Genomic DNA, 230,686 nt, shown 5'->3' with positions numbered 1-230,686 from the left:
CCATCGCCGAACTCGTAAAAAGAAATATAAAAGGTTTAACCTGTATATCCAATAATGCTGGAGTAGACGACTTTGGTTTGGGATTATTATTACACCAAAAACAGATTAAAAAGATGGTATCGTCTTATGTGGGTGAAAATGATGAGTTTGAACGTCAGATGCTTTCTGGTGAATTGGACGTAGAATTAATCCCTCAAGGGACTTTGGCAGAGCGCTGTAGAGCGGCACAGGCTGGTTTTCCAGCTATTTATACGCCTGCAGGATATGGAACAGAAGTCGCAGAAGGAAAAGAAACAAGAGAATTTGATGGTAAAATGTATGTTTTAGAACATGCGTTCAAAGCCGATTTTGCTTTTATCAAAGCTTGGAAAGGTGATGCTGCCGGGAATTTAATATTCAAAGGAACAGCGAGAAACTTTAATCCTGTAATGTGCGGAGCCGCTAAGATAACTGTAGTTGAGGTTGAAGAATTGGTTCCTGTAGGTGAGTTAGATCCAAATCAAATTCATATTCCAGGTATTTTTGTTCAACGTATTTTTCAAGGTGAAACATATGAAAAGAGAATTGAACAATTAACGGTAAGACAAAGAGCATAATTATGTTAGATAAAAACGGAATAGCGAAACGCATCGCAAAAGAAGTAAAAAATGGTTACTATGTTAACTTAGGAATTGGTATTCCAACATTAGTAGCAAATTTTGTACGAGACGATATTGAAGTGGAGTTTCAGAGTGAAAATGGCGTCTTAGGAATGGGGCCTTTTCCTTACGAAGGTGAAGAAGATGCCGATATTATTAACGCAGGTAAACAAACCATTACTACTTTACCTGGAGCATCTTTTTTTGACTCCGCAATGAGTTTTGGAATGATTAGAGGCCAGCACGTAGATTTAACGATTCTTGGCGCTATGGAAGTCGCAGAGAATGGCGATATTGCTAACTGGAAAATTCCAGGTAAAATGGTAAAAGGTATGGGAGGTGCTATGGATTTAGTTGCTAGTGCCGAAAATATTATCGTTGCTATGATGCATACCAACAGAGCAGGAGAATCAAAATTATTAAAAAGATGTTCTTTGCCATTAACTGGGGTTGGTTGTGTAAAGAAAATTGTAACAAATTTAGCTGTAATAGAAGTAACTCCTAAAGGATTTAAACTTTTAGAACGTGCACCGGGAGTTTCGGTAGAGGAAATTGTAAAGGCCACCGAAGGAGAGTTAATTATTGAAGGTGAAATTCCTGAAATGGACGTATAGTTACTAGTGTAATATAAAAAAAACCGCTAAATCATAGCGGTTTTTTTTGTAAGTAAAATCTTCGTAAAAGATGTTAAATGTTAAAAAAATACGCATTATATCGATTTGTTGTGTATTTTGACTGATATTTTGAAAATAAGTTTCATATTAGCAAAACACAAGTAATAAGATTGTTTGTTATAACGTAAATGCCTTTTTGCCCCAAACCAAACTATAATTTTAACTAATGACCACTAAACCAAATCTACCAGAACCTACTTTAAATGATGACCATGAGTTTTCAGTTATCGAAGACACAATGGAGTTAGTTACAAATGTTTTTAAGTTAGCCAGAAAAATATTCATGCTATAATCCTTTTGGAATAGCATGAATTAATTTCTTGGTGTATTCTTTTTTTGGCGATGCATAAATCTTGTCAGCATCTCCAATTTCTTCTATTTTTCCTTTATTCATTACCAATAATTGATCAGCCATATATTTTACAACCGCTAAGTCGTGTGATATGAATATATAGGTAAATCCAAATTGATGTTTTAAATCGTTAAGTAAGTTTAAAACCTGGGCTTGTACTGAAATATCTAAAGCTGAAACAGATTCATCACAAACAATCAGTTGAGGTTCTAATGCTATAGTTCTGGCAATGCCAACACGTTGACGTTGACCACCAGAAAATTCATGAGGATATCTATCGAAGGCAGAGGCATCAAGACCAACCTTTTCTAAAATATCTATTACTTTTTCTTTTCTTGAGGCATTAGAGGTCCCAATATTATGAACTTTCATCGGTTCAATAATAGCATTACCAACGGTTAATCGTGGGTTCAGAGATGCAAAAGGATCCTGAAAAATAATCTGGATGTCTTTTCGTAGAGCACGCATTTCTGAAGTGCTTAAATTAGTAATTTCTTTTCCTTTATATAGTATTTGTCCCGAAGTGGCTTTATCTAATTGTAAAATGGCATTTCCTAAAGTTGATTTTCCACATCCAGATTCTCCAACTAAACCTAAAGTTTCTCCAGGATACACCTTAAAACTTACACCATCAACAGCATTAAAAGAGCGATCTTTAGAAAACCATCCCGTTTTTGAAAAATAGGTTTTCTCTACATTAATGATTTCTATCAAGGGTGCTTGAGCATATAATTTTTCATGATTTTTCCTCCTATCCACATCTGAAATTACAGCGTCACTCACCTTATTGGTCATAAAATCTGAAATGGTAGGGAGTTGTTTTAAACGATAATCTGTAGAAGGTCGTGCTGCAATGAGTGCTTTTGTATAGTTGTTTTTTGGAGAATTGAATATTTCATTGGTCGTCCCTTGTTCAACAATTTCCCCTTGATACATTACTAAAACACGGTCGGCAAGTTCTGATACTAAAGACAAATCATGTGAAATAAATAAAATGGACATTTTAGTGTCTTTTTGAATGTCTTTAAGGAGCTCTAAAATTTCTTTCTGAACGGTTACATCTAAAGCTGTTGTAGGTTCGTCAGCAATAAGTAATTTAGGTTTGCAGGCAATTGCCATTGCGATCATAACACGTTGCTTTTGTCCACCTGAAATTTCATGAGGATAAGCCTTATACATGCGTTCTGGATAAGGAAGTTTTACTTTGTCGAAAAGGTTTATAACTTCAGTTTTAATTTCTGAAGCAGATAACTTAAGGTGTTGTTGCAAGATTTCTTCAACCTGTCTTCCACAGCGCATAGATGGATTTAATGAACTCATAGGTTCTTGAAAAATCATCGCAATCTCTTGTCCTCTAATAGACTGAAAATCTCTTTCAGATAGGCTAACCAAATTTTTATTATCGAATGTAATAGAACCAGATGTGATTTTTGATATCTGTTTTGGTAATAATCCCATTAGTGCTAGTGAGGAAATTGACTTACCTGACCCAGATTCGCCTACCACAGCAACTATTTCATTCGTTTGTATTTCAAATGAAATATTTTTAATAATCTGTTTTTCAATCTTGTCTTTAAAAAAGGAAATTTCTAAACCTTCAACTTTGAGTAAATCATCTTTTGCCATAGGTAAATGTAGTTATTTTCTTCAATAGTGTTGTGGAAAAACCATAACGAAAAAAAGATGTATGTATTTTAACGAAATACCTGCTATATAATTATGTTTTTGTTATTAAATTAATACTTTTAATAGATTTTTATAAATAAAACACCCTTTAAATTGCAAATGTGTATGAAAAAAAACTATTTAAGTGTATTTAGTGTAATTTTATTAATGCTGTCAACGGCATCGGTATTTGCGCAAACTACCCAAGAAAAAGAACAAATTACGAGCCGGTATGATCAACAGGTCATTCAAGAATTAAGCAAAAAGTTTAACGCACAAGCCAAAGCTGAAAAAGATAAAGCTACACAAATGGCATTATTAAATGGTTGGCCACTTATTATTAGTACGAAAGACTCCTATCAAGAGATTCAAAAAATTTCTTCTGATGGAAGACCCATTTATTATACTACATTTAATATCGCAGCTTCGAAATCGACTCGTGCGAATCATTTAAATTCTGGTGGTTCATTAGGATTAAATTTAGATGGTCAAAATATGACAGCTCATGTTTGGGATGGTGGATTGGCACGTGCTTCGCATCAAGAATACGATGGGCCAGGCGGTACTAACCGATTTTCTGTTGGTGACGGATCAACAGCCTTACACTACCACTCGGCACATGTAACAGGAACCATAATCGCATCTGGTGTTGTTTCAAATTCAAAAGGAATGGCGCCACAAGCAAGAGCTATTGGATACGATTGGAATAACGACACCTCTGAAGGTACAACTGCGGCAGGAAACGGTATGCTTGTATCAAATCACTCTTATGGCTATGCCGCTAGAAATGCGCAAGGTCAACCTCAGTTGCCAGATTATTATTTTGGAGGTTATATTACAACCTCAAGAGATTGGGATGACATTATGTTTAACGCTCCTTACTATTTAATGGTAGTGGCTGCAGGAAATGATGGGTCTGACAATTCGGCAAATGGAGCGCCTTTAGATGGAAATTCGTCTTACGATAAACTTTCAGGTCATGCTACAGCAAAAAACAATATGGTTGTTGCAAACGCGCAGGATGCTAATATTGATACTAACGGAAATTTAGTTAGTGTTTCTATTAATAGTAGTAGTAGCGAAGGACCAACAGATGATTACAGAATAAAGCCAGATATTACTGGAAATGGAACTTCTGTGTATTCAACTTACGAATCGAGCAATACAGCATATAATAGCATTACAGGAACTTCAATGGCATCTCCAAATGTCGCAGGTTCATTATTGCTACTTCAACAACATGCCAATAATGTAAGCGGAAGTTATATGAGAGCGGCTACCTTAAAAGGTTTAGCACTTCATACTGCTGATGATGCAGGTTCTAATGGGCCTGACGCGATTTATGGTTGGGGATTAATGAATACGAAGCGCGCAGCAGAAGCAATTACTAATAATGGAAACGAATCTAAGATTGAAGAGTTGACTTTGATGAATGGACAGTCTTATCAAATTACAGTAGATTCAGATGGAATTAACGATCTGTATGCCTCTATATCATGGACAGATAGAGCAGGAGTTGCTACAACTACAGCTAATTCTAACGCGGCTGTTTTAGTGAATGATTTAGATATTAGAGTAACGAAAGGAGGTACTACGCATTCGCCTTGGAGATTAACCGGGGTAACTACTAATGGAAAGGGTGATAATTCTAAGGATCCTTATGAAAGGGTAGATGTAACTAACGCTTCGGGAACCTACACTATTACAGTGACTCATAAAGGTAGTTTAACAGGAGGAAGTCAAAACTACTCGTTAATTGTTACTGGATTATCAGGAACACCTATTGTATGTAGTGCGACGACCCCAACCGGGCTTTCTATTGATGGGTTTGGTTCGTCTACAGCCACAGTATCATGGGATGCTGTTTCTGGAGCTTCATATGATTTTAGATACCGTCAAGTAGGAGCTTCTGCTTGGACAACATCATCTGTATCGGGATCATCAACATCATTATCAGGTTTAACGCCTGAAACATCTTACGAAGTACAAGTGAGAAGTAAATGTACAGATGGTTCAACTTCGTCTTATTCAACTACTGTGAATTTTACAACGACTGAAGTTCAACTTAACTACTGTACATCTACAAGTAGTAATGTTAATGACGAATTTATTAGTCGCGTTCAATTAGGAACAATTAACAATTCGTCGGGAGCACAGAATTATTCTGACTTTACAAATATTTCAACAAATTTAACGCAAGGGCAAACGTATACGATTACGGTAACACCAACTTGGACAGGAACTACGTATAATGAAGGTTATTCGGTATGGATTGATTATAATCATGATGGTGATTTTTCTGATGTGGGAGAACAGGTATTGAGTCAATCAGCCACTCAGACTAGTCCGGTAAGTGGAAGTTTTACAGTGCCTTCTGGAACATACTCTGGAAATACTAGAATGCGTGTATCTATGAGTTATAATGCGGTTCCTACAGCTTGCCAGTCATTTACTTATGGTGAAGTTGAAGATTATACGGTTAATCTAATAACAGGAACGGCAGACACTACAGCACCGGTAATTACCTTAATTGGTGCTTCGACAATGAACTTAGTAGTTGGCGATACCTATAATGAGCCAGGTGCAACTGCAACGGATAATGTTGATGGAAACTTAACTTCAAGTATAGTTATTACAGGAACTGTTAATACAAATTCAGCAGGAACTTATACCAAGTATTATAATGTTAGTGATGCCGCTGGAAATGCTGCAACCCAACGTACGAGAACCATTATTGTTTCACAGCCTGCAGATACGACGGCCCCAGTAATTACTTTAAACGGTGCATCGACGATTAATTTAGAGGTGGGAGACACGTATAATGAGTTAGGTGCAACCGCTACAGATAACGTTGATGGAGATTTAACCTCAAGTATAGTTATTACAGGGACTGTTAATACAGCTTCAGAAGGAACTTATTTGCGTTATTATAATGTAAGTGATGCCGCAGGAAACAGTGCAACCCAACGCACTAGAACTGTAGTTGTTTCAAAACCTTCAACAGGAGGGTGTACTAATGGAGTTTCAACATTTCCATATACTGAAGGGTTTGAAAACACTTTAGGGGCATGGTCTCAAAGTTCGGGCGATGATTTCAATTGGTCATTACGATCTGGAAGCACTCCATCAAGTAATACAGGACCATCGAGTGCTTCGGCAGGTTCGTATTATATTTATATGGAATCGTCTTCACCAAACTACTCGACCAAAAGAGCCATTTTAAATTCACCTTGTTTCGATTTAGCTGCGGCTACTCAAGCAACATTCCAGTTTAATTACCATATGTACGGCACATCATCTATGGGAAGTTTAGCTGTAGAGCTGAGTACGAATAATGGTGCGACTTGGACCTCTGTTTGGAGTAAAGCTGGAAACCAAGGTAACTCTTGGAATACGGCAACTGTGAATTTAGCTGCTTATGTTGGAAGTTCAGTTCAACTGCGCTTTAACGGAATTACAGGTACTACTTGGCAAGGTGATATGGCTGTAGATGCTGTGAGTTTATCAACAGGTGGCGGATCGGGTACTACATGTTCTAATGTGTCACTTTCAATAACCTTTGATAATTACCCGGAAGAAACTGCATGGAGTGTTAAAGATGCTTCAGGTACAACGGTAGCTTCGGGAGGAACTTATGGTTCTCAACCAGATGGTTCAACATTAAATATAGACTTAGGTTGTTTAGATACGGGTTGTTACGACTTCGTAATTACTGATGCTTATGGTGATGGAATTTGCTGCTCATATGGCAATGGTTCTTATACATTGACCAATTCTGATACAGGAGTGACATTGGCTTCAGGCGCACAGTTTACAAGCTCTCAAACAATTAATTTCTGTCTAGGTAATTCAAACTCTAATTTTGATAGTAGTCCTGGAATTATTTCAGATAATCCAAACCAATATTTTAATATCTATCCGAACCCGGTTAAGCAAACGCTTAATGTTGATTTACTCGGTTATGAAGCTCAAAGCTTTGAAATTAAAAATATGTTAGGACAGACAGTTTCAAAAGGACGTTATACATCTGTGATTGATGTGTCTCAGTTGGATAGTGGTGTTTATATTTTACAATTAAACATTGGTGAGAAATCTAAATTAAAACGATTTATTAAAGACTAATAAATTGATTAGTCAATTGTGAAAATTAAAAGTCCAGATTTTAAATCTGGACTTTTTTTATACGTGTTTTATTTCATTATCATCGAGCAATTCATCTCCTCGTAATCTTAAGAATATCTGTGCGACCGCAATTGTATCTTTTTCGCAATAGATAATAATGCGATCAATTTCTTTTTCTTTATAATAAACCCTATACACTTCACTGCCGTCGATATCATCTTTTGGTGAAGGAATACCTAAGACATGGGTCATTAGTTTTAGAGAGGTATACGTTTTATAATCGCCAAATTTCCATAGTTCTAAAGTATCTAAATGAGGGACTTCCCATGGTTTTTTGCCGAAGAGATTCAATTTGTTTGGTAATTCGATATTGTGAATTATCATACGTCTAGCGATATATGGAAAGTCGAATTCTTTTCCATTATGCGCACAAAGTAGATGAGTGTTTAAGTTGAAATGTGTATCTAATAGATTTTTAAAATCCTTTAAAATTTTATCTTCATCACCATAAAACGAGGTCACACGAAAGGTTCTCGATTCACCTTGATATTTAAAATACCCAACCGATATACAGATAATTTTTCCAAATTCGGCCCAGATGCCTGCTCTATCATAAAATTCCTCGGCACTAAACTCATCTTTACGCTGGTAACGCGATTTTGCTTCCCAAAGCTCTTGTTTAGTAGCATCCAAATCGGTAAAGTTTTCTGTTTCAGGAACCGTTTCAATATCTAAGAATAGAATGTTTTCTAAGTTGAGTTTGCGCAACATGTTTACTCGGTATTAAATTATGCTCCCATCATCGCATAAGCTTCATCTATAAAGGTATAAAAATCTGGTGAGTGGTCATCGCCTTCAACTTTTTTGATGGTGTGTCCAAGTCTAACAACGATGAGATTATCTTCTGGAATAACGATTACAAGTTGTCCTAAATGGCCACGCATATAAAAAATCTCTTTGTTTCTATGTTGCGCTAGCCACCAACCGTAACCATAAATTTCACCTCCTTCAAAACGAGGTTTTACAGACTTGGCAACAAAGGCAGAGTCTAATATTTGTTTTCCATTCCATTGGCCATGGTCTTTAAACAATTTACCATAGCGCGCAAAATCCTTGGCATTACTGGCAACGCAGCAGTAGGCTTTTACTAAATCATGATCTTCACTATCAACCTGCCACAGCGTCTCATTTACCGAGCCTAAAGGTTTCCAAAAGCTTTCTTCAAAATAATCATAGATTTTTTTTCCACTAGCTTTTTCAATTACCATAGCCAACATTTGAGTGTCTCCACTCGCATATTTAAAGCTTTGTCCAGGGTCTGTCTCCATCTTTAAACCATTAATGACCTTTGCTAAATCGTCATCAAAATAAGCACGTGTTGTAATGGATAGTGGCGAATAATACGCTTCATCCCAATTGGTCCCAGAGCTCATGCTTGATAAATCACCAACCGTCATTTTAGCTGCTTTTCCTTCACAGAATGCAGGTAAGAAATCGCAAACAGGTTGGTCTAAACTTTTAATATATCCATCTTGAATGGCTTTTTGCATCAATCCAGAAACATAGCTTTTCGCCATAGAAAAACTATTCGATTTTGAATTTTCGTCAAAGCCATCATAGTAATTTTCAAACCATATACTATCGTTTTTAATAATCATATAAGCTACAGTTCCCGATGCATTATTGAGCTTAGTCAAAGTTTCGGTTTCTTTTGCAGTATTGTAATCCACATGATTTGGCCAAGGCTGAGGCTGACTACTAGCTTCAATTACCTGGTTATCGAACTGCTTATAATCTTCTAAATAGGCAGTTTTATGCCCTTTGAGATAAATGGTTCTTACGGCTTTTAAAAGGTAATCCGTGTCAGTAATGTAAAGAATAGCTATAGTCAGCGCGAGAATGACTACAATAAATTTAAAGGTGTTCTTAAGGAATTTCATTGAGCGAATAGTTAATTGGTCTTCTTTCTGTTTTTAATCTTTTCTTTATAAAAGTGCTTGTCTGCGATATAAAGTGTTTTATTAAATGTAGCAATTATATTTTGCTTTTCATCAACAAGGGACATGCTTTTGTGGAAGTCCGTTTCACCTTGATCATCCACCGTTTTTTTTATAGTTTCAATTTCTTCTGGAGTAAATATAAATTCGCCATAAAGAGTGCCTTTACCAGGTTTTCTATATCGTGCTTCAACGGCTTTATCCCAAACGACATATGCGTCGCCAAGTATCTGAATTAGCTGAATCATATATACGGGATCTGTGGCCGCTAACATACTACCGCCAAACATAGTTCCGGCGTAATTTCGATTTTTATAACTGAGTTTTAATCTGATTTTTACATAGTATAAATCGTCACTTACTTCAATAAGTCGTGCTGTGGTACGTCTGTACATTGGCGACCAATTAAAACCGTATTTATAAATAGTTGAAGGTTTTAAAAAACGAGTTAAAAAATCAGTAGCTATTTTATACATTAAAAAAGAGATTGTTGTTTGACTTCACTTTCATGATTAAGCAGCCACTGCTTTCGGTGTAAGCCGCCAGCGTAGCCTGTAAGACTTCCATCGCTTCCTATAACTCTATGGCATGGTACAATTATCCACAATGGATTTTTACCATTGGCGTTGGCCACAGCTCTTATGGCTTTAACATCGCCGAGTTGTTTCGATAATTCTAAATAAGATATCGTCTTTCCGAATGGAATAGTTTCGAGTTGTTTCCACACCTTTTTTTGAAAGGTGGTTCCCATAGGGTTTAATTTTAAGTCGAAGGTTTTTCTAGTGGAATTGAAGTATGCTTTCAATTGGGAAACAGCCTCTAATAATTCTTCAGGAATAGTATTGGAAACTTCTTCGGATTGATCTAAAACTAAAACAGAAGAAATACGATGCACATCACCAATAATTTTGGCAACTCCTAATGGTGTTTCAATCGTACAGCTTAGCATTTATTCTTCAGGCTTTTCATCTTCAATGATGCCTAAACGTTTCGCTCTAGATTCCCAACTCTTTCTTGCTAATAATTGCAAGTCTGAAACATTATCACTTTCGTCCATAATTTCAAGACCTAGAAGTGTTTCAATAACATCTTCCATAGTGACTAAACCGCTAACAGAACCATATTCATCAACTACTAATGCCATATGTTTTCTGTCTTCAACTAGCTTTTCAAATAGAATAGGAATGGATAAGTTACGGTTTACAATGATGATATCTCGTTTGATATCTGCTAACTTTTTAGAGCCATTTCCAAGAGCCATTTCTTTAAACACTTCGTCTTTTAAAACCATTCCTGTGATATTATCTGAATTTTCAGTGTATAAAGGAATTCGTGAAAAGCGAATATTAGAATTGGCATTAAAGAAATTTTCTACGGTTGTGTTTTCGTCTTCAGTTTTTACGACGGTACGAGGGGTCATTATATCTTTAGCTTGTACTTCTTTAAAGTTAAGTAAGTTTTTAATCACCTTGCTTTCACTTTCCTCAAAAACGCCTTCTTCATGAGCAATTTCTGTCATGGCAACAAAACCTTCTCTACTTAAAACACTTCCGTGGCCTTTACCTCCAATTAATTTTGTTGTAAGCTGAAGCAACCATAAAATACCCGTGTATTGCAATGGGAAAATTAAGACTTTAAGTGTTTTTGAGGTGAAATTAGAGAGCTGCTTCCAGTAGGTTGCACCTATAGTTTTAGGAATGATTTCTGAAGCAACCAATATTAGTATAGTCATAACGGTTGAAACCAGTCCAACCATAAGATCTTCCGTGAATTGTATGCCTAAAATTGTGCGCTCTGTGCTACCGTAAATTTCGGCGTAAGCCACTTTGGCTTGTACACCCACTAAAATAGCACCAACAGTATGTGCAATGGTATTAAGAGTTAAAATAGCAATTAAGGGACGATCTACATCCTGTTTTAACTCTTCTAAGTCTAGAGCGTAAGATTTTCCCTCTTTCTTTTTAAGATTGATAAACGTTGGTGTAATGCTTAATAGCACTGCTTCTATAATAGAACAAATGAATGAAAAAAAGATTGATATAAAAGCGTAAAAAATGAGTAAGCCCATTAATTTAAAGTGGTTTAGTTCGTGTAAATTTACAAAAATGAATAGTTACAATAGGCTATATTATAACTTTTCAGTGATAATTCTTAACCGATAAACAGACAGAGTTAGTTCATTCAGAATAATATAAAAATCAACTCTCTAAAATAATGCGAGTTGTTGGAATACCATACTGTGAGATTCTTTCTAATAGTGTGATTAATTCTTTATTACTTTTAAAATAAGCTAAAACTAGTAAACTATCCTCTCCTGTAATTCTATCGCAACGCTGAACCTCATTCCAGTACTTAATTTGATTAAGTGCTGTTTTAATGGTGCTTGACTGATGTATTTTTAGATTGATATAAGCTTTAGTTTTAACACCAAACTTTTCATGATTGAGTCGAAGAGAATACCCAAGAATAAATCCTTTTTCCTCTAATTGTTTTACCCGTTTTCCAACAGCAGGTGCCGAAAGGTCTACGGATTTTCCAATGGTCGCAAATGATTCGCGAGCATTAGCTTGTAGCATTTCTATAATTCTCTCGTCGATAGCATCCATGTTTGATTCGAAAGTAATTTAATGATTAAGCAATTGATTCGAAACCAAACTTAATGAAAAAGATTGGATAAGTTGCTGATTGTTAAGACTTATTTAAAAGCATTACAACATCTTTTGCGAAATATGAAGCAATAATATCTGCGCCTGCACGCTTAATAGATGTCACCTGCTCCATCATAACAGCATCATGATCTAACCATCCTTTTTCAGCAGCCGCTTTTAGCATGGCATATTCACCAGACACTTGGTATACAGCAACAGGAACATTGAAATTATTTTTAATATCGCGTACAATATCTAAATAGCATAATCCTGGTTTTACCATCACGATATCTGCACCTTCTTGGATGTCCATTTCAGTTTCTCTAATCGCTTCATCTCTATTAGCGAAATCCATTTGATAGGTTTTTTTGTCTTTTGGAATATCAACTAAATCAACAGGAGCAGAATCTAAAGCATCTCTAAAAGGGCCATAGAACGCAGAAGCATATTTTGCCGAATAGCTCATAATGCCTGTGTCAATAAAGTTAGATTGATCCAAAGCTTCACGAATACCTAAAATTCGACCATCCATCATATCACTAGGTGCTACAAAATCAGCTCCAGCTTCAGCATGAGAGATACTCATATTCGCTAAAACATCTACTGTAGCATCATTTATAACCTTGCCATTTTCTATAATTCCGTCGTGACCATAAGATGAAAAAGGATCTAAAGCCACATCGGTCATAACTAACATTCCAGGGCAAGTATCCTTAACTGTTTTAATAGCACGTTGCATAAGTCCATTTGGATTAAGCGCTTCTGTACCAAAATTGTCTTTTAATTTATCATCCACTTTTACAAAAAGTAAAACTGACTTTAAACCCAAACTCCAAAGCGTTTTAATCTCTTCTTTTAGTAAATCTAAACTGAAACGGTAATAGTTGGGCATTGATGCAATTTCTTCCTTTACACCTTTGCCTTCCACCACAAAAAGTGGCACTAAAAAATCGTTTGCAGAGATGAAATTCTCTCTAACTAAACTTCTAATCGCTTCGTTACTTCTTAATCTTCTATTTCTTCTAAGTGGGAACATATTATTTTAATTTTTGGCATAACCTAAGTAATACCAGATTTCATTTTCTTTTATAAAAGCTGATTTTTCATGAATCACATCAACTTTTCCGTTTTCATAAAAATAGGCATTAAACGTTACTGTACCTTCAGTGTCGTTCTTCAGACCCTTTGTGGTTTCAAGAACCTCCAATCGTATCCAATTTACAGATTTGGCCCATTTTTCTATGGCTTTCTTTTCTGAAGTTGGTCGTGTAGAACTATGGTGAGTTTGCATTAAATAATCACCATTTGCCAAAACAAATGCGCTGTATCTTGAACGCATTAGCTGTTCTGCTGTTTCTGTTTTTCCACCGTTTAAATGAAAGAGTTCACAGCATTCGTTATAGGGTTTATTATTTCCGCAGTAATAGTTCATCTTATACCCAATCTACCGGGTTTTGTAGTACTTTAAGAAGTTTTTCTTCCTCACTACCAGCTTCGGGATGATGATCATAAACCCACTGTACATGTGGAGGTAAACTCATTAAAATACTTTCAATTCTTCCGTTTGTTTTCAGTCCGAATAAGGTGCCTTTATCATGTACCAAATTAAATTCTACATAACGACCTCTTCGGATTTCTTGCCAAGTTCTTTGCTCTTCGGAGTATGGTAATTCTTTTCGTTTTTCAACTATAGGAACATAAGCTTCTAAGAAACTATTGCCAACTTCAGTAACAAAGTCGTACCAGTTTTGCATGCTCATTTCCTCTGTTTTTTTGCAATAATCGAAGAATAAGCCACCAACGCCACGACCTTCATTTCTATGCGAATTGTAGAAATACTCATCGCAACGTGCTTTATATTTTGGATAAAATTCTGGATGATGATTGTCGCAAGCTGTTTTACAAACACTATGAAAATGTTTAGCATCCTCTTCAAACAAATAATAGGGTGTTAAGTCTTGTCCACCTCCAAACCATTGATCCACGATATTACCTTCTTGATCATACATTTCAAAGTATCTCCAATTGGCGTGAACCGTTGGTACCATTGGATTTTTAGGATGAAGTACCAGACTTAAACCGCAAGCGAAAAAATCGGCATCTTCTACACCAAAATACTTTTGCATAGAATCTGGTAATTTTCCGTGGACACCAGAAATATTAACGCCACCTTTTTCAAAAACATTTCCGTTTTCTATAACGCGAGTTCTTCCGCCTCCACCTTCAGGACGTTCCCAAAGGTCTTCTTGAAATGTCGCTTTTCCGTCAATGGCTTCAAGTTTTGCAGTAATGCTGTCTTGAAGCTGATGTATGTATTTGAAGAATTTGTCTTTCAAAATGTGTTATTTATAAATTTAATATAACTCGATATCTAAAAGTTGTTCAATACTTGAACTTTAATATCGTTTTTATGCCTTCAGATTTTCTAAACTTGAAGGATTTTGATTCAATAGGTTTTCATCCTTTAAAAGGTTTACTGTTTTCAATGTTGCTGCTGTTACACTCAAGGGCAACACGATAATCACCCCAATAAGTGGAATGAATAAAAACAACATAAAAACAATACCATTACCTATTGCAACACCTCTATATTTTCTAACAAACTGAACACTATCGCGATAATTAAAATGGCGCTCTAAGGTGTAATCCATATTACCAAAACCCGCATAATAGGCCTGAACCAAAAACAATAGTGCTGTTGAGGTAATATTACCTATCAATGGAATAAAATTAAGTAAGAGAATAGGAAGCGTTATTAATAATTCCTTTCCTAAATTTCTAAGGTTAATTCTAATACCTCGCCATAATTGTTCTTGAAACGTTGTGTTTCTATGGCTATGCTGATCAACTCCTGTTAAATGCCTCTCGATTTTTTCTGAAACCGGACTCATAAAAGGAGCCGACAATGCCATGATAATATGTTTATACAAAATTAAACCTACGGCAATAATCAGAATAGCTCCAATTACTGTAGAAATGGTGGTAAAGGTTTCTTTTCCCCACTCCCAAAACCAGACTTTGGCTATAAGTCTGCCCATATTATCTGAAAGTCCGTATGCTGAAAACCCTATAATGGTAGCTGTAACAATGCTAATAAGTATTGGGATTGCGAAGAACTTCCAAAGTTTTAGTTTAGAAATTAGGGCAATCGTTCCAATGTAAGCTTGAATACCTTTTAATATGTTTTGTATCATATTATTGTTTTTAGTTCGCTATTAGTTAATAGACGTAAAAAGGAATTCTAAGTTACAATTACATTGATTTAAAGCGTTTTTAGGCTTTGTACTCTTTTACAGCATCAATAAACGCTTTGGCATTTTCTAAAGGAATATTAGGTAAAATTCCATGACCTAAATTCACAATATATTTATCTTTTCCAAAGTCGTTAATCATTTGAGTCACCATCTTTTTAATTTCTGCAGGTGGCGAAAACAAACGAGTTGGATCAAAGTTACCTTGAAGGGTGATATTACCTCCTGTTAAGTAACGTGCGTTTCTAGCTGAACATGTCCAATCGATACCTAAAGCAGATGCTCCAGAATTTGCCATAGTATCTAAGGCAAACCAACAACCTTTTCCAAAGGCGATTACTGGCGATTCATCTTTTAAAGCATCGATGATTTGTTGAATATACTGCCAAGAAAATTCCTGATAATCTACAGGTGATAACATACCTCCCCAAGAGTCGAATACTTGTACAGCGTTAACTCCAGCTTTTACTTTTTCCTTTAAGTAAGCAATTGTTGTATCTGTGATTTTTTGTAGTAGTTGGTGTGCAGCAATAGGATTTGTAAAACAGAACTCCTTAGCTTTATCAAAGTTTTTAGAACCTTGACCTTGTACACAATAACATAGAATTGTCCAAGGTGACCCCGCAAAACCAATTAATGGAACTTCATCATTCAGTTTTTCTTTGGTCATTTTTATGGCGTCGTAAACATAGCTTAAAGCTTCCTTTACATCAGGAACAATAACATTATCTACATCTTTTTGAGTACGAACAGGATTTGGTAAATAAGGACCAAAATTAGGTTTCATCTGCACCTCGATATTCATGGCTTGCGGAATCACTAAAATATCAGAGAATAATATTGCAGCGTCCATTCCGTAACGACGAATTGGTTGCACTGTGATTTCACTCGCTAATTCAGGTGTTCGGCAACGTGTAAAGAAATCGTATTTTGCTTTGATTTCCATGAATTCAGGTAAATAACGTCCTGCTTGACGCATCATCCAAACTGGTGGACGGTCTACAGTTTCACCTTTTAATGCTCTTAAAAATAAATCGTTCTTTATCATGATAAGATGTTGGCTCGTAGCTATTAGTCGTTAGCTCATTGCCTTATTTAAATCTGTTTATATATCTTTTCTTAATGTTTTGGCTAATAGCTAAAACCTAATACCTATTAGCTAGCTGTAATATTCATTGACTAAATCAATAACACTTTCAACTAACGGCACTTTTGCTACTCTAACCTCTTTGAAGTGTTTCTTAGCTTCTGCTGCTGTTGTTGTTCCAATACAAAATGCAATACCTTTAGCTTCGTTTTGTTGCATAAAACTTTGAACCGTAGATGGACTATAAAACATAACACCATCTAAATCCCCTTCAACTTTTTTAGAATCAAGCTTAGTTTCGTAAGCCTGAACTTCATTAACTTTAATATTGTTCTTTGTTAAAATATCTGGAATCGTATCAAATCTTAAATTACTACAGAAATAAGTCACCTCAGTCCCATCCATATATTCAACCATATATTCGGCTAAATCTTTAGCGTAAGATTCTTGATGCTTCACTTTCCCAATGCGTTTTTCAACCATACGTTTTGTACGTCTTCCAACACAATAAATATTTTTGAATTGTAGTTCAGCAGGTGAATAGTTAGTGAGTAAAGAATCCACTGTATTCTGACTTGTGATAATTACGTTTTCTATTTCGTTTCTCACAATATTTTTAGAAAGACGATTTGGATTAATCTTAATATCGTCATTACTTTCAGCTACGACCTTTTCGTTAAATAAGGCTAACTGATCATTGGTCAATTTTTTGGTTGAATAAATATTAGTGACTTGATCTCTTCTGTCTAAAGCATCAATTAATATTTTTCCACCTTTCCCAATGATATAATCTGAACAAAATTCTGCTAATTCATGGTGCTTTCCTAAAGGAACCACTTTTGAAACTTCAATTTTCTTGGTGCCATCCGTACTTAAAAGAATTCCTTTGAAATTAACTTCTTCATCTTTAATAAAAGCTAAAGCACCAATAGGAGCAGAGCATCCGCCTTCTAATCGGTTTAGAAATTCACGTTCAATAGATGTACAGATTTCTGTTTCTTCATGATTGATTTCAGCACAAATCGCTCTTACTTCTTCATCCGCTTCTAAAGCAGTGATCATAACAGCACCTTGAGCTGGTGCAGGAATCATCCAATGAAGGTTAATAGAGTTTTCAGGTGTAATGCCTAATCTGCCTATTCCCGCTCCTGCAAAAATGGCGGCATTCCAATCGTCATTGGTTTCTAATTTTTCTAATCTTGAATTCACATTACCTCGTAAACCTACAACCGTATGCGTTGGGTAACGGTTTAGCCATTGTGCACGGCGTCTTAAACTCCCTGTAGCAATAACCGCTTCTTTTGCAGATAAAAACTCTTCATTGTCTTTAAATACTAAAGTGTCATTAACATTACCACGTTTTAAAACAGCAGCTTGTACAATACCTTTTGGTAAAACTGTTGGAACATCTTTAAGTGAGTGTACAGCAATATCAATAGAGCCATTAAGCATAGCTATATCTAAAGTTTTTGTAAATACACCTACGATTCCGAGTTCGTATAAAGGTTTATCGAGAACTAAATCTCCTGTAGATTTTACAGGGACAAGGACAGTTTTGTGACCTAATCGTTCAAGTTGAGTTTGAACGGTTTTAGCTTGCCACATAGCGAGCTGGCTGTCGCGTGTGCCAATGCGAATAATTTTAGACATTTTGGGTAGTTTCTAACTGAAATATTTTTTTGAAAAGCTCAATGCTTTCATCTGAAGAATCGATATCTTCTCTGAGGTGGTGCGCAAATTGATTGGTGATTTTTTGAATGATATTATTACTAATCAATTCGGCTTGATCCTCATTAAAATCAGGTAATTTTTTACGTTGATTGTTGAGTTCAGAGTTTTTAAGATCTGTCAATTTATGTTTGATGGCTTGAATAGTTGGTACAAATTTCAGAGTTTGTAACCAAGCGCTAAATTCTGCCGAAATTTCTGAAATAATCTTTTCAGCATCTGGAATAAAAGCTTTTCTATTCTCTAAAGTGTCATCTGTTATTTTAGCTAAATCATCCATATGAACCAAAGTTACGTTAGGTAATTCTCTAACATCTTCGTTCACGTTTTTTGGAATAGATAAATCTAAAATTAATAATGGTTTATCGGTTGTAATGAGCTCTTTATAAACCGTTGGGTTTTGCGCTCCAGTTGCTACAACGATAATATCGGAAGCATTGATTTCTTCCTGTAAGTTCTCATAATCTTTAACAATCAGATTAAATTTTCCAGCCACTTCTTCGGCCTTTGTTTTTGTTCTGTTGATTAAAGTAATATGCGAGTTTTTAGTATGTTTTACTAAGTTTTCACAAGTGTTTCGTCCTATTTTTCCAGTTCCGAAGAGTAAAATGTTCTTTTCAGAAATGTTTTCTGCACTATTCATGATATACTGAACAGAAGCAAAAGAGACTGAAGTTGCGCCAGAAGATAATTGCGTTTCGTTTTTAATACGCTTACTTGCTTGAATCACGTGATTTACTAAACGTTCTGTAAAAGAGTTTAATAAACCAAGTTTCTTAGAGGCTCTTGCACTAGATCTTAGCTGATAAATAATTTCAAAATCTCCTAGAATCTGACTGTCTAAACCAGATCCTACACGAAACATATGATTAATCGCTTCTTTGCTTTTGTATACATAAGCAACCTCTTGGAACTCTTCAACAGTTCCTTTAGTGTTTTCGCAGAGTAACTGAATCAATTGGTAGGGATGCTCTGCAAAGCCATACATTTCTGTACGGTTACATGTAGAAATTAACACCAAACTTTCAATCCCGTTTTCTTTAGCTTGAGACAATACCTCTTGTTTAGCGGTGTCGCTTAAACTAAAATGACCACGCACCACGGCATCTGCTTTTTTATAGCTGAGGCCTATAGCATAGAAAAATTTACTTTTATTGTGCATTTGCTCGTTTTACCTGACATGAGATTAGTGCGGAGCAAAAATAATAGGCTTATTCATATAAAAACAACGCTAGAAGAACTTAAAGTGTCGTTTCTGGTTTTTTAAGATTAATTTACATTAAAACCTGATAAATATCATATTTTTGTAATGAAATCAAGGTGTTTTTATGCCTTTGTTTAGAATCAGTCTAAATAATAATGAAATGAATTTAGAAAAATCAGCGTCTAAAAGTAACGCTATAGGTACTTTTGATGAAACTTATATTGAGGACGGCTTTTTTGTATTGACTTGCAAAAATGACAGTGATGACTTAAAAAATCTTGAGCGTAAGATTGATAGTAGCTATATTCAGTTTCATTTTTGTACCAAGGGAACTGCGGCTTTTGTGTTTAATCAAGGCAATTATACTTTGAATATTGATGAAGAAACCTCCTTGCTTCTTTATAATCCACAACGCGACTTACCTATAAATTTAGAGTTAAAACCTCATTCTTGGTTGGTGTCTTTAGTCGTTTCTATTAAGAAATTTCATGGTTTATTTTCAGAAGATGCTAATTATGTCACGTTTTTAACGGACGATAATAAGGACAAAAAATATTATAAGGACGGTAAAATATCACCTTCTATGGCGGTGGTGTTGAATCAGCTTATTAGTTTTAACCTTAATAATTCAATTAAACCCTTGTATTTTAAAGGAAAGGCCTATGAATTATTAAGTCTGTTTTTTAACCGAAGTGAAGATGCCGATATTGAACAATGTCCGTTTTTAGTGGATGAGGTTAATGTTGCCAAACTTAAAAAGGCAAAGGATATAATTATAGCTAATATGGCAGAACCACCAACTTTGCAAGAGTTGGCAGATGAAATTGACCTAAGCCTGAAAAAATTAAAAGAAGGTTTTAAACAGATTTATGGCGATTCGGTTTTTAGTTTTCTGTTTGATTATAAAATGGAAGTAGCACGTAAACTTTTAGAATCTGGCGATTATAATGTTAATGAAGTTGGACTAAAGGTAGGTTACAGCACAGGAAGCCATTTTATTGCGGCTTTTAAAAAGAAATTTGGGACGACGCCTAAGAAGTATATTCAGGCTACAAGCTAATAATCATAATACCCATCATTACCACTTGGCGTTACACGTTTTCTATCCTTATAAATAGCAAGGTTAATAATTTCGGTATATTGCTCTTCTCTTTCTTTGGTTTTATCTACCATGGTGCCATAGCTTTCAGATTTAGAATAGTAATCCACAACCAGTTGGTTTGGATCTTTTGGTTTAATAAATGAGATGTAGTGTAAAGCTTCAACCTTACCAGAATAGTCATCGACTTTATCAATTTTAAAAAAATACATCACAGCACTTTTGCCTTTATCAGTAATAAAATCACGTTTAAAAAGAAATTGTATAGCGTCTTTTTCTTTTTCAAAATTGGCATTAGAAAGTAGCTTTGATTTGGCAAATTGTTGCTGACTGATACTTATATGTTTCTGTTTGTGTAAGAGATTGGCTTTATCTAAGTGCTCTATAAGTAAGTATTGATTTTCTTCCTTTTCTAATAATTTTTTATTTAACTTTTCAGGAATGGCTTCTTTTTTCGCTGCTAATAAAGCATAATATTTTACCAAGGCCTTTGATTCATCGACATTCAATAATTTGTCAAAGAAATCTTGTGCGGTTCGCTCATTTCTATACGGGAAAATAAGTCTTACATAAGTGGCTAAATTTTGTGAATATGGATTGTAGCGATTATTTTGATTACCTAGATTTCGCTTTATCACAATCTTAGCATCATTAATCAGTTGATTCTTGTACTTTTTATACGTCTTTGTTTTTACTAAGCCACTGTCTTTTACCTTAGCTAACAAATTGTAAAGTGGTTGTTTATATTCTTGAATGGTACTGTATTCCAATATTTTTGGAAATAAGGATGCTTTTAATTCTAAAGAATCTTTTCCATTATAATTATAAAACATACGGCCTACATTTCCCAATGGCAAATCACGTTCCATCAGTTCTAAGGCAATTTTATAAGACTCCTTTTTATTAGAATCTAATAGACCTTCAAGAATAGATGTTTGAGTTTGAGGATCCGAATAACTATCGTGATACAATTGTTTTATAAAGGCTAAATTGTTCTTTAAATCTATTTTAATAAGTTGTTCTACGAGATGAGATTTTATTTCAAGACGCTCTTTATAAAATTCAAAATTCTTTAAAACGGAAACTATATCTTTACTGTTATGTTTTTTGAATTTAACGAGATTGTACGATTCTAAAACAATACTGTCCTTTGCTCTTAAGGCTTTAAAAAATAAGTCGGTTTTATCTTCAAGAACATTCTTTCCTAAAAGCGTGTCCATTGGTGTGAAAGAGTCGTAAAATTCGGTTACAAATTGTGAAGGTCCACTTATAGAATCTATCAGAGTTTTTAACTCAAATAGCACACCTTCTTTCAGAATATTTTTAACCAGAACCTGCTTGGAACTCGCCGAGTCTGCGTAACTAAATTGGTGTATATAATAATCATCAGTGATTGATGAACTGCGATTAGCGATATGAAAAGGTTTTTCATTTTTATAATAGCGTGATCGATAGTTAATTTTTTCTTCAACATCTTTCCATAAGCTATCCACATTATGAAACATTTGTAAATCGTGAAACTTGGTGCGAGAAACGAGAATTTGTTCATTCGCTGGAGTAGAGTAGACCGTTTCTTTTAAAGTTTGTTCGTAATCTTTTGGTTTTTGTCTTCCGTTCTGATTTTGGTTATAAGGATTTGGTGCTGGAGCTTTCGCATTTGTTCTTACCGAAAAATGAAGCGACGTATCAACCACCTTTTCAAAATCTCTATAGTTGGGCGCATTGAACTTAAACGACTTAAAATAGGAAGATTTTTCATCCACATTAGTACCAACATAACCTAATAAATAATAGCTGCCATCTTTAACAATCGTTTTAAGGTGTAATTGTTTTTGGGAGGCTGAATCTAATACAGCATAAGATTCATAAGTTTTATAATCACCTGCTTTAAAACCACCACTAGCTTCAGTTAGCTTATAATTTTTATATAAGGCATGATGAAAATATTTTGCTTCAAAACTATCTTCTTCGATGTAAGTGACATCATTTAATACTGCTTCTTCTAAGAAATAATAGGCATTATTGCTGCTGCCTTCTAATAGTTTTTTGCCGTAATTATGCATATTACTTGAAATATGATACTCTGGGAAATTAACTTGAAATTTCTTATTCGGAGATACAAATAACTGCTGTTGGTTTGAAGGTTCTTTTAAGATTATGGAGTTGAAAATTTTATCTTCATGCTTCAATACGAAATCACTGCGCCCAGCAAACTTTATAATAATAATTTCTAATGGTGTTTCGTAGATATGGTACTTCTGAAATTCTCCTTTTTTTGTTTTATTTACAATGCTTATGCCTGGGTAAGGTTGCCTTAACTCTTCTTTTCTAATGATATCTCCAGGGATATCTTCATAAAGTAAATGATCAATATCCTTTAAAGTGATATGTGGTTTTTCATTAGGTAAATAGTTAAAACGACTAATTCTATTAATGGTTAAATACGCACCATTGGTCATATCGGGATCTAAATAATATTTTTGTCCGCCGTATGAGAATTCACGAAGTTTATCGTAGGTGTTAATGCTTAAAAATCCGTCAGGCGTACTATGTCTTTTAAGTTTAGGTGTAACAAAAAGACTATCTAATTTTATCTTTTCTGTTCTACTGTATTCGGTTTGCTCTGAGGTCAAAGCTTTAACGGTATAACCTCTTTGACGTAACATATTAATCATGCCTTGTTCGCCTGGTAAATGAGCAGCGCCAACACCTGCAAAAACAGATTTGCTTGGCATGAGTTCTTCTAAAGAAATCACCATGTTTTCATTTCGAATATAGAGCATGTTCTCGCGGAAAAATTCAGTATTGACTCCAGCTCCAATGGAATCTAATAAATCCAAATTCCGATCACGATATAGGTTCTCCTGAATTAAATAAGGATTCTCTTTAGCATATAGTTTCTGAATCCAAGGATCTACTTCTTTTTTATTGGCATTATAAGCCGCTTTTGTCGTTAAATAACTCGATTCTTCTAAATCCTCTAAAGCATATATTTTTTTACCGTGTTTCTTTCCTGCTTGAAAAATAAACATGTCCAAATAAGTCTCTTCTTCAAAATTATCTGAAGCGTTATTTTTTCGATATAAATAGGAGTTAACGGCATTATTATCCATACGAATTGAACCTCGAATAGCCATTTCTTCGGGGTGATGCAACTTGAATAAGTTGGTATAAAAATCGTTGTTATAATTGTTGAAAGCGGCCATTTGACCGAGCATTAATTTGTAGTTAAAATCTGGCCAAGTCGTTGGGTCAGATTCTAAGGCTATGCAGTCACTTTCTTCTAAAGCTTTATAAAACACATCATCTAACCTAAAAGCTACTTTTTTACTTACGTGCATAGTGCCATAGAGGTAGGATGGTTTTTCTAGACCATTTCCTGTAATTTCCCAAAGAAGACTTTGATATTGTTGCTGTGAGAAAGCAGTTAATGAAAATAAAATAAGTAGTAGCGACAGGGTTTTTTTCATAATAAATAGATAGTCAAGGCTTGTAAAGATATTTAATTCCTTTAAACAGACTCCAAGATTTTTAAAAACTCGTTAAATATCAGAACAATGACTTCTGTTTTAAAGTGAAATTCAAAAGAAGTATTAACGATAGTGTGATAAATAAAAGCAATACGAAGGAGTGTATAGAATTACATTAAGTATTGTACTTTTGTATTTGAAAATTTATAGCATGTCAAAAGGAATTTTATTAGTCAATTTGGGCTCTCCGGACAGTCCAGATCCAAAAGATGTAAAGCGTTATTTGGATGAATTTTTAATGGATGAACGCGTTATCGATGTTCCACTTTGGGCTCGAAACTTAATTGTAAGAGGTATTATCTTAAACACAAGACCTAAGGCTTCTGCCGAAGCTTATAAAAAAATATGGTGGGAAGAAGGCTCGCCTTTAATTGTAATTTCTGAACGTTTACAGGAAAAAGTTCAACAAAAAGTTGACTATCCAGTGGCTTTGGCAATGCGTTATGGCAGTATGACAATTAAGGATGGACTTCAAGAATTGGTTGACAAAGGTGTTGATGAGGTGTTTTTAATTCCGTTGTATCCTCAGTTTGCTATGGCCACCACAGAAACAATTTTGGTATTAGCCGAAGAGATTAGAAAACAGCATTTTCCGAACTTGAAAATCTCCGATCTACCAGCCTTTTATAATAAGCCAGATTATATTGACGTGCTTTCAGAAAGTATTTCAAAACATTTGGAAGCTAAGGATTACGAGCACTTATTGTTCTCTTACCACGGTGTTCCAGAACGTCATATCAAGAAACGAGATATTACGAAATCTCACTGTAAAATAGATAGAAGTTGTTGTTCTACACCTTCACCAGCCCATGAGTTTTGCTATAAACATCAATGTGTTGAGGTCACACGATTGGTAGCTGAAAAGCTGAATCTAAAAGAAGGTACGTATTCTTCAAGTTTTCAATCGCGATTGGGATTCGATCCATGGTTACAACCTTACACTGATAGAACAATTGAGCGTCTTGGAAAAGAAGGTTTGAAAAAGTTAGCCGTAGTTACTCCTGCCTTTGTAAGTGATTGTTTAGAAACCTTGGAAGAAATTGCTATGGAGGGTGAAGAAATCTTTCATGAAATGGGTGGAAAAGAATTTACTACCATTCCTTGTCTTAATGATGATGAAAATTGGGTCAACCTTTTAGCCAATTGGATTAACGAATGGGCAACTACTGAAACAACTACCGTTTAGAAATGCCAAAAGTATCTTCACAAGAATTAGGACATCAGCCGATTGGAAAATTACTGATTAAGCAAGCCGTACCAGCATCTATTGGTATTTTGGTGATGTCCCTAAACATCTTGGTAGATACTATTTTTGTTGGTAATTGGATTGGCTCAACGGCTATTGCTGCGATTAATGTGGTGCTACCTGTATCCTTTTTTATCGCTGCTTTGGGAATGGCGATTGGTATTGGTGGATCTTCCATAATTTCAAGAGCCTTAGGTGCCAACAATAAAATCAAAGCCCTTAAAACTTTTGGAAATCAGATTACCTTGACCATTCTGGTAACGGTGTTATTTGTGATTTTTGGTTTGGTGTATATCAATGATATTGTTCCTGCTTTTGGAGGGAAAGGTGCCATATTCGAACCTGCTAAAATCTACTATAGAATCGTTTTGTACGGCGTTCCAATTTTGGCGCTTTGTATGATGGGAAACACGGTAATTAGAGCTGAAGGGAAACCTAAATTCGCGATGTATGCCATGATGTTTCCTTCCGTGGGGAACCTAATTTTAGATGTTCTTTTTATTAAGATTTTTGATTGGGGAATGGCGGGAGCAGCATGGGCAACAACGATTTCTTATGCTTTATGTTTTGGATTTATTCTGTGGTACTTTCTATCTAAAAACTCAGAATTAAAAATCGATTTAAAACATTTTGGATTAAATACGTCCATTGTGAAAGAGATTAGTTCTCTCGGATTTGTGACTTTGACACGTCAAGCCATTGTAAGTGTGACGTATTTATTAATGAATAATATTCTTTTCGATTTAGGTGGTGAAACTTCAGTTACCGCCTATGCCATTGTAGGCCGAATGTTAATGTTTGCACTTTTCCCCGTATACGGTATCACTCAAGGCTTCTTACCAATTGCAGGATTTAACTATGGCGCGGAGCAATATGCACGAGTAAAGGAATCCATTATAACAGCTATTAAATATGCAGCCTTATTAGCCACAGTCATATTCGTATTTTTAATGGTCTTTCCAGAGGTGATTACAAAATTGTTCACCCAAGATGCCGATGTGCTTATTGAAACTCCGCCAGCGATGCGTTGGGTATTTGCGGCAACTCCGATTATTGCCGTTCAATTAATTGGTGCGGCTTATTTTCAAGCCGTTGGTAAAGCGATTCCAGCCTTATTATTAACCTTAACGCGACAAGGCTTTTTCTTTATTCCTCTGATTTTTATTTTACCCGAATATTTTGGCGCCTTAGGTGTGTGGATGGCCTTTCCAATTTCAGATGTATTATCAACTATTGTAACGGCCTATTTTTTACATCGTGAGGTCAAGACAAATCTCAACCCGAAAACGGAGGTTAAATCGACATAAATTTACGATTTTTACATTATGGAATATTACTATATAAAATCGCTTCACCTTATTTTTGTTATCACTTGGTTTGCAGGTTTGTTTTACATTCCGAGATTATTCGTGTATCAAATTGAGGCTTTTCACAAGCCATCGCCAGATAAAGAAATTTTAGGCAAACAGCTTAAGCTAATGGCAAAACGTTTATGGTTTATCATTACCTGGCCTTCAGCAATTTTAGCCACACTTTTTGCTACATGGCTATTAATTCTAAGACCCTTTTACTTAGGCGACGCTTGGATGCATATGAAATTAGGATTCGTTCTTTTATTGTTCATCTATCACTACAAAACACATGTTTATTTTAAACAACTTCAAAAGGATGATGTTCGAGTGACCTCAAATTTTATGCGAATTTGGAATGAAGGCGCAACATTTATTTTGTTTGCAGTGGTCTTTTTAGTCATTCTTAAAAATGCTATCAATTGGATTTACGGTGTAATTGGAATTTTCGTTTTAGGAGTGCTGTTGATGCTTGGCTTTAAACTGTATAAGAACATACGTGCAAAGAATCCTGATGCTTAATTTAAAACGACCGTTTAAAACCAATTTTAAGAATTTTGAAGTTGAGAGCTGAGGTCTTTGGATTGATTATTGTTATATTTAAAGACTAATAAATCAGAATTAAAAGAAGCCCAATTTTCAGGGTGTTTCTATGAAAATAAAACGTCTATCCTTAAGAGCTCGAATATTTGTGGCCATGATACTTTTAGTACTTATGGCTTCCGTATTGATAGCTTTGGTTACTATTTATCAATATAATGAAGAGGCAAAAGACTATCATAGGGAACGATTAGAGCGTAAGGAAAGAGCGATTAGACGTAGTATTGAATTCGTCATTAGAGAAACAACCTATCCGGTTACAACGGAGAATATTCCACTTATTTTTAAAGATGAAATTTTCGATATCGATGCGATTCACAATTTGCAGGTCAACCTTTATGATATCAAAGGTGAATTATTAATAAGTTCCAAACGAACCATTCAAAAAGACACCACCGAGCAACTCTTAGATGCTTCAATTTTAAATGCCTTAGCCAATACATTAGATCATCGTCATGTAGTTAAAAATGTTGAAGCAGGACAAACCTTTCAATCGTCTTATACTTATATCACAGATGGTAGATTTAAAAATTTAGCCATCTTAAATTTACCTTATTTAGAGAATGATGACTTTTTAAATAGAGAGTTGAAGGAATTTTTAATGCGTTTAGGTTATGCCTATTTGGTGATGATTCTAGTGGCTATAGGGTTTGCTTACTTGATTTCTAAATACATCACTAAATCGTTAAAAACCATAAGCGATAAGATGTATGAGACGCGCCTTGAAAAGCGCAATAAGAAAATTCAAATAGACTCTTCAAGTGAGGAAATTGAAACCTTGGTCAATTCCTACAATAGTATGATTGATGAGCTTGAAGCGAGTGCTGTTAAATTAGCGACTAATGAGCGTGAACAAGCTTGGCGTGAAATGGCAAAACAAGTCGCTCACGAAATTAAAAATCCGCTGACACCAATGCGACTGAGTGTTCAGAGCTTTCAACGAAAGTTTAATCCGGAAGACGAAAATATTCATCAAAAGGTTGAAGAGTATAGCAATACATTGATTCAGCAAATTGATACGATGAGTTCTATTGCTTCGGCGTTTTCAAATTTTGCTAAAATGCCAGCGCAACAAAGTGAAGAACTTAATGTGGTGCATATTGTAAAATTGGCACTCGATATTTTTAATGAAGATTATATAGAATACTATCCTGAAGAGAAGGAATTAGTAGCTAAGTTCGATAGAACGCAATTAATTAGAGTGGTCACTAATTTGGTGAAAAATGGCATTCAAGCTATTCCTGAAGACTCTAAAAATCCGAAAATAGAAGTTCGTGTGTTTAGTCAGGATGACAATGTCGTGATTACTATTGAAGACAATGGTTTGGGTATTTCAGAGGATACTCAAGCTAAGATTTTTGAACCTAAATTCACGACGAAATCTAGTGGTATGGGATTAGGCTTAGCCATGGTAAAAAACATTGTGGAAACTCATAATGGAAGTATTACCTTTACATCTCAGAAAGGAAAAGGAACCATTTTTAAAGTCGCTTTTCCAAAGGAATAAGTTTCTACGCAAGGACGTATGTATATTTATTCTTTTGAATAATTGGAAATAATCAAATCATGGTTTCCACGACAGTGGAATACGAAATATATATAAATTCTCTTTAGGAGAGTAAAACGACATTTTTATGAATTACGAAAATATTCTATCTCAAACATCAAATGGGATCACAACCATTACCATTAACAGACCAAAGAAGTTAAACGCATTAAACAAAGCAACTATCGAGGAGCTACACGATGCATTTAAAGCAGCAGATAAAGACAAAAGCACCAAAGTAATTATTGTCACCGGAAGTGGGGATAAGGCGTTTGTAGCTGGTGCAGATATTAGCGAATTTGCTCATTTTAATGAAAAAGAAGGAGCGAAGTTGGCCGCACAAGGACAAGAATTATTATTTGATTTTGTCGAAAACTTAAGTACTCCAGTAATTGCAGCTGTTAACGGTTTTGCCCTTGGTGGCGGATTGGAATTAGCTATGGCCTGTCACTTTAGAGTTGCCAGTAGCAATGCAAAAATGGGCTTACCAGAAGTGTCGTTAGGCGTTATTCCTGGCTATGGAGGAACGCAGCGTTTACCGCAATTAGTTGGTAAAGGAAGAGCTATGGAAATGGTAATGACTGCTGGAATGATTGATGCCAATCAGGCTTTAAATTACGGCTTAGTCAATCATGTTGTTGAACCAGACGAATTATTGCCATTGGCTGAAAAGATTGCCAATAAAATTATGCGTAATTCTTCAGTGGCCATTGGAAAAGCGATAAAAGCCGTTAATGCTAATTTTAAAGATGGTAAAAACGGTTATAAAGTAGAAATTAAGCAATTTGGAAAGTGTTTTGGAAGCGAAGATTTCGTGGAAGGCACAACAGCGTTTTTAGAAAAACGTAAAGCTGATTTTCCTGGGAAGTAAATTAGATAATTGAAAAGAGGCTTTAAATCTCTTTTTACAGTCAAATACACTAGGCTTAGTGATACTTGAATTTAAAGTATCGCTAAGTCTATTTCATTTTGATAAACTCGTATATTTATACTAAAATCAGCATTATGAAACTCATAACATATTTTAAAATGGGCCTAATCTGCTTAACGATGCTAGTCTTAAGTTGTGAAAAGGACGATATTAAAGTTAGCAATAGCGAATATGTTTCTGGTGGGATCGGTACATCTCAGACCACTGGTGCTATAGAGTTTAATTTTAAAATTCCACGACATTATGCTTCGGGGAAGGTTAGTGTGGAATTACCGGATCTTGGGATTTACGATGAAGTACAAGGAACAGGTGATTTGCAAATTAAGTTTTTAAACATTTCCTCTGGAACTTATAACTACCTATTTGAATTATGGGCATTAGAAAATAATTTTGGAGGAGGAGGCGTTGAAGATGGTCATCCGCTGAATAAATATTTCACTCTAGATGAAAACCTAGAGGTGCGTAATGGAAAAACTTTAAAAATTAAGGTCGACTTAGATTAGCTAAAGCGTCGTGCTGTTTCAGATGAAATTATAATTTTCCTTCCCATTCTCCATAAAACTGCTTTAAGAATCCTTCCATGTACTTGTGACGTTCTAAAGCAATTCGTTGGCCTGTTTTAGTGTTCATTTGATCTTTCAACAATAACAATTTTTCATAAAAATGATTAATTGTAGGCGCATTAGAACTTTTATATTCATCCTTTGTCATGTTGAGGTTGGGCTGAATTTCAGGATCGTAAAGCGCTCTGTTTTTAAATCCGCCATAATTGAAACAACGCGCAATACCAATAGCACCTATGGCATCCAATCGATCTGCATCTTGAACAACCTCCATTTCAAGTGAACTAAAGGCACCATTTACATCGAAGGAATTCTTGAAGGACATATGATCAATAATCTGGGTCACATGTTGAATGACCTGACTATCTACATTCTGACTTAAAAGAAATTCACTTGCTATTTTAGAACCTAAGGTTTCGTCGCCATCGTGAAATTTAGGATCGGCAATATCATGAAGTAAAGCGGCTAGCGAAACGACTAAAGTGTCTACCTTTTCGTTTTTAGCAATCAGCAGACTGTTTTTATACACACGTTCAATATGAAACCAATCATGGCCACCTTCGGCATTCTGAAGTTTGGTTTTCACAAATGCGATGGTGGCTTCAATAAGTTGTTCCTCTGAGTTGTCCATTCAAGATTATATGGCAGGTTCAACCCATTTAAATTGATATGAATTTTCAGGAATTTTCATTCGTTCAGATAAACGATACATGCGCGGTGGTAATTTCATTAAATAGTCACGTGCTCGTTCAGCTTCATCTGTAAGGCCAGTGATTTTATCGATTTTCCAACGTTCAATAAGTTTTTGGAGAATATCAACATAGTCATTTGCGGTATAGACACCAATACGCTGTGCAGTATTAGAAAATTCTTCAAACGCAGTTCCTATGCTTTCTCCAGATTCTCTTAAGAAATGCGCTGGCATAGCAATTTTACGCTTCATCATATAATGGAAAGCCATCATCATTTGACTTGGATCCACTTCAAAAATACGTTCTACAAATTCTGAATAAGCATGGTGGTGACGCATTTCATCGCCAGAGATAATTTTACACATCTTAGCCAATTGCTTATTTCCTTTTTGTTTTGCGATTTTTGCAACACGATTATGAGAGATATACGTTGCAAATTCTTGAAAACTGGTATATACAAAGTTTTTATAAGGATCTCTACCGGTTCCAATATCAAAGCCGTCATTAATTAAATACTGTGTGGTTTTTTCAATCTCCTTCATATTAACACGGCCAGATAGATACAAGTATTTGTTCAATACATCACCATGTCTGTTTTCTTCACCTGTCCAATGTCTTAACCACGTGGACCAACCATTACGTTCTATTTGGTCAACACCTTCAACATCCATTAACCAAGATTCATAACTTGGTAATGCTTCTTCGGTAATCATATCACCTACTAAAACCACCCAGAAATCGTAAGGCAATTCTTTAGATAGCTCTCTGATTTCTTTCACTTCTTCAAAAAACGAGTCTTTTGTAGAATCTGGTAAGAAATCTGTAGGTTGCCAGATTTTTTCAACGGGAATTAAATACTTTTCAATAAGGGAATCCACATCTTTTTCGAGATGCTGCATCACTTCTAGTCTTACGTTTTTTAGCGACATCTTAATGTTACTTTTTGGCTGTTATACTTTGATCGAATCAACAATTGTTTGTTCAACCTGCTTAATTAATTCGACTTTATCTGTAAAGTTAGCAATTTCTATGGGCTTATGTACAGTAAATATCATATGATTTCCTATGCCCATTGGAAAATTACCATATCGTAGCATCTTCCAAGAGTTGTTTACCGTCACAGGAACAATGAGCGCTGATGGAACTTTCTTCATTAACATTTCGAGACCTTTGGTTTTGAATGGTTTTGGTTGACCATCGCGACTTCGCGTACCTTCAGGAAATATAACAGCTGCTCTTTTAGTGTCTTTAATATAGTCTCCAAATTTCATCATGGCAGATAAGGCTTGCCTTGGATCTTTTCGGTCTATTAAAACTGAACCTCCATGCCTTAAATTGTAGGAGACACTCGGAATTCCTTTTCCTAATTCTTTCTTAGCCACAAATTTTACATGGTGTTTTCTCATATACCACATAATGGGAGAAATATCGTACATGCTTTGATGATTAGAAACAATTATCAATGCTTTATCTGTAGGAATATCATGTGGGTTATTGAATGTAATTCTAGTTCCTAAAACATTGAGGCAACGCATTAAGAAAAACTGCAGGAAATCTACTGTTTTCTTATGTGCTTGGTAACCGAATACATTAAATGTAAGCCATTGAATCGGGTGAAAAATGACCAAGGTTAAACCGAAACATATATAATATATAACGGATATGGGATAGGCTAATAGTTTTCGCACAACATAAAATTTATTAAAGACAAATGTAATTAAAATCTTAGGCTTTTAGAGACTAAAGCCAAGGAATGCCTTGCTGTACTTTTGACTAATTATGTGAAGATATTTAGTAATTAACTCTTTAAATAAAAAAGCCACGATTGATGTCGTGGCTTTTAAAATTCTAATTTTCTTAGCAATGCTGATTGTAAGCATCTTTAAGGTTGTCTGCAATTAATTCTGCAGGACGACCTTCTATATGATGACGCTCTAACATATGAACTAATTCCCTATCTTTAAATAAAGCGATACATGGTGAACTTGGAGGAAAAGGAACCATATATTCTCTTGCCTTGTTCGTTGCTTCTTTATCTACACCTGCAAAAACAGTTACAAGGTGATCTGGGTGTTTATCGTTTTTTATACTCATACTAGCACCAGGTCTAGCATTTGCTGCTGCACAACCACAAACTGAATTTACAACTACTAAAGTTGTTCCTTCTTTTGCTATAGCGTTATCCACAGCTTCTGAGGTATGTAATTCTTCAAAACCTACGTTGGTTAAATCCTCACGCATTGGTTTTACTAATTCTGCTGGATACATATTTTATAATTTTTAATTAATCTGATTTGAATTACAAAGATAAGGAAAAATAGTCCGCTGCATTAAGACTTTAGTAAGCAGTTTAAATAGAGCTATTGTGGTTTTCTATAGCATTAAATCGAAACAATAAGGGCTATTTACTGAAAGTATATTGAAAACCATCTGAAATATATCCTTCATCAATTATGAGCTGATGGGTGGTAAGGCTTGTTATTTTTAATTCAGTGTTTTCAATTATTAAAGTTGTATCGTTAGCTGTCGTAATCACTTCATAATTATAGACACCAGAAGGGTAACCACTGTGAATTACGTTGGAGGTGTTGTTATTTGTGATGTTGATGGTATGGTCGTTATCGTTAAAATCCCAAACAATTATTCCTGTTTCAAAATCATCATTAACTCCTGCTAATCCGCCAAGAATATGAGTTAAAGACCAAGAACCATGGAGCGTTGATTCGTCGTTTTGTGGGGTGTCATCATTTTGGTTACAACTCAAAGAGAGCAGCAATAACACCATGAGATAAGTAGACTTTTTCAAAATACTGAGGTATATATTATACTTGTAAGATACGATTTTAGAGAAAGGGTTGCGTACAAATCGTAACAAAATGCCTTCTCAAGCAACTAACATATAGTATATTTATACCCTCAGAAAATTAAAAGAAAGATATGAGTTTTGCAAAATGGATTGGTGGTGCTTTAGGTTGGTCATTTGGAGGCCCAATTGGTGCTATAATTGGATTGGCTCTTGGAAGTTTTGTTGATAATTTAACGGATAGTGGATCGCCTTTAATTGGTGATCGTCAATCGGACAAACGAACGGATGGTCCATACCGAAGAAAACCAAATTACGGACAAAGAGGATCGAGACCACAAACACTGTCGGGCGATTTTGAAGTTAGTTTACTAATTTTAGCTTCGATTGTGATTAAAGCTGATGGTAAACAAGATCAACGGGAGTTAGATTTTGTTCGAAATCAGTTTGTGAATATGTATGGTAAAGAGAGAGCGAATCGTGCTTTTGAATTGTTTAAGCGCATCAATAAGCAGAATATTTCTACCAGACAAGTTTGTTTACAAATTAGGCAAATGATGGATCATCCATCACGATTACAGTTGCTTCACTTCTTATTTGGAATAGCAAAAGCCGATGGGATGGTTACTGAAGAAGAATTACGTCAAATTTATACCATTACAGGTTATCTAGGCATTAGTAATAGAGATTACCAGAGTATTAAGGCGATGTTCTACAATAGTAGTGATAATGCCTATAAGATTCTTGAAATTGATAAGTCGGTATCAGATGCTGAAGTAAAGAAAGCTTATCGTGCTATGGCTAAAAAATACCATCCCGATAGAGTTGGGCATTTAGGAGAGGAACATCAAAAAGGAGCAGAGGCTAAGTTTAGACAGGTGCAAGAAGCTTATGAACATATTCAGAAGGAGCGAGGGTTTAAATAGGTGAAATAGAAATTAAAGTTGAAAATGAAGCTGAAATTAAATTTTCAAGTGTTTGTTTTTAAAGTCGCAGAGTACAAAAATCATTGTTGATTTATGAAGTGTCTAATAGTTTTATCGTAAATCGAAACTCTTCAATCTGCCTATCCTCTAAATAAAAAGAAATCATCCTTCATGTCTTCAATCTGAGCATCTTCATTGGTAATAATATAATCGATGGCTTTTGAAGTGAATTCATCTCCTTTTTTAGTCAAGGAAACAATATTATTATCTATCTGGATCATGTTGTTTTTCTGCGCCAAATCCAAAACATTTTTAGAACGTACCTTTTGCCAATTGATATGTTCGTTGAGGTGATTGACGTGTCGCTCTTCAATTTCATCATGATTTTTAAGATGCAGTAAAAATGTAAGTAAGGAGACTTCTGTACGTTGTTGTTTTTGTCTATAAATTACTGCGATAATACCTTTTGAAGGAGCGAATAAATACACTAATAAAAACACTAATCCTAAAACAGTTGTAATTGAACCGGCAATGGACGCATCTAACCAATGCGCTACCCAATACCCTGAAATGGCACTAAAAATTCCGAAACTTATAGCTAGTGCCAACATTTTCTTCAAATTCGTTGTTAATAAATAAGCGGTTGCTGCAGGAGCTATCATCAATGCGACGACCAGAATAGCGCCAACGGCATCAAAGGCGCCTACGGTTGTAATAGAAGAAACAGACATTAATCCGTAATGAATAATCGCAGGAGAAAAACCTAGAGATGCTGCTAAACCTTTATCAAAAGTGCTGACTTTAAGTTCTTTAAAAAACAGGAATAAAAGGGTAATGGTAATTAGTAGGATTGATCCAACAACCCAAAGTGATTTTGGCCCAACATCTGTGTCTCCAATTGTTAATCTGTCGAAAGGGGCAAAGGCTAATTCACCTAATAATACAGCATCGATATCTAAATGGATATCATTGGCATTTTTTGCAATGAGAATGACGCCAATACTAAACATAGCAGGAAAAACTAAACCTATTGCCGTATCTTCTTTAACTAAGCCTGTTTTCTGAATGTACTCTACGAGCACCACGGTTATAATTCCGGTTAAAGCCGCTAATAAAATAAGTAAAGGGGAATTTAGGTCTTGTGTAATAAAAAATCCAACGACAATACCTGGTAAAATAGAGTGACTAATAGCATCACTAATCAAGGCCATTTTCCTAAGAACTAAAAATGTCCCTGGAATAGCGCAAGCCACTGCAACAAGACTTGCTATAAGCTGTATTTCAAATTGCGCGTTACTCATCAGTTCTATGTTGTTGGTTATATAGGTTGGAAGCCGTTTCAAATCCATGATCGGTTAAACTCCACATATTGCCTTTAATTATAATGTAGCCTTTGTCCTCTAGTTTTTTAAGTGAACTTCGAGTATATCCCCTAAAGTTGTTAAGTATCTTAATGGTATGAGGATGTGAAATGTCTTCATGTGTTTCCGCAATATGATACATAAAGGCTAAGGTTTTATGTAGTTGCAAATCGTTTCGGTTTTGAACAAACCGGATATGCTTAAAAAGGATTCCACGACTCGGTGAAAATATAAATGAAACCACTACAAACACACTTGCAACTAATACTATCACTGGCCCTGTAGATAAGTTATTCTGACTCGCACTGATAGCAGTTCCAAAGACACCTGAAAGCGCTCCGAAAATAGCCGCTAAAAACACCATTACTCCTAAGCTGTTTGTCCATTGTCGTGCAGCTGCGGCTGGTGCTAATAGCATGGCGCTCATAAGAACGACACCTACAGTTTGAAGACCTAAAACAATAGCCAATACAATAAATGTGGTAATGAGAATATCAATGAATTTCGTGTTGAAGCCCAATGTTTTTGTATAGTCTTCATCGAATAATAATATTTTGAATTCCTTCCAAAATAACAACATTACAAGTAAGCAAACACCGGTAACAATAGCCATTATCCAAACATCACTTTCCACTAAAGTTGCGGCTTGACCAAATAAATATTTATCCAATCCAGCTTGGTTGGCATTGGGTTGCTTTTGAATAAAGGTGAGTAATAACATACCAAATCCAAAAAACAAGGATAAAATCAGGCCTAAAGCGGTATCAGATTTTAAATGGGTTTTAGTAACAATTCCTCGAATCCAAAAGGTGCCAATCAATCCACTCACTAAGGCTCCAAGTAATAAGGTGTTACTGTCTTTTGCTCCTGTTATTAAAAAGGCGATAGCAATTCCGGGCAATGCGGCATGGGATATCGCATCACCTAATAAACTTTGTTTTCGGAGTACAGCAAAACTACCTAACATACCTGTTACAGCACCTAAAATGGCCGTTCCAAGTGTAATAGTTCTTAGTGTGTAGTCGGTGAAGACCAATTGTATGTATTCTGTTATATCCATAAATTCCATCGAAAGAAGGAATAGTTTCCTTCTGTAGCGATCAATTTCTTTATATTATATTATGTATTCTTGTTATTCCTGATTTCACAGGAAATAGTTACTCCTGAATGCTCACTTTATAATTAATACCATAAGTTTTAGTGAGGTTGTCATCATTAAAAATATCTCTCACTGGTCCGGTAGCGATTTTCTTGACATTTAAGAAAGTAACCCAATCAAAATATTCAGGAACTGTTTGTAAATCGTGATGTACTACAATTACTGTTTTTCCAGCTTTTCTTAGCGATTTTAAAATATTAATAATCGCTATTTCGGTTGAAGCATCTACGCCTTGAAATGGTTCATCCATAAAGTAAATAGAAGCGTTTTGAACTAAAGCTCTAGCTAAGAAAATACGTTGTTGCTGTCCCCCAGAAAGCTGACTTATTTGTCGGCCTTTAAAAGCTAACATACCTACTTTTTCTAAAGCTTCGAGTGCGGCTTTTTTTTCCTTTTGTCCAGGTCGTTTTATCCAACCTAAGCTTCCATAAGTTCCCATCATTACCACATCTAATGCTGTGGTTGGAAAATCCCAATCTACACTACCTTTTTGTGGAACGTATGCAACAAGTGGTCGTTGTTTGTCATAAGGTTTTCCGTAAATACTCACACTACCAGCAATGGGTTTTAAAATACCTAAGATGGATTTGATTAATGTGGATTTCCCTGCGCCATTTGGTCCAACAATAGCCATTAGAACCCCTTCTGGAATTTCTAGATCGATATCCCAAAGTACAGGTTTGTAGTTGTAGGCTACGGTTAAATCGTCAACTTTTACGGCTATTTTACTCATTATTTAAGGGCGTTAACTATGGTGTTCACATTGTGTTCAAACATGCCAATATAAGTACCTTCAACGGTACCAGCATTTCCAAGAGCATCAGAGTACAAAGTGCCACCAATTTCTACATCGTGACCTTTTGATTTTACTGCGGCTTGTAAAGCTTCAATTGTTCGTTGCGGTACAGAGCTTTCAATAAAAATAGCTTTAATTTTTTTTTCAATTATAAAATCCGATAAATTTTGGACGTCTTGAACACCTGCTTCAGTAGCTGTTGACAACCCTTGTAATCCTACGACTTCGAATCCAAAAGCTTTTCCGAAGTAATTAAAGGCATCATGCGCAGTTACTAAAATTCTTTTGTCCTCAGGAAGTGTTTCTATTTTAGCTTTAATCTTTTTTTGTAATTCATCTAACTTAGTTAAATAGTTGATAGTATTCGTTTGGTAGACCGTCGCATTCTTAGGATCATTTTCAGATAAAACTTTCGAGACTTCTTGAGCAAACTGCTTATAGTATTCAATATTAAACCATACATGAGGGTCATAGTTTGACGCAAAATATTCGGAACCAATTAAGGTAGACTTATCTAATGCTTCGCCTAATGCAACTGGAGTTTTCGTTTGACTTCCCATTTTTTCAAACACATCGACAAGCTTTCCTTCTAAATGTAAACCGTTATAAAAAATAATGTCAGCCTTAACTAATTTAGAGACATCACCTTCGCTAGCTTTATATAAATGCGGATCTACACCACTACCCATTAGACCTTGCAGATTTATAGAGTCACCAGCAATATTCTTTACCAAATCGGTAATAATAGTGGTTGTGGTCACGATATTGAGCTTCCCGTTAGATTCGGAATCGTTTTTACAACTGAAAAGTAGTATAATGAAGCTTAGTATAATAGCACTTTTTTTCATGTATCTAAAAATTTATTGCGAAGGTACTAAAAAATATGGTTTAATGGAGTCTGTATCGCAGACCAAAGAATAATCTGATTCCTTGATTTGGACCATAAATATAGTTGGGATCGAATGTTAGAGCGTATGGATTATCTAGGGTAGGAATTACATTTCCTTGACTGTCAAATTGTACATTTTTATCAAAAGGGTCTTCTGCTCGGGCAATTATAAATGGGTTGCCTTGTGTTGGTGTCCAATTTAGGAGGTTTTTTATACCTCCATATACTTCAAAATTATGGAATCCGTCATAGGTAACTTGAATATTTTGAACACTCCACGTTGGGGAGTATTCTTTTCTTGGATCTAAGTCTCCTAATAAAGGGAGTCGCATAGGCCCATAAAGGTTTCCTGTATAATCGAATGTGAGGTTCGAGGCATAATTTTTATAGGATAATGACCATACGCCTGAATAGCGTTCGGTGAGCATTTGACGCTTGCGTTCGCCATTTTCGGTTTGTGAAACATCTTGAAAAGTGGCACCTAAGGAGCCTTTAATACCGGATCCAACAACAGCATCTACATTAAAACTAAGTCCTTTTGATATGGAGTGTCCATTTAGATTGTCATAGATTATTTGATTTGGATTGGTGTCGTAATCTGGAATTATGGCATTGGTGAAGTAGGTATACCATGCCGAAGTGTCGAAAGTGAAATACATACCATTGTTGAGGTATAGTTTTTTTAAGTAATTGAGGTTGATGTTCAAGGATTTTTCCGGTTCTAATTTCGATTTAATTATAACCTCTCTTGCTCCTGTAAGTGCGGCATGTTCTTCTGTAAACAGGTTCACGACTCTGAAACCTGTTCCTGCATTTAGTCTAATAATATCATCATCAGTTGGTTTAACTCTATAGGCTAATCGTGGTGTAAAGATGTTGCCATGTCTGCTATCGTAGTCGTATCTGATACCTAACAATAAACTTTGTTTTTTTGAGAAATCAATTTCATCTTGAATAAAAAGAGAAGGAATTGTAATCTCATCGGCTTTAATAGTTGCCGTTGTATTATCATTGTAATAGTTATATCGCAAAGCGGTACTGATTAACAGATCGTGATTATTTATGGTCTTATCCCAAATAAATTGTCCGAAACCAATACGTTGCTGCGCTAAATATGCTGTGTTTCCATACACCGAATTTTGGTCATGATCGGAATATGAAAATTGAAATTTGATTTTTTCTGTTACCGGTAATTGGTAATCTCCTAAAAGCTCAAACCGTGAAGTATAAATACTTTCACCATAAACCTCGTCGCCACCTCTATAACTCGGGTTCCAATTCATATCTCCTCCCCAACGATCTTCATAAAAGTAACGTCCAGCAACAGTTAATTTACGATTGTTTTTTCTTTTAAAATCCCATTTCTGAAAAAAAGATATACGATCTTGGAGCGTGACATCAGTAAAATTATCGTTATTATTATCAACTGGATTATCGTAAATGAAATAATTAGCGCCCAACAACACATTAGCTTTTTCTCCTACACGAGCTTTAAAACCTACATCTGCATTAACTTCTCCCCATCCGGTTACAAAAGCATCGGCGAAAAAACGAGGTGTATTTTCAGGTAATCTTGTAATTACATTTATTAGTCCACCAACAGCTTCACTTCCGTATAAGGAAGATGCCGGACCTTTAACAATTTCTACTTTTTCAATAAGTGAATTTGGGATACCTGAAAGACCATAGACCGTTGATAAACCGCTTACTATAGGCATACCGTCGATTAAAACTAAAGTGTATGGACCTTCTAGTCCGTTAATATGAATATCGCCAGTATTACATAGGTTACAGTTGAGTTGAGGACGGACTCCATTAACGTTTTGAAGGGCTTCAAAAATATTTGGCGTAGGGTTTTTCTTGAAATAGGATTGAGTATAAACTTCGACCGGTACAGGGCTTTCTAAGCGTGATACTGCTTTAAGGGTTCCGGTTATAATGACTTCGTCTAGGCTGTCGTTATAATTTAAATCAAAGTCTATGGTGAGGTCTTCGTTTGTAATTTTAATAGTTTTTTTTTGAGTGGTATATCCAGTAAAAGACGCTGAAATTGTATAAGTGCCTGGTGTTAGATTATTAATGATGAAGTGACCATTTTTATCTGATGTGGCCCCTTTAGTGGTATTTTGTAAGTAGACATTAGCAAGGGGTAATTCTGAGCCTTCTGACGTTACTTTTCCGTTAATTTTATACATATTTTGAGCTTGAGTAAAACTGCAAAAAAGTAATAATAAAATAAAATTTAGTTTCATCTTTAAATTATTTTATGCAAACATAAAAATATATTTAGGGTAATCTAAATTTATCTTTAGAAAGATATCTTCTTTATATTTGTTATTCACTAGATAATTATGATCACACTTACAGAAGAAAACTACATTAAGGCTATTTACCACTTAGGCAATAATGGGGTGAATACAGTTAATACTAATGCCATCGCAGAAGCTATCAATACAAAGGCTTCATCTGTGACAGATATGATAAAAAAACTATCTGAGAAGAATTTTGTGGATTATAAAAAGTATCAAGGTGTGACGTTGACTGAAGCTGGTAAACGTGTGGCGGTGAATATTATCAGAAAGCATAGATTATGGGAGGTGTTCTTGGTTGAAAAACTTAATTTTTCATGGGATGAGGTTCATGAGGTTGCTGAGCATTTAGAACACATTCAATCTGAAAAATTAATAGATGAATTAAATGCCTTTTTAGATTATCCAACTCATGATCCGCATGGTGATCCTATCCCAGATAAAGATGGAAACTTTACGCATATAGATAAAATAGTATTGTCTAAAGCTGAGGTTGGTGTCGCTTATAAATGTGTAGGTGTTGTGGATACATCGACCACATTTTTGCAATATCTTGACAGTAATCATATTGGTTTAGGAACCTTAATTACCATAAACCATAAAGAACCTTTTGATAATTCTATTTCTATTAAATTAGAACATGGCGATATTGTGGTTTCTCAAAGTGTAGCTAAGAATCTCTATTTGAAAAAGATATAGTCGTCCTTAGGTTTAGAAGTTAATTATAGTTCAATCTATTCCTGAAAATAGCTCTTAATGACAGCCACAGCCATCATCTCCACCACAAGCTTTAGTCGACTTTTTCTTGGGTGACCAAATAAATTTTCTAATTAAAAAAAGCAAGGCAAAGCCTAAGGCGGCAAAGACTAATATGTTTTGAATAATTGTATTCATCACTTATAAGTTTTATTGAGAACTATCTAATGAGTCGTTTTTAACTCGTTTTCCTTTCCCTATAATTAGCAAAGCTATTCCAATTCCGATAAGTAAACCAGTGACAAAATCGGTAAGGTCTGTTTCTACTGTAAATGGTAGAATTGCTCCAATAATCAAAAGAATGAGGCCGATAATTCTTGTGCGATTCATCATTTAATAGAATTAGTTTAAGGTGAACTTATTTTAATACTTGAAAAGCAACTAATGCTACAATATACGCAAATGTGCTCATAATAACTAATTGAAGGATAGGCCATTTCCATGTATTCGTTTCGCGTTTTACAATCGCTAAGGTGCTCATACACTGCATAGCAAATGCGTAAAACAGCAATAAGGAAATTCCAGAAGCAAAGTTAAAAAGTGGTCCTCCTAAAATAGGATTTACTTCGCCTGCCATTCGGTTTTTAATGGTTTCTTCTTCATCACTTCCAACACTGTAAATCGTAGCTAAGGTTCCTACAAACACCTCGCGCGCAGCAAAAGAACTAACAATAGCAATTCCAATTTTCCAATCGTAACCTAAAGGTCTTATCGCGGGTTCAATAGCATGTCCGGCAATACCAATAAAAGAATGTTCTAATTTATGAGACTCTATTCTTTGGTGTAATTCATCTTCGGTTAAGTTCTCTGAAGCCACTTGTTCTGAAACAATATTTTCGGCATTATTAAAATCTTCACCAGGACCGTAGGAAGCTAAGAACCATAAGACAATGGATATAGCTAAAATAATTTTACCAGCTCCAAATACAAAAGCTTTTGTTTTTTCTAAAACGGTTAAGGCGACATTTTTAACTAAAGGCATTTTGTAGTTTGGCATTTCTACCACAAAAAAACTTTTGCTCTTTATTTTCAGTACCTTATTTAAAATCCAAGCCGAACCTACTGCTGCACCAAACCCGATGAGGTATAGTAACATTAAGGTAAGCGCTTGATAACTCAGACCTAAAATTCGACCTTCTGGAATGACTAAGGCGATAATAATTAAGTACACTGGTAAACGCGCTGAACAGGTAGTGAAAGGAGTTACTAATATGGTAATTAAACGCTCTTTCCAACTTTCAATATTACGAGCGGCCATAATAGCTGGAATAGCACAGGCTGTTCCTGAGATAAGGGGGACCACACTTTTTCCGCTTAGGCCAAAACGACGCATAACTCTATCCATTAGGAATACGACACGACTCATATAGCCACTTTCCTCGAGAATAGAAATGAAGAGGAATAGAAAGGCAATTTGAGGAATAAAAATAACAATTCCGCCAAGCCCTGAAATTATACCTTCTGCCAAGAGGTTGGTAAAGGCGCCTTCAGGAAGAGTATCTTTTACCCATTCACTTAAGGAAGCAAAGGAACTATCAATGAAATCCATAGGGACACTCGACCAATCGTATATAGCTTGAAAAATGAGTAAGAGAATGAACGCAAAGATGACATAACCCCAAACCTTATGTGTTAGAATACGGTCTAATTTTATTCGTAAATCTTTTGCCGACTTGAGGTCGATAGTTTGACCTGCTTTTAGCGTTTCATTAATAAATTGATAGCGCTTTATGGTTTCTTTTTGTTGAAGTCTTTTTAAGTCTGCCTTAGATTTAGTTTTAAAATCTTCAACCGCTTCAAAGGTTTGTCTATCGGTTTTACCAAAATTCACATCTTGAGTAATCACCAACCAAAGCTTATACAATAACTGGTTTGGAAAGGCTTTCCTTAAATCGTTGAAATAAGTTGGCTCAATTTCAGAGGCCTGTAAACAAGGTTTTACGGATAAATCTTTATAATTTGTAATTAGCTCTTTTAGCTCGTCAATACCAGTATTCTTTCTAGTGCTGATTAAAGCTATTTTCGTTTTAAGTTCCTCTTCTAAATAAGCAATATCTAAGCTAATGCCTTTATATGCCATTCTATCTGACATATTTATGGCTAAAATCGTTGGGATCTCTAAATCTTTTATTTGGGTGAAGAGGAGCAGATTTCGTTTTAAGTTCTCTACATCGCTAACAACAACGGCGACATCCGGATAATCTTTATCGTTTTTATTAAGAAGAAGTTCAATTACCACATTTTCATCTAAAGATGATGCGTTTAAGCTGTATGTACCGGGTAAATCAATGATATGTGCTTTTACACCTCGAGGGAGTTTGCAAATACCCTCTTTTTTCTCTACGGTTATACCAGGATAATTTCCAACCTTTTGATTTAATCCTGTTAGTGCATTAAAAACAGAGGTTTTCCCTGTGTTTGGATTCCCTATTAAGGCGACATTAATCTGCTTACTCATGTACTGTTTCGATTATAATGTGAATCGCAGTTTCTTTTCTGATGGCTAAATGAGAACCGTTTATGTTAAGATACATCGGATCTGCAAAAGGAGCAGCTTGGACAAGTTCTACCATATTACCTGGTAAACATCCCATTTCAAGCAGTTTTAAAGGAATGTGAATAGATGAAACATCTACTATAATTCCTCGTTGTCCGCGTTTTAATTCTGCTAATGTCAACCTCTCGCTTATTTAGAATTGTTTTAAAGAAGCAAAAGTAAGAGAATTTTATTAGTGTGAAAAATATTAGACTTAAAGTTCAATGAAGTGGTTAAAATAAAATAAGCCTGTATTTCTAAATATCTTGGGTTCTCATGAACCTCCAAAATGTTTTAAAACTTCAATATCTTCTAAAAGACGTTCAATATCTTCCGGTTTAGTGCCATCGTAAAACCCTCTAATTTGACGTTTTTTGTCTACAAGCATGAAGTTCTCAGTATGAATCATATCGTATTCATCACCATTTCCATCGGTTTTAACCGCGAGATAGCTTTTTCGTGCGAGTTCATAGATTTGTTTTTTGTCTCCAGTGACTAAGTTCCACTTTTCATCAATAACACCTTTCTCCTGTGCATATTTCTTTAACTGCGCAACATCATCAATCTTTGGTGTTACGGAATGGGAGAGAAGCATAATATCATCATCATTAACTATTTCTTCCTGTATTTGAGCCATATGATCTGTCATTATAGGGCAAATGGTTTGACAGGTCGTAAAAAAGAAGTCAGCTACATAGATTTTGTCTTTATAGTTGTCTTGAGTGATGGTTTCGCCATTTTGATTGGTCAGGCTAAAGTCGGCAATCCTATGATATTTTAATTGATGCTGAATGGTGCTGTCTACCAATTCTTCACTTACCATAGCAGGTTGATAAACGGGAAGCGGCTTTTCTACATTTAATACACTATAGATAATAGTCATGATAATAACACATAGGACTAAAAAGAATATTCCGAATTTTTTGTAGCCTTTAAAAAAAGATAGAAATGACATTTCAGATAGGTTAAATTACAAGCTACAAAGGTACGTTTAGTAGCTGTTTTTCAGAACCTTTTTAACACAATTATGAGGGTTTTTGCGATAGATTTATAAATCCATGTTAAAAATAAATCATTATGAAATACTATAATTTTCTAAATGAGTGTAAAACGTTACTTTTGCAAATCGAAATTTGAAAATGACTACATGGAATTTATTATAAAAATATCTCAATTTTTACTCAGCTTATCATTGCTGATTGTGTTGCACGAGCTTGGCCATTTTATACCAGCAAAACTTTTTAAAACTAAGGTTGAAAAATTCTACCTCTTTTTTGATGTAAAGTTTTCGCTTTTCAAAAAGAAAATTGGAGACACGGTCTACGGTATTGGTTGGTTGCCGCTTGGTGGTTATGTGAAAATTGCCGGAATGATTGATGAGAGTATGGATAAGGAACAAATGGCACAACCGCCACAGCCTTGGGAATTCCGCTCTAAACCAGCTTGGCAACGTTTAATTATAATGCTTGGTGGTGTTACTGTAAACTTCATATTAGCTTATGTTATTTATGTAGGTATTTCTTTTGCATATGGAGATTCGGATGTTAAAGTTGAAAGTTTAAAGGATGGCTATTGGATTGATAACCCAGTATTACAAGATTTTGGTTTTAAGACAGGTGATAAGATATTAGCGATTAATGATATCCCTGTGGTCAATGATTCAGATATTGGCTTTAACCTTATTGCAGCTGAAAGAGTGACAATTAATAGAGATGGTACAGACCAAGTCATAGAATTACCAGAAGACTTTTTAGGACAGTTTTCTTCAAGTAAAAGTAAGCGTAATTTTGAGTTACGTGTTCCTTTTATGGTTGGTCAGGTTGCAGATACATCCTTAAACGTTAATAAGGGATTAGAGTTAGGTGATGTTATTCAAAGCATTAATGGAAAAGAATTAAAGTATTTTGATCAGGTTGAAGACATGACAAAGGGCTTAGAGGGTTCAACTATAACGGTTGAAATTCTTAAAAAGGATAATTCTGTTATTACAAAAGAATTGGAATTAGATGCTGAAGGTAAATTTGGAATACATGCGGCATATGATCCTGCACGATTTGAAGAATTGGGCTATTTTGATGTTTTTAGAAAAGAATATTCTTTAGGAGAGAGTTTTGTGGCAGGTGGACAGAAATTCACCAAAACTATTTATAACTATTTCGATCAGTTAGCAGCAATTTTCAACCCAAGTACTGGAGCTTATAAAGGTTTAGGTGGTTTTAAAGCCATTTACGATCAGTTTTCACCAGTTTGGAGCTGGCCATACTTTTGGGGATTAACAGCGTTCTTATCAATTATGTTGGCGATTCTTAACTTATTACCAATTCCAGCTTTAGACGGTGGTCATGTGGTGTTTTTATTATATGAAATCATTTCTGGACGTAAGCCAAGTGAAAAGTTTTTAGAACGTGCTCAAGTCGTTGGATTCTTCATTTTGATAGCTTTAGTCTTATTTGCCAATGGGAATGACATATTCAAAGCCATAACGAATTAAAAAAAGTTTTAAAAAAATTTAGTTTGAGTTGTGGAAAATGAAAAAATAATATATATTTGCGCTCGCTAACGCGAAAATAACCTTCCTCTTTAGCTCAGTTGGTTAGAGCATCTGACTGTTAATCAGAGGGTCCTTGGTTCGAGCCCAAGAAGAGGAGCAAACAAAGCCATTACGAAAGTAGTGGCTTTTTTGTTTTTACATCAGTACAAGGTCAGTATAACAATTCAAGATCTGGTAAAGAAGGATATCTACAAAATTTTTGATCGAACAAAATTATGGATGGCTTGGTGATTTAGTAAGTTAGCTATGATCATCAAAAGAAACCATTTGAGATCCATCAAAGTTGAAAACCCCTTCTAATTACACACTAAAAGGGGCGTTGGTAAAGCCGTTAACTATAAATACACGATCAGTTATTAAGATTCTGTCTTGCTCAATTAATTTATGGCCCTAATCAATGAGCTCAAAACGCATCCAAACAAAGGCTTTCCTATTATTAGAACGATGTCTCATTCGGCCACGGATAGGGCCTTCTAAAATGGTCTTTCCAGAATAATCAACTTCTCTAAGCGGTAAGGAGGCATTGTCAAAATTATCGAATCTTAGAGATTGACTCACATCACCATCAAAATATTTATGTGTGGCATTTAATTTTTTTGTCCCCTTCAGAATGGCAAGAACGTCATAGATAGCAACCCGCGTTTTTCGAGGGTCGTTGTTGAGTACATTATCATAATTGTCATTGCTAAAGATATCAGTAAGTGTAGTACTGCTATATTCCGTGATCCAGGTGTCTATTGTGAATTCAGCATTTTTGTCATTGGCTTCGTTAGGGGTAATTTCAAAAATAACAGAATTGTTAATATTTGGCGATCGCCTATCAGTAACTTTTGATTCTTGTACTTGAATTTGCCTATCTCTATTGCCGCAAATCAAAGCTGTTGACCCAGCCCAATACCTATTTTGATCTCCTGGTTTACATTTCCTATGGTTTGAGAACTTTTGAATGTCAGTGCTGATTGGTGTTTTTACTTTTCCGTCAGCTTTATATTTTACGTGCTGAGTCATGCCATAATCATCTATTTTGTCACCATCTATTGATACCGCACATTGAATTTCAAGAAGGGTTACTTTTAATTTCAGATTAGGAGTTGGTTTCCACATCGTCTTGGTGGTTGGCTCAGAATAGATGGTTCTTGTTGCTTTGTTGCCTACTTCCTTGCCATTTTCTACTCGTACTGCAGTGATATCATGTGTTACTTTGCCATCTGCTTTGTCCACCTTTATTGAATAGAGTTTAACCTTGCCCCATTGTCCTTTGTTATCCGTGGATAGATTGGTTTTTGTTACTTTTGTAATCACCTTGCCATTTTCTTTATAGGAAGTTGTTATTATGAGTTGAATATCACTATTTCTTTTGGCAGTTCCCTCAAATACAACAGGAATTTTGGTATATGATGAAATTTGCGGCGGAGAAATGATGCGTGTTTCAGTGTCCTCAAGATCTAAATTGATGGCGTTGTTAACGTCTATTTTCTTACCTATTTTTACAGGTGTCTTCATTTTTGTGGGCTGTTTAACCAAGCGCCGCTCAACGTTGGATGACGTGGTTTTTTGAGGCACTAAGGTGAGCTTTGGATTGAGTGCCCTGAATTTCTTTTCTGTCATATCAACCCGAGAAATCATTTGAATGGTCTGATTGGTAGAAACACTGATTGTTTTTGAATTATTGGATTTTGAATTATCTGTAACTATAATCTCGAAACGAAGATTTTTTGAGCCCTCTGGAGCCCATAAATTAATGGGTGTGCTTTTCCATTTCCCATTGTTGTCCGGTGTTGCAGTAAATGTTCCTAAGCCTTGGTCTCCACCACTGTAAATGGCTTTGACCTTAATGGAAACGGTTGTTTTTTTTGGCGCTGTCCCAGCAATAATCAAAGGTGATGAGACTTTTGAGTTGTTTTTTGGTGAGGTGATAGAAAGATCAATACTATTTCGGAATTTCACTTGTGGCTTTTTGTCCCTAATAACTTGAGCATAAAAGGGCGTTGAGACCATTAGGAAAAAATAAACTCCTAAGAATAAAATTACTTTTTTCATGATTAATAATTTTTATTTTAATTGTTTTAAAAGGATTACACGCCACTTGAAGACTTCAGAATCCATTCATTAAAATGAACTTGATGAAATGCCATGGCCTTATTTATTTTATCGTCTTAAATGCAACACTTTAATCTCCGACGGCTTGCTTTTATCTCTAACCAAAATGGTGAGTTTATATTCGTCCTGAGACGCTCGTCCGTTGGTTGTTTGTGGTTTTCCCGTGTTTAATTGCGTGCTCCAATGTCCGCTAGAATTTACTGGAACAGATGTCCAATCTTTGATTAGCCTTCCGTTGCCCTGTCGCTGGTAGTTGCTGGCATTACTCTGTCCTGTTTGTAACCTGATTTCTAAAGTGTGATTTTTTATAGCCCGTCCACTAACTGTTATAGGCGACGTTACCTTTTCACCTTGATAAAGATTGCTCTTTGGGGATGTTATCTTGATTCCAAGCTTTTCTTTTGGTTCAGAAGTTACTGTAACAATATCTGTGTTGCCTTTTTCCTGTTCGTTTACAATTCTAACGGCTGAAATTTTCATGGTTACATTGGCGTCAGCTTCATCCGTTTTAACAGAGTAGAGCTTGCCAGTATTCCAGTTGCCATTTTCATCTGAGGTTACCGTTAGTTTTGTGTGGTCATTTTTATTTTGGCCATATTGGGTGTAACTTCGGCTTACTATAACTTTAATTTTACTATTCTTCTGAGCAGTTCCCGTAACCATTATTGGAATATCAATAGTTGTGTTCTCGATAGGAGAGGTGATATACGTATTAGGCACACTGGATGACGGTTGACGTGTTCGTTGATGTCCTGTCAATGGATCAATAGGGCCGTGGCTCACTCTTTCAGGCATTTTAGTTATTGTAGGATTGAGCTCCATCACCTTGTTCTCAGTCAATTCAACGCGAGCGATGGTTTGAATATCGCTGACAGGAAACACGGTAATTTTTTTTGATCTGGATTTCTTTAAGGTCTGCATTTTAGATTTCTGCACAACCGATTCTGAAGCCAGGATTTCAAAACGTAAGTTCTTTGCATCTTCTGGTGCCCACAAATTGATTGGAGTGCTTTCCCACGTCCCGTTGCTGTTAGGTGTTGCCATGAAGGTTCCCAAATCTTGACTACCTCCCGTAAAAGCTGCCTTAACGCTTATAGATACGTTAGTGTCTTTTGAGGCCGTACCTGTAATCGTTAGGGGTGATGACACCCTGCCGTTGTTAGTTGGTGTTGTGATGGTTAACTGAGTACTGGCATCTGCTTTGTTTTTAACAAGTTTTCCTATAGTTCTCTGTGAGTAGGATTGAAAAGAAATGAGCAGGAAAAAAAGCATTCCTACATTTAAAATTGATTTTTTCATAATTATTAATTTAAGATTAATGTGATGGAACTGCCATTAACAGCGTTTTCCATTTAAATGATTCTAATTTTGACTAGTACATATCTGTATTCTAGAATTTTGAGCTAGATTATTAATAACAAGGTACCCAAGTCAAAACTTTTTTTTTCGGAAACTTTTCTTCTCGTATAGATCTTAAGACCATCAAGTAAATCCGATATAGGTGCATTTTTATAATAGAAATAGTTCCACTGTTATATTAAGATTATTTATTTCAGATTAATTAATGCCTTCGATAGATTGCATATGGATAACCCCCTTAATTTTTACCGACTCTGTCTTAGGGGCTTCTCCAGTATTGAACATCTGAATAGCTCTGAAAACAGCATCAAATTCCACATCACAATCGGCTGTTGAGGTCAAATATTGGGCAGTTTCTTGATCAAGTTTTAAATTAGTTAGATTTATTGTCCCTGATGTATTAGAAAACTGATAATAGCCGCCATTGTCTTCAGACTCTTCAAAGAGCATAAATATTATAGAGCTTTGTTTAATATCGTTCTTAGCTGAACTAAAATCGGAAATGGCGTAGGCTTTCCCATCAGTATTTAAAGCGATTTTTAACTCTGCAGCGAGCGTCATTCCTTCTTTAGTCTTATCCTTGAAATGTATTCGTACCATGTCATCCTCGATATTCTTGGCTTTTTTTGATGAGAAACTACTAGATCCATGTTCTCCATTATTAGGGAATTCCCCTGTAAATGATTGTCCGTCAAAGTCACCTCCAGAGATATGAAATTCATAGGTGCTGATTCGGATATCGTCAGCATTCTTATTTTGCTCATTTAGTTCATTGGATTGCTCACCCAAGAGGTTTTTGTCCTCATTAGTGTCGCGGCATCCAGACGTGAGCATTAATGTGGTAAATAGCAAAGTGTTTACTGTTGTTTTTATGTATTTCATAATAATATGTATTTAGAGTCAGACATTATTTATTTCCGTTCCAACCTGTATGAGTAGCTTTTGTGTCACAATAGCCCCATTTGCCTTTATATTCTGTTAAGTCGTCATTGAACTCAAGGACTAAAGAAACCCAGTTTTTTCTGCCATATCGGTCAACTCCTTTGAGGTCTCTTTAAGCGTGGATTTTCCGGTATCAAAAGAAACTGAAGCGTTTAACTGAAAGTTAACACTAGAGCCAATGGCGCCAATGGCATCTATATCAGCACCTGGCCATTTACCACTTTTTTTACCCTTGATATCTATCACTTTTACATATCTAAAAACATCTGTTTTCTCAACATATTCGGCAATATCTATTGACGAGAAACCGCCACCGGTTCTGCCTACAGAAACCCAATCGTCACTATCTTGTGAAATAAAAACATCAACAGGTTCTGTCAATGGCCCGATTTCCAGGATAAATAAATCTGGTCCTTCGATGTCATATAAAACGTTATCGGTAAACTTCACGATTAATTCTCCACCGTACCCAAGGGTGCAATAGTTGTTTGATTTCGCGTCATCATAATCAGGTATACCTATAACATTTTCAGGTCCAACGCCGTCTATCGGAGCTGGATTACCCACTTTAAAACTCACTACCTCATCTGCAAAAGAAATATCGCTAAATGGAAAAAACACCCTATTTCCATGTCCGTCAGGATACGTTCTGCCAATTTGTGAAAAGGATAGTGACATAATCATGAGTGCTATAACACTTATTGTTAACCGATGTTTTTCATATTATTCATTTTGCTTAATTTTTAATAACCTGTTTTATTTCTGTATGATGGGTATTAGTGGTGATTTTTACAAAATAAATTCCAGGAGCAAATTCTGAAATATCAATATCGGATTGATCTTCCCAAGTTTTTAATCTTTGACCGGTAACTGTAAAAAGATCTACTTTTTGAATCGTTTCTGTAGTTGTGTTGAAGTACAATATATCATTAACGGGGTTGGGATAGGCTGTAACCTTTCGTTTAGACGCATCTTCTATACCTAGATTATTGCTTGTATACTTCCATAGCTCAAAACCATAACCATTATATTTTGCTCTAAAATAAATGGAACCATTAAATTCTACTATCTTATTGTACATACGTTCCACAGAGTTTGATGTATAAGTGGCATCTTCAGGAAAAATAGGTGTTGTTCCTGATTCAGTTCCATCACTTGTCCACAGTTGACTGTTAAGATTAATTGAGTTATCATCTGTAGTGTAACCAATAAAATACAAGTCGTTGTTATAATCCATGAGTTCCATAGGTCCACCAGATTGCGGTCCTGGATATAAATCCTTTACAAGAGAAGTGCCTTCTACTGTGCCATTAGTAACCCAAAGTTCACTTCCATGGGAGCCATCTGTAGCGCGGAAGTATAGGTTTCCATTAAATTCATGGAAAAAAGATGGGGAGCCACTATTTCGAATACCAGAATAAAAATCAAAGAATAGGTATGTCCCTTGGGTGGTGCCATCACTTACATATAATTCTCTGCCCTCATCAGCTAGATTTGCTGAAAAATACAGTTTTCCATTATATTCCACAAAGTTTCTGGGTTCACTATCTCTTGGAAGGCCATTCGGAATGTGGTCATCATCAATATCTTTAACCAAGACTGTACCTTCAAGCGTACCGTCGGTCTTCCAAAGTTCTTCGCCATGAATCCCGTCATCAGCAGCGAAGAATAATTCGCCATTAGCCACAGTAAATTCTGCTGGATCACTACCTTCTGCACCTTGATAAATATCTTTTAACATATAAGTACCAGAGCTCGTTCCGTCACTTACCCATAATTCTTTTCCATGAACGCCATTGTCTGCTCTAAAGTAAAGTTTTCCATTAAATTCTGTAAGATCATATGGTATGGCACTATCAGGACCAAGATTAATATCCTTAACCATTGTTGTACCTGTAGCTGTACCATCACTCACCCATAGTTCACTTCCATGTGTTCCATCACCTGCGCGGAAGAAAAATTGTCCGTTCATTTCTGTGAGTTCAGAAGGGTTAGAACCTTCAGTTCCTGGAGAAATATCCATCATTAATTCTGTACCTTCTGTTGTGCCGTCGGTCATCCAAAGTTCGGTGCCGTATTCTGCTGTGACATCCTTAAAGTAAACCTTGTCATTGAAACCAAAAAAATTGACGGTTGATTGGAATGAGCCACTGCCAATGGAATTTATATTTATTAACTTCTGTGTTCCTTCTGTCGTTCCATCACTAACCCATGGATTAAGACCATCGCTATCATAGGCTTTAAAATATAATTTACCATTATAAACATATAAATGTCTAGGATTACTACCATATTGTCCATTGTTGATGTCTTTCACCATTTCAAAGGTTTGAGCCATAAGTTGAGTAGAGAAAATGGAGCATATAACTAAGAGAACTGTATTTCTAATATTAGATCCTAATAAATTTAGTCGTTGTTGTTTCATGAGGTTTGATTGTTTTGAGGTTTGTTATTTTTGTCTAAATAGTTTTGAAATATTTTTAGGCTTTGAAGGAGACTCTTTTTTGCTATAAAAATGAAGGTATAGCTCGGTTTTTCTTTATCTTACTTAACTTGTAGCTGCTCCAGATGACTCTGATGTTGTTTTAAAATTTGCACGAGCTAATGAGTGCAGAATGATAATGAGTAGGAGGAGTAGAGTATTCATTGCATTATATTTAAAATGGGACCTCACCGTAGTTATTTTAATGGTGGTTGTAACTAGTTGTTTAAGTCGTCTTGATGTATATATAAGTTACCTTGAGTAGGAGTAGTTATAAGGTGGCCTGTGGATAAAATAGAGGCTGATATTTGGAATATAGATTGTGTAAATTGAACCATCGTCGAGAGATTTTAATTTTTTTTAAATAAAGAGTCTAAAGTGCTTAGCTTTCAACTCATGTCTTGAACGGGGATTCAACGCTTAAAATGACTATTAATCAATTTGAAATTGTCCTTTTAAAATTTTTAAAGGTCAGATAAAAGAACGCTTATTCCTACAAATGTAACAGAGGTCATTGCTAATACGGGATGAAATAAGAATTTGGCAAGATAAATTTAGAATTTGAAGAGACTGACTTAGAATTTGGTAAAGAAACCATTGGTGGCTAAAAAATACTATTGTCTAAGTTAGGGATGTGAATTTTAGAAGATAATTGACTTATATCTAAAATGCTTACACTTGAAGAATGGCCCTTGTGTTAAGTTTTATTAAAGTTGTCGTTTAGCATGATTTTAAATGGTACTATGACAAGTCAGTGATTTAATTATTTAAAACGAATCATGGTTTCCAATATTTCATTGATATGCTGTGCCTTCTGCCTTGAAACTGGGATTTCAACCTCGTCATACATTATTAGGCTGCCGCCATCCTGTTTTAAGATACCTTTTACGTGGTGAGGATTTATTAAATGTGATTGATGGACCCTGACAAATCCATGATTTCGTAAAAGTTCTTCTATTTCTTTTAAGGTTCTACTGATTAATATCTTGGTTTGATCTTTACAAAAAATAAAGGTATAATTACTATCAGATTGACACCTAACAATATTTTGAATAACTGTAATCTGATAGCCGCTGCCAGTGGGCAACGCAATTTGTGAATAATTCTTACTAGAGTTCTCTAATTGTTTTTGTAAAATTTTCCATTGTTCTGAACTCGTTTTATTTCGTCGCTTTTCCCAATTAGACAGTGCTTTTACCATGTTTTTTACTGTAATTGGTTTTAAGAGGTAGTTGATAGCGCTATATTGAAAGGCTTTAATCGCATATTGATCATAAGCTGTTGTGAAAATGACGTCGAAGTTTATAGGTTGAATTTTGTCTAACAGTTTAAACCCGTTGAGGTTGGGCATTTCTATATCTAAAAATAATAAATCGGGTGGCGTGTGCTTTATAAATTCTAGTCCACTAATTGGATTTGTGAAAATTCCAATAATATTGTAATCTGCGTGGACTTTTTTTATCAAATTTCCCAAGACATTTGTACAATGTTCTTCGTCGTCTATTATTACTATATTTATCATAGTTCAATATTTATAAGTTAAGGTAATACGTGTTCCTAACGCCTGATTATTTTCCTCGAGATCGTAAATCTCAAGGAAAATAGAGTGGTCATTCAAATAGTTATATAATGTTAAGCGCTCTTGTACAATTGTTGTGCCCATCGACTTATGTAGCTTTTTATTCCTTTCACTTGCTCTTCTGCCAATACCGTTATCTTCAATTATAATTTTTAAATCATTAGTAGTATCGAAAATAATGGTCAATTTCCTCTCAGCCTTTGGGCTTGGGTGTAGCCCATGCCAAATTGCGTTTTCTACAATTGGTTGTAATAGCAAAGGGGGGATTTCGTATTGTGAAAGCACCTCTGTGTTATCAACTTTTATGGTATAATTGAAGTTTTTACCAATTCGACTACGCTCTATGGAAAGATATAGTTCTAAGATTTCCAATTCTTCTTCTACACTAATCTTTTTACGGTTAGTGTTTTGCAATATCTCCCGAAGTAGACTTGCAAAATCGTCGAGATAAGTTACAGCATCGTCATTCCGAGAGCTCATAATTAAGTTTTTTATAGCGTTCATGCTATTGAAAATGAAATGCGGATTCATTTGGGAGCGTAATGCCATCATTTCGGTTTCTCTTATTTTCTTTGTAAAATCATCTTTTGTTTTTTGTGTTTTATCACGTTCTATTTCAGAATATAGATGAATAAGCTCCTCTGTCTTTTGTCGAACTTTCTCATCGAGTTTCCGATTCATAGTTTCTTGTAATCGGTGGTTTTCCTGTAATTGCTTAATCAGTTCGTTACTGGCCTTCGCCTTGTCTTTTTGAAGTAAAAATATATTTTCTCCCAATGCCAGTGAAAAGCAATATACTTCAGCTAATAAGCCGATCTGGAAGATAATATTTGGAGCTTCAACGAAATTAAAAATATGCCCTGGTACAAAACTCATTCCGGAGTAGGCTATATAAGTGCTCAATAATGCGCCTATAAAAAAGAAGGTTTGACCTATAATAAAATAGATTAATAAAGGGTGTTTTACTTTGTAAATTATCCAAAATATCAAGATGAAATTGGTCGGCAAAATTATATAGCGTACTATATAAAAAATGCGGATAGTATACTTTTCATTCAAAAAATAATAGCTAGCGGCAAAATTTGTTATTGCATATAGAAAACATATTAAACTCAAGTATCGGAGGACTGTAGCCAGTAATCGGTCATAAGTGTTTACCTTTAAAAGGTGTAATATGAACAACACATAAAATCCTATGAAAATAAATTGAATGGGTTCAAGTAAATCAGATGTTAGGCTAGGATTATACGCCATAAAATTGCCGATAGGCGCAAGAGTATTGCCGAGCACAAGAAATCCGTAGATAAGTTGGAAAAGGAGATATCCTAAATAATAGAGGTAAAGTCTTTCACGTATTCGTATCCAAAATATGAGTGCGAATATTGAAATTGTGATTAGTGAAATAATGTAAAAATAGATGAAACCTATACTACTAGTTTGTTTTTCATAATTTTGAACATAAGCTTGCCAATACCCTAATTCAGAATAAATAATTGGTGGACCCTTAGGTTTCAGGTTCTCACTGTCAAGTCTTATATATAGTCGCGAATTTTGATAAGGTGCAAAATTTAGTCTTATAAAAGAAGTGTTTACTGTATTTGATCTTTCAAGTAAGGGTACAAAAACACCATTAGTTAGTTTTTCAAAATCTGGTCCTTTTTTTCTATAGACAGTTGTAAAATCATATAGGCTATGAAGATAAATAGGGACACTTTCATTCGAATGATTTTCAATTATAAATTGGAGCCATAGCGAGGTGTCTGTAGTTGCTCTATATTTTGTCTTGTAAGGTTTCCAAGTTGACTGTTGTTTTATCTCTTCAAAAGACGCTTCTCTTTCCGTTTGTAAAACATTTACATGTGGATTGCCAGCTAAATCAACATGAAGAGGGATTGAATCAGCGATAATTTGTCCAAAGACCTGAATAAAACCTATTGATAAATAGCAAATTATAAAGAATATAACTTTCATCAGCACTAAAATACTATTCTATTTTTAAATTGTGGACTAAGATGAAGAATTCGTAGTCATTGGGTTAGCCTTAGAAATTTTAATCATTCTATAAAAACCCTAATGCACTCAACAGATCTAACTAACGCTAGCATTTTAATAGGTATAGTGGTTTGTAATAATATACAGAGCACCCAAATGTCAGCTATTATTCGTAATCTTTAGACCTTATAATGTCCGAAATGATCAATGTTTTATTATTGAATAAGCTCTGATTGGAAGAGCATATAAGAACATCATCCTAAGAATACTGAATGCACCATTCAATTTGAAATTTTTCTGGGAAATAGAATAAATTCAATTTGCGTATCTTTAAATTCATATTTTAAATCTTACAAAATGAAAATTCAAATCAGCTTATTGTTTGCTTTGTGCTTTGGACTAACTTGTTCTGCACAAAAAGTGTTTTCGGTTCAATATGCTAATCAAGCCGATGTGAAAGTGTTTGTGGTTGATTATGAAATTCAGGCCGATTTAAAAGTATATAAAGTCGATTATGCTAATCTCGCAGGAAAAAATAATGGGAAATGGTTTTTTACAAAATATGCCAATCAAGCCGACAAGAAAATTTATGACGTAGATTATCAGAATCAAGCGGATTTAAAAATATACTTTGTAGATTATCAAAATCAGGCAGGATGGCGCAATAAATCAAAACAACATTTAATGTATTAATGGCCTGTTTCTATAAACGCATCAGTAAAACAAATTAATTGAGGATACTTAAAAACATATTACTTTTTCAAAGTAAAATTTTCTTTATATCTTATTTTATAGCTCTCCTTCTAACCGTACTGATAAGTGCAACTCCAACAATATTTGGTGTGTTTTTTCTGTTAGTTTCTCCTTTTGTTCATCTATTAGTTTATGAAATAATGAATAAAAGCCAGTATTATTATTACTACAATTTAGGCTTGGATAAGTATAGGTTATGGCTGTCTACTATTGTAATTGCCCTTATTAATCTAATAGTTTTATCATTAGTATGAGTGAATTACATATAGATAGTTTATCAAAATCATATAATAATAAAGTGATTTTAAGTGATGTCTTTCTCACATGTAAAACAGGAGAGATTAAAGGATTAATAGGAAGAAATGGCTCCGGTAAATCGACGCTTTTAAAAATAGTTTTTGGTGTAGAACAAGCCGATTTTAAGTATGTGAAAGTCGATAATAAAATAGTTGAAAATTTATCAGAGGGTAGACGCCTTATTAACTATTTACCTCAAGACAATTTTCTTCCCAATGGCGTAAAAATTAAAACTTTAATAAATCTGTTTTTGCCAAAACAGAGTAGAACAGTTCTACTAGAAAATGAACATGTTAAACCACTTTTAAATAGGGAAAACAAAGAATTATCTACAGGTCAAAAAAGGATAGTTGAAATATTGCTAGTTATTCATTCTAATGCGAAGTTTATTTTATTAGATGAGCCTTTCAACGGAGTCAGTCCTATTTTTAAAAAATATATCATGACCTATATTCTCGAAATGAAATCATCTAAAGGCTTTATTATTACTGATCATGACTATGAAAATGTTCTAAATTTAGCAGATAGTAATTATTTTTTAAAGAATGGCTACCTAAAAGAAATTGTAAGTGAGGGGGAATTAGTAGAGCTAGGATACATTACAAAATCTGCTTATACCAAAGTCTCTAATTAATTTTTTAGCATAAATAAATCAAGGAGAACTTCTGAAGTTTATGTTATTCTTATTAAGTTAATTGCTCAAACGTGAAGCTAATCTGACAAGAAGCAGAATCACAAAGTCTTTCTGTAATATCCAACAATAATTTAGAATGAAAAAAGCTGTATCTATAATTACCTTACTAATCTTATTCACAAGTATCGGAAACGCTCAATCGGATAAAATTAAAATCTACTCAGATGATTTGAAGGCATCTAATTATTTACAAATGGACGATTTCTACTTAACTCATTATTTGTATATCGATTTGTTCTTAAGAGAGAATTTATTTCCAGAGGCTAGTCCAAAGGATGTATCTTATGTATTGGGTGCTATAAAAAAATATGTTTCACCAGAACACCCATTGAATATTGAAATTGTTAAACCTGATGATAAAAACTATAAGATTAAAGTATCCATATTAAAAAAAGAAGACGGTACAGAACTTTTAATTGCCTTTACAAATTGGAGCACAAAAAAAAGGCTGTTTGAAGATGACATAAAGATTAAAAACGATTCGTATACAAGATGGTATTTTTTAAATGGAGATAAAATGACGTATAGAAAGGATATGTCAGATCAAAATGACTATTCTATAATGAGTAAATCGGACTTAGCAAACGCCTATTTATTAGATGAAATAAGAGAAAACGATTCCGAAATAGAAGATACGCTTAGAGAGATTTTAAAAGTAGAAGGTTTAAATGTTAGTGACGCTATAATGGCCAATCTAATACTGTTAAAGTATCAAATATTTCAGAGAAATACCGAAAGTGCAGATAGGCAAGTTAAGTATTTGAATGACTTATTTGATGCAAATGCATCTCAAAAAAACTTAAGAGGCTTAAAAATGGCATTTAATGCCACAAAATTTCAAATAGAGTTGATGAAGTAAAAGCTGATTTTACCACGACAGAAATTCAATAGTTAAGGTGTTTTTCAACATTCAATATATTTTATAATTATGCGCTTTTTAAAATTTCTAAAAAACCTCTTTAGTACCAAAGAACTCACAGAGTATGAGTTAGCAAAAAGAACCATTAAAAAAATGGGATATAAAAGTGATGGATCTGGTGCATTTGTTAAAGATTCTAGAGAGGGTAGGACCATGATTTGGATAACTAATAATGGTGTCAAAATAAAAGCCTATTTCGGAGGCTATGCTGAATCAGAATTTTTACCTCGTCCTATAGATAAAGAAAAACTGAAGTATTTTGTCAAGATAAATCAAGTATGAAGTGTTGTAATGTGTCGACTTTTATTAAAATAACACTTGCTTTATGAGTTATACCTATTTAGAAATTATAAACGGAAAAATATGCCCTTACTGTGAATGCGAAAGTAAATTAGTTAAGGGTGAAAATGTTTATCCTCATAAAATAAATGAAACGCCTAGGCCTTACTATTTGGATAAAATGTTTTACCAATGTATAAATAATCCGAATCATTATGTCGGGACTTATAAAGATAATGAAACCTCGCTTGGGAGAATCGCAGATACTGATTTAAGAAGATGGAAAAATAAAGGACATCGTGCATTTGACCCTTTATTGAAAAATAAAATCCATTTCAAAAATCAACAAGAGGCTTACCAATGGCTTTCAGACAAAATGGAATTGCCAATTGAACACACGCATTTTGGAATGTTTACTATTGATCAATGCCAAAAAGCCATTAAGTTTTGTGAAGAAATGATAAATGAAAGTAACTCTTAATACTGTCTAACATTATATAAGCCCATCAAATTTTATGATCTTCTATCACATCCTGATTGTCAGAAACAGGTTGACTTTTAATTTATAAGTTTCAATGATTTTTCTGGGTTTTGTAAGTAATACGCTATTGGCATTAGAGATTTTATTTTGCTTTAAGACGAATCAGTTCTGTGAAAAATTCATTTTCTTCCCTTAATGAAGTACAGGTCAATTTGGCTATGAAATTTATGCCCTTTTCTTTAAAATTGGCGATGTGAGAATTGTTTACATTAATTTTATGGATGAAATAATCTATTGAAGTATTATTAAATAAACTTTTGATGTCTTCATAGCTAGCCATCAATGATTCAAGTTTTTGATGGTTTGCTTCCTGTGCTTGCTTAAAATACCAAGATTGACTATCTGCGGTTGCAAGTTTTTGACTTAAGGCGGCATATTCCATTAGTATAGTTGCAAGCGTTGATTCGCTTTTCTTCTTTATAATTAAGTTTTCAATATTTTTAAGGCTTACCTTCATATTTTATTTTGAATTCTTTAAAGTGAACTAGTGAGCTAGGTTTTTCATATAAGCAATTACAGCTTTCCAGTCGGGGAAACCTTTTCCTTCTGCAGCGAAGTGAATATGTTTACCTGTAAAGTTACCGGCTCCATTTGCTGTTCTATCATCTATAAGGAAATCTCCTTTTGCTAAGTTTTTATGAATTCATCTCGATATCTATCTAAATTAATTTTAACGTCAAATATTTTATATGGATTTACAGTACTTTATTAACCATGCCGATTCTCTATTCACCCAAATATTTATGATTGTGATGGGTCTATTATATGCTATGGCTATCGTAATTGGCTTTAGTTATAAAGCCGTGAATATCTATTGTTATTTTGTCCTGTTTCCTGCTTCGTTACTCCTGTTTGTTTTTAAATCGAAGTACAAATATTTGATACTTCCATTAACCTTTCTATTTTTTTTAATTCCAGGAATAGAAGACTATTCTGTAGTTTGGTTTGACTATGCTGTGGTATTCTTAAATAGTTATGCCGATGTATTTAATTCAAACTATATCAATGCTTCGGTGTATTTGTGTGTGCTGGTTCCCGCTTTGATTTATTCGTTTGCTATTTATAAAAGATTTGGTTGGGAGGTGTTTAAGATTATTTCTGGAGTTGTTATAGGCTCTGCTGCCTTGTATCTCCTTACTATCTTTCCGAATTTCAAACCTTTCTTGGAGTATTGTGTGTCAATCGTACAGTAATTAAACCGTTGAAAAAAGAGTTTACTGTAAGGAGAAATATTTTGATAATGTAGATTGAAGTTTCTCTTTAGATAAAGGTTTACAGAGGAAATCGTTCATGCCTACGAGTAAGGATTCGTCCTTGGCTTGCTGAGTGATATTTGCTGATAAGCCGAAAATTAAAATATCTTTATCAGTACTTCTGATGGCTTTAGTGGTTTCAAAACCATTCATTAAAGGCATGTAAATATCCATAATGACAACTTGAAATTCTTTTTGTTTTATTTTATCCAATGCAACAATACCATTCTCGGCCTGTTCAGTTTTAATACCCAATTGCTCTAATATTTTAGCTAGGACCAAAATGTTGACTTTATTATCGTCAACAATTAATACGTTTAGACTTTCCTTGATGACAGGGGCTAGGTCTAATTTTTTACTCTTATTATCGTCTAGTACCTGAAAAGGTATTTCGATAGTAAATACACTTCCTTTATTGACCTCACTTTTCACAGAAATTTTACCGCCCATTAGTTTTGCGAGCTTATCGCAAATGGTAAGTCCTAAACCACTTCCTTCATGTTTTTTCTTTAAACCGTAATCAGCTTGAGTAAATCGTTTGAAAATTTTAGTTAAGCGATGTTTAGGAATACCTATTCCTGTATCCTTAATACTAATGGATACAATAAGTCTTTCGCTAGTAAAAGATTCTTGATATGAAACATAAGCACCACCTGTAGAGGTGAATTTTAAGGCATTTTTTAGTAAGTGTATAAGAATTTGGCTGTAACGCTCTTTATCGCCTAGTACTGTTGTTCCGGAGTTAGAGACAAAATCTAAATCCAAAACGATATCTTTTTCTTCAAACTCAAAACTAAAATCCTTTATAATTTCAGCCAATTCTTGTGATGGAGAGAAGGGTACTTTTTTTATTTTTATATCACCAGCTTCAATTTTATCTATTTCTAATACATCATCCACTAAACCCATTAAGGTTTGTGAAGATTTATCCATTAGGTCTAAAAAGGTTTTATCAGCATCTTTGTTTTTAGAATGCTTAAGCACTTCAATAAAGCCTAAAATAGCATTCAATGGTGTCCTTATCTCATGACTCATATTAGATAAAAACTCTGTTTTGGCTTTCGAAGCTTTCTCGGCTTTGCTTCTTGCTTTATCTAATTTTTTATTAATGATTTTTAAATCTTCATTTACTTTCAAGACTAAAGCAGATTCTGTTTTTGCTCTTAAATAGAAATAGATGATAAGACTCAGCAGTGATGAAATTAATACTCCGAAGTAAAGCATGTTGGAAATTGCCTTACTCTTATCCATTAAAAAGGTAGAAGATGCAGGGGTAATTTTCATTGACCAATTCTGTTGATCTAATTCATCTATAGAAAACTTATGCGTATACACGAAGTCTAAAGAATCGCTTAAAACGGAATTGTGTGTATAAAAGATCGAGCCTTTTTCGTCCCGCATAACAATTCCATAGTCGGGTAAGCCAACAGCGAAACTATCTAAATTTTTTTTAAAATCCATTCCAGCTGTAATTGTCCCTTGAAATCTGTTTTTAAAATAGACCGGAACATCCACTAAAAAAGATTTACCTCCTTGTTTTAGGTCGGCCCATTGAGTAATATTAGTTGAGCTGTCTTTGATATGTCGTATCCATTCATCTCTACGATACTCTACGGTCGATATGTCTAAGCCTATTACGGCTTCGTTCCCTTTAAGCGGATTTATTTTTCTTATGACCATAGAACTGTCTATCCATTCAAGAAACTTGAAGGACGGATTTTGTTCTAATATGATTTGGGCATCATGTTCCCAATAGTTGAAATATTCACCGTCAGTAATTTGGAGTCGCTGCTTGAGATTTTCTAATCGTTGGATATCACGATTAATGATGGAGCTAAACTTAGTAGTTAATAGTTTCCCGGAATTATTAACTTGATGTTCAAGTGCTAATTTTTGTTCCTTGATTGACCTGTTCCATAAAAATAGAACAATGAGATTTAGGAGAATAAATGAAAAAAGAGAAATGAGGAACTCCTTCTTTTTTAATATTGAATCCATTAATGCTTATATGAGTTTAATAAGATAAGCATTAATGGACAATTATAACTATAATCCAAGCTAAGCGGTATATTTCTTCTTCAACTGACTTAACATTTCTTTAGTCATCGTATCAAGATCAAAATCATGTGACCAATTCCAATCTTTTCTTGCCACGCTATCATCAATAGACGAAGGCCAACTATCTGCAATCGCTTGTCTAAAATCTGGTTGATAAGTAATGGTAAATTCTGGCATTTCAGCTTTAATACTTTCAAAAATATCTTTCGGAGTAAAACTAATAGCCGATAAGTTATAAGAAGATCTAATACTTATGCTCTCTGATGGAGCCGCCATAAGATCTGTTGTAGCTTTAATAGCATCATCCATAAACATCATAGGTAAACTCGTGTCCTCAGATAAGAAACACTCGTATTTCCCTTCTTTTATGGCTTCATGATAGATTTCTACAGCATAATCAGTTGTTCCACCACCTGGCATGGCTTTATGGCTAATAATTCCTGGATAACGAATACTTCTTACATCTACACCATATTTTTCATGGTAATATTCACACCAACGCTCGCCAACTTGTTTCGTGATACCGTAAACCGTGGTTGGTTCACAAATGGTATGTTGTGGCGTGTTTTCTCTTGGTGTTGTTGGTCCAAAAACAGCAATACTGCTTGGCCAGAAAACCTTTTTAATTTGACCTGTTTTTGCCAAGTTTAAAACATGAAAAAGTGAATTCATATTTAAATCCCAAGCTTCCATTGGATATTTTTCTCCTGTAGCACTTAATAAGGCTGCCATTAAATAAATAGTATCTATCTCGTGATTGACACAACAATCCTTTATTGCGTTAAAGTTTTTAGCATCTAGGATTTCGAATGGTCCAGCGTTAACTAATTCTAAATTTCTGGTATTTATATCGCTAGCAATAACGTTATCTGTTCCGTGTAACTCTCTTAACTTTGTGGTTAGTTCCGTTCCAATTTGCCCACAGGCACCAATGACTAGTATTTTTGAAGACATGTATTTCTATTAAATTTACGCCAAAAGTAATAAGAATTAAGGCGTTTCAATATTAATATTTTTATAAATAAATGTCTTTTTTTTGTGAAACACACTTGTTAATTTTTTAGTTACGGCACTAAATCCCTGAAATAGATAGTTTAGTATCTTTACCGTTTAAAACAATAGCCTTTATGAAGATTAAATTTCTAGTATTATTTCTATGTGGTGCCGTATTATTATGTTGCGGCGATGACCCAAAATCCGAAATAAAAGTTGAAAATCAAGAGCAATCGGAAGGACATTCAAGAATTACAGCTAAAACTATTGAAGATTTAAAATATACAGATTACGTATTAAGTAGTGAAGCGGAGGACGTTGTATCCACATGGGAGAAGTATAGAGAATTAGATACCCAAATCAGTTATTTGAAGAAGGCTGACTTCTCATTTTTTAATGGTGATATAGAGCTGTTAACCAAGTTTATTGATGGGTTTAAAGCAGGATTGCCAGAGAATTTAAAAACAAATCCTATTATTTCGAGAGTTGCAATTATTGAAACGGCACTCTTAAAGTTGAATGAAAATTTAACCTTAGACAATATTAAAAGGAAAGATAAATTGTTTGGAATCAAAGAGGTATTAGTGTCTTTTGCCAATTTGAATTATCAAATTAATAAGAAATTAGAACGTGATATGTTCGATAAGATTCAACCCGAATAATTACCAAATCAGAAATTTTAGTTTCAGTAAGTTGTAACTATAATATTATTCTAAAGACATATAAGTCAGTACCTTTAATTAACTTAAATAATATAACCTTATGAAAATCAATTTGAACCAAGTCGTAGTGCTTTCGGTTTTAAGCTTATTTACCGTTTTGTCTTGTAAAGAAGAAACGAAGAAAGATACTATGATGGTCGAAGAAAAAATTCCTGGAATTGTTCTAGAGAATATGGATACTTTAGTGAATCCGAAAGATGATTTTTACAATTACGTAAATGGTAATTGGATGAAGAACACTACAATCCCAGAGGATGAATCGGGTTGGGGTGGATTTAATGTTTTGCGAAAGTCAACTCGAAATGAAGTGTTGGATATCGTTAAAACATCAAAAGAATTAGGAACTTATAAAGAAGGTTCAGATCAAAAAAAAGCCTTACTATTTTTTGAATCGGAATTAGATACGGTTACAAGAAACGAATTAGGCATTAAGCCTTTACAACCATTCTTAGATGAGATTGAAGGCATTAAGAATCTAAATGATATGCAAACTGTTTATGCCACTAAGACAGGAGTTGCAGCGCCATTTTTTGGTTTTCGAGTGTTTCCAGATTTCAATGATAGTAGTATGAATGCGCCGTATATCACTCAAGGTAGACTAGGCTTACCTGATCGTGATTATTATGTGCTTCAAGACGAAAAATCTAAAGAGCGTCGTCAGCAATATGTAGATCATATGACTAAAATGATGCAGTTTATAGATTATAATGAAGCAGATGCTAAGAAAGCTGCTGAAATGATTTTAGCTCTTGAAACCAAACTCGCCGAACCTCAATTAAATAAAGCGGAGCGAAGAGATTTTAAAAACATCAATAACCCAAGAACGCTAAAAGAATTATCTCAGCTGACACCAGCGGTAAACTGGACTAAGTTTATTTCAGATATTGGGGTTGAACAAGAATTAGATACAGTTTATGTTGTCGAATTAAAATATATGAAAGAGCTTCAAAACATCTTAAAATCTACACCAATTGAAGATATTAAGACAGTTATGAAATGGAGTACTTTAAATAATGCCGCTTCAGCCTTATCAACAGAAATTGAAACTGCTAGTTGGGAATTCTATAGTAAAACTTTAAGAGGTACTGAAAAGCAAAAACCTGCTGAAGATCGTGCAATGGATAATGTTACAGGACGTGTAGGAGAAGCTATAGGGAAACTATATGTTGATGCTAAATTTCCGCCAGAAGCAAAAGAAAAGGCTGAAAAAATGATAGCGTATGTCATCACAGCATTTAAAGGTAGAATAGAGAACCTGGAATGGATGACTCCTGAAACGAAGCAAGAAGCCATCAAAAAACTGGACAAATTCACCGTTAAAATTGCTTATCCGGATGAGTGGAAAGATTATTCGAAATTAGCTATCGAAGAAGGGAATAGCTATGCTGAAAATATGTTAGCATTTACAGATTGGAGTATGAAAAAGTCCTTGGAAGATTTAGGGCAGCCTGTTAACAAAAAAGAATGGGGAATGCCACCACAAATGGTGAATGCTTATTTTAATCCAATGAATAACGAAATTGTTTTCCCTGCGGCAATATTACAACCACCTTTTTATAACTATACTGCAGATGAAGCCGTTAATTATGGAGGAATAGGTGCTGTTATAGGTCATGAAATTTCACATGCTTTTGACGATCAAGGCTCTCAGTTTGATAGTGATGGTAACTTAGTAAATTGGTGGACGGCTGAAGATTTGGCCGAATTTAAGAAAAGAGGAGACCAACTTGTTGAACAGTATTCCGCTATTCAAGTTGCAGACAGTTTATATATCGATGGTCGCAATACACTGGGAGAAAACATAGGTGATCTAGGTGGTTTATTAGGAGCTTACGACGGATTACAATTGTATTTTGAAGAAAATGGAAGACCTGAAGATATCGACGGGTTTACACCTGAGCAACGTTTCTTTATGTCTTGGGCAACCGTATGGCGAACACTAAGCCGACCTGATGCTTTAGAAACTCAAATTAAAACAGATCCGCATTCGCCTGGAATTTATAGAGCCACTCAGCCATTGAAAAACATCGATGCTTTTTACGAGGCCTTTGATATCAAGGAAGGTGATGCTATGTACTTGGAACCAGAAAAACGTGTTAGAATCTGGTAATTCAATTGCAACATAATGTAATAAAAAAGGCAGCTCATTGAGCTGCCTTTTTTATAATACTACTATAAGAAATTAGTTTTTTGAAGCTGCAGCATTTTTAGCTTGTTGTGCTTTTTGAGCTTCTAAGGCTTCACGACTTACTTTTGCTAAATTGAAATTAGAATCAATAGCTAAAGCTTCGTTTAAAAGCGCTAGGGCAGAATCAATATTTTCAGTCTTATTTTCAGAGAATTTTAATAGTGCTTTTAAATATTTTAAAGCTGCTTTCATAGACGTTTCATAAGGCTGTTGTTGATCGTAAAACGCACGCTTCATATCATCCTTAACATTTGCCATCGCATAGTCTATGTTTTCCTTAGCACCTGCTAAATCATTCACTTGAATTTTCATATCTGCCATTTCGTAAGCTAAATATACATTAGGATTACGCTTATATAAAACCTCGAAGTGCTCTAAGGCCATTTTTGGTTGATTAAGTTCCTTTAATGCTGAAGCTTTCACTTGCACATTTAAATCAGAATCGGAAACGTTTTTTTCTACACCAATGGTATTTAAGGCTTGCATATATTTCCCCTCAGAAACATAGATGTATGCTAAAGTGTCTTTTCTAGCAACAGAAGGCTCAATAACTTCAAGATGAGTCATAGCGTTAATAATACCTTGAATATCTCCTTGTGCTTTCATTTGCTTATAGTATGCTTCGTAATGTTTTTTCAATTCTGCATTACTTTGTGCAAACATATTTACTGAGAATAGCATGATTCCAATAGTAATTGGAATAATTGTAATCTTCTTCATGTGTTGTATTTTGTTTTAATTAATTGGGCTAAATCTATAAAAATTAATAGGAATTGGTCTTAAAAAACTAATAATTTCTAAGGTCTTACCTTAAAGCTATAGTTCAAAAGCTGTACCAATTTAGAACTATCAACTAGCTTTCCTTTACTTTCTTCTGAAGTATTAAATTTTGGAGCTGCTAAATTCTTTTGATTACAATAGGAAATGTAGTAGTCGGATTTATTAGGATGAAAGGGAAAAGCCGCATTGAAAACGGTACCCCAATGATTCTTTTTAACAATTGAAGTTATTATAGAAATACAATCGGATTGGTGTATTAAATTTATAGGTGCTTTTGGATTAGAAACCCCGGTTCTTCCTGCCAGATATTTCGCAGGATGACGATCGTCGCCTATCAATCCTCCAAAACGTAGAATTGTAGTTTTGAAATTAGGAGTAGTCTGAAGCAGGGCTTCAATATCAATAAGTTGTTTGGAGCTGTTTGATGTGGCATTAGGAGGAGTTTCAGCTGTAATAATTGGAAAATGAGCTTCATCTTCAAACACCGAAGTAGAACTTATATAAAGTACTTTTTCGATAGATTGCTGTTCAGCAGCTTTGATAAGATGTTTAATCTCTTTAACATGATTTTTATTCGGGTTTTTTCTTAATCCTGGCGGTATATTTATAATTAGAATAGAACTGCCTTTAAGAAATTCAGAATAATTTCCACTTATTCCTGATTCTTCTAACGACACTAGAAAAGGTTGGATATTATGACTTATTAAGACTTCTAATTTATTTGATGAGGTGGTAGAGCCCTTGACAATATACTCTTCATTTATTAAGTTTTTAGCTAGTGGTAGGCCTAACCAACCACAGCCAATAATGCTAATTTGTGTTTTCAAGTTAAACGGTTAAAATTAAAGGTTAAAAATACAACTTATTAACGCTATGTCGATTTTTTAATGATAACTGATTAATTTTCAGTAACTTTAAAAGGCACTCTAAATTAAATAATTATGGCAATAAAAAATTTTCAAGGCTCTCGAAGGCAGCAAGGAACCGCAGAAACTACAGCATTAAAAGTGAAAGACTATATGTCTACTAAATTAATAACCTTCAAACCAGAACAGTCCGTACAGGAGGTTGTAGAGGCTTTAATAAAGTTCAGAATTTCAGGTGGTCCGGTAGTAAATGATAATAATGAATTGGTAGGTATTATTTCTGAAGGCGATTGCTTAAAACACTTAAGTGAAAGTAGGTATTATAATATGCCTTTACAGCAGGACAATGTTGGAAAACGGATGATAAAAGATGTTGAAACTATTGATGGTGAAATGGATGTCTTTGACGCTGCTAATAAGTTTTTACAATCAAAAAGACGTCGCTTTCCTATAATAGTCGATGGAAAACTAGCGGGTCAAATTAGTCAAAAAGATATTTTAGTGGCAGCGCTTCAACTAAAGGGTGAAAACTGGAATAGCACTACAAAAGGTGGCGCTTAATCGTCTCGCTTCACCAAAGCATAATACTCTCCTTCCAAGGGTAAATACCCATGGTCATACACGAAGTAGTATACCGTACCTGCTTTAGTGGTATAAATACTTGTGAAATAATTAAAGTCGAATCCCTTTTCAATTAGCTTTGCTCTAGAGCATTTCATCTTTTTATTAGGATTGAGCGCTTCTAAAATTCGGTAATTCTTCCTTAAACGATTATTGGTGTTTCTGATGAAGTTTTTAGAATCTTTGTTAAGGCGATTGTTATAGGCGTTCCTACAACCATCGCTACAATATTTCTTATCGATTCTGCCAACTATTACATCACCACACTCTGGACATTTCTTTCGCATAATCTAAACTTAAGTCTAGACAATATACTAATAAATATGATTATAAACCACTGGCAATGACTATGGTATTGGTTTTATTCACATTCTCGTGAACCAGAACCTTAAAGACCTTTGTCTTTAGATAATTAACTAAAGTATTAATTTTTTCGTGATTGGAATGTTTAACTGAAGCATTGAAAATTATTGTTCCTTTTGTAGATTTTGATTTTAATACAAGATCCCAAAACGCTGTACTTAAAAATTGAGTAGGAACCGTTAGGTCGATATAAAGATCTACAATGATTAAATCGAAGGGTTTAGTATTCGTTTTAACAAATTCCGATGCGTCAATACAATGTATTTTTAAATGTTCGTCTTCGGTGATATCGAATTCAGTTTTAGCAATTTCAATAACAACAGGGTCAATTTCAACAGCTTCAATAGGTTTGTTGAAATTAAAATCCTTCCGAAGGGTTTCAATGACACTTCCGCCGCCCATTCCTAAGACTAATACTGAATTGATAGTGTCTAAGTCAACTTTGGTAAGTCCGAATTTTAAAATACGTTGTAGGGAACCATAGCTATAATTAGCGTTTTCAGAATTAAGGTGCTTTTTACCGTTAAACCAAGTGATTTCTAGTGTTCCACTGTATTTGGAATCAATAGTTTTGGTGACAGGATAAATATAACTGAATAGTCGCTTCATATAGTGCATAAAGATAGGGTTAAATAATAGGGGGTATCTAATAAGAACCTCTATTACCTAACCCTATTTTAAAAAAATAATTCTAAAGGGTATCTTTTAACCACTTAAAGAATTCATTTTGCCATACTAAAGCATTTTGTGGTTGTAGTACCCAGTGGTTTTCTTCAGGGAAATACAATAGCTTACTTTTAATACCTAACATTTGTGCTGCTTGGAAAGCACTTAAACTTTGCTCAATTGGCACACGGAAATCTTTTCCGCCTTGAATAATTAAAATAGGCGTATTCCACTTAGACACCAAATTGATTGGGTTAAACTCGTTATAAGCCTTTTGAGCGGTTTCATTTTCTTTATCCCAATATGGTCCGCCATAATCATGGTTGATAAAGAATAATTCTTCGGTAGTTCCATACATAGTTCTTGTATCGAAAACGCCATCATGAGAGATAAAGGTTTTAAAACGATTTTCATGAATTCCTGCTAAATAAAACACAGAATATCCACCGAAACTCGCTCCAATAGCGCCCAAACGGTCGTTATCTACGTAAGGTTCTTTAGCAACTTCATCAATAGCAGATAAGTAATCATCCATCACTTGTCCTCCCCAATCTTTACTAATAGCTTCGTTCCATTCTACACCATGTCCTGGCATACCACGACGGTTTGGTGCAACAATAATATAACCTTGTGAAGCCATTAGTTGGAAATTCCAACGGTAAGAGTAAAACTGAGATAGTGGCGATTGTGGGCCACCTTGAGCGTATAATAAGGTTGGGTATTTTTTAGATGCGTCAAAGTTAGGAGGTAAAATAACCCAAACTAACATTTGTTTGCCGTCTGTTGTAGTCACATAACGCTTTTCAACTTTAGGTAAATCAACGCTATTGTATAAATCTTTGTTGATGTCCGTTAATTGCTTAAAGCCGCTATTTTTCATATTGAAGCTAAACACATCAGCCGCATGGTTCATGTCTGTTCTAGTTACTAATAGCGTGTTTTTTTGCTGAGCTACAATACTTGTCACATCAAATTGACCTTTTGAAAGTTGTTCAACTATAGGAGCAATTCGTTTTCTACCTGGATAGTTGACTTTGAAAAGCTGAATAGTTCCATCTACTGGCGCTGTGAAGTAAATGTCTTTTCCGTCGTTACTCCATAAAAAACTTCTTACTGTTCCATCCCAGTTTGCAGTTAAGTTTTGTTTTACACCTTGGTTTAAAACAACGATATCATTCTTGTCACTTTCATAACCATCGGTCTTCATTTGTAACCAAGCTAAAGCACCTTCTGTAGAGAATGATGGATTGGTGTCGTAACCTTTGTTATCCTCAGTAATATTCTCCGTGGTTTTAGTCTCTAGGTTGTATTTGTAAATGTCTGTATTGGTGCTGTTAGCGTATGCTTTTCCTTTTAATTTTTTACTTACGTAATAAATGCTTTTTCCATCTGGAGACCAAACATAATCTTCATCGCCACCGAAAGGACGTTGAGGCGTGTGGTGAGGTTCGTTAGGCATAATATCGGTACCTTCTTCATCCTCAGACCCTACTTTTTTGTAGAATAAGTGATTGTAGCTACCATCTTGCCAAGTATCCCAATGACGAATGTCTAAATCTGAAAATACATAAACATCAGATTTGTCTAAATGTTTATAAACGTCTTTTCCTTTTATATCTTCGATATGAACTTCTTTGTGGAATAGTTGGTATTTCCCATCAGACGATACATTTTTGTCTACTGCTTTGACCTCTTCCTTTTTAATTTCGACTAAATCTCCGCCTGAGACTGGCATTTTATAATACTTAGAATCGAAATTGTTTTCTTCAATATTTGGAATTGATACTTTTAAGAATAGGGTAGAACCATCTTTGTCAAGTCCCATAACGCTAAGGCGTTCAACAGACCATAGTAATTCTGGCGTCATTGTTTTCTGTGCTGTTGCTAATGTGCTACTCAACATGATACTTAAAATTAGAAGTGCATTTTTCATAACCAATCGTGTTTGTAATGGAGGTGTTTTGTCTGAATAAATATTCGATTTTTTCTGTTTTTTAAAGAAATGTAAAGTTATGCTTTTCTTTAGTTAATAACCAATAAAGGAACTTTGATATGACTTACTAATAAATCATTGGTTACGCTTCCAATAAAGAGTTTGGTAATTTTGTTTCCTCCTCGTGCAGAGGTGACAATCATATCGAATTTCCCTTTTTCAGCATGACGTGTAATCGCATCAACGACAGATAAGTCTTCTCTTAAGGTATATCTAAAAGGAATGTCTTCAGAGATTTTGTACTTTTTTCGGAACTGTTGTACTTTTTCCTTGAGATGACGTTCAGTTTTATCTATTGCCTTTTCTTGATTGATATAAGGGTAGAAAAACGATGGAATATTATAAACATGTAAGGCTGCAATATTACCGCCAGAACGTTCTACTAAACTATCGGCTACTGAAAAACACTTTGCGGAAGCTGAACTAAAATCGGTAGGAACTAATACATTTTCCATCTTATGTTCTGCTTCTTCAGGAACTAAAAGCACACTAGTGTCAAGCATTCGAACAAGTTTTTGGTTCATAGCTCCTGTCCCTTGAAGTTCATCCTTATTACCAGTAACCATGATATCAACCTTGTATTTTTTTGCCAAGTGCGTTAAAATACTTTCGGTATAATCATCTGATGTGATAAGCACTGTATTTGGCACTGAGCCTGTATAGTGTTTATCAACGGTGTTTTGTATACTTCGATCTACGATATCTTCAACCGTAATACCTTCTTCAAGTAAATCGTCGTATAAATCGTATAACTTGTACTGCTTAATATTATGTGTAAAATATAAATGCTCAATATTCCACACCTTACATAGGTAGCTCACATACTTTAACAGAATAGCGTCCATTTCAGTTAGGTCCAAAGCGACCATTAACACTAATTCATTTTCTAATTTTATCGCCTTTTTCATTTGTTTCTATGCTTTAATGTATTCTTTAATGATTTCACCAATTGAAAACTTATAGGTCAGTTGGGTCTGATATCTTTTCAGTTTTCGTATCGGGATCTATTCTCTCTAAATTTTTCTCTTCACGTTCTTTATTAACCAAATTAAGAATGTTTTTTCTATAGGATTCACGCTCTGCAAGCTTCTCTTTGCGCTCTGCTTTTTCAGTGTCTTCCTTAACTCCACTATAGAGTGAAAAGCACATCATAACTAATAGGATAGCAAATGGAAGTCCGGAAATGGTGACTACCGTTTGTAAAGCATTTAATCCACCACCATACATTAAAACAGAGGCGATTATACCAATTGAAATTGCCCAAATTACGCGTTGGTATTTTGGCGTTTTTAATCGGCCACCAGAGGTAATACTATCTACAACAATAGCGCCTGAATCTGCTGAAGTAATAATGAAACTACAGATTAGTATAAGACCTAAACTTTTAAGCACAACAGCTAATGGGAATTTGTCGAAAAACACATAAAGTGCTGTTGAAATATTGTCGTTTACTGCAGCAATCATGGCGGTATCACCAAGTAAAATATCACGCATAGTCGTTCCGCCAAAGGCACTAAACCAAAGGAAAGTGACTAAGGCTGGTAAAATTAGTACACAAAGAATGAACTCTTTAATAGTTCGTCCTTTGGAAATTCTTGCGATGAAGGTCCCAACGAATGGCGACCATGATATCCACCATCCCCAATACATAATTGTTCGGGTTTTTTGCCAGTCCGTGCCACGTAAAGATTCTGTCCAAGTTGACATGTCTACAAAGTGAACTAAATAACTTCCTATATTTTGGATATATGATTTAAAAATAAACGTCGTTGGCCCTAATATTAAAACCAATAAAAAGATTGCTGAGGCTACTCTTACGTTCAGTTTACTTAACATTTGAACTCCTTTGTTAACACCACTAAATGCCGAAATGGTGGCCGCTAAGGTTACAGCTAAGATGATAATAACTTGATAAAATAATGAACTCGGAATTCCAAAAACATGAGTGAATCCTGAATTAATTTGCCCAACTCCAAATCCGATGGTCGTTGCTAGTCCGAATAGCGTGGTAATGACGGCCATGATATCAATGACATCACCCATCCATCCGTAGATTCTGTTTCCTAGAATTGGGTAAAATACCGAACGCAAGGTGAGTGGCATTTTTCTATTAAAGGTGAAGTAGGCTAATGAAAGACCTACTACCGAGTAAATAGCCCAACCGTGAATTCCGTGGTGTAGAAATGAGAAATTAATGGCCTCTTGTGCTATAAGTGCTGGCTCTTCGCCTGCTAAACGAGGTGGATTTAAAAAGTCACGAACAGGATCCGCAATACTAAATAACACTAATCCATTACCAATTCCTGCACTGAAGAGCATGGCAAACCACGCCCATAAACTAAATTCAGGTTTGGCATTCTTTCCTCCAATTCTTATGGCTCCAAACTTACTTAAAGCCATGTATAGACAAAAAACGATAAATAGGTTAACAGATAATGTGTATATCCAACCACCATGTGCAGAGACAGCGGTTTGTGCTATTCCGAAATAGTAATCTGCTTCTTCCTGAAATAGTAATGTAAATCCAACGGTGAAAACAATAACTGCGATTGTAGCAAAAAACACAGTTTTGTTTACAACGAGACCTAAAAATTTAGACGTAGGTTCTTCTCTAGAAACTTTAATAGACATATAAAAAATTGATATTTAAAATAATAATTTGAAACAAATTTCTTTCCCTTACGTGCTCCTATGGATTAATAGGTTGTGGAAAAAAAACATTCAATGAATCCTAAAATCTTAGAAAAACTTACCTTGAGTTTAAGTACCGAAAAAAAGTTCTGTAAATAATTAAGGATGTTTTATTAACTATGAAACTATTGATTTTAGAAGTCATCATACTAGAGGTTATAATTAATGGAAAAGCATCCATTATACCAATTTATAATCGTCTTTACAAATTTTTCAATTAGTTTTTAGAAGGAGGTGGAACGTGACTTTTTGTAGAGAGTTAATTCTATATAAATATTGAAGAAAACCATTTCAGAATTTAACAATTAAAGTTTGTTGATTATGAAATGAACACAAAACTTAAGCTAAAATTACGAATCGTCTTTTTGACTTATATTCTATTGAACGCCTACTGATTTTGAAAATTCTTCTATAGAATTTAGTTCAAGTTCTTTTCTCCTTATTATTTACATATTCAGGATCTTTTATTTCAAAAAAAGTACGAAGATTATTGTAATTAAGTTTGAGGTTGGTTGCGTGTTTAAGTGAATAAGTTAGCAAATAAATCACAGATAGAATATTTCACAGGACCCAAGCAAAGCGAACTGGCGAAGCAATGTTCGTAAGTAAGCTAAAACAAGCCATTAATTATACACGGTGTCAGTACACGTTTTTTATTCATTTTTAGATTCCATTTTCGGTGGCGGTAGAGGTGGTGGAATTTGCCTTAAATAATCGAAAAACACTCTCAATTCAATAGTATCTTTTGTTTCTTTTTTTATCTCGTCAAATGTCCGTGTCAATTGAGTTAAAACTTTTTTGAGCTCTTTTCCAGTTTTATTTGTATCTATTGTGACTTCGACAATAGCATTTCGCGGTAAATCAGGGTAATAAGGAGCTTTTCCTTTATTCAGGTAATGTCTTTTCAAAATCTGTTTTAGGTCACTAATCGGATAATTTTCATCAATTAGAATCGAGTCAGATTTAATTCGTAATATATTTTTAGATCTAATTAATCCGCCATCATAGATGTATGGTGTAATTCTTTTTTTGATTTTTTTATCATTAAATTCCACGACCAATTTTCCGTAATCTTTATCGTAAGTTCCAACCCTGTTTGTTATTTGTCTAAAATTTAATTTGGTTGTGTCAAGTAGGATTAATTGTGAAGTTTCAGCAGAGAAATCTCGGTCGGTAGGATAATATCGAATTTCAGTTGGATTGTTTTCACAACTTAAAACCAATAAAATTGTAGATATGTATAATGTTTTTCTCAAATGAGTGCTAACGGATTTGTGTATCTTAAGTTAGCAAATAAATCACAGATAGAATATTTCACAGGACTCGAGCAAAGCGAACTGGTGAAGTAATGTTCGTAAGTGAGCTAAAAGAAGCAATTAATTATGCACGGTGTTACCACACGTTTTCTTTTATTCCGATTAGTTTTTTCATTACTTCGTTGTAACGATTTATAATTCTTATTTTATTTCTTTCTACTATACAGCCAAATAGATATTCGTATTTAAGGTTATATTTTTTTGCTAATAATTTATTTCTTTTATAAGTTTCATCCGCCAAAAATCCGCCACCACCAAAAACTCTGCGAATTCCATTTTCAAAATCCAATTCAGCTTGTTTTTCACTATACAATTTATAAAATTCAGGTTCTGCTATTGAATCTCGGTAAACAGCTAATTTTTTGTCAGATATTCGAAGTTTTAAAGTATCTCGAATTTCATTAAAGTCAAACTCAAAAGTTTCATTGAGAACAGGTGAGTGGTCGTTTACTTTAATTCGGATAATTTTTTTTAAGTCCGTTGTAAATTTAAAAATTCCGGTTGAATCAGTTACTATTTCAGAAATGCTATCTTTTTGTTCAATCTTAATTTTATGTTTTCTGTTTGTCAAATTCTTGATTGTTCCATCTGGAAAAGATTCTAAAATTCGGTATTCGCTTTCCACAGATTTGTAAAATTCCACCTTTCCAACAATTTCTTTTTGAGAGTAAAGATTTTGTTGGAAAATCAAAATGGTCAATATGAATAGCGTTTTTCTCAAATGTGTGGTAACGGTTTCGTGTATGAAAAGTGCGTGTTTGTGTCAGAGGATTTTCGGAACGAAAATCGGAAGTAAGCAAACACGAACTTTCCTTTTGATTAAGCACTAAAATAAGCATTTTTTATACACAGTGTTGTGGTGCGTTTTTATTTCCACGTTCTTCTTTATTTCGCCTGTTTTTCAAAATTCCGATTGTTATTATATAAATCAGTACGATTGCGAATGGTATAGCAATAAATCTATGTTCAGGTAATAAATACCAAAGTGCAAGAACTATTGTCGTTCTAAAAGTTGCGTGGAAAATCCCAACCCAATGATTAATTATCCAAGAAAATGGTAACCACATTAAGCCTGTCAAAATTCCGACTGTCATAGGCAATGAAGAATAGTCTATAATAAAAAAAGGAATTGCAATAGAATAGGCTAAAAGTGCTTGTCCAACCGTAAAAAAGAAAAGCTTATCAAATTCATTTTTTGGTTTTGTTTTATCAAGGAAATTTTCACCTGTGAATTTTGAAATGAACATAGCTAAATACACAATACTACCAGTTCCAATAAAAATAGACCAAACTGCTATAAAATCAGAGAAAAAAATCCCAAAAATTCCGATAATTGTCCAAACTATTAGTCCTGATAAAGGTGTAGCAAGAAATTTTTGATTTGAAAATTCAATTCGTTGCTGTTCGAGTGTCCTTTTATTCATTGGTTATTCAGTCAGTTTTATTTTTTTATATTTCTCAAAAATTGTTCTTCGAATTACAATATTTTTTCTAAATTTTGATGCTTTTCCGATTTTTTTTAAATGCACCACAACGGTCTCGTATAACCGTCAGTTACGGGATTAAAGATAATGTTTTTCGGTTAAGCACAGACTTTAGCAATTCCGAGTGGATTCGGACGTAGTCGAATCCGCCGTAATTGCGGTTATACATTGTTGGCATTAGTTATTTCTTGTACTTCTCTAAATGTTTGTCCTTTAGCATTAACCCATTCAGTAAATCCATTGGAGTTTCTTCCTAAAATCATATTCGATGCTGCACTTGGGCTATTGAAAACTGTATCTTCTGCGAAAATTAGCTTGTCTTTATTTTCTACCATAATTTCAGTTTCAACTAATTTTCTTCTCATATTCCTATAAGTTTCTGTGCAAGAATTCGATAAGTTCTTTTTAGCTTCACTTCCTTTCAGGACTATATAACCTTGGTCAGTTTCTTTCATTGAAGCTTTAAATGTCTTGGTCTTTATAAAATATGTTTCGTGAGTAAAATTAGATTTTTCTATTTCATTTTCAGTTAATTGTTTTACTGTTGACGAAATGAGAAATTTGAAGCCCATAACAGGAAGAATTAACTTAATTTGTTCAAGAAAATATTCCATATCTGAAATGTCAGCCTCGTGTAAAGTCGGTAAGCTTGGTGAGTTTCCGTTGTCAATTTGAGCAGTTTTAGCCTCAATCGCTAATTGAACAAGCCTTGATTCCAGATACCTTATTTGTGTTTTTGTCAATAATTCATCTTTACTGACGAAAAAGATAAGTTCTTTAAAATCTTTATTAGGGTCACTCAAATGTTGTTTTAGTCGAGTTTTTATATTTTCAGCTTCTCCAATGTATATTTTTTCATCAAAAGCATCGTCTGTTGGGTCTCCTTTTAAACAGTAAATTCCAGGATTATCGAATTCACTTCTGTTCATTATTTTGTTAACAGTTGCTCTTGGACTATAAATTGCTTTTCCTACCCAATTTCCAATTTCACTTAATCTTGGACCGTAAGCAGTTCCATCAATCATATATACTGTTAATTTTTTCCCCATTTATGAATTTCGGTTTTAATTAATGCCAACGGTTTGGCTATGCGTAGTGCGGGATTGAGTAGCACTTCAGTGTCCGCCTAACGATATGTTTGTTAATATTCAATTACTTTCATTTTAGCACCAAAACCCGCATTACGTATAGCCGTTGTTGTGCGGTCGGCTTTATTTTTCTTTTCTTAACCATCCTAAAACTCGGTCATTTTCGATTGTCCATTTATTATTTTCAAATTCCAAGTCATAGGTTTCTCTTGATTGTCCATATGGTCCTGGATTTTGCTGGATAATTTCAACTTCGTCATCAGTCACTTTTGAAATTATCGCAACGTGACCGTATTTATTAAATACTGTTCCTTCGAAAATCAATAAGTCGTCAACTTTCGGTTTTGTCTGACTGAAATTTGAGTACTGTATTAGATTACGTTGCTTGTTTTTCTGTCCGTCTTTTAGGGATTTGTTGAAGAAGTCTTTTGCGTGACCATAACTATCAGGCATTTTATGATTTAAATGTTCATAATAGTACCTTTTTACAAATTCTACGCACTGATATTTTAGTCCAATGTTGTAGCCGTCAGTTGTTGTATTTCTCTCGGTTACATTACCAACGCCACCATTGAAGTAAACATAAACTCCATTGAATTCGTCAATTTGTTGTCCTATTTCGAAATCAGAGTTAAAGTTGAAATTCTTAAATGTCCAAAGTCCTGCAAATCCTAAAATAAGCAGTCCGATTATTAAATATGTCCAACGTTTTAATTTCAATTTGTCAGTTTTCTTAGGTGTCGTTTTTTAGCTGCCGCACAACTATTATGTAAATCTACTTTTTACACATCATAATAAAAATACAATAAATCCCAATAATTTCAATTGTATAGGTGGTTTTAATTAGTTACAAACGATTACAAACGAATGTAAGTGGTTAAATACCGACTAGTACTTGCAAGCTCTCACATCTTTGCATTGTCGAAACATAAGAACTCGATAGTATTAACTGTTTAACCATTAAATTTATTTATTATGAACACGCTCAGAAACAAAGTACAGTTGATTGGTAACTTAGGAAATGATCCAGAAATCACCAATTTTGAATCAGGAAAAACAATGGCAAAATTTTCAATAGCAACTAACGATAGCTATAAAAATGCCAAAGGTGAAAAAGTAGTAGACACGCAATGGCACAATATTGTGGCATGGGGAAAAACAGCGCAGATTGTAGAAAAATATGTTACAAAAGGTAAAGAAGTGGCTGTTGAAGGTAAATTAACATCAAGATCTTATGAAGATAAAGATGGGATAAAGCGTTATATCACAGAAGTGGTTTGTAACGAGTTATTAATGTTAGGGAAGTAAACCAAGCATTTAGAGAACTTTTCAAGTTCGATATAAAAAAAGGCATCAGAGATTTTTGACTAACACTTAAAGGTTTCTGATGCCTAATTTTATTTAAAGTACGATTCTATACTTAGCAGTTTTATAAATTCATACTAGGGTTTATTGAGCGCTCCATCCGCCATCTAACACAAATTCGGTTCCTGTGATGGTTGTTGAGCTTTCTTTCGCTAATAAAATCGCCATGTCTGCAATGGCTTCTAAAGGCACAAATTGCTTTACGGCTTGTTTTATTAGCATCACTTTTTCTACAACTTCGGCCTCTGTCATATGATGTGCCTTAGCTTGATCTTTAATCTGTCCCTCAACCAAAGGTGTTTTAACATAACCAGGACAAATAGCGTTACAGGTAATATTAAATTTAGCGCCTTCTAAGGCTAAGACTTTCGTCATTCCTATGACACCGTGCTTAGCGGTGACGTATGCCGATTTATATTCTGAGGCTCTAATGCCATGCACAGAAGAGATATTGATAATTCTTCCAAACTTTTGTTTTTTCATTTGCTTCCAAACGGCTTTTGAAGCATAGAAAACAGCATTCATATTAATAGCTATAATATTTTCATATTTGCTGTTTGGAAAGTCTTCAATAGGTGATACAAATTGAATTCCAGCATTATTAACCAAAACATGCAGTGCTCCAAAAGTTGAAATCGTGTCTTCTATTAATTGTTCAATGGCATCTGACTGCATTAAGTTGGCATTGGAAAACGCGACGTTTATATGCTGTTTTTTTCCAACCGCTTCAGCAATTTCGGCACCATTGCTTTCTAAACCATGGAACATAATATTATAACCTTCTTTAGCAAATTGCTTTGCAATTCCTAAGCCAATTCCGCTTGTGCTTCCTGTGATAAGAACGGTTTTATTCATGATTTAAAAATTTTTTAAGTTCTAAATTGAAGGTTTCAGGCTGATCGATCACAACACCATGTCTAGAGTTTTTTACCACAGTTAATCTGGCATTTTGCATGCGATTCACATATTCTTCTTTAAAAGAAATAGGTGTATAATCCATGTCCGATGCTACCACGAGAGTTCGCGTTGTAATGTCTTTAATTCTGTCTCCTAAACCCCAAGCCATTAAGGTGACGAATGATTTGAAATAAGAATTAAAGTCATTGTTTTTACATCGTGTTTCAAATTCGTTTCGAAGCTCAACTTGATGATCTTCTGGAAACATATTGAAAGCAATCTCCTTGGCTAGAGGAGCTAACCCTTTGGTGTTTAAGAATTCGACTCTGCTTTTCAGCATATCTTCACCGATTTTACCCATATCGTTAAAATCCGGACCGCTATTTACAATCACTAAATTTTCTAGATAATCAGAATGGCTGGCTGCCATTTCAAAAGCAACAGCGCCGCCCATTGAAAAGCCAACAGCTGTTACTTTTTTAATATTTAAATGATCTAAAAGCTGTATGACGTCTTCCGTCATTAATTCTACACCATAATCATCTTCTGGCTTGCTAGAATTACCATGACCTCTTAAGTCGACCGTAATTACGCGGTGCGTTTTAGAAAAGAAAGGGACCTGTGCGTCCCAATCTTTTTTTGTGGATCCTAACCCATGAAGCAATAGAAGTACCTTCCCTTTTCCACTGTCTTCATAGTCAAGTTCTATTGTATTAACTTGTGCTTTTGACATAGTTATGAAACTTAGTTGTTGCTTGCTGCGTTACTTTTCTTAATGTTAAATTTGTACTTAAGCTCAAAAGAAACTAAAGTTTCACTTGCTGGTGACGCTACAAACTCTCTAACTTCATTATTTAATAAGTTAGAAATGCTAAGTCCCATAGATAATTGGTCAGTTACGTTATAACCTGCGTTAGCATCGATTGTGAAACCTCCTAATTGTCCGTAGTTCCAAGTTCTTCCTACACGTGCATTTTCAACAATCTCATTAACACCATCACCATCCATATCTTGAGTTTCGGCAGCTACGTTAATACCAGAGAAGAAATCGTATTTTTCAACGAACCTTCCGTAGATCGCCCCATAGAATTTTCCGCTATTATAGTGAAATCCTAAGCTGAATTTATGATTTGGAGTGTTTACTGGTAGTTCGCTTTCTAAAACAACACCATCTAAGTTACCGTCATTAGCTAAATCGTCCTTGTCTAATTCACGACCGAAGTAAGAGTAGTTGAAAGATGATCTGAATGAATTACTGAAGTAGTAGTTTAAGCCAATATCAGCACCATAAGTATCAACATGTCCAAAGTTTAAATAGGTTAAGACAAATGAGCCGTTAGACCCTTCAATAACATCACCAATTGGTTGATCTCCTACATGAGTTACAAAGTTTCCGTTGGCCGTGTCAGCCACGTTAACTAATGGGCTAATAAAGTTGTCTGATTGGTTGTAATAGGCATTAACATCTATAAATAATTTGTCGCTTAACTGACCTTTATAACCAATCTCGTAAGAATTAATAGTTTCAACATCTAATTTAGGAATTTTAGTCCCGTCTGCTAAAGTGAATCCTTCACCATTACCTAATACTAACCCTCCGAATAAGTTTCCTTTAAGGTTTAATATTGAAGGTACTGCAATACCTTTTCCGTAAGTCGCTCTAAATGTACCACTATTAACTTTTTTAGTGATTGCTAACTTTGGAATAAAGTTAGAGCCATATAAATCGTGATTATCGTAACGTCCTCCAAATAAGAAGCCCCATCCAGAATCTTCTAATTTATATTCTAACTGTGTATAAACTCCTGTCTGTGCTAAATCAATTCCATCTTGATCTAAAAGGTAAGTCCCGTCAGAATCAGCCATGTCTAATTGGTACTGTGCGCCAACGGTGACGTAGAAATCATTCCAATTGTTGTTATACTGTGCTTCTGCATTAAAACGTTGTGAGTCATCTTTAAAAAGTGCTCCTCTTTGTAAGGCGACTCCTGTTCCAGGGCCTGTTGGGAACCATTGTTCAGTAAAAGAACGTTCACGAGCTTCTTCTTCTGAGAATCCATTTTCTATAAACGATACATAGTTTTGCGTTCTTTGGTTCATAGCGTAAGTATCATCAGTTTTACTCCATGTATAATAGGTATTAGCGAAGAAATGCTCTGACACAAATTTTAATTGAGCAATATCAATAGTCCAATCTTTAATTTGGTTTCTTCCGGCACTTGTAATTCCTATATTGCTGTTGTTACTATGTCCGTAATAACCAATAAGTTCTGATTCTTTAGTTGGCTTATAGTATAAAGAAGCCCCATATTTTCTTGAAGAGAAATCACGATCTAAATCCAATTCTTTGTAGGCTTTGTTTCCAACATAAACGCTATCGGTATAGTTGTATTCTTTTCCTTGAGAATGTTCAAAGTGAAACTTATAAGCGAACTTATCATTAATAGCTTCTGCATGTCTTAAACGTGCAGTAAAAACACTTTGATTACCTAAGCCTAAAGCAACAGTAGTTCCTTCAGATTTTCTTGGGTGCTTCGTAATAGTGCTTATTAACCCATTATGAGCGTTTGGACCATAAAGTGTTCCATTTGGACCTAATAAAATTTCAACACGTGAAATATCATCCTTAGTAACCGTAGAGAATGATCCTAATGGTAAACCTGTCGCGATTAATGTAGATAATCTGTCATCAGTAACTTGTAAGTTCTTTGAGTTGAAAGCCGAGTTGAATCCTCTAATGTTAATTCCTGTTCCTAAAACACCTGATCTAACGAAATCTACACCTTTCTGTCTTGCTGCTAGTTCACCAACATTAAAACTTGGGAACTCTTCAATATCTCTAGCTGTAATGACGTTTACTGTAGCAGGAACATCCGTAATTTTTTGAGGCTGCTTGTTTGCTGTTAAAATAACTTCATCTAGAATACTATTAGATTCGTTTAACTTAACGCTAAATGTCGTTGCTTTTCCGCCAGTGACTGAAACACTTTGAGTAGATGTGCCATAGCCCACATAAGATACCGTCACATCATAAGTGCCTTCTGCGATATTGTCGAGCATATATTTCCCGTCAAAATCCGTTATTGTACCTTTATCTAAGGCTTTAATATATACGGTAGCTCCAGAAAGGGGCATGCCGCTGTCTTCGGTAATTACTCCTTTAATGCTACCCGTTTCTTGGGCAGACATGAAAAAAGAACTAATTAAGGTGAGTACAAAAAATAGTTTTTTCATAATACTAGAATATTGATTAAGTTAGTTTGTAGAGCCAATCTATTATGAAAAAGAAAATTAACTCATGTAAAATCACAAGCTAATAGGTGTGACTTTTAAAAATATAGTTCAATTTAATCGGTAATTGTCGATAAAAGTGTCAATAATAGAGGGAGAAGTTAAATGTGTGACTTTAACTCTAAAAAGGCTTCAGGTAAATTGTTGGAAAGCTTATTTATCACCTTAATCATCAGTTGTTTCTGATTTTTAGTAGGTTGAGTGTCTTTAAGAGGTGCTTTTATTTCTTCTAATAGCCGTGATGAATTAATTTGACCTTCCATATATCTTGAAAGTGATATGCTCCAAGAAATATTAGGCACGTAATTGTTCTGTTTTTGACGCTCACTCTCCTTAGTGTTAAGGTTAAATTTTGAAGCGAGTTTTAGAACTTCTTCATACTTCTCCTGAATGATTAATACATTAATGTACGAGGTGAAAAAGTGATGCCAACGATGGTTGAGAACTTCATTTTTATATTTCTTTAGAAAGGTCTTGGCGGTGGATTCTGCCAATTCATTTTTTTGAAGCTCAGATAGCACGCGAATCTGATAAGAACAGTAGCCAATTTTCTGATGATAGTTATGAGTGTCTCTATACAATTCTTTGTATTTCTCTAATAAATCGAACGCTTTCTTGGGGGTGTTGTTTCGTAATAAAATGGCAACCAAATTATTCAGATACATCAAGGTGTCGTTGTTGTTTTGTCTGATTGAGAGGTAACCGTAAAACTCAGCTTCTTTAAATTCATCTTGTTTTGAATGAAGCAAAACACGACTAGCATAATAATTAGAAAGTAATCGACGAGAATACATTTCGCCTAAACTAAAATAATCGTCAATCTGATCAAGAATGGCTTTTAGCTTATCATTTTCACTGTAATTGGTGTACATGAAAGCTAATAAAACAAAGGCTTGATATCTGTTTTTGCCGTCAATGTGTTTGTCATTAAATACCTGTAGTAACCAATCTTCAAGGTGCTTGGTTTCGTGATTGTTTAAGGTGTATTGATTAGTGATTTCTGTTGTAGCATCGTAGAGTTTGTCTTTGATTGCTTTAACTTCAGAATAATGAGATTTATAATTTTCTATAAAGTCGGCTACAATATTATGGTCTTTATAGCGCATTCTCACCAAGAGGTATGACTTATACTCTTTAGCAAGATCAAATAAATTTTGAAAATTAAAATCTACGGCTCTATAGGTTGAAATATAATGAAGAAACTCTTTTTCTTCTTGTGAGGAAATAGCATCCGTCAGAATTTTTTCCTTTAACGACATAATCCAAGCAATAGTAGCATCGACATCTATGCTTAATAAACGCTTTTCAATCCAATCTTTAATGTAGGAGTATTTGCGTTTATTTATAGTTGTATCGAAATCCTTTCGCCCTTGCTGAGATACGGCATTAGAAATGACTAATGAGATAATGCTTAGCTTTTCTGGGTCTGTAAATTGATATTTAGATTCAAGATATTTAGCTTCATGTGGAAGAATGGTTTTGCTAAATTCTGTGAATTTTTTAAGCTTAGTTTTCATTACTCATTTACAAATTGTTCAATGAGGACGTTAGTTTCGTTTGGCTTTTCAAATTGTACAAAATGCCCAGCGTCTTTTATGAGTTCTACCTTTGCGTTTTTAATATGTTTAGTAGCCACATTAGCAACCGATTCAGTATCTAAATCTGGATTAAAGTAGCGGTTAGGTATTAACATGTCCTTATCTCCAAATATAACCAAAGTTGGTTGTATTATGTTTTCTAAATTTTTAATAACAGGATCGTCTAGCATACCGGAAATGCTTTTTACTATCGCCTCGCAATGCGCGTCAAAATCTGAAGCTTCAATAATTTTTTTCCGGTCGTTAATCATTTTTGAAACATCTTCAGGTTGTTCGTAAAAGTTGAGGGCATAATTTTTTTCAATTTGTGCATCCGGAGTGTTTTTAACCGATTCAGGCGTAAAAAATGCTTTCATAAACTTAGCATTTTCATCTCTAAACTGCTCCAATCCTGCTGGTGCTACTAATATTAGTTTTTCAATAGTATTTGGGTAGGTCGTGGCAAATTTAATACTGGCTTGTCCGCCCATCGAATGTCCAATCAGTATGATGTTTTTTAACTCTAATTTTTCAATAAACTGATGAATAATTTTTGCAAAATACGTTGGTGTGTAGTCGGCATCAGGCTTTGAAGATTTTCCGTAACCAGGTAAATCTATCGCAATGCAGGTATAGTCGTCTTTCAGGCTCTCAATATTTTTTGCCCAGGCATCCGAATTACTACTTAATCCATGGATGAATAATAAGGTTTTTTCACCTTCACCTTCTTTAATATAACTAATGTCTATGCTATCTAAAGTTGTGGTGTAGGTTTTAAAATTATATTCTGAAAGTATCTCTTTCATGAGTTTCTTTGAGTTTTGCGAAAATGCGTTAGTGCTTATGAGTGTTATGAGAAATAGATATGCTAATCGTTTCATTCTTGAGATTTTATAGTGTTAAAGTAGGAATAAAGATGCTTTCTGGACACTTTTCCTAAACTCGTTAATGGAATATCATCTAAAATAAAAATATACTTTGGGTGCTTAAAAGCGACTAGTTTTGATTTGAGCTTTTCGCGAATGTATTCAACAGAAACATCATCGTTGGTGGTGGTTACAAAGGCTATGCCACATTCTCCCCATGTCTCGTCATTGGCACTTAAAACTACGGCCTTTTTTATGCCTTTTACGAGTTCTAATTGGGCTTCAATTTCTTGCGGATAAATATTTTCACCACCAGAAATGTACATATCGTTTTTACGCCCTTTCATATACAAAAAACCTTCTTCGTCACTATAAGCAAAGTCCCCAGTAAATAACCAACCTTTTTTTATTTTGTTACTAGTTTTTACGGAGTTGTTCCAATAGCCAGGAGTGACAATATTACCTTTAATGCATAATTCGCCAACTTGGTTCGTTTCGACGCATTCACCATTTTCATCAACAATTTTTAAGTCTAAATAAAAGTTTGGTTTTCCTATAGAATTTGGCTTGAGTTGCGCCATTTTATGGTGTAAGGATGTAATACTCGGTCCTGCTTCTGTAAGTCCATAGCCTGGTCTTATAAAAATATTCTTTTTCTTTTTCCAAAACGTGACGAGTTCTGACGGTACTTTTTCGCCTCCTGAAATAATATAGCGAAGCTTTTTAAGGTTAACCTTATGAAATACTTCGGTCTTTTGCATCATTAGTAGCATGGTTGGTAAAGCCATAAATAGTGATGTCTTATTGAGTTCTAAAAGACATAAAACTTTTTCGGCATCAAACTTTTCTAACATACCTATGTGAGCTCCTTTGTGCAATAATGGTGTGACGAAAATATGCCAACCTGAAGTATGATAAGGTGGTAAAATATTAATGGTAGAATCTCTGAAAGTGATTCCAAGTTGCATGGAGGTGTTAAGACTGTTCCAAAACAACATTTTATTAGTATAAATTACGCCTTTGGGCAGACCTGTAGTTCCAGAGGTATAGAAAATAAATAAGGCATTATCTTCTTTAATCTGAAAGGATTTTATGGATCGGTTTTCTGCCTTTTTATAATAATGCTTTATAGTTTTAAACGAGAATGCTTTTATGTCTTGAAGTTGTAATTGTGTCGCTTTGTCTTTATGATTGTCACTGTAAATAAGGACTCTTGGCGTACAGTCTAAAATAAGTTTAGATACTTCATGGGTAGACAAACGGTAATTTAGCGGAACAATTATAAGTCCCATGCGCTGACAAGCTACAAAAAGCACCATGTATTCTAAACCGTGTTCGGCTAAAACTGCAATTCTATCGCCTTCGTCAAGCTGAAGCTCTTTGAACTTTTCAACTAACTTATTGGCATAGCTGTTGAGATCGCTATAGGTATAAGTCTCATTTGAGTCATACGAGGTAATAGCAATCTTTTCAGGCGTATAATCTGCCCATTTAGCTGTCCAATCTAGTGTGTCCAAGTTTTACTTTTTTCGAATCTAATTTATAAATAATATAACCGACAACAAGGGATGAAACAATTCCAATAGCTGCAGAAACGCCTGGGTTGTTTACACGTTCTTGCATATAAGGGGTGATTCTTCCGTAATAAATTCCGAAGTGAACAACAATAGCCGTAATACTGGCTATAAATACCGAACGTGTTGAAACATCGGTTAAGAAAGTTCCAAACAATACAGGAACGAAAGCTGCGGCAAAATAGGCGTAAACACCATTCTGCGCAAATATGGCAACGCTCACATCTGGATTTTTAATCTGATCCCAACTTAATAAAAAGCTGACGACACCAAGAACAATGATAACCACTTTATTGATAGAAACATTATTATCCAAAAATTTATCTTTGAATATAGGATTAATAATGTCTGAGGTTATGGTTACAGATAGGGATTGAATAAGACTTTCTAAAGTAGATAAGCCAGCAGAAATTAAACCAACTACAATAACCAACCCAACACCAACGGTAAACTTGGTGACCACATAAGTGGGAACAATTTCATCCATTTTAAGTTTTTCGCCATTAGCCATAAAATCAGGGAAACTAATACGTGCGTATAGACCCACAATAACCACTAAGAAAAACACAATCATAAAGGCAATGCCGCTGAATAAGTAAGTGTTTATTTTACTGGAATCCTTAAGTAAAAGTGATTTTGTGATGATATGAGGCTGACAAACTATAGCAACACCAATAACAATTTGAGCTAAGATTATTTCAAAATAATCTCTAAACAGAAAACTGTCTGGATTGGTGGTTTTGATAAGATTTGGGTCGATAGCCTTAAGTTTTTCAAGGAAACCACTAATGCCATCTGAAAAATATTCGGCACCAGAAAAGATTAAAATTAGTGCCACAATACACATGATTATCGCTTGAATGGTATTGGTATAAACCATAGAGTTAGCACCTCCAAACATCATATAACCAAAGACAAAGGCAGTGATTCCCATAAGAACATAGAAAGGATCTGCATTTAGTGACTTAGAAATCACTTGGGTTAAACCCACATTGATTAGTACAATAAAGGTGATGAGCAACAATGCTATAATTCCGAAGAACAGTGAATAACTTTTGCTCTTATAGCGTTTGCCTATCCACTGTGCCATCGTGGTGGCTTTCACGGCGTTTCCTTGCTTAACGAAGCCTTTCGTAAAAACGATTAAAGAAATAAAGGCCGCAATAGGCATGACAACTGCAAATGAAAGTACACCAGAAAGTCCGTAAAGCGCAATAAACCCCGGATTAATAATAAAAGTAGCAGCACTGGTCATGGATGCTGCTAAAGACAAACCAACCACCCATGAAGGGAAGCCAATGTTTCCTACGGCATAATCCTTCATGCTTGTGTTTTTTCGTGCCCCTCGAATCACAAAAAATAAAATTACTGCAGCATATACTGCTAATAAAATCCACATATAAGTGACTAACTCGTTTGATGCTATCATTTGAAATAAAGTGTTTGAAAACAAATAACAATCTTTAAATTATTTTAAGTCTTCTAAATTGTGGTTTGTGGGGTGTGACTTTTAATAATATTATTTAAAGAGCGTGATTATTGTCAAATATATCAATATGATGGTTAGGTATGACTATAAAGTTAGAAGATGATTTAAAATACGTTTTATCTCATGATTTCAGTGAGGTATACGATTCCAAAAAGCCAACCAATATAGCATGGCCAAAATTATAAAAAGAGAAAACCAAAATATAGCTTCAAGTAAAAGGAGTAAAATCACAAACAAGATGGTCATTCCAATCCATAGCAATATAGATAAGATAAATCCGCCAATACCATCGCCTACGGAAACAACTGGAGTGTCAAAAGTTGGTGTCGTGCTGTTAATTAATTCACCTCTTTTAAAATTTCTAAATTTTGGAAAATCATCTACGAGTCCAACGCCTTTGTAAAGGCCATAAGTCATGAATAAAAACAGAGCTGTGGCAATTAGGCTTAAAGACCAGTAAAGATTTGAAGTTAACGATCTATTATAATTTATCCCACTTAAATAAACCGTCAATATGGTAATCCCTATCACAATTAAGGAAACTATAAATACAGACTTGCCTTTTAAATAAGTGGCTTTGGGATTCAATGCTGACGTTTCAGAGTTAAGAAATATTGATTTTAATATTTGGGTTGATTGTACTCAAATCTTTAACGAAGCTGTGTTTATCTTTTGGAGAAATAATAATGCTGTTCACCTTTTGGTACTTGATTTCAATTCTATCGAAAGAAACGGCTGGCGAGGATAAGATGCTATTCGTTTTTGTTATTTCCGTAATCTCAGAAATATGAATAGGATTAAAGGGTATAAATCCGCTTTTAATTTTGAGGATATTGTCTTTGATGGTATAGGTGGTTGAAAAAAACATATGCAGAACAAATGCAAAAATAATCAGCAGAAATAATCCTGTTCCTAATAAACTCTTGTCCGTACCTTCATCGAAGGCGTAGAATATAAGTGGTCCGAAAAAGACAACAAATATAAAGCCTAGAAGGAGGTATGAGACTTTTGAATAATACGTTTTAGTCATAAGTTATGTTTGTTCTGACTGATAATCTTACTTTTTTCGACCAGTAAAATGCTCCATAGTTTTATAAATTCCTAAGACACTTCCGGCAAACCAATCAAATACTTTAATTGGCATTATAGCTTGACCTAATCTTGTAAATCGGTAAACATAACCGGGAAGAGTGACCATAACTTTATTCTTTTCAATGGCCTTAACAATGGTTAAAGCTGCGGCCTCAGGATCTAATATCGGAATTTTAGATCTTACGCCATCAAACATGCCAGTATTAATATAATAGGGCATTATAGTGGTGACATTAACCTTCTTTTCGAGTTGTTGCATTTCTAATCGTAAGCTGTCAGACCATCCGATAAGCGACCATTTACTAGCGGCATAAACCGACATTTTTGGATTGGAAATAAGTCCGCCAGACGAAGCGATATTACAAATATGACCTGAGTTCTTATGAATCATATCCTGTAAAAACTCGGCTGTGATGAGCATCGGTGCATTCGCATTAATGTCCATGGTTTTAAGGATGTCTGATGTGCTATGCTCATGAAAATATTTACCAACTATAATCCCGGCATTATTAATAAGAACATCCACCATGCCATGTTCTTGTTTCACCCGATTTGCCGTTGCTTTAATTTGTTCACCATTAGATACATCGACATTATAGCCTACAATCGTTCCTAGATTTGAAAAATCAGAAATAGTAGCATCTATACTTTCTTGGTTAATATCCCAAAGAATCACTTTTGCTTGTCGTTCTAACATGAGACGAGCCATAATTTTGCCAATACCAGATGCTCCACCTGTTATTAAAACTGTTGTATCTTTTAATTGCATGTTTTGTGTTTGTTGCTACTAATAAGTTTGAATTCGATTAATGGCGAGATAAAGCACTAAATTTAGGAAATAAAATCTGAAATGATAGGGGATGAGATGGAATTATACTGATATGATGAAAATGGCAGGCTTATAAATTGTATTAAGTAGTTTAGGATACAACCTACCCCTTATTTATTACTTTTTTCTTGAGTTCCTTGTTTCTTAATGGAATAGAATATGATTAGTCCTGTTATTGGCCCAATTACCATGGCGTTAATAAGAAATCTACAAATTCTAAAATCTAATCCGTCAGAATAGTCAAAGCAAGCCATAATTACAGCATATAAAAGGCCATTGATTAGGGATGTTTTTAGAAGGTTTCTTAACTTTTTATTCATAAGACTGTTCAGTAATAGGAAGACTATTTAACAGTGAGTAGCTTGATGTCTCTATCAAATAAATAGAGTCCTCCTTTGTCATCTCCAATCATTTTCACCTTATCCAAAATAGTTCTGGCTACAGCTTCTTCTTCAATTTGCTCAGAAACATACCATTGTAAGAAATTATGTGTGGCATAATCTTTTTCCTGTAAAGCTATATGAACAAGTTCGTTAATACTTTCAGAAACAAGCACTTCATGTTCTAAGAATTTTTCAAATATTTCTTGATAAGAACGGAAGGTTACGTTGGGCGCCGTTAATTCAGAAATATGGGCATGCCCTCCTCGTTCATTAATAAACTTAACTAATCTCAGCATGTGCTGGCGCTCCTCATTAGATTGGTCATACATAAAGCTAGAGATTCCTTCTAAACCTTTTACTTCTGCCCATACGGCCATGGATAAATAGGCTTGTGATGACTCAGCCTCAATTCTAACTTGATTGTTTAATGCAGATTCAATAGATTTTGATAACATGATATAAGTTGTTTTACACGAAGATACGCATACTTAAAAGGTTTATGAAGTCTTTTTTAGAAATAAGAATTGCCTAAAAATATAGGTCTTGAGCTAATCGAAAGGTGTTAGCATGAGCTTCTACAATAGTTTTGATTTCTGCAGAGTAGCCGCCACCCATACTGCACATAACAGGAATCTGGTTAGTTTTGCATTGTTCTAAAACAAAGCGATCTCGTGCTTTACAGCCTTCTATGCTAAGGCCGAGTTTACCTAGTTTATCAGTAGCAACAACATCTACGCCAGATAAATAATAAATAAAATCAGGTTCTTGTTCTGCTATAAGTTGAGGCAATGTGGTTTTTAGAATATCTAAATAGGTGGCATCCTCTGTACCGTTTTCTAGAGCTATATCTAAATCGCTTTTCTCTTTTTTGAATGGATAATTACTTTTACCATGCATAGAAAAGGTAAACACTAAAGAATCATTCTGGAAAATTTCAGCAGTGCCATTACCTTGATGAACGTCCAAATCGACAATTAATATCTTTTTTGCTAAACCGTTTTGTTGAAGGTAGCGCGCTCCAATAGCTTGATCATTTAATAGACAAAATGCTTCTCCATGATCACTGAATGCATGATGTGTTCCTCCAGCAATATTCATAGCAATTCCAAATTCAAGAGCAAATTCACTCGCCTTAATAGTACCATCTGCAATGAGAACTTCGCGATGAACCAAACCTCTACTCAAGGGGAATCCTATTTTTCGAGCTGCGCGTTGATCTAAGGTTAGGTTCACTAAATCGTAATAATATTCCGGGTCATGAACACTTACAATATACTTGTCATTGGGTTTTTCAGGTTCAAAAAAATTAGCTTCATTGCAGGTGCCTTCATACAATAATTGCTGAGGTAATAAGTCATACTTCTCCATGGGAAAACGATGTCCTTTGGGCAAAGAATGTTTGAAAATAGGATGATAGGCTATTTTGAGCATTTGAAATTGGAGTGCTTGGGATGTTCTAATTTAGTTGTAAGACTTTCTCTTCAAAAATAAATGATCCGTCAAGAGTAACCCCTTCAATATAAAGTGTGATTGGTACTTTTGGCGATGCAATTTTAAAACTCACATTGCCATTGTGGTCAGTTTTAAGTTCTGGTTCCCAAGAAATAATTCCATAATCTTTAAAGAAGTCGTCTTTATAAGAACTGTATTTTGGTATGTAGATTTTCTTCTGTTCACTAAAAGTGAGAGGGATTTTATAGTCTTGTATCGACTTTCTATTGATGACTTTAGGTAAATCTTTATTTGAATAAATACGAAGCGTTCCTGTGGCTCCTCTTAGACCTTCGCCTACTCCAAATTTATTAATCTCTATAGCGTCAATATAAGATAAGTCGTATCTCATTAAAAAACTGGTGTCAATCAAGCGCATATCGTCTAAATAGATGGCTAAACTTCCATTATTAGATGAAACAGTAAATCCGCCTTGAATTTCTCTCATTATGTTTAAGTCTTCAGGTGAAGTGCTCCCCGAAATAGACTCCTCAATAAATGGATTATTAGGAGCGCTCTTTGAAGTAGACTCCTCTACTAATAGACCTTTGAAACTTAAGAAATGTGCTAAAGAGGAAAACGTCCTTTCATCTTCTTCATTAATTAAATAAACACGACCAAATCGACCCTTACTAAATTTTTCTTTTCGCTGTCTGTTCTTCGCTGCTATAGATTTTATAGTAACCTCATCTAGTTTTTGAATTTTAACACTTTTATTAAGGATGGTTTTACTGTTGTAGCTATTGATTGTTTCTGATATTCTGTAATCCATTTTAGGTGCTAGCAAACCATAGGTGTCATCTAGTGGAGGAATGGAATTTGGGAAAAACTGTAAATAAAGTTTGGCAGGCAATAAACCTTTAGATGCGCTAGCTTTTGATAAAAATAGAGTATTAGTTCCCTCAGGAAATATACTTTCAATTAAAAAGCTTTTGTCATTAGGTTGTACAGAAAAAGTTCTAGGGGCCTCAGTGCCTATGGCATGCATTAGATAATTGGTTTCTGAGTTTTTATTCAATTCCTTTGGAATCAAATTGGCTTTAACTGTAATGCCTTGTTCAAATTTGTGTTTTTTGTCTAAAGGTTCACTAAATATGTCATTCCAGTCATAACTGCTCCAACCTTGTGTAATGAGTAAATTATCTAATTCGTACTTCTTTTTAGCATCAACATCAGTGAAATAATATTTGGCTTGTTCTACAGTTCCATTAACGTAGGGTTCTAAAAAACTATATGAAACTAAATTTTGATGTCTTTTGTACGACCTAGTGTCTTGTGGTAACACCGAAATACTAAGGGAGTTAAAAGCGTTCGTGTCTATGTCTTTAAAATTGAGATTTAAATTTAACGAATCATTACTTCTGGTCGCAGATACATGATCAGATTTTAAAATTTCAATCCCTTCATGGTTGAAAAATAAGCGTTCGGCTATAGGTAGGTCATCTTCATTAAATAAGGTCAAAATGTTCATGCCGCTTGCAGTATTGCTATAATCAATGGCTTTTGTGATTTCAGTGCTGTCTGTAAAATAGACGTCCATAATATCAAAATAATCCCCATTATGAATCATTAAAGTGTGCCTTTTGTTTTTTAAAATTTCTAAAGTCTTTTGATTAGTCAATAGGGAAATGAAAACTTTAGATTGTAAACTTTTTAAGGAGATAATAATACCTGTACTTTCTATTTTTTGATTGATATTAAAGCTAAAGGTCTCTTTAGTACTTATAATATTTACTTTGTATTCATTATTGAGATCCGGGATGAGTTGAAATTTCCCAATTCCAAATTGGTTAGTTTCGAAGGTGGTGATAAGCGTGTTGTTTTTATCTAAAACTTCACCTTTGGCAAAAGGAATACCATAACCAAAATTATCTTTGATAACCACACCGATAACATTAAGAACGCCGTTGAGAAGATGTCCACTTTCTGGTAAAAATTGTGCATCTATCTTGTCGGCTATCATTGGCTTGTTGCTAGAATCTTCATTATCGTAGTCAATAACACGTATGGATTCTGTGAAATAATTTTTTTCATTAAAATTAAGCATCCAATTCGTGTAGGCTTTTATTTTATAATAACCTGAGGTAAAAAGAGAATCTAATTCAAATGTATTTGAAGCTACGCCATCGACAACTTTAATTAACTTCTGTTTGATTATATTTTGTTTATCATCTTCTATGCTTACATAGAGATTTGTAGTAATTAATGACGGATTTTTGCTTTTCTTGTCTAAAATATAAGCTGTAAACCCAACATCTTCTCCTTTGATAAATGTCGACTTATTTAAATGTAGATAGGCGATCTCGCGAGCTGCCTTTGTGTACGTTTTATACTTATCGGTAATTTCAGATGTTTCTTGAGTATGACCACTGAAAGTTCCGCATGCGATTAGGGAAAAAATAATCAAGTAAGTATTTAATGTGATTCGAATTGTCATAAAGGATGATTTTATATGTAAAATACTCATAAAAATTAAGCCAAAGAAATTTAAATTTCTTTGGCTTAATAAGTAGATTGAAAATTTAGGTGTGATACCTAAAATTGACTATAAACTATTGCTTCATCACCTTTTTAGTAAAAGTTCCGTTTTCAGTAGTTATATGTAGAATGAAAATTCCAGCAGGAACATTCGTAGTATTAATACTATGAGCTTGAGAAAAGTCTCCCTCAGATACTAATGCTCCAATAGTGTTGTACATTTTAAATGATTTTAACTGAACAGATGCAGGAACATCTACAGTAATCTCGTTAGTAAACACGGTAGGGAATACATTTACCGTCTCAAAAACAGTAGTGTTAACTGATAAATTATTGTTTAAGATAGGGTAGCCATCATTCATGGTCGCGTCTATTGTCCATGGGCCATCTTCTGAACCAGCATTTAATAGATCCACTAAGTCGGTTGTTTTCATGTTTGAAGTTGTTCTACCTTCAATGCTGTAATCTGCAGGTGCAGCTCCGAAACCACCAACGCCATCTGTAAGTTGAGAAGTTTCTGTGTCAAAATAGCAATTCTCAACAACATTATAGCCTCCGCCCCAATAGCCAACAACTCCACCAGCAAATTCTGGTGCAGTAACGGTGCCTGTAGCATAAGAGTTGTTTAAGACTAAATTAGAATCAGCGCCACCATAAATACCACCAGCTCTTCCTAAAGAAGCGTTAACAGTAGATCTAGAATAGCAATTGTTTACAATATTGTTTGAGTTGGGAACAAAAGACATGGTGCAATAACCAACAACCCCACCAATTAAATACCCTCCAGAAACAGATCCTGTAGAGTAAGACTCTGTAATTGAAGTGGTGTCCCAAGCAGAACCAGCAAGTCCTCCAATTTGACTAACACCTACAACATCACCTTCAAAAGAACAATTAGACATTGTAGATCCTATTAATATACCACCTACTAAGCCGCCAACATTATAAGAGTCGTAATTTACAGTCTCTCCAAGTACAGATGCATTTGTAACGTGGCAATTTACCATAGTACTGCCTGTAGAAAAATTACCAACTAAGACTCCCGCAGTATCACGAGCTGCAATTGTTGCGGTGTCAACTTTAATATTTGATAAGGTTCCACCTGTGACCTGACCAAATAAACCGACAAAATCACTTACAGGTGAATTTATCCAAAGATTACTTATAGTGTGGTTGCCGCCATCAATATGACCAGAAAAAGGGAGGTTAGTATTTACACCAATCGGTGCTCATAAGTTGCCATCCAAGTCAATATTAGCGCCTAAAATAATAGTGATGCCTTCAAAATCGTAGCCTTGTGCGACTAATTGTGAAACACCAGCTAATTGAGAAGCAGTGGTAAGCGTATATTCGGTTTCAGTTGGGCCATACCAACTGATGTCAGCATGGTTCGACCAAAAAGTTGTCGGAAAATCCTGAGCCTGAACACCTAAGCTAACCGTTAAAATTAAAATTAATGTTGTGTAAAGTTTTTTCATGATTGTGTTTTGGAAATTGATTAGAATTGGTTTTTAAAATATGGTCCTAAAGGTAGAAATACTTAACTGAATTCTTAATATTTTGCTATCTTTTTAAAATATAGAATAGCTTATTTTACAAGTTGGAGTTGAATGCGTTTACGAGCAATATCAACCTCCAAAACCTTCACTATAATTTGCTGGTGTAGATGAACATGTTCATTCACATCTTTCACAAAACTATCGCTCAGATTTGAAACATGAATTAAACCACTTTCTTTTATGCCAATATCTACAAAACAGCCAAAATTTGTAATGTTATTAACAATACCGGGCAAAAGTTGACCTTCATGTAAATCGGTAATAGATTTTATGTTTTGGTTGAAAGTAAATACCTTGGCCTGTTCACGAATATCTAAACCTGGCTTTTCTAATTCTTTAATGATATCCTCAAGAGTTAATAAGCCAACGTCTTCTGAAACATATTTCTTTAAATCTATTTGTTGAAGAATATTTTTATTTCCAATTAAATCTTGAAGCGAAACACCTTCGTCTTTTGCCATTTTTTTAACGATGTCATAACGCTCTGGATGAACGGCCGAATCGTCTAATGGATTTTTGGCACCTTTTATTCTAAGGAAAGCGGCACTCTGTTCAAAAGCTTTCCCGCCTAAACGTGGTACCTTAAGAATATCTTTTCTAGATTTAAAAACGCCGTGTTCTTGTCGGTATTCAAAAATGTTTTCAGCCAATTTCGGACCAATACCAGAAACGTAACTTAGTAATGGTTTGCTGGCTGAATTGATATTAACGCCAACGGCATTCACACAATTTTCAACCACTGTGTCTAGCTCTTTTTGAAGTTTAGTTTGATCAACATCATGCTGATATTGTCCAACGCCAATTGATTTTGCATCTATTTTTACCAATTCTGCTAAAGGGTCCTGAAGACGTCTCCCAATAGAAACACTGCCTCTAACGGTGACATCATAGTTTGGGAATTCCTCACGTGCTATTTTCGATGCCGAATAAATACTCGCTCCAGCTTCACTGACTACAAAAACTTGAATGTCATTTTTAAATTGAATTTTTCGGATTAAAGCTTCTGTTTCTCTGGAAGCTGTTCCGTTTCCTATCGCAATGGCTTCAATATGATAAGCTTCAGCTAATGATGAAATCTTTTTAATGGCACCAATACTGTCATTTTTTGGAGGATGAGGATAAATAGTTTCATTGTGTTTTAAATTGCCTTGAGCATCTAAACAGACCACCTTACAGCCTGTTCTAAACCCTGGGTCGATAGCTAAAACACGCTTTTCTCCTAGTGGAGAACCTAATAGTAGTTGTTTTAAGTTCTTTGCGAAAACGTTAATGGCAGAGTCATCAGCTTTTTCTTTAGCAAGGCTTAGTGCTTCATTGCTAAGGGATGGGAAAAGTAAACGTTTAAAGGCATCAGAAATGGCTAATTCTAGCTGTTCAGCGCAAGCATTTCGGCTTCGTATAATTTTATGCTCTATATGTTGTAAAGCGCGTTCGTTATCTATTTCAATCTTTACCCTAATAAACCCTTCGTTTTCGGCACGTAAAATAGCTAACAGGCGATGTGAAGGAATGCGCTGGAGACTTTCAGACCAGTCAAAATAGTCTCTAAACTTCTGAGCTTTCTCTTCCTGAGCTTGGGCTTTTATTACTTTGGTTGTAATCTGAGCATAACTCTCTATTTGCTGTCTCAATGAATGACGGATATCAGTGCGTTCATTTATCCATTCAGACATAATATGTCGTGCACCTTCTAAGGCTTCTTCAGTAGAATTGACATCGCCTTTCACATATTTAAACGCAATAGATTCTATATCATTTGCATTTTGTGACATAATGATTTTAGCTAAAGGCTCTAAACCATTTTTGCGAGCGGTTTCAGCTTTTGTCTTTCGTTTTTTCTTATAGGGTAAATATAAATCCTCGAGCGTCGTGAGGTCTTTAGGGCCTTCAAATTTAAGTTTTAAGTCTTCGGTTAAAACCCCTTGCTCTTCAAGAGCTTTTAAGATCGCTGTTTTTCGTTTTTCTAAAGTTTCAAATTGGTCTTTGTATTTAACAATATCGCCAACTTGAACTTCGTCTAAATTCCCAGTAGCCTCTTTCCTGTAACGTGAAATAAAAGGAATAGTGCAATCTTCATTGAGTAATTGAATGGTGTTTTCAACACTGTGTTTTGGTAGTTGAGTGTGCTGTACTATGTATGTTATCATCATAAAAAAAGACCTTATAAGTTTTAATTTATAAGGTCTGTAATATATCTAACTCAACGCTAATTGCCGAATAGTTTTGACAAAAGTTTATTGGCTCGAGTTAGATTCTCTTTGTGCTTCTTCTATCATATCCTCATTAGGAACAATAGCAATATTTACTCGTCTGTTTTTAGAACGACCTTCAGCTGTATTATTATCGTACTTTGGTTGTTCTTCTCCAAACCAATGTGTTGTGAATCTGCTACTCGCAAGCCCTTTTCCTCTTAAGTAATTAGTTACGGCTTCAGCTCTATTTTTCGAAAGCGTCATATTATATGAAGCCGGTCCTGAGCTATCTGTGTGTCCAACAACTAAGATATTCGTGTCTGGGTATTCAGCAAAAACTCCAGCTAATTTATTAAGTGTTTCTTGAGATTTTGCATTGATATTATATTTCTCAGTATCAAAATACACACCACTTTTCTCGTCAAAAGTAACCACGATTCCGTCGTCTACACGTTCTACAACAGCGCCTGGAATTTCTTGTTCAATTTCCTGAGCCTGCTTATCCATTTTCTTTCCAATAAGCACACCTGCAGTACCACCAACAACACCACCTATTACAGCGCCTAATTCACTATTATTACCGCTACCAACATTATTTCCTATAATGGCACCTAAAATGGCTCCACCAGCAGCTCCAATTACACCACCTTTTTGTTTGTTGTTAGCATTATCTACAGCCTTACAACTCGTCATCAATACTAATAATAAGGATAGAGTTACGGCTAAATTCGATTTATAATTCATTAATCTCATAATTTTTAAAGTTTTGTAAAGTTCATATTAATTGTCATGGGTTTTCCGTCTAAATTCACCACTTGTTGCCATTGCATCATCGTGTCTGATAAAGACGAAAGTTTTAGTCTAAAACCAACATCGGTTTCAGATTTGCCCTTTTCATTAGTAGGTTTTAATAGAAAGTTATATAAGCCCGTTGTTTCATCTACTTCATCTATCGTGAAAACGAAATAACGTTGTTCTGCCGAACAGTCTAATCCTGAAAGTGTGTAAGTTCCTGTATTATTATTAGGAATAAATTGCCAGGTACTATTTTCAAAACAAGCTTTATCGGCATCGTTTAAAAGTGTGATTTTAAAATCACCAATAGCAGAGGTGGTAATTGAAGATAACGTCCAATCGCCTTTAATGGTCTTTTTAGATTCACGAACTGTTTTTGAAGCGCCGCAAGAAACTAAAAAACAGAAGGTTAAACATAAGATTGCTATTTTTTTCATGGTATTCGTTTTTAAATAATGGTTCAATTCAAAATTACCCAAACGATAGACTATACCTTGCTTGTAAAGAAGAAAATGTTAATGCAATTGATAAGGAGAGGATAATATTTTGGCGTCAACATTCATTTGAAACCAAAACATTATCCTCTAATGTTATAATATGATAAGTCGTTTAACTAGCTAATTTTTAAACCGTTAGCAACAGTGTTTTTACCGCCTTCAGTAGAAGTGTCTGGATTAACAAAGACTAAATTGCCAGATGCGTCTTCAGTCATTAAAATCATACCTTGACTTTCAACACCTCTTAATTTTCTTGGTGCTAAGTTGACTAAAACCGTAACTTGTTTTCCGATAACCTCTTCCGGAGAAAAACTCTCAGCGATACCAGAAACAATAGTTCTAACATCGATACCAGTATCTACTTTAAGAACAAGTAGCTTTTTGGTTTTTGGCATTTTTTCAGCTTCGAGAATAGTTCCTACACGTAAATCTAACTTCGTAAAATCCTCAAATGCTATTTCTTCTTTCTGTGGTTCCATAACTTTATTTGCGGCTTCGTTGCTTTTTTTGCTTGCTTCTAATTTTTCTAATTGTGCTTCCACCTGTGAATCTTCAATTTTAGAGAATAATAATTCGGCTTGACCTATTTGATGCCCAACAGGAACTAATATATCTTTTGATGAAATGTCATCCCAAGCGTTATTATTCGCTTTTAAAATACCTTTTAACTTGTCTGAAGTAAATGGTAAAAAAGGTTCAGATAAAATAGCTAACGCTGAAGCGATTTGTAAAGCTACAAACATCACCGTTTTTGTACGTGCTTCGTCAGTTTTTACAGTTTTCCACGGCTCCTCGTCGGCTAAGTACTTATTTCCTAAACGTGCTAAATTCATTAATTCTTGACTCGCTTCTCTAAAACGATAGCGTTCTATAGAACTTGAAATAACCGAAGGATAAGCTTTTACTGCAGCTAAAGTGTCTTCGTCAATTGTTGAATAGTCTGAAGGTTCAGGAACGAATCCGTCGTAATATTTGTTAGTTAATACAACCACTCGGTTAATGAAGTTTCCAAAAATAGCGACTAATTCATTATTGTTTCTAGCTTGAAAATCTTTCCAAGTAAAATCGTTGTCTTTTGTTTCAGGTGCATTGGCGGTTAAGGCATAACGCAATACATCTTGCTGATTTGGAAAGTCTTCTAAATACTCAGGTAACCAAACGGCCCAATTCTTAGAAGTAGAAAGTTTATTGCCTTCTAAATTCAAGAATTCATTGGCTGGTACATTATCCGGTAGAATATAAGAGCCTTCTGCTTTTAACATCGCAGGGAAAATAATACAGTGAAATACAATATTGTCTTTTCCTATAAAGTGAACAAGCTTAGTATCCTCATCTTTCCAATAATCTTCCCAATTTTTTCCTTCACGTGCAGCCCATTCTTTAGTGGCAGAGATATAACCAATAGGCGCATCAAACCAAACGTAAAGAACTTTGCCTTCTCCACCTTCAACAGGAACTGGGATACCCCAATCTAAATCTCTAGTTACAGCTCTCGGGCGCAATCCATCGTCTATCCATGATTTAACCTGACCGTAAACATTAGATTTCCAATCTTTTTTATGACCTTTTAAAATCCATTCACGTAAAAAGTCTTCGTGTTTGTTTAAAGGTAAAAACCAATGTTTAGTTTCTTTTAATGTTGGGACGTTTCCTGTGATGGCCGACTTAGGATTAATTAAATCCATAGCATTATGGCTAGTGCCACAATTTTCACATTGGTCGCCATAACTTTCTTCATTGCCACATTTTGGACAGGTTCCAATGACAAAACGATCGGCTAAAAACTGATGCGCTTCTTCATCATATAACTGTTCAGAGACCTCTTCAACAAACTCGTGCTTATCATAAAGGGTTTTAAAGAATTCAGAAGCGGTTTCATGATGAATTTTCGCTGAGGTACGAGAGTAGTTATCAAACGAAATTCCGAAATCTTCAAACGATTTTTTAATAATCGCGTGATATTTATCTACAATATCTTGTGGACTAACTCCTTCCTTCTTCGCTTTAATTGTGATAGGTACACCGTGCTCGTCACTACCACAAATAAAGGCAACATCCTTTCCGGTTAATCTTAAATATCTCGTATAAATATCTGCTGGCACATAAACACCTGCTAAATGACCAATATGAATGGGACCATTGGTATAAGGTAGTGCAGCGGTTATGGTATATCGTTTTGGTGTACTCATGAATTTAAATTTAGGTCATTAAATTTGCTGTTGAAACCTCGCTTTTTATAGGTTTAGAGCGTATTCGGAATGACTAGTGTTTACACTATTTTACAAGCCACAAAAGTAAACAATTCTAAGGCGAATTAGAAAAAAAATGTACTTTTACAAAAAGCCTAAATTATGATTTTGAGACATCGCATTTTTTACTTCATTTTTGCAATTGTTTTACTCCTGAATTTAAATTTATTCGCGCAATCAGAAATTAGAAATACTTCAGAAATGACTAACAAAACTATACAACCACCATATTTAAAAGCTGGCGATACTGTAGCTATAGTTGCGCCTTCGGGAATTTTAAAAAGTAGAGAAGGAGAGGTGCAACAAGCTGTAAAACTGCTTAAAAGTTGGGGATTGCACGCTGTAGTTGGGAAAAACGTATTTAAACAGAACAATCACTTTGCAGGAACTGATGACGAACGTTGTGAAGATCTGCAAAAAGCTATGGACGATCCTAAGATTAGTGCGATTTGGTGCGCTAGAGGAGGTTATGGAACCGTGCGAATTTTAGACAAATTGGACTATACAAAATTCAAGAAAAATCCAAAATGGCTTATAGGCTATTCTGATATAACCGCGCTACATAATCAAATGCATAATGAAGGCTTTCAATCTATGCACGCGCTAATGTGTGTGAGTTTAACTAATGATTTAGACGAGATAAAGGAAACGGTAGAAACCTTTAAGTCGGCTATTTTTGGAGAACCAGTGAACTACACACTTAAAGGGTCTAATTATAATAAAACGGGTAAAGCTTCAGGTGAATTGGTCGGTGGAAATCTAACACTTTTACATACCATGCTAGGTTCTGATACAAGTATTGATACCTCTGGAAAAATTTTATTTATTGAAGAAATTGGAGAATATAAATATCATATAGATCGTATGCTAGTCAGCCTAAAACGAGCGGGCTATTTTGAAAATTTGAATGGTCTCGTGGTTGGCGATATGTCTAAAATGCGTAAAAATACGACAGCTTGGGGATCGTCCATAGAACAATTGGTGTTAGATGCGCTTGCCGAATACGATTTCCCAATTACTTTCAATATGCCTGCAGGTCATGAAGATGATAACAGAGCTTTAATTTTAGGTAAAAAGATTGAGCTTAAAGTTGGAAAGGATGAATCAACTGTAAGATATTTAGAATAGACGTTTCTGAAATTTATAAAACAGTAAGGCACCAGAAAAATAGAGTACCACATCAATGGGGTCGGCTGTATAACGTGGATTGACTTTTGGCATGAGCCATTCAAAATATATAGAGAAATAAACGGTTAAACCTAGCACAACGGTCAGAGGAACATAAAGTGATTCGGTTTTTTTAATGAGTCTTATAATAGCCAAGCACAAACCTAGTACTATAGGCATACACAAGAAATCATTGATATAAAAATTAACCCAATTAGGTAGTGGGAATTCTAAACGTTGAGCGCTATAAATAAGTGTAGCCATTATAAGGCTAATAAAAAATATAGGGTGTTTTAAAATTTTCATGCAACAACTGTAGAAACCAACCAGGCAATAAACATTCCAATAGCCATGAATCCCATCCAGATAGAATGGATAATTTTTACAAAAACACGTACAATTAAAAAACGATGATCCTTATGTCTTTCATAGAATGAAGGGGATTTTTCTTTTTGAATTCGCTCACGCTCTCGCCGCTCCTCCAATTGTTTTGCTTGAGCCAATTCACGTCTTTTCTTAGGAGACAATAGTGTATTGCAATTGGTACAGTAGTCTACATTAGTGTTATAGACACCACAATTAGGGCACTTAATATGGCTACTCATATCGCAATTTTTAAAAATAAAAGCAAAGGTAAGACTAATTATAAGGTTTCTAAAGTCTTTCAAAGAAGTTGTCGGTTTCAAGTTGTAGAAATACGAGGTTATAGTATGAACTTATAAAAGTAAAAACGAATAATTCAATATCGATATAAGAGATTGAGATACAAATGATTAAAACAAATTGTTATATTGAGTCTAAATCTGGAATTCATTTTATAATAATTATCCATTGAAAATTAAAGTATAATTATAACAATACCGTTCATGCGGTAAAGAGACATGGCACAACATAACGAACTTGGGAAGAAAGGGGAGCAATTAGCTGTAGATTTTTTACTTAAAAATAATTATATAATTGTTGAACGAAATTACCGTTTTCAGAAAGCGGAAGTAGATATTATTGCTCAAAAGGATGAGGTTTTAGCTGTGGTTGAAGTTAAAACGCGTTCAACCATAGATTTTGGAAACCCTCAGGATTTTGTAAAACCAAAGCAAATTCAAAACTTAGTTAAAGCTGTCGATGAGTATATCAATGCGAATGATTTAAATATAGAGGTACGTTTTGATATTATAGCTATTGTGAAACAAGGAAAGCGCTATCATATTGAACATTTAGAGAATGCCTTTTATCACTTTTAATTCAGTGGTATTGAGAATGTCTACTAATCATTAGGTAAGAAAAAACTGTCTTTATCAGGTTGCTTAATCGAAAACTTTCGTCATTCAGCAATAAATGTTTTAAATTTAGGTCATAACCCCAAAATAATGACCAAATGAAATTTAACCTACGTTTACTTAGTGCATTATGCTTAGGCTTAATATTTAGCTGTAGTAATGAGCAACTTGAAGATGACCCCATAGGTCAAGATTATTTTAGAGTCACAGAATATCGTGTAGATCATGTGAATTCTAAAAATGCAGATCAGCCTTGTTTTAGTGTCGATTTAATGGCAGGGCAACATATGAATGTTGGTACGGTAAGTATCTCAAAAACCGATACAGATTTAGTGCTTACTTACAGCACAATTCCGGAGTGGACTATTGGCACAACGCATGTTAGTATTGGAGACTGTAACGAGCAATGGGTGCCTACAACGAAAAAAGGAAATCCTAAAGTCGGAAAATTCGGGCATAAAGAACCGCACAGTGCCGATATTAATAAAGTCGTTTACCTTATTAGTTTAGAGGCGTTACCTGAAGGGTCAGATTTGTATTGCTTTGCAGCACATGCAGAAGTGAATGGTCCTAATGGCGAGGAAACTGCATGGGCAGGAAATGATGATGGAAACGATGATGATGATGATGATAATGATGATGGTGGTGGTGTTCCGGCTTACAGAGTTTCAAAGAATTTGAATTCCGGATATACCGTTAGAGATTTCGGCGGAAGAAGTTGGGCAACCTATATCGAAGCGCTTCAGTCAGCATGTGATTAAAATCAACTAAAAACTTTAATAAATGAAGAGTGGCTTATTAAGTCACTCTTTTTTTAATTTCTAATTGCAGTGATATTACTAGTGTAAAGGTTTGAAGTGTTTTGTTAGCTCTTCTATAGGTACATTCACCAAACTTATCTATAAAAGTTCATTTCATCAATAAGCTTCCAAACGTCTTCCGGTAGCATCGGTCTTACATTTTTCTGATCTTTGATTTCCTGTCTTATAAAGGTTGAAGATAGTTCCATAATAGGCGCATCAACTCTTATAATTTTTGGGTGATCATTAAATTGTGTTTCAATTTTACCTTTAGAAATTCTAGGGTAGACATAGATATTGTGATTCTCTAAAATAATCTCATAGTTCTTCCACTTATGAAAACTCTTCAGATTGTCTTCACCCATGATTAAAGCAAATTCATGATTAGGATGCTTCTCCTGAAGATAAGTCAAGGTGTCAATGGTATAATTGGGTTGTTTTAAACCAAATTCTATATCACTTGGTCTTAGCTTATCGTATGATTTAGTGGCTAAATAAACCATCTCTAAGCGATGGTAATTATCTAATAAACTACTTTTCTTTTTAAAAGGGCTTAAAGGCGTCACCACAAACCAAACCTGATCCAAATCGCTATGCTCAGCTAAATGGTTGGCAATGGTTAAATGCCCCATATGAATGGGGTTGAAGGTGCCAAAATATAAACCTATTTTCATGATTACTTCTTTAAGAAATCCGAAACCAAGTTATAAGCTTTATCTAAGGCTTCGTCTAAGTTCGCATTAACTACAATTTCGTCAAAAAGTGGAGCAGTAGCTAATTCTGCAGGCGCTTTTGCTACACGCATACTAATTTTGTCTTCACTTTCCTCACCACGATCTTTTAGTCGTCTTACCAGTTCATTTAAATCTGGCGGCTTCACAAAAATCGCAATAGTTTGCTCAGGAAATTTTCGTTTAATACGCAATCCACCAGAAACGTCAATATCAAAAATGACATGTTTTCCCTGTGCCCAAATTCTTGAGATTTCGGTTTTTAAAGTCCCGTAAAAATTATCTCTGTACACTTCTTCCCATTCTAAAAACTCATCGTTTTTAATTCGGTTTTTAAACTCTTCAAGAGATAGGTAGTAATAATCTTTTCCGTGAACTTCATTACCGCGCTTTTCACGCGATGTCGCTGAAATAGAAAATTCTAAATTGAGTTCTGGTTGGTTTAATAAATGACGAACAATAGTCGTTTTTCCAGAGCCAGATGGTGCTGAAAATACGATAAGTTTGCCTTGTTTTTCGTTCTTAATTTCTGACAAAATAAATATGTTTTTTATTGAAGACTACGACGACGATGGTCAACTAATTTAAAGTACGTTCAATAACTGTTCCTTAATCTTTTCAAGTTCATCTTTCATCTGAACCACTAATTTTTGCATGGGTGCATAATTAGATTTTGAGCCAATCGTATTGATTTCACGACCTATTTCCTGTGATATAAATCCTAATTTCTTCCCGTTGGAATCTTCAGAATTTATAGAAGATATAAAATAATCTAAGTGATTCTCTAAGCGGACTTTTTCTTCGGTAATATCATATTTCTCAATATAATAGACTAATTCTTGCTCAAATCGGTTCTCATCTACCTTTTCCTTGATATCAGCAATACCTTTTTCTAAACGTGCTCTAACGCCTTCAATACGTTCTGGATCCATTGTGATCACCTCTTGCAACAAACGTCTTAACGTAGCAATTCTATCTATGAAATCTTGTTTTAAAGTGCTGCCTTCATCTTTACGGTAGTCTATGATATTAGCAATAGCTTTATTGATTTCTTCACTAATAATGGCCCATTCTTCCTCGTCAATATCATCACGCTCTGTAGTTACCGCATCTGGTAAACGAATAGCCATTTTTAAAAGCTCAGTGGCATCACCATCAACCACTTCTTTTAATTGCTTGATATACTCCTTAACTACGGTTTTGTTGATTTTAGAACTGGTGTCCTCTCCTGTAATTTCTACGAAAAGTGAAAAATCAACCTTTCCTCTTACAAGATGATTAGCAATAAGTTTTCTTATGTCTAATTCTTTGGCTCTATACATCGATGGCATACGAGCATTGAGGTCAAGACTTTTACTGTTAAGTGATTTTATTTCTATAGAGATTTTTTTGGTTGGGAGCTGAAGAACAGATTTCCCATAACCGGTCATGGATTGTATCATAAAAACTTTGCTATTAAAGTTGCGCAAAGGTACAAAATTCAATGGTTTTAGCCTTGCATTAAATACTTGTTAAAGATTTGATTGGAGCAAAAAGTCTTTTATAACTTTGCTGACCTAAATTTATAGGAGAATTATGTATAAAAAACAGTTTGAAATTCGTTGGAGTGATATTGATGCAAATGGTCATTTAGCCAATTCTGCTTATACCAATTTTATGAGTCACGCTAGGATGTCCTTCTTTAATGAGCTTGGATTTTCTATGCCAGAAATCATGAAATACAATGTTGGACCTGTAGTGTTTTATGAACATATGTACTATTTTAAAGAATCATTTATAGGAACGCCAATTACAGTGACTATCGAAGTTTCAGGTATAAGTGAAGATGGTATGCTTTTTATGTTTGAACATAATTTCTATAACCATAAAGGTGAAAACTTAGCCTATTGTGAAATGCAAGGCGGTTGGATAGATCTAAAGAAAAGAAAATTAACTGGCCTACCAGATACTTTATTGGAAATAGCACATAAATTTCCAAAGTCAGAAAACTTTAAAGTTTTGACAAAAGAAGATACCCGTAAACATGGGGTGAGACCTAAGAATATGCCCTTATCCTAATAACTTAAAAAAAGACCTTTCTAAATATAAGAAAGGTCTTTTTTTATAAGTCAATCTATATAAACCGCTACAATTAAACCGCTTCGTCCTGCTTCTTGGAGACTAAGTAAACCCCTAAGAAAATAAGCAACATAGCGCCAATCTTTACAGCATCAATAAAATCGGCGCCAACAGAGACCGCAAATAATCCCGCAAGAACGGGTTGTAGGTAAATAAAGATGCCTACGGTTGAGGCTTTTAAGTTTCTTAAGGCCAAAGGATTCAGTAAATAAGTTCCAAAGGTGGCTCCCACCACTACAAATACAACCGACCAAGTCATGGTTGGTGTAAACGACTGCCATTCGATGGCTGCAAAATCCTTATATCCAAAGGGAATAAGAATAATAAGACCGAATAGAAACAACCATTTAATGAAGGTGAATGGATGATATTTGGCTATAAGTTTCTTTATTAATATCACGTAGATACTATAAGAAACAGCATTTATAAATACAAAAACATTTCCCCAAGCTACGTTATCTGCGGCTCTTGCCGATTTGCCATAGAGCGTTAAAATTAAGGCGCCTGTAATTCCAATGATAACTCCAATCACCTTAAGTTTAGTGACACTTTCTTTTAAAATTAAGGCCGAAAGTATGAGAATGATGATAGGCGTAATCGTAGATATGGTAGAAGCGTGTATGGGTGTGGTATATTCTAAGCCCGTAAAGAGGCATAGCATATTAATTACAACCCCAAAAAGCGCCGCTACAAAGAATTTTAAATAATCCCGTTTATCTATTTTTTCCTTGGGTAAAAACAGACTTGCAACCCAGAAAAGAATTGTGGCTCCTAAAACACGTAATAATACAAACCCAAAAGGCTTAATGAAGTTTTCGTTCATTACATTTTTGGCGATAGTATAGTTGATTCCGTAGAGGAGTTGCACCATGAATAGTGCAAAAATGGCGAAGTTTCTACTGCTCATTTAAGGCTTGTTTCGCAGCTTCAACCGTTTTCTTGGAGTTGCCAATAAAGATTTGATTATTCAATAATAAAACAGGGCGTTTTAAAAATGTATAATGATCTAAAATATAGTGTTTGTAATCGTCTTCAGTAAGTGACTTTTCTTTTAAACCTAATTCCTTATAAAGCCTTGCACGCTTGCTAAAGAGACTTTCATAACTATCGGTCAATGCTCTCATTTCTTCAATCTGAGCTTTTGTAATAGGTTCCGACTTTATATCCTGAAGTTGAAAATCTTCAGGCAAGTTGAGTTCCTTCATAATGCGAGTGCAAGTATTACATGTGCTTAGATAGTAGAATTTGTTCATAATAAAACCAGTTTGTTTGTTTTCGATGTGCAAAGAAACTTTAATTATAACGAATTTTATTTACATTTAAGAAAAATATGAAATTATGGATTGGGCTTTCGACATTGCAATAAAAAACAGAAAACTATTAAAAAGTTTTATTGAAAATCACACCTTAGAAGAACTGAATAAAGTACCAAAAGGTTTTAATAACAATATCATTTGGAATATTGCGCACACTATAGTGACGCAGCAGCTTTTGGTCTATAACCTATCAGGACTACCTATGGTAGTTTCAGACGATATGGTAGCGGCGTTTAGAAAAGGAACAAAGACAGAACGTGATTTATCGCAATCTGAAGTAGATACGATTAAAGGGATGTTATTCTCTACAATTGAAAAATCTAAAGAGGATTACGACAATAAAATCTTTCAAACGTTTAACCAATATACGGTAACCACCAAAAGTGTATTAAGTACGGTTGAAGAAGCTATTGAATTTAATAATTTCCACGAAGGCATTCACTTAGGTTATATTTTAGCTATGCGAAAGTCGCTTTAAGTTATAAGTCCTCTTCAGCCCAGTCTATAGGTAGGGTTAAACTCATATTAAGAGGCCGTTGAGGTACAAATCTAAAAGATGCTCGCAAATTAAACATACAAAGCAATTTTCATACGTATACATTAATAATTTACGGAGTTGTAAAGCCTTACTATTCAATTTCTATATTCAAAACAGGCTTTTTCAATCTAAATTGATCGGCTTTTATCAGTTTAATGCATACGATGCTTTCAGACGAAATATGCTGACTTTTATTTTCAACTAAATATCCGTTGACATAAACATCATTTTTCTCATGTAGTCCAAAAAAGAGATTTAATTCCTTTTGCGATTTGAGTTTAAATTCGTGATTGATATGAGCTATTATTAATCCTGCAATCTTATCGTTTTCAATAAAAAGGGATGTGGAACTTAATTTCTTGTCATTAAATACTCTAAGGTCTAAAATTTTGTCAGACGAGATATTTTTTAACAAATCCATGCTTCCAATTATACTATCGTTTATTATTAAAATTGGCTTCGCTGTTCCCTGTGTGTTTAATTTGGAATCCTTATTTTGAGCATAAGAGGAAAATCCTATGGTTAGAATTAAGAAAAATGGCATTATTGTTTTCATTCAGTTTTGTCTTTAATGTTTTTCAGCACGTATAAATTTAATCAATAGTCCTCTTCAGCCCAACCAAAAGCTAAATTTAATCGCATTTGATCATGCCGTTGAGACGCATAATTTATTTTCAATTAATTTTGTCCCTGGCTTTTAGAGTGTCATAGTCATCTTTAAACATACTTATCACTTCAGCGGAAGGCGCTCTGATTTTATAGTCGGAATCACTATGAGATATTATGTCTCTCATATCTTGAGCTTTCTTAGTCTTCCAAAATCCAGCTTTTGTGAATCCAATGGCACATACTTGTCCATTCTGCTCAAAAGTTTGTCTATGGTAAACCCATTTTTCGTCAGACCCCTCGAGTTTAAGAGTAATATCAAACTTGTGGAATAGTTTTAAGGGCTTTTTATAGATTATTTTTTGAGAGGCTAAAACTCCAAACATTCCTTTTTTTACGGTATGGTCATATAAGGTTGATCGAAAAACGACTTCGTATCTTATGAAGTCCATGTAATAAAAATATTTTGAATTTGCCATGAATCGTAACGCGTCACAATCCAATATATGCACGCTTCTAGTTCTAGTAAAATCAGAAGTGGGGGGCACTTTCTTCCAAAATAGTCTTGATCCAATGTAGATATAAATCATATGTAACCAATAATAAATCATTTTTTAAAAAATTTAATTTTGCAGGTTACTTATTTATCTGGGAATCAAAAAGACTTACAACTCATAGATGTCTTTGGTTTATTTTTAAGGTTAGCAATATGCTTATATTGAAGGTTTTAGTTGTCTAAGTTAAGAAAAAATCACAGAAGAAACGAGGGGACTGATGAGGTTGAACCACTCTTTGTAAGTAGTCTAGCCCTGGCAATTACCTATAAACTTATTATTGAAATGCAGTGTTAAAGCCTGTAAACACACTAATGCTTGGTGAGGTATATTTGAACGTTTAATAGCTAAAGGAAAGAGTGAAAAATTAACACTAATTGCAGTATACAATCAGCTCTTAAAACAAGCTTTTGCTATTGCTAAAGCTGGAGAAATATTTTAGGATAGCTACAGAAGTACCTTTGTGAAAAATTAATACAGTTTTATTTGTTTTTTAACTCAGTTCTTTGTTGTACAACGTTTTTTATTCATTAATTAAATTTTCGGCTTTTCTGATAATTCCAATATATTTATTCAGTTCGTACGAGATGTTTTTTTCTTCTGTTGGTTCTCCCGAAACCTTTAATTCCCTTTGTTTTTTATTCCAATTAGTAATATATGAAACAGCTCTAAAATTTTCTTCGATGTCTATACTGTAACCTTTTATTTTTGCAATAGAGTCAGTAAGAAAGAAATTCGTGCTTTCAGATTCGATAATTTTAACGGGCTTATTTCCGACTAAATATATTTCCGATTTTATTTCACCGTAATCGACATTCATTTCTTGGACTATTTTAAAAATTCGATTTTCCTTATGCCAAACTTTTAATCTAGATTCATTAGTCAAGTCAAAATTTGATTCGATTAATTCAGTGTCAGAATCGATTGATTTTGATTGATTATCAATTTCAGTCATTTTGTTTTCTTGTCCAAAAACAAGAATTCCAATTAGGGACAATATGATTACGAAAGTTTTTTTCAAAATGTTGTACAACGGTTTTGTGTATAGTTAGTTGCGTGGTTAAGCACTAAAGTAAGCAAATAAATCACAGATAGAACATTCCGCAGGAATGTTCGTAAGTAATCTAAAACAAGCAATTAACTATACACGGTGTTCCCACACGTTTTTTATTTCCAATAACTTATTTTTCTCGTATCAACATAAATTGGAACGAATTCCTTTGATTTATTAAAATGTTCTTTCATAGATACATTTTTCTTAATCCAATTTCCGTTTTTGTCAAATTCATAGTCAAATTTCAATTCTCGGTTTAATTTTGAATCCTCGAATTCTTTTGAATTGATAGGATTATATAAAATATCAAATTCAGTTATGTTGTTTTTATGCTTTTTTAAATGGGCTGATATTGTATAAGAAGTTTGTTTAAAAATTCTTCCATCTTTCCATTCCGTTTCGCTTATCACTTCCATCCTTTCTGTTTTATATGACGATTCTATTAAATTGTTGTTATGGTCATATTTAAACAGATTTGTTGTCGTTGATTTGTCATTCCCTTTTTCTTTTTGTGTAGAAGATATTATTTTATCATTATCGTCAAAAGTGTATTCTAAATTAACTTCGGTCGTATCATTTCCTTTAATAGAAATTCGTTTTATTTGATAACCATTTTTTCCATAATAAAAAGTTGTTTTATGGTCAATTGTATCATTAACGAAAACACTCAATTCACTTGTGTTTTTGATAGTATCATATTCCGAAGTTTGAATAATATTTGATTCGTTTGATTTGTTAATTGAAACACTTTTTATGAACTCTTGATTTTTGTTATAATCAATAACATTGGTTTGTGTAAGTTCTCCATAATTATCGAAGTATTCCACTTTTTTCAATTCTCCAAAATCGGTGTATTCTTCTATTTTGTTCAGGACAGGTTTATCGTCATTTTCTGTGTTCTGAAAAGTTGTTTTGTAATATTCAATTTTTTTAACTTTTCCATATAGATTGTTTCCTTGTAAAGCGTTTTTCGAATCTGAATAAATTGGCTGTAAATCAGTTCTCAATTCCGTTTTGTTTTGGCAGTTAAATAAAATAATTGACATTAAAGTCAGTAAGTGTATTTTTCTCAATGTTCTTGTTTTCAAATGGTAGCCAACACAAATAAATATTTAACCAACGATTCCCCAAATAACGCAGTCAAAAGATCATTTTAAACGCACTTCATAATCCCGTCGAGACTCATTGATGATACATATTCACTTCAATCAGGTAACGTCTTTTACCTGGTATCTTATGTGTTTTGTTTACCTAATTTATGAAATAAACCACAAATAGAGATGGCGAAGAGAGGGTTGAGAAGCAAAAGGCAGTGTGGATTTTCCCAAGTAGGTGAGAACTAGCCTTTGTTTAGACACATTCTTGAGCTTTCGTGCTTTATTTTGTTTTATAAATTTTTATATCTTCAGCTAAATCCTTCTTGTTAAATCTTATTTCAAGATATATTAATTCATCGGGATCAACATTCCATTTATACTTTTCCATTACAGGATAAAATTCCGTGCTTGGCTCTGTATAAGTGTTGACTTGTTCAGAATTTCCTAATAACTCGTGAATTTCTGTTTGATTCTTCCCAACGAGAATTTTACTATTAATTAGATCATCGGTCATTTTTAATCTCATTTCTGTCAACAAATTTTCCCCTCCGCCTTGTTTCCATTTTCCGCTATCAAATTTCTCTTGTTTTCCACAGGAAAAAGACAAGCAAACAATACTTAATACTAATATTCTTTTAATCCAAAATCTCATTTTTCGGTATTTCTTGCATGAAGCATAACACACATATATATTTAACCAACGGTCACTCAAAAATGCAGTCGTAACTTCAATACACCTCAAATAGGCCTTCTTAATGCACCTTCAAAAAGGCTTCAGCATCCTCAAAAGGAATCATGAATTCCGTATAACCTAAATCATAAGAAGCCACCTCATAAACATTGTAGAGTAAAATCAAGCCTTCTTCACTGAATCCAATGTTTTCCGGTAATTTGAAAGGTTCGCCAAAGAAGAAACTCTCCATAGTTAAGTTGTTTTTATCCTTTTCTATTGATTTTAAAAATTTGGCTTCAGCTAATTTCTTAAAGCCTTCAACATCATTTATTATATCATTAATTTCTAAGGTGTTTCCCGTTTTAGCATCGAGGTTTAATAACTTCACCTGATCGTTTCCATGAGCACCTCCCTTAAATTCATAAGCAGAAATAGCTATAGTGATAATTTCTGGAGACTGATAGGTAAGTTCAGATTCGATATTAAGCTCCCAAATAGGCTCAGCAGCCTCAGGGTATTCTTGAACAAACTTTAAATATTCATCATTGAAATGTTTTAAAACAGCATCAATATCCGTTTCTTTATCTGCAGAATTGACCGTATGTAAAATAGCGGTTTCTATACTTTTATTAATTGCTTTGCTGAGATCGTTGCTGTGGATAGCTTCATCATAAGCTACCGAAATATCGGCTTCAAAAGCTGTGCTGATGGTATTTGTTTTAAATTCTAATGGTTTTACTTCGTTATCACAAGCGCTTAAAACAAGTAAAAAGACAACAAACGGGATTAGTTTTTTCAAAGTCATTGCGTTTAAATAATCATTAGATAAAGGTATTACTTACTTTTGAATAGAGCGAATTATAGCTTAATTTTATTGTGCCAAAATCAATGTTTTTTTAATCCATAAAAGGATAAGCGTTCAAAATTTATACCCACGCAATGATGAAATTTAACACTAAGACAATTCACGGAGGTCAAGAGATAGATGCTGCCTATGGTGCTGTTATTCCGCCAATTTATCAAACGTCAACTTTTGCACAATCCATACCTGGAGGGCATAAGGGTTATGGCTATGCACGATCGTCTAATCCTACCCGTCATGCATTAGAAAAATCTTTGGCAAGTATTGAAAATGGAACTTATGGATTGGCTTTTGGTTCTGGAATGGCTGCTATTGATGCGATTTTAAAGCTGTTGAAACCTGGTGACGAGGTGATTTCAACAAGTGATCTTTATGGTGGGACTTACCGTTTGTTCACTAAAATATTTGCGGACTTTGGAATTGTTTTTCGCTTTGTGAGTATGGCAGATCCGGCGCAAATTGAAAACTATATAAGTAATGCCACAAAGCTTATTTGGATAGAAACGCCTACTAATCCTATGATGAGTATCATAGATATTCTTGCAGTATCTAAAATAGCTAAGAAACATCAAGTGCTGTTAGCGGTAGATAATACTTTTGCAACCCCTTATTTGCAGCAACCACTAGATTTAGGTGCGGATATTGTAATGCATTCGGCCACAAAGTATTTAGGAGGGCATAGCGATTTAATTATGGGAGCCTTGATCGTAAAGAATAAGGAATTGGCAGAGCAATTATATTTTATTCAGAATGCCAGTGGTGCTATATGTGGTCCTCAAGATGCCTTTTTAGCACTTCGAGGTATCAAAACCTTACATGTTAGAATGCAGCGTCACTGTGAAAACGGAAGGGCAGTCGCAGAGTATTTGGCACAACATCCAAAAATAGAAAAGGTATACTGGCCAGGATTCAAGACTCATCCCAATCACCATATAGCTAAAGCGCAAATGAAAGATTTTGGGGGAATGCTGTCTTTTTCAACTAAAGGCAATAACTACAAAGAGGCCATCAGAATAGTTGAAAATTTAAAAGTGTTCACTTTAGCCGAATCTCTTGGCGGCGTGGAGTCCTTAGTAGGACACCCGGCAAGCATGACACATGCCAGCATTCCAAAGGAAGATCGAGAAAAAACAGGAATCGTAGATTCTTTAATTCGTTTGAGTGTAGGTATTGAAGATGTTGACGATTTAATAGCCGATTTAAAACAAGCAATAAATTAATTCAACCTAGAGTTTATAAAACGAAAAAGACCATATTTAATGTGGTCTTTCGTTATTGGATGTAATTAAATAAATTAGTCGAAATAATAGATATATCCAACATTTAGCCAAACAAGCCAATCGTTAGACTTATTAGAGGGTAATTGATGGTCTAATCCATCTGTGTAATCACTGAAATAGCTTTGAACCCTTAAGTCAAGCATTAAATCAGAAAGTATACTAAGCTTATAGCGTGTTCCAACACTTCCAACTAGCGACCAAGTGGTGCCACTTTTCGCATCAATAGAACCCGGTTCCCAATTGGGGTAAAAATTATTAGGATTGTTAACGTTTAAGTCGCCGTAGGTAGTTGTTACCTTAGGATTGAAAGAAACAAACTGTACACCGAAACTCACAAAAGGAGCTAGGTAATGGTTACCTTGAGAAAAGGCTTTAATACTAATAGGGTAATATTCTAATTGTGCTCCAACATTAAAGTTTTGAGCTTCACCAGAATGTGCTCTTAATTTATCGGCTGCTGCACTTGTTCTACTTTTATCTACCCAAGTTCCAAAGTGATTAAGTTCTGTTTTATTCCAAGAGAGTTCTGCACGAATTTTAAAATGATCCGTAAAATAATTGTTTGCAGACCAGTAATAGTAATTAGTGAGATAATCAAAGTTCAAATAATAAACTATACCAATCCCTATTCCAGTATTACCAGAATTTGTATCAAAGTCATGACGCTCACCAAAATCAGATTGGAAAGCTACAGGACCGGTAATAATACCCACTTCATGCGAAAAGGCAAACTGAGAATAACTGTATTGAATAGATAATAAAAACAATACAATTATAAAGATTCGTTTTTTTATTTGTGATATCATGTAACGCTAAAATTCAGACTCTCACGGAGTAAATATATAAAAACTCGTCGAAACACTAAATAAAACAGATATAATGCGCATTTAATTAATATTTAAGAGAAAAGTTAGTATTGTTTTCTAAAAAAATAACTTAAGAATAATAAAATAATCCCTATATAATTTTATGATATAAAGGATAATTGTATACAATATATTACAAATTTCTAATATTCATTCAATATTACATTTTTTTTCCTTTAGAATAATCGATTAATTGTTTTTTTAGAGATATTTAAACTAACTTAATGTCACTAAAATAGAAGAGATATGAGAGAGAAAATAGATAGGTTTTTAGCAGAGGTAGAAGCCAGAAATAGCCATGAACCCGAATTTTTACAAGCCGTACAAGAAGTCGCAGAGTCATTAATACCTTATATAGCAGGGAAGGAAGAATATAGCGGTAAAAATCTTTTACTTAGAATGGTAGAGCCTGAACGTTTAATATCTTTTAGAGTGAGTTGGGTAGACGATGAGGGTGAAATCCATGTGAACAGAGGTTATAGAGTTCAAATGAATTCGGCGATAGGGCCATATAAGGGTGGCTTGCGTTTTCATCCATCCGTAAATGCGAGTATTCTGAAGTTTTTAGCCTTCGAGCAAGTATTTAAAAATGCCCTAACTACTTTACCTATGGGTGGAGGTAAAGGCGGATCTGATTTCGACCCAAAAGGAAAATCAGACGATGAAATAATGCGTTTCTGCCAAGCCTTTATGAGTGAATTATTTCGACATATTGGTCAGCATACCGATGTGCCTGCTGGTGATATTGGCGTGGGAGCTAGAGAAGTGGGATTCATGTTTGGAATGTATAAAAAACTTCGAAATGAGTTTACAGGCGTCATCACGGGTAAAGGACCAACTTGGGGTGGATCTTTAATTAGACCAGAATCTACCGGTTATGGTACCGTGTATTTTGCCCAGAATATGCTTGAATTAAAAAATGATTCATTTAAAGATAAAACTGTGGTCATATCCGGAGCGGGAAATGTAGCCCAGTTCGCCGCAGAAAAGGCGATAGAATTAGGCGCTAAGGTGCTCACTTTTTCGGATTCGGGAGGATATATTTTGGATGAAGAAGGGATAGATTCAGACAAGCTGAAATTTGTAATGGACTTAAAAAATAAAAAACGAGGACGAATAAGTGAATATTTAGAGCAATACCCAAAAGCAAAATACTTTGAAGGCCAAAGACCATGGTCCGTAAAATGTGATATTGCTCTTCCTTGCGCTACTCAAAATGAGCTCAATGCCGAAGAAGCCAAACGGTTAATCGCTAATGGTTGTATCTGTGTGGCTGAAGGCGCAAATATGCCCTCAACACCTAAAGCTATAGATGAATTTCAAAAGTCAAAAATTTTATTCGCACCGGGTAAAGCTGCAAATGCGGGTGGTGTGGCAACGTCAGGCTTAGAAATGAGTCAGAATTCATTAAGGTACAGTTGGTCTAGAGAAAAAGTAGATTCTAGATTGAAAGGAATTATGGAAGCCATTCACGACTCCTGTGTGGAGTATGGTAGAAACGAAGATGGTTCTGTAGATTACGTTAAGGGAGCAAATATTGCTGGTTTTGTAAAAGTAGCCGATGCCATGTTAGCACAAGGCGTGGTTTAACTCTTGCATTCATTTTATATAGAGCTTCTGTGTTTTCATGGAAGCTTTTTTTATCACATAATATATGATTAGCCTCATATTATCGTTACTATTAATATCTTTGAGCAAACCTAATTAACGAATGCGTAGCACTATTTTTAAAATCTTTATACTAGTATTTGGACTTTCTTTTTCAAGTTATAGTCAAGATTTCTCAGCCCTGTGGAAAGGACATTTTTCGTACAACTCTATTGTCGATGTGGTAGGTGGTGAAAATAAAATATATGCGGCGGCACAAAATGCGGTATTCGAATACAATACTTTAACCAATGAATTAAAAACAATTACCACAGTTGATGGGCTGTCAGGTCAGCAAATTACCACGATTTATTACAGCGAAACTTATCAGTATTTACTTATAGGTTATGAAACTGGTTTGATTGAAGTGTATTCCGAAACAGAGGACACCGTATTGACTGTTGTAGATATTTTAGACAAACCCAATATCACGCCTGTAAATAAGCGGATCAACCATTTCTATGAGTTTGAAGGATTGGTTTATATTTCAACTGATTATGGTATCTCAATATATGATTTAGAGGGTTTAGAATTCGGAGACAGTTACTTTTTAGGCAATGGTGGCACACAAATTACTGTCAAACAAGTTGCAATATTAAATGGCGAGATTTATGTGGCCTGTTTAGATGCCAATGGTTTAAAGAAAGCCGATTTAAATAATCCAAATTTAATAGATTTTGCCCAATGGCAAACTGTTCTATTTGGCAATTATCACAGCGTAAATACATTTAATAACAAGGTGTATGCGGTACGTAGTAATAGAGTACTCTATGAAATTGACGGAACTACAACCACTAATTTATTTACCCTAGCATCTCTTCCATTAGATGCAGATGTGGTCGATTCATTCCTTTTATACAGCACATCAAATGCTGTATATGTCTATGATCAAAATTTACAACTGCTTCATAACTATCAACCAACACAAGATTTTTTAACAAATTTCACCTCTGCAACTATAACGGATGATGAGATATTTATCGGTACAAAGGATTTAGGTGTACTAAACATTCCGATGGCGGAAAACCAACTTTATACCGTGATTAAACCCAACGGGCCTTTGGCCAATGAAGTCTTTAGACTAAATGCCACTACGGGTGTGGTATGGGTGAGTTATGGTAAATATACAGCAGCCTTAAACCCCTATCCGTTGACTTCTAAAGGTGTGAGTTACTACTCACAGGACCTGTGGAATACTATTCCTGTAGATAGTCTTTTTGGAACTCTAGAATTAAATGAAATAGCCGTTAATCCTTTCAATACTAATCACGTATTTATTAGTTCTTTTCATGAAGGTATTGTAGAATTAAATGAGTTTGAAGCCACACAGCGTTTAGATGAAACTAATAGTGGATTGGAATCTTATTTTAACCCCAATAACCCTGACGCTACTGAAGTCAGAGTTTCAGCTTTGGAATTTGATAGGAATGGGTTGTTATGGTCTCTAACAAGTAGAGTTGATGCTGCTTTAAAAACTTATGATCCCACTAGTGGGAATTGGCAAGCATATAGTTTTTCAGATATCATCGATGATCCTTTTACAGATGAAACTGGTTTTTTTGATATGGCTATCGATAATAACGGGACGAAATGGATTGGTTCCTATTCCAACGGTTTAATAGCATATAACGAAACTGTGCCAAATTCGCCAATCCGAAATTTAAATTCCGAAGCTCAAAACATCTCGCCATATACGCGCTTTATTGCTGTAACTATGGATAATAGAAATCAATTATGGCTAGGTACCACCAATGGCATACGAGTTTTATATAATACTTCTGGGTTTTATGATGACCCTAATCCGATTTTACGATCTATTATTATTCTAGAAGATGGTATTCCTAAAGAGCTTTTGGAAGGTCAATCGGTCACCGATATTAAAGTCGATGGCTCCAACAATAAATGGGTGGGTACAGCAGATTCAGGAGTTTTTTATTTCTCTCCCGATGGTCAAAAAACCATTTATCATTTTACAACTACCAATTCGCCACTACCCTCTAATCGTATTAATGATATTTCTATAAACCCTAATAATGGTGAGATTTATATCGGGACAGATAAGGGATTAATGTCTTTTAAAGCGGGAAGCTCTAAGCCGCAATCTACATTAGAAGAGGCGTTCGTATATCCAAACCCAGTGCGTCCAGAATATGATATTCTAGGCTATAACGACCTGAACGATATCAATAAAGGCATTAAAATAAAAGGACTTACAGATCGGGTGAATATAAAAATCACGGATGTCGAAGGAAATCTAGTCGCCGAAGCCCAGTCCAATATAAATTTAAGAGCGTCTAACTCTAATTATAACTTCGCCATAGATGGCGGTACAGCCATTTGGAACGGAAAAAACCTTGCCAATAATGTGGTGAGAACAGGAGTGTATTTAATTATGATTTCAGATTTGGAATCCTTCGAAACTAAAGTGCTTAAAGTTCTAATCGTTAGATAAACCATGCTTTCAAAAAATAGCAGCATCGTCCTTTCAAAATTAAAGTATAGAGAATACGATCTTATCGTTAAGTGCTATACCGAACAAAGAGGGGTGGTCAGTTATTTGCTTAGAGGGGTTTTAAAATCAAAAAAAGGACTGTCTAAAACGGTTTATTTTCAGGCCCTATCGCAATTAGAAATTGAAGAGGTTTACAAACCCAACCAAAGCCTTCATGCGATTAAGGAAGTCAAGTTCAGTTATGTTTACAGCACCCTTCACAACAACATCTTCAAAAGTTCTATCGTCTTATTTTTATCTGAAATCCTTTCTAACGTTTTAAAAGAAGAAGAAAAGAATGAAGATTTATTTCATTTTATGGCTACAGCCCTTCAATATTTAGATAACGAAGACCAATTTTCAAACTTTCATTTATTGTTTTTATTGAAGCTAACACGCTATTTAGGCTTTCAACCTGAAAGTGTAAATACTGATTTTTCCTATTTTAATTTAGAAACAGGAGTTTTTGAAAATTCTAATCACGGAATATACTCCGTATCAGGGGAAAATTTAATAATCCTAAAACAGCTGTTGGGCACAAATTTTGATGCTTTAAATGCTGTAAAAATCACGGGAAAGCAAAGGCAAGAATTTTTGAATATGCTACTGTATTATTTTGAATTACATTTGGGTAGTTTTAAAAAACCGAGATCATTACAAGTGCTTAACGATGTGTTTCATTAAGCTGTAATTCCAAAATTAGATTTTGATAATGAGTTCAATTATAAAGAGCACGGTTAGATTTAGCATTTTCTTGATGCTTTGTTTACAGATAACCTACGCGCAAAAGGTGACGGTTTTAGAAGAAGATACCCTTGAACCTATTCCGGGTATTGCCTTATATAATTTAAATAAAAATAAAACAAGGGTTACCGATATAGATGGGCAAACCTCGTTAGATATTTTTGATGAGGATGAGATGATTTTTTTTAAAAACTTCCTCTATGAAAAATTCCAACTCACCAAATCTGAAATTGCCCAAAACAACTATATCGTTTATCTCTCTCCAAAGGTGGAAGATTTAAAACAGATCGTGATTTCGGCGTCTAAGTTCGAGCAGAACAAACGGGATATTCCAAAATCAGTGGTGAGTATAAATGCATCTGAAATTGCTTTAGCTAATCCGCAAACTAGTGCAGACCTTTTAGAAGGAACCGGAAATATCTATATTCAGAAAAGCCAGATGGGAGGTGGAAGTCCAATGATAAGAGGCTTTTCTACGAATCGCCTATTAATTACTGTCGATGGTGTGCGAATGAATAATGCTATCTTTAGAGGCGGTAATCTTCAGAATGTAATTTCTATAGATCCCTTGGCCATCCAAAATACCGAAGTGACTCTTGGAGCAGGTTCTGTCGTTTACGGAAGTGATGCCATAGGTGGTGTAATGAGCTTTTATACCAAAAAACCACAGGTGTCCTATACAGATGACGTGTTCTTAAGTGGAAACGCCTTAACAAGGTATGCCAGTGCAAGCCATGAAAAAACGGGACATTTAGATTTTAATTTGGGTTATAGAAAATGGGCCTTTTTAACTAGTGTTAGTTATACCGATTTCGACGATTTAAGAATGGGGAGTCATGGACCGGAAGAATACCTCCGTCAACATGTGGTTGCACAGCAAAACGGAGAAGATGTGACTATCGTGAATGCAAACCCAAAAGTTCAAACCCCAACAGGTTACGATCAGATTAATGTGATGCAAAAGTTGCGTTATGAACCTTCAGATAATTTAGATTTCGACTTAGGACTGTATTTCTCTACAACGTCAGACTATTCAAGGTACGACAGATTAGTACGCTACAAAGGAGATAATTTACGCTCAGCCGAATGGAATTATGGGCCGCAACAATGGTTCATGGGAAATTTTCAAATCACCAAGCTGAGTAGTAGTTCAAACCTATACGATAAAATTCAGACGACATTAGCCTATCAAAACTTTCAAGAAAGTAGGAGCGATAGAGATTTCGGGTCAGAGTTGAGAGATGAAAGAGCTGAAAATGTAGATGCCATTTCCTTTAATCTCGATATTGAAAAACGACTAGGCTCAAAAACCACATTATTCTATGGAGCGGAGTATTTATACAATACCGTAGGCTCAGAAGCTGAGGTGCAGAACTTAGATTTAAATACAAGCACGCCAAGTGTCACACGCTATCCCAATGGCTCGACTTGGCAATCTGCCGCAGCCTATACAGGACTAAAATACAAACCCAATAGAAAGTTCGTGTTCCAGTCAGGACTAAGATATAACCAGGTGATGTCTCAGGCCGATTTCACACAGAACAATACCTATTTAAACCTTCCTTTTTCAGACGCTGAGGTCAATACAGGAGCGCTAACCGGAATGGCAGGAATTACATGGTCACCAAGTGAGATGATCCAGTGGAAGTTGAATGCCTCCACAGCATTTAGAGCACCGAATATAGATGACATAGGAAAAGTATTCGACTCAGAACCAGGAGCCGTCGTGGTACCGAATAAAAACTTAAAAGCCGAATATGCTTATGGTGGCGAATTAGGATTAAAACTAAACTTCGACAACAAAGTCATTTTCGATTTAGCCACCTATTACACCTTTTTAGATAATGTTTTAATCCGAAGAAATTACACATTGAATGGTGAAACGGAAATGGATTATGATGGCGAATTAAGTACAATCCAAGCCATTCAGAATGCCTCAAAAGCCTGGATTTACGGTTTTGAAGCAGGCATGGAAGTCAACTTTAGCAAAGAATTAAAGCTGCGTTCCCAATACAATATTATTGGAGGAACTGAAGATAATAATGGGATTGAAGAACCAGTAAGGCATGTAGCACCAAGCTTTGGTCGTACCCATTTCATTTGGAAAGCAGATAAGCTAGTCTTGGATGCCTTTGTAGTTTATAATAACGAGTTATCATTTAATCAATTAGCAAGGTCTGAAAAATCTAAAGATTATTTATACGCCTTGGATAAAAACGGCAATCCTTTCGCCCCAGCATGGCATACGCTCAATTTAAGAAGTCAATTTCAATACAATGAAAATTGGAGTCTCACAGCAAGTCTAGAAAACATCACAGACCAACGCTACAAAACCTACTCCTCAGGAATCGCCGCAGCAGGGAGAAACCTAATTGTGTCTGTAAAATACACCCTATAAATCCACACCAGCTCCAGAGGAGCAACGGTTTGTATATCTTGAAAAGTAGCAGGTTTGTATGTGCCATTTTTCCGTGTAGAATAAAGATAGCAGAAAGAACCAAACTCTTGGCTTAGCCCTTAACTGCTATTTTTTATATACGGCTTAAGTTTACAATTCATTAAATTTATTAGATAATCAGAAAGAACAAAAGAGAGAATTAAGGTTAGTATATACGGTGAAGCTTAGACTTCGACAACATTGATAATCCTCTCTCTTTTTCTACCTAAATTTCGTTCAGTTCTGTGAGACCAAGATCTCGATTTTAAGTTGTTGAAAGTAAAGTAGAATGTCCTTTCCAAATTCAGTTCTTATGACTAAAGATAGAAAAATTTATGGTATTGACATTAGTAAAAATGTCTTTGATGTGTATTGTGTAGCAACCGGACATACGCAATTAAAGAATGATGAAAAGGGCTTTAAAAGTTTTTTAAAAACACTGCCTAAAACAGCATTAGTAGTTATGGAAGCTACAGGTTATTATCATTATAGGTTTGCCCAGTTTTTACATAAGCACGATGTAACAGTGTCTGTTGTTAATCCTTTATCGGTTAAGCGTTTTATCCAGATGAAATTAGCTAAGGTAAAAACAGATAAGAGTGATGCTAAGGCTATATGTGAATACGGGACCATGAATGAATTGCCAATTTATAATGCTTATACAGAAGTGCAGGCAGAGTGCTTACAGCTTTTTAGATTGTTAGATAACTACATTAAACAACGTACAGCAACCAAGAACAAACTTCATGGTGAAGATGTTTTAGGTATTCCTTCACGTATGGTTTATAGCTCTCTAAAACGACAGTTAAAACATCTAGATAAAGAAATAGTAATGCTTGAGAAGCGTCTTTTAGAACTCGTAAAACAAGACCAACAGCAGCAATTAACGTTGCTTAAGAGTATTCCTGGAATGGGAGTAAAAACAGCATTGTTTTTAATAGTTATAACAGATGGTTTTAAAAAGTTTGAGACCGCAGCACAACTCTGTAGTTACGTAGGTATTACTCCAACAATTAGAGCTTCTGGTAGCAGTGTTCGAGGAAGAAGTAGGATTAGTAAAGTAGGGAATAAGAAGTTGAGAAACTTATTGTTTTTATGTGCTTTTTCAGCATGTAAACACAACCGAGCTTGTAGAGAAATTTATGATCGTATTGTAGCAAAAGGAAAGAGTAAAAAGTTAGCGTTAATTGCAGTGTCTAATAAGTTGTTAAAACAGGCTTTTGCTATTGCTAAATCAGGTTTACCTTATGATGAGAATTTTGTTTCTAGATTAGCTTAAAATTACTTGTTTTTTAACTCAGTTCTTTGTTAGGCACTGTGCTTTTTAATATTAATCTATAGGTGTCAACTCGTTACCTCCACCACCACTGTCGCTATCTACTTCAAACGTTCTGTAGCTCCACTCACCGTTTCCGCAATCGCATACGGCTCTCACTCCAATGGTCAACTGTCCCGAACTATTTGGATTAACGTCCTTATATGCCGTGTCTGCATAATTCCTGACCATACTGTTTGGTATTTGCCACTCAAATGTGACGTCCAATGGGTCGTTGGCCTCATAAGTAAGTGGTGTAAAATTTGCTTTTAGTTGTGTCCACGTACCCACATAAAAATCATAGGTGTCAATTTTTTGAATTGTCAACCCTGCATTGCTTGGTACACCTACCCAAACCCCTTGTTCCACTTCAATGGCAGTCCCCGGAATACTTGCGGTAATCAATCCTGCGTATTGGTTGTCAAAGATGTTTTGGGATACCGTTATGGTATTGGAATCTTGGGAAACAATGTTCAGGTTGGATGAAACGCTCCAAACCACCGAACTAACACAAGGATGGTTTGCACCACTTAGCGTGTAAGTGTAATTCTGCCCTTGGCATACAAAGTTGTTGCCTGTGATTGTTGCATTAAAAACAGAAGAAGGCAAACCTATTTGGATATTCTCCTTTGTTTGGGTTGCTGTTTGATTACAAGAATTTTGTAAAACAGCTGAAAGTGTAATAATACCATCTGCAACTTTTGTAACTGTAATTTCGCCAGTACTACCATCTAACGTTGCTGTTGCAATATTTGGGTTTGAGGTGCTTACTGATTGAATTGAAATACCGTTAGGAAGATTGTTAAAAGCGTAAATTCCTGTATCACAAACGTAATTATCTCCTGAAATATCAAAGTTTGGGTTAAAATCACTTATTGTAACACTACTTATTAGCTGCTGAAAATTTTCACCATTAACAACTTCAGGTTCTACTTTAACATCACTAGGTGGAAATGAAACTGGCTGCAAGGTTACCGAACTTGTTGTAGTTTCAAAATAAGAAACAGGTTCTCCATCCCTTAACCAACCACTGCCGACGTTCCATACATAAATTAACTCTCCTGGTGTATTGTTTTCATTCTCAACATAAAATGTTATTTCTGAGTCATCTCCACAGTTTAGACTAACGTTTTCAGGTGAGATAGAAAATTTAGGAAATGTTATTTGGTTCTCACACGATTCTCGCATAAATTCCTGAATACTTTCGTGATAAACAATAAAAATACCACCACCTTCAGTATCATCAAATAGGCTATAATCAAGAGATAAGTATATAGTTGGAATATCAAGATAAGCAAATGAATCAGTATATGTCCAATGAGTGTCATTAATCCCATATTCTTGAAGAGGAACCGCAGCTGAACCACTATTATACCATACTGTTAAAGTTCCATAAGTATATACATATCCACCAGGACCAGTATTGTGAGGTACTCTAACATATGCATCGAACGATATGTCATTGTTATTAAATGCATCCAGGTTGATTGTTTCACAATCATCATATTCATTATTTAAATACTCTATATTTTCCATTTTTACATCCATTTGCGAGAATACACTAATTGAAGACGCAATGAATAAATAGAAAAGGATTGATTTTAAGTTGTTATTTTTCTTAATAATTTTGTAAAAGTTTATTAATTATTTGAACGTGATTTTTAAACTTGAGAGGCTCTTATCTAATAAGAGCTTTCTCTTTTTGTATCTATTCTATGTCATATTCTTAGTTTTTAGATTAATTTTTTGATAAGTGTATTTGAAATCCTAATACAGCTTTGAATGAGTCAGAATTTGAGTCCTGCAAATTTCCTTTTTCATAGACCAAAGAAAATTCCATACCGACAACATTATTAAAAAAAATAACTTGCCCTAATCTAATTCCATAAAAACTAGAATTTAAAGCATTGTCATCTATAGAATTAACATCAGAAACCGTATGGGTAAAATCATAATGCAATTGTACAAACAGATTAAATTGTTTCTCTAAATTGAGAAAATAATATCTAGTGAACACACCAACACCATATATGTTAAAACTATCAAAATTCTCATATCGTAATGAAGAACCAACGGCAAACTTATCTTTAAGAAAATATCCAACATTTGGTTTTATTGTTAAGTATTCTCGCTTAGAACTTGAACCATTGTCAAATTCAAAACTTTGGCTAGTAAATTCCCCATTCCCTCCAATAAGCCAATTTCCTTTGGTTATTTGTGCATTTAAACTTACTGAAGTTGCTACTACTAAAAAGAAAAATAATGTTCTCATATTGTTATTTTGTTTTTAAAGTTTGTTATTGTATTCCAAATATATGCATTTGGTGTGCTATGGTTACGTAATAATTTCTGTTTTCTGTGTTTCATTTCAACCGTATTTTTTTCCAGCATTGTGCCTAACATATTAATAGATTAATAATATCAGAATTCGTATTCAGCTCCAGCGGAGCGACATATTAATAGAATATAATACCACAATCCAAAAAGCTTCGGAGAAGCGATATATTAATAGGTCTCCAGAGGAGCGAAATATTAATAGCTAACAACATCAGAATTCGTATTCAGCTCCAGCGGAGCGACATATTAATAGGCCTCCAGCGGAGCGACATATTAATAGAATATAATACCACAATCCAAAAAGCTTCGGAGAAGCGGCATATTAATAGATTAATAATATCAGAAATCGTATTCAGCTCCAGAGGAGCGACATATTAATAGAGAAATATTAATAGCTAACAACATCAGAAATTGTATTCAGCTCCAGAGGAGCGGCATATTAATAGGCCTCCAGAGGAGCGACATATTAATAGAGAAATATTAATAGCTAACAACATCAGAATTCATACCAGCTCCAGAGGAGCGGCATATTAATAGGCCTCCAGAGGAGCAACATATTAATAGAGACATATTAATAAACAAATTAACAACATTAAAATTCAAACCACCATCCACCCATTTTTTTTGGGGGGAACAACCAAAACCCCAAAGAACCTACCGCTGTTTCACCGCCTTTTTGCTAATCACCTGCCCATTAGACAACGTAATTTTCGCAATATAAGCAGCCTGACTCAAATTAGACAAATCATAAACCTCTACCGAACTACGACCTTTCAAATTATAAACACGACGTCCGGTAACATCTAAAATTTCAACATGTTTAATACTATGATGCTTAGCAACACTAAATTGAACATCACCATTCGGAAATTCAATAATACTAATCGCGTTGGAATCTATGAATGGATCATCAATAGATAAAGAAATAGGATTAAACACAATCTCAAAACGATCATTGAATTCGCCGATATCTGAATTGAACGAATAAGGATTTTCGTTTAAATTATGCACAATACCCAACACGTTATCCTTTAGGTACACGGTTTGATTTTCAGTTTCGAATAAACCATCTACAAATGCAATAGCGATTGTATGGTTGCCTTGTTTAGTAATATTAACTCCCAAAGGAATAACATCTGTATCTGTAAATGGTAAGCCTCTTCCTTGAATAACAAATTTCTCATTGTTAATTAGGGAATAAAAATTTTGATTATCTGTAATGGCATCATATAAACGATCACGCTGATGCGTTGCATTTTCTACATAGCCGACTAAAATACGGGCTGATGACTGGTTTTCGGATATTAAATCTAACCAAACGCGGTGTTTTTCTGTACCGCCATTTCTATAGAATTGGGAGTTGTCGTAGCTTTTATCGCGCATATCGTTTCTAAACTCAATTTGCTGGGTAGCAGCAGAACCATTTTTCATGTTTACCATAAAGCCTTGCCCAGCAGCGATATTGCCGTTAAAAGTGGAAGGACCAGAGGATGTTCCTGATGCGTTATAGGTTATATAGTCATTCGCAGTATAATTATATACAAAGTCTTGATAAAAAGGATCTGCGTAGGCATTAGATGGTAAGTTACCATGCGTCCAAATATTTACAAAACCATCTAATACTGAAGTATTAACAGAGTTGTTAAGGAATTCTATGGCGTTAATCGCAGACGGATAAGGGTTGCCTAATAAGTTCCAATCATCATCTTCGTTTGCAGAGATGTCACCTCTCGAAACATTAAGTGTAATCAAACCATTAAACGGAACCCCATTATTAAATTCCGCAGTATATACTGCAGCTGTATTGGTATACGAGCTAGGACCTCTTACAATATAACCAACCCCAGGTGCCATGATTTCCCCAGCAGCAGGAACCCAATCTCCTTGCGTGCTATTGGCATTAGCAGTCGTTGGACCCCATCTAAAAATAAGACTCGTTGGGGAGCCTGGAGAAATGTTATTCACATTAAATCCACTAACGGGCGACGACCAATAGACATAATCCAAACGTCTGATTTGTGTGTCTCGTAACATGCTTATATTACCTGTATTTACTCCAGAATCATCTATCTGTACTAAGGACCCATTGTTTTCTATGTGAAACGTCCCATTGTTGGTGACATTTAAATTTACATTTACATAATCACCATCGCCTACGTTTAAGGTGTTTCCTGCATTTATGATTAACTGACAAGCACTAAAGCTACCATCAGTACTAGTCGTATAATTTCCATCTAAATAAGCGATTGTATTAATATCCGGAGCGGAGTTAGACCAACTGCTGCCATCCCAAACGGTACGTTCTATATGTAATCTTACGGCATTACTAGCGGTATAACAGGTGTTTGAATCCTCTCTAACTTGGCAGTAGTATTGGTAATCATTAAGGTTTATAGCGTCTAATATATCTAGAGTACTAGCAGTAGCACCACTATACAGGGCGCCATTGCTTACCTCGGTCCATCCAGAATCTCCTGGAGCACTATAATACCATTGGTAGGTTAATGGGTTTCCTCCTGTAAAGCCTTCTTCAGCAGTTACACTAATTGATGCTGTAATATCACAATTCGTTGTAGGTAGGTTAGGCTGTGCAGTAATAGAGGGTGGTACACCCGTAGAAAAATCATATGTCCCGATGTCTGAATAATCATTCCCACCACAGGAACTTGCACCTTTGCCAGCCCAATCAATAATTAACCAATTGTTATCGTCAAAGGTTGGATTTGGCAAGGGGCTTGCTGTATTTAATCGTCTAAAGTTAAAACCACGATCTCCTGAAATTGGAGTATGAACGCTATCCATCCAATTATTACTTTCATAAACACCAAAAGCATCAACAACTACAGTTCCCGATGATTTCAATAAACGAAGGGCATCATGTTCATCAAACGTCATATTTATGCCTCCTACATAAAATACTTGGTCTGCTAATTCTCCATTGCCATTTACAGGACAACTATTATTGGTCGATGGATTAGTTGTGGCACCAATGGCTACAACAAAAGTGGTATTGTGTGCCATGCTCCCGGTTAAATTAACTGTGTTAATTGGTGTTGCATCCCCATTATTATAAATACCTATAGAATAGTCGGAAAGGTTCACTGTGCTGCCGGTTCCGTTATAAAGTTCGATATAGGTCAATCCTCCTAAGGTGGCATCTGTAACTTCACTAATAAATATATCTGTTAAAGTTGCGCTGCCTTCACAACCACCAATTTGCTTGTCAATAACATTAAAGAGAAACGAACTAGAACATCCAAAATTATTTGTTATTACAAGATTTCCCGTTTGAGCACCGGCTGGTACAATAACCTCAATTTCATTTGTGTTAATAACTGTTGTGGCTAAAGCAGTGCCGTTTAAAGTGACTGTTGCAGTACTAATATCAGTACTATTATCTGTTAAAGTAATTACAGTTCCAACAGGTCCGGAATTTGGTGTTGAAATCATAGTGCTCGAACCACAAATACCAGTTCCTCTAACCGCGAAGGTATACGGAGTTACGTCATTATTATTAATAGTTACAATAGCATTTTTTACACCTGGAGAAGAGGGGTTAAATACTATTGTGACAGGAGCAGAGTCTCCAGGAGCCAAGGTTGTTGGTGCTGGATTACTTATGATTGTAAATTCTGTTGTAGATACAGTTATACTGCTTAGATCTAGATTTCCAGTACCTAAATTAACAATAAAGTAGGTTTTGGAAGCAGAGGTTTGTCCCTCTATTGTGGCTGCAAAAGTATTGTTATAGGCAACAGCAATCCCTGCACCATTAGGAATGTTGTTTCCAGAGTTAGTTTCCACTCGTATCTCCGGAGTAGGGGGTACACCGTTTCCTGTAAGATTAACTACACATGTGCCCTCATTAGAGTCATTATTCGAGATAGTTAGTTCTGCGGTCTTATAACCATTAGAGGTGGGTGTAAATTGAATGGTTACCGTTTGCGTACCACCTGGTGATACCGTAAATCCACCTACAGGAGAAATTATTGAAAATTCTCCGGCATTTGTACCGGATAGGTTAAGTGCACTAACGACTAAGTCTTCGGTGCCAACATTTTTGATATCAAAAGTAGTTTCCGGGTTATCAAAGTTGCTTCCTGTGTCTCCAAAATCTATAGTGTAGCCACAACTTTGGCTATCTCCTGACTCATCGACTAATTGTAGTTCCGGACTTGGAACCTCGCAATCACTAAGATGAGCTCCTAAACCTGAAATATCATCTTGATTATAAACTTCCCATTCTGAGTTGAAGGTTGGAAAACCAGTAACAGGATTTGAGGAAACACCATTCTGCACACTCGAATTTCGTCTAATTGTTTTATTTTCAGTAGAGCGACCGTCTGAACCTGTCCAAGCGGATCCAGGGTCTTCGCCAATGGTTCCAATGATATCTATATAAGATGAACCATTTAGAAGAGCAATGGCATCATCTCCATTAAAATTACAAACGCTTGTAGTTGTTACTGCTCCCGTGTAAATATTTGCGCTAGAATTAGCATACACAATAGTTCCATACGGAGGAATAGTGCCACTTAAGGCTTGTGTTGAGGAGGGTGATGCGCTACCATTTGAGTACAAGGCTAATGAATATCCGGATATGTTTATTACAGCATTTGTTGGATTATAAATCTCAATATATTTATTGTTACCTGAGCCTTCTACGTATTCCGAAATAAAAAGCTCATTACAATTACTACCTCCTGTTAAGGTTACTATTCCCTCTAATGAAACTGTTTTAGTTGTTGCGCCAGCACTTGTCGCAGTAATATCTCCAATGTATGTATTGACTGTTAAACCAGCTATTAACCTTGTGTAAATCGTTGTAGTATTTACAGTTCCACCACTTTCTGTTAAGGTGATTGTAGGTCCAAAACCACTTCCAGAGGTAGTAGAAATCTCAAAATTTGTAGGTGCGCTTAATGTAATGTCATTTGTTAATAAAACCCCTTGCACATTAAAAGTTTGCTCTGCTGAAGGACCTAAAGTTTCAACATAATCTAAACCGGTAAGGGCAGTGGGTGATGTTGTGATAGTGGGTCCTGAAGCACCAAAAGCAGTCAAAACTAAATTCCGTAAACGAATGCCTTTTCCTGTGAAGGAATTTACAGATAATCTTAATACAGTATTTGCTGAAACTGTAGGGATGTTAATTGTATGTGTTGCATATTCTGTAGTAGTAACAGGAGTAGTATAAGATTGCGTAAAAGTTGCACCTCCATCGGTTGAAACTTCAACTAAGAGAGCACTGTGTTCCCCACTACCATAGGATCTAATATCGACTTCAAAAGTTGCGCTTGTATAAGCGCTTAAATTATAGCTAGCGGTTTCAATTATATCACCAGGATTTCCGGGTTGCAAATGGTAATAAGTGCTTTCGTCAATAGGTCGACCAGTTACATTATTGGTGCCAGTCCAGTCTGCAGGAAACACACCGCCTCCAGCTAAATTAAAAATTTCAGTCTGCCCATAACCAGACCAACTAAAGCATAGAAATGCCAAAAATATAAGGGAGTATTTCTTCATCATAAGGGTATTATTAATAGGGGTCGGACTACAAATATACGAAACTCCTTGCGTATCAGGATGTTGTGAAAATTAATTTTATGAACAATAAAGCCATGATTCTTAGACTCTTACTCGTAACCCCTTGTGTTTTCGGGACATACAATACCACGGGAAATGGGCATTATTAACAATTAAATAATGTACACCTAGAAAAAACTCTCAAATTCCCCTGATCTATTGTATTTTTGGGCTAATGCAGACACATAAAACATATTCGGTTGAAGAGGCTAAAAGAAAACTAGAAAGCTACTGCGCTTACCAAGAACGCTGCCATAAAGAAGTACGACAAAAGCTCGAGAATATGCGCATGATTCCGGAGGCTATAGATAATATTATGGTGCATTTAATTCAGCATAACTTCCTCAATGAAGAACGTTTTGCTAAAGCCTTCGTCAGTGGGAAATTCAGAATTAAAAAATGGGGAAAAAACAGACTGCTTAGAGAACTCAAATTCAGAGAGATTTCAAAATACAGTATAGATGCAGCCCTAAAAGAAATTGATCTAGACGATTATTATAAAACCTTAGACGAATTAGTTCAAAAACGTATAGAACAAGTCAAAGAAAAGGATAAGTATAAAAAGAAGAAAAAAGTAGCGGACTACCTCCTGTATCGCGGCTGGGAATCTCACCTGGTCTACGATAAACTAAATGAGTATCTCAATTAAGTCATAGCACTTTTAACTCCAGAAAAGCCTGCTCTTAAAAATCTACATAAAGTCAACGGGAACTATAATTTCACGTTAAGCACAGCCCAAACAAATCAGCCCAAAAAAAAGCCCTCTCAAATACGAAAGGGCTTCATGATATAGGTTAAGAAGAGGTCTTATATATTAAAAGACGCTCCAATATTTACCGTAAACTGATTGTGTAATTTTTCAGCAGGCGATAAGTGATCAGTATTGTATTTGGCTATAGGAAGGTTTAACTCCGTATACAAACCAAAGCCTTCCGAAAAGAAATAACGAGCACCAAGATGCGCACCAAAGTTCTTTAATCCTAAGTTTAAACCAGGATAAAAATCGAAATTCTCATCAATATTAAGAATGTTACCAATATTCGCGTTAAAACGAGCTTTTAAATCATAACGATCGATAAAGCTAGCTTTATCCTGTGTTGTTCCGTCATTAAGTTCAATATCATTTTTTAATTCTTCAGGAATTCCTAAAGCGTAAGACGTAGAAAGACCAATAGACATATTCGCGCCAATACCGTAGTCGTAAGAAATATTTACACCTGTTCCATTATCTTGAATGTTGGCACCAACTTGAAACTTATTATCACCTTCACCAATAAAAGCTTGTGAATGTCCAAAACTAAAAGCGATCAACGCTGCTATTAATACTAATTTTTTCATGTTTATATTTTTAAAAATGAGGGCAAATATACAAATACTATTCTATTTAATATGAGAAATTTAGTTGAAACGATGGGTGTTGCTAATAGCCTTCTCGTTTTTCCAATCAATCCATTTCTGACCCTTTATACGGCGCATCACATTATCAATACTTCGCATGATAAAAACGTTGTAAATCGCTTTGCCTAAATTTTTAGGATTTCGAGCAATAGCGCGTAAACTCATAGAAAATCCAGGTGTGATATAACGCATATAGTGCCAATAACCTTCGGGCATATACAGCACCTCTCCATGGTTCAATTCACAAACCCAACCTTTGGCCTTTTTTAGAGCAGGCCATTTTTCAAAATCAGGATCGTTAAAATCGATATCTTCTCTTGTAATTAACGAATGCGGGACCTTATACAAATAATCGTTCTGGTCTTGGTCAAATAAAATGCATTGCTTTTTTCCTTCAAAATGAAAGTGGAAAATATTCGCCAAGTCAATATCGTAATGCATAAAAGTATAGGAATCCTTCCCTCCAAAGAACAACATTGGTAAGCCTTTCATAAGTCGAAGGCCAAAATCAGGATAGGAATAATCCTTTTGAAGCTGAGGCACTTCCTTTAAAATATTCCAAAGAAAGATGCGGTATTTGGTAGGTTCACGCTTTAGCAAATCCACATACTCACTCATCTTCATGGTGGCATGGGCTTCGTTAAATCCATCCTTATAGTCTACGGGTCTATCGTCGTAAAGCGGAACGGTTTTGTCGCCAGCCACTTCCTTCATATAGTCCAAACTCCATTTACTATAAGCCGGCCAATCTTCTATAAACTGCTCTATAACCACAGGTTTCTGAGGCTTGAAATAGTGCTTTATAAAATCGTCCTTAGAAATGTTCTTTACACGAGGTATGTCTTCAAGATTGAGTTTCAAATGACAAATGATTTAGCCGACAAAATTAAGTAAAGCTAAGGAAATGGAATTGAACTTTGCAAAAAATTAAGAATTGCTCTTGTTGAAGGGCGAATGAAACGGATGCAAAACGGCCGAAATAGGCAGCAGAGAGCGAAGCACAACTATACCAGTGCCATAGCAGTAAGAAGGGTTTGAAACAACACCTAAATAACCCACTTAACTGTCAAATCAAGCTCATTTTGAAGTCATTTTAACTAAACGCTAAATCCTTATAAATCAGCGAGATGCTATATAGGTATAGCGTATGTATAGCGTATATACCTTGAGGATACTCCATAGTAACTCCGTATAAGCCCTATGGGAACTATGGAATTCATTCCATGTGAAGAAATAAAAAGACCTTATACAGAAAGACGATGGCCGAGAATCCAAATGAAAAAAAGACAGATACCGAAAACAAAAACCATCAAAGGCATAGACCTTCTGAAAAGGCTAAAGGAACTTAAAAATTGAGAACCCAATCAACGAAAGGGTGTTAAACCGTCGTTCTGCTATATAAGTATAACAAAGCCCTACAAGTGAATAACACCAATAGGGCTTGCTAAATGATAGACTTGCAAGTATGTTGATAAGAAGGTGATGTGCAACTGACCAAGCTTGCGTCGTCTAAACCAACTAACTAGAAGTTATAACGCATTCCAAATAATACGTTGCTCGGTGGCATAGGTGAGAATCCCGATTCGATATAATCCGCATCAAAAATATTGCTAGCAGTTACCGAAAGTTCTACCTGTTTCAAGTTCATGACTATCGAAGCATCCCAAACATTATAGGTGTCACCCGTGGTGCGCTCCGCATACTTATAAATGATATTCTGACTGATGTTTTTAAATAATTGAGTACTTAAACGTGTGGTATAATGATGTTTCAAAGTGTTTAAAGAATAACGCGACAGCGATTCATTCTGCTCTAAAATATCGTCTTCCAAAAAGGCATAACCAAAGGCCAAAGTTTGTTTATAATCATTCAATGTGAAATGATAAGCAATATCAAGTTCGGCACCTTTCGTATTAACTTCAGCAATATTGGTCGCTGTAAAGATTTCTTCAGTTGTATTTGGTCTGATATAATCAATAAGGTTCTTGGCGTCTCTATTAAAAACGGAAACACTAGCGTTGATTCTTGTAGAGCTATACTTTAGTCCTATTTCTTGAGCAAAGGCTTCTTCTGGTTCTAAATCGGCATTACCATTCGTTCTAGGATCGCTATAATATAAGTCGGTATAGGTAGGGATTCTATAAGTGAACCCAATATTTCCGTAGGCTTTTAAATGGTCGGTAATAGCAAACCCAACATCTAATCCAGGAAAGGCATTAAATTTGAAATCTGAAAAATAAGTCATAGCAACACCAGGTGTAATATCTAAACGATCATCGGCAAACTGAAACCTGTGCTCTAAAAATAGCGTCGTCATAAAACGATGGCGATCGCCTAAATTATTACTTCTTAGATAGACTTTAGATACATCCACGCCAAAACCTGTAACACCTAATTCCGAAGTGTATGAAGCATTAGCTTCCGCTCCAATTTTGTTAGATAGGTGAACATTTCTGAAGAAATTAGGTTCAAATCGCTTTAAAAGAAAGATATCTTGGTTGCGTTTCCAATAGATACGTGGTTGAATTTTAAACTTCCCAGTTTGGAATGTGGTGCTGAAAGCAATTAAACTATTCTGAGTTTCTTCATACTCTTCAAAGGCGGGATTAGTCGTGTAGAAATGCTCAGCACCAAACTTACGTTCAGAAAACGTCGTTATCATTTCAATGGCTTGTTTGTTTTTGTTGAATACACTTTTCAAGAAGTAATTCGTGTTATCATAATCCGTATTGGCTTTATAACCTTCAGACGTCATTTTTCCAACATGAAGAATATGCGATGAGTTCTCTAATGCTGTTCCAACAGTCACTGATCCGTTAAGTTGACCAAAAGAACCGGCTTCAATTTGAGCCGAAACCGAATGGTCTAATCGCGACTTAGTAACAATATTGATAGCACCTGTAAAAGCATTTTGTCCAAAAACACGAGCGGCAGGGCCTTTAATGATTTCAATACGCTCAATAACCTCAAGTGGTACGGCTGCGTTTAATGTATGGTGACCGGTTTGCGCATCGTCCATTTTTACACCGTCAATTAATAAGAGTGTTTGGTCAAATCCACCTCCTCTAATGAATAAATCGGCCTGACTTCCACCTGTACCACGACGTCTAATATCTACACCAGCAAATTGTTGTAACAAATCTACAACCGTAATAGCAGCACTGTTTTTAATATCTGCTGAAGAGATAATAGTGATGGTTCTTGAGTTCTCCTTAAATGGCAAATCAATTCGAGTGGAGGTGATTACAACCTCTTGTAATGAATCTGTTTTTATAACGGGCTCTTGAGCTTGAAGTTTAAAAACGAAAATGAATAAGAAAATAAAAAGCTTAATTGTAGTTGTCATCAATAGTTGTTTTGCAATAGTTTGTATTAGGGTGATTAAATAATGTATGGTTTATGGGCGCTGCTTCTTTAAAAGCGGTGCAAATGTCGTAACTTTCCGGACGATAAAAATAGTCCAGTTTCAAAATGACAAGTAGTCCGGTTAACGAAGTCCTAAAACAACTGATTACCTTCGATAGAACTCTTGTGCAACCTGTGTATATTCAAGTCGCACAACAACTCATCAATGCCATACAACGTGGTTATCTAGTAAAGGGTAGCAAGCTGCCTGGTACTCGGGTGTTGAGCGAGTTATTAGAGGTTCATCGTAAAACAGCTGTGGCTATTTATGAAGAATTAGCTTCACAAGGTTGGGTAGAAATTATAGCGAATAAAGGCACCTTTGTGATAGAGCCAGAACAGACCGAAGCAAAGATAAAAGCAACGAGCCACCATATAGATCAGGCTTATAAGTACCCAAAAGCAGCAGGATTTCCGTTTCAACAATCATTTCTTTTGGCTTCAACTGCAGAAGAAACAAAGGCGAAATACGCCATTAACGATGGTAAACCCGATTTGCGTTTGCATCCGATACATCAGTTTTCGAGATGGTATAGTGCTGCCATGAAACGAAAACCACTAATCAATAAATGGAACCGAACTTCGGCCTCAAGGCCTTCCGTTTTTAAAACCCAGCTGAGTAATTATTTAAATGCCACACGGGGTTTTCATATTAGTCCTAACAATATTATCAGCACACGAAGTACCGAAATGAGTCTTTATATGGTGTCGCAATTACTCATCAAACAAAATGATTTGGTCTTAGTCGGACAGCTGAGTAATTACGCTTCTAACATGATTTTCCAAGAAGCGGGCGCGACCATTAGAACCATTCCGGTAGATGAGGACGGATTAAATGTCGAGTATATTAAAAAACACTTCCTAAAGAAAAGGATTAGATGCGTGTATATCTGCGCCAATAGAGATTATCCCACGACCATCACTTTAAGTGCAGAGCGACGTTTGCAATTATTGCAGTTGGCAAAATCCTATGGCTTCGCGATTATAGAAGACGATTATGATTACGATTTTCAGTTCGAAGGTTCTCCCATGTTACCTATGGCAAGTGCAGATGCCAATGGAATGGTCATTTATTTAGGCAAATTAGGGCAGTCCTTATTTCCAAGCTTCCATACAGGCTTTGTCGTAGCTCCCGAAAACTTCATTTCTGAAGCCGAAAATTATTTGCAATTATTAGATAAGCAGGGCGATTTAATTCAAGAGCAAATGTTGTCTGAGTTGATTTCTGAAGGTGAAATAGATCGACTTAAAAAGAAGAGCATCATCATTTACAAACAGCGTCGCGATACCTTAGGTTGGTTTTTAAAGTACTATTTTGGAGATCAGCTAACTTGGGAAATGCCATCAGGCGGATTAGCGATATGGCTGCAATTTGTGAATACCATTTCCTTAGTGAAACTAGCAGAAGAAGCTGAGAAAATAGACCTGTTCTTGCCAAAGACTATTTTATATCAAGATAAAAACACCTGTGCTATTCGATTTGGCTTCGGGCATTTAAATGAAGACGAGATGGAAATAGTGATTAATAAATTGAAACGCGCTTATGATGAAGTGCTTAAGTCTTAATAGGAAATTCTGTATGACAATCTTCACATTTGTATTGATATCGGGTACTAAATGGTAATGTGCCTGAGATAAATCCAATAATAAAAGAGACTAAAGATTTAAAATTGGTGATGGTAGAATATAGTTCAATACGGTGCTTACCACAATTCGGACAACTAATAGGTTCACCATCGTCATTTACAGAATAAGCCTGAATAGACGCTAATATCTCTCGTGCTTTGTCTTCGTCTTTGGCAAGCACTTTTAGTTTGATGCCACCAATAGCCTGACTCACCAAGGGGTCGGTATCTATAGTAATATTGTCTTTTAAAAATACTTGAATGCCATCCGACTCTAATCGGCCTTTTATAATTTCAGCTTCTGTGGAGTAGGGAAATCTAGCAATGGTAACAAAGGTCTGGCTCATTTGGTAAATATAGTGAGACCATTTTCATTATTAAAACACTTCTCTTAAATAACAAGAATTATCCTTTTTCAATAAATAATTATTGTTATTCGATAATTATTATATATTTGTTATTGTAAAACGATAATATTTCTGTTATGAAAAGAATTAAATATCTAAATGTATTTGTAATTATGTTGATCATAATTTACCTGCTTTATTTTATTGGGAACATAGCGGTGGTTTTTCTAACAGATATAATGGAACCATATGGTGCGTTAAGTAAGGGTTTTCTGTTTGGAAATTATACCCAATATATTGTGACTGTTTTGCCTGTATTTACTTTTTTAGGATTGTTATTTGTTAAAAAGGGTTTATCTACCATTATAAAAGAAGGTTTTTTTAATCTAAAAAGTGGGATGCAGTTTAAGACAGGGGGAAAGTTATTTTTGGTATCGGGATTATTGAGTTTTTTGTTTGACTTCTCAATACTTTACGATTCTAAAAGCTTTAATCTATTAGGCAATTTAGGCCAAGATTTTCTTCTTATGGTCATAGGTTTTAGCCTCTATATTGTTGCAGACATATTACAAAACGGAAGTTTAATTCAACAAGAAAACGATTTAACGATATAAATATGAGAAAACTAGTGGTTTTAAAAAGTGTGGTAGATTTTATCTGGATTGTAACTTGTATTCCAGCCATACCATTACTATTGTTTTTTACAGTCTTTATCTTCATCAATCCAGACGCTTTAGATATCCTATTTGATATAGATTATTCAATCTTAAAAACACCTATAATAACGGTTCAGGTATTTGCTTTGCTTTCAGTAATTTTGGCATTTATTTCAATCTATTGTTTTTATCTATTCAGAAAAACGCTGCGATATTTTCAAAAGGTAAAACCCTTTCATGATCAGGTTATTCAAAATTTTTATAAAATAGGATACTTACTTTCAGGAGTTGGAGTTACTGCCTCAGTATTGTTTGTTGTCGCACAACTTCTATTTAAGGGACAATTCAAAATTCATTTAGGAATCACACCAAGCCTTATGCTCATATGTTTAGGCTTATTTTTTATGGTTTTGAGTGAAGTATTTAAAGTGGCAAAAAATGCCAAACAAGAAAACGATTTAACCATATAATCATGTCAATTATAGTCAACTTAGACATTATGCTAGCCAAACGTGGCATGAAAAGTAACGAACTGGCTGAACGGGTAGGTATCACCACAGCTAATTTGTCTATCTTAAAAACAGGAAAAGCCAAAGCGATTCGGTTTTCAACTCTAGAGGCTATTTGTAAAGCTTTAGAGTGTCAGCCAAGTGATATATTAGAATATGTAGAAGATTAAAAAGTACTATCTTGGAGGTTTTAAATTTTTTATAGCATGCGAAGCCTAATCTTACTACTATCACTACTTTGTTTAGTTAACTGCAAACAAGAAACGAGCACTGAAAAACAAGCTCAGAATAAGGGAGTCTCTAATTATTCCATTTCTTTTGAAAATGCAGTGCATCATGAAGCTCATATTGAAGCAACCTTCACGGGTTTAAACCCTGGAGCTACAGAAATGAGAATGTCCCGATCCTCGCCAGGGCGTTATGCTATTCACGAATTTGCTAAGAATGTTTATAATGTGGTGGCCACAAATAGTGAGGGCAAGACTCTAGAAATCACACGACCAGATCCCTATTCTTGGGAAGTGCATAACCACGACGGTACCATTAATTTGTCCTATACACTTTACGCAAATCATGGTGATGGTACTTATGCGCAAGTCGATGAAACCCACGCACACCTTAATATGCCGGCGACCTTTATGTATGTGCCAGACTTGGCACAAAATGACATTGAAATAAAATTTAATGTACCTCAAGGTTCCGATTGGAAAGTGGCAACGCAGTTAAAACCTTTAGGAGATCATAAATTCTATGCTGAAAATCTGCAATATTTCTTAGATAGTCCTACAGAAATCAGTAATCATATGTTGCGTTCATTCGATGTTGATGGACAAACGATAAAATTTGCCTTGCATCACAACGGAACAGCCGAAGAATTTGATACCTATTGGGAAAATGTAAAAAAGGTAGTCTTACAACAAAAAGCGGTTTTTGGAGAATTGCCAGAATACGACTATGGGGAGTATATTTTTATAGGATGCTATATCCCGAATGCCACTCGTGATGGTATGGAGCATAGAAACTCGACCATTTTAACAAGTACAAGAAGTTTGGCTGATGGTGGAATTGAAGGAAATATTGGAACGGTATCTCATGAGTTTTTTCATTGTTGGAATGTAGAACGCATTAGACCTAAAAGTTTAGAGCCTTTCAATTTTGAAAAAGCCAATATGAGTGGTGAGCTATGGTTTGCTGAAGGTTTTACAAGTTATTATGATGATTTAACCATAACCAGAGCGGGATTAGTTTCAGAAGAAGATTATATAAAAGGACTGACAGGTACCTTTAACTATGTATGGAATTCACCTGGACGTCAGTTTTTCAACCCAATTGAAATGAGCTACCAAGCACCATTTGTAGATGCAGCACGCTCGGTCGATGATATCAACCGCGATAATACATTCATTTCGTATTATTCCTATGGAAGTATGTTAGGCTTAGCTTTAGACCTGTCGCTTAGAAATCAAGGTTTAAACCTCGACGATTTTATGAAGTTGATTTGGAAAACCTACGGGAAGACCTTTAATAATTATACTATTGAGGATTTAAATCATACCTTAAATGAATATGCTGGCGAAGAATTCGGAAATCAGTTCTTCAATAAGTATATCTATAAAAGTGAAATGCCAGATTTCAAAACATTGTTTGAAACTGTTGGTGTCAAATTAAAACAGAATACAGATCAACCAGCCTTCGGTTTACGTTTAAGAAATCAAGTGATTATAAGCAACACGAAAGTCGGTTCTGCGGCTCACAATGCCGGACTTGAAAAAGGGGATAAGTTGGTAAGGATTGCAAGTGTAGAACTCAATGAGAATTCTGATCTCAATAAAATCTTAGATAAATTAAAACCTAACGAAACCGTTAGAATAGATTTCGAAAGACTAGGTAAGCGTCACTCTGTAAAAATGACTTTAGATGCAGACACTTCGTATTCAATGTCTAGTTTCGATGAATTATCTGAAAGCATGAAAGCCAACAGAGCAGATTGGTTAGGTGCGAAATAAACTAAGTTGAAACTTAACAAGTTTGCAAAACATTAAAAACACCCCTATAGTCCCCTCAAGGGGACACTCTGTACGTTTCAATCAAATCCTTGTCCGCTTGTGAGTGAGTCTTCCGTATAGTTTAAATCGAATAATTGTCCCCTAGAGGGGGGCTTAGGGGTGTAATATAGAAAACAACCCATCACAAAATTTAATATAAAATTATCTTCCTAAGATAACACCTCACAAATTTTAACGCAACCATTGTCCCCTCGAGGGGACTTTAGGGGTGTAATATAGGAAACAACCCATCATAAAATTTAATGTAAAATTATCTTCCTAAGATAACACCTCACAAAGTTTAACGCAACAGTTGTCCCCTTGAGGGGACCTTAGGGGTGTATTATTAAATATTAAAGAACAACCCACAAAGTCTAAAGCATAAATTGTCTCCATTTGAAAACATTCTGTAAAGTTAAATCAAACAGTTGTCCCCTTGAGGGGACCTTAGGGGTGTATTGTTAAAGAACAACCCACAAAGTCTAAAGCATAAATTGTCTCCATTTGAAAACATTCTGTAAAGTTAAATCAAACAATTGTCCCCTAGAGGGGACCTTAGGGGTGTATTATTAAAGAACAACCCACCTTCGGTTTACTCCTAATTAATCAAAATTTGACCATAAGCTTTAGGGGAGACAAAACCATACGTGAAAAGAGGATAAGTGGTGAGGCTTGCTAATATAGAACTGAATGAAGGCTCTGATATTAATAAATCTTCGAAGTACTTGAACAAATTATAGAGCTATGAGGTTTGTAAAGCATGAAAAACACCCCTATAGTCCCCTCAAGGGGACATTCTGTACGTTTCAATCAAACCCTTGTCCGCTTGTGAGTGAGTCTTCCGTATAGTTTAATCAAACAAGTGTCCTCTTAAAGAATAGACGGTATTGTTCAATAATCGATTGTCCCCTCGAGGGGACCTCAGGGGTGTAATATAGAAACAACTCATAAAATTTAATACAACCGTTGTCCCATTTAGAAAACATTCCATAAAGTTTAACGCAACAGTTGTCCCCTTGAGGGGACCTTAGAGGTGTGATGTAGAAACAACCCACAAAGTTTAACGCAACCATTGTCCCCTCGAGGGGACCATAGGGGTGTATACAAAAGAACCCGCACAACCTAACGTCGTCGATTAGCCAATAAAGGAGGTGGCTCCCCATTAAAAGGATTCCAGCGACTTATAGATTTAGCTTCCATTCCGGCAGCGCTCATTACAGCGCGATCGCCATAACGTTCGCGCATTTTATCCATGGCTTTGCAGAGGTTGAGGTGCATTTCGTCGTCATCGAACAAATTAATTTGATGTCCGCCTTCTACTAAATGGCTAAATCGCACACCGATTAACCTAACTAATAACCTGCGGTTATATAGTTTTTTAAATAAATCTAAGACTACAGGAATCAGTGTATGGTCCATGGCGCTATACGGAATACGTTGCTGTTGCGTATAAGTCTGGAAATCGGAATAGCGAATCTTAAACGTAACGCAGGCTGTTAATTTATTGCCACGACGCAACTGATAAGCCAAATTCTCAGTCATCGCAATGACCAAGCCTTTAAGCTTAGTAACATCTGTAGTGTCTTGTCCAAAAGTACGTTCTGTAGAAATAGACTTGCGTTCGTGATATTGCACTACGGGTGAATTGTCTATACCATTGGCTTTTTTCCAAATTACCAAACCGTTTTTGCCAAGCACTTTATGCATGAGTTCCATAGGCATGTCTTGTATGGTCTGAATGCGTTTTACACCCAAATCGCACAAAGATTTATAGGTAACATTACCCACCATAGGAATCTTTTTAACCGAAAGAGGTGCTAAAAAAGGTTTTTCGGTACCGGAAAGTATTCGGATTTCGTTATTGGGTTTAGCTTCGCCTGTGGCTATTTTTGAAACCGTTTTATTAAGTGATAAACCAAAGGAGATAGGAAGTCCGGTTTCTTTAATGATTCTCTGACGGAGTTCGGAAGCTAATTTATGGCAACCAAAAAACTTATCCATCCCTGTAAGATCAATGTAAAATTCATCTATAGACGATTTCTCATAAAGCGGAACGTTCTCTTTAATCACATCAGTAACATCATTAGAGAATTTCGTATAAATACCAGAGTTTCCTCTCAGTACAATTGCTTCTGGGCATAACTGTTTAGCCATTCGCATGGGCATAGCAGAATGCACACCAAATTTTCGAGCTTCGTAACTGCATGAAGCCACAACACCTCGGTCGCTTGTACCACCAATAAGCACGGGTTTCCCTATAAGCCGACTGTCTTTAAGGCGTTCGCAAGACACAAAAAACGTGTCGAGATCCATATGTACGATATTGCGGTTGTTGTTCATTATTAGTAATCTGTCTTATGTTATATGTTGAAATTTATTCCTAGTCATGCCAAGCCTAATCCAAGCACAGGTTGAATAAGGCTGTCAGTTCGTTGTATCAAGAACTAGTTTTTATGTTCATATCCTGTACGCTATGGTCAGTTCGAGTGACGATTTTGGAGCTAAAGCGAAGAAATCGTTGTATCGAGAACCGCTTCCAAAGTCTCTTTCCTTTTAGGAAGAAAATGTAGAGGGCGAGTTGCTTTCTCAGAATACCTCGGATCTTCAATAATAGCTAAGCGCTCTAATTTTGAAACTTCAATAGTTACACAATCAAACTCCATCATCACTTTTCCTATAATTTCATAAATTCCTTTTCCTCTAAAAGGATATTTGGCGGCAACAGGAGGGAAGTGAACTGTGTCTAAAAAATCACCATCACGATCTAAAAACGTTCCAAAATGCATGATTTTTCCATTCGTAGTTTTGGTGTTTTTTATGGTAATGAGATAACCTTCAATACGAATCAGCTTATTTTTTAATTGTATGAGGTGTTTGGCTCGTAAATTACTAATCGAAGGTTTTTCTAATAAATTAAATGGATTACAAAGTGAAAACCCTAATAATTCAATCGAATCGAAAGCATTTTCAAGCTCTGAACTTGGCAGTTCTGGTGTGTTATAATGAATTCTTTCGGTTTTAAATAAGCTAATATGCTCTTCTTTTAGCACCGTTTTGCTAATTTTTAAATGCGCTTCCCAAAGCAATTCACGTTTATTGATTTTTGTAAAACGAAAGGCGTTTATTTTAATGAGAATAGAAATTTGTTCAATAGAAATAGGAACACGTTCTATAAAATCATGAAGGGATTCAAATGCACCATTCAATTGGCGTTCATTGAGAATCCGTTGAATAGTTTTAGCTTCTAAAGACTGTAAAAACATAAACCCTAAATAAATAGTTTTCCCTTTTATAATAGCTTCGGTATAGGATTGATTAATACATGGAGCTTCAATAATACCGTTATGCATTCTAGCTTCGTGAACATACAATTCGGTATCGTAAAACCCACCAAAATTATTGATAGTGGCAGTCATATATTCCAGGGGGTAATACGCTTTTAAAAACAGACTTTGGTAACTTTCTACAGCATAAGATGCCGAATGCCCTTTAGCGAAAGCATATCCTGCAAAACTTTCAACCTGTCTCCAGATATTAGCGACTAAATCCTGAGGCTTCCCATCTCTTTCACAATTATCAAAAAATTTTTGCTTCACTTTTAAAAATTCCTCCCGCGATCTGAATTTACCAGACATACCGCGACGCAGCATATCGGATTCGCCTAAATCTAAGCCACCAAACAGATGGGCTACTTTAATCACATCTTCTTGATAGACCATAATGCCATAGGTTTCGGGCATAATCTTTTGTAAAACAGGATGTGCCTCTTTACGTTTTTCAGGATAGCGATAACGCAGAATATACTCGCGCATCATTCCACTTTTAGCAACGCCAGGTCTAATAATAGAACTCGCTGCTACTAAGCCCAAATAATTATCGACCTGTAGTTTTTTTAACAGCATACGCATGGCTGGCGATTCTACATAAAAACAACCAATAGCTTTGGCGTTTCTGAGGAGGTCTTTTATGCGTTCGTCTGTTTTAAAGCCTTTAATATCATGAATATCAATAGGAGCTTGATCTGTATAGTTGGCATCAATAATTTCAACGGCTTCCTTAATTTTTCCTAAACCACGTTGACTCAAAATATCAAATTTATACAAGCCAATATCTTCAGCGGTAACCATATCAAATTGTGTGGTGGCAAAGCCTTTTGGAGGCATAAATGTGGCACAGTAATAATGAATAGGCTTCTCTGAAATTAAAATACCACCGGCGTGAATACCCAAATAATTAGGAAAACCTTCAATGTATTTACTGTATTTAATAACGAGTTGCGATAGCTTATCGAGCTGATAAATAGTGTATTTTCCTCTCGTTAATTTATCTATTTCAGTTTTTGGTAAACCAAACACTTTCCCTAATTCGCGAATGGAAGCTCGGAATTTAAAGGTGTTATAAACCGCAATTAGCGCAGTGTGTTTAAAGGTATTGAAAATGTACTTAGTGACATCGTCTCGGTCTCTCCAGGAAAAATCGATATCAAAATCGGGTGGGTTTTGTCGAAATAAGTTAATAAAACGCTCAAAATATAAATCGAGTTCAATAGGATCTACATCTGTAATTCGCAATAGATAAGCAATAATACTATTGGCACCACTACCACGGCCAACATAATAATAGTTTTTGCTTCTAGCGTATTCTAAAATTTTCCAATTGATTAAAAAGTAAGACACAAAGTTCTTTTGCTTAATAATGTCGAGTTCTTTTTCAATACGGTCGTACACTTTTTGATCCACATCATTTCCGTAACGATAAGGAATACCATCGTAAGTTAATTGTCTCAATAATTCATAATCTGAAACCTCATTCTCTGTCAGACATTTTTGGTTTTTAGGTTCGGCATTTTCTAAATCGAATTGAACAGTACAGTGGTCTAAAAGTGCTTCAGTATTACTAATCAGTTTTGGGAACTCAGCATAGGTTTCACAGAGGTCATTATAAGGTAACATTTGGTCGGTTTCGTTGCCTTCTTCAGACTTTGGAAGTTTACTTAATAAGGTATTATTGTCGATAGCACGTAATAAGCGATGCGTGTTAAATCCTTTTTTATTCTGAAATGAAACCGTTTTTAAAACCACGAGTTTATGTTTGAATTGATTCCATTTTGAAAATTTCAAACGGTTGAGGTCTTGAGGAGTAATGCCTAAAAATTCATTTGGTTTTAGGTCGAAATGTTTATCGTTCTGATAAGGGTAAATGACGAAACAATCCTCTAAGTCTTCATCAGGACGTTCCGGGATTTGTAAATTCTGATTATGAAGAAACTTAGATAAATAGGTGTTAATATGTTGAAAGCCTTGATTGTTTTTCGCAATAAGAATAAACTGCTGTTGAACACCATTTCTAAAGTCGACACCAAGTACAGGTTTTATCTGATATTTTTTAGATAATCGCATTACATCCAAGCAGGCAGATGTGCTATTAATGTCGGTTAATGCAAGCGTTTGAACGCCATTTTCTGAAGCTATAGCAAGTAATTGCTCTGGTTTTATAGTGCCATAGCGTAGGCTGTAATAAGTGTGACAATTTAAATACATAATAGAAACATTGTTGTTCGACAACTGATAAAAAATCGCTTCGCTTTTAGAGCTAAGAAGCTAGATTGTAAAATTAGCTACTGTATGTAGTTTGTATTGCTTATATTTGTAGTAATAAATGTTAAACTTAAAATCGGCATCCCTTTTTATGGGAATTACATGGAATACATTCATAAGCAAAAGCGCAATACTCAAGGACAATGCTGATATGGATGTACCGTATATCCGATTAAACACAGTAGATATAAACAGATGAAACCAATTCAAGCCAACATAAAGCATTTGCGCTCTTTAAAGAAGATGTCTCAGGAGCGTTTTGCAGATGAACTCAACTGGACTCGCTCTATAGTGGGGTCGTATGAAGAAGGGCGTTCTGAGCCTCCAATAGACCGTTTAATAGACTTGTCTAATTACTTTGATATTCCTATTGACATCTTAGTGAAAAACGATTTGCGCAAGGCAAAAGACACTTCGTTTATTGAAGTAGGGAATAAGCGGGTATTGTTTCCGGTAACGGTAAATGAAGATAACGAGGATTTGATAGAGATTATACCAGCAAAAGCTTCGGCAGGTTACTTGTCGGGTTACGATGATCCAGAATATATAGAACAGCTTCAGAAAATTAAATTGCCATTTTTACCAACAGGAACGCATAGAGCATTTCCTATTAAAGGCGATTCTATGTTGCCTGTAAAAGATGGTGCCTTTATAGTCGCTAAGTTTGTTGAAGACATAGCCGATATAAAAAGTGGCCGGACGTATATCGTATTAACTAAAGATGATGGTTTGGTGTACAAGCGGGTTTATATTCCTGAAGGCGATACTACAAACTTGATGCTGAGTTCAGATAACAGAAGTTATAAACCCTATTTAATTCCTAGAGAAAGCGTATTAGAACTTTGGGAATTTACATGTTGTATTAATACTCAAGAATACGATGAAAAGGAGTTAAAAATGAGCAGTATTCTAACCATGTTTCAAGAGTTGAAGGTAGAATTAGAGGCTGTAAAACGGATGCAGTAATGGTATAAGTATTATATAGCTATCGATTTATTTAGATACAAAATGGGTGAAATTATCTATAAGCGAGTAGAAACGGATACAGAGTTAAGACAGATTTTGGAACTTCAAAAATTGAATTTAAAGCAAAATCTATCCGAAGACTTTATACATACCGAAGGTTTTGTTTATGTAGAACACACTTTTGCTGTTCTTAAACGTATGAACGAGGCTTGTCCACATTTTATAGCTATAAAAGAGAATCAAGTTATTGGTTATGCCTTGTGTATGCTTGAAAGATTCAGAAGGGATGTACCTGTATTAGAAGGCATGTTTAATTATATAGATAAAGTTTTAGAGTCTAAGGAGCTCTCTAAATTACATTATCTCGTTATGGGGCAAATATGCGTTGATAAAGCGTATAGAGGAAAAGGTGTGTTTAGAAACTTATACAATAATTATAGATTGGGATTAGAGCATGAATATGAAGCTGTAATCACTGAGGTAAATGCTAAGAATTTACGTTCTTTAGAAGCGCATAAAGCCATAGGTTTTGAGTGTTTAGATCGTCATATAGAAGAAAATGATCACTGGGAATTAATAATTTGGAAATGGAATTAACAGTATAGTAAAGGCTATATACGGCCATAAAAAAAGCGCGAAATATATTATTTCGCGCTTTTGTGTTTTATATAGACGATGTACTAGTCCGCTAAAATGATCAATTTATTATCTTTCATTTCAATGGTTCCAGAATTGATAGCTAACCAAACACCTTTATCAGATTTTGTGAATTTAGCTTCAACATCTTCTTCTAATTGAATGTTAGTACCAGTAACCTTTACATGTCCTTCTTTAAGGATAGAAACAATAGGGGCGTGATTCGTTAACATTTCAAACTCACCATTTACTCCAGGAACAGTTACTGAAGTAACGTCTCCTCTAAATAATGTGGCTTCTGGTGATACAATTTCTAAATACATCTTTTAAATTTTATTTAAAAGCTTCCGAGCTATCGGAAGTCTCATTATAGTTATACAGATGCTGAAACAAATTCAGCACTTACATCGGCTTAGGCCTCAGCAAGCATTTTCTCTCCTGCTTCGATAGCTTCTTCAATAGAACCTTTAAGGTTAAATGCTGCTTCTGGTAAGTGATCTAATTCACCATCCATAATCATATTAAATCCTTTAATAGTTTCTTTGATATCTACTAATACACCAGGAATACCTGTAAACTGCTCAGCTACGTGGAATGGTTGAGATAAGAAACGTTGTACACGTCTTGCTCTACCTACAGCCATTTTATCTTCTTCAGATAATTCTTCCATACCAAGAATTGCAATAATATCTTGTAATTCTTTATAGCGTTGTAATAACTCTTTTACTCTTTGTGCACAAGCATAGTGCTCTTCACCTAAAATATCTGCTGTCAAAATTCTTGACGTAGAATCTAATGGATCTACCGCTGGGTAAATACCTAACTCAGCAATCTTACGAGATAATACTGTTGTAGCATCTAAGTGAGCAAAGGTTGTTGCTGGAGCTGGATCCGTTAAATCATCCGCAGGTACGTAAACCGCTTGTACAGATGTAATAGAACCTCTCTTTGTTGAAGTAATACGCTCTTGCATCGCACCCATCTCAGTGGCTAATGTTGGTTGGTAACCTACCGCAGAAGGCATACGACCTAATAATGCAGATACCTCAGATCCTGCTTGTGTAAAACGGAAGATATTATCAACGAAGAATAATACGTCTTTTCCTTGTCCTTCACCAGCACCATCACGGAAATATTCTGCTATAGTTAATCCTGAAAGGGCTACACGAGCACGAGCTCCAGGAGGCTCATTCATTTGTCCGAATACGAAAGTAGCTTTCGAATCTTTCATAGCAGATTTATCTACTTTTTGAAGATCCCATCCGCCTTCTTCCATAGATTGCATAAAGTCATCACCATACTTGATAATTCCTGACTCTAACATCTCACGAAGTAAATCGTTTCCTTCACGTGTTCTTTCACCAACTCCTGCGAATACAGAAAGTCCACCGTGACCTTTTGCAATATTGTTAATCAACTCCTGAATTAATACTGTTTTACCTACACCAGCACCACCAAATAAACCAATTTTACCACCTTTTGCATAAGGCTCAATTAAATCGATTACTTTAATACCTGTAAATAAAACTTCAGTAGATGTTGATAAATCTTCGAATTTTGGAGCTTGTCTGTGAATTGGTAAACCAGCATCACCAGCTTTAGGTAAGTTTCCTAATCCATCAATAGCATCACCAATAACATTGAAAAGACGCCCGTAAACATCATCACCAATCGGCATTTGAATTGGAGCACCAGTAGCGTGAACTTCTGTACCTCTACTTAAACCATCAGAAGAATCCATAGCAATAGTACGTACGGTATCTTCACCAATGTGAGATTGTACTTCTAATACTAATTTTGAACCATCTTGGTTGTTAATTTCTAATGAATCGTAAATCTTTGGAAGCTCTGAACCAGCAGCGAATTCAACGTCGATAACTGGGCCTACGATTTGTGCAACTTTACCTGTAACTTTTGACATTACTTATATGTTTTTGTTTTGCAATAGTTTAAATATGAAAAAACAACGTTCTCAATCAAGTTGAGTGCCTATGTTTTTCGCGCTGCAAAGATATACTTTTATTCTAAAAAATAATAGTCTTTTTTGTATAAAAAAACACGCTCCAAAAGAGCGTGTTTTTAATATAATTTGAAAAGCTTCTTTATTGAAGTGTTGGCGCGTAATTAGTTGGGAAATCTCCTGCTTTAGCTAAATTGCCTGAAGCTTCGAAATTTGTACCATATTTAGCGTCAATAGCTTTTAAGAAACTGTTGGCCATTAAAGCGTATCCTCTTGCGGTTAAATGAACACCATCTAAACTAACTAAGCCACCAAATACTAAATCTGTACTTAATGTATAGTCGTCAAACTGTACACCTGAACTTGTAGCCTCCATTAATATAGTGTTTAAATCTACTAAGGCTAAATTGGCTTGGTTAGCAGCAGCTTCTATACTTGCATTATAAGCTTGAGTGGCTGTTGCAATTTCAGCTTGTTCGTCTGGAGTCAATGCCCATTTATCCTCTAAAGGTAATGTTACACCTTCAATAGAGAATTGTCCAGCAAGTGCTTGTGGTAAGCCTTGTCCCATTAAAAAGGCAACGTTAGTTGTGTTTACAGTTCCTATGACGTTACTACTTGGTAATACAAATAAATCATCAGCTGTAGCTTGTCTCGATTGTCCATAGGTGTTTCCTAATAAATTCGCCACTAAAGGTGCAGCCTCTGCAGGTAATCCAAACTGAGCAATAAATGCAGGGAAAGTTGGACTAGCGTTTAACTGTGCTATAATAATCGAAGAAATATCGGCTAAGCTTTCGTCTTTAATCACTACAGGACTTGCTTCTGTTTCAGAAAAAACAATAGCACGACTCGGGTCAACAGCGTTAAAAATTGGATTTAAAGCTCCAAATACACCATTCAACATAGGAATTTGAGGACCAAAAGCTGGATTCGAAGGATCTAATGGGTTATAAGGTACCGTAGTAAAGTGAGATAAACTCGTAATATTAGGTAAGTTTCCAATAGCGCCTTTTGTATTATTTGCAGATAAAGCTCCGACTAAGGCGTTTAATGCACCACCAAATAATGCTGTTGGTGTAATTGGATTACTACCATCGCCACCAGATAATGCATAGCCTAATACATCATTACCTCCAATTTCTGATAATGTAAAGAATGAAGGATTTTGTGCAGCTGCTAATTGAGCTATAGATGCGTCTGGCGTGCTTCCTGTAACACGTACTGCATAAGGATTAGCTAATCCAGCTGATAAATTTGCTAAATTACCATAGCCTTCTGCGACTAAATGGTAACTCTTAGCTCCAGGAATTCCTAAATTATTAAAAGGACCGGTTGGATTGTTTGTTGCAATATCTGTGCTTACGGTAACAGGTCCAATGACGCTTTCTAAAGGTACTGGTCCAGCACCACCAAATACAAGTCTTGGATTTTGGATTCTATTTCCTGCTACAGCTAATCCACCATAATTATCATTCATTAAGGGTTGCGTAAAAGTGCCACCGCCGGCAAGAGCAAATTTGTTTGCCATGATATTAGGAAATGAATTCTGTTGACTTGCTACAAATAAGGCTCCATCTGTATAGCCTGCAGTAAAAGAAGCACCAACAGCAACATAATTTGAGAAGTCCACATCACCTACAGATAGCTCTGGTAAGGGTTGATTGTCTTCATTACCTCTGTCTCTTAGGTCGTTAAGGGTGTCGTTCTCACAAGACATCATGCCTACGGTGAGTAGTGACAACGCTATATATTTAATATTTTTCATCGTATAAATGCTTTTTCGTTATTATAGGTTATTAATCGTCCAAGAAATATAGTATTGAGAACCAACATATCCTGTTCCAATAGCCGTAAAGTAATCTTCTTGTAATAAGTTAGTTGCACCTAGTTTAAATGTTGATTTTAAACTTGGAACTATATAGTTAATCTGTGCATCTAAGACATTGATTGAAGGAATGTCGCCATCACCAAATGAGGATTCCCAGAAGTAATTATCACTCCATCTCCATGCAACGTTAAAACCAAAGTTTTTGAATAACTGTGTTTTTCCAAACGACATTTTTACTTTGTGCTCTGGTGTATTGAAGTTAGTTCTGAAATCAGGATTTTCCTTAACATCAAAATCTAATTTAGCATAAGTATAGTTAGCGCTTAAATCGAAACCATCGAATACTTTTGTAGACACTTGAATAGCTGCTCCGTAAGAATTAACTTTTTCATCTGTGTTAGTGTAAGTTTGATAAGCTTGGTAATCACCATTCGCAAGAGCCGCAACTGCTAATGGGATGTTAGTTCCAGGTACGTTATCAGTTAATGAAACATTACCATAAAAAGGTGTTACTACAGTTTCGTTTGCTAAGAAATCGTTATAAGCATTGTAGTATGCAGAAGCATCAATAATGAAATCATTGATTTTACCACGGTATCCTAATTCAACTGAAGTAACCTGTTCTGGTTTTACCATTTCAGAATTTGCAATTTCTAAATCTGCAGGGTTTCCAGAGTTACCAAAGGCTTGTGCAGAACTAGCGAAGAATGAATTGCTATAAGCATCACGTCCATTTCTTGTTATTGCTTGCTGACCAAGGATAGCAGCTCCAAATGAACTCAATGTTTCATCGGCAACACTATAATCTCTAAGATCTCTCTCTGGGTTGTCAGGCGCTGCACCAACTAAAATAGCACGTCCTACATCTAAACCAATGTATAAATCTTGGGTAGTAGGGTTTCTAAAACCTGTTTGGAATGACGCTCTAATGTTATGGTTTTCATTAATTGTAAATCCACCAGATACTCTTGGAGAGAAGAAGCCATCAAATAATTCAGACTTGTCATATCTAAGCGACCCCGTTAATTTTAATTTTACATTTTCAGATAATTCTAAAGATTTTTGCAATTGTGTATAAACACCAACTTCAGAATAGTTAATTGGAGCATCTATATCTGTATAGATGGTTCCGAAAGAATTTAACTTATATCGTCTATATGAACCACCCACTTGAATTTCAGCAAAATCGATCATATCAGCAAAGTTGTAATTACCGTCTGCATGATAAATTTTAGAGTTGTCTTGAAATAATGACCCTGTTCTTAGGTCGGGATCTTTGGTAACTTTATTGAAAGAGTTCTGAAATTCAGGAGTTCCAGGTAAATAACGACCTGTGTCTGCAGTTTGTCTTGCGAAATCGTGAGCCTGACTATCGGTTAAACCACCTAAAAGTGTTCCTTGGAAATAAGCCCCTGTGTACTGTCCGAACCAAGTTTTATCATCTTTCCAATCTCTGTTAATGTTAATACCTGTAAAGACCATATCGTAAGAATCACCGGCATTATCTTCAGTGACATAACCTCTCACAAAGAAATTCTTGTTTTTAACTTCTATTTTGTGTTGTTGTAAAAAGAAATTTTTGATGTTGTATCTGTTTGCGCCTTGGTAGATTGTATTACCTGAACCCACTTTACCTACATATTGAATTTCAAAATCGTTTTCCCAAGGACGGAAATATAATCCCCAGTCGGCTTTAATACTTTCAGCTCTGTAGTCGGTTAAGTCTCTTTCGTTGTAACCAGTTCTACTCACATTTACAGAAGGTACCAACATTTCAGCACCTGCAGGTAAAATACCTCGATCGATTAGTGCCACGGCAACTTCTCTAATATTAGTGCTTACTTCATCACCATAAACATTGACACCATCATAATCGATATCAGCTCTAGTAAGGCCTCGATTAAGTTTGTCTTTTTCACTTATAGCATTCCAATCCGTACCTTTTAAATAGCCGAAATTAACTTTAGCCGCAAATTTTTCACTGAACTTATAAGCCATTCGGATGCCGTAATCGGTGTATTCATTATCACCACCTGCATCCTGAGATGTAATACCTTTTTTCATATAAGCACTAATGCCACCATGGTCAAAAGGGTTTTTACTTCTCATGAATAAAATACCATTAAAAGCATTCGCTCCATATAAAGCAGAAGATGCACCTGGTAAAAGCTCAACACTAAGAACGTCAGTTTCTGTCATTCCTAATAAATTCCCTAATGGGAAGTTAAGTGCTGGTGCCGAATTATCCATACCATCCACTAACTGCATAAACCTAGTGTTTGCAAAAGTGGCAAAACCACGAGTGTTTATAGATTTAAATGTTAAACTGTTAGTGTTTATATCTACACCTTTTAAGTTTTCTAATCCATCATAGAAATCTGAAGACGCTGTGTTTTTAATTTCTTTAAGTCCAAAACGTTCAACGGTAACCGGTGATTCAAAAATACGTTCTGGTGTACGTGATGCAGAGATAACTACTTCATCTAACTCATTACCCTCAGCTAAAGTGACGGTCAAAGTTTGATTGTTAGTTGTGATCTCAATAGTTTGTGCTGTAAAACCAGCATAACTTACACGTACTGAAAAAGGAGGAGTCCGATCAGTTGTTAGTGTAAAGTTACCATCAAAATCAGACACTGTACCAGTGCTGGTTCCAACTATTACAACGTTTGCACCAGGCAAGGGAAGCCCAGTATTGTCAAAAATTTCACCTTTTATTGTGGTTTGAGCAAAAGATACCACGCAAAAAAGCATCGTGAAAAGCTTTAAGATTGTCTTCATTTTAGTGAGTTAGTTAATTTATTATAATTAGCAATTTAAATAAATATATGAATAATAGATAATATTTTGTTAAAAATGTATGCACGCATAAGAAAATTAGTTAAAAAAAACGCTTTAAAACTGAGAATTGTTCAGTTCTAAAGCGTTTTTAGAAATTTTATTATATGCCTTCAGCTATTCCACAGTCACTGATTTGGCTAAGTTTCTAGGCTGATCTACGTTTTTACCTAACATCACTGCAATATGATATGACAATAGTTGTAGTGGTATGGTTGTTAACAATGGAGATAAAGATTCTAAAGTATCTGGAACCTCAATAACATGATCTGCTAATTCTCTCACGCTAACGTCACCTTTGGTTACAATACCTATGATTTTCCCTTTTCTCGATTTAATTTCTTGAATATTACTTACAACCTTTTCATAATGCTCGGTTTTAGTTGCAATAACAACAACTGGCATCTGCTCATCGATTAAAGCGATAGGACCATGCTTCATTTCTGCAGCAGGATAACCTTCGGCATGTATATAGGAAATCTCTTTTAATTTTAAAGCGCCTTCTAAAGCCACTGGGAAATTAAATCCACGTCCTAAGTATAAACAGTTTTTAGAATCTTTATAGATATCAGCGATAACTTTGATAGCTTCGTCAGACTGTAAAGCTTCTTCAACTTTATTTGGTATAGTTTCAAGTTCTATTAAATGTTGTCTAAATTCTGAACTTGATATTGTTCCTTTAGCTCTTGCTAAACGAAGTGCAATTAAAGTTAAAACGGTAATTTGAGTGGTGAAGGCTTTTGTAGAAGCGACTCCAATTTCAGGACCAGCATGAGTGTAGGCTCCCGCATCCGTTTCTCTAGCAATAGACGAACCTACAACATTACACACACCAAATACGAATGCGCCTTTAGATCGTGCTAATTTTATAGCTGCTAAAGTATCGGCAGTTTCACCAGATTGTGAAATTGCGATAACCACATCTTTTTCTGAAATTACAGGGTTTCTATATCTAAATTCTGAAGCATATTCCACTTCGACAGGAATTCTTGCTAAGTCTTCAAAAATATATTCTGCGACTAATCCAGCATGCCATGAGGTTCCACAGGCCACTATGATAATACGATCTGCAGCAAGGAATCTCTTCATGTTGTCTTCAATACCAGCCATCTTGATAATAGCTTCATTGCTTAAAAGTCGACCTCTAAACGTGTCTAGTATAGCTCGAGGTTGTTCATAGATTTCTTTAAGCATGAAATGCTCATAGCCACCTTTTTCAATTTGCTCTAAATTAAGTTGAAGCTCTTGAATATACGGAGCGACTAAATCATCACTCTTAATCTTTCTAATTTTTATGTCTTTTCCTCTTCTAATGATAGCCATTTGCTCATCTTCGAGGTAAATAGCATTTTTAGTAAACTCAATAAAAGGGGATGCGTCACTTGCAATGAAGAATTCATCTTCTCCAACACCAATAGCTAAAGGGCTACCAAGTTTTGCAACCACAATTTCGTTTGGTTTGTTTTTATCGAAAACAGCGATGGCATAAGCGCCAACGACTTCGTTTAAAGCGATTTGAACGGCTTTCCCTAATTTAAGGTTATTACTTTTCTGTACTTCTTCAATAAGGTTTACTAAGACTTCTGTATCTGTATCAGATTTAAAGGTATAACCACGTGCTATTAATTCCTTTTTCAAGGAATCATAGTTCTCAATAATGCCGTTATGGATGATAACCAAGTTTCCAGAATTAGAATAATGAGGGTGTGAATTAACATCATTAGGTTCTCCGTGAGTTGCCCAACGTGTATGTCCAATACCTAAGGTGCCATCCGTTGAGATTTCATTTTCTATTTTTTCTTTAAGATCAGAAACTTTTCCTTTGGTCTTAGAAAGTTTAATAGAGTTTCCGTCGTATATAGCAATACCGGCACTATCATAGCCTCGGTATTCTAGTCGTTGTAGACCTTTTATAATAATAGGATAAGCCTCTCTATGGCCTATATATCCAACAATTCCACACATAGATTTGTTCTTTAGTTATTTGGTTCGGTGTAATAAATTTCTAAATACACACGCTTATTCTCATTTTCTGTATTGTTTCCGTGTAGTACGACACCTCTTGGCGATAACACTGAACTAGCAGGGGCTTTAACGTCTTCCTCATTTGGATCTTGTACTGCTCTTTGTCTCATTATTTCCTCTAAGTTAACATTTAAAGAAACAGCTAAGCCTAATTCTACATTCGTAGAATCTCTAACTAATAAGTTGTTTATATGTTCTGTGATTCTAAATTTATACTTTACGCCTGCTCCTGTTGGTTCGTCATCTACACGTTGTAATGGTCCAAGATGATTAGTTAGAGAAACAGCAGGTAAACTATTATTTGCTACATCTAAGTAATAATCTACCAATGGCGTTTTATTATTTAAGTTGTATAAGTATAACCTGTCAGGTTCTCCTGTTTGCCCTATGGTTTCATCTAAGTAAAATACTAGATTAGCTTCATTAACTAAGCGTCGAGAGCTCACAAACTTATTATCTTCTAAATTGACAAAATCACTTCTGAATTTTTCAAAGTTTGTAATACCGGCATCTTCGTCATAAAAGCCATCAAATAATTTTATTCCAGCAATTGAACCTTCACCACCTTTTAAATAAATTCTGCTATCTCCAGAATCCTCATCACCATTATTAATAGGTGTTGTAAAATCATTTTCCATGAAATTGATTTTATTAGGGCCGAAGTTTATAGTGTAAGTGGCTTGCTCTCTTTCGTCTGGATCATCAGCAGTGCTTGGTGTAAGTCTTGAATAGTAGATGGTAATATTAGCGCTTTGATTATTCAAGTTTAAGAATAGAAAACTACCGTCATTATTTATCGGTTCGGCCTTAAAGTATAAGCCTCTAAAATAATCTGCAAAATTATTTTGACCGCTTAAAACGAGGTCACCTTCTTTGTCTATAATTTTGTTTTTCCAATAGTTAGGTTCTAAAAACACCCTTAGAGCCGGAAGTTGACTAAAAGTTTCTACTGGATTCCCGCTACCATCTAACTCGTTAATATTTATGATATTATCAGCGATTGTCATTTCGCCGTTATCATTGTATTCAACAAAATTCAATTCTTCGCTTTCTAAAGCAGCCACTGAAATAGGTTCATTAGCTGACGCTGACTTATTAGAAAAATAAGCTTGACTTTCATTGAAATCACCATCAGGATTAAAGTCTCTGATAAAGTAATTGCTTTCAAACAAACGTAAGTTGATCGGTTTGTAAATATCACCCTTTGGTAAAATAGAGTCTACACTGTATTGTAAATTGCCATCTTCATCAAAACCTTTTGGTTTGCTAAAATATGGAATAGTTAGTGCAACAGAATCTATAACAACGTCTTCTCCAAAATCTGGACTGTAACTGCTTGCATTTACTTGAGTAAGAAAACTAGCTGTAGTTCTACCATATACATCATCATAGATACCTAAAGTGCTAAGACTTAATTGGTTCGTTTGAACTGGAGCTAATGCCTTGGTATAAGCAACAATATCTGATGGTTCAGAATAAATTTCAAAATTTGTTGCTACGTCTCTGTCAATTACATCAGATTCTAAGGTAGCATAATCTTCTTCACACGCAATAAAACTGAAAGTAATAAGGCTAAAGGTTAATATTTTTAAGGCAATTTTGTTTTTTTTCATAAGTAATATTAACTGTTTAATTTCAGTACGGCATTATTGTAAAACTCCGTATATGGATCTGCGAATTCTTCAATAGAATGGTAGTCTAAAACAGGTATCGTTAAATCATTTATATAATCATCTAATTCCTTAGGTAATTCTGCAGACCCTCTAATAACGGCATCAGAATTATCTATAGCAATTTTCATTAAATTATTATAATCAGGTTTCTTTAAAAGTTGAGTTGCTTCTGGGTCTATTTCGTCAAAATTTATTTTAGAAAGCATGTCTTTATCTAACGTACCTTCAAAGGTTTGATTGTATACAGAAGTCACAATTTTACTTTCAGTAAATAAAGGTTCGGTTTTATAGAACTCTTTTAAGTACAATGGTAATAGGGAAGCTAACCAGCCATTAACATGAATGATGTCTGGTGCCCAATTCAACTTTTTCACGGTTTCAATAACGCCTTTTGCAAAGAAGATTGCACGTTCGTCATTGTCTGCAAAGAGTTGACCGTTTTCATCTGTTAAAGTGGCTTTTCTTTTAAAGTAATCTTCGTTATCGATAAAATAAACCTGAATACGTTCTTTAGGAATAGATGCAACTTTGATGATTAAAGGCATGTCTAAGTCGTTAATGACTAGGTTGATACCAGAAAGTCTAATGACCTCGTGTAATTGGTGTCTTCTTTCATTAATGTTACCAAAGCGAGGCATAAATATTCTAATTTGCCCTCCTTGTTTATTAACCATACGTGGTGCTTCAAATGACATTGAAGAAATTTCAGTCTCTGGTAAATATGGAACAACTTCCGAGGACACATATAATATTCGTTTATCTTTCATAGATCGTCTGCTTTTGAAAATTAATAGTAAAAACATGCAAAAGTACAAAATTTTGTGCAGATTGATAGTATTATATTATGTTTGCACCCGTTAAATATTTGTTATACTTGAAACATTTTCAGAATAAAACCAAATTAGCTAGTCATATTACCGACTTAAAATCTAAAGATTATTCGGTTGGCTTTGTGCCTACCATGGGGGCCCTTCATAATGGGCATTTATCTTTAGTGAAAAACGGACTAGAAGAAAACGATGTTGTGGTGGTTAGTATATTTGTTAACCCTACTCAGTTTGATAATAAAGACGATTTAATTAAATATCCTAGAACATTAGAGGCTGATATTGCACTTTTAGAAACCATTAGTGATCAAAAAATTATCGTTTATGCGCCGACAGCCGAAGATTTGTATGGAGATCAAGTTGAATCACAGTCTTTTAGTTTTGACGGCTTAGAAAATGAAATGGAAGGGGCGTTTAGGCCTGGTCATTTTGATGGTGTAGGGACCGTAGTTAAACGATTATTTGAAATAGTGAAGCCAGATTCTGCATATTTTGGAGAAAAGGATTTTCAACAATTACAGATTATCAAGAAGTTAGTTGAATTGCATGGATTACCAGTAAATGTGGTAGGTTGTCCAATTCATAGAGCAGATGATGGCTTAGCGATGAGTTCTAGAAATGCAAGGTTAACTCCGGAACATAGAAAAGCGGCGCCTTTTATTTATAAAACATTAACATCTGCCAAAATTAAGTTTGGCACAAAAAGTGCTAAAAATGTAACGGATTGGGTTACTAAGCAATTTGAGAATCAGGCTCTTTTAGATTTGGAGTACTTTATCATTGCAGACGAAGCAACCTTAAAACCAACGAAACGAAAATCAACAAAAAAGTCATATAGAGCGTTTATAGCGGTATATGCAGGCGATATAAGATTGATAGATAATATCGCTTTAAATTAATTATCTTTGTGGTATGCAAATTCAAGTTGTAAAATCAAAAATTCATCGTGTAAAAGTTACAGGAGCAGATCTTAACTATATTGGTAGTATTACTATTGATGAGGATCTTATGGAAGCGGCTAATATTATACAGGGTGAGAAAGTTCAGATTGTCAATAATGATAATGGTGAGCGTTTAGAGACCTATTGTATTCCGGGTCCACGTAATAGTGGTGAAATCACATTAAATGGGGCAGCGGCACGTAAAGTTGCTGTTGGTGACACATTAATCTTAATAACCTATGCGACAATGGATATTGAAGACGCTAAGGTTTTTAAACCTTCTTTAGTATTCCCAAACGAAGCTACAAATCTTCTAAAATAATCAGTTGGGCAAGCCTAATTCCATCCTAAAAGTAGTTTTACCTCTTCTCTTAGGAGTTGGTTTAGTATGGTATTCATTGTCTCAGATTTCAATTCCAACCTTAATTCAGTATTTTAAGGATGCGGATTATAGTTGGATTGGTTTAGGTGTTGCTTTTGGTGTTTTAAGTCATGCTTCTAGAGCATATCGTTGGTTGTATATGGCAGAACCTTTAGGGTTTAAGCCTAAATTTGGTAATAGTTTTATGGCAGTATATTCTGCTTACCTTATTAATTTTACAATCCCGAGAGCAGGAGAAATAGCTCGAGCTTCTATTTTAACTAACTACGAAGGTATTCCTTTTGAAAAAGCTTTTGGAACCATAGTAGCCGAACGTGTTGCAGACACGATTATGCTATTGTCTATTGTGTCTATAGCATTTATTTTAGAGTTTGAATTCATTTATGACTTTTTTGCTCAAAAATTTAATCCAACATCCTTGATCTTGGCTGGTACGCTTTTAATAGTAGGCGCATTAACCATATTTTTATTTATAAAAAAGAGCAGGTCTAAGATTGCTTTAAAAATAAAGGCCTTTATAGTTGGCATTATTGAAGGTGCTCTCAGTATTTTCAAAATGAAACAAAAGTGGGCTTTTATTGGTCATACTTTGTTTATTTGGTTAATGTATGTACTCATGTTTTACGTAACTACATTTGCATTATCCGATTTGCATGATATATCATTAACAGCGGTCTTAATAGCATTTATATTAGCGAGTTTTAGTATCGCAGCAACAAATGGTGGTATCGGATCCTTTCCTGAGGCTATAGTCATCGCATTTATGTTATTTGATATATTAGAGGAACCAAGTAGAGCATTTGGTTGGATTATGTGGTCTACACAAACTCTCGTAATTATCATTTTAGGAGGACTATCTCTTTTATATTTACCTATTTACAATAGAAGAAAATCATCCTTATAAAAATATTTTTTAACTTGCTTAAATATTAATATAGCATATTTTATATGAAGAAATTATATACGCTAATTATAGTCTTGCTAGTGGCCTTGAATGTTCAGGCTCAGGCAATTTATAAGACCATTGAATCTTATAAATTAGAAGGTTCACGTGATCTCAAAATACAGTTGCCTAGAAATTATAATCCTGAAGATAATCGTTCTTATCCATTAATCATCGTGCTAGATGGAGATTATTTGTTTGAACCTGTAGCTGGGAATATAGATTATCAATCGTATTGGGAAGATATTCCAGATTGTATTGTTGTAGGGATTAGTCAAGCAGCTACTCGTAATGATGATTTTTTCTATGATAGTGAAACATTTTTCCCATCGCATAATGGTGCGTCGTTCTACGAATTTATGGCTGCAGAACTGCTGCCATTTATTGAAGAAAACTATAATGCTTCTGACTTTAGAATTATTGTTGGGCACGACTTAAGTGCTAACTTTATAAACTATTATTTATTTAAGGACGAGCCGCTTTTTAGAGCTTATGTTGCATTAAGTCCAGATTTCGCACCTGAAATGATAAATAGATTGAGTCAACGTCTTTCAATTTTAAAACGAGAAACGTTTTATTATATGGCAACTGCAGATGACGATATCAAATCTTTAAGAACAGGAATCAACGAAGCTAATAGTGTGCTTTCCGTTATAGAAAATGATAAATTGTTGTATGCGTTTGATGAATTTGAAGATGCAAATCATTATTCCCTAGTTGGTAGAGGAATTCCTAAATCGTTAAATGAAATATTTGCACTATTTAAGCCTATAAGTGTGAGAGAATATGAGGAAGAAATTCTTACTTCTGAATTATCGCCTTATGATTATCTGATAAAAAGATACGAAACCATAGAGCATTTTTACGGTTTTGAAAAAAAGTTAATAGAAAACGATATTAGAGCTATTGCAGCGGCCAGCGATAAGAGAGATGATCTAGATTCTTTTGATAAACTCGCCAAGTTAGTAAGAAAGGAATTTTCAGAATCTATGATTAGTGCTTATTACCAAGGCTTGTATCATGAAAAAGAAGGTAATTTAAAACGTGCATTGCAACGCTATAAAGGAGGGCTTCTTTTAGAGCCTTCACAGTTTATCGATAAGGAGATGATCCTTGAAAAGATGTATCAAATACAAGACGAACTGAAAAATTAGATGTATTTCATCGAAAAAAATTGACAACTTAACGATAATTAAGTATGTTTGAGAACCTAAACTTAAACCTATTTAATTATGAGAAAAACTATATTAGTTGTTCTTGCCTGTGTTATCTATGCGTCGACATTTGCTCAAGTAACTTATGAGGAAATATCGTCAGCCCGATTAAATACCATCCGTAAATTAAAAATAAAATTACCAAAAGACTACGATCCTAAATCAGATGCAAGGTATCCTATAGTAGTTGTATTTGATGGTGATTATTTATTTGAGCCTGTAGCAGGTCAAGTCGATTTCCAAACCTATTTTGATAATATGCCTAGCACTATTGTTGTTGGTATAATGCAAGGTGAAGAACGCTATTTCGATGGCTACTACGACGGATTAACAGGGCTTCCTACAGAATCAGGTCTTAGGTTTCACGATTTTATATCTGATGAGCTTTTGCCTTATTTAGATAAGAAGTACAATACTAGTAAATTCAGAATAGCCGTTGGTCATGATTTAATGGGGAACTTTATAAACTCCTATCTCTTTAAGGATGATCTGGCATTTCAAGCTTATGTTAGCATTAGTCCAGATTTAGTAGGTTCACTAAAATCATATATTTCAAAACGTTTAGAACTTTTTAAAACAGATGTCTTCTATTATTTAGCGACTTCAGATAAGGATATACCTGAAATTCGTGAAAATATTTTAGCAACAAACGACCAAATAAATGAAATAGATAATAAGAATCTAACTTATTATTTCGACGATTTTAAAAATGAAAATCACTACACTTTAGTTACAAGTGCAATTGCCAAATCATTCGAGAAAATATTTGATATTTATAATCCACTCCGAGAAAAAGAACTTGAAGAAAAAGTGCTGCCTTATGATGGAACTTTAGATCGTTATCTGATAGATAGATATGCTAGAATTGAAAAGTTATTTGGTATAAAGAAAACGATAAGTGAAGAAGAAATTGAAAAAGTAGCTAAAATTGCCGTAGAACGAGATGATATAAAATCATTAGACAGACTTGGAAAATTGGCGAGCAAGCTTCATCCAGAATCTTTATTAGGAACGTATTATCTAGCGCAATGTGCTGAGAAATCTGGAAAGAATAAAAAGGCTAAAAAACTCTATGAGTCTGCACTTACCTTAAACGACGTGAGTCATATTAACCGAGACTATATTTTTTCAAAAATTGACGAACTAGATGTCATACTTGCTGGTACAGATAATGAAGAGGAGGGAGATGATGAGGAAAACTAGAAAACATTCATTGGCCACAGATTATTTCTTTGAGTCAATGTACGGAAAAGCGAAAGATTTAGTAATGTCCAACTTGCCTTCGAAAATAACAGCACTTAAAGTTTTAGCTATAGTGGGTTGGTTTAAAGACATCAATTAAAATTGTTTTAATTTAGCTGTTTGAAATTTTAAAAATCAGGTTTTTTTAAACCTTGAGAGATAGATATGGCTAAAGTAAAAACAACGTTTTTTTGTCAGAATTGTGGAAGTCAATATGCCAAATGGCAAGGACAATGCACCTCTTGTAAGGAGTGGAATACTATTTCTGAAGAAGTTATTCAGAAACCCGAAAAGAGCGATTGGAAACTCCCAACCTCTTCGACGAAACGAGTTTCAAAACCTTTACTCATAAATGAAATAGACACGTCTCAAGAAGCCCGATTAGATATGCGTGATGGCGAATTTAATCGAGTGCTAGGAGGCGGAATGGTACATGGGTCTTTAACCTTATTAGGTGGTGAACCAGGAATTGGAAAGAGTACATTGCTGCTTCAAATTGCTTTAAATTTGGAGTATAAAACCCTTTATGTTTCCGGTGAAGAAAGTCAGAAACAAATAAAAATGCGCGCCGGGCGTATTCAATCTAATAGCAACAATTGCTATATTTTAACCGAAACCAAGACTCAAAATATCTTTAAGCAAATTGAAGCTTTAGAACCAGATATTGTGGTTATTGATTCTATTCAAACCTTGCATAGCGATTATATAGAATCGTCGGCCGGAAGTATTTCACAAATAAAAGAATGTACCACTGAACTTATAAAATTCGCTAAAGAAACGGCAACACCAGTTTTATTAATTGGCCATATTACCAAAGATGGTCATATTGCTGGACCAAAGATTTTGGAACATATGGTAGATACGGTTTTACAATTTGAAGGCGACCGAAATCATGTGTTTAGAATTTTACGAGCGAATAAAAACCGTTTCGGATCCACAAACGAATTAGGTATTTATGAAATGCAAGGTTCAGGATTGCGTGAAGTGACTAACCCCTCTGAAATTCTAATCTCAGAAAAAGATGAAGAGCTTTCTGGTAATGCGGTAGCTGCTACTTTAGAAGGGTTAAGACCGTTAATGATCGAAGTGCAGGCCTTAGTAAGTACAGCCGTTTATGGTACGCCACAACGTTCTGCTACGGGATTTAATGCAAAACGATTAAACATGTTATTGGCTGTTTTAGAAAAACGAGCAGGTTTCCGTTTGGGAGCAAAAGACGTGTTTTTAAATATTACAGGAGGTATAACGGTGGATGATCCTGCGATTGATTTAGCCGTGGTTGCTTCAATATTATCTTCTAATGAGGATGTAGCATTACCAAGCACATATTGCTTCGCGGCAGAAGTCGGTCTCTCTGGAGAAATAAGACCAGTTCAACGTGTAGAACAACGTATCCTTGAGGCCGAAAAATTAGGGTTCTCAACTATTTTCGTATCTAAATACAATAAAATAGCACTGAAGAATACGGTTATTAAAATTCAACTTATATCTAAAATTGAAGACTTGGTAGGGTTTTTAGTATAATAAATTCCTTTGAAAAAAGGAATCTCTTGGTTTTTAGAACTAAATCAAAGGTATAAATACTATTGACGTCAAATTTGAGACAATTTTTTGCAGAGGTCTGAGATTCTTTTTTGATTCCCTCAGTTGGTATTATAATTTATTCTATAAAAGGTATGAATTGGCTTTCAGAATCTTCATCTATGTAATTTTACTAAAAAAATAATTAGAACAGAAACATTGTCATTCGTTGAAGATTGTTTTTTTTAATAGGGGCGAAATTAGAGTTGTTGAATATTCAATTCATCTCAGATCGTAAAATAACATTACGCGCCAATTAGGTTCAAAAATCAGTATTTGTAAATCCCTTTTTTTTGATCGTCAAATCATAAATTGTCTTTCAAAAATTTGAAGCTAAAAAACTAAAAATTCAGCTTTAAATACATAGCTTATAAATCTTTTAATATTTCTCCTAAAAATCCTTAATTTCGCAGACTTATAAGAAACCAGAAACATGAGTACAAAGTTCCCTGAATACAAAGGACTTAACTTGCCAAAAGTTGCAGAAGAAATCGGTAACTATTGGGAGGCTAATAACATCTTCGAGAAAAGTGTAACTACTAATGAAGGAAAACCACCTTTCGTGTTTTTTGAAGGACCACCTTCAGCTAACGGATTGCCTGGTGTTCACCACGTTTTGGCACGTGCGATTAAGGATATTTTTCCACGCTATAAAACCATGAAAGGTTTTCAAGTAAAACGTAAAGCTGGTTGGGATACACATGGTTTACCTGTTGAACTTGGCGTAGAAAAAGAACTAGGTATTACCAAAGAAGATATTGGAACAAAAATTTCTGTAGAAGACTATAACGAAGCTTGTAAAAAAGCAGTTATGAGATATACAGATATCTGGAACGACCTTACCAAAAAAATGGGATATTGGGTAGATATGGATGATCCATATATCACCTATAAATCCAAATACATGGAAAGTGTTTGGTGGTTATTGAAACAGATTTACGATAAAAACTTAATATACAAAGGCTATACGATTCAGCCGTATTCACCAAAAGCGGGGACAGGTTTAAGTTCTCATGAGCTGAATCAGCCAGGAACTTATCAAGATGTTACTGACACTACCGTTGTGGCTCAGTTTAAGGCTAAAGAAGAATCTTTACCAGATTTTCTTCAAAATGAAGGCGATATTTTCTTCTTAGCTTGGACGACGACACCTTGGACACTCCCTAGTAACACAGCTTTAACGGTTGGTCCTAAGATTGATTATGTATTGGTTGAGACTTACAATCAATATACATTCAAACCAATGAATGTGGTTTTGGCTAAGAACTTAGTCTCAAAACAATTTGATGGTAAATTCAAACAAGTTGAAACTAAGCCGGAATTAATAGAGTATAAAGAGGGCGATAAAAAGATTCCTTTCTACATCGTTAAAGAATTCAAAGGAAAAGATTTAGTTGGGATTACCTATGAGCAATTATTGCCATACGCTTTACCAAATGACAATCCTGAAAATGCTTTCAGAATTATTTCTGGAGACTTCGTAACAATTGAAGATGGTACAGGTATCGTACATACTGCGCCTACGTTTGGTGCCGATGATGCCTTGGTGGCTAAACAGGCCACTCCTGAAATTCCACCAATGTTAGTAAAAGACGACAATGGTAATTTAGTGCCTTTGGTAGATTTACAAGGGAAATTCAGACCAGAAATGGGTGAATTTGCAGGCAAATACGTGAAGAACGAATATTATGATGATGGTGAAGCACCTGAGCGCTCTGTAGATGTTGAACTTGCTATAAAATTAAAAACAGAAAATAAAGCCTTTAAGGTTGAAAAATATAAGCACAGTTATCCTAATTGTTGGAGAACTGATAAGCCAATTTTATACTACCCATTAGATTCATGGTTTATTAAAATCACGGATGTAAAAGGGAGAATGCACGAATTAAATACAACGATTAACTGGAAACCAAAATCTACAGGAGAAGGTCGATTTGGAAACTGGTTAGCCAATGCTAACGATTGGAACTTGTCTCGTTCACGTTTTTGGGGAATTCCATTACCAATCTGGAGAACAGAAGATGGTAAAGAACAACTATGTATTGGTTCTGTTGCAGAATTAAAAGCAGAAATGGCAAAGGCTGTTGAAGCAGGAGTAATGTCTGAAGATATCTTCAAAGATTTTGAAGTTGGAAACATGTCGGAAGAAAATTACGAGACTATCGACCTACATAAAAATGTGGTAGATAAGATTGTTTTAGTTTCAGCATCAGGAGAACCGATGAAACGTGAAGCCGATTTAATTGATGTGTGGTTCGATTCTGGTTCTATGCCTTATGCACAATGGCATTATCCTTTTGAAAACAAAGACTTTATTGATAAGAATGAAGCTTATCCGGCAGATTTTATTGCTGAAGGTGTAGATCAAACGCGTGGATGGTTTTATACACTTCACGCTATAGGCACTATGGTTTTTGATTCTGTAGCTTATAAAAATGTCGTTTCAAACGGACTTGTTTTAGATAAGAATGGACAAAAGATGTCTAAGCGTTTAGGAAATGCGGTAGATCCTTTTGAAACTTTATCTACATATGGTGCCGATGCGACGCGTTGGTATATGATTAGTAACGCGAACCCATGGGATAACTTAAAATTTGATAGCGAAGGAATTGCTGAAATCAGTAGAAAATTCTTCGGAACTCTATATAATACCTATTCGTTCTTTACGCTTTACACCAATATTGATGGGTTTAAGTATGAAGAAGCAGATATTCCTTTAAATGAAAGACCAGAGATAGACCGTTGGATACTTTCAGAATTAAACACATTGATTCAGAAAGTTGATGATTATTATGCCGATTACGAGCCGACAAAAGCGGCGCGTGTCATTTCAGATTTTACACAAGATTATTTGAGTAACTGGTACGTGCGTTTAAGTAGAAGACGTTTCTGGAAAGGCGATTACCAAACCGATAAAATTTCGGCATACCAAACACTTTATACTTGTATGGTCACTATCGCTAAGCTTGGAGCGCCTATTGCACCTTTCTTTATGGATCGTTTGTATTTAGATTTAAATGCAGTGACTAATAAAGAATCTTTTGAAAGTGTGCATTTATCGGAATTCCCTAAAGTAGATGAAAGTGCTATCGATAAGGTATTAGAGCGTAAAATGGAAAATGCGCAAACTATATCATCTTTAGTATTATCGTTAAGAGCTAAGGAAAAGATAAAAGTGCGTCAGCCACTTCAAAAAATCATGATTCCTATTGATAGTAAACAACAAAAGGAAGAGATCCAAGCGGTTGCCGATTTGATAAAACATGAAGTCAATATCAAGGAAATTGAACTTTTAGAAGACGCTTCAGATATTTTAGTAAAGCAGATAAAGCCTAATTTTAAGACTTTAGGACCTCGCTTTGGAAAGGATATGAAATCCATTGCAAATGCCATAAATAACCTTTCGGCAGATGACATTAAAAATATTGAGCAAAAAGGTCAATTAGACTTAGAGATTAATGGAAAAATGCTTACATTAGGACTTGAAGATGTAGAAATTACCTCTCAAGATATCGAAGGTTGGCTTGTAGCAAATGAAGGTGCCTTAACCGTAGCTTTAGATGTTACTATTACCGATGATCTACGTAAAGAAGGGATTGCTCGTGAGCTAATCAATAGAATTCAAAATTTACGAAAAGATTCAGGTTTTGAGGTTACAGACAGAATAGATGTAAAACTTCAGAAAGATACTCAAGTTGCGGAAGCAGTATCTGCAAATGAGGTCTATATTAAGTCTGAAACTCTAACTGAAACATTAGAAATTATAGACGTAGTAAACGATGGTATAGATATTGTGTTTGACGAGGTCAATACGAAATTGTTTATTCAAAAACATTAATATATTATGACAACAGAAATGAACCACAGGTATTCCGATAAGGATTTAGAGGAATTCAGAGGCCTGATTTTAGAGAAGATTAAGAAGGCAGAGCATGATTTAGAGCTTATTCAAAGTGCATATATGAATGACCATGACAATGGTACCGATGATACATCACCAACATTCAAAGCTTTTGAAGAAGGAAGTGCAACTATGAGTAAGGAAGCAAATTCGGCTTTAGCTATTCGTCAGGAAAAGTTTATCAGAGATTTAAAGAATGCTATTATTCGTATTGAGAATAAAACGTATGGTATTTGTCGTGTGACTGGAAAACTAATAAACAAAGAACGTTTAAAGTTAGTTCCTCATGCTACATTGAGTATTGAAGCTAAAAATATGCAACAATAATTCCTGATACACCAGGAATCTCAAAATTGAGATGTCATTTTGAAAACATATAAAAACATAAAGCCTTGGTGTTTATTCTCCAAGGCTTTTTGTTATAACACTAATAGATCTTTTAGGTTGTCCCTACTTAAAAGGTCTTTTTTGTTTCTGCTCTTTATCATGTTTTCAATCGAAACCATCTCCCAAAATAAACTGGTAACTCATTTATCCGCTGAACATATTGAGCGTATTTCTATCAATGGAAATCAAATATTTTCAATCTCTGTTTCTAGCTCAAATTCTAATCAGATTAAAATAATTTCTGTTCTAGATGGCGAATATCAAAACGAGTTTCAAGTTGACATAAAAGAAGAAAACACTACTCTTAATCTAAGTTTAGAACGTTTTTCATTCGACGTCATCCCAGACGATAAGCGAAATGCACATAAAGTGATTGCTGCAACTTTACAATTAGAAATTCCACAACATTTAGACGTGTTTATAACTAGTGATATCGGTTCTGTGAATCTTGAAGGTGACTTTAGTTCTCTTTATGTCGAATTATTACAAGGTCATTGCCGTGTCGATGGTGAAACAAAATCAGCTCTCATTAATACCATTGATGGAGACATTAAGGTTGAAACTAATAGTGGTGTTATAGATGCGCTGTCCAATAATGGCAATGTTGTTGTCGATTATTTCCCTAAGTCAGCCTCAACCTGGACCTTGACCTCTATAAATGGCGATATAACTGTTGAAAAGCGATATTAAACCATTATTTTTGCTTCTTATATCAGGTTCTAACCAAAATAGGTTCTCACTTTCGAGGGAAATAGTATGTCCTTAAAAAAAGCAACACTTCTTATATTTATAATTCTACTGATAGATCAAGTCAGTAAAATTTATATTAAAACACATTTTCAATTAGGTGAGGATGTTACTGTGTTTTCGTGGTTTAAGATTGCCTTTATAGAAAATGATGGCATGGCTTGGGGGACGAAACTGAGTGATTTTATTCCGTCTGTTTCAGATCAATTGGCGAAGTTGATTCTGACACTTTTTAGAATCATCGCTGTAATCGGAATTGGTATTTGGTTAGTTAATGCTACAAAGAAGAAGAATTCTAAAATTTTAGTTTTCGCTATTGCTTTGATTTTTGCAGGCGCCTTAGGAAATATTATAGATTCGGTTTTTTATGGCATTTTGTTTAGTGATAGCTCCATGCAAGTCGCTACATTTTTACCAGAAGACGGAGGATATGCTGGTGTGTTTCATGGCAGCGTAGTTGATATGCTTCATTTTCCAATTTGGAGTGGATTAATTCCAGATCATATCCCATTAATTGGTGGTAGATACTTTTCTTTCTTTGATCCTGTTTTCAATGTAGCAGATGTGGCTATTAGCACAGGTATTGGAATTTTAATTGTATTTAATAATAAGGTATTTGAAGATACGCCTAAAACTGAATCACTTGAGTCGGAGTCACACAATAGTCCAACTTGATATCATTTTCTGAAGTTTCAAAAGTATCTGTTTCAGCATCAAAAAATGATAAGCCAATTTTTAAAGTTTCCGGTTTGCACTGCGCTAAAAATCGATCGTAAAATCCTTTACCATAGCCAACTCTATTTCCTGATTGATCATAGGCTAAAAGCGGAATAAATACGACATCTAATTGAGATGGCTGAATCTCGATTCCATCTACAGGCTCAGGAACATTATACTTGCTTTTTTTAAGTGTGGTATTGTCAGTTAACAAGTAATGCGTCATACTATAATCTTGAATATGACTTTTAGATATGACAATGTTTTTGTCTTTTCCGGCTAGAATATTCAGAATATAGTCCGTATTGATTTCTTTTTGCTCTTCAATAGATAAAAAAATATGATAAAAGGATTTGTCCCAAATAGCCATTTTCAATAGTTGATTCGCAATCTCTAAACTAAAGTCTTCAACTTGATGGTCGCTAAGTTCTTTTCTAAGCTGTTTGTATTTCTGTCGTAGTTCTGATTTTGTCATTCCTTCAACTTTGTAGTGATATGGAAAATAGCATCACCTTGATAGATAATTGGCGATTCATTTATATTGAAAATATAACCATTATTAGGTGCTTTTACAAAATGATTAAAGCTACCATAAGGGTCTGTGATATTTCCTAAAACATCTCCTTTTTTTACTTCAGCATTAATCTTTACGGTTGCTTTAAACATTCCTGAATATTTCGCACGTATCCATTTACTGTCGGCAATATAAACGCATTCCTTTTTTGGTTCTGATACTTTGAATTTTCGATTCAACATATCTAAATGATGCAAAACACGTTTGGCACCATTTACTGCTGTATTTGTAATATTACTATCTATATTGAAAGATTTTCCGCCTTCAAACAAAAGAATAGGAATTCCTAATTTATGACAGGTATTCCTGAAAGATTTATTTAAATTTTTAGAATAATAAACGAAAGGAGCGCCAAAGATTTTCGCTAATTCATATAAGGATTTTTCCCCCTTAATAATTCTAATTTGAGCCGCATTAAACCGATCTGCACCACCCGTATGAAAGTCTAAAACTAAATCGGCATGAGGTAAAATTTCTGTGACTAATTTAAAGGCTACTCTACTAGCCAATGAGCCACCTTTTATTCCTGGAAATACACGGTTTAAATCGCGTCCGTCTGGAAATTCACGATCCATATGAATGAATCCAAATACATTAATAACCGGAATACAGATTATAGTACCACGCTTCGGTTTATTGATGCCTTTAGAAATGATCTGTCTTACAATTTCAACACCATTAATTTCGTCGCCATGAATACCTGCTGTAATTAATACGATGGGACCAGGTTTTTTCGATCTCTCAATAATAACAGGAACATCAATCGTGTTTTGGGTATGTAATTTGGCAACATTGAAACTTACTGTAGCGCTTTGTCCAAGACCAACTTTTTTACCTAAAATATGTAGTACGTCGTTTTCAATCATATATGTTCCGATTATTAATAAATCAGGTTTTGTTTGGTATTACTTCAGATAGTTCAAGGCATTAAAGACTTGTGCTAAACTTAAGATTTCTCTTTTTTATTACGTTCTATAAAAGTAATGATTGCTTTCGCAATATTTTTTTGAGTAGCACCTTCAATACCTTCTAAACCTGGCGTAGAGTTAACTTCTAATAATAAAGGACCACGTTCAGATTGTAACATGTCTACACCGCAAACCGGTAATTTTAAAACCTTTGCTGCATTCATGGCTAATTTCAACTCGTCCTCGCTTAATTTAAAGATAGTGGCCGATCCGCCTCTATGTAAATTTGAACGAAACTCACCTTCTTTACCTTGACGTTTCATAGCACCAACCACTTGGCCATCTACAACCAAAGCTCTTAAATCGGCACCTTTAGCTTCTTTAATATACTCTTGAACAATCACTCTAGCCTGTAAACCATTAAAGGCTTCTAATACAGATTCGGCTGCATTTTTAGTTTCGGCTAAAACCACTCCAAGACCTTGAGTACCTTCAAGTAATTTTATAATTACGGGAGTACCACCAACATGTTCTATGACTTCTTCAACATCACGTGAATAGTTTGTAAATACCGTTTTAGGCATCCCAATTCCGGCTTTGCTTAAGCGCTGTAAGCTTCGCAATTTGTCTCTAGAACGTGTAATAGCATCTGAAGGTGCAATTGTAAAAACACCCATTTCTTCAAACTGTCTAACTACAGCACAACCATAAAAGGTTATGGACGCACCAATCCTTGGGATAATCGCATCGACATAATCTAAATAGCGATTCTTATAATAGATGGTTGGTTTTTCTCTTTCTATAATAATATCGCATTTTAAAGGATCTATAATTTCGACCTTATGACCTCTATTTTCTGCTTCTTCAACAAGACGTTGAGTAGAATAAAGTTCAGGATTGCGAGAAAGAATTACTATGTTCATTTATTTATTTGATTAAAGGATTGATTTTCAAGATCGACATCGACTAGGAATTTTTTACTTAAAAATTGACGTCCAATTAAGACAGGAAATTTCATATCGTCTCTTGTGCTTAAAGTTAAGTTAATCTTATAAGTTTTTTCAAAGAAAACAACGGTAGTTTTAATTTTATAACGGTTTTCTTTATAGCCATTACTACTTTTTACATCTGTATATGTATAATTATCAAAAACAACCTCATCACTTTTAAAGTTAGGATGCCCTTTACTTTCAAAAATACAATACAGTTTGTTGTTTTCTTCTCTAATTTTAGAGCAATGTATAGCAGAAGTATAGGCTCCTGTGTCCATTTTTACATCTATTGTGTAAAGCTTTAATTCGGGAAAGTCGATTTTATCTACTCGACCCAAAATCTTTTTAGTCATAAATTGTTTTTAAAAAAGAGGCGCAAGGTAATCATAAAGTCCATTTAAAAGACAGGAATAAATGACCGAATTATTACCTTTGATTAAATGCCGAAATCGAACCTAGACATACAGATAAAAACCCTTCCACATCAGCCTGGAGTGTATCAGTATTTTGATGAGGATGAACGTTTAATATACGTCGGCAAAGCCAAAGATATAAAAAAACGAGTGAGTAGTTATTTTACCAAGCATCACGATTATGGTAAAACGCGCGTCTTGGTAAAAAATATCGCTTCAGTTAAACATATTGTAGTCGAAACTGAAAATGATGCGCTATTACTTGAAAACAACCTCATTAAGAAATACAAGCCTAAATACAATGTCTTATTAAAAGATGATAAATCGTATCCTTGGATTTGTATTAAGAAGGAAAGATTTCCACGCGTATTTCCTACAAGAAGGGTGATTAAAGATGGCTCAGAGTACTTTGGTCCTTATACAAGCATGAAAACCGTCAAAACGCTATTAGGGTTGATAAAAGGTTTGTATCAGTTACGTACTTGTAATTATGATTTGTCAGAATCCAAGATTGAAGCAGGAAAATACAAAGTCTGTTTAGAATATCATTTAGGTAATTGTAAAGGTGCTTGTGAGGGTTACGAAACAGAAGACGAATACCAAGCGCATATCTCTGCTATTAGAGAAATTCTAAAGGGAAATTTTAAAGATTCCCTTCAGCAATTTAGACAACAAATGAAGGATCATGCAGAAGCTATGCAGTTTGAAGACGCTCAGAAAATAAAGGAAAAATTAGAGGTCTTAGAAAACTACCAAGCCAAATCGACAATTGTAAACCCTAAAATTAGCAATGTCGATGTCTTCTCTATTGTCAGTGATGAAACCTATGCTTATATCAATTTTTTACAATTGAGTTACGGCTCAATTATTAGGTCGCATACTTTGGAGTTAAAGAAAAAACTACAAGAAACCGACACGGAATTATTAGAGTTGGCCATTACCGAGATTAGGCAGCGATTTAATTCAAATTCAAAAGAAGTGTACGTGCCTTTTAAGGTGAATTTGGGAGAAGATATTAAGATAACTGTTCCAAAATTAGGTGATAAAAAGAATATTTTAGACTTATCTATACGTAATGCAAAATATTACCGAATGGATAAGTTGAAACAGATAAAGATTGTAGACCCAGATCGACATGCCAATAGAATAATGGCCCAAATGAAAGCCGATTTACGTTTATCTGAAGAGCCAAGACATATTGAATGTTTTGATAACTCCAATATTCAAGGAACCAATCCTGTTGCCGCTTGTGTGGTATTCAAAAATGGAAAACCAAGCAAAAAAGATTACCGTCATTTTAATATAAAAACGGTTGAGGGTCCCGATGATTTCGCATCGATGGAAGAGGTGGTGTATAGACGCTATAAACGATTGTTAGAAGAGGATGAGCCTTTGCCACAATTGATAATTATCGATGGAGGAAAAGGGCAGTTGTCTTCAGCTTTAAAAAGTTTAGATGTACTTGGTTTAAGACAGGAAATCGCCATAATTGGTATTGCAAAACGTTTGGAAGAATTGTTTTATCCTGATGATCCAATTCCATTGTATTTAGATAAGAAAAGTGAAACCTTAAAGATTATTCAGCAATTGAGAAACGAAGCCCATCGTTTCGGGATTGAGCATCATAGAAACAGAAGAAGCAAAAGTGCTTTAACTACAGAATTGGAAAATATTCCAGGAATTGGAGAGCAAACCATAGTTAATTTAATGAAGGAATTCAAAACCGTAAAACGGATTGCGAATGCAAAATTAGATGAACTTGAGGCAGTGGTGGGGGTATCTCGAGCAAATAAAGTTTATCACTACTATCACAAAGAATAAATTCCTAAAGGAACTGATTATTAGTAACAATAAAATGCATTAAATTTACTGTATTCTGAAAACACAGGTGAGAGTTGTTTTTTTTATAAATTAAATGATGAGAGTAAAAACGAATATGAAAATCAATACGCTTACAATAGTCTTAATTTTAATGGTGGGTTTTTCTCTGAATGCGCAAAATGAGAAAACGAAACCTCAGCCAAAAGTAGGATTAGTGCTCAGTGGAGGAGGAGCTAAAGGTTTCGCTCATATTGGTGTGCTTAAGGTTATAGACAGTTTAGGATTAAAAATAGACTATGTAGCTGGAACAAGTATGGGAGCCATTATTGGTTCTTTGTATGCTTCAGGATATTCAGGGAATCAGTTGGAAGCCTTGTTTCAAACTCAAGATTTTAATGAGTTAATCAATGATGCTTTTCCTAGAGCGTCAAAATCGTTTTATGAGCGAGAAAATGCGGAAAAATATGCAGTTACCTTACCATTCGATAAATTTAAAATTTCTTTACCATCAGCCTTATCTCGTGGACAAAACGTTTACAATTTACTATATCAATTAATGCTTCCTGTGAAGGATATTAATGATTTTGAAAAGCTGCCAATACCATTTTTCTGCGTGGCGACAAATGTTGAAACTGGCGAGTCCCTAATTATGGACAAGGGGAGTTTAGCTGAGGCGGTTTCTGCAAGTGGTGCCTTACCGTCTTTATTTCAACCTGTGATTATAGATGGAAATATTTTAATTGATGGCGGTGTTACTAATAATTTTCCGGTAGAAGAGTTACGCGCTAAGGGTATGGATATAATAATAGGTGTTGATGTACAAGATGCTTTAAAAGATAGGGAGTCTTTAAAGTCGGCACCTGATATATTGATGCAAATTAGTAATTTCCGTACCATAAATGCTATGAAAAGCAAGGCCGAATTGACGGATATCTATATAAAACCAGATATTACTAATTTCTCGGTGATTTCATTTGATGAAGGTGGAGATATTATTGCTAATGGTGAAAAGGCTGCAAGAGCAGAACTCACACAATTACAAAAAGTAAGACAACAACAGCCTAGGGATTTTAAGCGACCAGAAGCGCAAGTTTTAGATAGTTTAAAGATAAATGCAGTGAGTATTGAAGGGAATGAACGTTATACACGATCTTACCTTATAGGGCGATTGAAATTAAAAGATGATAGAAAAATTAGTTATCAAGACTTTAAACAAGGGGTAAACAACCTTATTGCAACCAATAATTTTGATACGTTTAGATACCAATTGGAGTCTACAGAGGATGAAAATGAGTTTAACCTTAAAGGGGAAATAAAAGAGACTGAAACCTCTACTTTTTTAAGACTTGGACTTCATTATGATGGACTTTATAAAAGTGCCATTCTCGCCAATCTTACTAAAAAGAAATTATTATTCAATAACGATATTGCCTCTTTAGATTTAATATTAGGTGATAATTCTAGATATAATTTCGACTATTTTATTGATAAAGGTTTTTATATCAGTGTCGGATTAAAATCACGTTATAATCAATTTAATAAAAATGTAAACCCCTTATTGGCCTTAGAGGAAGATTCACCAATACTATTAGGCTTAAATAAGCTAGATGCTGAGGTGTCAGATTTTACAAACCAATTGTATTTGCAAACCATTTTTAGAAAAGATTTTGCTCTTAGAGCAGGCATTGAGCATAAGCGTTTAAAAATTACCTCAGAAACTATCGTAGATGATAATCAGAGTAATGAGGTAACTTTTGAAAATACAGACTATTATAGTGTTTTTGGAAATTTAAAATTCGACGATTTTGATAATGCTCACTTTCCTAAAAGCGGATTTTATTTCAATGGTTATTTTCATTTGTATTTAAATGCTTCTAGTTTTAATGCCGACTTTGAAGAGTATTCAATAGCAAAAGCAGATATAGGATATGCGTTTAGTTTTAGTGATAAGTTGGCCTTAAAAACGGAAGCAAATGGTGGGTTTAAAATTGGTGATAAATCAACAAAAGCTTTAGGCTTTGCTATTGGAGGTTACGGAGCTAACTTTATAAATAACTTTTATTCATTTTATGGATACGACTATTTATCCTTAACAGGAGATAGTTTTGTAAGAGGGACTCTAACTTTGGATTATGAGGTTTTTAAAAAGCACCATATTCTTTTGGCAGCAAATTTTGCCAATATAGATGATGGTTTGTTTGAAACCGGACAATTTTTTTCTTCTCCAGATTATACGGGCTATGCCATAGGTTACTCTTTAGAAACCTTTTTGGGACCTTTAGAAGGAAAATACAGCTACTCACCAGATACAGGTGATGGTTATTGGTATTTTAACCTTGGGTTTTGGTTTTAAATTCCTGCCTAGTCAGAATTCCAATTATTAAAAACTCCGTCTACGGTCACATCGAGCGTAGTCCAGATGTTTTCTACAGTTTATAACTCAGCTTAAACATCACAATGCGCGGTAGGATAAATGTTCTGATATCACTAATTACAAAAGCATTAAAGGAATTTTGTTGTTTAAATTTTACATCAAATAAGTTGGTAGCATTGACTTCAAATCCCCAAGGACTATCTTCTTTTTGATAGAATAATGAAGCGTTAGCAGTATCAAAAGTGTTGGTTGTGTTTTGACTTTTATTATTATAATTTTCAAAGGTATAATCTGCTTTGAAGATAAAGTCGTTTAAAAAATCGTATTCCAGAATCACTTCAAATCGGTCATTTTCAAATTCATTATTTAAACCTCGCGCTTTATAGTTGCTAAAACCTTTGGTATAATTGATTTCTAAAGTGGGATGCTTTTTAAAAAACGTTTCTATACCAACAGTTGAAGAAATCGATTTTGAAATATTAAGGTTCGTTTCATCATTCAAAATCTGAAAAGTATCATTATAGCTAAAGCGAGAACTTAAGTTGTAGCGTATTTTTTTAATTTTTTTTGAAATCCGTCCACTAAGCATCCAATTATGTTCTGGCTGATCGAACATAATAGCAGTATTAAAAGATTCTATACCGTTGAGTTCCGAAACCGTTTTTATACTTTTTAAACGTTTGTTAAAACTGGTGTTGAGATTGAAATTAAGATTTTTAAACCACATCACATTTTTTAAGAGAGGTTGGTTAATAAATAATAACGAGATTAAACTAACGAGGTATTTACTAACGAGTAATGAATTACGAGAAAAAAATAAACCTGTACAGCTTTTTTTTTAACCAATGGCAATAACAGCAATATTATGCCAGGTTAAAACACATATTTTCAGTTATTAACAAGGCAAATCTAAAAAAAAAGCGAGATGGAAACTACCAAATCTAATGTGAGTAATTTTAATATCTACGGTTTTCTCGTAACGTTGCTGTGGAAAAACCGTAAATGAACAAGTAAAATCTTATAATATGTAGTAGTGTCAGTGTTGGTTTTACAAATCCTTATTTTAAATCGCAATTTTTTTCGATATTTGTGAGCATGAAACCATTCTGGCCCAACCTAAAACTATATCTTCATTACCTTCTTAAAAGGAAGCCAGAATAAATTCTCATGAATTCCTGTGAAAGCAGAAGTCTCTCTAATTTCACTTTTTTTAGTGGAAAACATAGGGTCAACTTAAAATCATTTTTTTGTACCTTTAAGCACAGTTTTATTTATACCAAATAAAGGCATAAACAATTCAACTTTTAAACCTATCAAAACATGCCATTTTATCATAAATTAGGAAAAATTCCCCCAAAACGCCATACGCAGTTTAAAAAACCAAATGGCGATTTTTATTACGAACAGTTGTTTGGGACTATAGGTTTCGACGGTATGTACACCAATAGTTATCACGAACAACGACCAACACAGGTTAAAGAAATAAGAAAGCAATATAGCGTTGCACCTAAAATTGCTAAAGAAAACAGTATACAATCTTATCGATTTAGAGGTTTTCAAGTCAAACCAGAGACCGACTATCTAGATAGTAGAAAAGTAGTTTTAACAAATAGCGACTGTAGTATTATTTTAGCAGCACCTAAAACTTCTATAAAAGATTATTTTTATAAAAATACCGATGCGGATGAACTAATTTTTATCCATAAAGGGACGGGTAAATTGAGAACTATGTTAGGTAATCTCGATTTTAAATATGGAGACTATCTTTTAGTGCCAAGAGGAATTATTTATAAAATTGATTTTGATACTGAAGATAATAGATTATTCATAGTTGAATCTAAGCGTCCTATATACACGCCAAAACGTTACCGAAATTGGTTCGGGCAATTATTGGAACATTCACCGTTTTGCGAACGCGATTTAAGACAACCACAGGAGTTAGAAACCTATAACGAGTCGGGAGACTTTTTAATTAAAATAAAGAAGCAAGACGATATTTTTGAAATGGTTTACGCCTCACATCCTTTTGATGTGGTAGGTTATGATGGTTATAATTATCCGTATGCCTTTTCAATTCACGATTTTGAACCTATAACGGGCCGTATTCATCAACCACCTCCAGTGCATCAAACTTTTGAAACCGATGCCTTCGTGGTTTGTAGCTTCGTGCCAAGGTTATACGATTACCATCCACTGTCGGTGCCTGCACCATACAATCATAGTAATATTGATAGTGATGAAGTTTTGTATTATGTAGATGGCGATTTTATGAGTAGGAATGATATAGATGCTGGTCATATTTCATTACACCCAGCAGGTATTCCTCATGGGCCACATCCAGGAGCTATGGAACGTAGTATTGGTAAAGTGAAAACCGATGAATTGGCGGTAATGGTAGATACATTTAAGCCTTTAAAAGTAACGGAAGAGGCACTAAAAATTGCAGATGAAGAATACTTTAAATCTTGGCTTGAATAAAAAAACAACAACAATAGAAAATATTAATAATTCAAGAAAAATTAGAAATATATGAGAAGATATAAATGGGCTTATTAAAATAAGTTTCATCTGAATCTTCGCTCTAATTTTTCGATTTTAAATAAATAAACATGAGTAAAAAAGAAGTAAAAAGTGTCAACTACGGATTAGAAAAAATATTTGAAGGTGCTCAAGATTTCCTTCCACTTTTAGGAACGGATTATGTAGAACTTTATGTGGGTAATGCAAAGCAGTCGGCTCATTATTATAAAACGGCATTTGGTTTTCAGTCCTATGCTTATAAAGGTTTAGAAACGGGTTCAAGAGACTCCGTGAGTTATGTATTAAAACAAGATAAAATTCGTTTAGTCTTAACGACACCTTTAAATAGTAAGTCGCCTATTAACGAACATATCGTAAAGCATGGTGATGGTGTTAAAGTTGTAGCCTTATGGGTTGAAGATGCTCGAAAATCTTACGAAGAAACTACGAAGCGTGGCGCAAAATCATTTATGGAACCAACGGTTGAAAAGGATGAATTTGGTGAAGTGGTGAGAGCTGGAATTTATACCTATGGTGAAACTGTGCATATGTTTGTAGAGCGCAAAAATTATGACGGTGTGTTTATGCCAGGTTTTGTAAAGTGGGAAAGTGATTACAGCCCAGAACCAGTAGGTTTTAAATATATAGACCATATGGTAGGAAATGTGGGTTGGGGACAAATGAACCAATGGGTTAAATGGTATGAAGACGTTATGGGGTTTGTAAACTTCCTATCTTTCGATGATAAACAAATCCATACCGAGTACTCTGCGCTTATGAGTAAGGTGATGAGTAACGGAAATGGAAGAATCAAATTTCCTATTAATGAACCGGCCAAAGCTGCTAAAAAATCTCAAATCGAGGAATATTTAGATTTTTATGAAGATTCAGGAGTGCAGCATATTGCTGTAGCTACAGATGATATTATTGAAACTGTTGCGCAATTAAAAGCAAGAGGAGTAGAGTTTTTACCACCACCACCTCAAGCTTATTACGATGATATTCCAAGACGTTTAGGATCTCATATGGATATGATGAAGGAAGATATTAAAGAACTTCAAAAACTGTCTATTCTAGTAGATGCCGATGAAGAAGGGTACTTACTTCAGATTTTTACGAAGCCAGTACAAGACAGACCAACATTATTCTTTGAAATTATTCAGAGAATGGGAGCTCAAGGTTTTGGTGCAGGTAACTTTAAGGCGTTGTTCGAATCTATTGAGAGAGAGCAAGCGAAAAGAGGAACGTTGTAGAAAAACGTATTGTGTTTGGTATTATAACTAAACAAACTTAATTAAAAGTCCCCCTTCATTCTGGGTTTAGCTAGAATAAAGGGGGGCTTTTTTTAATTTTATTAGAGATGTGCCAAGTAAGTCTATTATATCATTTAGTTTTGAAATAGCACCTGTTTTTAGTGGTAATAAATGGATTTGTCGGGTTTGGAATGGATATTGTATTTAAGTTAATTGTAACACAAAAACTGAGTTACATTAATTATATTTACAAACTTGAGATTTTGAAACGACTATGCTAAAAGTTTTATCGCTTATTGAAGTGATTAATGACAAAGGGCACATGAACGTCAAAGCTCAATAGACCAAAACACATGAAATATTTATTTACTATCATATTGTTCTTAGCGGGATTTCAAACGCCAAAGGTTGAAAAGAAATCAGCATTTCAAAAAGGGGAATGGTTTAAATTTGAAATGAGTTATAGTGGCTTCTTAAAAGCAGGTAATGCAACTTTATCTGTAAAAGAGTCGAGAATGAATGGAAAAGACGTTTACCATGTGGTGGGGAAAGGGTGGACGACAGGACTTATTAAAGCATTTTTCAAAGTAGAAGATAGGTATGAAAGTTATTTTGATAAAGAAACCTTATTACCTTATAAATTTATTAGGAAAATAGATGAAGGAGGTCACACTAAAGATATAGAAATTACGTTTGACCATGAGAAGAAACAAGCTGAGGTTTTTAATAAAAAACATAAAAAAGTGACCACTGTAGCCACCGAAAAGGATGTTCAGGATATGGTATCTGCTTTTTACTATCTCAGAAATAATTATGATACCGAAAAGATTTCTGTTGGTGATGTTGTTCAGTTAACTATGTTTTTTGATGAAGAAAATTATGGCTTCAAACTGAAATACTTAGGAAGAGAAACGATTAAGACAAAATTTGGTAGAGTAGAAACACTAAAATTTAGACCTTACGTTATGGCAGGTCGTGTATTTAAAGAAGAAGAAAGTTTAACACTGTGGGTGAGTGCAGACGACAATAAAATTCCTTTAAGAATCAGGGCCAATTTAGCAGTAGGTTCTCTTAGAGCAGAATTGGTCGCTTTTAAAGGATTAAAGCACTCCTTTCAAATAGATTATAAAGATTAAAAGATTAATTATGTCAAACCAACCTAACTACGACGAAATTATACAAGCACTTCAAGAGAAGTACGACAAAATAGATCAAGATACAGACGACCATTTATACGGCTTGCTTTATAGCAAGCCTATTACTTATTGGGATTATATTCAGACCGATGCCTTACTAAGTCTTCAAACCCAGCGTACAACCCTTCCTGATGAGATGGTATTTATTGCCTATCATCAAATTAATGAATTACTTTTTAAAATGATTCTTTGGGAACTTTCTCAAGTGGCAGAGAAAGAAGATTTAGATGTGACGTTTTTTGAGGAAAAACTCATGCGTATAAGTCGTTATTTCGATATGCTTTCAACCTCTTTCAATATTATGAGAGAAGGAATGTCGGTAGAACAGTATATGAAGTTTAGATATACCTTAACTCCAGCGAGTGGATTCCAAAGTGCACAATATAGACAGATTGAATTTGCTTCAACAGAACTCATCAACTTAATCGATTATAGATTTAGAAAGGACATTGACAGAAACACACCTTATACTCACGCATTTGAGCATTTATATTGGCAAGCTGCAGGAAAAGATTATAAAACGGGCAAAAAATCCACACTTTTAGTTAATTTTGAAAAACGTTATAAAGACGAGTTTTTAAGGTTTATGGAAGCCTATAATACGAAGAATCTTTGGACACGTTTTAAGGAGTTACCAGAGCAAGATCAGAAAAACGAAAAGCTTGTAAAAGCCATGCGTCACTATGATTATACGGTAAACATCTCATGGGTAATGGCTCATTACAATGCAGCTAAACATTATATTGAAAGTGGTATAGGAGATGGTGAAGCTACAGGAGGCAGTGATTGGAAAAAGTACATGCATCCTAAATATCAAAGACGTATTTTCTTTCCGGAATTGTGGAGTAATGAAGAATTAGAGAACTGGGGAAATAATTTATAATTAACTTAATTAATGCAGTTAAAACAATTAGTAGCAATAGCTGTAATTGCAGTAAGTATTTATGCTTGTAAAGAGGATAATTCGGCTGAGATAGCTTTCAAAAAAGAAGAGGCAGAACATGTAGAGGAAGAAAAGATTCTCGAGTTTGGTTTTGATATTAATAATTATATTGTAAAACGCGACACCATAAGAAAGGGTGATAGCTTTGGAGAAATTTTAGGTCGAAATAATATCGGTTATCCAAATATATTTCAAATTGCTGAAGTTGCTAAGGACACTTTCGATATAAGAAAACTTCATCCCGGTAGACCTTATACGCTATTGTATTCAAAAGATTCTGAAAACGATAGCCTTCCACAACCTGAAACCTTTATTTATCAACCAAATCAAGAAGAGTATGTGGTTATAGGATTAAAAGATTCTATTCATGCCTATACTAGCAGAAAGCCGGTTACTTATGTTGAAAAAATTGCGACAGGAGTTATAGAAAGTAGTATTTCAAAAACGCTTGAAGAGAAAGGTTTAAGTCAAAAATTAGCCTATAAAATGGCTGATGAAATTTATGCGTGGACCATAGATTTTAGACGTTTGCAAAAAGGCGATCGTTTTAAAGTGATTTATACCGATAAGTATATCGACGATACTATTTATGCTGGAGTGCAAAATGTAAAGGCCGCATATTTTGAACACAATAAGGATTCCTTATACGCATTTCAATATCAAACGGATTCTATTAAGGGTATTGTAGATTATTTTAACGAGGATGCAAAGAACCTTAGGCGTGCATTCCTAAAAGCGCCAGTTCAGTTTAGTAGAATTTCATCGAGATATAATTTAAAACGTCGAATTGCTGTTTATGGGTATAAAGTTCGTCCGCATAAAGGTACCGACTTTGCAGCACCAAATGGTACACCTATTATGGCAACGGCAAGCGGAACTGTTGTAGAATCAACAAGACGTGGAGGAAACGGTAAATTCGTAAAAATTAGACATAACGATACTTATACCACACAATATCTACACATGAGTAAAAGGAATGTGAAAAAAGGACAATATGTGAAGCAAGGGGATATTATCGGTTTTGTAGGTATGACAGGGAACACAAGCGGACCTCATGTCTGTTATCGTTTTTGGAAAAATGGCAGGCAAGTCGATCCGTTTAAAGAAGATTTACCAGACGCTGAGCCCATCTCAGATAGCCTAAAAGTGCATTATTTAGAGTTTATTAAACCAATAAAACAACGATTAGATAATATTCACTTCTTAGAAGCAGAACCAAAAGACAAAGAGAATACTATTTCTGAAAGTCCAATAATATAGATTTATCATGGCATTAAAGGCAATTAATCCAACGACCACGGACGCGTGGAAAAAGTTACAAGCACATTTTGAAACCATTAAATCTAAACAACTTAAGGATTTATTTGGTTCAAATCCTGAAAGAGCGAATGACTTAACCGTTCAATGGGAGGATTTTTATGCCGATTTCTCGAAAAACCGAATGACTTCTGAAACTCTAGACCTGCTAATAGAACTAGCTGAGGAGCTTGACTTAAGTGATGCTATTTCTAAATATTTTGATGGGGATATTATCAATGCAACGGAAGGTCGTGCGGTATTACACACCGCTTTAAGGGCACCAAAAGACGCACGGGTTTTTGTTGAAGGGGGTAATGTGATACCTGAAGTTCATGAGGTTAAAAAGAAGATAGAAAATTTCACAAACTCAGTAGTTAGTGGTGAACATAAAGGGCATACAGGAAAAGCCATTACAGATATTGTAAATATTGGAATCGGAGGTTCGGACCTTGGGCCTGCAATGGTTGTTGATGCGCTTCAATATTATAAGAACCATCTAAATACACATTTTGTTAGCAATGTTGATGGTGATCATTTTAACGAAGTAATTAAACGTCTTAATCCAGAATCGACACTTTTTGTGATTGTGTCTAAAACCTTTACAACGCAAGAAACCTTATCTAATGCTAACTCTATAAAATCATGGTTTTTAAACACACTTCCACCGGAAGCTGTAGCTAAACATTTTGTTGCGGTTTCTACTAATATTGAAAGTGTAAAGGCATTTGGTATTAATGAAGCAAACATTTTCCCAATGAAGGATTGGGTTGGTGGACGTTTTTCATTGTGGAGTGCAGTCGGATTATCTATAAGTTTAGCATTAGGTTATAAGCACTTTGAAAGTTTATTAGATGGTGCTCATAAAATGGATACCCATTTTAGAACCGCTAATTTTAAAGAAAACATTCCGGTCATTTCGGCTTTATTAACTGTTTGGTACAATAACTTCTTTAATGCTGAAAGTGAAGCAATCATTCCATATACACAGTATTTAAATCAGTTTGCTACATATCTGCAGCAAGGCATTATGGAAAGTAATGGAAAGAGTGTAGATAGAGATGGAAATCCGGTGAACTATCAAACGGGAACACTAATTTGGGGAGAGCCAGGGACGAATTCTCAACACGCTTTTTTTCAGCTCATCCATCAAGGGACAAAACTTATACCTGCGGATTTTATAGGTTATGTAGAATCGCTGCATGGAAACAAAGATCATCATGATAAATTGATGTCTAATTACTTCGCACAAACCGAAGCTTTAATGAATGGTAAAACCGAAGAGGAGGTCTTATCAGAATTAAAAACGCAATCCACATCTGAAACCGAGATTTCACAATTAACACCATTTAAGGTGTTTGAAGGAAATAAACCAACGACTTCACTCCTAATTCAGAAATTAACTCCAGAGAGTTTAGGGAAACTTATTGCAATGTATGAGCATAAAATTTTTGTTCAAGGAATCATCTGGAATATATATAGTTACGATCAATTTGGTGTTGAATTAGGAAAACAACTGGCAAAATCCATATTATCTGAACTTAATGAAGGTGCTGACAACGTACAGCATGACTCGTCTACACAGAATTTGTTGTCATATTACAAAAGAAACTGTTAAAAGTTGTTAAAAAGTTTTAATAAGAATCCTTATGCGTGCATAATTCTTATTTAACGTATTGTTACCTTTGTTCTGTTAATATTTTTAACACTTAGGTAACAATATAATTATAGTTATGTGTAATTTTGCACTAATTATTGAAACCAATTAACTTAAATTTTATATGAAAAAATTTAGTCTTTTTTTGTGTACTGTTGTATTAACTTGTTTAACAACATTTGCATATGCCCAAAGCACTATCAAGGGTAAAATTATTGATAGTGACATGAATTCGCCGCTTCCCGGAGCCAATATTGTAGTAAAGGGAACAACTAACGGTACAACTACAGGTTTTGAAGGTGACTTTACCTTAAAAGCTGAATCTAACTCAGGAGAGATTGTCATCTCTTACGTAGGTTATGTAACTCAAACTATAGCTTTTAGTGGAGATACAGATTTAGGTACAATTACTTTAATGTCTAGTAATGTTGGATTAGATGAAATTATGATTGTAGCTTCTGTAGCTGTTGATAGAAAAACACCTGTAGCGGTTTCAACAATTAAGGCCGAAGATATCGCCTTAAAATTAAGTACTCAAGAATTTCCTGAAATCTTAAAATCTACTCCTGGTGTGTATACAACAAGAGCAGGTGGTGGTTACGGTGATAGTAGAATTAACCTTAGAGGTTTTAATTCTGAAAACGTAGCTGTTATGATTAACGGTGTGCCAATCAACGATATGGAAAATGGTCGTGTATATTGGAGTAACTGGGCTGGATTAGGAGATGTAACTTCTACAATGCAAGTTCAAAGAGGTTTAGGTGCTTCTAAAGTAGCTGTAGCTTCTGTAGGTGGTACAATTAATATTATTACTAAAACAACAGATGCTGTTCAAGGTGGTAATATCAATTCAAGTATCGCTAACGATGGGTATTTAAAATACGGAATGACTTACTCAACAGGTTTAACTGATAAAGGTTTTGCTGCAACAGTAAGTGCTTCTAAAATTGGTGGAGATGGTTATGTAGATGGAACAGAATTTTCTGGTTACAACTACTTCGTAAGTTTATCTCAACAAATTAATGAATCAAATAGATTATCTTTTACAGCTTTTGGAGCACAGCAAGAACACGGTCAGCGTTATAACCGTTCTACAATTGCTGAATTAAGAGATACTGATTCAGGCCCACAAAAAGCTAATAAAGATTGGGGTTATAAGAATGGTGAAGTTTATCACCAGTCTTTCAACTTTTACCAAAAACCACAATTATCTCTTAATCACTTATGGAACATCAATGATAACTCTGCTTTATCTACTGCAGTATATGCTTCATTTGGTTCTGGTGGAGGAAGAAGAGATGAAGGTTCTAAAATTGGTGACGATGCCTACAGATTAGGTGCTTCAGGTTTACAGCCAATTGATTTTGATCAAATTATTGCTGAAAACAGAGCAAATGGTGTAAACGGTTCTACTGATATTATTTCATCTTCAAGAAACTCTCATAACTGGTACGGAATTTTATCAACTTATAAGAATAAATTGAATGACAGATTAACAATCTCTGGTGGATTAGATGCTCGTTACTATGTTGGTTCTCACTGGTACCAAGTAGATGATTTATTAGGAGGTCAATTCTTCTTAGATAATGAAAGAGATACGTTTGCTTATGGTAAGCCACTTAGAGTAGGTGATAAGTATAATAAAGATTACGATGGTATTGTATTAAGATCTGGTTTATTTGGTCAAGCTGAATACCAAGTAAATGATAAATTAAACTTGTTTATCGCAGGTGATATTTCAAATACAAATTACAAGAAAAAAGAATTTATGAATAGTGACATCACAGGAAGTAGAACTTCTGAAGCTGTAGACTTTTTAGGTTACGGTATTAAAGGTGGTGGTAACTATAACTTAGATGCTTCAAATAACGTTTTTGTTAATGTTGGTTATTTCTCAAAAGCACCTTTCTTAGTTGGAGTTTTCTTAAATGAAGATACTTTAGATGCTAACGAAAATGCTGAAAATGAGAAAGTATTTAGTGCTGAATTAGGTTACGGATTCCGTTCTGAAAAATTAACAGCTAATGTTAACGTATACTACACGAAGTGGTTAGATAAGACTTACTCTGGTCGAATCGGTTCAGGTGATAACATCTATTACTATAACTTATTAGGAATTGATGCATTACACCAAGGTATTGAAATCGATTTAAGATATAACGCTACTGATAAATTAACTTTAACAGGTATGGCTTCTTTAGGAGACTGGAAATGGAAGAGTAATGTTTCTGCAAGTGTAAAAGACCAATCTGGTGATGAAATTGATTTAGTTGAGGTGTTCGCAAAAGACTTAAAAGTTGGTGATGCTGCTCAAACTACCTTTGCTTTAGGTGCAGATTATAAATTAGCTGCTAAATCTAATATCTATGTAGATTATAACTTTGCAGGTGATAACTATGCTTCTTATGATGTTACAAACAGAGGAAGTAATGATTTACCAGATGTGTGGAAAATTCCTGATTTCGGATTATTTGATGTTGGTTTAAGACATTCATTTGACTTAGGATCTTTTGAAGCTTCTTTAATCGGTAAAGTAAACAATGTTTTCAATACTGAATATATTTCAGACGCAAACGATTTAGACGGAACTGCTTATAAGGCTCAAGTTTATTACGGTCCTGGTAGAACGTATAGTGTAGGTCTAAAACTTAAATTTTAAAAAATACTTAATATGAAAAGAATAATATATTGTTTAGTAATTTTTGGGTTAACCTTTGTAGGTTGTAACCCAATGGAAGATGTCTATGACGAAATGGAAACGTCTGAAGACATTATTGTCGGAATTGACAACTACACCTTAACAAGTGATGATTATGCTGATTTAGAACTAGGATTCGGTAGTTTTAGCTCTGTTGAAGATGCAAAAACTATGTTACCAGGTTTTATCGCAGATAAATATCCGTTTTGGGGAGAAGGTTCTTCTGTAACAATCGGATATCAGTTATACGTAGGAAATGCAGAAGGTGTTAACGATTATACTTCAGCAACTGAATACGAATTAACTACGGCTGATTATGCTTCTGCAGGAAGTGATGCTTTCGGATTTTATCCAGATGTAAATGCTACTGCTGAAATTCCAGCTGTATTAGATGCTCAATTTGCTGGTGCAGAAGAAGGAGATATGCTTTTAGTAAAGTATAAGCACTATACTGAAGTTCCTGATGTTGGAATTTCTGAATTAGTTAACTTTGGTTTTAATGGAGATTTATCTGGTTTCGAAAACATCAGTGTTATCGGTGATGATCAAGAATGGCACCCTTCAAGCTATAATGGCTTAGAGTTTGCAAAAATGAGTGGTTACGTTAGTGGTACTGGTTCTGTTGCAAATGAAGATTGGTTAATTTCTCCTGCTATTGATTTAGATGGTGAATCTAATGTGAGTTTACAAATTAGTCAAGCTATTAATTTTGCTACTGATTTATCATTACTTAATGTAATGGTGTCTTCAGATTATACTACAGGTGGTGATGCCTCAGCTGCAACTTGGGAAGTTATCGATTTCGCAAATGCGCCAGCAGGAAACAACTATAACTATGTTTTATCTGAAAATTTTGATTTATCAGCTTACGATGGTCAAACTATTCATATCGCTTTAAAATATGAGTCTACAGATTCAGAATCTGCAACTTGGCAAATAGATTTCCTTACAGTTAACGCTTTAGGAATTACAGGAGAGTACGATTCTAAAGGTGAGTATTTTGTTTATGAAGATGGTTCTTGGGAATTAGCTGAAAATGTGTATTACTTAAGTACTTCAGATTACGATTCAATGGGTGAAGCTTCTGGTCAGCCAGGAAGATATGATAACTTTAGTAGTTCAATTGATGCTGATAGTTATATCCCAACTTTCTTAAGCATAAAATATCCTTACGCTCAAGAGGAAGATCAAATTTTTGTTATCTACAAATACTTCTCTTCAAACAGCGGTTTAGGTTTAAGAGGACAATCTTATATGTTTGAGAATGGTGCTTGGATGCCACATCAGTCAACAATTTCTACATCTCTTCAATTTGGTTTTGAAGATGGTATCTGGGTTCCAGATAACACGATTAGACATACGTTTACAGATGCTGATTATGCTGCAGTTGTTGCCGCTTTAGCTACTGAATATCCAAATGCTACTAGTAGTATGGAGAACTATGGTAACATGGACAGAAGAGTTGGAAACAGTAACGAATGGACAAATGCTATGGTATTAGATGCTATTGCAGTTGTTTTAGATATTATTGATCCTTCTGCTGAAGATGAGCAAAAATATATTGTAACAATAAATGTTTACAATGGTAGTAATACTACTGAAGACTTCGCTGTAATTAAAATGAATGGCGAGTGGGTTTACCAAAACTAAGGGTAAATTAACTAATGAATAAAAAAATGCCTATCGAAACTCGATAGGCATTTTCTTTATAATAATATTTAGTAAGTAGTAAAACTTGTTACTCCTTCCATCGGACAGTTTCCATAATACGTTTAATGTCCTTTTTTAAATATTCTGAAGCAGGATAGATCGAATCATAATTTGGTTTTGCGTAAAAGTACAATGAACCGCTCAAAAAGTGATTTAAGCTATCTGTAACATAGAATTGAGATTGAGAAGCTGCATCGCCTCCTATTTCATATAACATTCCGTAGACCTTTTCTTCTTCGTTTTTAAAAAGGTTCGTAGAAATGGCATCAGCCTTTATGGTATGTTTTTGTGTGAGGTTTTGAGCGTCTCGTAGTAAGCTATCTAAATTTCCGTTTTTAACCTCTTTATAGGTTAAATAAATCGTGGCTTTCATTGATGGGTATTTAATATCTACACCATTCGCGCTCTCAGATGTTTTAACAGATTTTATTGGTGAGGCTAATTTGTTCATTTCAAATGTAAAAGGAAGTGGAACTATTGCCTTTTCATATTTTGCGGTTGGGTATTCTAATCTTAAATATGCTTTTGGTTTAGGTAAGGTATCGTCACCACAACCTAGCATAAATAAACTTAATATAGGTAGTACTATTCGTTTCATACATATATCCCACAAAGGTGGAATTCAATTTAATTTAATATTAGACTTTTACGTGTCTAATAAAGTTAATTTAATCTGCTTTATACGTTTGCGTTCTAAAGCCTCTATAGTAAAAACGTAATTTTTGAAATTTATTTTACTACCAATTCTTGGAAAACCACCAGAAATTTCTAGAACAAAACCTGCAAGGGTTTCAGCTTCTCCTTTTTTAGCTTCAAACGATTCGGCATCATCTTCAATACCAACAATTTTATACATGTCTTTTAAAGGTGTTTTACCTTCAAAGCTATAATTATTATTGTCTAATTTGGTATACACTAAATCTTCATCGTCATATTCATCACTAATATCACCTACAATTTCTTCAATAATATCTTCAAGAGAGACCAATCCTGAGGTTCCACCATACTCATCAACCACGACGGCGAGATGTACTTTTTTCGTTTGAAATTCGACCATTAAATCGTCTAACTTCTTATTCTCTGGAACGAAGAAAGGTTCACGTAAAATAGAAGTCCAATCAAATGTTTTCTTATTTAAATGAGGTAATAAATCCTTAACATAAAGCACACCTTTTATAGTGTCTATATTTTCTTCATAAACCGGAATTCTAGAATAACCATTTTCTATAATGTCTTTTATAACTGTTTCAAAAGGTGATTCAATATTTAAGGCGAACAAATCCATGCGCGGACGCATTACTTGTTTGGTATCTGTGTTTCCGAAAGAGACAATACCTTGTAATATTTTTTGTTCTTCTTTTGTGGTGTCTTCTTCATTAGTTAATTCTAATGCTTGAGATAGCTGGTCTACACTTAGGTTATTCGATTTCTTTTTTCCGAACTTATTCTGAATCTGAATAGTCACATATCGCATAGGCAAACTTAATGGTGAGAAAATAACATCTAAAACCTGTAAAGGTCTTGCCATAAACGATGAGAATTTTACACTATTCCTACTAGCGTAGATTTTTGGAATAATTTCACCAAATAATAAAATAAGAAAGGTGGCAGAGATAACTTCTACTAAAAACCGTACAAGCGTATTTGATATACTACTAAAAACGGTTTCACCTATATAAGCAAAGAGTAAAACTATGGCTATGTTTATAAAGTTGTTTGCAACCAATATCGTAGCTAATAGTTTTTTCGGACGTTCTAATAGTCTTGCAATAACTTCCATAGAGGTTGACTTGTTCTCTAAACCATCTTTAATATTAGATTTGGTTAAAGAAAAGAGAGCAACTTCAGCTCCAGATATTAAAGCAGAGGAAATTAATAGTATAATGAGTATAATGATACTCGTTATAATGGGGGTACTAATGACTATTAAATTTGAAAATAAAATCGTGGGTTCTGGGTCCAAGATAATGTTATATTAAATGGTTAGAATGGCAAATCATCATCACCGTCTGGTTCTACGTTAGTAGGTGCAGATTGTTGTGGTTGAGGATTAGCATTTGGTGTATTGGTTTTTTTCGGCTGTTGCGACTGTTGTTGGTCACCTTTAGGAGTTAAAAACGTAAATTCATCACATTGAATTTCCGTAGAATAGCGCTCCATGCCTTTGTCATCTGTCCATTTTCTAGTTTTAATACGGCCTTCAATATAGACCTTGTCACCTTTAGTTAGGTATTTTTCACAAATTTCAGCGGCTTTATTTCTAACCACAATGTTATGCCATTCAGTGTTAGTTACGCGCTCATTAGTTTGCTTACTTACGTAAGTTTCACTTGTTGCTATTGGAAAACGGCCAACACAGTTTTTATCATCAAAATAATGCATTTTTACTTCGTCTCCTAAGTTTCCAATTAACATCACTTTATTTAACGTTCCAGACATAATAAATAATTTATAAATAATTTGTAAAGTTACTCAATTGTGTAACTACTAATTTAAAAGTAATAAAAAAATGTGATTATTTTAAGGTTCTAAAACGGGAATTCATTTATAAAATCACTTATCAAAACAGGTGCGGGGTAGTTTGTTAAGGTTTTAGTAGGAATGGCCTCCTTTGGTAGCTCTTCTACTTCGATAATCCAAAATTTTGTATAAAGGTGTTGGTGCGATAATTTATGAACAATATCTGCTTCATTATATAAGGAATGATCAAAGTTAGAAATGTCTAATAGTTCACTGTCTATATTTAATAGGTGGAATTCTTCGGCATTAAGACTTCTCTCAGATTCAACTAATGGAAATTGATATAGGTTTTGCCAAATACCTTTTTTGGTGCGCTGTTCGAAAAGTGTGTTTTTATGTGGATCTATAAATACTAAATAGTTGAAGTGCTTTTTAGTGACTTTCGTTTTTTTCAATTTTACAGGAAGAACCTCGACTAATTGTTTTTCAAGTGCTACACAACTATCCTGTAAAGGACATATAGAGCAATCGGGGTTTTTCGGTTTACATTGAATAGCTCCAAACTCCATAATAGCTTGGTTGAATGTAGCTGGTTGTTCGGTATCTATTAAAGAAGTCGCTAAGGATTTAAATTCTTTAATTCCTGCAGTAGTATTTATAGGTGTATCTATACCGAAGTAACGTGATAATACGCGATACACATTTCCATCTACAACAGCTTCAACTTCGTTAAATGCAAATGAAGCAATGGCACTAGCGGTATAGTCACCAACTCCTTTAAGTTTTATGAGGTCTTTATAGTTGTTCGGAAACTCACCGTCAAATTCATTTACTATTAGTTTTGCGCTAGTATGAAGGTTTCTTGCTCTCGAGTAATATCCTAAGCCTTGCCATAATTTTAGAATAGAGGTTTCAGAGGCATTTGCTAAATCGAAAACCGTTGGATATTGAGCTATAAATCGCTCGTAATATGGTAGGCCTTGATTAACTTGAGTTTGCTGTAAAATAATTTCTGACAGCCAAATATGATAAGGGTTTTTGGTTTTTCTCCAAGGTAATTCACGTTTATTTGCTGAATACCAGATAATTAGTGTATCTTTAAAATCCATTTGATTTTTTTGATGAGAAGGCAAAATTAAATGTTTATAGTCTTAAATTTTAATTAATTACGTTTGAAATATTGAATTTAAAATGCATATATTTGCATCCCCTTAATAATTTATAGTAACCCTAAAACTAATAACAATGACAAAAGCCGATTTGGTAGCAAAAATATCTGACAAGTTAGGTATTGAAAAAGGTGACGTACAAGCAACAGTAGAAACCTTTATGGAAGAAGTTAAAACATCTTTAGAGAGCGGAGATAACGTTTACTTAAGAGGTTTTGGTAGTTTTATCATTAAAACAAGGGCTGAAAAAACAGGTCGTAATATTTCAAAGAATACTACAATAAAAATTCCAGCACACAACATACCAGCGTTTAAGCCAGCTAAAGTATTTTTAGAAGGCGTTAAGACTAATGTTGAGGTTAACTAAGAAAGCATTTAAACAAATATTAATTAAAAAGGAGAATATATTATGCCAAGTGGTAAAAAAAGAAAAAGACACAAGGTAGCGACGCATAAGCGTAAAAAACGTAGACGCGCTAATCGTCATAAAAAGAAATAAATTGAAAAAAGTAGTTTTGGAACTACTTTTTTCAGTTTTAAAGAAACGTTCTTTGATATAGAATTCAGCGGCATTTAATAGAGTGTTGCTAGATTTGTTGGATATTACATCCTGTGTCAAATAATTTAGTAAAATCCATCTAACTCAATGAAGAGCTAGATATAAATTAACATTATGAACAATGAATTAATCGTAAGATCGAGTTCAGATATTGTTGATTTTGCCTTATTAAAAGATGGAAAACTTATTGAATTACATAAAGATGATGAGGACAACAACTTTGCGGTTGGCGATATATTTATTGCCAAAATACGTAAAGTTATTCCTGGTTTAAATGCCGCGTTTGTTAACGTTGGCTATGAGAAAGATGGTTTTTTACACTATCATGATCTTGGACCGCAATTGCCTTCACTTTTAAAATTCATTAAGCGTGTAAGCACAGGGAAATTAAGGGATTACACCCTTAAAGACTTTCCTATCGAAAAGGATTTAGACAAAAATGGTAGCATCGCAAATGCTATCAAAGGAAATCAATCCATTCTAGTACAAGTAGTAAAAGAACCGATTTCTACTAAAGGTCCACGCATTAGTTCAGAATTGTCTATTGCAGGAAGATACATAGTCTTGGTGCCTTTCTCTAATCGAATATCAATTTCTCAAAAAATTGAATCGCAAGAAGAGAAGGACCGTTTAAAAAGATTAGTAAAAAGTATCACGCCTAAAGGGTTTGGGGTTATTATTCGTACAGTAGCTGAAGGCAAGAAAGTTGCCGAGCTCGATAGTGATTTACAGAATTTGCTGGATCGATGGACAGCAATGTGTAAAAAGTTGTACAAAGCAAATCATCCTACAAAAGTATTGGGAGAAATGAACAAAGCATCCTCTATTTTGAGAGATATCTTTAATGATTCATTCACCGGAATAGTTGTAGATGATGAAGAAATGTATGTACAAGTAAAAGATTATGTGCAACAAATTGCACCAAAAAAAGAATCTATAGTGAAGTACTACAAAAATGGTGTACCGATATTTGAAAAATATGGCATTGAACGCCAGATTAAGACATCATTTGGTAGAACAGTCTCTATGGCAAAAGGAGCTTACTTGGTTATAGAACACACTGAAGCGCTACATGTTGTAGATGTGAACAGTGGTAACCGTTCTAATAAAGAAAAGAATCAAGAAGACACGGCTTTAGAAGTAAACTTAATTTCAGCCCAAGAAATTGCTCGCCAATTGCGATTACGTGATATGGGAGGAATTATTGTTGTCGATTTTATCGACATGGGAAAAGTCGAAAACAGAAAAAAGCTTTACAATTATCTTAGAGATGAGATGAAAGATGATAAAGCAAAACACAAAATATTGCCGCCGAGTAAGTTTGGGTTAGTGCAAATTACCAGACAGCGCGTTAGGCCAGAACGCAATATAAAAACGAAAGAACAGAATCCGAATTCAATTGGAGGAGATGAAATCGAAGCACCAATAAAAGTGGTGGAACGAATAAATCAAGACCTTGAAAGGATTTTGAAAAAAGACTACAAAAAAGTAACATTAAATGCACATCCTTTTGTAGCAGCCTTTCTAACCAAAGGGTTTCCATCAGTACGTTCAAAGTGGTTTCTTGAACACAAAAAATGGGTAAAAGTTTTACCTAGAGATGCTTACACATATCTTGAATACCATTTTTACGATAAAGATGGTAACAAAATCACATAATATCTATTAGAAAAGCCCAATTGAAACTTCAATTGGGCTTTTTATTTTTTAAGTAATTTCTTCCTTAATCTCTAGACATGAAAATTCGAAGTATATACCAAAATAATAGCATTAAAGAGGCAAATAAACCTAATGCAGCTGGTATATAGTCGTCAACCCCATAGGTCTTAACTAAGTTAGAAGTTTGATATAAAATAGATCCTCCAGCTAATAAACACATTCCAACAGAAAACCAGAGACCTAAATTAAATCCAAATAGAGTTCCTGCTATAATTAAACCTATAGCGATAAAGAATCCTATAGTTAATCCTGTTTTTAGAAAAGAAAAGTCTTTTTGGATGAGTAATACGGCTGCTGATAACCCTGTAAATAAGGCGAGTGTGACTATGGCCGCTTGTTTTAGAATTTCGATACCCGTATCCATATAAAATGCAGCAATGAATATCATAGGTACAAAAATTAAAGCTTGGAGCAATATATAAAGTCCGTAAGCCATATATTGTACATTCTTGTCAGATGTTCGCATTGCCATACTCTCAGCATAATTTGTAGCGAACATAAAGCCACCTAATAATAGCAACCATTATAGCCTTCTGTCATCGAGAGCATAAATTCTACAATAGTTTCACTTTGAAGGAGTAGGTATTCGAATAATACGAATACAAGTACGCCACCGGCTACATGAGAGTACGTCTTTTTGTAAAAAGCAGCGCGTTCAACATCTGACAAGCTACTCACCATAATTTTGTCTGGTAATTGATTTGGGTAATGATTTTCCATATACTATTTGAGTTTAGAACCCTCAAAGTAAGAGTTTTCGCTGTATTCCACAAAAAAAAGCTCTGATAAACAGAGCTTTTATATAAATTATAGGTGATCTATTCCTAATATTAAGGACTAATCTCTACCTCCAAATATCTGAAGTGCCCAATACAATAGTGAAGCTAAAGCTCCGATTGCAGCTACTAAATAAGTTCGAGCGGCCCATTTAAGTGCGTCTTCAGAACCTTTATATTCTTCAGGAGTTACCATATTTTTGTTCTTTAACCAGGCTAAGGCTCTATTACTTGCATCGTATTCTACTGGTAAGGTGATGAAGCTAAATAATGTTGCAAAGCCCATAAATACTAAACCTGCAACAGCTACGTAAAAGCCTAAGCCCATACCTGCTCCTGCGCCTAAAATTAAACCACCAATGACTAACCATTGTGACATTCCAGAAGTCACACTAACGATTGGAACTAAGGCAGAACGCATACCTAGTGCGCTGTAGGCTTGTGCATGTTGTACAGCATGACCACATTCGTGAGCCGCAACAGCAGCCGCAGCCGCATTTCTTTGGTTGTAAACTGATTCACTTAAGTTTACTGTTTTATTCTTTGGGTTATAATGGTCTGTTAATTTTCCAGGAGTAGAAATCACTTCAACGTCATAGATACCATTATCTGCTAGCATTTTTTCCGCGATTTCACGACCAGAAAGTCCATTTCGCAATTGCACTTTAGAATATTTCGCAAACTTTCTTTTAAGCTGACTACTCACCAACCAACTCACAAGAGCAATAGCTCCAATTAATATATAATATCCAATCATAATTTTAAATTTTAGTAATGTAAATCTATTACAAGATAATCAAATTCTAAGCCAAATTTTAGTTAAGAAATATTGTCAGTCTAACGAAGTTCTTCAGTAGCTTTAATGACACGATTATTTTCAAAAACTAAAACCAGTTGCGTAAGTTCTTCTTTTGAAAAACTTGGTTTACTACCTAAATAATAAACGAAATAATTCTTTCCATCCGAGTAAGAATCATTAGGCTTGCCTAGAAGTGAAATAACCTCAGTCTTTGTTTTATCTAACAGTAACTCATTATCAATAATGTCTTCCACCATTTCATAGCGAAATGAAGGCTGATTTTTCCATTTCTCCCGATCAAATTTTTCTTCAAATTCATAAATTAAAATCGTGCTCGCTACAAATGCAATAAATAGGATCAATCCAATTTGGTCATTTCTTTTGAGCCGAAACCTCATTTATCCTACGATATTTACAATTTTACCAGGAACAATAATCACTTTTTTAGGAGTTCTTCCTTCTAACTGCGCTATGGTTTTTTCATGAGCCATTACGGTTTTTTCAATATCTTCTTTAGACATGTCTAATGGTAATTCTAAGGTAAAACGCATCTTACCGTTAAATGAAATAGGATAGGTTTTGCTGCTTTCTACTAAATGCTTTTCTTCAAAAACTGGGAAAGTCGCAGTTGATATGGATTCGTTATTTCCTAATAAAGACCATAATTCTTCAGCAATATGTGGGGCATATGGAGAAATTAAAATCAATAATGGTTCTAAAATTTCTTTACTCGCGCACTTCTGAGATGTGAGTTCGTTTACAGCAATCATAAAGGTAGACACCGACGTATTGAAAGAGAAACTCTCAATGTCTTCTTCCACTTTCTTTATGGTTTTATGTAAGGTTTTTAAACTGTCCTTTGACGGTTCACTATTATCAACTTTCAAACCATTATCATCTACATAAAGTTTCCAAAGCTTTTTAAGAAATCCGTGAACTCCTGAAATTCCTGAAGTTTTCCATGGTTTGTATTGTTCTAATGGCCCTAAGAACATTTCATAAAGTCTTAGACTATCTGCGCCGTAATCTTCACAAATACTATCCGGATTAACCACATTGTATTTAGATTTAGACATTTTTTCAACTTCACGACCTACTTTATAAACACCGTCTTCTAAGATAAATTCAGCATTTTTAAATTCCTCTCCAAACTCACCATCATTCTTTAAGCCCTCAATATCCAATTCATCAGAGGCATTTACATACTGTACTTTAACATGGATTGGTACTACGTTTTTGTCTTTGATTAAGCCTTCAGACAGATAAGTATTTGTTCCCTCTTCTCGATATACAAAAGCACTTGTCCCCAAAATCATTCCTTGGTTAATTAGCTTTTTAAAAGGTTCTTCAACATTAACGAAACCTCTATCTTTTAAGAATTTTACCCAAAAACGAGAGTAGAGTAGGTGACCTGTAGCATGCTCGCTACCACCAATATATAAATCTACATTTTCCCAATAGTTGAGTGCTTCTTCGCTAGCAAAAAAGTCATCTCTGTTTGAAGCTTCCTCCATATATCGGAAGAAATACCATGAGCTTCCTGCCCAACCTGGCATAGTATTCAGTTCCAAAGGATGAATAGTGGTATTATTAATTTTATCGTTGCTTACAACTGAATTAGTTTCTGTACACCAAGCCCAAACGTCGGCACGTCCTAAAGGCGGCTCACCTTCTTCTGTTGGTAGGTATTTTTCAACTTCAGGTAAGTGAATAGGTAAATGTTCTGCGTCTATCATTTGAGGCATTCCATTTACATAATATACAGGGAATGGTTCTCCCCAATAACGTTGTCTTGAGAATACAGCGTCACGTAGGCGATAATTTGTTTTCCCAAGCCCTTGGCCTAATTTTTCTAATTCGAAAATAACACGTTTAGTAGCTTTTTTCAGGTTCATTCCATCAAGGAAATCACTATTAGCAATTTTTACATTGTCTTTTGAAGCATAAGCTTCTTCTGAAATATCTACATTGTCGAATATATTTGGGATGTCAATATTGAAGTGTTTTGCGAAATCATAATCACGCTGATCACCACAAGGAACTGCCATGACAGCACCTGTTCCGTAGCTAGCCAATACGTAATCACCAATCCAAATTGGAATTGGTTCTTTAGAAAATGGATGCTCGGCATAAGCGCCAGTAAACACACCAGAAATGGTTTTTACATCAGCCATTCTATCACGTTCGCTACGCTTTGCTGTTTTTTCAATATAGGCTTCAACCTCTGCTTTTTGTTCTGAAGTTGTGATTTTTGAAACGAGTTCATGTTCTGGAGCCAAGGTCATAAAACTTACACCAAAAATAGTGTCAGGTCTTGTAGTGAAAACGTCAATTTTATGAGACTCCTCATCGCTAGTCGTTGCTGGGATAACATTAAAAGTAACTGAAGCACCAACAGATTTTCCAATCCAATTTCTTTGACTTTCTTTTAAAGAGTCTGTCCAATCTACAGTATCTAAGCCTTGTAGTAAACGCTCAGCGTAAGCCGAAATACGCATGCTCCATTGTGTCATTTTCTTTCTAACAACGGTATGACCTCCACGTTCTGAAACGCCATTTACAATCTCGTCATTAGCTAAAACGGTTCCTAATGCTGGACACCAGTTAACTTCTGTTTCGGCTAAATACGTAAGTCTATATTTTAACAGTATTTCTTGTTGTTCTTCAGATGAATAATTATTCCATGCTTCAGCTGAAAAGATTTCAATATTATCATCGCAAATGGCGTTGATATTTGAATTTCCTTCAGAAGCAAAAGTTCTAACTAGAGTCTCAATATGCTCCGCTTTATTCGAATCATTATTATACCAAGATTCGAACAGCTGAATAAAAATCCACTGTGTCCACTTGTAATAATTTGGATCCGATGTTCTTACTTCGCGACTCCAATCGAAAGAAAATCCAATTTGATCTAATTGTCTTCTGTAAGTTTTAATATTTTCTTCTGTGGTGACAGCGGGATGCTGACCGGTTTGAATAGCATATTGTTCTGCAGGTAAACCAAAGCTATCATAACCTTGTGGATGTAATACGTTAAATCCTTTATGGCGCTTGTAACGCGCATAGATATCGCTGGCAATGTAGCCTAGTGGATGTCCAACGTGAAGACCAGCTCCACTTGGATAAGGGAACATGTCTAAGACGTAATATTTTGGTTTATCACTTTTGTTTTCGGCTTTAAACGTTTCGTTTTTTGCCCAATGGTCTTGCCACTTTTTTTCAATTTGATTGAAATCGTATTTCATATCAATTTTGTTTTTTCAAATTATTGCCAGCTATAGTCTACTTTCTGCAGACTCAAATAAGGCGCAAATTTAACAATAACCTACTAAACTGCCTATTTAATTGTTAAGAGGTCTTATAAAACAAAAAGCACCTTGCGTTTGGCAAGATGCTTTGGTAAATTCTTGTTACAGAAATCTAGAATTTATATCCTAAAGAAACCTGAAAGACACTATTCTTAACGTCGGGATTTTCCGCTACTGTTGTGATTCCAAAATTATATCGCGCTTGAACCAGCATATTATCTCCAAGGTTGTAGCCAAGTCCTATATTCGCTCCGACATCTATATTTGCTGCGTCAGTATCAAATTCTGGTAAAATACTATCTTCAAATTCAATTTTATCATTGACTAAAAAAGAGAATTGAGGTCCAACTTCAAGACTAAATCCATCAGCCAAATAATATTTTGCCATTATTGGAAGTGCTATATAATCGACTTTTACTTTTACATTACCATTGGCTTCAGACCCTTGAGTTGTATATAAGAGTTCAGGTTGAAGAGAAAATTTTTCACTTAAAGGGATCTCGGAAATGAATCCCGCGTGGAAACCAATGAGACTATTTCTATCTGCATCTCCTCCAGAAAAAGTAGAGACATTGAGTCCTGCCTTAGCACCAAATTGTACTTCTTGAGCATTAGTTTGTTGCATTAATCCAACAGTTGCAAATAAGATTGCAAAACATAATTTTTTCATAATAATTGATTTAATTGTTAATTGATTGGATAGATTCTCTTCAAGAAGTATGCCATCGTAAAAATTAATTAGAGAAAATTCTTATTCCAAATTGTAGCGGACTGATGTATACATTTATAATAGACATGTCTATTTAATAGGTTTTTTCATGCATTTACAACACTATTAAAAGTTAGTCGTTCTAATAGTTAGCATAAGCAAATAGTTTTATATTTTTACATCATAAATTAGTAGTAATTCATGGCATCATCTTTTGATAAATACCAAAAACGTAAACTAATATCATCTTACGTCTCTGTAGTAATAAGCATCGCTTTGGTTTTGTTTCTTTTAGGTTGTTTAGGACTTTTAGTCATCAATTCTAAAAAAGTCGCAGATCACTTTAAAGAGCAAGTTGTAATGACTATTTATTTAAACGATACAGCGAAAGAAGTTGAAGTCAACCAACTCAATAAGAGTTTGGCTATGGCCGATTATACTAAAGATGCAGTTTATGTGTCTAAAGAAGAAGCAGCAGAATACATGAAGGCTGAAACAGGTGAAGATTTTATGGATTTTGTTGGGTATAACCCATTAAAGAATTCAATTGATGTGCATCTCAAAGCCGATTTTGTAACAACAGAGCAATTATCAGAAATCACCGAAAGTCTTTCTAATAAAACCTTTATTGAAGAGATTAGATATGATAATGACTTAGTAGAATTAATGAATGATAATGTTAAGAAAATTACGTTTTGGGTATTGATTATTAGCGGCCTGTTTACTTTGATCGCTGTTTTACTTATTAATAGTTCTATCCGATTAGCCGTATATTCTAAGCGCTTTATTATAAAAACAATGCAAATGGTTGGTGCTACAAAACGATTTATTCGTAGACCTTTTGTTTGGAAAAGTGTACAGTTGGGAATTGTGGGTGCACTTGTAGCTATGGCAGGAATGGCAGTAGTATTATATTATTTAGACATCTCCTTTCCAGAATTAGAGTTGCTGACGAACACTGTTTTAATCGCTGCTTTATTTGCTGGAATATTTTTGTTAGGAATTTTAATTACATGGATTAGTACCTTTATAGCGACTCAGCGTTTCTTAAATCTGAAGACAGATCACTTGTATTATTAGGTTTGAAATTCACAAACCCTTAACGCATCCATTGTAAATAAAACAGTTACTTTGCATATTATTCAATCTTAGTTGAAAAGACCATGAAAGACTTAAAATCCAGGAAAAAAGAACCAAATCAGAATAAGAATGTGACTCTTCATAAAGATTCAAAACCTGAATTTATTTTCGGTAAGAAAAATTATAAATTCTTATTTATTGGATTAGCATTTATTGTTGTTGGGTTTATCATTATGGCCTATGGTTTAGATTTTACGTATGCAGGTTCGCATGAAGATCCTAACTACTTTGATCCATCCATTTACAGCTGGACAAGGATAAGATTAGCGCCAACTTTAGTACTTATTGGTTTTGGTATTGAAGTCTATGCCATTCTTTTAAATCCGAATAAATCTTCCGAAAAATAACCCACTTTTAATTTACAACTTACCTATACTTAAAATTGATACTATTGCCCTATGGAAATTATTGATGCTATTATTTTAGGAATTATTCAAGGGCTTACGGAGTTCTTACCTGTTTCTTCTAGTGGTCACTTAGAGCTTGGAAAAGCGATTCTTGGTGATACGTCTTTACCTCAGGAAAGTCTATTGTTTACCGTAGTACTTCACTTTGCGACAGCATTAAGTACCATGGTTGTTTTTAGAAAAGATATTATTGAACTGATAAAAGGAGCTTTAAAATTTGAATGGAATGAAGACCTTCAATTCATTGCTAAGATTGCTTTATCTATGATTCCAGCCGTAATAGTTGGCTTATTTTTTGAAAAAGAATTAGAGCAACTTTTTGGTAGTAATATTCTCCTTGTAGGTTGTATGCTTATCGTTACTGCAATTTTACTTTTCTTAGCAGATAAGGCAAAGGATACACAAAAGAAAGTGACTTTTTCAAATGCCTTTATTATTGGTATATCACAAGCTATTGCAATGTTACCGGGAATTTCTAGATCTGGTGCAACAATTTCAACATCAGTTTTATTAGGTAACGATAAAACTAAAGCAGCACGTTTTTCCTTCTTAATGGTGGTGCCTCTTATTTTTGGAAAAATCGCAAAGGATATCTTAGGTGGTGAATTAACTTATGATAGTGCAAGTTTCCCGGCTTTAGGTATTGGGTTTATAGCCGCTTTTATTTCAGGACTATTTGCTTGTACTTGGATGATTGCTTTAGTAAAGAAAAGTAAATTAACGTATTTTGCTATCTATTGTGTAATTGTTGGTATCGCAGCGATAATCTGGTCTTTAAGCTAATGAGGACAGAAGAAGATTTTAAATCCGGACAAGTATTACTAATAGATAAGCCATTAACCTGGACGTCATTTCAAGTTGTGAATAAGTTGCGTTGGGCAATACGACAAGCTTATGGCATCAAGAAAATTAAAGTCGGACATGCCGGTACTTTAGATCCTTTAGCGACGGGGTTATTAGTGATATGTACAGGAAAGATGACCAAGCAAATCAATACCTTTCAAGGTCAAGAAAAAGAATACACAGGAACCTTTGTTATTGGTGGTACAACACCTTCTTTCGATTTAGAAACCGAGGTTGATCAATCCTTTCCAACCGAACATATTACAGACGAATTAATTCATAAAACTACAGAACAATTTATTGGTAAGATTGAACAATTTCCTCCAGTGTTTTCTGCTATAAAAAAAGATGGCAAGCGTTTGTATGAATTTGCAAGAGCAGGGGAGGATGTTGAAATTAAATCGAGACAAGTTGAAATAACTGAATTCGAGATCACGAAAATAAATTCTTCAACTGAGAGTAGCTCAGCTCATATAGAATTAGAATTTAGGGTGGTTTGTAGCAAAGGAACCTATATAAGATCCCTAGCTCACGATTTTGGAAAAGCATTAAATTCAGGTGCACATCTATCCGTTTTACGACGAACACGAATAGGCGATTTTAAAGTTGAGGATGCTTTAACTCCTGAGGTATTTATTGAGAGTCTGCCTTCTAAAGATTGATTTAACAAGGGTTTATGATGTCTTGTTAATCCATTTCTTTCTTATATTCGTATATCACTATACACGAATAAGAACATAAATTCTGAAATTTATTGAACAACATAAAGCCGTAGTTATTACGTTCCTTCTTACAGGAATTGTAGTCCTTGCTATGTTTAGTATCCAGCTTAAACCTCACAAGGATTTAATTACAGAAAGTTATTATCTAATTGAACCTGAACCTGAAATAGAGGAAAAAGAGAAAGAACTTCAAGAATTAGAAGACATTAATGCAAAATCAACAAACAAAGCTTTCAATGAAGATGAAGCTTTTGAAGAATTAATGCGGAATTTCAAAACCGTACAATCGGAAGATGTTGAGCGCCCTACAAATGAAGTCGAAGAAAATGAAGCTAGTGAAGAGATTGTTGAAAAAACAAGCCTCAATGAGTCGCGCGCTAATAGCGACGCATACGCCTTAAACTCCCAGGAGTTGGAATCCTACAAAAAAGTACAAGAGGAGCTTAAAAAGCGTCTTGAAAACAAGAAACAAGCGGCTGAGCACGCTAAAACAAAAAGTACACTAAGCTATTCTTTAAAAGGAAGAACTTTAACGTCTTATAAAACGCCGCGCTATTTATGTGAAACAGGTGGAAAAATCGTTGTGAGTATCAAAGTTGACGAAGATGGCGATGTATTTGATGCTTCTATTAATGGCTCGTCGAACTCCAAAAATCAATGCCTAATTGATCATGCGATTGCTTATGCTAAATCTGTTCGATTTGATACATCCACAAAAAAAAATCAATTAGGCACCATTACGTTTTTATTTAAAGGCAAAAATTAATTCGACTCTAAATAGGTCATTAGCTTAGAAGACTAACTAAATCTTCAATCGTAGACTGACCTTTATCGGTATTGTACCAACGTTGTAAATCGGTTTTGAATTCTTCGGTTATCGTGTCATTATTCGCTTTAAATTCTTCAACCATCGCCGTAGCAACCTGTGGTCTTGGCCCAAAGGTGTTTAAAACCTCATTAGTTTCAGAATCAATCATGATTAACTTTGGAATAGATTTTCCGCCATTGGTTAAAAACTGATTCATAAGCGCCTCGTTATTGTCTCTTAATACAACTCTATAATCGATATTGTCATTAAGCTCGGCGACTTTGTTGATAATTGGCATAATATGCGCTGCATCACCACACCAACTCTCTGAAATGACCAACCATATTACTTTTCTATCAAAGTTTTCAATTTTGGCTTTCATTGCCTCAGACACTTTAGCGGTTTTATCCCAACGTTGCATACGTTTATCATTAAGCTGGGTATATTCGGCCATAGCCTCTGATTTGTCGTTACCTGTTGTTGATTTTTCTTGAACTAAGGTGGTGACTAAAGTTCTATATTCAGCATAAGTCATACTGTTTTTTAAACTTGCTGAAATAATATCGTTTACTGTAAGTGTATCTGTGTTCATAGTACAAAAATAAGATTCTATTGCTAATTATTTGGTAACTGTTGTTACATTAGTAGGACTAAAGAATAAACCTTACATAATGGAAAAAAATAGATGTGGTTGGTGTGTTGGTGATCCTTTGTATGAAGCTTATCACGACGAAGAATGGGGAGTTCCTGTTTATGATGATGACACTTTATTTGAATTCTTAATTCTTGAAACTTTTCAAGCGGGTTTAAGTTGGATAACTATCTTGAGAAAACGGGAAAACTTCAGAAAAGCTTTTGATAATTTCGATTATAGGAAAATAGCCAAATACGATGACTCTAAAGTTGAAGACTTGTTACAAGACGCTGGAATAATTCGAAATAAACTCAAAGTCAAGGCAACGATTAGTAATGCCCAGGCTTTCATGAAAATTCAAGATGAATTTGGATCGTGTTCTAAATATATTTGGGGTTTTGTTGATGGTAAACCTATTGTAAATAAGCTGAAGAATCATAAAGATGCGCCTGCAAATACGCCTTTGAGTGACAGGATTAGTAAGGACTTAAAAAAACGAGGATTTAAATTCGTAGGTTCAACTGTAATTTATGCGCATATGCAAGCAACAGGAATGGTAAACGATCATATAGTGTCTTGCTTTAGATATAACGAGGTTTAAAGATAGTTTTGAAATTCTGAACGAGGCATACTTTTCGCACCTAAACTTTCAAGATGTCTAGTGTGTAATTGACAGTCGATTAATTTATAATTAGAGTTTTGAACAAAGCTTATAAAACCAACTTTGCTGGCATTACTTACTTTGGCAAACATGCTTTCACCACAAAAAAGAGAATCGTTAAATGAAATGCCGTATAAGCCACCTACTAATTTATCATTTTGCCAAACTTCAACTGATTTAGCAAAGCCCATGTCATGTAATTTGAGATAAGCCTCAATCATTTCGTCTGTAATCCAAGTTCCTTGTTGGCCTTCGCGTTTGACTTCAGCACAATTTTCAATCACTGCTTTGAAGTCTTTATTTTCTGTAACTTCAAAAAGCCCCTTTCTTAATATCTGTTTCATGCTCTTCGACACTTTAAGATCTTCAGGAAATAAGACGAAGCGTGGATCTGGAGACCACCATAGAATAGGTTCTTCATCTTGATACCACGGAAATATTCCTTTTGTATATCCATGTAGAATTCGCTCTGGAGATAAATCACCTCCAATGGCTAAAAGGCCATCTGCCGATGCTTCAGAAATATCAGGAAATTCAATTTTATGACTTAAGAAATGCATGGGTTTCAAATTATATCAATGACGAATTTATAAAATATCTTGACTAAATAGGGTTCGTAATTTTGGATAGTGACTTTGAGTTAAAAATACCTTGTAGATTTCTATTCGTGATTTATCATACTAGGTTTTGTCTCATCAACTAGGAATCTAAACCCATCCATTGAGACTTATGTGTTTTCAACAAATTTATAGTAAAGGTATAAACAGAAAAAAGACTTGCTTTAAATAAAAACAAGTCTTTTTATATGATTTTATGTTCTTCTAATTAGAACGGTAAATCGTCGTTGTCACCATCGTTAATATCATTAACTGGCTCAAAAGCTTCTGTTGGTGGAACAGGAGGCATATTTCCACTTGGTGCTTCAGATTGTACGGCTTCAATTCTCCAACCTTGGATAGAGTTGAAGTATTTTGTTTCACCTTGTGGGTTAACCCATTCTCTTCCTCTTAAATTGATATTAATTTTAACCTGCTGTCCAACTTGGTAACTGTTTAATAAATCAGTTTTATCTTGAACAAATTCCACCATAATATGTTGTGGGTACTGTTCTTCCGTCGTAACTACAACCTCTCTTTTTCTAAATCCATTGCTTCCAAAGGTTTGAGTCTCTCCTAACATTTTAATTCTTCCTTGTACTTCCATTTTTGCTTAATCTATAATTTATATAATACTTTATTTTCAGGCTACGAAAGTAATAACTTCCAAGCACTTTCTACGTCTCCATAGCTCAAATAATTTTGAGCCAATTTATGCTTTTCTCTGTGAGATGCCGTCCTGATGTCGGGATAGCGCTCACTGATGTCATCAATAAACTTATTAACATCCTCTTTATTTGGCAATTTATCAACATTACCTAACATCCCAAGATTGTTTCCTGTTAAAATCATGCTATTTTTCACATGATCAGGCATGCTATCTACACCAATTCCCATACTTCTTAATGGTTTAGGAATCTCAAAAAAACCAGTTTTAGCTCTACTGTAATAGCTGCCACCAGCTCTTGCCACTAAGTCTAAGGCTTCTTGATTGACGGTTTGGTCTTCGTTTAAAACGTCATCAGAAATATGAAGTTTTACAACTTCACATATTACTAAATTTCCAGCACCTCCTTCAGTTCCTAAATGAACTATTTCATTGACTTTACATTCAATTTGAACAGGAGATTCAGCTACTCTAAACGGTTTTACTAGGTCTGAAGCTAACATCGTTAAGCCTGCTTTTTCAAATTCATTTACGCCTTCAGGATATTCTGTACTTGTTAAAGATGCTTGATGAACCATATCGTAATTCACCACGTTAATCACCACTTCTTTCATGGCTTCAACATTTGCTAAAGTATGTTTTGTGGTATTATCTCTAACTCTTCTCGCCGGAGAAAAAATTAATATCGGTGGGTTAGCACTAAACATATTAAAAAAACTGAACGGCGATAAGTTAGGATTACCATCCTTATCAATAGTACTTGCAAAAGCGATTGGTCTTGGTGCAATTGCACTTAATAAATAAGCGTGTAAAACGCCGGTTGAAAGGTCTTTAGGATTGAATGATGCCATGTAATCTGTTGATTTATAGCAAAGATAATTATATTAGACTATGATTGAAAGTATTTAGTTCCGTATTGACGCAATATTTTCAACATATTTACATTATATTTAAAATTGCAACTAAATAATTCAATGACTATTAGCTTCAACCAAAACGTAATCCGTTGGATTATAATTGTCTCTTCATTCATAATTATTTCTCTGATTCTCTGGAATACGTATTCGTTTTTTCAAAACTTTAAAGCTGAAGAACGTTCAAAAATGAAAAACTGGTCTTTCGCTCAAAAGGAATTGAGTAAAACCACTGATCTCGATGCTGATTTAGGAGAATTACCTTTTGAAATTATTACAAGTAATACAACGACACCAATGATTACGGTTAGTAATGATGGTAGTATGGAATATAATAATATCAATGAAGAAAAGGCTAAAGATTCTCTCTACCTGCTAAAATTGATTGAGAAATTTAAAAGTGAAAATGAACCAATTGAAATTCGATATGAAGGCAAGGTGTTATCGACATTATATTATGGAAATTCGGCTTTGTTAAACAAGTTGAAATATTACCCTTTAGCTTTATTATTGATTATAGTGCTGTTTGGAGCCGTAGTGTATTTCTTTTATCGAAGTTCTAAAATCGCCGAACAAAATAAACTATGGACAGGAATGGCCAAGGAAACTGCTCACCAAATTGGAACGCCATTATCATCATTAGTGGGTTGGGCAGAAATTTTGAAAACAGAACAGGTTAATCCAGATTATATTGTTGAAATAGAAAAAGATATTGATAGACTTCAAACTATTACAGAACGTTTCAGTAAAATTGGATCTGCACCGACACTTCAAAACTTGGATATTGTTGAAGTGACCAAGTCATCTTATGAGTACTTGAAATCGAGATCATCGAAGCTAATTAATTTCGAAATTGTCACTCCTGACCGTGAAATATGGGTTAATTTGAATGAGCAGCTCTTTGGTTGGACCATTGAGAATCTTGTGAAAAATGCAATAGATGCCATGAGAGGGAAAGGTGAATTGACATTAGAACTCACTCAACTCGAAAATCAAGTGTTCATCAATATTACAGATACAGGAAAAGGCATTTCAAAATCGTCTTTTAATAAAATTTTTGAGCCAGGTTATACCACTAAGAAGCGAGGATGGGGATTGGGTTTATCATTGGCCAAACGTATTATTGAAGACTACCACGATGGCAAAATTAAAGTTTTGACTTCTGAAAAAAACAAAGGAACAACCATTCAGATTATGTTGAAGCAGGTATAGGTTGTTTTTAAGTCCTGTTCATTCAGAGTATAATGCGAAGAATCTCTATGTTTATTTAAGATATAAATTGATTAAATTTTATATGTCTTAAGATTCTTCAATCATAATGTGCATTCCGACTGCCAACATGAAAAACTAAGTTAATATCCAAATCGTATTTAAATTTTAATATTGAAAATTTAGTTTAAATTTGACCATGAGTTCGTCTAAATATTTCACTTTAAAAGAAGCCAGGTTAAGTAATAACTGCCCAGAATGCTATTCTAATGATGGCTTAGAGCTCACGTTTAAACAAAAACTTAAAGAGACTAAACTTTTTAAAGCCATTACTGAAGATACGGTGTGTAATTTATATTGTCTTAAATGCGAAGTAGAGATTTTTCCAATTCGTTGGGATGATGATATAGATCGCGTAGTAGATTATCATAAAAGAGCATTAAAAACAAAACCCAAGTCTATTAAATTAAAACCCATCTCATGGATTTTAATAACCTTAGGAGTTGTTCTTTTAATCGCAATTATCTTATTCACTACAGGAATAATATCTGTAAATTAAAAGTGTGAGGCAATTTTATTGGCTATAGCTTCAAACTCTTCTTTTTCTAATTTTTGTTTACTCGTAAAACGCGCATCTTCCATAGTGTGAAGTGGAATTAAGTGGACGTGAACGTGAGGCACTTCCAATCCAATAACGGACATACCAACGCGCTCACAAGGAATCGCTTTTTCAATGGCTAAAGCTACACGTCGTGAGAACTTCATTAGGCCCATATAGGTGGCTTCATCCAAATCAAAAATTTTATCGACTTCTTTTTTTGGAATACAGAGTGTATGACCCTTAGAGTTTGGGTTGATATCTAAAAAAGCAAAAAACTCTTCGGTTTCTGCGACTTTATATGAAGGGATTTCTCCTGAAATTATTTTAGTAAAAAGCGTTGCCATAATTAAATTGGAATAAATTTATAAATTTCATCATTCGACTAAATCGACCTTTTAAAACAAGGGACTCTAAATTAGACTTATAATGATTATAAACGTTATTAAAGTTATTATATAAATATAAAAAGATTCCTTTAATAAGGAATCTTTTTATGATTTAACTATAAGTTTACCGCTAAAGTAGGTAGCTGCTTATCTTGAAATTTCTAAAATATCAAATTTTACAATTCCACTAGGTACTTGTATTTCTGCAGTATCACCTACAGATTTACCTAATAAACCTTTTCCAATTGGAGAGTTTACTGAGATTTTTCCAGCAGCTAAATCGGCTTCGCTTTCTGCAACCAAAGTATAGCACATTTCCATACCATTTACTTGGTTTTTGATTTTTACTTTCGACAAGGCAAGAACCTTAGTCAAGTCTAATTGTGACTCGTCTATAACTCTTGCGTTAGCTAAAGTTTCTTCCATTTTAGAAATTTTCAACTCTAACATACCTTGTGCTTCTTTTGCAGCATCGTATTCTGCATTTTCACTTAAATCACCTTTGTCTCTAGCTTCAGCAATTGCTTGCGATGCCTTAGGGCGCTCCACATCTTTAAGATGGTTTAATTCTTCTCTTAATTTTTTTAAACCTTCAGCTGTGTAATAAGATACTTTACTCATAATTTAATCGTTTTAGAAATAACGAAAACCAAACAGTAAACTCTTTATTATTTTTGAGCCTGTCTGAAGAACAGACAGGCTCAAAAAAAACTGTAAGATATTTTTACTATTTAAAAGTCGTTTATTTTATAATTATAATATTAGCATAAAAAAAATCTCGCGCTGACGAGATTACCTTACAAATATATAAAATATTTACGGTATAGTTCGAATAATTGTAAATTGCGGGTTGAATTTTATTGAGAAAAATGCATTAAAAATTTTCAACGTCAGAGGTTTTTGCTCACAAAGCGAGTATTTACGTGCGTTCTGAAGATGTGGCTTCTTAATTCGTTAAAATTCAAATCATTAAAAAAAATAGACATTGAAGAAGTTAATTTTAATATTAAGTTGTGTAATCATTTTTGGATGTAGTAAAAACGATCCTATTTATAATTGTAATTATTTGATAGATGTTGGTGTTAATCTTACCGTAAACTTAAATCTACCACAGTACAATCAACTATTATTTCCGGTGAATGCTATTCGAGTAGAAGGCTATGGTAATAAAGGTATTATTCTAGTCAGAACTAATGCCAATTCAATTTTAGCTTGGGATGGTGGAGATCCAAATCACCCAACTTCAGCTTGTTCTACATTGACCATTAATGGCTTTAATGCTACTTGTGGCTGCGACGATGGTAATGAGTATAGTTTAATTACAGGAACTGCTCTTAACGAAAATCCTCAACCTTGTACGTTAAAACCATACAGGGTTGAGGATCTCGGTAATAATGTGTATTTGGTGACTAACTAGAACTTCAAAGTTGCACCAAGTAAAAAGTTAGTGGTGGCTTGTGGGTAAAAACCAGCGCCTTCAATTGTTGAAATAGCGCCAGGATTAGACCAACTATCATCATAAGTATAGTAGTATCCATTAGAAACGTACTTCACATTAAAAATGTTATTTACCAATCCTGATAACATGATTGAATCGAAAATTGATTTTGAACCATCGTCATTTCTGAATGAAATGGTATAATTAATGTTGAAATCATTGATGAAGAAACTATCTAATTTAGATAATTCAGCTTCCGTATTACTCATGTATTGTTCTCCAACATATTTGCTTAGTAAAGACATTTGAAGGCTTTCTAAAGGTTGAAAAACAATAGCATTTGAAGCTACTAAACTAGGTGAAAATATAATGTCTGTTTTTCCTAAGTTTTTTAATTCATCATCAAACGAAATCACGGTTTCCTTATTTTTATTCGTGCTTAACGTCATATTTGGTTGAAGCGTTAATTGTGAAGTCACAGGAATAATAGCTTCTAACTCTAAACCTAAGCGGTAACTTTCACCACTATTGGTTCTAATTGGGTTTCCAACATCATCCATTCGACCAGATAACACTAACTGTTGATTGTATAACATATAATACGCATTAGCATTAAAAACGAAATTTCCTTTTTTATGTCTCCAACCTAATTCGAAATCATTAAGCTGTTCTGGTTTTATATTGTTGTCACTTTCAAAATCCGTTCTGTTAGCTTCTCTGTTTGCTCTTGCATATGAAAAGTAAAGATTGTTATTAGTGTTTAGACTGTAAGTGATTCCGGCTTTAGGGTTGAAGAATGTGAAATTCTTATCAATTTCAAAATCTACTAAATCTGATGTGGTTCCAACAGTTTTGAATGTCACGTTTCTCACTTGAAGGTCTCCATATAAACTTAACTTATCATTCAGTCTATAGTTTGCTTTTGTGAAAACAGATACATCATTTTTTCGACTGTTTCCATCGTAATAACGATCTCTTATTTCGCTTTGACTTGCATATTCCGCCCAAATTACTTCACCAAAATGATCACCAGAATAATGACTTAACGAACCACCAAAAATCAAGTTCAGATTGTTGTTTTTATAATTCGCATTGGCATTAAGAACATAAAAATCATTGTCTAACCAACGTCTTCTAATCACATCTGTTTCATCAATAGTTTCGCCGTTAATAGTTATTGGGTTAAAACCATAAGTGTCAAAATCTTGGTCTTCTTTGTATTGTTCAAAGTAGCCACGACCATAAGTATAGTTTAAACCAAGGGTTGTAGACCATTGATTATTGTAGCGTTGGTTCCAATGTAATTGGTAATGATCTTGACTATAATGGTCTACTTCATTATCGTAGAACTTAATATTGCCTTCGTCGTCTGTATATTCTCCAGCAGTATTGTAAGTCCGATCATTTTCTAATTTGTCTGGGTCCTCAAGGCCATTCCAAGCCTGATATGTGACTTCATTTCCACCAAAGGTTATAGCCTTGATTAACGTGTTGTCATCTGCATAAGACCCTTGTAAAAAGTAAGATTTTAAATCTGCTGAAGCACGATCGATATAACCATCTGAAGCAATATTGGATAAACGTCCTGCAATTTCAATATGATCATTCAATAGACCAGTACTGAATTTTACAGTGTGTTTTCTTGTATTATAACTTCCGAAGGAATTAGAAATTTCACCTGAAGCCTCTTTAGAAACCGCATCTGTTAATACGTTAATACTTGCACCAAAAGCACCAGAACCATTTGTTGAAGTTCCAACACCTCGCTGTAATTGTAAACTCTCAGTAGAGGAAGCAAAGTCACCTAAATTTACCCAAAACGTTCCTAAAGACTCGGCGTCATTATACGGAATACCGTTAATAGTAATGTTTGTAGATTGTGAGCTAACACCTCTAACTCTAATTCCAGTATAACCAACTCCAGCTCCAGCATCTGTGGTAGTTACAACCGATGGTAAGAAGTTAAGTAGCATAGGAATGTCTTGACCTAAGTTACGTTTTTGTAAATCTTTTTTGGTAACGTTGGAATGCGTAATTGGCGATTTAGCATCTACTCTTACTGCTTTGACAAGAACTTCGTCTAGTTGTTCAACTTTAGTAGTGTCTTGTACTTTCTCTTGTCCATAAACAGAACAAAGACTTAATAAAAAAATGGATAATGTTAATCTCTGTCGACTTGTTGGTGAGAGATTGTTGAATAATGATTTGGTTTCGGCTAATCTATTTTTTAAGACGAAACTGAATCTAGCTACTGAAAATTGATGGCTAGATTGAAATTTAAGAATACTAGATTTCATACGACTATAAGTCTATAATCGAATAAAAAGAGGTAATTATTCTTGGTTAATTATTGATTTATTTTGGAATTGTTTTCTAATGCTCTTCAAGTACTTCGTCTGCACTCGATATAACATTAGGAACATTATTCCTTATTTTCCTAAACAGCATTACCTGTTCTAGGTTCAATGGGTATGATCTCAGCTTGAAAAGTTAGTGGTCTTGTAAAAGTTAATCGTTTTCTAGAATTACTTTTAACTGTTTACAGAGACTGCTTAACTAATTTTAGCACCCCTTTTTTGAGAACGCTGCAAAGGTACAATGGATTTTAGAATATCAATAGCTGATTTTAGACTTTTTAAATAGTATTGAAAGGCATTTTCGGAAGGAGCTAACACTGATGTAGTTATTGATTTTTAATATTTCAAATGAATCGATTTTACTAGTTCATTTTGCTCGGATTAGTGGTTTAGGTTCAAGAATTTGTTGGAATTTTAAGAAACCTAACTCTGTAATCTTACTTTTTATAAAATCACTCTAAGTCTCATAATAGCATTAATTTATTTCCGGAGGCTTTCTATTGGCTTTTTTTTCAGAAGTTATGCGCTTATACTTTAGACGCTTTCTCTTGACTGCTCTTGGGACTTTAGTTGATATCCGTTTCTTTTCTACTTTCAGTCCTTCCTTAATTAATTCTAAAAATCGCTGAGTAACTAATGCTTTGTTTCTAAACTGACTGCGGCTTTCGTCACTTGCTAAAATTAAAATCCCTTCTTTAGTTAATCTATTTTGAAAGAATTTGGAAAGCCTTTCTTTTTCAATATCACTAAAGACCGTAGAGTTTTCAATATCGAAATACAACTCGGCTTTAGACGAAACCTTATTCACATTTTGACCACCACTTCCTGAGCTTCGAACGTACTTATAATTTAATTCTGAAATAAGTGCTTTATCAGAAAACATTAGCCGTTAATTTGATGGGTGGCTTTTAGCAAGTCAGTGACCGTTTTTACCGGATTAAAAGTAATTAATGGGACTTCTACAAAAATGGTATTCCAATGCGCCATAGAACCATTCCAAAGTCCAGGAAGCTCTAGTGCTTTCAAATCTCTTCCCATTCTAGTTTTCATGGTAATAAAAGCAGTATTGGGATCTACAAATTGGTTAAGATCAAACTTTTCACCTTTATAATTTTTAATACCACAAACTAAATCTACAGGATTAAAATGCGTAGCATTATTGAGTATTTTAATCTGCGTTTTATTTGTTTTATCAATTTGAGCAGATTCCACAATTTGTAAAGAAACATCCCCGTTTTCATCCTTAATCCAAAATGGGCCGCCTCCTGGTTCACCTTCATTTTTTACCATTCCACAAACCCGAATAGGTCGATTTAGTTTCTCTTTTAAATAGGCAATTTGATTTTCGGTAGAATATTTTTCGAACTCTTTACTAAACACGACATAGAGTTTGTTTTTTAAGAAATCTACAATAGCGTTTAGTTGATTGTCCTTTAGATTATTAGTTTCTAGTTGTTTTAAATACTCAAAAGACTGTTCTTGTAATTCTAATAAAATCCCACCTAGCATTTTCTTGTATTCCGCTAGCTTTTCGTCATATTTAAAGACGACTATATTGTCTATGTTTTTTATAAAAACGATGTCAGCATCTTGCTTATTCAAGTTGTTTAAAAGTGCGCCATGACCAGATGGTCTAAACAATAATTCTCCATTTTCTTCTCTGAAATATTCGTTTTCTGGTGTTACAGCAACTGTATCTGTTGATTGGCATTGGTATGAAAATGAAATATTGAATTTTGTATTTGTTCTATCTTCAACAATTTCTTGAATTCGATTAAATTCCTCATCAAATATATGCTTGTGTATTTCTGAAACAGTAAAATGTAAATCTGCTTTATTATTAGAGGATGCATATAATGCGGCTTCAAATAAATGCTCTTCAAAAGCGGTTGAAATATGATCTTCATACTTGTGAAAAGGCAATAAACCTTTGGGATAGAAGCCGTAATTCAGTTTGTCTGAATCTAATAGCACTTTAATAATAATTACCTTTTTTTCGTCTTCCGAAAGAGATTTAAAATCAGGATAAAGTTTTTTGGATTCATTTATGACTTCTTCATAAAATGGAAACTTCTCTAATCCGACAAAAAACAAAGATAAATCGCTGGCTTTGTTTCTATTTATATAAGAATTAATGGTTTCCTTAGTTAAATCATATTCATGTAAAAACTGAAACAAAAATTTAAACATTCTTGTCGCCGCACCAGAAGCTGGAACAAATTTCAGAATGCGTTTAGCATTTCTTTTACTTTCAAAAAAGTTAATAGCTTGATCTTTTTCAGTTTCTGATAGTCTTAATATTCCAGAACCTATATTTGCAGCATCTTGCAGATTTACAAAAGGAATTCCGGTTTTAAAAAGTTCTATTTGTGCCTTAACTTTTTCAATAGTTAAACCTTTATCTTCAATTTGTTTTATATCTTTTTCTGTCAAATTCATTTCTTGTTACTTAATAAGTCATCAATAAGCTTTACTGCCTTTTTAAACCGCGTTTCCAAATCGCCTTTTAGTAAAACATAAGGTTTGTTATAGTCTATTAAAGCTTTTTGAAAAGCTTGAAATATTTGTTCTCTTTCATTAGGTTTATCACGAATTCCATCGGCTTCCCAAGGGGTATCAATATACGTTAAAAAGTATAAATCGTAAGTGTTTTCTGCGGCATATTTTTTAATGAGCGGATGATATGTTCCTGGATAATAGACTTCAGCATACACCTTTGTTTCTAACAAATCGGTATCACAAATTAAAACAGAATCTGTTCTTTTAGCGAACTCATTTTCATTTTTCATTTGCCCAATAGCAATTGGCAATACATCTTCTTTCGTTAATGTTTCCTTTTTTTTAAGTTTCGCTTCTGCATATTCTCGTGAATATTCTGGGACATAAACGGTATTATAATGTTCCGCTAATCGTTTTGCAAGTACAGTTTTTCCAGTAGACTCGGGGCCAAATAAAACTACTTTTATGCAGTCTGCTGCTTCTTGTTTAAGCTTTTTTTCCATTCGTTATAGCCTTGAACTGCTAAAATTAAGAATATAATAAATTGAATTGCAGTAAAGCCCAAACCTTTTACAAAGTACAACGGAACTGAAATGAAATTTGCAACAATCCATAACAGCCAATGTTCAATTTTTTTATTGGCCATTAACCACATTGCTGCAAAGAAAATTCCTGTTGTTATTGTATCGATGTAATCGGTAGTTCTGTCGAATCGATTGAAGTATAAATAGACGGCAACAATAAAGATTATGGTCACTAAGAATATCATCCCTGTTTTTAGCCAATCTTTTGAAGTTGCTTTTGTGATTTCAAGGATGTCCCCTTGCGATGAATGACTCCACATATACCAACCATATACACTCATTAAGGTGTAGTAGATATTGATGGTGAAATCTCCATAAAGTTCAAAGATAAAACAGACATAGACAAAAATAGCTGTACTAATGATACCTGTTGGAAATACTAAGATGTTTTCTTTTTTGGCATACATCACACTAGCAATTCCAAAAGTCACCGCAATAATTTCAAGAATGATATTGAAGGCTGAAGCAGTCCGATAGGGTTCAAGAAAAAAATCAGAAATTTGGCTCATAATCGCTTCGGTCTGTTTTTACAATCTTCATATTTAACACTGCTATATCAATCTCTGAAAAAGATTGTTTTATTTCTTGAGTAACAAATGGCATTAGCTTATCAAAGTCACCATAAATCTGTGTGCTTAAAGGATTTTCTAAAACTGTAAACTCTGATGCTCGTAAACGTTTTATAAAGTCGATGATATGTGATTCATAATCGTCTTTAAGCGGTGTAAGGGTTAATTCTATTGATATTTTCATAATAGTTATTGCCAATGGTTGTTATAATTTGCTTAAGAAGATAGTACATACAAATCAGATGATGGCCTTCTTCGTTCACTTCAGTATTTATGTTTTTAATTCTTCAAAGAAGTTTTCGTCGTTTTCAAATGCCGTTCCAATAACTACTACATCTGCTCCAGCATTATAAGCTAACTCCATTTCCGATTTAGATCTTATGCCTCCGCCTACGATTAAAGGAATGTTGAGTTGTTGTTTTACTTCGGAAATAATTTGAGGTTCAATGGGGTGCGTTGCGCCGCTTCCAGCTTCGAGATATATGAGTTTCATGCCCAGTAATTCGCCGGCTTTAGCGGTGTCTTTAATAGTTTGAATATCACTTCGCTTAATTGGTTTTGTTTGGCTAACACGTTGAACTGCTGTTTCTTTTCCGTTTTCAATAAGGAGATAACCCGTTGGAATGATGTCGAGATGGGTATTAGAAAGTTTTGAAACAGCTTCTACTTGCTTTCCTATTAAATAATCAGGATTTCGTCCTGAAATTAAAGACAGAAATAGAATACCATCGGCTTTATTTGTAATTTGAATCACGTCGCCAGGAAATAGGATAACAGGAAGTTGAGTATGCTTTTTTATCTCCTCAACTAAGGCGTCTGTTTGGCCTTCATCGACCTCGCTTCCTCCAACAAAAATATGTGTCGCTAATGACTGGTTGACTTTTGATATAAATCCAGACACATCCTGAGTCTTCATTTTGTCAGGATCGATTAATACGGCCAAATTTTTTTTAGCTGATTGTATTGATTCTAATATCGTATTACGCTTTAAATTCATTTAGTTATCACAAATTGCCATTAAAAAAAGCTCAAGAAATAAAATTGAAATTCTTGTAGTCTCAATTTTCATAAAACGGCCTATGTCTTGCGTCATTATTTATTCTCACCACTCACCAACTATCCCTAATTAGGGAACCACATAGGCGCAAGTAAAACCTTCAAACTCTAAAAACGCAGTATTATATCTGTATTTTTTGTTTTTATAATCTATCCATGCGATGGTATTACCGTCTTTCATCATAAACGGAATCACTAAAAAATGCTCTCTAAACAACATTCCTGGCGTGGCGAAAAGTTTATAAAGGGACTCTTTTATTCCCCAAATTACGGTTAGTCGTCTTATATAATCTTCGTCTGTTTCTTTCAGATAATTGTACTCATAATCCACAAATTTATGTGCGATAATCCCAATTTTCTCACGTTGCTTTTCAATGTCAATTCCCACAGGAGACTCGCTAACTATTACACCTGAAAATGTAAATGAATGTGTAATCGAAATATGCTTTCCATCTTTAAGATGAGGTTTACCATTCTTGTCATAAAACAAATCCGGATCCGTATAACCGAATTCACGTAACAAATGTCTCACACTTAAAAAGCCACGTTGGTGCAGTTCACTTTTCATACCTAATACACGTTGTAAACTTTGTGGTCTTAAATCTAAAGGCTTCATTAATTCGTCATACGATTCTTCAATCTTCCAGATTTTAACAGTAGTTTGTGAATTAACACTAATGGATTTATAAAGTGGCATTTAGGATTCTGAATGTTATTGATTATCTTTGCATCGCCTTAGGCGAGTTTGGTATTTTTGATGTAGCGAATTTAGTTATTTAAGCCATAAAGCCAAAGGCAAGTATAAATTTAAAAAAACAAGGAGAAAATAATATGAGTACAAAATCAGTTACTTACGTGCCTAATAAGGTAAAAGATATGTCGTTAGCGGCTTGGGGAAGAAAAGAGATTGAATTGGCTGAAGCAGAAATGCCAGGTTTAATGAGTCTAAGAGAAGAATATAAGGATGAGCAACCTTTAAAAGGAGCGCGTATTGCTGGATGTCTGCATATGACGATTCAAACGGCTGTTTTAATTGAAACACTACAAGCTTTAGGTGCTGAAGTGACTTGGAGTTCATGTAATATTTTCTCTACACAAGATCAGGCTGCTGCTGCAATTGCTGCTACAGGAACGGCTGTGTATGCATGGAAAGACATGACAGAAGAAGAGTTTGACTGGTGTATAGAACAAACATTATTCTTTGGTGAAGATCGTAAGCCATTAAACATGATTCTTGATGATGGTGGTGATTTAACGAATATGGTTTTAGATAAATACCCAGAATTATCTGCTGGAATTAAAGGTTTATCTGAAGAAACTACGACTGGAGTTCACAGACTTTATGAGCGTGTTAAGAATGGTACTTTAACAATGCCAGCTATTAACGTAAATGATTCTGTAACTAAATCTAAGTTCGATAATAAATATGGTTGTAAAGAATCTGCTGTAGATGCGATTCGTAGAGCAACAGATATTATGTTAGCTGGAAAACGTGTAACGGTTTGTGGTTATGGAGATGTTGGTAAAGGAACTGCTGCTTCTTTTAAAGGTGCTGGTAGTATTGTTACCGTTACTGAAATTGATCCAATTTGTGCTTTACAAGCGGCTATGGATGGTTTTGAAGTGAAGAAATTAGAAACTGTGGTTGCAAATTCGGATATCATTATTACTACTACAGGAAACAAAGACATTGTAAGAGCTGAGCATTTTGAAGCGATGAAAGACAAAGTAATCGTTGCAAATATTGGTCACTTTGATAATGAAATCCAAGTAGGTTGGTTAAATGAAAAATATGGTCATACTAAAGATACTATCAAGCCACAAGTAGATAAGTATACTATTGATGGTAAAGATATCATCCTTTTAGCTGAAGGGCGTTTAGTAAACTTAGGTTGTGCAACTGGTCACCCAAGTTTTGTAATGAGTAATTCATTTACAAACCAAACCTTAGCGCAAATTGAACTTTGGAAGAACAGCGATAAATACGAAAACGATGTTTATATGCTACCAAAGCATTTAGATGAAAAAGTGGCGAAATTACACCTTGAGAAAATAGGCGTTGAGCTCACTGAATTAAAACCAGACCAAGCGAAATATATTGGTGTTGAGGTTGAAGGTCCATATAAGCCAGAACACTATCGTTATTAGATGAATGAAGCGTAATGCTTTAATAGATTTATAAAATTAAACCCTCGCAGTAATGTGAGGGTTTTTTGTTGCCTGAAATTGTCATTTGGTATGATGCCATAGTACGAGGAATTGTATCGAGAAGTTTTAATGATCATCTGTTATAGCTTATTTCAATCGGTAAGGCTTTAACTCATCTGATGTAATGAAATAAAAATAAAGACCTCATGAATTTTGAAACTCATGAGGTCTTTTAATAGTTATAAAGAGTATTTTTTACTTCTTATTCTTCTTTGGGTGAACCAATTTCATTTCATCAATTAAATGCTTTGCTCCAGCATATTTATCAATAATAAAAAGCACATAACGTACGTCCACCATAATATTTCTACAGATTTCTGGATCGTAATAAATATCACTCATAGTTCCTTCCCAAACTCTATCAAAGTTTAGTCCAACTAAATTACCTTCAGCGTCAATGGCCGGACTACCAGAGTTTCCACCTGTGGTATGATTAGTTCCTAAGAAACAAACTGGAACTTTTCCATTACTATCGGCGTACTGTCCGTAATCTTTTGCTTCGTATAAATCAATCAACTTTTGAGGTACATCAAATTCGTAATCTCCAGGTACGTACTTCTCAATAACACCTTCTAAATAAGTTACAGGCTCATATTGAACAGCATCTCTTGGCGCATATCCATTTACTTTACCATACGTCACACGTAAAGTGCTATTCGCATCAGGGAAATAGCGTTCTTCTGGCATCACTTCCATTAAAGCTTTCATATAGGTTGCTTGTAAAGCATTTATTTCTGTGTTTATGCGCTGAAATTCTGGGTCTAGAGAGCTATAGAATTCTAAAACCATTGGTTTCGCATAGGCATAAGCCGGATCGTTATTAATTCTTTGAATTACGGTTTTAGAATCGCCTTCTAATGCTTTTAACGCTTTATCTAAATCTGTAAAGATGGTTTTGTCATATATTCCAGCATCAACATTATTAGGTTTGTATAAAGGCATAACGGCTTCATAAACACCTTTGTCAACCTTGACATTATAATTCCTGTGAATTCCTTTTAATTGGTTTATCACAGTTTCTTTGGCTTTTGCAAAAGTCGCTTCGCCACCTTGAGCGGCCATTTCCAATTGTGTTAGTCGCAGCATCATTTGCATTAATTCATTGGTGCGAATAAAAACTTCTACAAATTGGTTGCGAGTTACATTGACATTTTCAAACTCTTTATACAAGCGCTCAAATTCTGGTAAAAGATGTCCGTACTGAGCTTCTTTACCTTGCGCCTTAAGTCCTTTTGTGAATTCTTTTTCAAAATCCTGCTTAATTTTTACAGCACCACTTTTTTCGATTCCTAAGTTTTCACCAATCCATCTCTTCCATGAGTTGGCAGTTCGTGCTTGTTTCGAAGCGTATTGAATTCTAATTTGATCATCTGCTTTCATATTAGCATCAATTACCTTTAAAGCGGCTTCTCTGATCGCAATATTTGATGGATTTACTTTTTGTGTAATTTGAGCTACAGCAACTGACGGTAAATATTCATTAGTTCTTCCTGGGAAACCAAATACCATTGTAAAATCACCTTCTTCAACCCCATCTAAAGACACTGGTAAAAAGTGTTTTGGCGTGTATGGTACATTGTCTTTATGGTATTTTGCTGGTTTGTTGTTTTTGTCAGCATAAATTCTAAATAAAGCGAAATCTCCTGTATGTCTTGGCCAAACCCAGTTGTCTGTATCTGAACCAAATTTACCAATGCTGTTTGGTGGAGTTCCAACTAAACGAACATCTTCATAACGTTCTGTAATGAATAAGAAGTATTGATTGCCTTGGTAAAAAGCTTTTATTTTAAAATCTTGCCAGTCTTCTTTTTTGATATTCTTTTCAACTTTATTTCTGTTGATATCAATTTTAGATTGCTTTTCACGTGGACTTAAGTCATCGGAAACATCTTTCAACATAGCTTCAGTAATGTCTTCGATTCTAACTATGAATTCTACGAATAAGCCTTCATTAGGAATTTCTTCCTTCAAATTCATAGCCCAAAAACCATCT

Annotated in this window: 206 protein-coding genes, 1 tRNA gene and 2 pseudogenes (2 of these 209 only partly in view); 77 read left to right on the top strand and 132 right to left on the bottom strand. The window is 34.7% G+C overall.

Annotation, left to right across the window (positions count from 1 at the left end):
* Together DFQ11_RS03300 and DFQ11_RS03295 are read left to right on the top strand one after the other, a co-directional pair.
* On the top strand, positions 1–596 hold the 3' portion of the coding sequence (locus DFQ11_RS03300) for a CoA transferase subunit A (protein ID WP_110474233.1). 106 nt of this gene lie to the left of the window's left edge; only the last 596 of its 702 coding nucleotides appear in the window; the start codon falls outside the window, past its left edge; it ends in the stop codon at positions 594–596.
* Positions 597–598: 2 nt separating this feature from the next.
* Positions 599–1,252 carry a CoA transferase subunit B gene (locus tag DFQ11_RS03295; RefSeq protein WP_110474231.1) on the top strand — a complete coding sequence of 218 codons (654 nt, stop codon included), beginning with the start codon at positions 599–601 and terminating at the stop codon, positions 1,250–1,252.
* Positions 1,253–1,471: 219 nt separating this feature from the next.
* On the opposite strand, the gene DFQ11_RS15375 is transcribed toward DFQ11_RS03295, so the two are convergent.
* Positions 1,472–1,597, bottom strand: coding sequence for a hypothetical protein (locus DFQ11_RS15375; RefSeq protein WP_262508279.1), 126 nt, complete (start codon positions 1,595–1,597; stop codon positions 1,472–1,474).
* Position 1,598: 1 nt separating this feature from the next.
* A complete protein-coding gene (locus DFQ11_RS03290) occupies positions 1,599–3,290 on the bottom strand; it encodes an ABC transporter ATP-binding protein (RefSeq protein ID WP_110474229.1) in 1,692 nt (563 codons plus the stop codon).
* Between the two features lie 165 nt (positions 3,291–3,455).
* Between DFQ11_RS03290 and DFQ11_RS03285 the strand changes: the two genes are divergently transcribed.
* Entirely contained in the window at positions 3,456–7,451 is a 3,996-nt protein-coding gene (locus DFQ11_RS03285) for an immunoglobulin-like domain-containing protein (RefSeq protein ID WP_110474227.1), read from the top strand.
* A gap of 57 nt (positions 7,452–7,508) precedes the next feature.
* Here the strand turns inward: DFQ11_RS03285 and DFQ11_RS03280 are convergent, their stop codons facing one another.
* The 13 genes from DFQ11_RS03280 to hemA all read right to left on the bottom strand — a co-directional run bounded on the left by DFQ11_RS03280 (position 7,509) and on the right by hemA (position 19,324).
* Positions 7,509–8,222 carry a 3'-5' exonuclease gene (locus DFQ11_RS03280; RefSeq protein WP_110474225.1) on the bottom strand — a complete coding sequence of 238 codons (714 nt, stop codon included), beginning with the start codon at positions 8,220–8,222 and terminating at the stop codon, positions 7,509–7,511.
* A gap of 17 nt (positions 8,223–8,239) precedes the next feature.
* Positions 8,240–9,391, bottom strand: coding sequence for a serine hydrolase domain-containing protein (locus tag DFQ11_RS03275; RefSeq protein WP_110474223.1), 1,152 nt, complete (start codon positions 9,389–9,391; stop codon positions 8,240–8,242).
* Between the two features lie 11 nt (positions 9,392–9,402).
* The gene (locus tag DFQ11_RS03270; protein WP_110474221.1) at positions 9,403–9,924 is read right to left on the bottom strand and encodes a PaaI family thioesterase; all 522 of its coding nucleotides are present in this window, start codon (positions 9,922–9,924) and stop codon (positions 9,403–9,405) included.
* Positions 9,924–10,397: a methylated-DNA--[protein]-cysteine S-methyltransferase gene (locus tag DFQ11_RS03265; protein WP_110474219.1), complete on the bottom strand. Its 474-nt coding sequence runs from the start codon at positions 10,395–10,397 to the stop codon at positions 9,924–9,926. Before DFQ11_RS03265 ends, DFQ11_RS03270 begins: the two co-directional genes overlap by 1 nt.
* On the bottom strand, positions 10,398–11,516 hold the full coding sequence (locus tag DFQ11_RS03260; RefSeq protein ID WP_110474217.1) for a CNNM domain-containing protein: 1,119 nt from the start codon (positions 11,514–11,516) through the stop codon (positions 10,398–10,400).
* A gap of 130 nt (positions 11,517–11,646) precedes the next feature.
* Complete coding sequence (locus DFQ11_RS03255; RefSeq protein ID WP_110474215.1) at positions 11,647–12,054, bottom strand: Lrp/AsnC family transcriptional regulator; 408 nt, start codon at positions 12,052–12,054, stop codon at positions 11,647–11,649.
* A gap of 82 nt (positions 12,055–12,136) precedes the next feature.
* Positions 12,137–13,132, bottom strand: a complete 996-nt coding sequence (gene hemB, locus DFQ11_RS03250; protein WP_110474213.1) for a porphobilinogen synthase — start codon at positions 13,130–13,132, stop codon at positions 12,137–12,139.
* A 6-nt stretch (positions 13,133–13,138) separates the two neighbouring features.
* Positions 13,139–13,528, bottom strand: a complete 390-nt coding sequence (locus DFQ11_RS03245) for a YchJ family protein (RefSeq protein ID WP_110474211.1) — start codon at positions 13,526–13,528, stop codon at positions 13,139–13,141.
* Between the two features lies 1 nt (position 13,529).
* Positions 13,530–14,432, bottom strand: coding sequence for an oxygen-dependent coproporphyrinogen oxidase (gene hemF / locus DFQ11_RS03240; RefSeq protein WP_110474209.1), 903 nt, complete (start codon positions 14,430–14,432; stop codon positions 13,530–13,532).
* A 72-nt stretch (positions 14,433–14,504) separates the two neighbouring features.
* On the bottom strand, positions 14,505–15,290 hold the full coding sequence (locus tag DFQ11_RS03235) for an EI24 domain-containing protein (RefSeq protein WP_110474207.1): 786 nt from the start codon (positions 15,288–15,290) through the stop codon (positions 14,505–14,507).
* A gap of 79 nt (positions 15,291–15,369) precedes the next feature.
* Positions 15,370–16,395, bottom strand: coding sequence for a uroporphyrinogen decarboxylase (hemE, locus tag DFQ11_RS03230; protein ID WP_110474205.1), 1,026 nt, complete (start codon positions 16,393–16,395; stop codon positions 15,370–15,372).
* Positions 16,396–16,506: 111 nt separating this feature from the next.
* A complete protein-coding gene (gene hemC / locus DFQ11_RS03225) occupies positions 16,507–18,084 on the bottom strand; it encodes a hydroxymethylbilane synthase (protein WP_110474203.1) in 1,578 nt (525 codons plus the stop codon).
* Complete coding sequence (gene hemA / locus DFQ11_RS03220) at positions 18,077–19,324, bottom strand: glutamyl-tRNA reductase (RefSeq protein WP_110474201.1); 1,248 nt, start codon at positions 19,322–19,324, stop codon at positions 18,077–18,079. Before hemA ends, hemC begins: the two co-directional genes overlap by 8 nt.
* A 202-nt stretch (positions 19,325–19,526) precedes the next feature.
* Here hemA and DFQ11_RS03215 point away from each other — a divergent pair, with 202 nt between their 5' ends.
* Positions 19,527–20,426 carry a helix-turn-helix transcriptional regulator gene (locus DFQ11_RS03215; RefSeq protein ID WP_110474811.1) on the top strand — a complete coding sequence of 300 codons (900 nt, stop codon included), beginning with the start codon at positions 19,527–19,529 and terminating at the stop codon, positions 20,424–20,426.
* Here DFQ11_RS03215 and DFQ11_RS03210 read toward each other — a convergent pair.
* The gene (locus DFQ11_RS03210) at positions 20,423–23,935 is read right to left on the bottom strand and encodes a TraB/GumN family protein (protein WP_110474199.1); all 3,513 of its coding nucleotides are present in this window, start codon (positions 23,933–23,935) and stop codon (positions 20,423–20,425) included. The two genes, DFQ11_RS03215 and DFQ11_RS03210, sit on opposite strands and share 4 nt — an antisense overlap.
* 211 nt (positions 23,936–24,146) lie before the next feature.
* Between DFQ11_RS03210 and hemH the strand changes: the two genes are divergently transcribed.
* From hemH to DFQ11_RS03180, 6 genes are all read left to right on the top strand, one after another.
* Positions 24,147–25,181 (top strand): ferrochelatase, encoded by a 1,035-nt coding sequence (gene hemH, locus DFQ11_RS03205; RefSeq protein ID WP_110474197.1) that lies wholly within the window; start codon positions 24,147–24,149, stop codon positions 25,179–25,181.
* Between the two features lie 2 nt (positions 25,182–25,183).
* On the top strand, positions 25,184–26,548 hold the full coding sequence (locus DFQ11_RS03200; protein WP_110474195.1) for an MATE family efflux transporter: 1,365 nt from the start codon (positions 25,184–25,186) through the stop codon (positions 26,546–26,548).
* Between the two features lie 18 nt (positions 26,549–26,566).
* Positions 26,567–27,112, top strand: coding sequence for a CopD family protein (locus tag DFQ11_RS03195; protein WP_110474193.1), 546 nt, complete (start codon positions 26,567–26,569; stop codon positions 27,110–27,112).
* A 130-nt stretch (positions 27,113–27,242) separates the two neighbouring features.
* A complete protein-coding gene (locus tag DFQ11_RS03190; protein WP_189342975.1) occupies positions 27,243–28,697 on the top strand; it encodes a sensor histidine kinase in 1,455 nt (484 codons plus the stop codon).
* Between the two features lie 127 nt (positions 28,698–28,824).
* Positions 28,825–29,607 (top strand): enoyl-CoA hydratase/isomerase family protein, encoded by a 783-nt coding sequence (locus DFQ11_RS03185; protein ID WP_110474189.1) that lies wholly within the window; start codon positions 28,825–28,827, stop codon positions 29,605–29,607.
* Between the two features lie 134 nt (positions 29,608–29,741).
* Entirely contained in the window at positions 29,742–30,170 is a 429-nt protein-coding gene (locus DFQ11_RS03180) for a hypothetical protein (protein ID WP_146221497.1), read from the top strand.
* 28 nt (positions 30,171–30,198) lie between these two features.
* On the opposite strand, the gene DFQ11_RS03175 is transcribed toward DFQ11_RS03180, so the two are convergent.
* From DFQ11_RS03175 to DFQ11_RS03155, 5 genes are all read right to left on the bottom strand, one after another.
* Positions 30,199–30,861 carry an HD domain-containing protein gene (locus tag DFQ11_RS03175; RefSeq protein WP_110474186.1) on the bottom strand — a complete coding sequence of 221 codons (663 nt, stop codon included), beginning with the start codon at positions 30,859–30,861 and terminating at the stop codon, positions 30,199–30,201.
* Between the two features lie 6 nt (positions 30,862–30,867).
* Positions 30,868–31,851: an acyl-ACP desaturase gene (locus tag DFQ11_RS03170; protein WP_110474184.1), complete on the bottom strand. Its 984-nt coding sequence runs from the start codon at positions 31,849–31,851 to the stop codon at positions 30,868–30,870.
* Positions 31,852–31,872: 21 nt separating this feature from the next.
* Positions 31,873–32,610: a lysophospholipid acyltransferase family protein gene (locus DFQ11_RS03165; RefSeq protein ID WP_110474182.1), complete on the bottom strand. Its 738-nt coding sequence runs from the start codon at positions 32,608–32,610 to the stop codon at positions 31,873–31,875.
* A 169-nt stretch (positions 32,611–32,779) separates the two neighbouring features.
* On the bottom strand, positions 32,780–33,190 hold the full coding sequence (locus DFQ11_RS03160) for a BrxA/BrxB family bacilliredoxin (RefSeq protein WP_110474180.1): 411 nt from the start codon (positions 33,188–33,190) through the stop codon (positions 32,780–32,782).
* Positions 33,191–33,323: 133 nt separating this feature from the next.
* Entirely contained in the window at positions 33,324–33,728 is a 405-nt protein-coding gene (locus DFQ11_RS03155) for a hypothetical protein (protein ID WP_146221496.1), read from the bottom strand.
* Between the two features lie 131 nt (positions 33,729–33,859).
* Between DFQ11_RS03155 and DFQ11_RS03150 the strand changes: the two genes are divergently transcribed.
* A complete protein-coding gene (locus DFQ11_RS03150; RefSeq protein ID WP_110474176.1) occupies positions 33,860–34,651 on the top strand; it encodes a TerB family tellurite resistance protein in 792 nt (263 codons plus the stop codon).
* 140 nt (positions 34,652–34,791) lie between these two features.
* Here DFQ11_RS03150 and DFQ11_RS03145 read toward each other — a convergent pair whose 3' ends face one another.
* From DFQ11_RS03145 to DFQ11_RS03125, 5 genes are all read right to left on the bottom strand, one after another.
* On the bottom strand, positions 34,792–35,952 hold the full coding sequence (locus DFQ11_RS03145; RefSeq protein ID WP_110474174.1) for a metal ABC transporter permease: 1,161 nt from the start codon (positions 35,950–35,952) through the stop codon (positions 34,792–34,794).
* Entirely contained in the window at positions 35,945–37,072 is a 1,128-nt protein-coding gene (locus DFQ11_RS03140) for a metal ABC transporter permease (protein ID WP_110474810.1), read from the bottom strand. The genes DFQ11_RS03145 and DFQ11_RS03140 overlap by 8 nt, the downstream gene beginning before the upstream one ends.
* 97 nt (positions 37,073–37,169) lie before the next feature.
* Positions 37,170–37,904 (bottom strand): metal ABC transporter ATP-binding protein, encoded by a 735-nt coding sequence (locus DFQ11_RS03135; protein WP_158524979.1) that lies wholly within the window; start codon positions 37,902–37,904, stop codon positions 37,170–37,172.
* On the bottom strand, positions 37,904–38,815 hold the full coding sequence (locus DFQ11_RS03130; RefSeq protein WP_110474170.1) for a metal ABC transporter solute-binding protein, Zn/Mn family: 912 nt from the start codon (positions 38,813–38,815) through the stop codon (positions 37,904–37,906). Before DFQ11_RS03130 ends, DFQ11_RS03135 begins: the two co-directional genes overlap by 1 nt.
* A 40-nt stretch (positions 38,816–38,855) precedes the next feature.
* Complete coding sequence (locus DFQ11_RS03125) at positions 38,856–41,108, bottom strand: TonB-dependent receptor (protein ID WP_110474168.1); 2,253 nt, start codon at positions 41,106–41,108, stop codon at positions 38,856–38,858.
* 99 nt (positions 41,109–41,207) lie between these two features.
* Between DFQ11_RS03125 and DFQ11_RS03120 the strand changes: the two genes are divergently transcribed.
* Entirely contained in the window at positions 41,208–41,864 is a 657-nt protein-coding gene (locus tag DFQ11_RS03120) for a metal-dependent transcriptional regulator (protein WP_110474166.1), read from the top strand.
* Positions 41,865–41,918: 54 nt separating this feature from the next.
* On the opposite strand, the gene DFQ11_RS03115 is transcribed toward DFQ11_RS03120, so the two are convergent.
* The 5 genes from DFQ11_RS03115 to DFQ11_RS03095 form a co-directional block, all read right to left on the bottom strand.
* The gene (locus DFQ11_RS03115; protein ID WP_110474164.1) at positions 41,919–42,059 is read right to left on the bottom strand and encodes a FeoB-associated Cys-rich membrane protein; all 141 of its coding nucleotides are present in this window, start codon (positions 42,057–42,059) and stop codon (positions 41,919–41,921) included.
* Positions 42,060–42,071: 12 nt separating this feature from the next.
* Positions 42,072–42,254, bottom strand: a complete 183-nt coding sequence (locus DFQ11_RS03110) for a hypothetical protein (protein WP_110474162.1) — start codon at positions 42,252–42,254, stop codon at positions 42,072–42,074.
* A gap of 25 nt (positions 42,255–42,279) precedes the next feature.
* Positions 42,280–44,379, bottom strand: a complete 2,100-nt coding sequence (gene feoB, locus DFQ11_RS03105) for a ferrous iron transport protein B (RefSeq protein ID WP_110474160.1) — start codon at positions 44,377–44,379, stop codon at positions 42,280–42,282.
* A complete protein-coding gene (locus tag DFQ11_RS03100; RefSeq protein ID WP_189342974.1) occupies positions 44,372–44,599 on the bottom strand; it encodes a FeoA family protein in 228 nt (75 codons plus the stop codon). Before DFQ11_RS03100 ends, feoB begins: the two co-directional genes overlap by 8 nt.
* Positions 44,600–44,731: 132 nt before the next feature.
* Positions 44,732–45,412, bottom strand: coding sequence for an SCO family protein (locus tag DFQ11_RS03095; protein ID WP_110474156.1), 681 nt, complete (start codon positions 45,410–45,412; stop codon positions 44,732–44,734).
* A gap of 192 nt (positions 45,413–45,604) precedes the next feature.
* Here DFQ11_RS03095 and rseP point away from each other — a divergent pair, with 192 nt between their 5' ends.
* Together rseP and DFQ11_RS03085 are read left to right on the top strand one after the other, a co-directional pair.
* Positions 45,605–46,948: an RIP metalloprotease RseP gene (rseP, locus tag DFQ11_RS03090; RefSeq protein ID WP_110474154.1), complete on the top strand. Its 1,344-nt coding sequence runs from the start codon at positions 45,605–45,607 to the stop codon at positions 46,946–46,948.
* Between the two features lie 83 nt (positions 46,949–47,031).
* A tRNA-Asn gene (locus tag DFQ11_RS03085) sits at positions 47,032–47,105 on the top strand.
* A 293-nt stretch (positions 47,106–47,398) separates the two neighbouring features.
* On the opposite strand, the gene DFQ11_RS03080 is transcribed toward DFQ11_RS03085, so the two are convergent.
* From DFQ11_RS03080 to DFQ11_RS03050, 7 genes are all read right to left on the bottom strand, one after another.
* A complete protein-coding gene (locus tag DFQ11_RS03080; protein WP_110474152.1) occupies positions 47,399–49,048 on the bottom strand; it encodes a hypothetical protein in 1,650 nt (549 codons plus the stop codon).
* Between the two features lie 108 nt (positions 49,049–49,156).
* On the bottom strand, positions 49,157–50,380 hold the full coding sequence (locus DFQ11_RS03075; protein ID WP_146221495.1) for a hypothetical protein: 1,224 nt from the start codon (positions 50,378–50,380) through the stop codon (positions 49,157–49,159).
* Between the two features lie 285 nt (positions 50,381–50,665).
* Complete coding sequence (locus DFQ11_RS03070) at positions 50,666–51,349, bottom strand: hypothetical protein (protein ID WP_146221494.1); 684 nt, start codon at positions 51,347–51,349, stop codon at positions 50,666–50,668.
* Between the two features lie 120 nt (positions 51,350–51,469).
* Positions 51,470–52,087, bottom strand: a complete 618-nt coding sequence (locus DFQ11_RS03065; RefSeq protein ID WP_110474148.1) for a hypothetical protein — start codon at positions 52,085–52,087, stop codon at positions 51,470–51,472.
* Positions 52,088–52,145: 58 nt separating this feature from the next.
* A complete protein-coding gene (locus tag DFQ11_RS03060) occupies positions 52,146–53,834 on the bottom strand; it encodes an ELWxxDGT repeat protein (RefSeq protein WP_110474146.1) in 1,689 nt (562 codons plus the stop codon).
* Between the two features lie 820 nt (positions 53,835–54,654).
* Positions 54,655–55,413, bottom strand: a complete 759-nt coding sequence (locus DFQ11_RS03055; protein WP_110474144.1) for a LytR/AlgR family response regulator transcription factor — start codon at positions 55,411–55,413, stop codon at positions 54,655–54,657.
* 3 nt (positions 55,414–55,416) lie between these two features.
* Entirely contained in the window at positions 55,417–57,441 is a 2,025-nt protein-coding gene (locus DFQ11_RS03050; protein WP_110474142.1) for a histidine kinase, read from the bottom strand.
* Positions 57,442–57,819: 378 nt separating this feature from the next.
* On the opposite strand from DFQ11_RS03050, the gene DFQ11_RS03045 reads away from it, so the two are divergent.
* From DFQ11_RS03045 to DFQ11_RS03025, 5 genes are all read left to right on the top strand, one after another.
* A complete protein-coding gene (locus DFQ11_RS03045) occupies positions 57,820–58,155 on the top strand; it encodes a DUF6150 family protein (RefSeq protein WP_110474140.1) in 336 nt (111 codons plus the stop codon).
* Positions 58,156–58,465: 310 nt separating this feature from the next.
* The gene (locus tag DFQ11_RS03040; protein WP_110474138.1) at positions 58,466–59,146 is read left to right on the top strand and encodes an ATP-binding cassette domain-containing protein; all 681 of its coding nucleotides are present in this window, start codon (positions 58,466–58,468) and stop codon (positions 59,144–59,146) included.
* 136 nt (positions 59,147–59,282) lie between these two features.
* The gene (locus tag DFQ11_RS03035) at positions 59,283–60,065 is read left to right on the top strand and encodes a hypothetical protein (RefSeq protein ID WP_110474136.1); all 783 of its coding nucleotides are present in this window, start codon (positions 59,283–59,285) and stop codon (positions 60,063–60,065) included.
* 69 nt (positions 60,066–60,134) lie between these two features.
* Positions 60,135–60,407 carry a hypothetical protein gene (locus tag DFQ11_RS03030; RefSeq protein ID WP_110474133.1) on the top strand — a complete coding sequence of 91 codons (273 nt, stop codon included), beginning with the start codon at positions 60,135–60,137 and terminating at the stop codon, positions 60,405–60,407.
* Positions 60,408–60,450: 43 nt separating this feature from the next.
* The gene (locus tag DFQ11_RS03025; RefSeq protein WP_110474131.1) at positions 60,451–60,885 is read left to right on the top strand and encodes a zinc-finger-containing protein; all 435 of its coding nucleotides are present in this window, start codon (positions 60,451–60,453) and stop codon (positions 60,883–60,885) included.
* Positions 60,886–61,027: 142 nt separating this feature from the next.
* On the opposite strand, the gene DFQ11_RS03020 is transcribed toward DFQ11_RS03025, so the two are convergent.
* Positions 61,028–61,402 carry a hypothetical protein gene (locus DFQ11_RS03020; RefSeq protein ID WP_110474130.1) on the bottom strand — a complete coding sequence of 125 codons (375 nt, stop codon included), beginning with the start codon at positions 61,400–61,402 and terminating at the stop codon, positions 61,028–61,030.
* A gap of 232 nt (positions 61,403–61,634) precedes the next feature.
* On the opposite strand from DFQ11_RS03020, the gene DFQ11_RS03015 reads away from it, so the two are divergent.
* On the top strand, positions 61,635–62,138 hold the full coding sequence (locus tag DFQ11_RS03015; RefSeq protein WP_110474129.1) for a hypothetical protein: 504 nt from the start codon (positions 61,635–61,637) through the stop codon (positions 62,136–62,138).
* A gap of 21 nt (positions 62,139–62,159) precedes the next feature.
* Here the strand turns inward: DFQ11_RS03015 and DFQ11_RS03010 are convergent, their stop codons facing one another.
* Both DFQ11_RS03010 and DFQ11_RS03005 read right to left on the bottom strand, forming a co-directional pair.
* On the bottom strand, positions 62,160–64,196 hold the full coding sequence (locus tag DFQ11_RS03010) for an ATP-binding protein (protein WP_110474128.1): 2,037 nt from the start codon (positions 64,194–64,196) through the stop codon (positions 62,160–62,162).
* Positions 64,197–64,256: 60 nt separating this feature from the next.
* On the bottom strand, positions 64,257–65,210 hold the full coding sequence (locus tag DFQ11_RS03005; protein WP_110474127.1) for an NAD-dependent epimerase/dehydratase family protein: 954 nt from the start codon (positions 65,208–65,210) through the stop codon (positions 64,257–64,259).
* Positions 65,211–65,383: 173 nt separating this feature from the next.
* On the opposite strand from DFQ11_RS03005, the gene DFQ11_RS03000 reads away from it, so the two are divergent.
* Entirely contained in the window at positions 65,384–65,911 is a 528-nt protein-coding gene (locus tag DFQ11_RS03000) for a hypothetical protein (RefSeq protein WP_110474126.1), read from the top strand.
* 100 nt (positions 65,912–66,011) lie between these two features.
* Positions 66,012–68,081 (top strand): M13 family metallopeptidase, encoded by a 2,070-nt coding sequence (locus DFQ11_RS02995; protein WP_110474125.1) that lies wholly within the window; start codon positions 66,012–66,014, stop codon positions 68,079–68,081.
* 72 nt (positions 68,082–68,153) lie between these two features.
* Here the strand turns inward: DFQ11_RS02995 and DFQ11_RS02990 are convergent, their stop codons facing one another.
* Positions 68,154–68,879 (bottom strand): hypothetical protein, encoded by a 726-nt coding sequence (locus DFQ11_RS02990; protein ID WP_110474124.1) that lies wholly within the window; start codon positions 68,877–68,879, stop codon positions 68,154–68,156.
* 77 nt (positions 68,880–68,956) lie between these two features.
* On the bottom strand, positions 68,957–69,766 hold the full coding sequence (locus DFQ11_RS02985) for a Rossmann-fold NAD(P)-binding domain-containing protein (RefSeq protein ID WP_110474123.1): 810 nt from the start codon (positions 69,764–69,766) through the stop codon (positions 68,957–68,959).
* Positions 69,767–69,880: 114 nt separating this feature from the next.
* Here DFQ11_RS02985 and DFQ11_RS02980 point away from each other — a divergent pair, with 114 nt between their 5' ends.
* On the top strand, positions 69,881–70,366 hold the full coding sequence (locus tag DFQ11_RS02980) for a CBS domain-containing protein (RefSeq protein ID WP_110474122.1): 486 nt from the start codon (positions 69,881–69,883) through the stop codon (positions 70,364–70,366).
* Here DFQ11_RS02980 and DFQ11_RS02975 read toward each other — a convergent pair.
* The 10 genes from DFQ11_RS02975 to DFQ11_RS02925 all read right to left on the bottom strand — a co-directional run bounded on the left by DFQ11_RS02975 (position 70,363) and on the right by DFQ11_RS02925 (position 80,747).
* A complete protein-coding gene (locus DFQ11_RS02975) occupies positions 70,363–70,713 on the bottom strand; it encodes a hypothetical protein (protein WP_110474121.1) in 351 nt (116 codons plus the stop codon). The two genes, DFQ11_RS02980 and DFQ11_RS02975, sit on opposite strands and share 4 nt — an antisense overlap.
* Before the next feature lie 40 nt (positions 70,714–70,753).
* Positions 70,754–71,398, bottom strand: coding sequence for a spermidine synthase (locus DFQ11_RS02970; protein ID WP_110474120.1), 645 nt, complete (start codon positions 71,396–71,398; stop codon positions 70,754–70,756).
* An 82-nt stretch (positions 71,399–71,480) separates the two neighbouring features.
* On the bottom strand, positions 71,481–73,388 hold the full coding sequence (locus tag DFQ11_RS02965) for a S9 family peptidase (RefSeq protein ID WP_110474119.1): 1,908 nt from the start codon (positions 73,386–73,388) through the stop codon (positions 71,481–71,483).
* Positions 73,389–73,477: 89 nt separating this feature from the next.
* Complete coding sequence (locus DFQ11_RS02960; RefSeq protein WP_110474118.1) at positions 73,478–74,356, bottom strand: universal stress protein; 879 nt, start codon at positions 74,354–74,356, stop codon at positions 73,478–73,480.
* Positions 74,357–74,405: 49 nt separating this feature from the next.
* Positions 74,406–76,079, bottom strand: a complete 1,674-nt coding sequence (locus DFQ11_RS02955; RefSeq protein ID WP_110474117.1) for a BCCT family transporter — start codon at positions 76,077–76,079, stop codon at positions 74,406–74,408.
* Positions 76,080–76,792: 713 nt separating this feature from the next.
* Positions 76,793–77,395, bottom strand: a complete 603-nt coding sequence (locus tag DFQ11_RS02950) for a hypothetical protein (RefSeq protein ID WP_229791230.1) — start codon at positions 77,393–77,395, stop codon at positions 76,793–76,795.
* A 136-nt stretch (positions 77,396–77,531) separates the two neighbouring features.
* The gene (locus DFQ11_RS02945; protein WP_158524978.1) at positions 77,532–78,176 is read right to left on the bottom strand and encodes a hypothetical protein; all 645 of its coding nucleotides are present in this window, start codon (positions 78,174–78,176) and stop codon (positions 77,532–77,534) included.
* A gap of 121 nt (positions 78,177–78,297) precedes the next feature.
* Positions 78,298–78,879: a DUF7010 family protein gene (locus DFQ11_RS02935; RefSeq protein ID WP_110474113.1), complete on the bottom strand. Its 582-nt coding sequence runs from the start codon at positions 78,877–78,879 to the stop codon at positions 78,298–78,300.
* A 221-nt stretch (positions 78,880–79,100) separates the two neighbouring features.
* Complete coding sequence (locus tag DFQ11_RS02930; RefSeq protein ID WP_110474112.1) at positions 79,101–79,988, bottom strand: GIY-YIG nuclease family protein; 888 nt, start codon at positions 79,986–79,988, stop codon at positions 79,101–79,103.
* A 162-nt stretch (positions 79,989–80,150) separates the two neighbouring features.
* Positions 80,151–80,747, bottom strand: a complete 597-nt coding sequence (locus DFQ11_RS02925; RefSeq protein WP_110474111.1) for a CHAP domain-containing protein — start codon at positions 80,745–80,747, stop codon at positions 80,151–80,153.
* 255 nt (positions 80,748–81,002) lie between these two features.
* Here DFQ11_RS02925 and DFQ11_RS02920 point away from each other — a divergent pair, with 255 nt between their 5' ends.
* The gene (locus DFQ11_RS02920; RefSeq protein WP_110474110.1) at positions 81,003–81,335 is read left to right on the top strand and encodes a single-stranded DNA-binding protein; all 333 of its coding nucleotides are present in this window, start codon (positions 81,003–81,005) and stop codon (positions 81,333–81,335) included.
* 141 nt (positions 81,336–81,476) lie between these two features.
* On the opposite strand, the gene DFQ11_RS02915 is transcribed toward DFQ11_RS02920, so the two are convergent.
* The 20 genes from DFQ11_RS02915 to metG all read right to left on the bottom strand — a co-directional run bounded on the left by DFQ11_RS02915 (position 81,477) and on the right by metG (position 104,591).
* Complete coding sequence (locus tag DFQ11_RS02915; protein ID WP_110474109.1) at positions 81,477–82,247, bottom strand: 3-hydroxybutyrate dehydrogenase; 771 nt, start codon at positions 82,245–82,247, stop codon at positions 81,477–81,479.
* Positions 82,240–83,022: an alpha/beta fold hydrolase gene (locus tag DFQ11_RS02910; protein WP_110474108.1), complete on the bottom strand. Its 783-nt coding sequence runs from the start codon at positions 83,020–83,022 to the stop codon at positions 82,240–82,242. The genes DFQ11_RS02915 and DFQ11_RS02910 overlap by 8 nt, the downstream gene beginning before the upstream one ends.
* 11 nt (positions 83,023–83,033) lie before the next feature.
* A complete protein-coding gene (locus DFQ11_RS02905) occupies positions 83,034–85,523 on the bottom strand; it encodes a TonB-dependent receptor (protein WP_110474107.1) in 2,490 nt (829 codons plus the stop codon).
* A 158-nt stretch (positions 85,524–85,681) separates the two neighbouring features.
* Positions 85,682–87,097, bottom strand: coding sequence for a hypothetical protein (locus DFQ11_RS02900; protein WP_110474106.1), 1,416 nt, complete (start codon positions 87,095–87,097; stop codon positions 85,682–85,684).
* Positions 87,097–87,963 (bottom strand): alpha/beta fold hydrolase, encoded by an 867-nt coding sequence (locus tag DFQ11_RS02895; RefSeq protein WP_158524977.1) that lies wholly within the window; start codon positions 87,961–87,963, stop codon positions 87,097–87,099. The genes DFQ11_RS02900 and DFQ11_RS02895 overlap by 1 nt, the downstream gene beginning before the upstream one ends.
* A 71-nt stretch (positions 87,964–88,034) precedes the next feature.
* Entirely contained in the window at positions 88,035–89,540 is a 1,506-nt protein-coding gene (locus DFQ11_RS02890) for a class I adenylate-forming enzyme family protein (RefSeq protein ID WP_110474104.1), read from the bottom strand.
* The gene (locus DFQ11_RS02885; RefSeq protein WP_110474103.1) at positions 89,515–91,026 is read right to left on the bottom strand and encodes a sodium/pantothenate symporter; all 1,512 of its coding nucleotides are present in this window, start codon (positions 91,024–91,026) and stop codon (positions 89,515–89,517) included. Before DFQ11_RS02885 ends, DFQ11_RS02890 begins: the two co-directional genes overlap by 26 nt.
* Positions 91,027–91,215: 189 nt before the next feature.
* Positions 91,216–91,674, bottom strand: coding sequence for a hypothetical protein (locus DFQ11_RS15095; RefSeq protein WP_146221493.1), 459 nt, complete (start codon positions 91,672–91,674; stop codon positions 91,216–91,218).
* Between the two features lie 16 nt (positions 91,675–91,690).
* Positions 91,691–92,116, bottom strand: a complete 426-nt coding sequence (locus tag DFQ11_RS02875) for a PH domain-containing protein (RefSeq protein ID WP_110474101.1) — start codon at positions 92,114–92,116, stop codon at positions 91,691–91,693.
* A 27-nt stretch (positions 92,117–92,143) separates the two neighbouring features.
* The gene (locus DFQ11_RS02870; RefSeq protein ID WP_110474100.1) at positions 92,144–92,947 is read right to left on the bottom strand and encodes an SDR family oxidoreductase; all 804 of its coding nucleotides are present in this window, start codon (positions 92,945–92,947) and stop codon (positions 92,144–92,146) included.
* Between the two features lie 170 nt (positions 92,948–93,117).
* Positions 93,118–93,327, bottom strand: a complete 210-nt coding sequence (locus DFQ11_RS15090; RefSeq protein ID WP_146221492.1) for a hypothetical protein — start codon at positions 93,325–93,327, stop codon at positions 93,118–93,120.
* Positions 93,328–93,350: 23 nt separating this feature from the next.
* A complete protein-coding gene (locus DFQ11_RS02865) occupies positions 93,351–93,845 on the bottom strand; it encodes a ferritin (protein WP_110474099.1) in 495 nt (164 codons plus the stop codon).
* A 73-nt stretch (positions 93,846–93,918) separates the two neighbouring features.
* Positions 93,919–94,821: a histone deacetylase family protein gene (locus tag DFQ11_RS02860; RefSeq protein ID WP_110474098.1), complete on the bottom strand. Its 903-nt coding sequence runs from the start codon at positions 94,819–94,821 to the stop codon at positions 93,919–93,921.
* 25 nt (positions 94,822–94,846) lie between these two features.
* Positions 94,847–97,318, bottom strand: a complete 2,472-nt coding sequence (locus DFQ11_RS02855; protein WP_110474097.1) for a hypothetical protein — start codon at positions 97,316–97,318, stop codon at positions 94,847–94,849.
* A gap of 115 nt (positions 97,319–97,433) precedes the next feature.
* On the bottom strand, positions 97,434–98,366 hold the full coding sequence (locus tag DFQ11_RS02850; protein ID WP_110474096.1) for a T9SS type A sorting domain-containing protein: 933 nt from the start codon (positions 98,364–98,366) through the stop codon (positions 97,434–97,436).
* Between the two features lie 222 nt (positions 98,367–98,588).
* Positions 98,589–98,837 (bottom strand): hypothetical protein, encoded by a 249-nt coding sequence (locus DFQ11_RS02845; protein WP_110474095.1) that lies wholly within the window; start codon positions 98,835–98,837, stop codon positions 98,589–98,591.
* A gap of 110 nt (positions 98,838–98,947) precedes the next feature.
* Positions 98,948–101,065, bottom strand: coding sequence for a Tex family protein (locus DFQ11_RS02840; protein WP_110474094.1), 2,118 nt, complete (start codon positions 101,063–101,065; stop codon positions 98,948–98,950).
* Between the two features lie 87 nt (positions 101,066–101,152).
* Entirely contained in the window at positions 101,153–101,854 is a 702-nt protein-coding gene (locus tag DFQ11_RS02835) for an OmpA family protein (RefSeq protein ID WP_373287838.1), read from the bottom strand.
* Between the two features lie 14 nt (positions 101,855–101,868).
* Positions 101,869–102,342 (bottom strand): lipocalin family protein, encoded by a 474-nt coding sequence (locus DFQ11_RS02830; RefSeq protein ID WP_110474092.1) that lies wholly within the window; start codon positions 102,340–102,342, stop codon positions 101,869–101,871.
* A gap of 176 nt (positions 102,343–102,518) precedes the next feature.
* Positions 102,519–104,591, bottom strand: coding sequence for a methionine--tRNA ligase (gene metG / locus DFQ11_RS02825; RefSeq protein ID WP_110474091.1), 2,073 nt, complete (start codon positions 104,589–104,591; stop codon positions 102,519–102,521).
* Positions 104,592–104,852: 261 nt separating this feature from the next.
* On the opposite strand from metG, the gene DFQ11_RS02820 reads away from it, so the two are divergent.
* Positions 104,853–105,779 (top strand): S66 peptidase family protein, encoded by a 927-nt coding sequence (locus DFQ11_RS02820; protein WP_110474809.1) that lies wholly within the window; start codon positions 104,853–104,855, stop codon positions 105,777–105,779.
* On the opposite strand, the gene DFQ11_RS02815 is transcribed toward DFQ11_RS02820, so the two are convergent.
* Positions 105,771–106,082 (bottom strand): hypothetical protein, encoded by a 312-nt coding sequence (locus DFQ11_RS02815; protein ID WP_233487592.1) that lies wholly within the window; start codon positions 106,080–106,082, stop codon positions 105,771–105,773. The two genes, DFQ11_RS02820 and DFQ11_RS02815, sit on opposite strands and share 9 nt — an antisense overlap.
* Positions 106,083–106,120: 38 nt before the next feature.
* On the bottom strand, positions 106,121–106,423 hold the full coding sequence (locus DFQ11_RS02810; protein WP_110474808.1) for a hypothetical protein: 303 nt from the start codon (positions 106,421–106,423) through the stop codon (positions 106,121–106,123).
* 276 nt (positions 106,424–106,699) lie between these two features.
* On the opposite strand from DFQ11_RS02810, the gene DFQ11_RS02805 reads away from it, so the two are divergent.
* Both DFQ11_RS02805 and DFQ11_RS02800 read left to right on the top strand, forming a co-directional pair.
* Entirely contained in the window at positions 106,700–107,059 is a 360-nt protein-coding gene (locus DFQ11_RS02805) for a YraN family protein (protein WP_110474089.1), read from the top strand.
* Positions 107,060–107,193: 134 nt separating this feature from the next.
* Entirely contained in the window at positions 107,194–107,856 is a 663-nt protein-coding gene (locus DFQ11_RS02800; protein ID WP_110474088.1) for a hypothetical protein, read from the top strand.
* A 134-nt stretch (positions 107,857–107,990) separates the two neighbouring features.
* Here the strand turns inward: DFQ11_RS02800 and nadD are convergent, their stop codons facing one another.
* Genes nadD through DFQ11_RS02785 form a run of 3 tightly spaced genes read right to left on the bottom strand, consistent with a single transcriptional unit; the run spans position 107,991 to position 110,068 of the window.
* Positions 107,991–108,569, bottom strand: coding sequence for a nicotinate (nicotinamide) nucleotide adenylyltransferase (gene nadD, locus DFQ11_RS02795; protein WP_110474087.1), 579 nt, complete (start codon positions 108,567–108,569; stop codon positions 107,991–107,993).
* Between the two features lie 2 nt (positions 108,570–108,571).
* Positions 108,572–109,162 carry a guanylate kinase gene (gene gmk, locus DFQ11_RS02790; RefSeq protein ID WP_110474086.1) on the bottom strand — a complete coding sequence of 197 codons (591 nt, stop codon included), beginning with the start codon at positions 109,160–109,162 and terminating at the stop codon, positions 108,572–108,574.
* A gap of 48 nt (positions 109,163–109,210) precedes the next feature.
* Positions 109,211–110,068, bottom strand: coding sequence for a YicC/YloC family endoribonuclease (locus DFQ11_RS02785; protein WP_189342972.1), 858 nt, complete (start codon positions 110,066–110,068; stop codon positions 109,211–109,213).
* A 133-nt stretch (positions 110,069–110,201) separates the two neighbouring features.
* On the opposite strand from DFQ11_RS02785, the gene DFQ11_RS02780 reads away from it, so the two are divergent.
* On the top strand, positions 110,202–110,684 hold the full coding sequence (locus DFQ11_RS02780; protein WP_110474084.1) for an acyl-CoA thioesterase: 483 nt from the start codon (positions 110,202–110,204) through the stop codon (positions 110,682–110,684).
* Between the two features lie 73 nt (positions 110,685–110,757).
* Here the strand turns inward: DFQ11_RS02780 and DFQ11_RS02775 are convergent, their stop codons facing one another.
* Positions 110,758–111,651: a DMT family transporter gene (locus tag DFQ11_RS02775; protein WP_110474083.1), complete on the bottom strand. Its 894-nt coding sequence runs from the start codon at positions 111,649–111,651 to the stop codon at positions 110,758–110,760.
* Entirely contained in the window at positions 111,641–111,997 is a 357-nt protein-coding gene (locus DFQ11_RS02770; protein ID WP_110474082.1) for an arsenate reductase family protein, read from the bottom strand. Before DFQ11_RS02770 ends, DFQ11_RS02775 begins: the two co-directional genes overlap by 11 nt.
* 85 nt (positions 111,998–112,082) lie before the next feature.
* Here DFQ11_RS02770 and DFQ11_RS02765 point away from each other — a divergent pair, with 85 nt between their 5' ends.
* Complete coding sequence (locus DFQ11_RS02765) at positions 112,083–112,538, top strand: DinB family protein (RefSeq protein ID WP_110474081.1); 456 nt, start codon at positions 112,083–112,085, stop codon at positions 112,536–112,538.
* A gap of 151 nt (positions 112,539–112,689) precedes the next feature.
* On the opposite strand, the gene DFQ11_RS02760 is transcribed toward DFQ11_RS02765, so the two are convergent.
* Positions 112,690–113,154 carry a hypothetical protein gene (locus DFQ11_RS02760; protein WP_110474080.1) on the bottom strand — a complete coding sequence of 155 codons (465 nt, stop codon included), beginning with the start codon at positions 113,152–113,154 and terminating at the stop codon, positions 112,690–112,692.
* A 118-nt stretch (positions 113,155–113,272) separates the two neighbouring features.
* Positions 113,273–113,794, bottom strand: a complete 522-nt coding sequence (locus DFQ11_RS02755; RefSeq protein WP_262508281.1) for an acyl-CoA thioesterase — start codon at positions 113,792–113,794, stop codon at positions 113,273–113,275.
* A gap of 235 nt (positions 113,795–114,029) precedes the next feature.
* Here DFQ11_RS02755 and DFQ11_RS15485 point away from each other — a divergent pair.
* Positions 114,030–114,200, top strand: a pseudogene (locus DFQ11_RS15485) (IS110 family transposase); the annotation flags it as partial.
* Positions 114,201–114,281: 81 nt separating this feature from the next.
* On the opposite strand, the gene DFQ11_RS02745 reads toward DFQ11_RS15485, so the two are convergent.
* The 4 genes from DFQ11_RS02745 to DFQ11_RS02730 all read right to left on the bottom strand — a co-directional run bounded on the left by DFQ11_RS02745 (position 114,282) and on the right by DFQ11_RS02730 (position 117,381).
* Entirely contained in the window at positions 114,282–114,779 is a 498-nt protein-coding gene (locus tag DFQ11_RS02745; protein ID WP_146221491.1) for a hypothetical protein, read from the bottom strand.
* Positions 114,780–114,925: 146 nt separating this feature from the next.
* Positions 114,926–115,885, bottom strand: a complete 960-nt coding sequence (locus DFQ11_RS02740; RefSeq protein WP_146221490.1) for a hypothetical protein — start codon at positions 115,883–115,885, stop codon at positions 114,926–114,928.
* Positions 115,886–116,189: 304 nt separating this feature from the next.
* Positions 116,190–116,561: a hypothetical protein gene (locus tag DFQ11_RS02735; protein WP_110474076.1), complete on the bottom strand. Its 372-nt coding sequence runs from the start codon at positions 116,559–116,561 to the stop codon at positions 116,190–116,192.
* A gap of 100 nt (positions 116,562–116,661) precedes the next feature.
* Complete coding sequence (locus DFQ11_RS02730) at positions 116,662–117,381, bottom strand: DUF3298 and DUF4163 domain-containing protein (RefSeq protein WP_158524975.1); 720 nt, start codon at positions 117,379–117,381, stop codon at positions 116,662–116,664.
* A 143-nt stretch (positions 117,382–117,524) separates the two neighbouring features.
* On the opposite strand from DFQ11_RS02730, the gene DFQ11_RS02725 reads away from it, so the two are divergent.
* Positions 117,525–118,664 carry a cystathionine gamma-synthase gene (locus tag DFQ11_RS02725; RefSeq protein ID WP_110474074.1) on the top strand — a complete coding sequence of 380 codons (1,140 nt, stop codon included), beginning with the start codon at positions 117,525–117,527 and terminating at the stop codon, positions 118,662–118,664.
* Between the two features lie 74 nt (positions 118,665–118,738).
* Here the strand turns inward: DFQ11_RS02725 and DFQ11_RS02720 are convergent, their stop codons facing one another.
* A complete protein-coding gene (locus DFQ11_RS02720; RefSeq protein WP_110474073.1) occupies positions 118,739–119,530 on the bottom strand; it encodes a THC0290_0291 family protein in 792 nt (263 codons plus the stop codon).
* Positions 119,531–119,836: 306 nt separating this feature from the next.
* Between DFQ11_RS02720 and gdhA the strand changes: the two genes are divergently transcribed.
* The 5 genes from gdhA to DFQ11_RS02695 all read left to right on the top strand — a co-directional run bounded on the left by gdhA (position 119,837) and on the right by DFQ11_RS02695 (position 128,188).
* A complete protein-coding gene (gene gdhA, locus DFQ11_RS02715; RefSeq protein WP_110474072.1) occupies positions 119,837–121,180 on the top strand; it encodes an NADP-specific glutamate dehydrogenase in 1,344 nt (447 codons plus the stop codon).
* Between the two features lie 121 nt (positions 121,181–121,301).
* A complete protein-coding gene (porZ, locus tag DFQ11_RS02710) occupies positions 121,302–123,689 on the top strand; it encodes a type IX secretion system anionic LPS delivery protein PorZ (protein WP_110474071.1) in 2,388 nt (795 codons plus the stop codon).
* 3 nt (positions 123,690–123,692) lie between these two features.
* Entirely contained in the window at positions 123,693–124,412 is a 720-nt protein-coding gene (recO, locus tag DFQ11_RS02705; protein ID WP_110474070.1) for a DNA repair protein RecO, read from the top strand.
* Positions 124,413–124,440: 28 nt separating this feature from the next.
* Complete coding sequence (locus DFQ11_RS02700; RefSeq protein WP_110474069.1) at positions 124,441–126,870, top strand: TonB-dependent receptor plug domain-containing protein; 2,430 nt, start codon at positions 124,441–124,443, stop codon at positions 126,868–126,870.
* A gap of 352 nt (positions 126,871–127,222) precedes the next feature.
* Positions 127,223–128,188, top strand: a complete 966-nt coding sequence (locus DFQ11_RS02695; protein ID WP_110474807.1) for an IS110 family RNA-guided transposase — start codon at positions 127,223–127,225, stop codon at positions 128,186–128,188.
* Positions 128,189–128,239: 51 nt separating this feature from the next.
* Here the strand turns inward: DFQ11_RS02695 and DFQ11_RS02690 are convergent, their stop codons facing one another.
* The 3 genes from DFQ11_RS02690 to DFQ11_RS02680 form a co-directional block, all read right to left on the bottom strand.
* Positions 128,240–129,760 carry a hypothetical protein gene (locus DFQ11_RS02690; protein WP_146221489.1) on the bottom strand — a complete coding sequence of 507 codons (1,521 nt, stop codon included), beginning with the start codon at positions 129,758–129,760 and terminating at the stop codon, positions 128,240–128,242.
* 202 nt (positions 129,761–129,962) lie between these two features.
* A complete protein-coding gene (locus DFQ11_RS02685; protein ID WP_110474067.1) occupies positions 129,963–130,496 on the bottom strand; it encodes a hypothetical protein in 534 nt (177 codons plus the stop codon).
* A gap of 719 nt (positions 130,497–131,215) precedes the next feature.
* Positions 131,216–136,090 (bottom strand): choice-of-anchor D domain-containing protein, encoded by a 4,875-nt coding sequence (locus tag DFQ11_RS02680; protein WP_110474066.1) that lies wholly within the window; start codon positions 136,088–136,090, stop codon positions 131,216–131,218.
* Positions 136,091–136,322: 232 nt separating this feature from the next.
* Here DFQ11_RS02680 and DFQ11_RS02675 point away from each other — a divergent pair, with 232 nt between their 5' ends.
* Entirely contained in the window at positions 136,323–136,796 is a 474-nt protein-coding gene (locus tag DFQ11_RS02675) for a regulatory protein RecX (RefSeq protein WP_110474065.1), read from the top strand.
* A gap of 158 nt (positions 136,797–136,954) precedes the next feature.
* Here DFQ11_RS02675 and DFQ11_RS02670 read toward each other — a convergent pair whose 3' ends face one another.
* From DFQ11_RS02670 to DFQ11_RS02660, 3 genes are all read right to left on the bottom strand, one after another.
* Positions 136,955–137,485, bottom strand: a complete 531-nt coding sequence (locus DFQ11_RS02670) for a DUF6646 family protein (RefSeq protein ID WP_110474064.1) — start codon at positions 137,483–137,485, stop codon at positions 136,955–136,957.
* 60 nt (positions 137,486–137,545) lie between these two features.
* Positions 137,546–138,406 carry a cupin-like domain-containing protein gene (locus DFQ11_RS02665; RefSeq protein WP_110474063.1) on the bottom strand — a complete coding sequence of 287 codons (861 nt, stop codon included), beginning with the start codon at positions 138,404–138,406 and terminating at the stop codon, positions 137,546–137,548.
* 661 nt (positions 138,407–139,067) lie between these two features.
* Positions 139,068–140,891, bottom strand: coding sequence for a TonB-dependent receptor (locus DFQ11_RS02660; RefSeq protein WP_110474062.1), 1,824 nt, complete (start codon positions 140,889–140,891; stop codon positions 139,068–139,070).
* A 125-nt stretch (positions 140,892–141,016) separates the two neighbouring features.
* Here DFQ11_RS02660 and DFQ11_RS02655 point away from each other — a divergent pair, with 125 nt between their 5' ends.
* Entirely contained in the window at positions 141,017–142,516 is a 1,500-nt protein-coding gene (locus tag DFQ11_RS02655; protein WP_110474061.1) for an aminotransferase-like domain-containing protein, read from the top strand.
* Here the strand turns inward: DFQ11_RS02655 and DFQ11_RS02650 are convergent.
* Positions 142,506–142,922: a putative signal transducing protein gene (locus tag DFQ11_RS02650; RefSeq protein WP_110474060.1), complete on the bottom strand. Its 417-nt coding sequence runs from the start codon at positions 142,920–142,922 to the stop codon at positions 142,506–142,508. The two genes, DFQ11_RS02655 and DFQ11_RS02650, sit on opposite strands and share 11 nt — an antisense overlap.
* A gap of 137 nt (positions 142,923–143,059) precedes the next feature.
* Between DFQ11_RS02650 and DFQ11_RS02645 the strand changes: the two genes are divergently transcribed.
* From DFQ11_RS02645 to DFQ11_RS02630, 4 genes are read left to right on the top strand one after another with little or no spacing between them, the layout of a single operon-like run.
* Entirely contained in the window at positions 143,060–143,536 is a 477-nt protein-coding gene (locus tag DFQ11_RS02645; RefSeq protein WP_110474059.1) for a DUF2975 domain-containing protein, read from the top strand.
* Positions 143,537–143,538: 2 nt separating this feature from the next.
* Positions 143,539–144,048 carry a DUF2975 domain-containing protein gene (locus DFQ11_RS02640; RefSeq protein ID WP_110474058.1) on the top strand — a complete coding sequence of 170 codons (510 nt, stop codon included), beginning with the start codon at positions 143,539–143,541 and terminating at the stop codon, positions 144,046–144,048.
* Between the two features lie 2 nt (positions 144,049–144,050).
* Positions 144,051–144,257: a helix-turn-helix domain-containing protein gene (locus DFQ11_RS02635; protein WP_110474057.1), complete on the top strand. Its 207-nt coding sequence runs from the start codon at positions 144,051–144,053 to the stop codon at positions 144,255–144,257.
* Between the two features lie 36 nt (positions 144,258–144,293).
* Entirely contained in the window at positions 144,294–146,093 is a 1,800-nt protein-coding gene (locus DFQ11_RS02630; RefSeq protein WP_110474056.1) for a M61 family metallopeptidase, read from the top strand.
* A 1,161-nt stretch (positions 146,094–147,254) separates the two neighbouring features.
* On the opposite strand, the gene dinB is transcribed toward DFQ11_RS02630, so the two are convergent.
* Positions 147,255–148,472 (bottom strand): DNA polymerase IV, encoded by a 1,218-nt coding sequence (dinB, locus tag DFQ11_RS02625; protein ID WP_110474055.1) that lies wholly within the window; start codon positions 148,470–148,472, stop codon positions 147,255–147,257.
* Positions 148,473–148,633: 161 nt separating this feature from the next.
* A complete protein-coding gene (locus DFQ11_RS02620) occupies positions 148,634–151,672 on the bottom strand; it encodes a DNA polymerase III subunit alpha (protein ID WP_110474054.1) in 3,039 nt (1,012 codons plus the stop codon).
* A 252-nt stretch (positions 151,673–151,924) separates the two neighbouring features.
* Between DFQ11_RS02620 and DFQ11_RS02615 the strand changes: the two genes are divergently transcribed.
* Together DFQ11_RS02615 and DFQ11_RS02610 are read left to right on the top strand one after the other, a co-directional pair.
* Entirely contained in the window at positions 151,925–152,695 is a 771-nt protein-coding gene (locus tag DFQ11_RS02615; RefSeq protein WP_110474053.1) for an XRE family transcriptional regulator, read from the top strand.
* 42 nt (positions 152,696–152,737) lie between these two features.
* A complete protein-coding gene (locus tag DFQ11_RS02610; protein WP_110474052.1) occupies positions 152,738–153,292 on the top strand; it encodes a GNAT family N-acetyltransferase in 555 nt (184 codons plus the stop codon).
* Between the two features lie 83 nt (positions 153,293–153,375).
* Here DFQ11_RS02610 and DFQ11_RS02605 read toward each other — a convergent pair whose 3' ends face one another.
* The 7 genes from DFQ11_RS02605 to DFQ11_RS02575 all read right to left on the bottom strand — a co-directional run bounded on the left by DFQ11_RS02605 (position 153,376) and on the right by DFQ11_RS02575 (position 164,425).
* Positions 153,376–153,654 carry a F0F1 ATP synthase subunit epsilon gene (locus DFQ11_RS02605; RefSeq protein WP_110474051.1) on the bottom strand — a complete coding sequence of 93 codons (279 nt, stop codon included), beginning with the start codon at positions 153,652–153,654 and terminating at the stop codon, positions 153,376–153,378.
* A gap of 89 nt (positions 153,655–153,743) precedes the next feature.
* Complete coding sequence (atpD, locus tag DFQ11_RS02600; protein ID WP_110474050.1) at positions 153,744–155,252, bottom strand: F0F1 ATP synthase subunit beta; 1,509 nt, start codon at positions 155,250–155,252, stop codon at positions 153,744–153,746.
* A gap of 181 nt (positions 155,253–155,433) precedes the next feature.
* Positions 155,434–157,059, bottom strand: a complete 1,626-nt coding sequence (locus tag DFQ11_RS02595; protein WP_110474049.1) for a G-D-S-L family lipolytic protein — start codon at positions 157,057–157,059, stop codon at positions 155,434–155,436.
* 21 nt (positions 157,060–157,080) lie between these two features.
* Positions 157,081–159,903, bottom strand: a complete 2,823-nt coding sequence (locus tag DFQ11_RS02590) for a TonB-dependent receptor (protein ID WP_110474048.1) — start codon at positions 159,901–159,903, stop codon at positions 157,081–157,083.
* 174 nt (positions 159,904–160,077) lie between these two features.
* Complete coding sequence (glmS, locus tag DFQ11_RS02585; protein WP_110474047.1) at positions 160,078–161,925, bottom strand: glutamine--fructose-6-phosphate transaminase (isomerizing); 1,848 nt, start codon at positions 161,923–161,925, stop codon at positions 160,078–160,080.
* Positions 161,926–161,936: 11 nt separating this feature from the next.
* Positions 161,937–163,598, bottom strand: a complete 1,662-nt coding sequence (locus tag DFQ11_RS02580; protein WP_110474046.1) for a DUF4270 domain-containing protein — start codon at positions 163,596–163,598, stop codon at positions 161,937–161,939.
* Between the two features lie 8 nt (positions 163,599–163,606).
* The gene (locus DFQ11_RS02575; RefSeq protein WP_110474045.1) at positions 163,607–164,425 is read right to left on the bottom strand and encodes a glycogen/starch synthase; all 819 of its coding nucleotides are present in this window, start codon (positions 164,423–164,425) and stop codon (positions 163,607–163,609) included.
* Positions 164,426–164,532: 107 nt separating this feature from the next.
* Here DFQ11_RS02575 and panC point away from each other — a divergent pair, with 107 nt between their 5' ends.
* The 11 genes from panC (at position 164,533) to DFQ11_RS02525 (ending at position 176,498) form a co-directional block, all read left to right on the top strand.
* A complete protein-coding gene (panC, locus tag DFQ11_RS02570; protein WP_229791228.1) occupies positions 164,533–165,384 on the top strand; it encodes a pantoate--beta-alanine ligase in 852 nt (283 codons plus the stop codon).
* A 13-nt stretch (positions 165,385–165,397) separates the two neighbouring features.
* The gene (gene panD / locus DFQ11_RS02565) at positions 165,398–165,748 is read left to right on the top strand and encodes an aspartate 1-decarboxylase (protein ID WP_110474043.1); all 351 of its coding nucleotides are present in this window, start codon (positions 165,398–165,400) and stop codon (positions 165,746–165,748) included.
* A gap of 4 nt (positions 165,749–165,752) precedes the next feature.
* The gene (locus DFQ11_RS02560; RefSeq protein WP_110474042.1) at positions 165,753–166,712 is read left to right on the top strand and encodes a lysylphosphatidylglycerol synthase transmembrane domain-containing protein; all 960 of its coding nucleotides are present in this window, start codon (positions 165,753–165,755) and stop codon (positions 166,710–166,712) included.
* 44 nt (positions 166,713–166,756) lie between these two features.
* Positions 166,757–167,905, top strand: coding sequence for an alpha/beta hydrolase (locus DFQ11_RS02555; RefSeq protein ID WP_110474041.1), 1,149 nt, complete (start codon positions 166,757–166,759; stop codon positions 167,903–167,905).
* A 78-nt stretch (positions 167,906–167,983) separates the two neighbouring features.
* On the top strand, positions 167,984–169,168 hold the full coding sequence (locus DFQ11_RS02550) for an alpha/beta hydrolase (RefSeq protein WP_110474040.1): 1,185 nt from the start codon (positions 167,984–167,986) through the stop codon (positions 169,166–169,168).
* A complete protein-coding gene (locus DFQ11_RS15135) occupies positions 169,152–169,307 on the top strand; it encodes a hypothetical protein (RefSeq protein WP_158524974.1) in 156 nt (51 codons plus the stop codon). Before DFQ11_RS02550 ends, DFQ11_RS15135 begins: the two co-directional genes overlap by 17 nt.
* A gap of 65 nt (positions 169,308–169,372) precedes the next feature.
* A complete protein-coding gene (gene radA / locus DFQ11_RS02545) occupies positions 169,373–170,731 on the top strand; it encodes a DNA repair protein RadA (RefSeq protein WP_110474039.1) in 1,359 nt (452 codons plus the stop codon).
* 490 nt (positions 170,732–171,221) lie between these two features.
* A complete protein-coding gene (gene ileS, locus DFQ11_RS02540) occupies positions 171,222–174,626 on the top strand; it encodes an isoleucine--tRNA ligase (RefSeq protein WP_110474038.1) in 3,405 nt (1,134 codons plus the stop codon).
* 6 nt (positions 174,627–174,632) lie between these two features.
* Entirely contained in the window at positions 174,633–175,016 is a 384-nt protein-coding gene (locus DFQ11_RS02535) for a TraR/DksA family transcriptional regulator (protein ID WP_110474037.1), read from the top strand.
* Positions 175,017–175,175: 159 nt separating this feature from the next.
* On the top strand, positions 175,176–175,766 hold the full coding sequence (locus DFQ11_RS02530; protein ID WP_110474036.1) for a DUF4097 family beta strand repeat-containing protein: 591 nt from the start codon (positions 175,176–175,178) through the stop codon (positions 175,764–175,766).
* A gap of 66 nt (positions 175,767–175,832) precedes the next feature.
* Positions 175,833–176,498 carry a lipoprotein signal peptidase gene (locus tag DFQ11_RS02525; RefSeq protein ID WP_110474035.1) on the top strand — a complete coding sequence of 222 codons (666 nt, stop codon included), beginning with the start codon at positions 175,833–175,835 and terminating at the stop codon, positions 176,496–176,498.
* Here the strand turns inward: DFQ11_RS02525 and DFQ11_RS02520 are convergent.
* From DFQ11_RS02520 to DFQ11_RS02505, 4 genes are all read right to left on the bottom strand, one after another.
* The gene (locus DFQ11_RS02520; RefSeq protein WP_110474034.1) at positions 176,452–177,015 is read right to left on the bottom strand and encodes a 5-formyltetrahydrofolate cyclo-ligase; all 564 of its coding nucleotides are present in this window, start codon (positions 177,013–177,015) and stop codon (positions 176,452–176,454) included. The genes DFQ11_RS02525 and DFQ11_RS02520 overlap by 47 nt on opposite strands.
* Complete coding sequence (locus tag DFQ11_RS02515; RefSeq protein ID WP_110474033.1) at positions 177,012–177,980, bottom strand: succinylglutamate desuccinylase/aspartoacylase family protein; 969 nt, start codon at positions 177,978–177,980, stop codon at positions 177,012–177,014. The genes DFQ11_RS02520 and DFQ11_RS02515 overlap by 4 nt, the downstream gene beginning before the upstream one ends.
* 80 nt (positions 177,981–178,060) lie before the next feature.
* Positions 178,061–178,945, bottom strand: a complete 885-nt coding sequence (rimK, locus tag DFQ11_RS02510; RefSeq protein WP_110474032.1) for a 30S ribosomal protein S6--L-glutamate ligase — start codon at positions 178,943–178,945, stop codon at positions 178,061–178,063.
* Positions 178,942–179,367, bottom strand: coding sequence for an ATP-dependent zinc protease family protein (locus DFQ11_RS02505; RefSeq protein ID WP_110474031.1), 426 nt, complete (start codon positions 179,365–179,367; stop codon positions 178,942–178,944). The genes rimK and DFQ11_RS02505 overlap by 4 nt, the downstream gene beginning before the upstream one ends.
* Positions 179,368–179,454: 87 nt before the next feature.
* Here DFQ11_RS02505 and uvrC point away from each other — a divergent pair, with 87 nt between their 5' ends.
* Together uvrC and DFQ11_RS02495 are read left to right on the top strand one after the other, a co-directional pair.
* Complete coding sequence (gene uvrC / locus DFQ11_RS02500; protein ID WP_110474030.1) at positions 179,455–181,248, top strand: excinuclease ABC subunit UvrC; 1,794 nt, start codon at positions 179,455–179,457, stop codon at positions 181,246–181,248.
* 97 nt (positions 181,249–181,345) lie between these two features.
* A complete protein-coding gene (locus DFQ11_RS02495) occupies positions 181,346–183,601 on the top strand; it encodes a patatin-like phospholipase family protein (protein ID WP_373287845.1) in 2,256 nt (751 codons plus the stop codon).
* A 73-nt stretch (positions 183,602–183,674) separates the two neighbouring features.
* On the opposite strand, the gene DFQ11_RS02490 is transcribed toward DFQ11_RS02495, so the two are convergent.
* A complete protein-coding gene (locus DFQ11_RS02490) occupies positions 183,675–184,349 on the bottom strand; it encodes a hypothetical protein (protein WP_110474029.1) in 675 nt (224 codons plus the stop codon).
* Positions 184,350–184,942: 593 nt separating this feature from the next.
* Here DFQ11_RS02490 and DFQ11_RS02485 point away from each other — a divergent pair.
* The 8 genes from DFQ11_RS02485 (at position 184,943) to DFQ11_RS02450 (ending at position 196,835) form a co-directional block, all read left to right on the top strand.
* Positions 184,943–186,100: a homogentisate 1,2-dioxygenase gene (locus DFQ11_RS02485; protein WP_110474028.1), complete on the top strand. Its 1,158-nt coding sequence runs from the start codon at positions 184,943–184,945 to the stop codon at positions 186,098–186,100.
* Positions 186,101–186,231: 131 nt separating this feature from the next.
* Complete coding sequence (hppD, locus tag DFQ11_RS02480; protein ID WP_110474027.1) at positions 186,232–187,395, top strand: 4-hydroxyphenylpyruvate dioxygenase; 1,164 nt, start codon at positions 186,232–186,234, stop codon at positions 187,393–187,395.
* A 353-nt stretch (positions 187,396–187,748) separates the two neighbouring features.
* Entirely contained in the window at positions 187,749–188,531 is a 783-nt protein-coding gene (locus DFQ11_RS02475; protein ID WP_110474026.1) for a DUF3108 domain-containing protein, read from the top strand.
* A gap of 10 nt (positions 188,532–188,541) precedes the next feature.
* The gene (locus DFQ11_RS02470; protein ID WP_110474025.1) at positions 188,542–189,474 is read left to right on the top strand and encodes a tryptophan 2,3-dioxygenase family protein; all 933 of its coding nucleotides are present in this window, start codon (positions 188,542–188,544) and stop codon (positions 189,472–189,474) included.
* Between the two features lie 12 nt (positions 189,475–189,486).
* Positions 189,487–190,794, top strand: a complete 1,308-nt coding sequence (locus tag DFQ11_RS02465; RefSeq protein WP_110474024.1) for a M23 family metallopeptidase — start codon at positions 189,487–189,489, stop codon at positions 190,792–190,794.
* Between the two features lie 7 nt (positions 190,795–190,801).
* Positions 190,802–192,448 carry a glucose-6-phosphate isomerase gene (gene pgi, locus DFQ11_RS02460; RefSeq protein ID WP_110474023.1) on the top strand — a complete coding sequence of 549 codons (1,647 nt, stop codon included), beginning with the start codon at positions 190,802–190,804 and terminating at the stop codon, positions 192,446–192,448.
* A 163-nt stretch (positions 192,449–192,611) separates the two neighbouring features.
* Positions 192,612–195,146 (top strand): TonB-dependent receptor, encoded by a 2,535-nt coding sequence (locus tag DFQ11_RS02455; protein ID WP_110474022.1) that lies wholly within the window; start codon positions 192,612–192,614, stop codon positions 195,144–195,146.
* 12 nt (positions 195,147–195,158) lie between these two features.
* Complete coding sequence (locus tag DFQ11_RS02450; RefSeq protein WP_110474021.1) at positions 195,159–196,835, top strand: choice-of-anchor J domain-containing protein; 1,677 nt, start codon at positions 195,159–195,161, stop codon at positions 196,833–196,835.
* Positions 196,836–196,923: 88 nt separating this feature from the next.
* Here the strand turns inward: DFQ11_RS02450 and gldD are convergent, their stop codons facing one another.
* From gldD to mutY, 4 genes are all read right to left on the bottom strand, one after another.
* The gene (gene gldD / locus DFQ11_RS02445; protein ID WP_110474020.1) at positions 196,924–197,493 is read right to left on the bottom strand and encodes a gliding motility lipoprotein GldD; all 570 of its coding nucleotides are present in this window, start codon (positions 197,491–197,493) and stop codon (positions 196,924–196,926) included.
* A 48-nt stretch (positions 197,494–197,541) separates the two neighbouring features.
* Positions 197,542–198,858 carry a gliding motility-associated protein GldE gene (locus DFQ11_RS02440; protein ID WP_110474019.1) on the bottom strand — a complete coding sequence of 439 codons (1,317 nt, stop codon included), beginning with the start codon at positions 198,856–198,858 and terminating at the stop codon, positions 197,542–197,544.
* Positions 198,859–198,878: 20 nt separating this feature from the next.
* The gene (locus tag DFQ11_RS02435) at positions 198,879–199,334 is read right to left on the bottom strand and encodes a single-stranded DNA-binding protein (protein ID WP_110474018.1); all 456 of its coding nucleotides are present in this window, start codon (positions 199,332–199,334) and stop codon (positions 198,879–198,881) included.
* 89 nt (positions 199,335–199,423) lie between these two features.
* On the bottom strand, positions 199,424–200,464 hold the full coding sequence (mutY, locus tag DFQ11_RS02430) for an A/G-specific adenine glycosylase (protein ID WP_110474017.1): 1,041 nt from the start codon (positions 200,462–200,464) through the stop codon (positions 199,424–199,426).
* A 136-nt stretch (positions 200,465–200,600) separates the two neighbouring features.
* On the opposite strand from mutY, the gene DFQ11_RS02425 reads away from it, so the two are divergent.
* Together DFQ11_RS02425 and DFQ11_RS02420 are read left to right on the top strand one after the other, a co-directional pair.
* Positions 200,601–200,891, top strand: a complete 291-nt coding sequence (locus DFQ11_RS02425; RefSeq protein WP_110474016.1) for an HU family DNA-binding protein — start codon at positions 200,601–200,603, stop codon at positions 200,889–200,891.
* Positions 200,892–201,197: 306 nt separating this feature from the next.
* Positions 201,198–202,742 (top strand): Rne/Rng family ribonuclease, encoded by a 1,545-nt coding sequence (locus tag DFQ11_RS02420; RefSeq protein ID WP_110474015.1) that lies wholly within the window; start codon positions 201,198–201,200, stop codon positions 202,740–202,742.
* Positions 202,743–202,806: 64 nt separating this feature from the next.
* Here DFQ11_RS02420 and DFQ11_RS02415 read toward each other — a convergent pair.
* The 5 genes and pseudogenes from DFQ11_RS02415 to DFQ11_RS02395 all read right to left on the bottom strand — a co-directional run bounded on the left by DFQ11_RS02415 (position 202,807) and on the right by DFQ11_RS02395 (position 208,355).
* Positions 202,807–203,522, bottom strand: a pseudogene (locus DFQ11_RS02415) (Bax inhibitor-1/YccA family protein).
* Positions 203,523–203,639: 117 nt separating this feature from the next.
* The gene (locus DFQ11_RS02410) at positions 203,640–204,335 is read right to left on the bottom strand and encodes a zinc metallopeptidase (RefSeq protein ID WP_110474014.1); all 696 of its coding nucleotides are present in this window, start codon (positions 204,333–204,335) and stop codon (positions 203,640–203,642) included.
* Positions 204,336–204,415: 80 nt separating this feature from the next.
* Complete coding sequence (locus DFQ11_RS02405) at positions 204,416–204,775, bottom strand: hypothetical protein (RefSeq protein WP_110474013.1); 360 nt, start codon at positions 204,773–204,775, stop codon at positions 204,416–204,418.
* Positions 204,776–207,622, bottom strand: coding sequence for a leucine--tRNA ligase (leuS, locus tag DFQ11_RS02400; protein WP_110474012.1), 2,847 nt, complete (start codon positions 207,620–207,622; stop codon positions 204,776–204,778).
* Positions 207,623–207,797: 175 nt separating this feature from the next.
* Positions 207,798–208,355, bottom strand: a complete 558-nt coding sequence (locus DFQ11_RS02395; protein WP_110474011.1) for a porin family protein — start codon at positions 208,353–208,355, stop codon at positions 207,798–207,800.
* 240 nt (positions 208,356–208,595) lie between these two features.
* On the opposite strand from DFQ11_RS02395, the gene DFQ11_RS02390 reads away from it, so the two are divergent.
* The 5 genes from DFQ11_RS02390 (at position 208,596) to DFQ11_RS02370 (ending at position 212,272) form a co-directional block, all read left to right on the top strand.
* Positions 208,596–209,474: a cell division protein FtsX gene (locus tag DFQ11_RS02390; RefSeq protein ID WP_110474010.1), complete on the top strand. Its 879-nt coding sequence runs from the start codon at positions 208,596–208,598 to the stop codon at positions 209,472–209,474.
* Positions 209,475–209,557: 83 nt separating this feature from the next.
* Positions 209,558–209,881 carry a DUF3098 domain-containing protein gene (locus DFQ11_RS02385; protein WP_110474009.1) on the top strand — a complete coding sequence of 108 codons (324 nt, stop codon included), beginning with the start codon at positions 209,558–209,560 and terminating at the stop codon, positions 209,879–209,881.
* Between the two features lie 51 nt (positions 209,882–209,932).
* Positions 209,933–210,724, top strand: coding sequence for an undecaprenyl-diphosphate phosphatase (locus tag DFQ11_RS02380; RefSeq protein WP_110474008.1), 792 nt, complete (start codon positions 209,933–209,935; stop codon positions 210,722–210,724).
* Entirely contained in the window at positions 210,724–211,446 is a 723-nt protein-coding gene (gene truB / locus DFQ11_RS02375) for a tRNA pseudouridine(55) synthase TruB (protein ID WP_110474007.1), read from the top strand. The genes DFQ11_RS02380 and truB overlap by 1 nt, the downstream gene beginning before the upstream one ends.
* 151 nt (positions 211,447–211,597) lie before the next feature.
* Positions 211,598–212,272 (top strand): energy transducer TonB, encoded by a 675-nt coding sequence (locus tag DFQ11_RS02370; RefSeq protein ID WP_110474006.1) that lies wholly within the window; start codon positions 211,598–211,600, stop codon positions 212,270–212,272.
* Between the two features lie 19 nt (positions 212,273–212,291).
* On the opposite strand, the gene DFQ11_RS02365 is transcribed toward DFQ11_RS02370, so the two are convergent.
* Positions 212,292–212,906: a thioredoxin family protein gene (locus tag DFQ11_RS02365; protein ID WP_110474005.1), complete on the bottom strand. Its 615-nt coding sequence runs from the start codon at positions 212,904–212,906 to the stop codon at positions 212,292–212,294.
* A gap of 79 nt (positions 212,907–212,985) precedes the next feature.
* Between DFQ11_RS02365 and DFQ11_RS02360 the strand changes: the two genes are divergently transcribed.
* On the top strand, positions 212,986–213,549 hold the full coding sequence (locus DFQ11_RS02360) for a DNA-3-methyladenine glycosylase I (RefSeq protein WP_110474004.1): 564 nt from the start codon (positions 212,986–212,988) through the stop codon (positions 213,547–213,549).
* On the opposite strand, the gene aat is transcribed toward DFQ11_RS02360, so the two are convergent.
* The 3 genes from aat to DFQ11_RS02345 form a co-directional block, all read right to left on the bottom strand.
* The gene (aat, locus tag DFQ11_RS02355; protein WP_110474003.1) at positions 213,546–214,169 is read right to left on the bottom strand and encodes a leucyl/phenylalanyl-tRNA--protein transferase; all 624 of its coding nucleotides are present in this window, start codon (positions 214,167–214,169) and stop codon (positions 213,546–213,548) included. The two genes, DFQ11_RS02360 and aat, sit on opposite strands and share 4 nt — an antisense overlap.
* A gap of 265 nt (positions 214,170–214,434) precedes the next feature.
* On the bottom strand, positions 214,435–214,812 hold the full coding sequence (locus DFQ11_RS02350; protein ID WP_110474002.1) for a DUF3127 domain-containing protein: 378 nt from the start codon (positions 214,810–214,812) through the stop codon (positions 214,435–214,437).
* Positions 214,813–214,853: 41 nt separating this feature from the next.
* Positions 214,854–215,723 carry a flavin reductase family protein gene (locus tag DFQ11_RS02345; RefSeq protein WP_110474001.1) on the bottom strand — a complete coding sequence of 290 codons (870 nt, stop codon included), beginning with the start codon at positions 215,721–215,723 and terminating at the stop codon, positions 214,854–214,856.
* Between the two features lie 123 nt (positions 215,724–215,846).
* Between DFQ11_RS02345 and DFQ11_RS02340 the strand changes: the two genes are divergently transcribed.
* Together DFQ11_RS02340 and DFQ11_RS02335 are read left to right on the top strand one after the other, a co-directional pair.
* Positions 215,847–216,998 (top strand): sensor histidine kinase, encoded by a 1,152-nt coding sequence (locus DFQ11_RS02340; RefSeq protein ID WP_110474000.1) that lies wholly within the window; start codon positions 215,847–215,849, stop codon positions 216,996–216,998.
* Between the two features lie 196 nt (positions 216,999–217,194).
* Positions 217,195–217,554 carry a hypothetical protein gene (locus DFQ11_RS02335; RefSeq protein ID WP_110473999.1) on the top strand — a complete coding sequence of 120 codons (360 nt, stop codon included), beginning with the start codon at positions 217,195–217,197 and terminating at the stop codon, positions 217,552–217,554.
* Here the strand turns inward: DFQ11_RS02335 and DFQ11_RS02330 are convergent.
* Together DFQ11_RS02330 and greA are read right to left on the bottom strand one after the other, a co-directional pair.
* Positions 217,551–217,940, bottom strand: a complete 390-nt coding sequence (locus DFQ11_RS02330) for an HIT family protein (RefSeq protein WP_110473998.1) — start codon at positions 217,938–217,940, stop codon at positions 217,551–217,553. The two genes, DFQ11_RS02335 and DFQ11_RS02330, sit on opposite strands and share 4 nt — an antisense overlap.
* Positions 217,941–218,129: 189 nt before the next feature.
* Positions 218,130–218,603 (bottom strand): transcription elongation factor GreA, encoded by a 474-nt coding sequence (greA, locus tag DFQ11_RS02325; RefSeq protein ID WP_110473997.1) that lies wholly within the window; start codon positions 218,601–218,603, stop codon positions 218,130–218,132.
* A gap of 364 nt (positions 218,604–218,967) precedes the next feature.
* Between greA and DFQ11_RS02320 the strand changes: the two genes are divergently transcribed.
* Positions 218,968–219,399, top strand: coding sequence for a Rieske (2Fe-2S) protein (locus tag DFQ11_RS02320; RefSeq protein WP_146221488.1), 432 nt, complete (start codon positions 218,968–218,970; stop codon positions 219,397–219,399).
* Here the strand turns inward: DFQ11_RS02320 and DFQ11_RS02315 are convergent.
* The 8 genes from DFQ11_RS02315 to DFQ11_RS02280 all read right to left on the bottom strand — a co-directional run bounded on the left by DFQ11_RS02315 (position 219,396) and on the right by DFQ11_RS02280 (position 227,182).
* Entirely contained in the window at positions 219,396–221,717 is a 2,322-nt protein-coding gene (locus DFQ11_RS02315; protein ID WP_110473995.1) for a TonB-dependent receptor, read from the bottom strand. The genes DFQ11_RS02320 and DFQ11_RS02315 overlap by 4 nt on opposite strands.
* Before the next feature lie 535 nt (positions 221,718–222,252).
* Positions 222,253–222,660, bottom strand: a complete 408-nt coding sequence (gene arfB, locus DFQ11_RS02310) for an alternative ribosome rescue aminoacyl-tRNA hydrolase ArfB (protein ID WP_110473994.1) — start codon at positions 222,658–222,660, stop codon at positions 222,253–222,255.
* Positions 222,660–224,216, bottom strand: a complete 1,557-nt coding sequence (locus DFQ11_RS02305) for a DUF4301 family protein (protein WP_110473993.1) — start codon at positions 224,214–224,216, stop codon at positions 222,660–222,662. Before DFQ11_RS02305 ends, arfB begins: the two co-directional genes overlap by 1 nt.
* Positions 224,213–224,779 carry an AAA family ATPase gene (locus DFQ11_RS02300; RefSeq protein ID WP_110473992.1) on the bottom strand — a complete coding sequence of 189 codons (567 nt, stop codon included), beginning with the start codon at positions 224,777–224,779 and terminating at the stop codon, positions 224,213–224,215. Before DFQ11_RS02300 ends, DFQ11_RS02305 begins: the two co-directional genes overlap by 4 nt.
* Entirely contained in the window at positions 224,740–225,369 is a 630-nt protein-coding gene (gene pnuC, locus DFQ11_RS02295) for a nicotinamide riboside transporter PnuC (RefSeq protein ID WP_110473991.1), read from the bottom strand. Before pnuC ends, DFQ11_RS02300 begins: the two co-directional genes overlap by 40 nt.
* On the bottom strand, positions 225,353–225,613 hold the full coding sequence (locus tag DFQ11_RS02290; protein ID WP_110474805.1) for a hypothetical protein: 261 nt from the start codon (positions 225,611–225,613) through the stop codon (positions 225,353–225,355). Before DFQ11_RS02290 ends, pnuC begins: the two co-directional genes overlap by 17 nt.
* 87 nt (positions 225,614–225,700) lie before the next feature.
* Positions 225,701–226,426, bottom strand: a complete 726-nt coding sequence (locus DFQ11_RS02285; protein ID WP_110473990.1) for a geranylgeranylglyceryl/heptaprenylglyceryl phosphate synthase — start codon at positions 226,424–226,426, stop codon at positions 225,701–225,703.
* A gap of 129 nt (positions 226,427–226,555) precedes the next feature.
* Positions 226,556–227,182: a 4'-phosphopantetheinyl transferase family protein gene (locus DFQ11_RS02280; protein WP_110473989.1), complete on the bottom strand. Its 627-nt coding sequence runs from the start codon at positions 227,180–227,182 to the stop codon at positions 226,556–226,558.
* A 134-nt stretch (positions 227,183–227,316) separates the two neighbouring features.
* Here DFQ11_RS02280 and ahcY point away from each other — a divergent pair, with 134 nt between their 5' ends.
* Positions 227,317–228,633, top strand: coding sequence for an adenosylhomocysteinase (ahcY, locus tag DFQ11_RS02275; RefSeq protein ID WP_110473988.1), 1,317 nt, complete (start codon positions 227,317–227,319; stop codon positions 228,631–228,633).
* 255 nt (positions 228,634–228,888) lie between these two features.
* Here ahcY and DFQ11_RS02270 read toward each other — a convergent pair whose 3' ends face one another.
* Positions 228,889–230,686, bottom strand: partial view of a S46 family peptidase gene (locus tag DFQ11_RS02270; RefSeq protein WP_110473987.1) — the 3' portion only. 302 nt of this gene lie beyond the right edge of the window; 1,798 of the gene's 2,100 nt are visible here — the last part of the coding sequence; the start codon falls outside the window, past its right edge; it ends in the stop codon at positions 228,889–228,891.

It is taken from the genome of Winogradskyella epiphytica (genome assembly GCF_003217215.1).
GTDB lineage: Bacteria > Bacteroidota > Bacteroidia > Flavobacteriales > Flavobacteriaceae > Winogradskyella > Winogradskyella epiphytica.
This window is presented reverse-complemented; position numbering and strand designations above follow the sequence as displayed.

Excerpts from the sequence above, each read along its gene's own strand:
- DFQ11_RS02865 (WP_110474099.1), bottom strand. The coding sequence starts at position 93,845 with ATGTTATCAAAATCTATTGAATCTGCATTAAACAATCAAGTTAGAATT.
- glmS (WP_110474047.1), bottom strand. The coding sequence starts at position 161,925 with ATGTGTGGAATTGTTGGATATATAGGCCATAGAGAGGCTTATCCTATT.
- DFQ11_RS02990 (WP_110474124.1), bottom strand. The coding sequence starts at position 68,879 with ATGAAGAAGATTACAATTATTCCAATTACTATTGGAATCATGCTATTC.
- DFQ11_RS03170 (WP_110474184.1), bottom strand. The coding sequence starts at position 31,851 with ATGTCGCTAAAAAACGTAAGACTAGAAGTGATGCAGCATCTCGAAAAA.
- hemH (WP_110474197.1), top strand. The coding sequence starts at position 24,147 with ATGTCAAAAGGAATTTTATTAGTCAATTTGGGCTCTCCGGACAGTCCA.
- ahcY (WP_110473988.1), top strand. The coding sequence starts at position 227,317 with ATGAGTACAAAATCAGTTACTTACGTGCCTAATAAGGTAAAAGATATG.
- DFQ11_RS02970 (WP_110474120.1), bottom strand. The coding sequence starts at position 71,398 with ATGAAGCGACTATTCAGTTATATTTATCCTGTCACCAAAACTATTGAT.
- DFQ11_RS02630 (WP_110474056.1), top strand. The coding sequence starts at position 144,294 with ATGCGAAGCCTAATCTTACTACTATCACTACTTTGTTTAGTTAACTGC.
- DFQ11_RS03045 (WP_110474140.1), top strand. The coding sequence starts at position 57,820 with ATGAAAATTCAAATCAGCTTATTGTTTGCTTTGTGCTTTGGACTAACT.
- DFQ11_RS03120 (WP_110474166.1), top strand. The coding sequence starts at position 41,208 with ATGATCACACTTACAGAAGAAAACTACATTAAGGCTATTTACCACTTA.
- DFQ11_RS02470 (WP_110474025.1), top strand. The coding sequence starts at position 188,542 with ATGTCAAACCAACCTAACTACGACGAAATTATACAAGCACTTCAAGAG.
- hemC (WP_110474203.1), bottom strand. The coding sequence starts at position 18,084 with ATGTCTAAAATTATTCGCATTGGCACACGCGACAGCCAGCTCGCTATG.
- DFQ11_RS02700 (WP_110474069.1), top strand. The coding sequence starts at position 124,441 with ATGAGTTCAATTATAAAGAGCACGGTTAGATTTAGCATTTTCTTGATG.
- DFQ11_RS02505 (WP_110474031.1), bottom strand. The coding sequence starts at position 179,367 with ATGACTAAAAAGATTTTGGGTCGAGTAGATAAAATCGACTTTCCCGAA.
- DFQ11_RS02760 (WP_110474080.1), bottom strand. The coding sequence starts at position 113,154 with ATGAAAACAATAATGCCATTTTTCTTAATTCTAACCATAGGATTTTCC.
- porZ (WP_110474071.1), top strand. The coding sequence starts at position 121,302 with ATGCGTAGCACTATTTTTAAAATCTTTATACTAGTATTTGGACTTTCT.
- DFQ11_RS02490 (WP_110474029.1), bottom strand. The coding sequence starts at position 184,349 with ATGTGGTTTAAAAATCTTAATTTCAATCTCAACACCAGTTTTAACAAA.
- DFQ11_RS02835 (WP_373287838.1), bottom strand. The coding sequence starts at position 101,854 with ATGAATTATAAATCGAATTTAGCCGTAACTCTATCCTTATTATTAGTA.
- DFQ11_RS02675 (WP_110474065.1), top strand. The coding sequence starts at position 136,323 with ATGCAGACACATAAAACATATTCGGTTGAAGAGGCTAAAAGAAAACTA.
- DFQ11_RS02615 (WP_110474053.1), top strand. The coding sequence starts at position 151,925 with ATGAAACCAATTCAAGCCAACATAAAGCATTTGCGCTCTTTAAAGAAG.
- DFQ11_RS02605 (WP_110474051.1), bottom strand. The coding sequence starts at position 153,654 with ATGTATTTAGAAATTGTATCACCAGAAGCCACATTATTTAGAGGAGAC.
- DFQ11_RS02285 (WP_110473990.1), bottom strand. The coding sequence starts at position 226,426 with ATGAATTTAAAGCGTAATACGATATTAGAATCAATACAATCAGCTAAA.
- DFQ11_RS02370 (WP_110474006.1), top strand. The coding sequence starts at position 211,598 with ATGTTTAGTATCCAGCTTAAACCTCACAAGGATTTAATTACAGAAAGT.
- DFQ11_RS02650 (WP_110474060.1), bottom strand. The coding sequence starts at position 142,922 with ATGAGCCAGACCTTTGTTACCATTGCTAGATTTCCCTACTCCACAGAA.
- DFQ11_RS02870 (WP_110474100.1), bottom strand. The coding sequence starts at position 92,947 with ATGCAATTAAAAGATACAACAGTTTTAATAACAGGTGGAGCATCTGGT.
- DFQ11_RS03145 (WP_110474174.1), bottom strand. The coding sequence starts at position 35,952 with ATGAGTAACGCGCAATTTGAAATACAGCTTATAGCAAGTCTTGTTGCA.
- DFQ11_RS02360 (WP_110474004.1), top strand. The coding sequence starts at position 212,986 with ATGGAAAAAAATAGATGTGGTTGGTGTGTTGGTGATCCTTTGTATGAA.
- DFQ11_RS03140 (WP_110474810.1), bottom strand. The coding sequence starts at position 37,072 with ATGGATATAACAGAATACATACAATTGGTCTTCACCGACTACACACTA.
- DFQ11_RS03055 (WP_110474144.1), bottom strand. The coding sequence starts at position 55,413 with ATGATAAATATAGTAATAATAGACGACGAAGAACATTGTACAAATGTC.
- DFQ11_RS02960 (WP_110474118.1), bottom strand. The coding sequence starts at position 74,356 with ATGAAAAAGGCGATAAAATTAGAAAATGAATTAGTGTTAATGGTCGCT.
- DFQ11_RS15135 (WP_158524974.1), top strand. The coding sequence starts at position 169,152 with ATGATGAGGAAAACTAGAAAACATTCATTGGCCACAGATTATTTCTTT.
- DFQ11_RS02620 (WP_110474054.1), bottom strand. The coding sequence starts at position 151,672 with ATGTATTTAAATTGTCACACTTATTACAGCCTACGCTATGGCACTATA.
- DFQ11_RS02300 (WP_110473992.1), bottom strand. The coding sequence starts at position 224,779 with ATGGAAAAAAAGCTTAAACAAGAAGCAGCAGACTGCATAAAAGTAGTT.
- DFQ11_RS03290 (WP_110474229.1), bottom strand. The coding sequence starts at position 3,290 with ATGGCAAAAGATGATTTACTCAAAGTTGAAGGTTTAGAAATTTCCTTT.
- DFQ11_RS02595 (WP_110474049.1), bottom strand. The coding sequence starts at position 157,059 with ATGAAAAATATTAAATATATAGCGTTGTCACTACTCACCGTAGGCATG.
- DFQ11_RS03050 (WP_110474142.1), bottom strand. The coding sequence starts at position 57,441 with ATGAAAGTTATATTCTTTATAATTTGCTATTTATCAATAGGTTTTATT.
- DFQ11_RS02640 (WP_110474058.1), top strand. The coding sequence starts at position 143,539 with ATGAGAAAACTAGTGGTTTTAAAAAGTGTGGTAGATTTTATCTGGATT.
- DFQ11_RS02820 (WP_110474809.1), top strand. The coding sequence starts at position 104,853 with ATGACTAACAAAACTATACAACCACCATATTTAAAAGCTGGCGATACT.
- feoB (WP_110474160.1), bottom strand. The coding sequence starts at position 44,379 with ATGAGTAAGCAGATTAATGTCGCCTTAATAGGGAATCCAAACACAGGG.
- pgi (WP_110474023.1), top strand. The coding sequence starts at position 190,802 with ATGGCATTAAAGGCAATTAATCCAACGACCACGGACGCGTGGAAAAAG.
- nadD (WP_110474087.1), bottom strand. The coding sequence starts at position 108,569 with ATGAAAATAGGTTTATATTTTGGCACCTTCAACCCCATTCATATGGGG.
- DFQ11_RS03280 (WP_110474225.1), bottom strand. The coding sequence starts at position 8,222 with ATGTTGCGCAAACTCAACTTAGAAAACATTCTATTCTTAGATATTGAA.
- DFQ11_RS02915 (WP_110474109.1), bottom strand. The coding sequence starts at position 82,247 with ATGAATAAAACCGTTCTTATCACAGGAAGCACAAGCGGAATTGGCTTA.
- DFQ11_RS03245 (WP_110474211.1), bottom strand. The coding sequence starts at position 13,528 with ATGAACTATTACTGCGGAAATAATAAACCCTATAACGAATGCTGTGAA.
- DFQ11_RS03255 (WP_110474215.1), bottom strand. The coding sequence starts at position 12,054 with ATGGATGCTATCGACGAGAGAATTATAGAAATGCTACAAGCTAATGCT.
- DFQ11_RS03070 (WP_146221494.1), bottom strand. The coding sequence starts at position 51,349 with ATGAAATACATAAAAACAACAGTAAACACTTTGCTATTTACCACATTA.
- DFQ11_RS02525 (WP_110474035.1), top strand. The coding sequence starts at position 175,833 with ATGTCCTTAAAAAAAGCAACACTTCTTATATTTATAATTCTACTGATA.
- DFQ11_RS02610 (WP_110474052.1), top strand. The coding sequence starts at position 152,738 with ATGGGTGAAATTATCTATAAGCGAGTAGAAACGGATACAGAGTTAAGA.
- hppD (WP_110474027.1), top strand. The coding sequence starts at position 186,232 with ATGAGTAAAAAAGAAGTAAAAAGTGTCAACTACGGATTAGAAAAAATA.
- DFQ11_RS02410 (WP_110474014.1), bottom strand. The coding sequence starts at position 204,335 with ATGATTGGATATTATATATTAATTGGAGCTATTGCTCTTGTGAGTTGG.
- DFQ11_RS03020 (WP_110474130.1), bottom strand. The coding sequence starts at position 61,402 with ATGAAGGTAAGCCTTAAAAATATTGAAAACTTAATTATAAAGAAGAAA.
- recO (WP_110474070.1), top strand. The coding sequence starts at position 123,693 with ATGCTTTCAAAAAATAGCAGCATCGTCCTTTCAAAATTAAAGTATAGA.
- DFQ11_RS03160 (WP_110474180.1), bottom strand. The coding sequence starts at position 33,190 with ATGTATCCAGCAGAATTAGTAAAACCAATGCGTGAGGATTTAACCAAC.
- DFQ11_RS03030 (WP_110474133.1), top strand. The coding sequence starts at position 60,135 with ATGCGCTTTTTAAAATTTCTAAAAAACCTCTTTAGTACCAAAGAACTC.
- DFQ11_RS03005 (WP_110474127.1), bottom strand. The coding sequence starts at position 65,210 with ATGTCTTCAAAAATACTAGTCATTGGTGCCTGTGGGCAAATTGGAACG.
- DFQ11_RS02755 (WP_262508281.1), bottom strand. The coding sequence starts at position 113,794 with ATGATTTATATCTACATTGGATCAAGACTATTTTGGAAGAAAGTGCCC.
- DFQ11_RS02830 (WP_110474092.1), bottom strand. The coding sequence starts at position 102,342 with ATGAAAAAAATAGCAATCTTATGTTTAACCTTCTGTTTTTTAGTTTCT.
- DFQ11_RS03015 (WP_110474129.1), top strand. The coding sequence starts at position 61,635 with ATGGATTTACAGTACTTTATTAACCATGCCGATTCTCTATTCACCCAA.
- DFQ11_RS03000 (WP_110474126.1), top strand. The coding sequence starts at position 65,384 with ATGAAGATTAAATTTCTAGTATTATTTCTATGTGGTGCCGTATTATTA.
- DFQ11_RS03265 (WP_110474219.1), bottom strand. The coding sequence starts at position 10,397 with ATGCTAAGCTGTACGATTGAAACACCATTAGGAGTTGCCAAAATTATT.
- DFQ11_RS02840 (WP_110474094.1), bottom strand. The coding sequence starts at position 101,065 with ATGATAACATACATAGTACAGCACACTCAACTACCAAAACACAGTGTT.
- leuS (WP_110474012.1), bottom strand. The coding sequence starts at position 207,622 with ATGAAATACGATTTCAATCAAATTGAAAAAAAGTGGCAAGACCATTGG.
- DFQ11_RS02455 (WP_110474022.1), top strand. The coding sequence starts at position 192,612 with ATGAAAAAATTTAGTCTTTTTTTGTGTACTGTTGTATTAACTTGTTTA.
- DFQ11_RS02770 (WP_110474082.1), bottom strand. The coding sequence starts at position 111,997 with ATGAACAAATTCTACTATCTAAGCACATGTAATACTTGCACTCGCATT.
- DFQ11_RS02720 (WP_110474073.1), bottom strand. The coding sequence starts at position 119,530 with ATGATATCACAAATAAAAAAACGAATCTTTATAATTGTATTGTTTTTA.
- DFQ11_RS02895 (WP_158524977.1), bottom strand. The coding sequence starts at position 87,963 with ATGAAAGAGATACTTTCAGAATATAATTTTAAAACCTACACCACAACT.
- DFQ11_RS02535 (WP_110474037.1), top strand. The coding sequence starts at position 174,633 with ATGACAACAGAAATGAACCACAGGTATTCCGATAAGGATTTAGAGGAA.
- atpD (WP_110474050.1), bottom strand. The coding sequence starts at position 155,252 with ATGTCAAAAGTTACAGGTAAAGTTGCACAAATCGTAGGCCCAGTTATC.
- DFQ11_RS03075 (WP_146221495.1), bottom strand. The coding sequence starts at position 50,380 with ATGCTTTTTTTCCTGCTCATTTCTTTTCAATCCTACTCACAGAGAACT.
- arfB (WP_110473994.1), bottom strand. The coding sequence starts at position 222,660 with ATGTTTTCTGATAAAGCACTTATTTCAGAATTAAATTATAAGTACGTT.
- hemE (WP_110474205.1), bottom strand. The coding sequence starts at position 16,395 with ATGATAAAGAACGATTTATTTTTAAGAGCATTAAAAGGTGAAACTGTA.
- DFQ11_RS02385 (WP_110474009.1), top strand. The coding sequence starts at position 209,558 with ATGAAAGACTTAAAATCCAGGAAAAAAGAACCAAATCAGAATAAGAAT.
- DFQ11_RS02365 (WP_110474005.1), bottom strand. The coding sequence starts at position 212,906 with ATGAACACAGATACACTTACAGTAAACGATATTATTTCAGCAAGTTTA.
- DFQ11_RS02860 (WP_110474098.1), bottom strand. The coding sequence starts at position 94,821 with ATGCTCAAAATAGCCTATCATCCTATTTTCAAACATTCTTTGCCCAAA.
- DFQ11_RS03080 (WP_110474152.1), bottom strand. The coding sequence starts at position 49,048 with ATGAAAAAAGTAATTTTATTCTTAGGAGTTTATTTTTTCCTAATGGTC.
- DFQ11_RS02530 (WP_110474036.1), top strand. The coding sequence starts at position 175,176 with ATGTTTTCAATCGAAACCATCTCCCAAAATAAACTGGTAACTCATTTA.
- DFQ11_RS02405 (WP_110474013.1), bottom strand. The coding sequence starts at position 204,775 with ATGAGGTTTCGGCTCAAAAGAAATGACCAAATTGGATTGATCCTATTT.
- ileS (WP_110474038.1), top strand. The coding sequence starts at position 171,222 with ATGAGTACAAAGTTCCCTGAATACAAAGGACTTAACTTGCCAAAAGTT.
- DFQ11_RS02780 (WP_110474084.1), top strand. The coding sequence starts at position 110,202 with ATGTATAAAAAACAGTTTGAAATTCGTTGGAGTGATATTGATGCAAAT.
- DFQ11_RS02905 (WP_110474107.1), bottom strand. The coding sequence starts at position 85,523 with ATGAAAAAACTATTTTTTGTACTCACCTTAATTAGTTCTTTTTTCATG.
- DFQ11_RS03135 (WP_158524979.1), bottom strand. The coding sequence starts at position 37,904 with ATGAGTAAAATAGCCGTAAAAGTTGACGATTTAACCGTAGCCTACAAC.
- DFQ11_RS02845 (WP_110474095.1), bottom strand. The coding sequence starts at position 98,837 with ATGAAAAAACTTTACACAACATTAATTTTAATTTTAACGGTTAGCTTA.
- DFQ11_RS02930 (WP_110474112.1), bottom strand. The coding sequence starts at position 79,988 with ATGGGGAAAAAATTAACAGTATATATGATTGATGGAACTGCTTACGGT.
- DFQ11_RS02580 (WP_110474046.1), bottom strand. The coding sequence starts at position 163,598 with ATGAAAAAAAACAAAATTGCCTTAAAAATATTAACCTTTAGCCTTATT.
- DFQ11_RS02850 (WP_110474096.1), bottom strand. The coding sequence starts at position 98,366 with ATGGTAAATTGCCACGTTACAAATGCATCTGTACTTGGAGAGACTGTA.
- DFQ11_RS15375 (WP_262508279.1), bottom strand. The coding sequence starts at position 1,597 with ATGAATATTTTTCTGGCTAACTTAAAAACATTTGTAACTAACTCCATT.
- DFQ11_RS02800 (WP_110474088.1), top strand. The coding sequence starts at position 107,194 with ATGAAATTTAACCTACGTTTACTTAGTGCATTATGCTTAGGCTTAATA.
- DFQ11_RS03115 (WP_110474164.1), bottom strand. The coding sequence starts at position 42,059 with ATGAATACAATTATTCAAAACATATTAGTCTTTGCCGCCTTAGGCTTT.
- DFQ11_RS02765 (WP_110474081.1), top strand. The coding sequence starts at position 112,083 with ATGGATTGGGCTTTCGACATTGCAATAAAAAACAGAAAACTATTAAAA.
- DFQ11_RS02575 (WP_110474045.1), bottom strand. The coding sequence starts at position 164,425 with ATGAAAGATAAACGAATATTATATGTGTCCTCGGAAGTTGTTCCATAT.
- DFQ11_RS02330 (WP_110473998.1), bottom strand. The coding sequence starts at position 217,940 with ATGGCAACGCTTTTTACTAAAATAATTTCAGGAGAAATCCCTTCATAT.
- DFQ11_RS02590 (WP_110474048.1), bottom strand. The coding sequence starts at position 159,903 with ATGAAGACAATCTTAAAGCTTTTCACGATGCTTTTTTGCGTGGTATCT.
- DFQ11_RS02290 (WP_110474805.1), bottom strand. The coding sequence starts at position 225,613 with ATGAAAATATCAATAGAATTAACCCTTACACCGCTTAAAGACGATTAT.
- DFQ11_RS02520 (WP_110474034.1), bottom strand. The coding sequence starts at position 177,015 with ATGACAAAATCAGAACTACGACAGAAATACAAACAGCTTAGAAAAGAA.
- DFQ11_RS02660 (WP_110474062.1), bottom strand. The coding sequence starts at position 140,891 with ATGACAACTACAATTAAGCTTTTTATTTTCTTATTCATTTTCGTTTTT.
- DFQ11_RS02975 (WP_110474121.1), bottom strand. The coding sequence starts at position 70,713 with ATGCGAAAGAAATGTCCAGAGTGTGGTGATGTAATAGTTGGCAGAATC.
- dinB (WP_110474055.1), bottom strand. The coding sequence starts at position 148,472 with ATGAACAACAACCGCAATATCGTACATATGGATCTCGACACGTTTTTT.
- aat (WP_110474003.1), bottom strand. The coding sequence starts at position 214,169 with ATGCATTTCTTAAGTCATAAAATTGAATTTCCTGATATTTCTGAAGCA.
- DFQ11_RS02555 (WP_110474041.1), top strand. The coding sequence starts at position 166,757 with ATGAAGAAATTATATACGCTAATTATAGTCTTGCTAGTGGCCTTGAAT.
- DFQ11_RS02425 (WP_110474016.1), top strand. The coding sequence starts at position 200,601 with ATGACAAAAGCCGATTTGGTAGCAAAAATATCTGACAAGTTAGGTATT.
- DFQ11_RS02775 (WP_110474083.1), bottom strand. The coding sequence starts at position 111,651 with ATGAGCAGTAGAAACTTCGCCATTTTTGCACTATTCATGGTGCAACTC.
- DFQ11_RS02725 (WP_110474074.1), top strand. The coding sequence starts at position 117,525 with ATGAAATTTAACACTAAGACAATTCACGGAGGTCAAGAGATAGATGCT.
- DFQ11_RS02420 (WP_110474015.1), top strand. The coding sequence starts at position 201,198 with ATGAACAATGAATTAATCGTAAGATCGAGTTCAGATATTGTTGATTTT.
- DFQ11_RS02435 (WP_110474018.1), bottom strand. The coding sequence starts at position 199,334 with ATGTCTGGAACGTTAAATAAAGTGATGTTAATTGGAAACTTAGGAGAC.
- DFQ11_RS02735 (WP_110474076.1), bottom strand. The coding sequence starts at position 116,561 with ATGAGATTTTGGATTAAAAGAATATTAGTATTAAGTATTGTTTGCTTG.
- DFQ11_RS03065 (WP_110474148.1), bottom strand. The coding sequence starts at position 52,087 with ATGTCACTATCCTTTTCACAAATTGGCAGAACGTATCCTGACGGACAT.
- DFQ11_RS02635 (WP_110474057.1), top strand. The coding sequence starts at position 144,051 with ATGTCAATTATAGTCAACTTAGACATTATGCTAGCCAAACGTGGCATG.
- DFQ11_RS02485 (WP_110474028.1), top strand. The coding sequence starts at position 184,943 with ATGCCATTTTATCATAAATTAGGAAAAATTCCCCCAAAACGCCATACG.
- DFQ11_RS15090 (WP_146221492.1), bottom strand. The coding sequence starts at position 93,327 with ATGAATAAAAAGTTAAGAAACCTTCTAAAAACATCCCTAATCAATGGC.
- DFQ11_RS03235 (WP_110474207.1), bottom strand. The coding sequence starts at position 15,290 with ATGATACAAAACATATTAAAAGGTATTCAAGCTTACATTGGAACGATT.
- DFQ11_RS03295 (WP_110474231.1), top strand. The coding sequence starts at position 599 with ATGTTAGATAAAAACGGAATAGCGAAACGCATCGCAAAAGAAGTAAAA.
- DFQ11_RS02305 (WP_110473993.1), bottom strand. The coding sequence starts at position 224,216 with ATGAATTTGACAGAAAAAGATATAAAACAAATTGAAGATAAAGGTTTA.
- DFQ11_RS03210 (WP_110474199.1), bottom strand. The coding sequence starts at position 23,935 with ATGAAAAAAACCCTGTCGCTACTACTTATTTTATTTTCATTAACTGCT.
- DFQ11_RS02965 (WP_110474119.1), bottom strand. The coding sequence starts at position 73,388 with ATGAAAAATGCACTTCTAATTTTAAGTATCATGTTGAGTAGCACATTA.
- DFQ11_RS03215 (WP_110474811.1), top strand. The coding sequence starts at position 19,527 with ATGAATTTAGAAAAATCAGCGTCTAAAAGTAACGCTATAGGTACTTTT.
- DFQ11_RS03260 (WP_110474217.1), bottom strand. The coding sequence starts at position 11,516 with ATGGGCTTACTCATTTTTTACGCTTTTATATCAATCTTTTTTTCATTC.
- rseP (WP_110474154.1), top strand. The coding sequence starts at position 45,605 with ATGGAATTTATTATAAAAATATCTCAATTTTTACTCAGCTTATCATTG.
- DFQ11_RS02910 (WP_110474108.1), bottom strand. The coding sequence starts at position 83,022 with ATGTCAAAAGCACAAGTTAATACAATAGAACTTGACTATGAAGACAGT.
- DFQ11_RS02495 (WP_373287845.1), top strand. The coding sequence starts at position 181,346 with ATGAGAGTAAAAACGAATATGAAAATCAATACGCTTACAATAGTCTTA.
- DFQ11_RS02335 (WP_110473999.1), top strand. The coding sequence starts at position 217,195 with ATGAGTTCGTCTAAATATTTCACTTTAAAAGAAGCCAGGTTAAGTAAT.
- DFQ11_RS03040 (WP_110474138.1), top strand. The coding sequence starts at position 58,466 with ATGAGTGAATTACATATAGATAGTTTATCAAAATCATATAATAATAAA.
- DFQ11_RS03185 (WP_110474189.1), top strand. The coding sequence starts at position 28,825 with ATGAATTACGAAAATATTCTATCTCAAACATCAAATGGGATCACAACC.
- DFQ11_RS02515 (WP_110474033.1), bottom strand. The coding sequence starts at position 177,980 with ATGATTGAAAACGACGTACTACATATTTTAGGTAAAAAAGTTGGTCTT.
- DFQ11_RS02670 (WP_110474064.1), bottom strand. The coding sequence starts at position 137,485 with ATGAAAAAATTAGTATTAATAGCAGCGTTGATCGCTTTTAGTTTTGGA.
- DFQ11_RS03060 (WP_110474146.1), bottom strand. The coding sequence starts at position 53,834 with ATGAAACAACAACGACTAAATTTATTAGGATCTAATATTAGAAATACA.
- DFQ11_RS03130 (WP_110474170.1), bottom strand. The coding sequence starts at position 38,815 with ATGAAAAAAAGTGCTATTATACTAAGCTTCATTATACTACTTTTCAGT.
- DFQ11_RS03010 (WP_110474128.1), bottom strand. The coding sequence starts at position 64,196 with ATGGATTCAATATTAAAAAAGAAGGAGTTCCTCATTTCTCTTTTTTCA.
- hemB (WP_110474213.1), bottom strand. The coding sequence starts at position 13,132 with ATGTTCCCACTTAGAAGAAATAGAAGATTAAGAAGTAACGAAGCGATT.
- DFQ11_RS02810 (WP_110474808.1), bottom strand. The coding sequence starts at position 106,423 with ATGAGTAGCCATATTAAGTGCCCTAATTGTGGTGTCTATAACACTAAT.
- DFQ11_RS03150 (WP_110474176.1), top strand. The coding sequence starts at position 33,860 with ATGAGTTTTGCAAAATGGATTGGTGGTGCTTTAGGTTGGTCATTTGGA.
- DFQ11_RS02345 (WP_110474001.1), bottom strand. The coding sequence starts at position 215,723 with ATGGCATCATTCAATCCTAAAGACCTTTCAACCGGCGTTTTACACGCT.
- DFQ11_RS02885 (WP_110474103.1), bottom strand. The coding sequence starts at position 91,026 with ATGATAGCATCAAACGAGTTAGTCACTTATATGTGGATTTTATTAGCA.
- DFQ11_RS02695 (WP_110474807.1), top strand. The coding sequence starts at position 127,223 with ATGACTAAAGATAGAAAAATTTATGGTATTGACATTAGTAAAAATGTC.
- DFQ11_RS02935 (WP_110474113.1), bottom strand. The coding sequence starts at position 78,879 with ATGAATAAAAGGACACTCGAACAGCAACGAATTGAATTTTCAAATCAA.
- DFQ11_RS02550 (WP_110474040.1), top strand. The coding sequence starts at position 167,984 with ATGAGAAAAACTATATTAGTTGTTCTTGCCTGTGTTATCTATGCGTCG.
- gdhA (WP_110474072.1), top strand. The coding sequence starts at position 119,837 with ATGAGAGAGAAAATAGATAGGTTTTTAGCAGAGGTAGAAGCCAGAAAT.
- DFQ11_RS02390 (WP_110474010.1), top strand. The coding sequence starts at position 208,596 with ATGGCATCATCTTTTGATAAATACCAAAAACGTAAACTAATATCATCT.
- greA (WP_110473997.1), bottom strand. The coding sequence starts at position 218,603 with ATGAGTAAAGTATCTTATTACACAGCTGAAGGTTTAAAAAAATTAAGA.
- DFQ11_RS03035 (WP_110474136.1), top strand. The coding sequence starts at position 59,283 with ATGAAAAAAGCTGTATCTATAATTACCTTACTAATCTTATTCACAAGT.
- DFQ11_RS02690 (WP_146221489.1), bottom strand. The coding sequence starts at position 129,760 with ATGGAAAATATAGAGTATTTAAATAATGAATATGATGATTGTGAAACA.
- DFQ11_RS02280 (WP_110473989.1), bottom strand. The coding sequence starts at position 227,182 with ATGCCACTTTATAAATCCATTAGTGTTAATTCACAAACTACTGTTAAA.
- gldD (WP_110474020.1), bottom strand. The coding sequence starts at position 197,493 with ATGAAACGAATAGTACTACCTATATTAAGTTTATTTATGCTAGGTTGT.
- DFQ11_RS03125 (WP_110474168.1), bottom strand. The coding sequence starts at position 41,108 with ATGAAACTAAATTTTATTTTATTATTACTTTTTTGCAGTTTTACTCAA.
- DFQ11_RS02380 (WP_110474008.1), top strand. The coding sequence starts at position 209,933 with ATGGAAATTATTGATGCTATTATTTTAGGAATTATTCAAGGGCTTACG.
- DFQ11_RS02980 (WP_110474122.1), top strand. The coding sequence starts at position 69,881 with ATGGCAATAAAAAATTTTCAAGGCTCTCGAAGGCAGCAAGGAACCGCA.
- DFQ11_RS02645 (WP_110474059.1), top strand. The coding sequence starts at position 143,060 with ATGAAAAGAATTAAATATCTAAATGTATTTGTAATTATGTTGATCATA.
- DFQ11_RS03275 (WP_110474223.1), bottom strand. The coding sequence starts at position 9,391 with ATGAAATTCCTTAAGAACACCTTTAAATTTATTGTAGTCATTCTCGCG.
- DFQ11_RS03195 (WP_110474193.1), top strand. The coding sequence starts at position 26,567 with ATGGAATATTACTATATAAAATCGCTTCACCTTATTTTTGTTATCACT.
- DFQ11_RS02465 (WP_110474024.1), top strand. The coding sequence starts at position 189,487 with ATGCAGTTAAAACAATTAGTAGCAATAGCTGTAATTGCAGTAAGTATT.
- DFQ11_RS02340 (WP_110474000.1), top strand. The coding sequence starts at position 215,847 with ATGACTATTAGCTTCAACCAAAACGTAATCCGTTGGATTATAATTGTC.
- DFQ11_RS02805 (WP_110474089.1), top strand. The coding sequence starts at position 106,700 with ATGGCACAACATAACGAACTTGGGAAGAAAGGGGAGCAATTAGCTGTA.
- DFQ11_RS03175 (WP_110474186.1), bottom strand. The coding sequence starts at position 30,861 with ATGGACAACTCAGAGGAACAACTTATTGAAGCCACCATCGCATTTGTG.
- DFQ11_RS02995 (WP_110474125.1), top strand. The coding sequence starts at position 66,012 with ATGAAAATCAATTTGAACCAAGTCGTAGTGCTTTCGGTTTTAAGCTTA.
- DFQ11_RS02785 (WP_189342972.1), bottom strand. The coding sequence starts at position 110,068 with ATGATACAATCCATGACCGGTTATGGGAAATCTGTTCTTCAGCTCCCA.
- hemA (WP_110474201.1), bottom strand. The coding sequence starts at position 19,324 with ATGCACAATAAAAGTAAATTTTTCTATGCTATAGGCCTCAGCTATAAA.
- DFQ11_RS02350 (WP_110474002.1), bottom strand. The coding sequence starts at position 214,812 with ATGGAAGTACAAGGAAGAATTAAAATGTTAGGAGAGACTCAAACCTTT.
- DFQ11_RS03110 (WP_110474162.1), bottom strand. The coding sequence starts at position 42,254 with ATGATGAATCGCACAAGAATTATCGGCCTCATTCTTTTGATTATTGGA.
- DFQ11_RS03095 (WP_110474156.1), bottom strand. The coding sequence starts at position 45,412 with ATGTCATTTCTATCTTTTTTTAAAGGCTACAAAAAATTCGGAATATTC.
- rimK (WP_110474032.1), bottom strand. The coding sequence starts at position 178,945 with ATGAACATAGTAATTCTTTCTCGCAATCCTGAACTTTATTCTACTCAA.
- panD (WP_110474043.1), top strand. The coding sequence starts at position 165,398 with ATGCAAATTCAAGTTGTAAAATCAAAAATTCATCGTGTAAAAGTTACA.
- DFQ11_RS02655 (WP_110474061.1), top strand. The coding sequence starts at position 141,017 with ATGACAAGTAGTCCGGTTAACGAAGTCCTAAAACAACTGATTACCTTC.
- DFQ11_RS03200 (WP_110474195.1), top strand. The coding sequence starts at position 25,184 with ATGCCAAAAGTATCTTCACAAGAATTAGGACATCAGCCGATTGGAAAA.
- mutY (WP_110474017.1), bottom strand. The coding sequence starts at position 200,464 with ATGGATTTTAAAGATACACTAATTATCTGGTATTCAGCAAATAAACGT.
- DFQ11_RS03190 (WP_189342975.1), top strand. The coding sequence starts at position 27,243 with ATGAAAATAAAACGTCTATCCTTAAGAGCTCGAATATTTGTGGCCATG.
- DFQ11_RS03285 (WP_110474227.1), top strand. The coding sequence starts at position 3,456 with ATGAAAAAAAACTATTTAAGTGTATTTAGTGTAATTTTATTAATGCTG.
- DFQ11_RS02900 (WP_110474106.1), bottom strand. The coding sequence starts at position 87,097 with ATGAAAACTAAGCTTAAAAAATTCACAGAATTTAGCAAAACCATTCTT.
- DFQ11_RS02680 (WP_110474066.1), bottom strand. The coding sequence starts at position 136,090 with ATGATGAAGAAATACTCCCTTATATTTTTGGCATTTCTATGCTTTAGT.
- DFQ11_RS03025 (WP_110474131.1), top strand. The coding sequence starts at position 60,451 with ATGAGTTATACCTATTTAGAAATTATAAACGGAAAAATATGCCCTTAC.
- DFQ11_RS02920 (WP_110474110.1), top strand. The coding sequence starts at position 81,003 with ATGAACACGCTCAGAAACAAAGTACAGTTGATTGGTAACTTAGGAAAT.
- uvrC (WP_110474030.1), top strand. The coding sequence starts at position 179,455 with ATGCCGAAATCGAACCTAGACATACAGATAAAAACCCTTCCACATCAG.
- DFQ11_RS02450 (WP_110474021.1), top strand. The coding sequence starts at position 195,159 with ATGAAAAGAATAATATATTGTTTAGTAATTTTTGGGTTAACCTTTGTA.
- DFQ11_RS02815 (WP_233487592.1), bottom strand. The coding sequence starts at position 106,082 with ATGGCTACACTTATTTATAGCGCTCAACGTTTAGAATTCCCACTACCT.
- truB (WP_110474007.1), top strand. The coding sequence starts at position 210,724 with ATGAGGACAGAAGAAGATTTTAAATCCGGACAAGTATTACTAATAGAT.
- DFQ11_RS02685 (WP_110474067.1), bottom strand. The coding sequence starts at position 130,496 with ATGAGAACATTATTTTTCTTTTTAGTAGTAGCAACTTCAGTAAGTTTA.
- DFQ11_RS03180 (WP_146221497.1), top strand. The coding sequence starts at position 29,742 with ATGAAACTCATAACATATTTTAAAATGGGCCTAATCTGCTTAACGATG.
- DFQ11_RS02395 (WP_110474011.1), bottom strand. The coding sequence starts at position 208,355 with ATGAAAAAATTATGTTTTGCAATCTTATTTGCAACTGTTGGATTAATG.
- DFQ11_RS02875 (WP_110474101.1), bottom strand. The coding sequence starts at position 92,116 with ATGACTAAAACGTATTATTCAAAAGTCTCATACCTCCTTCTAGGCTTT.
- DFQ11_RS02855 (WP_110474097.1), bottom strand. The coding sequence starts at position 97,318 with ATGACAATTCGAATCACATTAAATACTTACTTGATTATTTTTTCCCTA.
- DFQ11_RS02955 (WP_110474117.1), bottom strand. The coding sequence starts at position 76,079 with ATGTCTATTAAAGTTTCTAGAGAAGAACCTACGTCTAAATTTTTAGGT.
- radA (WP_110474039.1), top strand. The coding sequence starts at position 169,373 with ATGGCTAAAGTAAAAACAACGTTTTTTTGTCAGAATTGTGGAAGTCAA.
- DFQ11_RS02315 (WP_110473995.1), bottom strand. The coding sequence starts at position 221,717 with ATGAAATCTAGTATTCTTAAATTTCAATCTAGCCATCAATTTTCAGTA.
- DFQ11_RS03270 (WP_110474221.1), bottom strand. The coding sequence starts at position 9,924 with ATGTATAAAATAGCTACTGATTTTTTAACTCGTTTTTTAAAACCTTCA.
- pnuC (WP_110473991.1), bottom strand. The coding sequence starts at position 225,369 with ATGAGCCAAATTTCTGATTTTTTTCTTGAACCCTATCGGACTGCTTCA.
- metG (WP_110474091.1), bottom strand. The coding sequence starts at position 104,591 with ATGAGTACACCAAAACGATATACCATAACCGCTGCACTACCTTATACC.
- DFQ11_RS02475 (WP_110474026.1), top strand. The coding sequence starts at position 187,749 with ATGAAATATTTATTTACTATCATATTGTTCTTAGCGGGATTTCAAACG.